General features: G+C 60.9%; 216 protein-coding genes and 1 tRNA gene (1 of these 217 running past the window's edge). 104 read left to right on the top strand and 113 right to left on the bottom strand.

Features of this window, described 5'->3' with window-relative positions:
- From FQ320_RS09920 to FQ320_RS09885, 8 genes are all read right to left on the bottom strand, one after another.
- Positions 1-2,431, bottom strand: partial view of an efflux RND transporter permease subunit gene (locus FQ320_RS09920; RefSeq protein ID WP_148471718.1) — the 5' portion only. The gene continues 701 nt to the left of window position 1, outside the view; only the first 2,431 of its 3,132 coding nucleotides appear in the window; its start codon is at positions 2,429-2,431; its stop codon lies off the left edge, out of view.
- Positions 2,428-3,684: an efflux RND transporter periplasmic adaptor subunit gene (locus tag FQ320_RS09915; RefSeq protein ID WP_255509446.1), complete on the bottom strand. Its 1,257-nt coding sequence runs from the start codon at positions 3,682-3,684 to the stop codon at positions 2,428-2,430. The genes FQ320_RS09920 and FQ320_RS09915 overlap by 4 nt, the downstream gene beginning before the upstream one ends.
- 124 nt (positions 3,685-3,808) lie before the next feature.
- Complete coding sequence (locus FQ320_RS09910; RefSeq protein ID WP_148471714.1) at positions 3,809-4,570, bottom strand: STAS/SEC14 domain-containing protein; 762 nt, start codon at positions 4,568-4,570, stop codon at positions 3,809-3,811.
- A gap of 57 nt (positions 4,571-4,627) precedes the next feature.
- Entirely contained in the window at positions 4,628-5,362 is a 735-nt protein-coding gene (locus FQ320_RS09905; protein ID WP_187393851.1) for a TetR/AcrR family transcriptional regulator, read from the bottom strand.
- A gap of 284 nt (positions 5,363-5,646) precedes the next feature.
- A complete protein-coding gene (locus FQ320_RS09900; protein WP_148471710.1) occupies positions 5,647-6,138 on the bottom strand; it encodes a hypothetical protein in 492 nt (163 codons plus the stop codon).
- Complete coding sequence (locus tag FQ320_RS09895; RefSeq protein ID WP_255509445.1) at positions 6,125-8,290, bottom strand: RND family transporter; 2,166 nt, start codon at positions 8,288-8,290, stop codon at positions 6,125-6,127. Before FQ320_RS09895 ends, FQ320_RS09900 begins: the two co-directional genes overlap by 14 nt.
- A gap of 1 nt (position 8,291) precedes the next feature.
- On the bottom strand, positions 8,292-8,531 hold the full coding sequence (locus FQ320_RS09890; protein ID WP_255509444.1) for a hypothetical protein: 240 nt from the start codon (positions 8,529-8,531) through the stop codon (positions 8,292-8,294).
- Positions 8,532-9,026: 495 nt separating this feature from the next.
- Entirely contained in the window at positions 9,027-9,338 is a 312-nt protein-coding gene (locus FQ320_RS09885) for an ETC complex I subunit (RefSeq protein ID WP_148471708.1), read from the bottom strand.
- A gap of 476 nt (positions 9,339-9,814) precedes the next feature.
- On the opposite strand from FQ320_RS09885, the gene uvrB reads away from it, so the two are divergent.
- Positions 9,815-11,998, top strand: a complete 2,184-nt coding sequence (uvrB, locus tag FQ320_RS09880) for an excinuclease ABC subunit UvrB (protein ID WP_148471706.1) — start codon at positions 9,815-9,817, stop codon at positions 11,996-11,998.
- 180 nt (positions 11,999-12,178) lie between these two features.
- Positions 12,179-12,844 (top strand): hypothetical protein, encoded by a 666-nt coding sequence (locus tag FQ320_RS09875; RefSeq protein ID WP_148471704.1) that lies wholly within the window; start codon positions 12,179-12,181, stop codon positions 12,842-12,844.
- Positions 12,845-12,847: 3 nt separating this feature from the next.
- On the opposite strand, the gene FQ320_RS09870 is transcribed toward FQ320_RS09875, so the two are convergent.
- The 3 genes from FQ320_RS09870 to FQ320_RS09860 all read right to left on the bottom strand — a co-directional run bounded on the left by FQ320_RS09870 (position 12,848) and on the right by FQ320_RS09860 (position 17,477).
- Positions 12,848-15,139 (bottom strand): glycosyl hydrolase family 28-related protein, encoded by a 2,292-nt coding sequence (locus FQ320_RS09870; RefSeq protein ID WP_148471702.1) that lies wholly within the window; start codon positions 15,137-15,139, stop codon positions 12,848-12,850.
- A 168-nt stretch (positions 15,140-15,307) separates the two neighbouring features.
- Entirely contained in the window at positions 15,308-15,727 is a 420-nt protein-coding gene (locus FQ320_RS09865) for a DUF4864 domain-containing protein (protein ID WP_148471700.1), read from the bottom strand.
- 172 nt (positions 15,728-15,899) lie between these two features.
- Positions 15,900-17,477 (bottom strand): lysine--tRNA ligase, encoded by a 1,578-nt coding sequence (locus FQ320_RS09860; protein WP_148471698.1) that lies wholly within the window; start codon positions 17,475-17,477, stop codon positions 15,900-15,902.
- A gap of 124 nt (positions 17,478-17,601) precedes the next feature.
- Between FQ320_RS09860 and FQ320_RS09855 the strand changes: the two genes are divergently transcribed.
- Entirely contained in the window at positions 17,602-18,015 is a 414-nt protein-coding gene (locus FQ320_RS09855; RefSeq protein ID WP_222861600.1) for a tellurite resistance TerB family protein, read from the top strand.
- A 140-nt stretch (positions 18,016-18,155) separates the two neighbouring features.
- Here FQ320_RS09855 and dacB read toward each other — a convergent pair whose 3' ends face one another.
- From dacB to mgrA, 3 genes are all read right to left on the bottom strand, one after another.
- Positions 18,156-19,637, bottom strand: a complete 1,482-nt coding sequence (gene dacB / locus FQ320_RS09850) for a D-alanyl-D-alanine carboxypeptidase/D-alanyl-D-alanine-endopeptidase (protein WP_370513045.1) — start codon at positions 19,635-19,637, stop codon at positions 18,156-18,158.
- A gap of 128 nt (positions 19,638-19,765) precedes the next feature.
- Entirely contained in the window at positions 19,766-20,377 is a 612-nt protein-coding gene (locus tag FQ320_RS09845) for a nicotinate-nucleotide adenylyltransferase (RefSeq protein ID WP_148471905.1), read from the bottom strand.
- A gap of 100 nt (positions 20,378-20,477) precedes the next feature.
- Positions 20,478-21,509 carry an L-glyceraldehyde 3-phosphate reductase gene (gene mgrA, locus FQ320_RS09840; protein ID WP_148471694.1) on the bottom strand — a complete coding sequence of 344 codons (1,032 nt, stop codon included), beginning with the start codon at positions 21,507-21,509 and terminating at the stop codon, positions 20,478-20,480.
- Positions 21,510-21,628: 119 nt separating this feature from the next.
- On the opposite strand from mgrA, the gene ggt reads away from it, so the two are divergent.
- The 3 genes from ggt to FQ320_RS09825 all read left to right on the top strand — a co-directional run bounded on the left by ggt (position 21,629) and on the right by FQ320_RS09825 (position 25,596).
- Complete coding sequence (gene ggt / locus FQ320_RS09835; RefSeq protein WP_187393850.1) at positions 21,629-23,449, top strand: gamma-glutamyltransferase; 1,821 nt, start codon at positions 21,629-21,631, stop codon at positions 23,447-23,449.
- 210 nt (positions 23,450-23,659) lie between these two features.
- Positions 23,660-24,565, top strand: a complete 906-nt coding sequence (gene rimK / locus FQ320_RS09830) for a 30S ribosomal protein S6--L-glutamate ligase (RefSeq protein ID WP_148471692.1) — start codon at positions 23,660-23,662, stop codon at positions 24,563-24,565.
- On the top strand, positions 24,562-25,596 hold the full coding sequence (locus FQ320_RS09825; protein ID WP_148471690.1) for a succinylglutamate desuccinylase/aspartoacylase family protein: 1,035 nt from the start codon (positions 24,562-24,564) through the stop codon (positions 25,594-25,596). The genes rimK and FQ320_RS09825 overlap by 4 nt, the downstream gene beginning before the upstream one ends.
- 75 nt (positions 25,597-25,671) lie before the next feature.
- Here the strand turns inward: FQ320_RS09825 and FQ320_RS09820 are convergent, their stop codons facing one another.
- Positions 25,672-28,731, bottom strand: a complete 3,060-nt coding sequence (locus tag FQ320_RS09820) for a Calx-beta domain-containing protein (RefSeq protein ID WP_148471689.1) — start codon at positions 28,729-28,731, stop codon at positions 25,672-25,674.
- Between the two features lie 222 nt (positions 28,732-28,953).
- Here FQ320_RS09820 and ettA point away from each other — a divergent pair, with 222 nt between their 5' ends.
- Entirely contained in the window at positions 28,954-30,609 is a 1,656-nt protein-coding gene (gene ettA / locus FQ320_RS09815; RefSeq protein WP_148471687.1) for an energy-dependent translational throttle protein EttA, read from the top strand.
- Between the two features lie 241 nt (positions 30,610-30,850).
- Positions 30,851-31,300, top strand: a complete 450-nt coding sequence (locus FQ320_RS09810) for a CreA family protein (protein WP_148471685.1) — start codon at positions 30,851-30,853, stop codon at positions 31,298-31,300.
- A gap of 26 nt (positions 31,301-31,326) precedes the next feature.
- Here the strand turns inward: FQ320_RS09810 and FQ320_RS09805 are convergent, their stop codons facing one another.
- The 9 genes from FQ320_RS09805 to FQ320_RS09765 form a co-directional block, all read right to left on the bottom strand.
- Complete coding sequence (locus tag FQ320_RS09805; protein ID WP_148471684.1) at positions 31,327-32,322, bottom strand: P1 family peptidase; 996 nt, start codon at positions 32,320-32,322, stop codon at positions 31,327-31,329.
- Between the two features lie 45 nt (positions 32,323-32,367).
- On the bottom strand, positions 32,368-33,108 hold the full coding sequence (locus FQ320_RS09800) for an SDR family oxidoreductase (protein WP_148471682.1): 741 nt from the start codon (positions 33,106-33,108) through the stop codon (positions 32,368-32,370).
- Positions 33,109-33,117: 9 nt separating this feature from the next.
- Positions 33,118-34,566, bottom strand: coding sequence for an aldehyde dehydrogenase family protein (locus FQ320_RS09795; protein ID WP_148471680.1), 1,449 nt, complete (start codon positions 34,564-34,566; stop codon positions 33,118-33,120).
- Entirely contained in the window at positions 34,559-36,178 is a 1,620-nt protein-coding gene (locus FQ320_RS09790; protein WP_148471678.1) for an ABC transporter ATP-binding protein, read from the bottom strand. Before FQ320_RS09790 ends, FQ320_RS09795 begins: the two co-directional genes overlap by 8 nt.
- A complete protein-coding gene (locus FQ320_RS09785; RefSeq protein ID WP_148471676.1) occupies positions 36,175-36,990 on the bottom strand; it encodes an ABC transporter permease in 816 nt (271 codons plus the stop codon). Before FQ320_RS09785 ends, FQ320_RS09790 begins: the two co-directional genes overlap by 4 nt.
- The gene (locus tag FQ320_RS09780; RefSeq protein ID WP_148471901.1) at positions 36,987-37,934 is read right to left on the bottom strand and encodes an ABC transporter permease; all 948 of its coding nucleotides are present in this window, start codon (positions 37,932-37,934) and stop codon (positions 36,987-36,989) included. The genes FQ320_RS09785 and FQ320_RS09780 overlap by 4 nt, the downstream gene beginning before the upstream one ends.
- Positions 37,935-38,161: 227 nt before the next feature.
- Positions 38,162-39,091 (bottom strand): 3-keto-5-aminohexanoate cleavage protein, encoded by a 930-nt coding sequence (locus FQ320_RS09775; protein WP_148471674.1) that lies wholly within the window; start codon positions 39,089-39,091, stop codon positions 38,162-38,164.
- A 62-nt stretch (positions 39,092-39,153) separates the two neighbouring features.
- Positions 39,154-40,632 (bottom strand): ABC transporter substrate-binding protein, encoded by a 1,479-nt coding sequence (locus FQ320_RS09770; RefSeq protein WP_148471672.1) that lies wholly within the window; start codon positions 40,630-40,632, stop codon positions 39,154-39,156.
- A 24-nt stretch (positions 40,633-40,656) separates the two neighbouring features.
- Complete coding sequence (locus FQ320_RS09765; RefSeq protein WP_148471670.1) at positions 40,657-41,958, bottom strand: acetylornithine deacetylase/succinyl-diaminopimelate desuccinylase family protein; 1,302 nt, start codon at positions 41,956-41,958, stop codon at positions 40,657-40,659.
- A 290-nt stretch (positions 41,959-42,248) separates the two neighbouring features.
- Here FQ320_RS09765 and FQ320_RS09760 point away from each other — a divergent pair, with 290 nt between their 5' ends.
- The 3 genes from FQ320_RS09760 to FQ320_RS09750 all read left to right on the top strand — a co-directional run bounded on the left by FQ320_RS09760 (position 42,249) and on the right by FQ320_RS09750 (position 45,490).
- Positions 42,249-43,250 (top strand): DctP family TRAP transporter solute-binding subunit, encoded by a 1,002-nt coding sequence (locus FQ320_RS09760; RefSeq protein WP_148471668.1) that lies wholly within the window; start codon positions 42,249-42,251, stop codon positions 43,248-43,250.
- Between the two features lie 134 nt (positions 43,251-43,384).
- On the top strand, positions 43,385-44,092 hold the full coding sequence (locus FQ320_RS09755; RefSeq protein WP_148471666.1) for a TRAP transporter small permease: 708 nt from the start codon (positions 43,385-43,387) through the stop codon (positions 44,090-44,092).
- A 3-nt stretch (positions 44,093-44,095) separates the two neighbouring features.
- The gene (locus FQ320_RS09750; RefSeq protein WP_148471665.1) at positions 44,096-45,490 is read left to right on the top strand and encodes a TRAP transporter large permease; all 1,395 of its coding nucleotides are present in this window, start codon (positions 44,096-44,098) and stop codon (positions 45,488-45,490) included.
- Between the two features lie 394 nt (positions 45,491-45,884).
- Here FQ320_RS09750 and FQ320_RS09745 read toward each other — a convergent pair.
- The 3 genes from FQ320_RS09745 to FQ320_RS25640 all read right to left on the bottom strand — a co-directional run bounded on the left by FQ320_RS09745 (position 45,885) and on the right by FQ320_RS25640 (position 47,799).
- A tRNA-Leu gene (locus FQ320_RS09745) sits at positions 45,885-45,971 on the bottom strand.
- 199 nt (positions 45,972-46,170) lie between these two features.
- Entirely contained in the window at positions 46,171-47,538 is a 1,368-nt protein-coding gene (locus tag FQ320_RS09740) for an MATE family efflux transporter (protein ID WP_255509443.1), read from the bottom strand.
- A gap of 99 nt (positions 47,539-47,637) precedes the next feature.
- The gene (locus FQ320_RS25640) at positions 47,638-47,799 is read right to left on the bottom strand and encodes a hypothetical protein (protein WP_187393849.1); all 162 of its coding nucleotides are present in this window, start codon (positions 47,797-47,799) and stop codon (positions 47,638-47,640) included.
- A 433-nt stretch (positions 47,800-48,232) separates the two neighbouring features.
- On the opposite strand from FQ320_RS25640, the gene parE reads away from it, so the two are divergent.
- Positions 48,233-50,191 carry a DNA topoisomerase IV subunit B gene (gene parE / locus FQ320_RS09735; protein ID WP_148471663.1) on the top strand — a complete coding sequence of 653 codons (1,959 nt, stop codon included), beginning with the start codon at positions 48,233-48,235 and terminating at the stop codon, positions 50,189-50,191.
- Positions 50,184-50,543, top strand: a complete 360-nt coding sequence (gene yidD, locus FQ320_RS09730) for a membrane protein insertion efficiency factor YidD (RefSeq protein WP_148471661.1) — start codon at positions 50,184-50,186, stop codon at positions 50,541-50,543. The genes parE and yidD overlap by 8 nt, the downstream gene beginning before the upstream one ends.
- Positions 50,544-50,916: 373 nt before the next feature.
- Here the strand turns inward: yidD and FQ320_RS09720 are convergent, their stop codons facing one another.
- On the bottom strand, positions 50,917-51,315 hold the full coding sequence (locus FQ320_RS09720; protein WP_148471657.1) for a cytochrome c: 399 nt from the start codon (positions 51,313-51,315) through the stop codon (positions 50,917-50,919).
- A 251-nt stretch (positions 51,316-51,566) separates the two neighbouring features.
- Here FQ320_RS09720 and FQ320_RS09715 point away from each other — a divergent pair, with 251 nt between their 5' ends.
- Positions 51,567-52,250 carry a hypothetical protein gene (locus tag FQ320_RS09715; RefSeq protein WP_148471655.1) on the top strand — a complete coding sequence of 228 codons (684 nt, stop codon included), beginning with the start codon at positions 51,567-51,569 and terminating at the stop codon, positions 52,248-52,250.
- A 4-nt stretch (positions 52,251-52,254) separates the two neighbouring features.
- Here FQ320_RS09715 and FQ320_RS09710 read toward each other — a convergent pair whose 3' ends face one another.
- Positions 52,255-52,923, bottom strand: a complete 669-nt coding sequence (locus FQ320_RS09710) for a DUF3047 domain-containing protein (RefSeq protein ID WP_148471653.1) — start codon at positions 52,921-52,923, stop codon at positions 52,255-52,257.
- A gap of 181 nt (positions 52,924-53,104) precedes the next feature.
- Between FQ320_RS09710 and FQ320_RS09705 the strand changes: the two genes are divergently transcribed.
- From FQ320_RS09705 to FQ320_RS09680, 6 genes are all read left to right on the top strand, one after another.
- Positions 53,105-53,548, top strand: coding sequence for a DMT family transporter (locus tag FQ320_RS09705; protein WP_148471651.1), 444 nt, complete (start codon positions 53,105-53,107; stop codon positions 53,546-53,548).
- Between the two features lie 357 nt (positions 53,549-53,905).
- The gene (locus tag FQ320_RS09700) at positions 53,906-54,778 is read left to right on the top strand and encodes a TIGR01459 family HAD-type hydrolase (protein WP_148471649.1); all 873 of its coding nucleotides are present in this window, start codon (positions 53,906-53,908) and stop codon (positions 54,776-54,778) included.
- A gap of 133 nt (positions 54,779-54,911) precedes the next feature.
- On the top strand, positions 54,912-55,355 hold the full coding sequence (locus FQ320_RS09695) for a MaoC family dehydratase (protein WP_148471898.1): 444 nt from the start codon (positions 54,912-54,914) through the stop codon (positions 55,353-55,355).
- A 39-nt stretch (positions 55,356-55,394) separates the two neighbouring features.
- On the top strand, positions 55,395-56,348 hold the full coding sequence (locus FQ320_RS09690) for a bifunctional riboflavin kinase/FAD synthetase (RefSeq protein WP_148471647.1): 954 nt from the start codon (positions 55,395-55,397) through the stop codon (positions 56,346-56,348).
- Positions 56,345-56,815 carry a YcgN family cysteine cluster protein gene (locus FQ320_RS09685; RefSeq protein ID WP_148471645.1) on the top strand — a complete coding sequence of 157 codons (471 nt, stop codon included), beginning with the start codon at positions 56,345-56,347 and terminating at the stop codon, positions 56,813-56,815. Before FQ320_RS09690 ends, FQ320_RS09685 begins: the two co-directional genes overlap by 4 nt.
- Positions 56,815-57,837, top strand: a complete 1,023-nt coding sequence (locus tag FQ320_RS09680) for a low specificity L-threonine aldolase (protein ID WP_148471643.1) — start codon at positions 56,815-56,817, stop codon at positions 57,835-57,837. Before FQ320_RS09685 ends, FQ320_RS09680 begins: the two co-directional genes overlap by 1 nt.
- Before the next feature lie 80 nt (positions 57,838-57,917).
- Here the strand turns inward: FQ320_RS09680 and FQ320_RS09675 are convergent, their stop codons facing one another.
- Together FQ320_RS09675 and FQ320_RS09670 are read right to left on the bottom strand one after the other, a co-directional pair.
- Complete coding sequence (locus FQ320_RS09675; protein WP_148471641.1) at positions 57,918-58,733, bottom strand: alpha/beta fold hydrolase; 816 nt, start codon at positions 58,731-58,733, stop codon at positions 57,918-57,920.
- Positions 58,733-59,344: a 2-hydroxychromene-2-carboxylate isomerase gene (locus FQ320_RS09670; RefSeq protein ID WP_148471639.1), complete on the bottom strand. Its 612-nt coding sequence runs from the start codon at positions 59,342-59,344 to the stop codon at positions 58,733-58,735. The genes FQ320_RS09675 and FQ320_RS09670 overlap by 1 nt, the downstream gene beginning before the upstream one ends.
- A gap of 103 nt (positions 59,345-59,447) precedes the next feature.
- On the opposite strand from FQ320_RS09670, the gene FQ320_RS09665 reads away from it, so the two are divergent.
- Positions 59,448-60,464: a ribose-phosphate pyrophosphokinase gene (locus FQ320_RS09665; RefSeq protein ID WP_148471637.1), complete on the top strand. Its 1,017-nt coding sequence runs from the start codon at positions 59,448-59,450 to the stop codon at positions 60,462-60,464.
- Positions 60,465-60,489: 25 nt separating this feature from the next.
- On the opposite strand, the gene FQ320_RS09660 is transcribed toward FQ320_RS09665, so the two are convergent.
- Complete coding sequence (locus tag FQ320_RS09660) at positions 60,490-60,816, bottom strand: hypothetical protein (protein ID WP_148471635.1); 327 nt, start codon at positions 60,814-60,816, stop codon at positions 60,490-60,492.
- A gap of 208 nt (positions 60,817-61,024) precedes the next feature.
- On the opposite strand from FQ320_RS09660, the gene FQ320_RS09655 reads away from it, so the two are divergent.
- Positions 61,025-62,293 carry a glycerate kinase gene (locus FQ320_RS09655; RefSeq protein ID WP_148471633.1) on the top strand — a complete coding sequence of 423 codons (1,269 nt, stop codon included), beginning with the start codon at positions 61,025-61,027 and terminating at the stop codon, positions 62,291-62,293.
- A gap of 98 nt (positions 62,294-62,391) precedes the next feature.
- Here the strand turns inward: FQ320_RS09655 and FQ320_RS09650 are convergent, their stop codons facing one another.
- Positions 62,392-62,754, bottom strand: a complete 363-nt coding sequence (locus FQ320_RS09650; RefSeq protein WP_148471631.1) for a response regulator transcription factor — start codon at positions 62,752-62,754, stop codon at positions 62,392-62,394.
- A gap of 208 nt (positions 62,755-62,962) precedes the next feature.
- On the opposite strand from FQ320_RS09650, the gene FQ320_RS09645 reads away from it, so the two are divergent.
- From FQ320_RS09645 to FQ320_RS09630, 4 genes are all read left to right on the top strand, one after another.
- Positions 62,963-63,349 (top strand): DUF1636 domain-containing protein, encoded by a 387-nt coding sequence (locus FQ320_RS09645; protein ID WP_148471629.1) that lies wholly within the window; start codon positions 62,963-62,965, stop codon positions 63,347-63,349.
- Entirely contained in the window at positions 63,346-64,368 is a 1,023-nt protein-coding gene (locus FQ320_RS09640; RefSeq protein WP_148471627.1) for a threonine-phosphate decarboxylase, read from the top strand. Before FQ320_RS09645 ends, FQ320_RS09640 begins: the two co-directional genes overlap by 4 nt.
- Positions 64,365-65,306, top strand: coding sequence for an adenosylcobinamide-phosphate synthase CbiB (gene cbiB, locus FQ320_RS09635; protein WP_370513044.1), 942 nt, complete (start codon positions 64,365-64,367; stop codon positions 65,304-65,306). The genes FQ320_RS09640 and cbiB overlap by 4 nt, the downstream gene beginning before the upstream one ends.
- A gap of 69 nt (positions 65,307-65,375) precedes the next feature.
- Positions 65,376-66,584, top strand: a complete 1,209-nt coding sequence (locus tag FQ320_RS09630) for a lytic murein transglycosylase (RefSeq protein ID WP_148471625.1) — start codon at positions 65,376-65,378, stop codon at positions 66,582-66,584.
- A gap of 45 nt (positions 66,585-66,629) precedes the next feature.
- Here the strand turns inward: FQ320_RS09630 and FQ320_RS09625 are convergent, their stop codons facing one another.
- On the bottom strand, positions 66,630-67,892 hold the full coding sequence (locus FQ320_RS09625) for a hypothetical protein (RefSeq protein WP_148471622.1): 1,263 nt from the start codon (positions 67,890-67,892) through the stop codon (positions 66,630-66,632).
- 643 nt (positions 67,893-68,535) lie between these two features.
- Here FQ320_RS09625 and rpsO point away from each other — a divergent pair.
- Positions 68,536-68,805 carry a 30S ribosomal protein S15 gene (rpsO, locus tag FQ320_RS09620; RefSeq protein ID WP_148471620.1) on the top strand — a complete coding sequence of 90 codons (270 nt, stop codon included), beginning with the start codon at positions 68,536-68,538 and terminating at the stop codon, positions 68,803-68,805.
- A gap of 67 nt (positions 68,806-68,872) precedes the next feature.
- Here rpsO and FQ320_RS09615 read toward each other — a convergent pair whose 3' ends face one another.
- Positions 68,873-70,135 carry a SulP family inorganic anion transporter gene (locus FQ320_RS09615; RefSeq protein ID WP_148471618.1) on the bottom strand — a complete coding sequence of 421 codons (1,263 nt, stop codon included), beginning with the start codon at positions 70,133-70,135 and terminating at the stop codon, positions 68,873-68,875.
- A gap of 252 nt (positions 70,136-70,387) precedes the next feature.
- Between FQ320_RS09615 and pnp the strand changes: the two genes are divergently transcribed.
- Both pnp and yghX read left to right on the top strand, forming a co-directional pair.
- The gene (gene pnp / locus FQ320_RS09610) at positions 70,388-72,520 is read left to right on the top strand and encodes a polyribonucleotide nucleotidyltransferase (RefSeq protein WP_148471616.1); all 2,133 of its coding nucleotides are present in this window, start codon (positions 70,388-70,390) and stop codon (positions 72,518-72,520) included.
- Between the two features lie 225 nt (positions 72,521-72,745).
- On the top strand, positions 72,746-73,633 hold the full coding sequence (gene yghX, locus FQ320_RS09605; protein WP_148471615.1) for a YghX family hydrolase: 888 nt from the start codon (positions 72,746-72,748) through the stop codon (positions 73,631-73,633).
- 66 nt (positions 73,634-73,699) lie between these two features.
- On the opposite strand, the gene FQ320_RS09600 is transcribed toward yghX, so the two are convergent.
- From FQ320_RS09600 to FQ320_RS09565, 8 genes are all read right to left on the bottom strand, one after another.
- A complete protein-coding gene (locus FQ320_RS09600) occupies positions 73,700-74,356 on the bottom strand; it encodes a peroxiredoxin (protein ID WP_148471613.1) in 657 nt (218 codons plus the stop codon).
- Positions 74,357-74,462: 106 nt separating this feature from the next.
- Positions 74,463-75,107: a pseudouridine synthase gene (locus tag FQ320_RS09595; RefSeq protein ID WP_148471611.1), complete on the bottom strand. Its 645-nt coding sequence runs from the start codon at positions 75,105-75,107 to the stop codon at positions 74,463-74,465.
- Between the two features lie 154 nt (positions 75,108-75,261).
- Positions 75,262-77,703 (bottom strand): FAD-dependent oxidoreductase, encoded by a 2,442-nt coding sequence (locus tag FQ320_RS09590; RefSeq protein ID WP_187393847.1) that lies wholly within the window; start codon positions 77,701-77,703, stop codon positions 75,262-75,264.
- A gap of 13 nt (positions 77,704-77,716) precedes the next feature.
- Positions 77,717-78,610, bottom strand: a complete 894-nt coding sequence (locus tag FQ320_RS09585; protein WP_148471607.1) for a homocysteine S-methyltransferase family protein — start codon at positions 78,608-78,610, stop codon at positions 77,717-77,719.
- Positions 78,611-78,663: 53 nt separating this feature from the next.
- Positions 78,664-78,852, bottom strand: a complete 189-nt coding sequence (locus FQ320_RS09580) for a hypothetical protein (RefSeq protein WP_148471605.1) — start codon at positions 78,850-78,852, stop codon at positions 78,664-78,666.
- The gene (locus tag FQ320_RS09575; RefSeq protein WP_148471603.1) at positions 78,849-81,320 is read right to left on the bottom strand and encodes an FAD-dependent oxidoreductase; all 2,472 of its coding nucleotides are present in this window, start codon (positions 81,318-81,320) and stop codon (positions 78,849-78,851) included. The genes FQ320_RS09580 and FQ320_RS09575 overlap by 4 nt, the downstream gene beginning before the upstream one ends.
- Before the next feature lie 94 nt (positions 81,321-81,414).
- On the bottom strand, positions 81,415-81,987 hold the full coding sequence (locus FQ320_RS09570) for a helix-turn-helix domain-containing protein (protein ID WP_255509442.1): 573 nt from the start codon (positions 81,985-81,987) through the stop codon (positions 81,415-81,417).
- Between the two features lie 79 nt (positions 81,988-82,066).
- A complete protein-coding gene (locus FQ320_RS09565; protein WP_148471599.1) occupies positions 82,067-82,537 on the bottom strand; it encodes a GAF domain-containing protein in 471 nt (156 codons plus the stop codon).
- 119 nt (positions 82,538-82,656) lie between these two features.
- Between FQ320_RS09565 and FQ320_RS09560 the strand changes: the two genes are divergently transcribed.
- The 3 genes from FQ320_RS09560 to FQ320_RS09550 all read left to right on the top strand — a co-directional run bounded on the left by FQ320_RS09560 (position 82,657) and on the right by FQ320_RS09550 (position 84,420).
- The gene (locus tag FQ320_RS09560; protein WP_148471597.1) at positions 82,657-83,031 is read left to right on the top strand and encodes an STAS domain-containing protein; all 375 of its coding nucleotides are present in this window, start codon (positions 82,657-82,659) and stop codon (positions 83,029-83,031) included.
- Positions 83,021-83,521, top strand: coding sequence for an ATP-binding protein (locus FQ320_RS09555; protein ID WP_187393846.1), 501 nt, complete (start codon positions 83,021-83,023; stop codon positions 83,519-83,521). The genes FQ320_RS09560 and FQ320_RS09555 overlap by 11 nt, the downstream gene beginning before the upstream one ends.
- A 506-nt stretch (positions 83,522-84,027) precedes the next feature.
- On the top strand, positions 84,028-84,420 hold the full coding sequence (locus tag FQ320_RS09550; protein WP_148471593.1) for a rhodanese-like domain-containing protein: 393 nt from the start codon (positions 84,028-84,030) through the stop codon (positions 84,418-84,420).
- Positions 84,421-84,475: 55 nt separating this feature from the next.
- Here FQ320_RS09550 and hspQ read toward each other — a convergent pair whose 3' ends face one another.
- Positions 84,476-84,802: a heat shock protein HspQ gene (gene hspQ, locus FQ320_RS09545; protein ID WP_148471895.1), complete on the bottom strand. Its 327-nt coding sequence runs from the start codon at positions 84,800-84,802 to the stop codon at positions 84,476-84,478.
- A 445-nt stretch (positions 84,803-85,247) separates the two neighbouring features.
- Between hspQ and FQ320_RS09535 the strand changes: the two genes are divergently transcribed.
- Complete coding sequence (locus FQ320_RS09535; protein WP_148471591.1) at positions 85,248-85,832, top strand: transglycosylase SLT domain-containing protein; 585 nt, start codon at positions 85,248-85,250, stop codon at positions 85,830-85,832.
- A 51-nt stretch (positions 85,833-85,883) separates the two neighbouring features.
- Here FQ320_RS09535 and FQ320_RS09530 read toward each other — a convergent pair whose 3' ends face one another.
- Entirely contained in the window at positions 85,884-86,501 is a 618-nt protein-coding gene (locus tag FQ320_RS09530; protein ID WP_148471589.1) for an outer membrane lipoprotein carrier protein LolA, read from the bottom strand.
- A gap of 238 nt (positions 86,502-86,739) precedes the next feature.
- Here FQ320_RS09530 and dps point away from each other — a divergent pair, with 238 nt between their 5' ends.
- Entirely contained in the window at positions 86,740-87,219 is a 480-nt protein-coding gene (dps, locus tag FQ320_RS09525; protein WP_148471587.1) for a DNA starvation/stationary phase protection protein Dps, read from the top strand.
- A 65-nt stretch (positions 87,220-87,284) separates the two neighbouring features.
- Here dps and FQ320_RS09520 read toward each other — a convergent pair whose 3' ends face one another.
- From FQ320_RS09520 to FQ320_RS09450, 16 genes are all read right to left on the bottom strand, one after another.
- On the bottom strand, positions 87,285-90,359 hold the full coding sequence (locus tag FQ320_RS09520) for a DNA translocase FtsK (RefSeq protein ID WP_148471585.1): 3,075 nt from the start codon (positions 90,357-90,359) through the stop codon (positions 87,285-87,287).
- A 12-nt stretch (positions 90,360-90,371) separates the two neighbouring features.
- Positions 90,372-91,550, bottom strand: a complete 1,179-nt coding sequence (locus FQ320_RS09515) for an aminotransferase class I/II-fold pyridoxal phosphate-dependent enzyme (RefSeq protein WP_148471893.1) — start codon at positions 91,548-91,550, stop codon at positions 90,372-90,374.
- Positions 91,551-91,785: 235 nt separating this feature from the next.
- Positions 91,786-91,965, bottom strand: a complete 180-nt coding sequence (locus FQ320_RS09510; protein ID WP_148471583.1) for a Trm112 family protein — start codon at positions 91,963-91,965, stop codon at positions 91,786-91,788.
- Positions 91,962-92,606 carry an LON peptidase substrate-binding domain-containing protein gene (locus FQ320_RS09505; RefSeq protein ID WP_148471582.1) on the bottom strand — a complete coding sequence of 215 codons (645 nt, stop codon included), beginning with the start codon at positions 92,604-92,606 and terminating at the stop codon, positions 91,962-91,964. The genes FQ320_RS09510 and FQ320_RS09505 overlap by 4 nt, the downstream gene beginning before the upstream one ends.
- 40 nt (positions 92,607-92,646) lie before the next feature.
- Positions 92,647-93,567, bottom strand: a complete 921-nt coding sequence (gene trxA / locus FQ320_RS09500; protein WP_148471580.1) for a thioredoxin — start codon at positions 93,565-93,567, stop codon at positions 92,647-92,649.
- A 391-nt stretch (positions 93,568-93,958) separates the two neighbouring features.
- Positions 93,959-95,446 carry an FAD-binding oxidoreductase gene (locus tag FQ320_RS09495; protein WP_148471578.1) on the bottom strand — a complete coding sequence of 496 codons (1,488 nt, stop codon included), beginning with the start codon at positions 95,444-95,446 and terminating at the stop codon, positions 93,959-93,961.
- A gap of 7 nt (positions 95,447-95,453) precedes the next feature.
- Positions 95,454-96,242 carry an exodeoxyribonuclease III gene (locus FQ320_RS09490; protein ID WP_148471576.1) on the bottom strand — a complete coding sequence of 263 codons (789 nt, stop codon included), beginning with the start codon at positions 96,240-96,242 and terminating at the stop codon, positions 95,454-95,456.
- Positions 96,243-96,641: 399 nt separating this feature from the next.
- Positions 96,642-97,262, bottom strand: coding sequence for a queuosine precursor transporter (locus FQ320_RS09485; RefSeq protein WP_148471574.1), 621 nt, complete (start codon positions 97,260-97,262; stop codon positions 96,642-96,644).
- 122 nt (positions 97,263-97,384) lie between these two features.
- Positions 97,385-98,269, bottom strand: a complete 885-nt coding sequence (locus FQ320_RS09480; RefSeq protein ID WP_148471572.1) for an esterase-like activity of phytase family protein — start codon at positions 98,267-98,269, stop codon at positions 97,385-97,387.
- Positions 98,245-99,162: a penicillin-insensitive murein endopeptidase gene (gene mepA, locus FQ320_RS09475; RefSeq protein ID WP_148471570.1), complete on the bottom strand. Its 918-nt coding sequence runs from the start codon at positions 99,160-99,162 to the stop codon at positions 98,245-98,247. Before mepA ends, FQ320_RS09480 begins: the two co-directional genes overlap by 25 nt.
- Positions 99,159-100,547, bottom strand: coding sequence for an MFS transporter (locus FQ320_RS09470; RefSeq protein ID WP_370513047.1), 1,389 nt, complete (start codon positions 100,545-100,547; stop codon positions 99,159-99,161). The genes mepA and FQ320_RS09470 overlap by 4 nt, the downstream gene beginning before the upstream one ends.
- Positions 100,548-100,609: 62 nt before the next feature.
- Positions 100,610-102,373: a TRAP transporter fused permease subunit gene (locus FQ320_RS09465; RefSeq protein WP_148471566.1), complete on the bottom strand. Its 1,764-nt coding sequence runs from the start codon at positions 102,371-102,373 to the stop codon at positions 100,610-100,612.
- A complete protein-coding gene (locus FQ320_RS26380) occupies positions 102,373-102,504 on the bottom strand; it encodes a hypothetical protein (RefSeq protein ID WP_255509441.1) in 132 nt (43 codons plus the stop codon). Before FQ320_RS26380 ends, FQ320_RS09465 begins: the two co-directional genes overlap by 1 nt.
- Before the next feature lies 1 nt (position 102,505).
- Positions 102,506-104,644 carry a malate synthase G gene (locus FQ320_RS09460; RefSeq protein ID WP_148471564.1) on the bottom strand — a complete coding sequence of 713 codons (2,139 nt, stop codon included), beginning with the start codon at positions 104,642-104,644 and terminating at the stop codon, positions 102,506-102,508.
- A 310-nt stretch (positions 104,645-104,954) separates the two neighbouring features.
- Entirely contained in the window at positions 104,955-105,182 is a 228-nt protein-coding gene (locus FQ320_RS09455) for a DUF1150 family protein (RefSeq protein ID WP_148471562.1), read from the bottom strand.
- 14 nt (positions 105,183-105,196) lie between these two features.
- Positions 105,197-105,610, bottom strand: a complete 414-nt coding sequence (locus FQ320_RS09450; RefSeq protein ID WP_148471560.1) for an Hsp20 family protein — start codon at positions 105,608-105,610, stop codon at positions 105,197-105,199.
- 200 nt (positions 105,611-105,810) lie between these two features.
- On the opposite strand from FQ320_RS09450, the gene FQ320_RS09445 reads away from it, so the two are divergent.
- The 4 genes from FQ320_RS09445 to FQ320_RS09430 all read left to right on the top strand — a co-directional run bounded on the left by FQ320_RS09445 (position 105,811) and on the right by FQ320_RS09430 (position 108,287).
- Positions 105,811-106,029, top strand: a complete 219-nt coding sequence (locus tag FQ320_RS09445; RefSeq protein WP_148471558.1) for a YdcH family protein — start codon at positions 105,811-105,813, stop codon at positions 106,027-106,029.
- A gap of 87 nt (positions 106,030-106,116) precedes the next feature.
- Entirely contained in the window at positions 106,117-106,611 is a 495-nt protein-coding gene (gene purE, locus FQ320_RS09440) for a 5-(carboxyamino)imidazole ribonucleotide mutase (protein ID WP_148471556.1), read from the top strand.
- On the top strand, positions 106,604-107,692 hold the full coding sequence (locus FQ320_RS09435; RefSeq protein ID WP_148471554.1) for a 5-(carboxyamino)imidazole ribonucleotide synthase: 1,089 nt from the start codon (positions 106,604-106,606) through the stop codon (positions 107,690-107,692). Before purE ends, FQ320_RS09435 begins: the two co-directional genes overlap by 8 nt.
- 1 nt (position 107,693) lies before the next feature.
- Positions 107,694-108,287, top strand: coding sequence for a histidine phosphatase family protein (locus FQ320_RS09430; RefSeq protein ID WP_148471552.1), 594 nt, complete (start codon positions 107,694-107,696; stop codon positions 108,285-108,287).
- Here FQ320_RS09430 and FQ320_RS09425 read toward each other — a convergent pair.
- Positions 108,274-108,960: a triacylglycerol lipase gene (locus tag FQ320_RS09425; RefSeq protein WP_148471550.1), complete on the bottom strand. Its 687-nt coding sequence runs from the start codon at positions 108,958-108,960 to the stop codon at positions 108,274-108,276. The two genes, FQ320_RS09430 and FQ320_RS09425, sit on opposite strands and share 14 nt — an antisense overlap.
- A gap of 80 nt (positions 108,961-109,040) precedes the next feature.
- Between FQ320_RS09425 and FQ320_RS09420 the strand changes: the two genes are divergently transcribed.
- Positions 109,041-109,517, top strand: coding sequence for an NUDIX domain-containing protein (locus FQ320_RS09420; RefSeq protein WP_148471548.1), 477 nt, complete (start codon positions 109,041-109,043; stop codon positions 109,515-109,517).
- A gap of 144 nt (positions 109,518-109,661) precedes the next feature.
- On the opposite strand, the gene groL is transcribed toward FQ320_RS09420, so the two are convergent.
- Positions 109,662-111,302, bottom strand: a complete 1,641-nt coding sequence (groL, locus tag FQ320_RS09415) for a chaperonin GroEL (RefSeq protein ID WP_148471546.1) — start codon at positions 111,300-111,302, stop codon at positions 109,662-109,664.
- Between the two features lie 53 nt (positions 111,303-111,355).
- Positions 111,356-111,643: a co-chaperone GroES gene (locus tag FQ320_RS09410; protein ID WP_148471544.1), complete on the bottom strand. Its 288-nt coding sequence runs from the start codon at positions 111,641-111,643 to the stop codon at positions 111,356-111,358.
- 233 nt (positions 111,644-111,876) lie between these two features.
- On the opposite strand from FQ320_RS09410, the gene FQ320_RS09405 reads away from it, so the two are divergent.
- A complete protein-coding gene (locus FQ320_RS09405; protein WP_148471542.1) occupies positions 111,877-113,331 on the top strand; it encodes a diguanylate cyclase in 1,455 nt (484 codons plus the stop codon).
- Between the two features lie 5 nt (positions 113,332-113,336).
- On the opposite strand, the gene FQ320_RS09400 is transcribed toward FQ320_RS09405, so the two are convergent.
- The gene (locus tag FQ320_RS09400; protein ID WP_187393845.1) at positions 113,337-113,717 is read right to left on the bottom strand and encodes a DUF2750 domain-containing protein; all 381 of its coding nucleotides are present in this window, start codon (positions 113,715-113,717) and stop codon (positions 113,337-113,339) included.
- The gene (locus FQ320_RS09395) at positions 113,710-114,375 is read right to left on the bottom strand and encodes a DUF2161 domain-containing phosphodiesterase (protein ID WP_148471538.1); all 666 of its coding nucleotides are present in this window, start codon (positions 114,373-114,375) and stop codon (positions 113,710-113,712) included. The genes FQ320_RS09400 and FQ320_RS09395 overlap by 8 nt, the downstream gene beginning before the upstream one ends.
- A gap of 138 nt (positions 114,376-114,513) precedes the next feature.
- Between FQ320_RS09395 and FQ320_RS09390 the strand changes: the two genes are divergently transcribed.
- Positions 114,514-115,437, top strand: a complete 924-nt coding sequence (locus FQ320_RS09390; protein WP_148471536.1) for a manganese-dependent inorganic pyrophosphatase — start codon at positions 114,514-114,516, stop codon at positions 115,435-115,437.
- 640 nt (positions 115,438-116,077) lie between these two features.
- On the opposite strand, the gene FQ320_RS09385 is transcribed toward FQ320_RS09390, so the two are convergent.
- From FQ320_RS09385 to FQ320_RS09370, 4 genes are all read right to left on the bottom strand, one after another.
- Entirely contained in the window at positions 116,078-116,773 is a 696-nt protein-coding gene (locus FQ320_RS09385) for an RraA family protein (protein ID WP_148471534.1), read from the bottom strand.
- Between the two features lie 163 nt (positions 116,774-116,936).
- Positions 116,937-118,208 carry an ABC transporter permease gene (locus FQ320_RS09380; protein WP_148471532.1) on the bottom strand — a complete coding sequence of 424 codons (1,272 nt, stop codon included), beginning with the start codon at positions 118,206-118,208 and terminating at the stop codon, positions 116,937-116,939.
- Positions 118,205-119,014, bottom strand: coding sequence for a taurine ABC transporter ATP-binding protein (locus FQ320_RS09375; protein ID WP_148471530.1), 810 nt, complete (start codon positions 119,012-119,014; stop codon positions 118,205-118,207). Before FQ320_RS09375 ends, FQ320_RS09380 begins: the two co-directional genes overlap by 4 nt.
- Positions 119,015-119,097: 83 nt before the next feature.
- Complete coding sequence (locus FQ320_RS09370) at positions 119,098-120,096, bottom strand: ABC transporter substrate-binding protein (RefSeq protein WP_148471528.1); 999 nt, start codon at positions 120,094-120,096, stop codon at positions 119,098-119,100.
- Positions 120,097-120,641: 545 nt separating this feature from the next.
- Here FQ320_RS09370 and FQ320_RS09365 point away from each other — a divergent pair.
- From FQ320_RS09365 to FQ320_RS09340, 6 genes are all read left to right on the top strand, one after another.
- Positions 120,642-122,039, top strand: a complete 1,398-nt coding sequence (locus FQ320_RS09365; protein WP_148471526.1) for an aspartate aminotransferase family protein — start codon at positions 120,642-120,644, stop codon at positions 122,037-122,039.
- 168 nt (positions 122,040-122,207) lie between these two features.
- Positions 122,208-123,086: a phosphoserine phosphatase SerB gene (serB, locus tag FQ320_RS09360; protein WP_148471524.1), complete on the top strand. Its 879-nt coding sequence runs from the start codon at positions 122,208-122,210 to the stop codon at positions 123,084-123,086.
- Positions 123,087-123,551: 465 nt separating this feature from the next.
- Complete coding sequence (locus tag FQ320_RS09355) at positions 123,552-124,094, top strand: invasion associated locus B family protein (RefSeq protein WP_222861599.1); 543 nt, start codon at positions 123,552-123,554, stop codon at positions 124,092-124,094.
- 116 nt (positions 124,095-124,210) lie between these two features.
- Positions 124,211-124,504 (top strand): hypothetical protein, encoded by a 294-nt coding sequence (locus FQ320_RS09350; protein ID WP_148471522.1) that lies wholly within the window; start codon positions 124,211-124,213, stop codon positions 124,502-124,504.
- A 132-nt stretch (positions 124,505-124,636) separates the two neighbouring features.
- A complete protein-coding gene (gene rlmN, locus FQ320_RS09345) occupies positions 124,637-125,842 on the top strand; it encodes a 23S rRNA (adenine(2503)-C(2))-methyltransferase RlmN (RefSeq protein WP_148471520.1) in 1,206 nt (401 codons plus the stop codon).
- A 41-nt stretch (positions 125,843-125,883) separates the two neighbouring features.
- On the top strand, positions 125,884-126,342 hold the full coding sequence (locus tag FQ320_RS09340) for a hypothetical protein (protein WP_255509456.1): 459 nt from the start codon (positions 125,884-125,886) through the stop codon (positions 126,340-126,342).
- A gap of 66 nt (positions 126,343-126,408) precedes the next feature.
- Here FQ320_RS09340 and FQ320_RS09335 read toward each other — a convergent pair whose 3' ends face one another.
- Together FQ320_RS09335 and FQ320_RS09330 are read right to left on the bottom strand one after the other, a co-directional pair.
- Positions 126,409-127,254 (bottom strand): TIGR00730 family Rossman fold protein, encoded by an 846-nt coding sequence (locus FQ320_RS09335; protein WP_148471516.1) that lies wholly within the window; start codon positions 127,252-127,254, stop codon positions 126,409-126,411.
- A gap of 103 nt (positions 127,255-127,357) precedes the next feature.
- Positions 127,358-128,584 carry an FAD-dependent monooxygenase gene (locus tag FQ320_RS09330; RefSeq protein WP_148471889.1) on the bottom strand — a complete coding sequence of 409 codons (1,227 nt, stop codon included), beginning with the start codon at positions 128,582-128,584 and terminating at the stop codon, positions 127,358-127,360.
- Positions 128,585-128,728: 144 nt separating this feature from the next.
- Between FQ320_RS09330 and FQ320_RS09325 the strand changes: the two genes are divergently transcribed.
- Positions 128,729-130,060 (top strand): amidase, encoded by a 1,332-nt coding sequence (locus FQ320_RS09325; RefSeq protein WP_148471514.1) that lies wholly within the window; start codon positions 128,729-128,731, stop codon positions 130,058-130,060.
- A 293-nt stretch (positions 130,061-130,353) separates the two neighbouring features.
- Here FQ320_RS09325 and FQ320_RS09320 read toward each other — a convergent pair whose 3' ends face one another.
- The 3 genes from FQ320_RS09320 to FQ320_RS09310 all read right to left on the bottom strand — a co-directional run bounded on the left by FQ320_RS09320 (position 130,354) and on the right by FQ320_RS09310 (position 133,161).
- The gene (locus tag FQ320_RS09320; RefSeq protein ID WP_148471512.1) at positions 130,354-131,838 is read right to left on the bottom strand and encodes an inorganic phosphate transporter; all 1,485 of its coding nucleotides are present in this window, start codon (positions 131,836-131,838) and stop codon (positions 130,354-130,356) included.
- An 84-nt stretch (positions 131,839-131,922) separates the two neighbouring features.
- Positions 131,923-132,381 (bottom strand): NUDIX hydrolase, encoded by a 459-nt coding sequence (locus tag FQ320_RS09315; protein ID WP_148471510.1) that lies wholly within the window; start codon positions 132,379-132,381, stop codon positions 131,923-131,925.
- A 531-nt stretch (positions 132,382-132,912) separates the two neighbouring features.
- The gene (locus FQ320_RS09310; RefSeq protein ID WP_148471508.1) at positions 132,913-133,161 is read right to left on the bottom strand and encodes an accessory factor UbiK family protein; all 249 of its coding nucleotides are present in this window, start codon (positions 133,159-133,161) and stop codon (positions 132,913-132,915) included.
- 93 nt (positions 133,162-133,254) lie between these two features.
- On the opposite strand from FQ320_RS09310, the gene lgt reads away from it, so the two are divergent.
- The 5 genes from lgt to FQ320_RS09290 all read left to right on the top strand — a co-directional run bounded on the left by lgt (position 133,255) and on the right by FQ320_RS09290 (position 137,418).
- Complete coding sequence (gene lgt, locus FQ320_RS09305; RefSeq protein WP_148471507.1) at positions 133,255-134,145, top strand: prolipoprotein diacylglyceryl transferase; 891 nt, start codon at positions 133,255-133,257, stop codon at positions 134,143-134,145.
- A gap of 10 nt (positions 134,146-134,155) precedes the next feature.
- Entirely contained in the window at positions 134,156-135,217 is a 1,062-nt protein-coding gene (locus tag FQ320_RS09300) for a class I SAM-dependent methyltransferase (protein WP_148471505.1), read from the top strand.
- Positions 135,214-135,972 carry a peptidoglycan editing factor PgeF gene (pgeF, locus tag FQ320_RS09295; RefSeq protein ID WP_148471503.1) on the top strand — a complete coding sequence of 253 codons (759 nt, stop codon included), beginning with the start codon at positions 135,214-135,216 and terminating at the stop codon, positions 135,970-135,972. Before FQ320_RS09300 ends, pgeF begins: the two co-directional genes overlap by 4 nt.
- A gap of 233 nt (positions 135,973-136,205) precedes the next feature.
- A complete protein-coding gene (locus tag FQ320_RS25635; protein WP_187393844.1) occupies positions 136,206-136,352 on the top strand; it encodes a hypothetical protein in 147 nt (48 codons plus the stop codon).
- A gap of 283 nt (positions 136,353-136,635) precedes the next feature.
- The gene (locus FQ320_RS09290) at positions 136,636-137,418 is read left to right on the top strand and encodes a Hint domain-containing protein (protein ID WP_148471501.1); all 783 of its coding nucleotides are present in this window, start codon (positions 136,636-136,638) and stop codon (positions 137,416-137,418) included.
- Positions 137,419-137,474: 56 nt separating this feature from the next.
- On the opposite strand, the gene FQ320_RS09285 is transcribed toward FQ320_RS09290, so the two are convergent.
- Positions 137,475-137,975: an Lrp/AsnC family transcriptional regulator gene (locus tag FQ320_RS09285; protein ID WP_148471499.1), complete on the bottom strand. Its 501-nt coding sequence runs from the start codon at positions 137,973-137,975 to the stop codon at positions 137,475-137,477.
- A gap of 192 nt (positions 137,976-138,167) precedes the next feature.
- Between FQ320_RS09285 and trxB the strand changes: the two genes are divergently transcribed.
- Together trxB and FQ320_RS09275 are read left to right on the top strand one after the other, a co-directional pair.
- The gene (trxB, locus tag FQ320_RS09280) at positions 138,168-139,118 is read left to right on the top strand and encodes a thioredoxin-disulfide reductase (RefSeq protein ID WP_148471497.1); all 951 of its coding nucleotides are present in this window, start codon (positions 138,168-138,170) and stop codon (positions 139,116-139,118) included.
- Between the two features lie 202 nt (positions 139,119-139,320).
- On the top strand, positions 139,321-141,039 hold the full coding sequence (locus FQ320_RS09275; protein ID WP_148471495.1) for a bifunctional sulfate adenylyltransferase/adenylylsulfate kinase: 1,719 nt from the start codon (positions 139,321-139,323) through the stop codon (positions 141,037-141,039).
- 130 nt (positions 141,040-141,169) lie between these two features.
- On the opposite strand, the gene FQ320_RS09270 is transcribed toward FQ320_RS09275, so the two are convergent.
- The 4 genes from FQ320_RS09270 to dut form a co-directional block, all read right to left on the bottom strand.
- The gene (locus FQ320_RS09270; protein WP_255509440.1) at positions 141,170-143,227 is read right to left on the bottom strand and encodes a M3 family metallopeptidase; all 2,058 of its coding nucleotides are present in this window, start codon (positions 143,225-143,227) and stop codon (positions 141,170-141,172) included.
- Between the two features lie 80 nt (positions 143,228-143,307).
- Positions 143,308-144,393 carry a HesA/MoeB/ThiF family protein gene (locus FQ320_RS09265; RefSeq protein ID WP_148471493.1) on the bottom strand — a complete coding sequence of 362 codons (1,086 nt, stop codon included), beginning with the start codon at positions 144,391-144,393 and terminating at the stop codon, positions 143,308-143,310.
- Positions 144,393-144,551: a hypothetical protein gene (locus FQ320_RS25630; RefSeq protein WP_187393843.1), complete on the bottom strand. Its 159-nt coding sequence runs from the start codon at positions 144,549-144,551 to the stop codon at positions 144,393-144,395. Before FQ320_RS25630 ends, FQ320_RS09265 begins: the two co-directional genes overlap by 1 nt.
- A gap of 132 nt (positions 144,552-144,683) precedes the next feature.
- The gene (dut, locus tag FQ320_RS09260) at positions 144,684-145,139 is read right to left on the bottom strand and encodes a dUTP diphosphatase (RefSeq protein ID WP_148471491.1); all 456 of its coding nucleotides are present in this window, start codon (positions 145,137-145,139) and stop codon (positions 144,684-144,686) included.
- Positions 145,140-145,705: 566 nt separating this feature from the next.
- On the opposite strand from dut, the gene FQ320_RS09255 reads away from it, so the two are divergent.
- Positions 145,706-145,912 carry a cold-shock protein gene (locus FQ320_RS09255; protein WP_148471489.1) on the top strand — a complete coding sequence of 69 codons (207 nt, stop codon included), beginning with the start codon at positions 145,706-145,708 and terminating at the stop codon, positions 145,910-145,912.
- A 172-nt stretch (positions 145,913-146,084) separates the two neighbouring features.
- Here the strand turns inward: FQ320_RS09255 and FQ320_RS09250 are convergent, their stop codons facing one another.
- Complete coding sequence (locus FQ320_RS09250; protein ID WP_148471487.1) at positions 146,085-147,497, bottom strand: PAS domain S-box protein; 1,413 nt, start codon at positions 147,495-147,497, stop codon at positions 146,085-146,087.
- 226 nt (positions 147,498-147,723) lie between these two features.
- On the opposite strand from FQ320_RS09250, the gene FQ320_RS09245 reads away from it, so the two are divergent.
- From FQ320_RS09245 to FQ320_RS09220, 6 genes are all read left to right on the top strand, one after another.
- The gene (locus FQ320_RS09245; protein ID WP_148471485.1) at positions 147,724-148,959 is read left to right on the top strand and encodes a putative DNA modification/repair radical SAM protein; all 1,236 of its coding nucleotides are present in this window, start codon (positions 147,724-147,726) and stop codon (positions 148,957-148,959) included.
- Positions 148,959-150,389 carry a UdgX family uracil-DNA binding protein gene (locus FQ320_RS09240; protein ID WP_148471885.1) on the top strand — a complete coding sequence of 477 codons (1,431 nt, stop codon included), beginning with the start codon at positions 148,959-148,961 and terminating at the stop codon, positions 150,387-150,389. The genes FQ320_RS09245 and FQ320_RS09240 overlap by 1 nt, the downstream gene beginning before the upstream one ends.
- 461 nt (positions 150,390-150,850) lie before the next feature.
- Entirely contained in the window at positions 150,851-151,354 is a 504-nt protein-coding gene (locus FQ320_RS09235; RefSeq protein WP_148471483.1) for a YbjN domain-containing protein, read from the top strand.
- A 172-nt stretch (positions 151,355-151,526) separates the two neighbouring features.
- Positions 151,527-152,336 (top strand): pyrroline-5-carboxylate reductase, encoded by an 810-nt coding sequence (gene proC, locus FQ320_RS09230; RefSeq protein WP_148471883.1) that lies wholly within the window; start codon positions 151,527-151,529, stop codon positions 152,334-152,336.
- Complete coding sequence (locus FQ320_RS09225; protein ID WP_148471481.1) at positions 152,333-152,665, top strand: tRNA-binding protein; 333 nt, start codon at positions 152,333-152,335, stop codon at positions 152,663-152,665. The genes proC and FQ320_RS09225 overlap by 4 nt, the downstream gene beginning before the upstream one ends.
- Positions 152,665-153,621, top strand: coding sequence for a D-glycerate dehydrogenase (locus FQ320_RS09220; protein WP_148471479.1), 957 nt, complete (start codon positions 152,665-152,667; stop codon positions 153,619-153,621). Before FQ320_RS09225 ends, FQ320_RS09220 begins: the two co-directional genes overlap by 1 nt.
- Positions 153,622-153,805: 184 nt before the next feature.
- Here FQ320_RS09220 and FQ320_RS26020 read toward each other — a convergent pair whose 3' ends face one another.
- Positions 153,806-154,204: a hypothetical protein gene (locus tag FQ320_RS26020; RefSeq protein WP_222861598.1), complete on the bottom strand. Its 399-nt coding sequence runs from the start codon at positions 154,202-154,204 to the stop codon at positions 153,806-153,808.
- 657 nt (positions 154,205-154,861) lie between these two features.
- Positions 154,862-158,032, bottom strand: a complete 3,171-nt coding sequence (locus tag FQ320_RS09210; RefSeq protein WP_148471475.1) for a glycosyltransferase — start codon at positions 158,030-158,032, stop codon at positions 154,862-154,864.
- Between the two features lie 859 nt (positions 158,033-158,891).
- Between FQ320_RS09210 and FQ320_RS09205 the strand changes: the two genes are divergently transcribed.
- The 8 genes from FQ320_RS09205 (at position 158,892) to FQ320_RS25625 (ending at position 167,371) form a co-directional block, all read left to right on the top strand.
- Positions 158,892-160,478, top strand: coding sequence for an ABC transporter substrate-binding protein (locus tag FQ320_RS09205; protein WP_148471473.1), 1,587 nt, complete (start codon positions 158,892-158,894; stop codon positions 160,476-160,478).
- Positions 160,479-160,549: 71 nt separating this feature from the next.
- Complete coding sequence (locus FQ320_RS09200; RefSeq protein ID WP_148471471.1) at positions 160,550-161,659, top strand: Xaa-Pro peptidase family protein; 1,110 nt, start codon at positions 160,550-160,552, stop codon at positions 161,657-161,659.
- Positions 161,653-162,660 (top strand): ABC transporter permease subunit, encoded by a 1,008-nt coding sequence (locus FQ320_RS09195; RefSeq protein WP_148471469.1) that lies wholly within the window; start codon positions 161,653-161,655, stop codon positions 162,658-162,660. The genes FQ320_RS09200 and FQ320_RS09195 overlap by 7 nt, the downstream gene beginning before the upstream one ends.
- Before the next feature lie 72 nt (positions 162,661-162,732).
- On the top strand, positions 162,733-163,638 hold the full coding sequence (locus tag FQ320_RS09190; protein WP_148471467.1) for an ABC transporter permease subunit: 906 nt from the start codon (positions 162,733-162,735) through the stop codon (positions 163,636-163,638).
- Between the two features lie 4 nt (positions 163,639-163,642).
- Positions 163,643-164,620, top strand: a complete 978-nt coding sequence (locus tag FQ320_RS09185) for an ABC transporter ATP-binding protein (protein WP_148471465.1) — start codon at positions 163,643-163,645, stop codon at positions 164,618-164,620.
- Positions 164,617-165,579: an ABC transporter ATP-binding protein gene (locus FQ320_RS09180; protein WP_148471463.1), complete on the top strand. Its 963-nt coding sequence runs from the start codon at positions 164,617-164,619 to the stop codon at positions 165,577-165,579. Before FQ320_RS09185 ends, FQ320_RS09180 begins: the two co-directional genes overlap by 4 nt.
- Positions 165,580-165,839: 260 nt before the next feature.
- Complete coding sequence (locus FQ320_RS09175; protein WP_148471461.1) at positions 165,840-167,099, top strand: D-amino acid dehydrogenase; 1,260 nt, start codon at positions 165,840-165,842, stop codon at positions 167,097-167,099.
- 98 nt (positions 167,100-167,197) lie between these two features.
- Positions 167,198-167,371, top strand: coding sequence for a hypothetical protein (locus FQ320_RS25625; protein ID WP_187393841.1), 174 nt, complete (start codon positions 167,198-167,200; stop codon positions 167,369-167,371).
- Between the two features lie 169 nt (positions 167,372-167,540).
- Here the strand turns inward: FQ320_RS25625 and FQ320_RS09170 are convergent, their stop codons facing one another.
- The 5 genes from FQ320_RS09170 to FQ320_RS09150 all read right to left on the bottom strand — a co-directional run bounded on the left by FQ320_RS09170 (position 167,541) and on the right by FQ320_RS09150 (position 173,250).
- Positions 167,541-168,593: an ABC transporter ATP-binding protein gene (locus FQ320_RS09170; protein ID WP_148471459.1), complete on the bottom strand. Its 1,053-nt coding sequence runs from the start codon at positions 168,591-168,593 to the stop codon at positions 167,541-167,543.
- The gene (locus FQ320_RS09165) at positions 168,590-169,660 is read right to left on the bottom strand and encodes an ABC transporter ATP-binding protein (RefSeq protein ID WP_222861597.1); all 1,071 of its coding nucleotides are present in this window, start codon (positions 169,658-169,660) and stop codon (positions 168,590-168,592) included. The genes FQ320_RS09170 and FQ320_RS09165 overlap by 4 nt, the downstream gene beginning before the upstream one ends.
- Positions 169,657-170,565 carry an ABC transporter permease gene (locus FQ320_RS09160; RefSeq protein WP_222861596.1) on the bottom strand — a complete coding sequence of 303 codons (909 nt, stop codon included), beginning with the start codon at positions 170,563-170,565 and terminating at the stop codon, positions 169,657-169,659. Before FQ320_RS09160 ends, FQ320_RS09165 begins: the two co-directional genes overlap by 4 nt.
- A complete protein-coding gene (locus tag FQ320_RS09155; protein WP_148471457.1) occupies positions 170,562-171,527 on the bottom strand; it encodes an ABC transporter permease in 966 nt (321 codons plus the stop codon). The genes FQ320_RS09160 and FQ320_RS09155 overlap by 4 nt, the downstream gene beginning before the upstream one ends.
- Positions 171,528-171,624: 97 nt before the next feature.
- Positions 171,625-173,250, bottom strand: a complete 1,626-nt coding sequence (locus tag FQ320_RS09150) for an ABC transporter substrate-binding protein (protein ID WP_148471455.1) — start codon at positions 173,248-173,250, stop codon at positions 171,625-171,627.
- 232 nt (positions 173,251-173,482) lie between these two features.
- Here FQ320_RS09150 and FQ320_RS09145 point away from each other — a divergent pair, with 232 nt between their 5' ends.
- A complete protein-coding gene (locus FQ320_RS09145; RefSeq protein WP_148471453.1) occupies positions 173,483-174,340 on the top strand; it encodes a LysR substrate-binding domain-containing protein in 858 nt (285 codons plus the stop codon).
- A gap of 7 nt (positions 174,341-174,347) precedes the next feature.
- On the opposite strand, the gene fahA is transcribed toward FQ320_RS09145, so the two are convergent.
- A complete protein-coding gene (fahA, locus tag FQ320_RS09140; protein ID WP_148471451.1) occupies positions 174,348-175,664 on the bottom strand; it encodes a fumarylacetoacetase in 1,317 nt (438 codons plus the stop codon).
- Positions 175,665-175,918: 254 nt separating this feature from the next.
- On the opposite strand from fahA, the gene FQ320_RS09135 reads away from it, so the two are divergent.
- Positions 175,919-176,491, top strand: a complete 573-nt coding sequence (locus tag FQ320_RS09135) for a cysteine dioxygenase family protein (RefSeq protein ID WP_148471449.1) — start codon at positions 175,919-175,921, stop codon at positions 176,489-176,491.
- Between the two features lie 64 nt (positions 176,492-176,555).
- Positions 176,556-178,118 (top strand): rhodanese-like domain-containing protein, encoded by a 1,563-nt coding sequence (locus FQ320_RS09130; RefSeq protein WP_222861595.1) that lies wholly within the window; start codon positions 176,556-176,558, stop codon positions 178,116-178,118.
- Between the two features lie 68 nt (positions 178,119-178,186).
- Here the strand turns inward: FQ320_RS09130 and FQ320_RS09125 are convergent, their stop codons facing one another.
- Genes FQ320_RS09125 through FQ320_RS09115 form a run of 3 tightly spaced genes read right to left on the bottom strand, consistent with a single transcriptional unit; the run spans position 178,187 to position 180,818 of the window.
- A complete protein-coding gene (locus tag FQ320_RS09125; RefSeq protein WP_148471447.1) occupies positions 178,187-178,954 on the bottom strand; it encodes a glycosyltransferase family 2 protein in 768 nt (255 codons plus the stop codon).
- Positions 178,951-180,543, bottom strand: a complete 1,593-nt coding sequence (locus FQ320_RS09120; RefSeq protein WP_148471445.1) for a glycosyltransferase family 39 protein — start codon at positions 180,541-180,543, stop codon at positions 178,951-178,953. The genes FQ320_RS09125 and FQ320_RS09120 overlap by 4 nt, the downstream gene beginning before the upstream one ends.
- Entirely contained in the window at positions 180,540-180,818 is a 279-nt protein-coding gene (locus FQ320_RS09115; RefSeq protein WP_148471443.1) for a lipid-A-disaccharide synthase N-terminal domain-containing protein, read from the bottom strand. Before FQ320_RS09115 ends, FQ320_RS09120 begins: the two co-directional genes overlap by 4 nt.
- Positions 180,819-180,934: 116 nt before the next feature.
- On the opposite strand from FQ320_RS09115, the gene FQ320_RS09110 reads away from it, so the two are divergent.
- The 3 genes from FQ320_RS09110 to FQ320_RS25620 all read left to right on the top strand — a co-directional run bounded on the left by FQ320_RS09110 (position 180,935) and on the right by FQ320_RS25620 (position 183,310).
- Complete coding sequence (locus FQ320_RS09110; RefSeq protein WP_148471441.1) at positions 180,935-181,594, top strand: response regulator transcription factor; 660 nt, start codon at positions 180,935-180,937, stop codon at positions 181,592-181,594.
- Complete coding sequence (locus FQ320_RS09105) at positions 181,591-182,973, top strand: HAMP domain-containing sensor histidine kinase (protein WP_148471439.1); 1,383 nt, start codon at positions 181,591-181,593, stop codon at positions 182,971-182,973. Before FQ320_RS09110 ends, FQ320_RS09105 begins: the two co-directional genes overlap by 4 nt.
- A 169-nt stretch (positions 182,974-183,142) precedes the next feature.
- The gene (locus tag FQ320_RS25620) at positions 183,143-183,310 is read left to right on the top strand and encodes a hypothetical protein (protein WP_187393840.1); all 168 of its coding nucleotides are present in this window, start codon (positions 183,143-183,145) and stop codon (positions 183,308-183,310) included.
- An 88-nt stretch (positions 183,311-183,398) separates the two neighbouring features.
- Here the strand turns inward: FQ320_RS25620 and FQ320_RS09100 are convergent, their stop codons facing one another.
- Together FQ320_RS09100 and FQ320_RS09095 are read right to left on the bottom strand one after the other, a co-directional pair.
- A complete protein-coding gene (locus FQ320_RS09100) occupies positions 183,399-185,402 on the bottom strand; it encodes a bifunctional DedA family/phosphatase PAP2 family protein (RefSeq protein ID WP_148471437.1) in 2,004 nt (667 codons plus the stop codon).
- Between the two features lie 4 nt (positions 185,403-185,406).
- Positions 185,407-186,042, bottom strand: coding sequence for a phosphatase PAP2 family protein (locus FQ320_RS09095; RefSeq protein ID WP_187393839.1), 636 nt, complete (start codon positions 186,040-186,042; stop codon positions 185,407-185,409).
- 480 nt (positions 186,043-186,522) lie between these two features.
- On the opposite strand from FQ320_RS09095, the gene FQ320_RS09090 reads away from it, so the two are divergent.
- The 12 genes from FQ320_RS09090 (at position 186,523) to FQ320_RS09035 (ending at position 198,393) form a co-directional block, all read left to right on the top strand.
- Positions 186,523-186,855 carry a PepSY domain-containing protein gene (locus tag FQ320_RS09090; RefSeq protein ID WP_148471433.1) on the top strand — a complete coding sequence of 111 codons (333 nt, stop codon included), beginning with the start codon at positions 186,523-186,525 and terminating at the stop codon, positions 186,853-186,855.
- A gap of 69 nt (positions 186,856-186,924) precedes the next feature.
- On the top strand, positions 186,925-187,599 hold the full coding sequence (locus FQ320_RS09085) for a response regulator transcription factor (RefSeq protein ID WP_148471431.1): 675 nt from the start codon (positions 186,925-186,927) through the stop codon (positions 187,597-187,599).
- Positions 187,596-188,978 (top strand): HAMP domain-containing sensor histidine kinase, encoded by a 1,383-nt coding sequence (locus FQ320_RS09080; RefSeq protein WP_148471429.1) that lies wholly within the window; start codon positions 187,596-187,598, stop codon positions 188,976-188,978. The genes FQ320_RS09085 and FQ320_RS09080 overlap by 4 nt, the downstream gene beginning before the upstream one ends.
- 238 nt (positions 188,979-189,216) lie before the next feature.
- Positions 189,217-190,020, top strand: a complete 804-nt coding sequence (locus tag FQ320_RS09075) for a GntR family transcriptional regulator (RefSeq protein ID WP_187393838.1) — start codon at positions 189,217-189,219, stop codon at positions 190,018-190,020.
- Positions 190,017-191,528 carry an ABC transporter substrate-binding protein gene (locus tag FQ320_RS09070; protein ID WP_148471425.1) on the top strand — a complete coding sequence of 504 codons (1,512 nt, stop codon included), beginning with the start codon at positions 190,017-190,019 and terminating at the stop codon, positions 191,526-191,528. Before FQ320_RS09075 ends, FQ320_RS09070 begins: the two co-directional genes overlap by 4 nt.
- A 59-nt stretch (positions 191,529-191,587) precedes the next feature.
- Positions 191,588-192,514 (top strand): ABC transporter permease, encoded by a 927-nt coding sequence (locus FQ320_RS09065; RefSeq protein ID WP_148471423.1) that lies wholly within the window; start codon positions 191,588-191,590, stop codon positions 192,512-192,514.
- Complete coding sequence (locus FQ320_RS09060; protein ID WP_148471421.1) at positions 192,514-193,353, top strand: ABC transporter permease; 840 nt, start codon at positions 192,514-192,516, stop codon at positions 193,351-193,353. Before FQ320_RS09065 ends, FQ320_RS09060 begins: the two co-directional genes overlap by 1 nt.
- 19 nt (positions 193,354-193,372) lie before the next feature.
- Positions 193,373-194,176 (top strand): SDR family NAD(P)-dependent oxidoreductase, encoded by an 804-nt coding sequence (locus tag FQ320_RS09055; protein ID WP_148471419.1) that lies wholly within the window; start codon positions 193,373-193,375, stop codon positions 194,174-194,176.
- Complete coding sequence (locus FQ320_RS09050; RefSeq protein WP_148471417.1) at positions 194,173-195,054, top strand: polysaccharide deacetylase; 882 nt, start codon at positions 194,173-194,175, stop codon at positions 195,052-195,054. Before FQ320_RS09055 ends, FQ320_RS09050 begins: the two co-directional genes overlap by 4 nt.
- The gene (locus tag FQ320_RS09045; protein ID WP_148471415.1) at positions 195,051-196,610 is read left to right on the top strand and encodes a gamma-glutamyltransferase; all 1,560 of its coding nucleotides are present in this window, start codon (positions 195,051-195,053) and stop codon (positions 196,608-196,610) included. Before FQ320_RS09050 ends, FQ320_RS09045 begins: the two co-directional genes overlap by 4 nt.
- The gene (locus FQ320_RS09040; protein WP_148471413.1) at positions 196,607-197,584 is read left to right on the top strand and encodes an ABC transporter ATP-binding protein; all 978 of its coding nucleotides are present in this window, start codon (positions 196,607-196,609) and stop codon (positions 197,582-197,584) included. Before FQ320_RS09045 ends, FQ320_RS09040 begins: the two co-directional genes overlap by 4 nt.
- The gene (locus tag FQ320_RS09035) at positions 197,581-198,393 is read left to right on the top strand and encodes an ATP-binding cassette domain-containing protein (protein ID WP_148471411.1); all 813 of its coding nucleotides are present in this window, start codon (positions 197,581-197,583) and stop codon (positions 198,391-198,393) included. The genes FQ320_RS09040 and FQ320_RS09035 overlap by 4 nt, the downstream gene beginning before the upstream one ends.
- 303 nt (positions 198,394-198,696) lie before the next feature.
- Here the strand turns inward: FQ320_RS09035 and FQ320_RS09030 are convergent, their stop codons facing one another.
- From FQ320_RS09030 to FQ320_RS09015, 4 genes are all read right to left on the bottom strand, one after another.
- Entirely contained in the window at positions 198,697-200,328 is a 1,632-nt protein-coding gene (locus FQ320_RS09030; protein WP_148471409.1) for a thiamine pyrophosphate-binding protein, read from the bottom strand.
- Positions 200,325-201,845 carry a tripartite tricarboxylate transporter permease gene (locus FQ320_RS09025; protein ID WP_148471407.1) on the bottom strand — a complete coding sequence of 507 codons (1,521 nt, stop codon included), beginning with the start codon at positions 201,843-201,845 and terminating at the stop codon, positions 200,325-200,327. The genes FQ320_RS09030 and FQ320_RS09025 overlap by 4 nt, the downstream gene beginning before the upstream one ends.
- A complete protein-coding gene (locus tag FQ320_RS09020; RefSeq protein ID WP_255509438.1) occupies positions 201,842-202,333 on the bottom strand; it encodes a tripartite tricarboxylate transporter TctB family protein in 492 nt (163 codons plus the stop codon). Before FQ320_RS09020 ends, FQ320_RS09025 begins: the two co-directional genes overlap by 4 nt.
- 89 nt (positions 202,334-202,422) lie before the next feature.
- On the bottom strand, positions 202,423-203,400 hold the full coding sequence (locus tag FQ320_RS09015) for a tripartite tricarboxylate transporter substrate binding protein (protein WP_148471405.1): 978 nt from the start codon (positions 203,398-203,400) through the stop codon (positions 202,423-202,425).
- A gap of 165 nt (positions 203,401-203,565) precedes the next feature.
- On the opposite strand from FQ320_RS09015, the gene FQ320_RS09010 reads away from it, so the two are divergent.
- On the top strand, positions 203,566-204,477 hold the full coding sequence (locus FQ320_RS09010) for a LysR substrate-binding domain-containing protein (protein WP_148471403.1): 912 nt from the start codon (positions 203,566-203,568) through the stop codon (positions 204,475-204,477).
- Complete coding sequence (locus FQ320_RS09005; RefSeq protein ID WP_148471402.1) at positions 204,474-205,217, top strand: sulfite exporter TauE/SafE family protein; 744 nt, start codon at positions 204,474-204,476, stop codon at positions 205,215-205,217. The genes FQ320_RS09010 and FQ320_RS09005 overlap by 4 nt, the downstream gene beginning before the upstream one ends.
- 7 nt (positions 205,218-205,224) lie before the next feature.
- On the opposite strand, the gene FQ320_RS09000 is transcribed toward FQ320_RS09005, so the two are convergent.
- The 7 genes from FQ320_RS09000 to FQ320_RS08970 are packed head-to-tail and all read right to left on the bottom strand — an operon-like array spanning position 205,225 to position 211,187.
- Positions 205,225-205,893 (bottom strand): fumarate hydratase C-terminal domain-containing protein, encoded by a 669-nt coding sequence (locus FQ320_RS09000; RefSeq protein WP_148471401.1) that lies wholly within the window; start codon positions 205,891-205,893, stop codon positions 205,225-205,227.
- Entirely contained in the window at positions 205,890-207,068 is a 1,179-nt protein-coding gene (locus FQ320_RS08995; protein WP_187393837.1) for a CaiB/BaiF CoA-transferase family protein, read from the bottom strand. The genes FQ320_RS09000 and FQ320_RS08995 overlap by 4 nt, the downstream gene beginning before the upstream one ends.
- The gene (locus FQ320_RS08990; RefSeq protein ID WP_148471399.1) at positions 207,065-208,021 is read right to left on the bottom strand and encodes a fumarate hydratase; all 957 of its coding nucleotides are present in this window, start codon (positions 208,019-208,021) and stop codon (positions 207,065-207,067) included. The genes FQ320_RS08995 and FQ320_RS08990 overlap by 4 nt, the downstream gene beginning before the upstream one ends.
- A complete protein-coding gene (locus tag FQ320_RS08985; RefSeq protein ID WP_148471398.1) occupies positions 208,021-209,784 on the bottom strand; it encodes an L-aspartate oxidase in 1,764 nt (587 codons plus the stop codon). The genes FQ320_RS08990 and FQ320_RS08985 overlap by 1 nt, the downstream gene beginning before the upstream one ends.
- 1 nt (position 209,785) lies before the next feature.
- Positions 209,786-210,127: a succinate dehydrogenase gene (locus tag FQ320_RS08980; RefSeq protein ID WP_148471397.1), complete on the bottom strand. Its 342-nt coding sequence runs from the start codon at positions 210,125-210,127 to the stop codon at positions 209,786-209,788.
- Entirely contained in the window at positions 210,124-210,456 is a 333-nt protein-coding gene (locus FQ320_RS08975) for a succinate dehydrogenase (protein ID WP_148471396.1), read from the bottom strand. The genes FQ320_RS08980 and FQ320_RS08975 overlap by 4 nt, the downstream gene beginning before the upstream one ends.
- Positions 210,453-211,187 carry a succinate dehydrogenase/fumarate reductase iron-sulfur subunit gene (locus tag FQ320_RS08970; protein ID WP_148471395.1) on the bottom strand — a complete coding sequence of 245 codons (735 nt, stop codon included), beginning with the start codon at positions 211,185-211,187 and terminating at the stop codon, positions 210,453-210,455. Before FQ320_RS08970 ends, FQ320_RS08975 begins: the two co-directional genes overlap by 4 nt.
- 192 nt (positions 211,188-211,379) lie before the next feature.
- On the opposite strand from FQ320_RS08970, the gene FQ320_RS25615 reads away from it, so the two are divergent.
- The 4 genes from FQ320_RS25615 (at position 211,380) to FQ320_RS08955 (ending at position 213,635) form a co-directional block, all read left to right on the top strand.
- Positions 211,380-211,526 (top strand): hypothetical protein, encoded by a 147-nt coding sequence (locus tag FQ320_RS25615; RefSeq protein WP_187393836.1) that lies wholly within the window; start codon positions 211,380-211,382, stop codon positions 211,524-211,526.
- A complete protein-coding gene (locus FQ320_RS08965) occupies positions 211,523-212,359 on the top strand; it encodes a nitroreductase family protein (RefSeq protein ID WP_255509437.1) in 837 nt (278 codons plus the stop codon). The genes FQ320_RS25615 and FQ320_RS08965 overlap by 4 nt, the downstream gene beginning before the upstream one ends.
- A gap of 36 nt (positions 212,360-212,395) precedes the next feature.
- Positions 212,396-212,830 (top strand): hypothetical protein, encoded by a 435-nt coding sequence (locus FQ320_RS08960; protein ID WP_148471394.1) that lies wholly within the window; start codon positions 212,396-212,398, stop codon positions 212,828-212,830.
- 391 nt (positions 212,831-213,221) lie between these two features.
- A complete protein-coding gene (locus FQ320_RS08955; protein ID WP_148471393.1) occupies positions 213,222-213,635 on the top strand; it encodes an acyl-CoA thioesterase in 414 nt (137 codons plus the stop codon).
- An 84-nt stretch (positions 213,636-213,719) separates the two neighbouring features.
- On the opposite strand, the gene FQ320_RS25610 is transcribed toward FQ320_RS08955, so the two are convergent.
- Positions 213,720-213,875, bottom strand: a complete 156-nt coding sequence (locus FQ320_RS25610; RefSeq protein ID WP_187393835.1) for a hypothetical protein — start codon at positions 213,873-213,875, stop codon at positions 213,720-213,722.
- Positions 213,876-214,134: 259 nt separating this feature from the next.
- Here FQ320_RS25610 and FQ320_RS08950 point away from each other — a divergent pair, with 259 nt between their 5' ends.
- The gene (locus FQ320_RS08950) at positions 214,135-215,046 is read left to right on the top strand and encodes a Gfo/Idh/MocA family protein (RefSeq protein WP_148471392.1); all 912 of its coding nucleotides are present in this window, start codon (positions 214,135-214,137) and stop codon (positions 215,044-215,046) included.
- On the opposite strand, the gene FQ320_RS08945 is transcribed toward FQ320_RS08950, so the two are convergent.
- On the bottom strand, positions 215,036-216,061 hold the full coding sequence (locus FQ320_RS08945; protein ID WP_148471391.1) for a LacI family DNA-binding transcriptional regulator: 1,026 nt from the start codon (positions 216,059-216,061) through the stop codon (positions 215,036-215,038). The genes FQ320_RS08950 and FQ320_RS08945 overlap by 11 nt on opposite strands.
- Before the next feature lie 81 nt (positions 216,062-216,142).
- On the opposite strand from FQ320_RS08945, the gene hisD reads away from it, so the two are divergent.
- From hisD to FQ320_RS08925, 4 genes are all read left to right on the top strand, one after another.
- On the top strand, positions 216,143-217,450 hold the full coding sequence (gene hisD, locus FQ320_RS08940; protein ID WP_148471390.1) for a histidinol dehydrogenase: 1,308 nt from the start codon (positions 216,143-216,145) through the stop codon (positions 217,448-217,450).
- Between the two features lie 90 nt (positions 217,451-217,540).
- The gene (locus tag FQ320_RS08935; protein WP_148471389.1) at positions 217,541-218,047 is read left to right on the top strand and encodes a thiamine pyrophosphate-binding protein; all 507 of its coding nucleotides are present in this window, start codon (positions 217,541-217,543) and stop codon (positions 218,045-218,047) included.
- A complete protein-coding gene (gene comE, locus FQ320_RS08930) occupies positions 218,044-218,598 on the top strand; it encodes a sulfopyruvate decarboxylase subunit beta (RefSeq protein ID WP_148471388.1) in 555 nt (184 codons plus the stop codon). The genes FQ320_RS08935 and comE overlap by 4 nt, the downstream gene beginning before the upstream one ends.
- 138 nt (positions 218,599-218,736) lie before the next feature.
- Complete coding sequence (locus FQ320_RS08925) at positions 218,737-219,873, top strand: peptidoglycan-binding protein (RefSeq protein ID WP_148471387.1); 1,137 nt, start codon at positions 218,737-218,739, stop codon at positions 219,871-219,873.
- A 25-nt stretch (positions 219,874-219,898) separates the two neighbouring features.
- Here FQ320_RS08925 and pheS read toward each other — a convergent pair whose 3' ends face one another.
- The 5 genes from pheS to pyk form a co-directional block, all read right to left on the bottom strand.
- Positions 219,899-220,969 (bottom strand): phenylalanine--tRNA ligase subunit alpha, encoded by a 1,071-nt coding sequence (gene pheS / locus FQ320_RS08920; RefSeq protein WP_148471386.1) that lies wholly within the window; start codon positions 220,967-220,969, stop codon positions 219,899-219,901.
- Between the two features lie 138 nt (positions 220,970-221,107).
- On the bottom strand, positions 221,108-221,473 hold the full coding sequence (gene rplT, locus FQ320_RS08915; protein ID WP_148471385.1) for a 50S ribosomal protein L20: 366 nt from the start codon (positions 221,471-221,473) through the stop codon (positions 221,108-221,110).
- A 13-nt stretch (positions 221,474-221,486) separates the two neighbouring features.
- The gene (gene rpmI / locus FQ320_RS08910; protein WP_148471384.1) at positions 221,487-221,687 is read right to left on the bottom strand and encodes a 50S ribosomal protein L35; all 201 of its coding nucleotides are present in this window, start codon (positions 221,685-221,687) and stop codon (positions 221,487-221,489) included.
- A gap of 132 nt (positions 221,688-221,819) precedes the next feature.
- Positions 221,820-222,044, bottom strand: coding sequence for a hypothetical protein (locus tag FQ320_RS08905; RefSeq protein WP_148471383.1), 225 nt, complete (start codon positions 222,042-222,044; stop codon positions 221,820-221,822).
- Positions 222,045-222,073: 29 nt separating this feature from the next.
- A complete protein-coding gene (gene pyk, locus FQ320_RS08900; RefSeq protein ID WP_148471382.1) occupies positions 222,074-223,519 on the bottom strand; it encodes a pyruvate kinase in 1,446 nt (481 codons plus the stop codon).
- A 234-nt stretch (positions 223,520-223,753) separates the two neighbouring features.
- Here pyk and FQ320_RS08895 point away from each other — a divergent pair, with 234 nt between their 5' ends.
- From FQ320_RS08895 to FQ320_RS08880, 4 genes are all read left to right on the top strand, one after another.
- On the top strand, positions 223,754-224,044 hold the full coding sequence (locus FQ320_RS08895) for a DUF1244 domain-containing protein (protein WP_148471381.1): 291 nt from the start codon (positions 223,754-223,756) through the stop codon (positions 224,042-224,044).
- A gap of 849 nt (positions 224,045-224,893) precedes the next feature.
- Entirely contained in the window at positions 224,894-225,655 is a 762-nt protein-coding gene (locus tag FQ320_RS08890) for a hypothetical protein (protein WP_148471380.1), read from the top strand.
- Positions 225,652-226,167: a hypothetical protein gene (locus FQ320_RS08885; protein WP_148471379.1), complete on the top strand. Its 516-nt coding sequence runs from the start codon at positions 225,652-225,654 to the stop codon at positions 226,165-226,167. Before FQ320_RS08890 ends, FQ320_RS08885 begins: the two co-directional genes overlap by 4 nt.
- A 12-nt stretch (positions 226,168-226,179) precedes the next feature.
- On the top strand, positions 226,180-226,749 hold the full coding sequence (locus FQ320_RS08880; RefSeq protein WP_148471378.1) for a hypothetical protein: 570 nt from the start codon (positions 226,180-226,182) through the stop codon (positions 226,747-226,749).
- A gap of 514 nt (positions 226,750-227,263) precedes the next feature.
- On the opposite strand, the gene FQ320_RS08875 is transcribed toward FQ320_RS08880, so the two are convergent.
- The gene (locus FQ320_RS08875; protein WP_148471377.1) at positions 227,264-228,151 is read right to left on the bottom strand and encodes an IS1 family transposase; all 888 of its coding nucleotides are present in this window, start codon (positions 228,149-228,151) and stop codon (positions 227,264-227,266) included.
- A 146-nt stretch (positions 228,152-228,297) separates the two neighbouring features.
- Here FQ320_RS08875 and FQ320_RS08870 point away from each other — a divergent pair.
- Positions 228,298-229,211 (top strand): ATP-binding protein (locus FQ320_RS08870; RefSeq protein WP_148471376.1); only part of this gene is annotated, 914 nt, incomplete at its 3' end.

Here is a 229,211-nt window from a genome sequence, read left to right as displayed (position 1 = left end):
TTGCCGCGATCGTGATGACCCGGCGCTGGTCGACGCGGGTGATCGTGCCGCTCCGGGGTGACGGCTGAAACGTCACGAAGTTCGAGATCGGCACAAGACCTGCCGATGTCGGCACACGCAGGGATTGCAACTCTTCCAATGTGCGCTCATCGGACGGAAAGCGCACATTGATATCGACCGAACCGTCCGCATCATCGGGGCGATAGTCGGCCACGGTGATCCCGCGTGTCAGCAATTGCACCGCCTGCCCCAACGTCGAGATATCCGCACCAAAGCGCGCAGCTTCGGACCGGTTGACCTCGATGCGCCACTCGACACCTGGCAGGGGCCGCGTATCGGTGACATCGGTAAAGCCACCGATATCGTCCATGGCCATGCGGATTGCCTCGACCGCCGTCGCCTGATCCTGTGGATCGCTGGCCCGGACACGCAGGCTGATCGGTTTGCCAGCCGAGGGACCACTTGATGCCGTCTGCACCTGCACGTCGATGCCGGGAATCGTCGCCATCTCGGCGCGGATATCCTCACCAATCAAGGCGGCGGTGCGGCGCGTGTCCCATTCGGTCAGCTCGATCTGGATCGTCCCGATCAGGTCGGCGGAATCCTGATTGCCACCGCCTGAACGGGCATAGACCGATGCGATCTCGTCATAGGCGAACAGCCGTTCCTCGACCCGGCGCACCAACGCGTCCTTTTCGAAGATCGAGAAGTTGTCGCGGGCGCGGACCTGCACCTGTGCAAACTCGGGCTCGATCGACGGGAAAAAGCTGATGCCGTTGCCGAACTGGCCATAGGCGCCAAAACCGGCGAGCAAGAAGGAAACCGCCATGATCAGCGTTGCCCAAGGCCGCAGGATCGCGAATTGCAGCACCCGGACATACCCACCGGTAAAGCCGTCAAGATCGCGCGGATCGCCATTCTCGGCAGCGTGTAGCGCCTGTTTGGCCTTGGCCGATTGCGGAGGTTTCTTCCCAATCAGACCGCCCACCACCGGGATAAAGATCAACGCCATGAACAACGACGCGGTGAGCGTCAGGATCACGGTAATCGGCAGGAATTTCATGAACTCGCCCACGGTGCCGGACCAGAACAGCAGCGGAAAAAACACCGACAGGGTCGTCGCGGTCGAGGCGATGATCGGCCAAGACATACGCTTGGCCGCGAATGCATAGGCCGCCTTCGGCTCGTCCCCCTCTTGCAACCGCCGGTCGGCCAGTTCGGTCGTGACAATGGCACCATCGACCAGCATCCCGACCACAAGGATCAACGAGAACAGTACGACGAGGTTCATCGTAAAGCCCATCAGCAGCAACGCCGTGACGCCCGCAAGGAACGCGCCCGGAATGGCGAGCCCGACCAGCAGCGCCGAGCGGATTCCAAGCGCCCAGACGATGACGATCATCACAAGGATCACGGCGGCGATCACGTTCGCTTCCAGATCGCTGAGCATGGTTTTCACCTGCTCGCTTTCGTCCTGCATATAGTCGATTTGCATGCTCTCGGGCCAATCGGCCTGCGCTTCTTCGATCAGGGCACGGACGGCGGCGACGGTTTCAATGATGTTTGATCCCGACCGCTTCTTGATCTCCAGCGCCAGCGCAGGCTGACCGTCGATCCGGGCGAAACCTGTCGGGTCTTCGAACGTCCGGCGGATGGTTGCGACATCGGCGAAGGTCACGACCGTATCACCGCGCACCTTGACCGGCAGGGCCATGACATCCTCGACGTCCTCGATCAGCCCCGGAACCTTCAGAACGATCCGCCCCGCGCCGTTCTCGATGGCCCCCGCCGCAATCAGGCGATTGTTGCGGTTGATCTGGCCAATCAACTCTTCAAAGCTGATGTTATAGGTCTCGAACACCGTGGGGTCGATCAGCACCTCCAGCAGTTCGTCACGTGCACCTCCCACGTCGACCTCAAGCACGCCGGTCAGACCTTCGATCCGGTCCGATAATTGCTCGGACAGGGTGTTCAGGGTCCGCTCGGGGACGGGTCCGGACAGGATGACGGTCAGAATCGGGAACAGGGCGGTGTTGATTTCGGTCACGACCGGATCCCAAGCGTCATCCGGCAGATCGGATTGCGCGCGGTCGACGCCTTCCTTCACCTTGGTCAGTGCCGCTTCGGCATCGAACCCCGGTTCGAATTCCAGTTGCACGCTGGCATAGCCTTCGCCGCCGTTGCTGGTCATCTGCTTGAGACCCGTGATCGACGACAACTCGGTTTCCAGCGGCTCGACCAGCAGGCGTTCAGAATCCTCGGGCGAGATTCCGTCAAGGCCGGTCGAGACATAGAAGATCGGAATCGGAATTTCGGGCGAACTTTCCTTGGGGATCGTGACATAGGCATAGGCGCCCACAGAAAGGATCATGAAAAGCGCCATGACGACGACACGGCTGCGGCTGAAGGCGGCATCGATGAGGGTGTTCATTCGGCCGGTTCCACGTTGGCCGCGACGGGAACGCCGCTGTCCGGCGCTGGCGTGATGATCTGGCCGCCCGCCCCGGTCGGCGTTTCAGCCTGCGGTGCGGCGGCAACCGTTTTCTGCAATGCGGGGATGTTCGCCGTCTCTTCATCCGGTTGTGGATCGACCGTTTCGCCATCATTGACGAAGCCTTGACCGATCGAGATGATTTGCGCTTCGTCAGGCAGACCCGCCACCCAGATGCCGTCTGTCTGGGCCCGCACGATGCTGATTTTGTGAAATTCGACCACGTTCTCGGGGTTTACCGTTTTGATCCCCAGCGTCCCGTCCGTGTCCAGCGACAGGATCGCGGGCGAGACGAAATGCGCCGTCACCTCGCCCGTCGGAATGCGCAGTTGCGCGCTGATCCCGGCAGGAATCGCACCATCGGCGTTCGGCACCTCGATCCTTGCCATGAAGGTCCGGGTTTCCGCATCGGCGCTTGTCGCCACGAACTGCACCTCGCCCACCGAGGTTTCGCCGGTGATGAATGCAACTTCGGCCACCTGACCGACCTTGATGTCACGCAGGGACTGCTGTGGAATCTGGATACTGATGGTCAGCGGCGTATTGTCGACGACACGGCCCACATCGGCCCCCATGGAGACGTATTCGCCAGTATTGATGTCCAGCGATTCCAGCCGTCCAGCGAAAGGCGCGCGAATTTCGGTGTTTCGAATGGCTTCTTCGGCGGTGCTGACGCCTGCCTGTGCCGCTGCCAGTGTCGCCCGTGCCTGCGCGACGCGATCGACGGTGGCGACGCCGCGTTCTACCAATGCGGTGGCATTGTCGAATTCACGCTGGGCGCGGTCGCGCTCTTGCTCGGCGCGGTTCAGATCGGACTGGCGGGCGGCGATGTCGAACCGCGCGATCACCTGCCCGGCCTCCAGATCGTCGCCCATTTTGACCAGCACCTCACCGATCTGACCGGACGTTTCCGCCCGGACCGGCGTGTCACGGTCCGGCAGGGCCTGACCCTCGGCGGCGAATATCTGTTCTACGGCTTCAGCAACCGAGCGGCGCACAGCCACGCTGACGGCTTTGGGAGTCCTGGAGGCAGCGGCGACCGGTTCGGGGTCTTTGGAGGACAGCAAATATCCGCTGCCCATCCAACCGACAATGGCCACAGCCAAGCCGCCTGCGACCCATCTGGATCGGCTTGATCCGCGGTCGCTCTCAAAACTGAGGGTCTGGCGTCGGTCAGTTGGGCTCTCGGTCATCATCTGATCTCCTTGGGATCACGCGCCCATTCCGGACAGCACCCCTTCAGAATTTCGCTACCGAAACCTGAAATGCGGTTTTTTTCTGAATGTGCCGCCCGGTTGTGCCGGACGACCTGCCACCTTACGCGGCGCGGACCCATGTCCAGGCGGCGTCATCCTCGGATACATCGAACATCCGCATCTCAAAGGGCATTGCCGCGTAAACGATGCCCGCCATCGTCGCCATCCATTTCGGCGCACCCACCACGGCATAGCGTCCAAGGTGACTGATGGCGTTCATCTTGGTGACCATGAGAGGCCCTTTGGTCAGAATCGCGGGATCGAAGCCGTCGTAGTCCTTGAACCGGACCAGCAGGTTAATTTTCTCGTCGCCCTTCATTTGGGCGTTGAGAGGGACAAGCACCTTGTCCACGTCTTCCACAGTGATCCGGCCGTCGATCTCATAGGCGATGACACCGTCTTTTCCGTCGGACAAAAGATTGATGCCACCACCCGAGGAAGCGGTTTTTTTAGCGGGCAAGTCAGACACGAACGCCTCGGCGGCGGCCACATCAGACGATCCGAAGACCCTCATGTCGATCATCGGCAGGATCGGATCGATCCATTTCAGGATTGCTGCAAAGGCCTGAAGATCGCTCACCAGTGCCATCTTTGCGATTTTCGACCACTGGGCGAGCATCCCGAATTCGAACTTCGCATCCTCGACCATTGCGTCGCCGGTCATGTCTGTCCACCCCTCGGCACGCACGATCAGCCCCAGCGGTCCGTCCCCCTTCAGCGCCGGGGTCAGCTCCCGTTCCATCGTCTCGATATCGCCCTTTTCAAGGACGCCATTCATTGTCAGTTCCCAGACGTTCGGTTTCAGTTCTTTGACGGTCAGCATGATATTCCCCTTCTGTTTGCATCAGGTTCGGGACTTGCGCCCGGATCCGGTCACGTCTCAACCGTTCGCAATCGCACGCAGCATCAGGCGGTATTCGGTGGGATTGGACAGCATGACGCTGCCACGCGGCAGGCCGAGTATCCGGTCGATCAACGCGCCCTCAGCCACCATCCGATGATCAAGACATGCGGTTGCCCGGTCCAGATCACCGGACTCGGCAGCTTGAAACGCGCTTTCCAGCACAGCACGGCGGCCCTGTGACATTGCCATTATGGTTTCGCCGACAAGATTCATGTCAGGCACGTCAAAAGCACCTTCGTCGACCCCGTAAGCAATCATTTCCAACAGCACCGGCATCGCGGCAGCACTCGCCGCCGCCGTGATCCTGCTGAACAAAACGTCGTTCCCGGGGCGCAGCATGACATCCATGAAGAACTTTATCCGCGGCCCCTGTTCAGCCTTCCAGCGACTGGTTTCAGCAAGGAACGCATTGAACCGCTCCAAAGCCCCACCGGACGTTACCGCGCGGGCCGCTTTGGCTGAGGCCAGCGCCTCGGTCGTGAATCGCAGCACAACGCCGTCGAGGAGATCCTCTTTCGCGGCGAAGTGATGATAAAATCCACCCTTCGAGATACCCGCCTCGTTCAGAACGTCGGCGATCGTGACGTCGTCCCACCCATGGGCGAAAAACAGCTTTTGCGCTGCATCGAGAATATGCGCCTGACGTTCATCCGGAGCCATCCGCAAGCGCTTGGGAACCTTTGCATCCTCTGTTTTCGAACTGTCTTTCATGACGTCTTCCTTACAAACCGACGGTCGGTAGGTAGTGAGTGCCGAGTGCCCCGTCAAGATAATCACCGAATTTGTTAGTCTGACGCAGCGTCGGGCAGGATCGACATGTACCGATGGAAAACCGATTTGACTTGAGTTTTGACCGCAGACCAAAAGCAACGTCTGGCTCAAAAATCGGTTCCGCTTACCAGTGGATGACCTGACCCCGTGGATAGAATGTTGTTCCGCAAAACCCGCCAACCGACGGAAAACCGGTCTTCTGACCGGCATCTATGGTTCTCTCGTTACCTGACAAATGAAATATCCGACATCTTGATCGTCGGCGTCCGCCGGTCCGTTGAACGCAATCGCAGAGCACCGTCTGACACGCGCCATTCGACGTTCTGCGCAAGGTCACGGCCGGTCGCCGGGTCAGTTGCTTTGAAATTGAACGCCACGATACCCTCCCGCTGAATGCCGACGATCTGGACGCTGCCGATCCCGTCGGGGTTCGACCAGATCCCGGTTATCCGCTCGGCGCCATCAGAGCCGGTCAGGCTGCCTGCAATGGTAAGCTGTCGCCCGGGCACGACACAGCGGCCCGAAAGCGTGAGGGTCCGGGTCGCTTGATCATAGCTGTTGGTGATCCGGCACCGCACGGTTTCCTGTGGTCCCTGCTGCGTTTCTTTGGCCCAACCGGCCCCCTGCCATGTGCCCGCCATGTCGGCGAGCGGATCGGCCGCGCCGGCCGTGGCGGCAAGAATTGCCGCAAGAACAATCAATCTAAACAGAACCATTTGCAGTCCTTTTCCAGGTCAAGAGTGCGGGCAGAAGGAACAGATCGGTCAACAGCGCCGCCCAGAGCGTTACGATCATCATGCCGCCAAATACTCGGATCGGATTGAAGTCGCTGAACAGCGTCACACAAAGGCCGAAGGTCAGTAAAAGTGTTGTCAGCACCATGACCTGACCTGTCGATCCTGCCGCCGCCAGAACCGCCTGCTGTGCCGTCTGTCCCTGCGCCGTCAACGCGCGAAACCGGCTGAGAAAATGCACAGTGTCATCAATGGCAATGCCGAACGCGATTGTCAGGGCAAGAACCGCGGTCGGCGTAAGCTGGCCCTGCGCCCACAGGTGCAGCGAGGCACCCGTCAGCATCAGGGGCAGGACGTTGGGAATGATGAGAACAGGCACAAGTCGTACCGAGCGAAATGCCACAGCTACCAAACCGGTCGCACCGACGGCTGCGACAAGCAAACCGAACGACAATTGCCCGATCAGCGTCACGGCCTCAACTCGCATGATCGTCGGCAGGCCGATGACCCGGTCGGCCCCTGCCGCAAGCGCCACGTAATGGATTTCGTCAAACTGCGCCAGTGTGTCCTTGCTGCGCATCGGTTCGGGCACCGACACGAAGATCCGCGATGAATCCTCTTTGGCACGGATTTGGTCGACCAACTCCCGAGGCAGGGTTGCCAGTTCTTCTTGCGATGGCCGCGTGTCCGGATGGCCCAGCCAGCGGGCAAAGTTGACCTCTGAAAGGACCGTACCCGGGCCGCTCGCCGCCTCCAGCCGTTCGGTCAGGGCACGGGTTTGTTTCCAATCGCCATCCGTTTCAACAATCATCTGGAAAACGCCGCCAAAATCTTCCGAGATGGCGTCGTTTGTGCCAAGCGTTGCGCTGCCGTCGGGCAGGTTCAGATAGAGCGGAAACCACGCCCGCGTCTGGCTGAAGCCGAATGTCGCAAGGATCAGCACCAGGATGCACAGCACAACCGTGGTTCGGGGCCGGGCGACGCCGATCTTTGTCAGACGTTGGGCGATCGACGCGCTAATCTGCGGCACGGCCCGGTCAGACAGACGAAATGTCCGGCCAAGAACCGCGAATGTGACGATGACAATTGCAAACGACAGCATCGTTCCGACCGCGCCCAGAACGGCAAACTCGTAAAGCTGAGAGTTCCCGGTCAGGGTGATGCTGGCGAACGCCACGGCTGTGGTCAGGGCGGTCAGGGCGCATGCGGGGCCAATGGTTTCGATGGCCCTGCGGACATCGCCGGTTTCCTTAATGCTGCCCGCCAGATGCACGCCATCCGCGACCCCCAGCACCAGTAAAAGGATCGGGATCACATTGCTCAGAACAGTGATCGGATAACCAAGCCAGACAGAAAGCGCCAGAACGCCCGCGGCACCGGTGACCGCAGGGAACACCGCCAGCAATGCCATGCGCAGATCGCGCAACAAGACAAACGCCGCCAGCGCAACCATCACCGCGCCCCAGAGGTTCAGTGCAATCAGATCATCCTTCAGTCCGGACACGATTTCCGAACTGATGACATCCTCGCCGGTGATGTTTGCGGAAAGGCCGGCGGGCAACGCATGGCCCAGTTCCGCCGAGATATTGGAGACCGCGGCGGCAACTGTGGTCTGATCGGTGTTGATCGACACGCTGAACATCATGGCCGTCAGGGTTGTGTTCAGGAATGTCGGCAGACCGGTATCCAACGCCTCGAACGCCGCCAAGTCATCAATGAAGCCCTTATCGATCTGCTGCCCGAACAGAGGCGTTCCCGAAGGTGCATCCGCAGTGGGAGGCCATCGCAACACAAAGGGAGATGCGACAGCCGTCACCCCTTCGATGAATTCCAGATCCAGCGACAGATCGCGCAGGGACGTCATCTGATCCGCGCTCAGGGCAGCTGGCGACGTCACATGGATCAGAACCGTGCCAAGCGGCGGCGACTGCTCTGCCTCGTAAGTCTGCTGGGCTTGCGACAGGGCGCTGTCGGACAAAAAGACACGGTTGATATCGTCATCAAACGAAAGGTTCGGCAAACTGCTGCCGATCAGGACAAGCAGCACGAAGATGCAAACGGAGGCAATGCGCGGAAATCGCAACGCCGCGATGCCGATCTGTTCGGCGCCGAAGCCAATTCCGCGCAACCCCACCTCAGGCAGCCCTGATCGGCGCGTGCGCCCGGTGTGTGACGCCGATATGAGACCACAGCATCGCGGCGTTCAACCCGATAGATCTGCCCGCCCCCCAAACCAGTCCCATCCCCATCGGCGCAACGATCGTCGCAGCCACGACCTTTGCGACAAGTCGCGCCCCGACGCGCTTCGGGTTCGCCAACGCTCCAAGCCGTTGGATGTGGGTGGCCCCGAAATACTGTGGCTTCGGAGTTTCCATCAAGCGACCTTTGCAGCAATATGGATCAGCAGAGGGGATGCGGTTGGCGGCGGACCTATTTCGCCCGCTTTGACGTGTGATCTCATCACGAATTTCGCAGCGGACGCAGATATGTTTCCCACCGCGTCCAAGTTGTTGCGGGCAGCAAACACTGGTCCTGCGAATACGGCGCGGCAAAGATACCCCCCGCCGGTTGGCACGACTTCGACCATGTCAGGCGTCATGACCGGAGCCGTTTCGCTAGGTTGTGGAAGTCGGCAGTCATTGCAGCCCCTTTGCAAAGCAGGGCCTGATTTGTCGAGGGTCAGTCCTTGGACGTCAGATAGCTGTCTTCCGCCGATAGACAACACTGGAGCCAAAACGGACGACATCGCCGCTGCAGGTTATCTGATCCGCGGCCTGCGCAACCAAATCATCGGGATGCCGAAGCAGCGCCCCGATTCCGAACAGTATAGCCCCAAACGGGCGGCAGCTGTGATCGGGTCTGAAAGGACTCTAGTGGGTCCAGGTGCCGCGCCGGTTGATGGCGAAATTTTCGCCATATCCGCCAACGCGGATATTGGCGCGACGCTCGCGGGGCTGGGTCACGATTGCAACGATCCCGCGTTCCTGCGCATATTCCCGCGCCTCTTCCATGGTTTCGAACCGCAGTTGAACCTGTGCCTGGGTGTCTGACGACGAGGTCCAGCCCATCAACGGATCAACTTCGCGTGCCGTGACCGGCACGAATTCCAAAATCCACTCATGGGTTCTGGCCATGCCCGACGACATGGCGGTCTTTGCCGGTCTATAGATGCGCGCGCTCATGCCCGTCTCCTGTCAGGATGACCCGGACACCTGCCGGGATTGCCTTGGGTTATTGGGCATGAAGGTCTGAAAGGCAAGCAGGGGATGAAGCATTCTGTGGTGGGAAGGGAACTGGCCGCCAGACGTTTCGCAGGGTGAGCGAGGGGTGGGTATTCGCGTCCCGTCCGGCAGCCAGACCTGCTGCTTGCAAGTTAATAAGCGCATGAGTCGCGTTTTGAATCAAGTTAAATTTACAACTTAGGGTTGAGTCTGTTCGAGCCGCGCAACGCATCGCCGAAACCACAGGGGATTTCGGCGGTGCGCCGCCCGAAACCCCCGCTGCAACCCATGTGAGTGACACTTACGCGCGTTTTGATTGCGCGAATGGCCAGTTTCGACTCACTTCTGCGCCAATGTTACCCATGCCCCTTTCCATCTGACCAGTTGAACCCCGTGCGAAACACATCACTTATGTGGTCAGCCCAAGGAATCGCCCAATGCCACACAACAACATGAACGCCATCACCCCCCGCCCCGATGTTCTGAGCAAGCCAAAGCTTGAGGGCGGGCGGCCGTTCCGGATGCAAACCGAATTCCAGCCCGCAGGCGACCAGCCCAAGGCGATCGCTGAAATCTCGGCGGGGGTGATGTCGGGCGAGCGGGATCAGGTGCTTTTAGGGGCCACCGGAACCGGCAAGACATACACGATGGCCAAAGTGATCGAACAGACCCAGCGCCCGGCGATCATTCTGGCCCCGAACAAGACACTCGCAGCACAGTTGTACGGCGAATTCAAAGGGTTCTTCCCGGACAACGCGGTCGAATATTTCGTGTCGTTCTATGACTATTACCAACCCGAGGCCTATGTCGCGCGGTCGGATACCTTTATCGAGAAAGAGTCCCAGATCAACGATCAGATCGACCGCATGCGCCACTCGGCCACCCGGGCGCTGCTGGAACGTGACGACGTGATCATCGTGGCATCGGTGTCCTGCATTTATGGCATCGGTTCGGTCGAAACCTATTCGGCAATGACCCAGGATCTGGTGACGGGCCGCGAATACGATCAGCGCGCGGTGATGGCCGATCTTGTGGCACAACAATACAAGCGCAACGATCACGCCTTCTCACGGGGGTCGTTCCGCGTGCGGGGTGATTCGCTTGAGATCTTTCCCGCGCACCTTGATGATCGGGCGTGGCGGTTGTCGTTCTTTGGCAATGAGCTGGAGAGTATCACCGAGTTCGACCCGCTGACCGGGCATAAGACCGACACGTTCGACAGCATCCGGATTTACGCCAATTCGCACTATGTCACCCCGAAACCTACAATGAAACAAGCCGTCGGCGAGATCAAAAAAGAGCTGCGCAACCGGCTGGATCTACTGGTCAACGATGGCAAACTGCTCGAGGCACAGCGGCTGGAACAGCGCACCACATTCGATCTGGAAATGCTGGAAGCGACGGGGGTCTGTAACGGGATCGAGAACTATTCACGGTATCTGACCGGGCGCGCTCCGGGCGAACCACCCCCCACGCTGTTCGAGTTCATTCCCGACAACGCCATCGTTTTCGCCGATGAATCCCACGTCTCGATCCCGCAGATTGGTGGCATGTACAAGGGTGACTATCGGCGCAAATTCACCTTGGCCGAGCACGGTTTCCGCCTTCCCAGCTGTATGGACAACCGGCCGCTGAAGTTCGAGGAATGGGACGCCATGCGCCCGCAATCGGTGTTTGTTTCCGCCACCCCCGCCGCGTGGGAGATGGAGCAGACTGGCGGGGTTTTCACCGAACAGGTGATCCGTCCCACCGGTCTGGTCGACCCGATGGTCGAAATTCGCCCGATTTCCATGCAGGTGGACGATCTGCTGGATGAAATCCGCAAAGTGACGAAAGACGGATTTCGCACGCTTGTCACCACGCTGACGAAACGCATGGCCGAGGATCTGACCGAATACCTGCACGAACAGGGGATCAAGGTGCGCTATATGCACAGCGAGATCGATACACTGGAGCGGATCGAGATTCTGCGCGATCTGCGGCTTGGCGCATTTGACGTGCTGATCGGGATCAACCTGCTGCGCGAAGGTCTGGATATCCCCGAATGCGGGCTGGTGGCGATTCTGGATGCCGACAAGGAAGGGTTCCTGCGGTCCGAAACCTCATTGGTACAGACCATCGGGCGGGCAGCGCGCAACGCCGAAGGCCGGGTGATCATGTACGCTGACCGGATCACCGGCAGCATGGAGCGCGCATTGGCCGAGACCGACCGGCGGCGCGAAAAGCAGCAGGCATACAATATCGAACACAACATCACGCCGACGACGGTGAAAAAGAACGTCGAGGATGTTCTGGCCGGTCTGTACAAGGGCGATGTCGACATGAACCGCGTGACGGCGAAGATCGACAAGGGAATGTCCGGGGCGAATCTTCAGACGGTTCTGGACGGGTTGCGCACCGACATGCGCAAGGCGGCCGAGAATCTGGAATTCGAGGAGGCCGCGCGCCTGCGCGACGAGTTGAAACGGCTCGAGGCGGTCGATCTGGCCGTCTCTGCCGATCCACTTGCCCGCCAGTCAGCGGTCGAGGCGGCGTCCGAAGCGGCGGTAAAATCGTCAGGGCGCAGCACGGCAGGACGACCGGGGCAAAGGGGCGGTAACGTGCAGCGTCGGCGTAAGTGACCTGCTCGGCCCCTCGCCCGGGCAAACTCCCCCAAAGACCTGAAAGTCGGCGATGGGGCCGCGTTTTCGTCCGGTTCGAACGATAGCTGATCGAGCCGGCTGCTGCCCCGCACCTCTGTGATGCACCCGTTAACGGCTGATTAACCATACCCGGCCCAACCTGCCCGACAGGAGGCCGCCGTGACCCGAATCCTCGCTCTGATTCTGCTGTTCTTTCCGGCCCCCGCCTATACCGGGGCATGGCCGCGCGAAACGGGGCGCGTGTTCACCGCAGCGCAACTGTCCTTTGCCGAACTCGCCGATCAAACAAAGGACGGTTACAACTCGCTCTATGCCGAATACGGGCTGAGCGATGTTGTGACGCTGGGCGGCAAAGCGTGGTCGCGGCAGGATGGGCAATATGGCGATGCCATGGTCTTTGCGCGCCGCTCGCTCGCGGTGTCCGGCGATCACTGGGTTTCCGGCGAACTGGCCCTCGGGGTGCGTAGATATGCCAGCGGTGCCATCTATCCGATGATCCAGCCCGGCATATCCTGGGGCAAGGGGTTCGGGTCGAACTTCGGCCACGGCTGGATGGGAATCGAAGCCGTCTATGGCCTTGTACCGGGCACAGGCGATCACTGGACCAAGGTCGATGCCACCCTCGGGTTGAAACCCGACAATGACACCCACCTGATTTTGCAACTGCGCGCCCACGACGACTGGCTGGGCCGCGCAGTGACATTCGCACCGACCTATGTGCGCCGGATCACGCCGCGCCTCAGCGTCGAGGCGGGGCTGACCCGGCGGCTGAACGGTGGCGCCAAAGGCGTTGGATTGCTCTTGGGCACCTGGACCGAGTTCTGAGCCTCAGAAAGGCTTGTCGCAGCGAACGGTAAGCTGCACCCGCCCCCGGGTCGGCACCGACCACCCCAGACGCACCCGGTCGCGGTTCGCCCCGTCCTGCGTGGTCACACTGGGCATGTCATACACTTTAGCCGCCCCGGTGGTCAGCAGATCGCCGTCCGGAACAATTGCTGACACCGTGCGGGTCACCCCGTGAAACGGCAGATATCCCCCGACCGCCAATGTCCAGGCGCTGGCATTGTCCGGCTGGCTGAATTCAAGAGTGACCGGGTTGATGGTGATCTGAGACACGCCGTTGAACGTGTTGCCCGTGAACTCGACGATCCGTGCCAATCCGGGATCAAGGGGGGCGATTGACGTGTCGACCCGGTCCACCCGATCTACCGATCCGTTCAGCGACTTGAACGTGTTTCCGATCACGCTCAGACCATGCACGAAATGACCGGAGCCATAGGGTTTGATCACGATCCATGAAAACCACGGCGCCACATCGTTCGCCGTAAAGATGTTGCCAGTCAATGACAGCCCGCCAAACGAAAACTCGTTCGAAAACGACGGTTGCGCGTCATGTTCATTCGTCCATTCAATGAACGAATTGTCCATATAGTTGCCGGTGATCACCGTTTTCACATTCGTCTCGGTCAGCACGACACCGGCGGTGCGCGGCCCGGCATTCACATTGTCGCCCTGAAACCAGTGATTGCCGACGATCAGGTGCCCGTTACCGAACAGCACCATCGTTATGCCCAACCGCTGAAACCGGCTGTTGCGGATCTTGGCGTCATTGGCGTTGACGTTGAATCCGATGGATTGCCGCTGTGTTGCCGGAAGAGACTGTTCATCCGAGATGAAGTGGCAGCGGTCGATCTGCAAATCCTGACAGCCGCCGCCCGATGACGTTATCCCGCGGTTCTTCGGCTTGGTGAGGAAGCAGTCCTTGACGTGAAACGTTTCGCCGTCCGGGGCCAGCATGATACCGCTGGCCAGCCCGTCGAGCTGGAACTCCACATCGGTGATCGTGAATTTGCTCAGCCGGGTGAAACCGCCAAAATCCAAGGCATACCGGAACCTGCGGAAGGTATAGGTCTGACTGCCCACGGCGTTCCACAACGGCTGGCTTAGCGTCACGGTCCCGGCGCCGACATTCTTGGTCCGCACATAGACCTCGCGTCCGACACCCGTGCCGGTGACCAGCGATCCAACCTCGATGTTGGCGACATTCGCGACGTCGGTCAGCGTCTTGGGGTTGTTGACAGCGTAGCGAGCCGTCGATGTCACTGTCCCGATATCCCACGCCGGGCTGGGGACACAGTTGAACTGGCCGTTGCGGATCACCCGGCGGATTTCATAGGTTGTCAGGTTGTTGACCGCCGCCGCCATGTCAATCGGTCCGGTCAGTTCGATCCGCCGTCCGCCCATGTCCAGACTTTCGTGATCGGTGTTGTTCAGCAACGCCTGAAACGCCCTCTTAAACCCCTCCACCTCATCGCCGAACGCATCGATATAGGTCGGCAGGTCATAGTTCTTGCGCAGGATCAGACGCCGGTTTGCGGGCAAGCTGACCTTGCCGACAAAGCGCACGGTGTTGCCCAATGTAATGTCGCTGTTCAACCGGTACGTGCCCTCGGGCACCAGAACAGAGCGACCGTTCGCCGCGGCATCCGCCGCGTCGAAAGCCGCGCTGTCATCCGCCGTCCCGTCGCCAAGGGCGCCGTAGTCGCGCACATCCACCCAATCCATCAGCGTGCGCAGGAAGGCCGATGTAACATCCTCGATCACGATATCGTCGATCCGCACCACACCGCCGCTTGGTCCCGTCAGGTCCAGCCCGAAATGCCCATAAAGCGCCTGACGCCCCCAGACCATATCAACGCCCGTGCGCTGCCCCACACCGACAATCGCGCTGACTTCGGCAATCGTGCCGTAACCCGTCAGTTGCACCGACGGCCCGATCTGCGTGACACCGGGCACGTTCACCCCACCCGCACCACCGGCCCATCCAGCGATCCGTATGGCAGGCAAGTTGCCCGACACCGCCTTGACCCGCGCGGTAATCCGCAGATAGCAGCCCGGCAAAATCGGTGTCTCACCGCTATACCGCAGCCGTTGCGTGCCCTGCAGCTTGATCAGTTCCAGACAGCCACCGAAATCCTGATCCGCCGCGATAACCGCCGCATTGGCGGCACCGGCATAGGTTGCCGAACCGGGGGTGCCGTCCTCACTTGACCAAACATTCAACCCACCCGCAAACGCCGGTGGCATCAAAACCAGCCCATCGGTAATCGCTTTGTTCATCGGTGTCCCTTTCCTGCGCCCATACCGACCGCGCGACCCGACAAAACCTTCCCGACGGCGGCTTTGGGCCAACGGGAAACGCGTGATGTCAAATGGCGTGATCTTCGGGCGAAAGGGATAGCAACGGGGTCTTAACCGGGACTTGGACGATCGCGCGTTGCGTGGATCTCAGGCACCGACCTGCGGCGCACGAAGCAGCTGGACACCGTCGATCTGCCATCCGTCACCGGATGGGATCATTTGGTAGTCCAGCGCGTGATAGGCACCCGAGGCATCGCGCACCAACACCTTTTGCCACACCTCGCCGCGGATGCTGCGCAGTTCCAGAAACCGCACCTCGTCCGGGTCCTGCACCATGGGGAAACCCTGCCGCACCATCGCAGCAAATCGATCGACCGTGCCAAAGATGCCTTGGATCGTGGGGGAGGCAAAGGTGAACGCCTTGGCGAAATCATCGGCCCGGAAGGCGTCGATCTGGCTTTGGATCACCGCCTCGATGGCCGGATCGGGTATTGCCTCATTGGTCTGGGCGCGAACATGGCCCGACAGCCCGACGATCATCGTCACGATCAGAAGGAACTTTCCCATGGCATGTCTCCCGGTTTCATTGACAGCATACACGTCAAGAAACCGGATGCAGTTTCACGTTTCAGTCAGAAATTTCGCAAACCGTGGTTCAGGCAAGTGAAACAGTGCCCGGTGCCCGCGCTTGTGCCAAACGGCGCGACTCGCAAGGAGCCGCGCCGCTGGACGACTGGATTCACGCCAGATCGCCGGCCAGTGCCTGATCGAGCAGCGCCACCGATTCCTCGACGCCATAAAGCGCAATGAACCCGCCAAAGCGCGGTCCCTGCGATGCGCCTAAAAGTACTTCGTACAAAGCCTTGAACCAATCGCGCAGCGGCTCGAACCCGTGCTCGGTGCCGACGGCAAAGACCATCGTCTGCAACGCATCCGCGTCCAGCCCGCCATCCCATTCCACCAACCGGGCACGCAGATCTTCCAGCGCGGTCCGCTCGCGGTCATTGGGCAGACGATAAACCTTTCCGGGCTTCACGAAATCATTGTAATACCGCACCGCGAAACCCGCAGCCGCATCCAGATCAACATTCGTTTCAGCCGAAGCTTTGGGCGCATAGCGGCGGATAAAGCCCCACAGCGCCTCTTTGTCCTCGGCCCCCGAAACACTGGCCAGATTCAGCAACATGGCAAAAGGCACCACCATCGTGCTTACAGGCACGTCGGCTCCGTGAATGTGGAACACCGGATTGTTAAGCCGCTGGGCTGCATCCTGCGTCGCATAGGCGCGCAACTGCTGATGATATTCGTCAACCGCCTTGGGGATTACGTCGAAATACATCCGCTTGGCCGTCTTGGGTTTCTGATACATGAAATACCCAAGGCTCTCGGTCGAGGCATAGGTCAGCCATTCGTCGATGGTCAGCCCATTGCCCGAGGACTTCGAGATCTTCTGACCCTTGTCGTCAAGGAACAGTTCATAGGTGAAATGGTTCGGCTTGCGCCCGCCCAGAATCTCGCAAATTCCGTCATAGATCGGCGTATTGGTGCTGTGATCCTTGCCGTACATCTCGAAATCCACATCCAGCGCCGCCCAACGGGCACCGAAATCCGGCTTCCACTGCAATTTGACGTTGCCACCGGTCACCGGCAGCGTCCACTCGCGCCCGTCTTCGTCATCAAAGGTGATCTCGCCCCGCACACCGTCGACGTTCTTCATCGGCACATACAGGATGCGTCCCGTCTCGGGGTGGATCGGCAGGAAACAGGAATAGCTCTGCCGGCGCTCTTCGCGCAGACTTGGCAGCATAACCCCCATGATCGCGTCATATCGCTCGGCAGCCAGCCGCAGCACATCATCGAACTGGCCCGAGCGATAGAATTCAGTGGCGCTGATGAATTCGTATTCGAATCCGAAGGTATCCAGAAACCGGCGCAGCATGGCATTATTGTGATCGCCGAAACTGGCGTGGGTGCCGAATGGATCGGGCACGGATGTCAGCGGACGTTGCAGATGTTCGCGCAGCCCCTCGGGATCAGGCACATTGCCCGGCACCTTGCGCATCCCGTCCAGATCGTCGGAAAAACAGATCAGCCGGGTGGGAATGTCCGAGATCAGCTCGAACGCGCGGCGGATCATCGTTGTGCGCTGCACTTCTCCGAAGGTTCCGATATGCGGCAGGCCGGACGGACCATAGCCCGTCTCGAACAGCACAAAGCCCTTTTCGGGCGGTCCCTTGGCATAGCGTTTGAGCAAGGCACGCGCCTCTTCGAATGGCCAGGCCTTCGATTTCATGGCGGCATCGCGCAATGTGCTCATTTCTGTCTCCTTTGCGGCCCGGTTTCGCTCATCGGCCGCCTGCAACCGCCACTCCCTATTGCCCCACCCGGTCGGCGTCAATATTGTGGCGCGATCAGACAGGACAGGAAAGACCTTGAACGACATGGCCCAATCGCTCACGCCACAGGATTGCCTCGTGGCAGTGATGATCGCAATCTCCGCTTCGGATGAAACCGTGCGCACCGCCGAACTGCTGACGATTGAGCGTATCGTCAACCACCTGCCGGTCTTTGCGGATTTCGATCAGGATCGTATCCGGGCCGTGGCAGAAGTGGTGTTCGATCTGTTCTCCGAGGAAGACGGACTTGACGCCCTGTTCGGCCTGATCCGCGACAACCTGCCGGAAAAGCTGTATGAAACCGCCTATGCCATGGCCTGCGACGTTGCTGCCGCCGATGGGCACATCGAAGAACAGGAACTGCGCCTGCTCGAAGAAATCCGCTACGAGCTGAACCTCGACCGCCTGCACGCCGCCGCCATCGAACGCGCGGCAAGGGCGCGGCACCTGACACTTTAACGGGGGTTGTGCCCCATCAGCTTTGTCAGGGCGCCCTGCACGGCTCTGACAAAGCCGGGAATCACCAGCGCATCTGCTGGACGCGCACCAAGCGCGTAAAATCCGATGCGCGACGTTCCGATCAAGCGCCCGGATAAACGTCAGGTTGCATGTATCGAAGACCAGCGCGCCAGCAATTGCCGTTGCAGCCTGCGCGCCCGCTGGAGCCATGCCTTGCCGCCGTCTGGACTTTCCATTTCGGCCTCGCTCAGCGCATCGCGGCGGGGCGGGTCGGCACAGAAGATCGCGAAGGCCAGATCCGGACTGCCGGGCGAACTCACATAGCCCACCAAGGCGCTGACAAAGTTCAGCGTCCCTGTCTTGGCCTGCACCACCACGCCCGGACGGTCTTCCAGAGGATAGCTTTTCATCAGCCCGCGCAGCCTGTCGCGCTGCGGCGCCTTCACCAGCATGCTCACCATGTCGGCGGCGCTGATCCGGGATTCGCCACTTAAGCCGGAATGATCGACCAGCCGCGCCGATCCGGCGTCGCCGGTCCGCTTCAGCCAACCGTTCATATGCGCCGCGCTGTCGATCAATCCGCGCAACGATCCGCCCGCCTGCGCGCTTGTGGTCAAACCAACCAGCTCGGCCGTCAGGTTCGTGGAATACTTCAACATGTCGCGAAGCACATCGGGCAAGGGGGCGCTTTTCCGGGTAACCAGTTCCGTGCCCTGATCCGATGTCGCGATTTCAACCGAATCGCCCAGAATGATGCCCTGAGAACGCGCGAGTGTCTGCAACACCTCGCCAGCATACAGATCGGGACGTCGCACCGGCAGCCAGCGCGCCCCGCCGCTGCCCAATGCCGAACGCGCTACCGTCCACTCGTCACGCCCATTCGCATCGGCATAGGTGTAGACCGGAAGAGAGCGGTCGACGACGCTCATCCGCGCCACGGTCACGTCGGGGCGATACCGGCCGGCCCGCGCATCCATTGTGACCGAGTAATCCGATCCGGTCTGTTTCCACTCGAAATGCACGCGGTTGTAATTCAGGTTCAGCCCACTCAGGCTGGGATTATAGCTCAGATGATCCGGCTGCGCAGGTTCGAGCGCGCGCACATAGGGCATCGCGCCGGCCCAGACCCGGAACTTGCCTGAAATTTCGCGCACGCCGGCCTTTTTAAGGTCAGCCGCCATTTCGGCCAGAGCATTGGTGTCCAGCGTCGGATCGCCACCGCCGACCAACACCAGATCGCCATCGATCCGCCCATTGGTCACCGGACCGGTTGCCACCAGTCGGGTTGTGAACCGGTACTCCGGCCCAAGTGTTTCAAGCGCGTAGAGAGACGTCAGCGCCTTCGCCGTGCTCGCCGGGGGTTGGCCCAACAGCGGCGAGCCGGTTTCCAACAACTCGCCGGTGCGCGCATCCGCCACGGCAAAGCTGACCTTGCCGCCGAGCCTCGCCTCGGCCACCATGTCTTCGGCTGATTTGATCGCCCGCTGGACCTGCTTGGGCTGCTTGGAAAGATCGGAGGCGCGGGCGAGCGGACGGATCGACCGCTCCGGTGCTTCGGCCCATGCGGGCACCGCAGCACTGGCCAGCAGCCCGCTCAGGATCATGCGCCGCGAAAGGTTCACTCGTACCACTCCCCCGATGTTCCGACACTGCGCGATCCGGCCCCGGCAGGGATCGTACCGCGTGACCGCTCGATACCCTCGCGCGGCCCTTTCAAATGATTAACGCTGCCGTGCCGGTGGCTGCAACCCTAACCCTGCCACTTGCCGGCCGCACGGATCGCGCTTGACGACATCGTGTTCATTGGAATGTTGATGAAACACCAATCCGGCGGCGAACGACGGCCCAGCAGCATCGCCTGCCGGCCGCGCAACCGGTATGCAGCAAACTGTTCCGCCGCCGGAGACATCCGCGCCGAGATCCTTTGCCCCGGACGCGCCAGCACGCCGATGGATACAGAGTCGAAGATTGATCGGTAATTGTCCCACTTATGGAATTCCGCCAGACTGTCGGCCCCCATCAGCCAGACGAATTTGACGCCGGGATAACGCCGGATCAGCGCCGTCACCGTTTCCGCAGTATAGCGTGTGCCCAACCGCCGCTCCAGATCGGTAATCCGCACGCGCGGATGGTCCATCACCGCCCGCGCTGCCTCCAACCGCTGCTCGATCGGCGCCGGGCCTCTGGATTTCAACGGATTGCCGGGGCTGACCAGCCACCAGACATGATCCAGATCGAATCGCTTTAACGCCTCGCGGGTGATGTGCACATGCCCCGCGTGGGGCGGATCGAACGACCCGCCCAAAAGGCCCACACGCTGCCCGGCCCGGGCGATGGGCCAGCCCGGTCCATGGGCGATCATCCTGTGGGACACGCAGACGCCAGTGAGAGCAGCGCCGTCGGGATGCCTCCGGCGGGAGTATTTTTGCAAAGAAGAAGCCGGAGACGGCGCAGGGCCTGCCTCACGCGCCCTCGCTCGACTGTGCCCAGAGGTTGATATCTTCTTCCTGCGCCACCGAGTCGATTTCGGCAAGTTCGGCGTCGGAGAAATCAAGGTTGTTCACCGCGCCGGCGCAATCGATGACCTGTTCAGGCTTGCTTGCGCCGATCAGTGCAGTGGTGATGCCACCGCCGCGCAACACCCAGGCAATGGCCATCTGTGCCAAGGTCTGGCCGCGCCGTTCGGCAATCGCATTCAGTTTGCGGATACTGTCGATGGCCTGTTCCGTGATCTTGCCAGGTGCTAGGGATTTACCCTGTGACGCACGGCTGCCTTCTGGAATGCCGCCCAAGTATTTCTTGGTCAGCATCCCCTGCGCCAGCGCGGTAAAGGCGATTGAGCCGACCCCGAGATCGGTGAGCGTGTCCTTTAACCCGTCCCGTTCGATCCAGCGGTTCAGAAGGTTATAGGACGGCTGATGGATCACGCAGGGCGTTCCCAATTCCTTGAGGATCGCCGCCGCCGCGCGGGTGCGTTCGGAATTATACGACGAGATCCCGACATAGAGCGCCTTGCCTGAGCGCACGATCTGGTCCAGCGCGCCCATGGTTTCCTCAAGCGGCGTGTCGGGATCGAACCGGTGGGAATAGAAAATATCAACATAGTCGACGCCTAGCCGTTTCAGCGAGGCATCACAGGACGCGATGAGATATTTGCGCGACCCCAACTGACCATAGGGGCCGTCCCACATCTTGTAGCCCGCCTTGGACGAGATCACCAGTTCGTCACGATATCCCGCGAAATCACTGCGCAGGATCTCTCCGAACGCCACTTCGGCTGAACCCGGCGGCGGGCCATAGTTATTGGCGAGATCGAAATGCGTGATACCGTGGTCGAACGCCGTGCGGCAGATGGCGCGTTTGGTTTCATGCGGGGTGTCGCCGCCAAAATTGTGCCACAGCCCCAGCGAAACAGCGGGCAGCAACAGCCCCGACGCGCCGCAGCGGCGATACTCCATGCGGTCGTAACGGGCGGGATCGGGGTGATAGGTCATCGGAACATCCTTTTTCGGTTATCTATCTTGTCCGCCGAAGACACTGGACTGTCAAATCCCCGGCGTCATACTCGAACGCGAGCGAGCCCTGAACCGTTTCCATAAAAGGATATCGTACCATGCCACTCAGCACCCTGACGCGCGGCACCCTGCGCGCCGCACTCTTGGCCGGCGTGTTTGCCCCGCTGCCGTTTTTCCTGCCCCTGCACGCCCAGCAGGCCGCCGACGCCGTCGCCCCCGAGGCGGCAACCGAAAACGTCAGTGCCGCCGCATCGCCCGAATTGCAGTCCGCTCTGGATGCGAAGGCGGCAGGAACGCCGGTCAAGGCAGGTGAATGGATGGTGAGCGCGGCCAATCCGCTGGCGGTTCAGGCCGGGTCAAAGGTGCTGGCGTCCGGGGGCAGCGCCGCGGATGCGATGATCGCCGTGCAACTGGTTCTGGGTCTGGTCGAGCCGCAGTCCTCGGGCCTTGGTGGCGGTGCATTCCTTGTCTGGTACGACGCGGCGACGGGCGAATTGACCACGCTGGACGCCCGCGAGACCGCGCCGCTGGCCGCCACCCCGACCCTGTTCCTTGACGACGCGGGTGAGCCGCTGCAATTCCTTGATGCGGTCATCGGCGGGCGTTCTGTCGGCACGCCGGGCACGCCGATGTTGCTGGAGGACGCACACCGGCGCTGGGGCAAGACGAACTGGTCGGGGCTGTTCGACGACGCCATTGCTTTGGCCGAAAACGGGTTCGAAGTGTCGCCGCGTTTGGCCGGACTTGTTGCAGACGACCCCGAAGGCCTGTCGGGGGCCCAGTCCACGCGCGACTATTTCCTGCCCGGCGGGACACCGATTGCCGCCGGTGACACGCTGAAGAACCCGGCCTATGCCGCGACGCTGACCGCGCTGGCCCATGGTGGCGCCGATGCGTTCTATTCCGGTCCCATCGCGCGCAATATCGTTGCCACGGTGCAGGGCGCGACGGGCAATCCCGGCGTCTTGTCCGAAACCGATCTGGCACTGTACCGGGTGATCGAACGCCCCGCCGTCTGCGCAACATACCGCGCCCACGATGTCTGCGGCATGGGTCCGCCAAGCTCTGGAGCGCTGACGGTCGGTCAGATCCTCGGGCTGTTGGAAGGGTTCGATCTGGCATCGATGGAGCCTGACAGCGCCGAGGCCTGGCGGCTGATCGGCGATGCGTCCCGGCTCGCCTTTGCCGACCGGGGCCGATATATGGCCGACAGTGATTTTCTGCCGGTGCCAACCGCCGGGCTGGTCGATCCCGCCTATCTGGCCGGGCGCGCCGAACTGTTGAACGGCGACGCGGCGCTCGAGGACGTGGCGCCGGGCAACCCCGCCTTCGACCATGCCAAGTGGGCGGATGATATCAGCATCGAGCTCCCTTCGACCTCGCATATCTCCATTGTCGATTCGGAGGGCAACGCGCTTTCCATGACCACAACCATCGAAAACGGCTTTGGATCACGCCTGATGTCCGGCGGCTTCCTGCTGAACAACGAGCTGACGGATTTCTCCTTTGCCACGCATTCGGATGGTGTGCCGATCGCAAATGCGGTGGCTCCGGGAAAGCGCCCGCGCAGCTCGATGGCGCCGACCATCGTGACGCGTGACGGCAAGCCGGTTCTGGTGATCGGATCGCCGGGCGGTTCGCGGATCATCGGCTATGTCGCCAAGACGATCATCGCCCATCTTGATTGGGGCATGGATGTGCAACAGGCCATCGCCCTGCCGCATCTGGTGAATCGCTTCGGCACTTATGACATCGAGGAAGGCACGGACATCACCGCGCTGGAAACCCCGCTGACCGATATGGGGTTCGAGGTTTCGGTGCGCGAGCTGAATTCAGGCCTCCACGCCATCGCGATCACCGCCGATGGATTGGAGGGCGGTGCCGATCCGCGCCGCGAAGGTATCGCCATCGGCCAATAGGCGCGATGACTGTCACCGGAATCGGGCGGATGGAAATTTGCCCGATCTCGCGGTGGATTTCGATTCATCACAAAGTCAGCTTGCTTTGGGGCGCAGAACGGGGTGGCGCTTGCCCCCCGAAATCGCGCATAATTGGGTCAAACGGTTTGCGCCGCCCCGGCGCGGACCCCGACCGGCCCAAGGCGGCCCCGGATACGGCGGAACATCCCCATGAAAATCGTAATGTTGGCGCAGAACGCCAATCTTTATTCCCACCAGCGTATGAAAGAGGTGGCCGAATCCCGAGGCCATACCTTGGACATCATCAAGACGCTGGGCTGTTACATGAACATCGCCTCGCGGCGCCCCGAAATCTATTACAACGGGGCGAAGCTGCCGAAATACGATGCGGTGATTCCCCGCATCGGCGCTTCGGTCACGTTCTACGGTCTGGCCGTGCTGCGGCAGTTTGAAATGCAGGGCACCTATCCGCTGAACGAATCCGTCGCCATCGGACGCTCGCGCGACAAGCTGCGCTCGATGCAACTGATGGCGCGCGATGGAATCGGTTTGCCTGTCACCACCTTTGCCCACGACTCGAAACAAACGGACGCGGTGCTGAAACTGGCAGGCGGCGCCCCGACAGTGATCAAGCTGCTTGAGGGCACGCAGGGCATCGGCGTGGTGCTGGCCGATACGGAACGCAGCGCGAAATCGGTGATCGAGGCGTTTCGCGGCGCCAACGTCAACATCATGGTGCAGGAATTCATCAAAGAGGCCGGAGGCACCGACATCCGCGCGCTTGTGGTTGGCGGCAAGGTGATCGCGGCGATGAAACGTACGGGCGCCGAGGGTGAATTCCGCTCCAACCTGCACCGGGGCGGCACCGCCGAGATGATCAAGATCACCACCGAGGAACGCGCCACCGCCCTGCGCGCCGCCAAGACCATGGGGCTGAATGTCTGCGGCGTCGACATGCTGCGCGCCAATCACGGGCCGGTGGTGATGGAGGTGAATTCGTCGCCGGGGCTGGAAGGTGTGGAAAAGGCGACCGGAATAGACGTGGCGGGCAAGATCATCGACTTCATCGAGAAGAACGCCAAAGATGGCAAGACGCGGACGGTGGGCAAAGGATGAGCGTACCGGGCTTTGAAATTGCCGGCACCGTCCTGCGCGCCGGAGAACGGCGCACGGTCGATCTGCCGGTGTCGGTCCTGTCCGATCATACGCCTGTCACCATGTCCGTACATGTGGTGCACGGTCGCCGCCCGGGGCCGGTGCTGTTCGTTTCTGCGGCCGTGCATGGGGATGAGGTGATCGGCGTGGAAATCGCCCGCCGTCTGCTGCGCAGTCCACAGTTGAAATCCATCGCGGGCACGTTGATGGTAATTCCCATCGTCAACACCTTCGGTTTCTTGAACAATTCACGTTATCTGCCCGACCGGCGCGATCTGAACCGGGTGTTTCCGGGTACGCCTGCCGGATCGCTTGCCGCGCGGCTGGCCTATCTGTTCATGAGCGAAATTGTCGCGCGGGCCGATTTTGGGATCGATCTGCATTCCGCGGCACAGCACCGCACCAACATGCCACAGATCCGCGTATCGGCCAGTTCCGAGAAGACGCTGGAACGGGCCGAAGCCTTTGGCGCCCCCATTGTGGTGCGCGCCAAGCTGCGCGACGGCAGTCTGCGTGCCGCCGCCCGCGCCACTGGCTGCGATATCCTGCTGTACGAGGCGGGCGAGGCGCTGAGGTTCGACGAACACTCGGCCCGCATCGGCGTTTCAGGCATTCTGCGGGTGATGCACCACATGGGCATGATCGGCTCGAAGGGATTGCCGAAACGGCGCGAGGCACCGATTCAAGCCACATCGTCGAACTGGTGCCGCGCCCCCGCCGGCGGTCTTTTGCGCTGTTTTCGCGAAGTCGGCGAAGGTGTCGAAGCCGGAACGCTTCTTGCCGTCGTGGCCGACCCATTTGGTGAAACCGAAGCGGAAGTGACCGCCTCTGCCCCCGGCATCATCCTTGGCCGTGCCCTGATGCCCGTGGTGAACGAAGGCGACGCGCTGTATCACATCGCCGCCACATCGATCGATCCGGCGCGCCGTCTTGAACGGTTGGCCGCCGATCTTGAGGCTGATCCGATGTTCGACGAGGATGAAATCCTGTAGACGACGGAGCACTGCAAGGGTCTGTATCGGTCCGACACGGCACCCCGGCATGAGGGTGCCGCGCGGATGCGAAGATCAGAACACCTCGATATCGTTGGCCAGAGATGCGACCAGACCGATGTTGTTGACCTGCAACGTGTTGCCACCGCCGAAATCGAACAGCACACCACCCTCGAACGGATCGGCAAAATCCAGAATTTGCTGAATCGAAAGCGACTGTCCGCCCCACAGCGCGTCATCAAGCCGGATTGTGTCGAAATCGTTGGCGAAATCGGAAATCGTGTCTTGCCCCTCGCCAAAGATAAACACGTCGATGCCGATGCCGCCGCGCATCAGATCGTTGCCCGCCCCACCGTCCAGCGTATCGAATCCGGCGTTGCCGTTCAGCACGTCGTTGCCACCCTCGCCCAACAGCAAGTCGGACCCATTGTCGCCGTTCAGCGTGTCATGCCCGCCGCCCCCAGACAGAGTGTCGTTGTTGATACCGCCGCCAAGAAGATCGTTCCCGACCCCGCCAGACAGATCATCGGCGCCGGCGTTACCGGACAGGGTGTCGTTGCCCGCATCACCGCTCAGCCTGTCGTTTCCGGCCTCGCCCGCCAGCAGATCATTCCCGTCACCGCCGTTCAGCGTATCGTTGGCCAGCCCGCCGCGCAGATCGTCGTTGCCTGCGCCGCCATTCAGCAGATCAAACCCGTTGTTGCCCAACAATGTATCGTCGCCAATGCCACCGTTCAGCGTGTCATATCCCGACAGGCCAGTGATATAATCATCGCCATCCCCGCCGTTCAGCAGATCGAAACCCAGACCACCGTTGATATAATCATCACCGTCACCCCCCAGAATGGTATCGTTGCCGACGCCCCCCTGAATTGAATCGTCGCCCTCGCCGCCGTCGATGCTGTCGAATCCGCCAAAGCCAAAGATCGTGTCGTTGCCTTCGTGGCCAAGGATTGTGTCGCGCCCGTTCCCGCCTTCAATGACCCGCCCAGCAAAGTCGTCGTTCAGGATTGTGGCCGTCCCGACATTATCGAGGTACAGCCCGGGAATCTGTGCTGCCGTGGCGGGTGCCGCGTTGAGCGAAAGGCCGAAAGTCTCTGCTGATTCGATTACGCTATCGTTGATCAGCGGCACCCGGACATAGGCAAGGGTCTGCCCCGGGACCAGCGTCACGCTGCCTTGCATCGCCTGATAATCGGTTCCGGCCTGCGCCGTTCCGTCAAAGGTGATAAAGTTGAACGACAGCGGCACCTCTGACGGGCGCGACACCTGAATTTCAAAAATCGCCTCGGCGCCGCCCGGACCTTCGGAAACCCGCGGATCGCTGACAAACAGCGACCTCCCGCCATCCAGAATCACCCCCGACACACTCAGCGCATCCACGCCGCCCGCCAGAACGGCATTCTGCGGATTTGTCGCCTCGATCACATAGTTTTCGTCGTTTTCACCGTTGGGTGAGCCGTTGTGAGACACGAACTGGGTGACCGATACTTCGCCAGCCGGAATCGTAACCGTCACCTGGGTCTGCACCCCCGCACCGAAGTTGAAATCCACGTCCGAGGACGTTTCCGCCGCTTGGTTCTTCAAGGTCAGCGTAACCGTTACGTCGCGGACAGACGCCTCGGACAAACGGATCAGGATTGGCTGTCCGGCGCTGGATTCGATACCTGTGATATTCGGTTCGATCGTGATCACCGGGAGGCCGTTCTGGCCGTCGTCATCACGGATCAGCGCGGTGCCGACATTGTCCGAGATGCCATTGAAGATCAGGTTGGCGGTTGATCCCGTTGGCGTCACCACCAGCGAGAATGTCTCGGATGCCTCGCTGATCCTGTCGCCGTTCACCGGCACATGTACATAGGCCACGGTTTGCCCGGCCGCGAATGTAATTGATCCCGAACGTGCGAGATAATCTTCGCCCTGCTGCGCCAGGCCATCAATGGTTGCATAGGAAAAGGTCATCGGGCCGTCGTGCGGCTGCGACACGCGGATCTCGAACACCGCCATGCTGCGCCCGCTGTCACCCTCAAGGATCGTCGGGTCGCTCACGAACAGGCCGCGTCCTGTATCCAGGATTACCGCCGTTTCACGCAAGACATCGCCCCCGCCGGCAAGCGTGGCATTTACCGGATCGGTCAGTTCCAGAACATAGTTTTCGTCAACCTCATTGCTGGCGCTGCCATTCTGAAAGACCGGAAATGTGGCGCTTGTGTCGCCTGCCGGGATCGTGACCGTCAGCACCTGCCACACGCCGGCGCCCGAGTTGAAATCCACGTCATTCTGCGGGTAAGCGGTGCCCGACAGAATTTGCACCGTCACCGAAATGTCGCGGGTCGAGGCCTCGGACAGCCTGATGATGTGAAACTGTCCGGAAGAGGATTCAATGCCGTTTGTGGTTTCCAGAGTAATTACCGGCTGGCCGCCGGTTCCGTCATCGTCGCGGATCAGCGCGGTGCCGACATTGTCGGCAACGCCGTTGAAAACCAGGTTTGCCGCCCCCCCAATGGGTGACACGACAAGCGAAAATGTCTCGGATGCTTCTGACAGGATGTCGCCCGACACCGGGACGCGAACATAGACAACAGTCTGGCCGGGGGCAAAGGTCACGTTGCCTGACCGGGCGGAATAGTCACTGCCTGCCGTGGCCGTGCCGTCCTGGGTTGCATAGGAAAACTGCATCTCCACCGAAGCCGGCTCCGATATACGGATCTCGAACACCGCCTCGGTGGTTCCGTTGTCGCCCTCAAGGATCGTCGGATCGCTGACGAACAGGGACCGCCCGTCGTCCTCGATCACCCCTGTCACCTGAAGTACATCAACGCCGCCGTTCAGCGTCGCATTGACCGGATTGGTCAGTTCAACCACATAATTCTCGTCGACTTCATCGCCAACCCTCCCGTTGTGAACAACGAAGGTTGTAACCGATGTCTGGCCGACTGGAATCGTTACAGTCTGCACCTGCCACACGCCCGCCCCAGCGTTAAAATCCACATCGTTCTGCGGAATCGCCGTCTGGCCGCGAAGCTGCAGATCGACGGTCACGGCCTGTGTCGCGGGCTGATCAAGCCGGATGGTAATAATTTGGCCCGCACCGGTTTCGGGGCCTGAAATTGGATCAACGGAAATTACGGGCATGGGAAATTCCCTTTTAAAATTTGTGAAAATGGCGCGAATCGTGTACCAAATTTGTTAACCCGTCCCTTAACCTGTCAATAACATCACCCGATTTCCGGGGACGATATCGCCGATTGCAACCGTGGCGCGAACCGCAGCATCGGCCTTCGTCTCCAGTGTCGCATTGCCCCGCGCCCCGATCCCCGCTAATCAGGCGCCAACCCCGAAACACCGGAGCATCTCATGGCAGCCTATCAATACGTCTATCATATGGACGGCGTCAGCAAATCCTATCCCGGCGGCAAAAAGCTGTTTGAAAACATTCGCTTGTCGTTTCTGCCCGGGGTCAAGATCGGCGTCGTCGGTCCGAACGGGGCCGGTAAATCCACCCTGATGAAAATCATGGCCGGTATGGACAAGGAATTTACCGGCGAGGCATGGGCCGCCGAAGGCGCGCGCGTCGGCTATCTTCCGCAGGAGCCAAAGCTCGATGACTCGTTGAACGTGCGCGAGAATGTCATGTTGGGCGTCGCCGCGAAAAAGGCGATCCTTGATCGCTATAACGAACTGGCGATGAATTATTCTGACGAGACCGCCGAGGAAATGGCGGCCTTGCAGGATGAAATCGACGCACAAGACCTGTGGGATCTGGACGCGCAGATCGACGTGTCGATGGAGGCCCTGCGCTGCCCCCCCGACGAAGCAACCGTCGCTTCCCTGTCTGGCGGTGAAGCGCGGCGTGTTGCGCTGTGCAAACTGTTGCTTGAAGCGCCCGATATGCTGTTGCTCGACGAACCGACCAACCACCTGGACGCCGAAACCATCGCCTGGTTGCAGAACCACCTTATCGAATACAAGGGAACGATCCTGATCGTCACCCACGACCGGTATTTCCTTGACGACATCACGTCCTGGATTCTGGAACTCGACCGCGGGCGCGGTGTGCCATGGGAGGGCAATTATTCCTCATGGCTCGAGCAGAAGGCCAAGCGCCTGTCGCAAGAGTCCAAGGAAGACAAGTCGCGGCAAAAGACGCTTGAACGCGAGCTGGAGTGGATCCGTCAGGGTGCCAAGGCCCGGCAGGCCAAATCCAAGGCGCGGATCAGCGCCTATAACGAACTGGCCGGCCAATCCGAACGGGACAAGTTGAGCCGCGCGCAGATCATCATCCCGAACGGTCAGCGTCTGGGCAACAAGGTGATCGAGGTTGAGGGTCTGACCAAGGCCATGGGCGACAAGCTGCTGGTCGAGGATCTGAGCTTTGCCCTGCCCCCCGGCGGTATCGTCGGAGTGATCGGCCCGAACGGTGCCGGTAAAACGACCCTTTTCCGCATGCTGACCGGACAGGAACAGCCCGACAGCGGCACCGTGACTTACGGCGATACCGTCGATCTGTCCTATGTCGACCAGTCGCGCGATGCGCTGGATCCGAACGTCACCGTGTGGGAAGAAATCACCGGCGGAGCCGAGATCATCCAGTTGGGCGATGCCCAGATGAACAGCCGCGCCTATTGCTCGGCCTTCAACTTCAAAGGCGGCGACCAGCAGAAAAAGGTCGGGATGCTCTCGGGCGGCGAGCGTAACCGCGTTCACATGGCCAAGCTGCTGCGCTCGGGCGGCAACGTCCTGCTGCTTGACGAACCGACGAACGATCTTGACGTCGAAACGCTGCGTGCACTGGAAGACGCGCTGGTCGATTTCGCTGGCTGCGCTGTGGTCATCTCGCACGATCGCTTTTTCCTCGACCGGATCTGTACCCACATCCTGGCATTCGAGGGCGACGCCCATGTGGAATGGTTCGAGGGCGCGTTCTCGGACTATGAAGAAGACAAGAAACGGCGTCTCGGCGCGGATGCACTGGAACCCAAGCGGGTGAAATTCAAGAAATTCGTGCGCTGACGGAAGCTGGCGGGCGATAACTCCGAAGACCCGCCAAGCATGGGATCCCTTACCGGAAACGATAGGGGATTCCACGCGCTTCATGCGGGAAGACAACCAGAAATTCGAATGGTTTGTGTCGCTACTTCGCTGTTTTACCGGACCGCAGCGTCCTATTGTCAGTGAAAGTGGCGCCAAGTTATGGAACCCATCAAGGGCTGCCCGCGTTAACTACCGCTGCCTTAATAAAACAGGTTATTTGATGCGCGCTTTGATCTTTCTTCTTTTCACGGCACTTCCGGTACAGGCCGATGTGGTGGGCAACGTTGATGTTGACTGGCTGGGCAATGACATCGTGATCGAAGCTTTTGCCGACCCCAAGGTTGAAGGGGTGACATGCCATGTGGCCTATTTCGACCGGGGCCTGATTGACCGGCTGCAAAAAGGTAACTGGTTCGAGGATCCGTCGAATTCGTCGATCTCGTGCCGCCAGACCGGGCCAATTGTCATTGGGGATATCGTCCGCGATGACGAAGGTGAATCGGTGTTTTCCGAGCGTCGGTCCGTCATCTGGAAGTCACTGGAAGTAAAGCGAATTTTCGATGAAGCCAATCAGGCGCTGATCTATATCAGCCATTCGCGACAGGTGCAGGACGGTTCGGCCAAGATGGCGATATCCACCGTCCCGCTGTATCAGCCCGGGCAACAATAGCGCGCATCGAACCGTTGATTGAGTCGTCAGTGGTTTTCCTGCGACCACGTCGTCAGCATATCCTGCGCGGCGGGCCGGGCCAGATAGACCGCCCGTCCAATCGCGCGGGCAACGCAATGGGCCGCCGCCGTGCCGATATCGGAAACCGCGTCGCCCGACACACAAATTTCGCCGGTGGACAGCGCGAACACGATATCTCCGTCGTGCGGCGTGTGTGCTGGCACGATGGCGCGGGCTATTCCGTCATGGGCCATGATCGAAATCCGGTGACACTGCGCCTTGCTTAGCCGTGCATCGGTCGCGACGATACATAGGGTGGTGTTTCCGGCCTTCCCCATCGCCTCCAGCTTGCGGCTTGGCTCGGACAGGATCAGCCCACTGCGAGGGTCCACCCCGGCCCCGCCGAACTCACCGTCAATCTCGAAGGGCGCGGCCCAGAAATGCCGCCCGCCCGGAGTTGTCACCGACCCCACCGGATTTGCAGCGACCAGAGCGCCGACGGTTACCCCGCTCTCCAACACCAGCGATGCAGATCCCAGACCGCCCTTTTGACGCGCGCAGGTCGCCCCGGTTCCGGCACCGACGCTGCCCAGATCAGGCGTTGCCGTTGCCTGCGCCCATGCGGCCCGACCCAAATCGGCATAGGGGTTCGTGGTCCAGGCCTTGTCGCCGCCGTTCAACAGGTCGAACAGGATCGCGCCCGGTACGATTGGCACAAGCGCCGCGCCGACAGCAAAGCCGCGGCCTGCGGCACGCAAGCTCTCGGCAACGCCGGAACAGGCATCCAGCCCAAAGGCCGAGCCGCCCGACAGCACGATCGCATCCACCGCCTGAACCGACTTGTCAGGCGCCAGAAGATCGGTTTCCCGCGTTCCCGGCGCGCCGCCCATCACATGACATGAGACTACAAAGGGCGCGTCGGCGGTCACGACAGTGACGCCGGATTTCAACTGCGCGTCTGACGCATTTCCAACGCGCAATCCCGCCACATCGGTGATCAGATTCTTCTCTCCACGGCGCATCACCGCTCCCCCTTTAAGTTCGGTTTCTCCCGCGCGGTTCCCCGCCTAGATGCAGCGCCCGCCGTCCACTTCCATCGCCACGCCGGTGACCATGGATGCCTCTGATGAACACAGGAAACAGGCCGCATTGCCCATGTCTTCGGGTGTTGAAAACCGGCCCAGCGGGATCGTCGCGAGAAACTTTGCGCGGATTTCTGGCGTATCTTCGCCCATAAAGCTTTTCAGCAGCGGCGTTTCCCCCGCCACCGGGTTCAACGCGTTCACCCGCACCCCGAACGGGGCCAGTTCCACCGCCATCGCCTTGGTCGCCGTGATCATCCAGCCCTTTGATGCGTTGTACCAGTTCAGCCGCGGGCGCGGCGACACCCCGGCGGTCGATGCGATGTTCAGGATTGCACCGGTGCCGCGCCCTTTCATGTGGCCGACCAGCGCGCGCGCGGTCAGATACACAGATTTCGCGTTGACGTTCAGCACCCGGTCAAAGTCTTCTTCGGTGATATCCTCCATCAACCCCGGCAGATGGGTGATCCCGGCGTTGTTGACCAATATGTCCAGCGCGCCGAACGCCTCCAGCGCCGCCGCAGCCATATCGTTGACGCTATCGCTCTGCCCCACGTCGACCAGTTGCGCGATGCCGCCAATTTCGCGGGCAACCTGCTGCGCCGCATCAAGGTTGATGTCCGCGCACATCACCCGCGCGCCTTCGGCTGCGAACTTTCGCGCGATCCCGGCACCAAACCCCGATCCCGCGCCGGTAACGATGGCGGTTTTTCCCTGCAGTCTCATGATCTTCTCCTATCCATGCCAGGCGGCAACAGTTTTCAGCGCCGAAAAGCCATACAGCGCCTCGAATCCCTTTTCCCGCCCGTGCCCCGATTTTCCCACACCGCCAAACGGCAATTCAACACCGCCCCCCGCGCCATAGTTGTTCACAAACACCTGCCCGGCGCGCAGGGCCCGGGCCAGTCGCATCTGCCGCCCGCCATCCGCGCTCCAGACCGAGGCGACCAACCCGTAAACGGTGGAATTGGCGATCTTTACCGCCTCGGCCTCGTCCTCAAACGGGATAAGCACCTGCACGGGGCCGAACACCTCTTCCCGCGCCAGCAAATGATCGGCGGGCACATCGGCCAGCAGTATCGGCGCGACATAGTGCCCACCCGCTGGCGCCTCACCAATAATCTGCCCTCGCGCCACCACTTTCAAATCGCGGCCGCGTTGCAAGAACCCCTCGACGATGTGCTTTTGGCGGGCCGAGATCAGCGGGCCAAGGTTCAGATCGTCCATCGCCGGGCCGACCGTCAAAGCGCGGTATCGTTCGGCCATAAGATCGCGCACGCCATCATAGACTCCGCGCTGCACCAGAATGCGCGAGGACGCCGAACAGGTCTGGCCAGCGTTCTGTATCCCGGCGTTCACCAGAAACGGCAGCGCACGGTCCAGATCTGCATCGTCAAACACCAGTTGCGGCGACTTGCCACCAAGCTCCAGCGTCACGGGCACCACATTGGCCGCAGCCGCCGCCTGCACCAAAGCCCCCGTGCGCACCGATCCGGTGAAAGACACATGCTGTATCCCGGGATGGCCGGCCAGCGCCGCGCCCGCCTGCGCCCCAAGGCCCGGAACGATGTTCAGCGCACCGGGCGGCAGCCCCGCCTGCATGGCCAGATCGCCAAAGGCCAGCGCGGTCAGGCAGGCCTCTTCCGCCGGCTTCAGGACACATGCGTTGCCCATGGCCAGCGCCGCACCGACCGACCGGCCGATGATCTGCATCGGGTAATTCCACGGCACGATATGCCCGGTTACCCCATGCGGTTCGCGCAGGGTGTAGACGGTGTATCCGTCCAGATAGGGGATGGTTTCGCCGGTTATCTTGTCCGCCGCGCCCCCATAGAACTCCATATACCGCGCCAGAGCCACGGCATCGGCCCGCGCCTGTGTCAGCGGCTTGCCCACATCCATCGCCTCAAGCACCGCCAGCCGTTCCACATGCTCCAGCACCAGCACGCCGAGCCGGGTCAGGATGCGGCCCCGCTCAAGCGCGCTCATCCGGCCCCATTCGCTTGCGCGGGCGTCGTGGGCGGCGGCGACGGCAGCGTCGATATCCGCCGTGCCCCCGCTGGCGATATGGCAGATTTCCGTGCCGTCAGACGGGTTCGTCAGTGCGAGCGTTTCGCCCGACAGGGGTGGCACCCAACGTCCGGCGATCAGGCAATGGGCGGGGTCAAAGGGCAGGTCAGGCATTGGCTAAACTCCGGTCGGGATCGGGGTCAGGGGTGTCTTGCCAGTCAGGCAGGACAGGCGCGGCATCAATCAACGTGCGAGTATAGGCGTGGCTGGGCGCAGTGAATACGGTCTCGGTTTCGCCCTGCTCGACGATCTTGCCTGCCCGCATCACCAGCACCCGGTCGGTGACCGAGCGGACCACCGAAAGGTCGTGACTGATGAACAGATACGACAGCCCGTGGGATCGGCAAAGATCGGCCAGCAGGTCGAGCACCTGTGCGCGTACGGACACGTCCAAAGCCGACACTGCCTCGTCCAGCACGATCAGGTCGGGCTTGATTATCAGCGCCCGCGCGATGGCAATACGCTGTCGCTGGCCGCCGGAAAACTGGTGCGGATATTTGTCAGCGTCTCCGGGCGACAGGCCCACCGCCCGCAAGGCTTCAGCCACAGACGTGTCGCGGTCGGGCGGGTTGTCGAGCAGGTGAAACGGCTCGGTTATCAACCGCGCAACCCGGTGACGGGGGTTGAAGCTGCCGAAGGGATCCTGAAACACCACCTGCATCCGGCGGCGCACGTCCAGATTGGGGCGACCGCCTGAAAATACCGGCGCACCGTCCAGCGTGATCTCTCCGCCCTGCACCGGCTCCAGCCCCAGTATGGCGCGGGTCAGGGTGGATTTGCCGCAGCCGGATTCACCCACCAGCCCCAGCCGTTCCCCCCGGTGCAGTGTGAAACTGACGCCATCCACCGCCCGGAACCGCCCCGCCGATGCAAACAACCGTTTCGCGGGCACACGGTAATCGCGCACCACGTTGCGCAGTTCCAGCAGTGGCACGGGGGCGGGACGCGGCGGCAGGCTCACCCGGTGGCGTGATGCATCGAACAGCATCCTTGTATAGGGATGGCGCATGTGGCGCAGCACATCGCCTGTCGCCCCCTGCTCCACCACCTCGCCTTTTCGCATGACGACAATCCGGTCAGCGATCCCGGCCACCACAGCCAGATCATGGGTGATCAACATCAGCCCCATGCCGAAATCCGCCACCAGCCCTTTCAAAAGGTCCAGTATCTGCGCCTGAGTCGTCACATCCAGTGCCGTCGTCGGTTCATCCGCGATCAACAGATGCGGGCGCAGTGCAATGGCCATGGCAATCACCACACGCTGCCGCTGACCGCCCGACAGTTCGTGCGGATAACGGGTCAGCGGAAACCGGTCCGGCGGCAATCCGGCCCGCGCCAGCATGTCCTGCGCCGCCGCACGTGCCTCGGCCCGGCTGCCCTTGCCATGCACAAGGATCGTTTCGGCCACCTGATCGCCAATACACTGCACCGGGTTCAGCGCGGTCATCGGCTCCTGAAACACCATTCCCATATCCCGCCCGCGCATGGCGCAGAGCGCCGGCTCCGGCGTGGTCAGAATATCGGCGTCACCCAGCATCACCCGGCCCGTCGCCACAGCACCCTGCGGCAACAGCCCCATGACCGCCAGCGCGGTCATCGACTTGCCCGAGCCGGATTCTCCGGTCAGCGCCACGATTTGCCCCGGCGCGATATCCAGCGTCACGCCGCGCAATATCGGCGTGCCGTGAATTGCCACATTCAGCCCCTGCACCGACAACAACGTCATGCCCGGATGACCCGCAACCGGGGGTCAAGCATGTCGCGCAGACCGTCGCCCATCAGGTTCAGCCCCAGCACCGTCAGCAAGATCGCCAGCCCCGGGAACAACGCCACATGGGGCGCGATCGACACCAGCGTCTGCGCCTCGGCCAGCATCCGGCCCCAGGACGGCATCGGTGGCTGCGCGCCAAGCCCGACATAAGACAGGCCCGCCTCAGCCAGAATCCCCAGTGAAAACTGGATAGTACCCTGCACGATCATCAGGTTGGCGATGTTGGGCAGGATGTGTTCAACGCTGATCCGCCCTGCCGACTTGCCCGCCACCCGCGCCGCCAGAATGAAATCCCGCCCCCACAGGCCCAGCGCCGCCCCCCGAGTCAGGCGGGCAAAGACCGGAATGTTGAAGATACCGATGGCGATGATGGCGTTCACTGCCCCGGGGCCAAACACGGCGGTGATCAGGATGGCGATGACAAGGCTGGGAAAGGCAAAGATCAGGTCGTTGCCGCGCATGATGAATTCATCCAGCCCTCCGCCGCGCAGCGCTGCCGCCGACAGGCCCAGAGGCACGCCCAGCCCCATGCCGATCCCCACGGCCACCAGCGCCACCGCTATCGAGGTGCGCGCGCCGGTCATGACCATGCTCAGGATGTCGCGCCCAAAGTGGTCGGTGCCCAGCCAATGCGCACCGCCGGGTGGTTTCAACCGGTTAGGGATGTCCAGCGTTTCGATATCATAGGGCACCCAGACAAACGACAACAGCGCCGCCAGAACAAACACCGCCGTCAGCGCGGTGCCGATGATCAGGTTGCGGTTCACCGCCCCGTCCTCAGCCGGGGATCGACCGCGGCATAGGCAAGATCAACGATGAAATTCACCGTGATCACCGCAAATACCAGCAGCATGACCACCGATTCCACCACGATAAGATCGCGCTGGGAAATCGACTGGAACACCAGCCGCCCCAGTCCGGGCAGAAAGAACACCTGTTCGATGATGATCGCCCCGGCCAGCAGGAACGAGAACTGCAACCCGATGATCGTCAGCACCGGGATCAGGGCGTTGCGCAGCGCATGTCGCCACAGGGCTTGCCGCCGGCTCAGCCCTTTGGCGCGGGCGGTACGGATGAAATCCTCGCCCAGCATGTCCAGCAGGGACGAGCGCATGATCCGCGCCAGAATCGCCGCCTGCGGCAGGGCAAGCGCGACGGCTGGCAGGGTCAGGGCCTTGATGCCGCCCCAAAACCCACGCTCCCACCCCGGAAAACCCCCGGCGGAAAACCAACGCAGCTTGATGGCAAAGACCAACACCATAAGCATCGCGAACCAGAAATTCGGGATGGCAATTCCCAGTTGCGTCGCCCCCATCACCGCCGTATCCCCCGCACCGCCCCGACGGCTGGCAGCATATATTCCGGCGGGAAAGGCAATCAGCGTCGACAGTGCCAGCGCATAAAGCGCCAGCGGCAGCGATATCCATAACCGGTCGCCGATCATATCGGCCACCGGACTGCGATAAGTATAGGATGTGCCGAAATCGCCCGTGACCATGCCACTGACCCAAGACAGATACCGCTGAGGTTTGCTTGCATCCAGACCCAGCTCGATCCGGAGCGCGGCCACGGTATCGGGCCGCGCATTTACCCCCAGCATGTATGATGCCGGATCACCCGGCGCGACCTCGACCACCAGAAAAATCACCAGACTGGCGACGATCAGGCTGATCGCAAGCGAGGTGAGGCGGCTGAGCACATAGCGGATCATCGCCGCCTGCCCGGTTGGCTTGCGGATGGAACAGGGCGGTTCATCACCCCTTAACCGATGGCGCGGTATCACGCAGGCAGTCACAGTGAAGGAGTCGATGAAATAACCCATCCCACGCAGCGACGGCATGTCCGTTGCCGGATACGATCTTGCGCGAGCCGTTCCTGGGTTTTGACGCCACGCCTTCGGCACGCTGATCTGACCGGCGCACCGCAAGTCTGGTCATCTCAGAATGCCACCTTGTCGCCACCCTTGAGCGCCAGCATCGCGCGGGCCTCATCCGGGGTGGCGATCTCCCGGCCCAGACCTTCGACGATCTGCCGCACTTTCCTGACCTGATCGGCATTGGATTCAGCCAGTTGCCCGCGCCCGATCCAGATCGAGTCTTCCAGCCCGACGCGCACATGGCCGCCCATGGCCGCCGCCATCGCCGCCACGCGGAACTGTGCAGCGCCCGCGCCCAGAACCGACCATTCATAGGCATCACCGAACAACCGGTCGGCAGTGCGTCTCATATGTGCCACGTCTTCAGGATGGGTGCCGATCCCGCCCAGAATGCCGAATACCGACTGCACCAGAAACGGCGGCTTGATCAGCCCACGGTCAACGAAATGCGCAAGGTTATAGAGATGCGAGGTGTCATAGCATTCAAACTCGAACCGCGTGCCGTTGCCATAGCAGGCCTCGAGCACATATTCGATGTCCTTGAACGAATTACGGAACACCAGATCGCGCGAACCTTCTAGATGCTCGCGCTCCCATTTGTGCTGGAACTCTTTGTATTTGTTCAGCAGTGGAAACAGGCCGAAATTCATCGACCCCATGTTCAGGGATGCAACCTCGGGCTGAAACTGCATGGCCGGGCGGGCGCGTTCCGCCACGGTCATGTATGGGCTGCCGCCGGTGGTCAGATTGATTGCGGCATTGGTGGCTTGTTTGATACGTGGCAGGAAGGCGGCAAATGCCTCGGGTGACTGATCGGGCTGACCGGTTTCCGGGTTTCTTGCATGCAGATGCAGAATTGCCGCACCCGCTTCGGCTGCCGCAATCGCCTCGGACGCGATCTGATCGGCGGTGATCGGCAAATGAGGCGTCATGGTGGGCGTGTGGATCGCGCCCGTAATGGCGCAAGTGATGATGACCTTGTTCGATGCCATGTCGTGTCCTTTTGGAGAATTGGCCGGGGCAAGTGCCACCCCGGCCCGCCGTCAGATGTCGTTCACTTGCCCCAGCTGACGCCGGTCAGGTCAACCGCCTGGGTCGGCTGGTTTTCCCACAACCCGGTCAGCCCCACCTTGGCCACCGTCGGAAACGCCAGTTCGAACAGATAGACGTTCACGTAATCCTCGGCGATCATCGTCTGCGCCTGTTGCAGCAGTTCGGTACGCGCAGCATCATCCGTGGTGGCGTTCAACTCGTCCATGATCGCGACAAATTCGGGCCGCCCGTATTGGAAATAATAATCGGGGTCAGCATAGATTCCGATGTCCATCGGCTCGGTGTGCGATACGATGGTCAGGCCGAAATCCTTGCCCTTGAACGTGGTTTCCAGCCACTGCGCCCATTCCTGATTCTCGATCTCGGCCGTGATCCCCACGGCGCGCAACTGGCTTGCGATAATCTCACCGCCGCGCCGGGCATAGGAGGGCGGCGGCAGTTTCAGCGTGGTGGTGAATCCGTCAGCCAGCCCTGCCTCGGCCAACAGCGCCTTGGATTTTTCGGGGTCAAAGTCGGACAGCCCGGTCAGATCTACATAGGCCGGGTGATGCGGTGCAAAATGGGTGCCGATGGGCGTGCCCTGGCCAAACATCGCACCGTTGATGATCGCCTGCCGGTCAATCGCATGGGCCACCGCCTCACGCACCTTCACATTGTCGAAAGGCGCCGTCTTGTTGTTCATGGCAAGGATCGTCTCGCCCTCGGTGTTGCCAATGATCACCTGAAACCGCGGATCTGCCTGAAACTGTGGGATGTTTTCGGGCGCGGGAAAGCCAAAGAACGCATCCACATCCTCGGCCATCACGGCGGCAAAGGCGGCGGTGGGGTCGGCGATGAACCGGAATGTCGCGGTTTCCAGCGGTGCGGGCGTGCCCCAGTAATCCGGGTTGCGGATCAGTTCGATCCGGTCACCCTGCACCCAGTTGGCGAATTTGAACGCACCGGTGCCGATCGGATTGTTGGCGTTCCCTTCGATAGATTCGGGCGCGACGATCACGGCATCGCCCCAGGCCATGTTGAACAGGAAACTGCCGGTGGGTTCGGACAGCGTGACCTTCACGGTCAGCGGATCCACCACATCAACGCTGGCGATGGACGCGAACAACCCCTTTTGCGCATTGGTGCTGTCGTCGCCGCGGGCGCGATCAAGGCTGAACTTCACATCTTCCGCGTCCATCACCGTGGCGTCGTGGAATGTCACCCCGTCGCGCAAATGGAACGTATATTCCAGCCCGTCGTCCGAAATATCCCACGACTCGGCCAGTCCCGGAACAACCGATCCGTCAGCGGCAAAACGGGTCAGCCCTTCGAACACGTTGGAATACAGCACCGTGTCGATGGCCCCCGCAGCCCCGCTGGTCGGGTCAAGGTTGGGCGGCTCAAGCTGTACGGCGACGGTTATGCCGGTCTGCGCGGTTGCGGCCGAAACTGTCGCAGTCGCGCCCAGCAATAGGGCACAGAAGATGGGTGTGATGCGCATATATTGTTCTCCCTGATCGATCGGTTATTTTGGCGCCAACAGGTCTGCAAGGGACAGCGCCATGACCGTCGCGCTGTCCATCATATCATCGACGCCAACATATTCATCCGGCTTGTGCGCCAGTTCCAGCAACCCCGGCCCATAGGCGACACAGTTCTTCAGCCGCCCGATCCTGTCGATATGTTTCTGGTCGTATGTTCCGGGAGAGGCGACGAATTCGGCCTCTCGCCCCATCACCCGCGCCACGTTGGCCGCCACAGTGCGCGCGATGGGCGCGTCTCGGTCGGTCATCGACGGCAGGACGTGGTTCAGTTCGCTCAGGGAATATTCGAAATTCGGGCGGGTTTGCACCAGATCGTCGAGCAATGCGCGCACTTCGTCGCGAACCTCATCCAAAGGTTCTTCGACCAGAAAGCGCCGGTCAATCACGATGCGGCAACTGTCAGGCACGCAGTGGGACGGCAAAGCGGTGCTGTTCTTGGGCCTTTCCGCCTGTCCGCCGTGGATCGAATTGATGTTCATGGTCGAGCTTCGCGCGCCCTCGGGCACCACGGGCATATCGGTGCGCCGGGCGGCCATGGCGGGGAACAGATCACGCTCGAACCGGTCGATCACCGCACCCATGTGACGCACGGCGCAGTCACCAAGGAAAGGCATCGATCCATGGGCAATTTCGCCGAATGTCTGGATTTCCGCCCACCATCCGCCGCGATGCCCCAGACACACCCGATCCTTGTTCAGCGGTTCGGGGATGATGACATGCTGCACCTTCTCAGGGCTGAAAAATCCCTGTTCGGCAAGATAGGCGACACCGCCAAACCCGCCTGATTCTTCGTCCGCCGTGCCGGAAATCTCGATTGCGCCGGCGAAATCCGGGAATTCGGCGATGAAGCATTCGGCAGCGATGATCGATGCGGCCAGCCCGCCTTTCATGTCGCAGGCGCCGCGCCCATAGATTTTGCCGTCAATAAGCTCTGCACCAAAGGGATCGCGTGTCCAGCCCATCCCCACCTCCACCACATCGATGTGCGAGTTGAAGTGAACACAGTCTCCCGCCCGCACCCCGTCGCGGTGCGCTATGACGTTCCAGCGCGGATATTCATCACAATCCCCCGGCGTGCCAGTGGCTCGGATCAGTTGCACCGCAAACCCTGCCCTGCCCAGCCGCGCCGCAAGATAATCGCAGATCTCGCGATAGTTTTCGCCGGGCGGGTTCAGCGTGGGGATGCGGATCAGATCCTGCGTCAACGCGATCAGGTCGTCGCGCCTTTCGGCGATGCGGGCGGTAAGGTCGGTCAGGCGGGGGTCAGCAACAGATTGATCCATGGCGCCACCTTGGCGCAGCCACCCCGCCGGTTCAAGAGCGCGCAACCCATGCGCCGGGCCGGGCGAATCAATCCGACCTGCCGTAGGGTCATCCGCGCCGCTTCGGACCGGATTTACAGCACCCTGTCCCGTTTATTCCAAAGCAAGGGGTCATAAAGTGGTCATCGGGCGATCTTTTCCGATGCAATCACAAAAACGATTGTTTTTCCACTCGGTTCCCGGGCATCCTTTTCCCAAGAGCGGGCAAAAGCCCGCCACCGATCAAGCCGTCAATCACCAGGAGGAAAACAATGAAATTCATTCTTAAGGCTGCGACCGTCGCGGCCATTGCCTTTGCCCCCGCAGCCGCCATCGCGGCCTGCGACGACGGCGAAACCGTTGTCAAGTTCAGCCATGTCACCAACACTGACAAACACCCGAAAGGTATCGCCGCGCAGCTTTTGATGCAGCGGGTGAACGACGAAATGAACGGCAAGCTGTGCGTCGAGGTCTTTCCGAACTCGACTCTTTATACCGACGAACAGGTGACCGAGGCGCTGTTGCGCGGCGACGTCCAACTGGCAGCCCCTTCGCTGTCGCTGTTCGAGCCGATCACCAAGGCCTATCGCCTGTTCGATCTGCCGTTCATGTTCAAGGATATCAATGCGGTTGATGCGTTTCAGGCCTCTGACATCGGTCGCGGGATGCTGGACAAGATGCAGCGGCGCGGTCTTCAGGGGTTGGCCTATTGGCACAACGGCATGAAACAGTTCAGCGCCAACAAGCCGCTGCTGGAACCCACGGATGCCAAGGGGCTCAAGTTCCGGGTCCAACCTTCTGATGTGCTGGTCGCGCAGATGGAGGCACTGGGAGCCTCGCCGCAGCCGATGGCCTTTGCCGAGGTTTACGGCGCGCTTCAGACCGGCGTTGTCGACGGGCAGGAAAACTCATGGTCCAACATCTATGGTCAGAAATTCTTTGAGGTGCAGGACGGCATTACCGAATCGAACCACGGTATCATCGACTATATGGTCGTCAGTTCCGTCGATTTCCTCGACAGTCTTGACGCTGATGTGCGTGACCAGTTTCTGACCATCCTGTCCGAAGTCACTGCCGAGCGTAACGCGGCCGTGGGCGACGTGGACAATCAGGCGCGGCAGGCGATTCTCGATGCAGGGACAGAGATCCGCGAACTGACCCCGGAACAGCGGGCCAATTGGGTCGCGGTGATGAAGCCCGTCTGGGAAAAATTCGCCGATGAGGTCGGACAGGAAAACATCGACGCCGCGCAGGCGATCAACGACTCGATGTGATCCCGCTGCGGGCCAAAACCGACCCGCAGTATCCGGTCAGCGTGTAATATTGCGCTCCGGGCGCGCGTCCCCAAAGGGGTGCGCGCCTTTTTCAGCAGTCCATTCGCGTCGCCCCCTATCGGAGACACCAAGCCATGACCCCACATGCAAGGCGCCGCGCCCGCGGCTTCGTCGACGAGATCGAGGAAACGCTGATCGCGACTCTTCTCGGTCTGATGACGTTGCTGACCTTTGCCAATGTCGTGCTGCGTTATGGGTTCAACGCCACCTTGATCTGGAGCCTGGAAGTCACGCTGGTTATGTTCGCCTGGCTGGTGCTGCTGGGCATTTCATGGGGGTTCAAGGTGCGTTCCCATCTTGGGGTGGATGCGCTGACCAACATGCTGCCACCGCGGCCGCGCAGGGTGGTCGCGCTGTTCGCCGGGGCGCTGTGCATCGCCTATGCACTGCTGTTTCTCAAAGGTGCCTGGGATTACTGGGCGCCTTTTGCCGACCTGCCAAAGACGACCGGACGCTGGTTTCCCACCGGAATTGACTGGGACGCGCGGCGGTACGGCTTTACCGAGACGGGCGACATCCCGATCCCGTTTGACGGGCTGCGAAACTGGCTGGAACAGACGTTCAATTCCTTTGTCGAGGACGGCGAAAAGCAGGTCGATTCCTATTCCAAGATGCCGGTTCTGGTGCCCTATATCGTGCTGCCCCTGTCGGCTTTGCTGCTTGTGTTCCGTATGTTTCAGGCGGTTGGGCGTGTCTGGACCGGCGCCGAGGAAAGCCTGATCGTCAGTCACGAGGCGGAAGATGCCGTCGAAAACGCCGCCGCACTGAACGAAAAGGCCTGACCCATGGAAATCGTCCTCCTGTTCGTGCTGATCGTCGGGCTGCTGCTGATCGGGGTGCCCATCGCGGTTTCGCTGGGCCTGTCGTCGATCCTGTTCCTGCTGGCATTCTCCAACACCTCGCTCGCCTCGGTGGCGCAATCGCTGTATCAGGCGATGGCGGGGCACTATACCCTGCTGGCCATTCCGTTCTTCATCCTTGCGTCATCTTTCATGTCGACGGGCGGGGTTGCGAAGCGGATCATCCGGTTCGCCATTGCCTGTGTCGGGCATCTTCAGGGCGGGTTGGCCATCGCCGGGGTTCTGGCCTGCATGATGTTCGCCGCCTTGTCGGGATCGTCGCCCGCCACCGTGGTCGCCATCGGATCGATCGTCATCGCGGCCATGCGTCAGGCCGGATACACCCGCGATTTTGCCGCTGGCGTGATCTGTAACGCCGGTACGCTGGGCATCCTGATTCCGCCCTCTATCGTGATGGTCGTCTATGCCAGCGCGACGGATGTATCGGTGGGCCGGATGTTTCTGGCCGGGGTGATCCCCGGGTTGCTGGCCGGTACCATGCTGATGCTGACCATCTATGTCATGGCCAAGATCAAGAACATGCCCAAGGGCGAATGGCGCGGCTGGTCCGAAATATTTGACAGTTTCCGCGATGCGTTCTGGGGGCTGATGCTGATCGTGATCATCATGGTCGGGATCTATGGCATCCCCGGCGTCACCGGCGCGATCTTTACCCCGACCGAGGCGGCGGCGGTGGCTTCGGTCTATGCGTTCTTCGTCGCCACCTTTATCTATCGCGACATGGGGCCGCTGGCCGGGCGCGACGGCGGGCCACCGCTGCCGTTCTATCGCAACCCCCTGTCGATCATCACCGCATTCTTTCACCGGGACACACGCGACACCCTGCTTGACGCGGGCAAGCTGACGATCATGCTGATGTTCGTGATCGCCAACGCTCTGATCCTGAAACACGTTCTGACCGACGAACAGATCCCCCAGAGCATTGCGGCAGCGATGCTGGGGTCGGGGTTGGGGCCTGTGACCTTTCTGATTGTGGTCAACGTGATCCTGCTGATCGGTGGTCAGTTCATGGAGCCTTCGGGTCTTTTGGTCATCGTTGCGCCCTTGGTGTTTCCCATCGCGATGCAACTGGGGATCGACCCGATCCACCTTGGCATCATCATGGTGGTCAACATGGAAATCGGCATGATCACGCCCCCCGTGGGGCTGAACCTGTTTGTGACCTCCGGGGTGGCGGGCATGTCGATGATGGCCGTGGTGCGCGCCGCACTTCCGTTTCTGGCGGTGCTCTTCGTGTTCCTGATTATCGTGACCTATGTTCCGTGGATCTCAACATGGTTGCCGACACTGATGATGGGCCCGGAAACCGTGGTGAATTAGTGCCCTGTGGCGCGGCCTCCATCCCCCCGGGTGTGACGCCACCTGTCACCGCTGGTGTTCAATCCTGTCCAGGATAAACTCAAGCCTCTGGTCGCCGGGATAGTTTCCGTCCATCGCACCCTGTATCAATTCGCCACAAGACAGGCGATCGTTGGTGTTGCGGTCTTCGGAGACCGGTCGTCGCAATATGTGCGGTTCGCTCGGTGCTTCCATTAGGGGCCTCCGATCAATCTGACGATGCCCGGATGAGCGTCCGGCGCTCCGTCGGTGGCTTTATATCGGTCAGGTTACGCATGACCGACAAAACCGGTCAAGTATTTTCCAGCGCCAATGACCCCACCCGCGATCCGACTCGGGCAGCCACCAAAAATCTGTGTTTCAGAAGGGGATCAAGTGGTGCGGGCGGTGGGACTCGAACCCACACGGGGACAAGCCCCAACAGATTTTAAGTCTGGTCTGTCTACCATTCCAGCACGCCCGCACAGAGCGTAGTCATCAAACTTCAATATCGGGCCGATGTAGGTCCGTCAACAACCCAAAGCGGCAGCAAAGCCATGTAATCATTACTTAAACCCACCCGAAAGATAGATTTCAAGCCGGTCCGATATGGTATTCCAACAGGCGTCACATGCACGGCTTGTAGCGCGCGACCACGAACCGGACAAGCGGTTCAGCGCAGCCTACATGTCCCCTGCGCGGCGCAGGAAACGCAGTGTCAAAAGCACTCCGGCCAGCCCAAGCCCCGCTGCCAGCCCCAGCCACACACCAACACCGCCCCAGCCAAGAACAAACCCCAATACATACGAAAGCGGCGCACCCAGCCCCCAGTAACTGATGATCGCGATCACCATGGGCACCTTGGTGTCCTGAATCCCGCGCAGCAAACCCAGAGCGATCACCTGCGCCGCATCCACCACCTGAAACAGCGCCGCCGCCGCCAACAGAACCACGCCGGTCGAAATCACCACGCCGCGCACCGGATCGTCCGGATCAAGGAAGAGCCCGATCATCTGTTCCGGCAGCAGCAGGAAAACGGCCACCGTCAGCACGGCAATGACCATCGACAGCAGCGCCACCATGGCCGCACCGCGCCGTAGATGCTGCGCATCATCGCGCCCCGACGCCTGTCCGGCGCGCACCGTCGCCGCGTTCGACAACCCCAGTTGAACCATGAATGTGGCCGAACTGATCTGCAACGCAATGCCGTGCGCGGCCAGCGCCACCGGACCCAGCCACCCCATCATCAGAGAGGATGCCGCGAACAGCCCCACCTCGGCCAGATTGGTCAGACCGATGGGCCAGCCCAGCCGAAACACCCGGCCCAGCGCCTCGATGTCGGGCCGCCAGAACCGCGTGAACAGCTCATGTTCCGGTTGTGCGATCCGGGTATAGGCGATCGTCGCCGCCAGTGACACGCAATGGACGCAAAGCGATGCAATCGCCGCCCCCTCGATCCCCAGTTCTGGCATGCCCCAGTTGCCGAAGATCAGCGCATAGTTCACCACCACGTTAACGGCGACGGCGATCAGTGTGATCCACAGCACCACGCGCGTCCGCTCCAGCGCCGCAAGAAAGCTTTTCAGGACCATCACGCCCAGCGCCGGAAACAATCCCCAGGCGAGAATACCCAGATACCGCGAGGCCATGTCGGCCACTGCCGGATCCTGCCCCAGCCAAACCAGCCAGATCTCGGACACCAAAAGCAGCGGCACGGCCAGCATGGCAAATGCGATGGACACCCACAGCCCCATGCGCGTCACCCGCCGCACCTGCGCCGGTTCGCCCGCACTTTGCGCCCGCGCCACCATGGGCATCACGGCAAAGGCAAACCCCGAGCCGAACAGGAACATGACAAACCACAGCGATCCGCCCAGAACCTCGCCCGCCAGCGCGCCGATATCGTACCACCCGAGCATGATCGCATCAGTCAGGGTGATCGCGAATTGCGCCAGATGGCTGCCGATCAGCGGCAGACCCAGCGTCAGGATTGAACGCACATGCCCCCCGCGGGACATTGGGGACGGCAATGAGGCGGAAATGTCGGACATGCACTGCTGCTAGCCGACGCGGCTGTCCCGGGCAAGAGCACGCATCACCCGGCCGCTGACATCGGTTTGCAGTTGCGATCCCGGACGCAGCAGCCGGAGTCAAACCAAGCGCTGCATCAACCGCTGTGCCGCCGCAAAAGTCAGGCGATGCGGCCGGTTGCGATCGCGCATCAGGCCCATCGACATCTCGCGCAGCGACAGCGACGCAAGCGCGCGGCGCCGCCTGTCCCTTGCACGCATGAGTATGGATTGATCGGGCATATCGGCCTCCGTCACGGAATGTCTGAACCGGAGACTGCTTGGTGAACATGGCGCGATCGTGGCCCAGAAGGTTCGATTTGCGGGACAATTCCAGCAAAAGGAAACAATGCGGCGACCACGAAAGATTGGATACATCCAATACGGTCACACAATACGCGGTGCGCTGTCCGACGGCGGTGGCAGCGAAATCGCCGAACTGCACCCCTCCGGGCAGGGCAGCCTATGCCAAGGATCACATGCGTCCAGATGAGACTGAAATGTCGCAAAGGCAGCAACACCGGCTGGACCGACAGCGGCGAACGGGAAATTACTGTGAAAACTGTCGCATATCTGTTGCGCGCCAGTTGATCGGGCCTCGGATGCGGGAAACGATCTTTCGCGCCCGCCCTTCGCCGTGTAAGACGGGTGCGACCCAAACAGTATGAGCACACCCATGGCCGATGATCTCCTCTCCGGCGCGTCCGAACCTGTCTATGACGCCTCCTCCATCGAGGTTCTGGAAGGATTGGAGCCCGTTCGCAAACGCCCCGGCATGTATATCGGCGGCACCGATGAACGCGCCCTGCACCATCTGGTGGCCGAGGTTCTGGACAACTCGATGGACGAGGCTGTCGCAGGCTATGCAACGCGGATCGAGGTTGAACTCCACGCTGACTATTCGGTGACGATCAAGGACAACGGGCGCGGCATCCCGATTGACCCGCACCCAAAATTTCCCGGCAAATCCGCGCTTGAGGTGATCCTGTGCACCCTGCACGCGGGCGGCAAATTCGGCGGGGATTCGTATCAGACCTCGGGCGGGTTGCACGGGGTTGGCGCATCGGTCGTCAACGCCCTGTCGGATTCCATGGTCGTGCAGGTCGCCCGCAACAAAGAGCTGTACGAACAACGGTTCTCGCGCGGCATTCCCCTTGGCCCGGTTGAAAAGGTCGGCGCCGCCCCGAACCGGCGGGGCACCTCGGTGACATTCCACGCCGATGAACAGATTTTCGGATCGATCCGGTTCAAACCGGCACGGATGTTCAAATCCATCCGCTCCAAGGCTTACCTGTTCTCGGGCGTCGAAATCCGCTGGAAATCCGCCATTGATGACGGCGAAACCCCGACCGAGGCGGTGTTCCACTTTCCCGGCGGTCTGGCGGATTACCTGACCGAAACTCTGGGCCGCGCACTGACCTATGCCGACAAGGCCTTTGCGGGCAAAGTGTCGTTCGCGGAAAAGTTTTCCCAGCCCGGCAGCGTCGAATGGGCGATCAACTGGACTCCGTCGCGCGACGGGTTCACCCAGTCCTACTGTAACACCGTCCCCACGCCCGAGGGCGGCACCCATGAAACCGGCTTTTGGGCGGCGATCCTGAAGGGCATCCGCGCTTACGGCGAGCTGATCAACAATCGCAAGGCGAAGGACATCACCCGCGAAGACCTGTTGGCCGGGGGCTGCGCGCTTGTCTCCTGTTTCATCCGCGAGCCGGAATTCGTCGGTCAGACCAAGGACCGGCTGGCCACGACCGAGGCGGGGCGCATGGTTGAGGGTGCCGTGCGCGACCATTTCGACAACTGGCTGGCCTCCGACACCAAGGCGGCGGGCGCGATCCTCGACTTCCTCGTGTTGCGCGCCGAAGAACGGATGCGCCGGCGGCAGGAAAAAGAGACCGCGCGTAAAACGGCGACGAAAAAGCTGCGCCTGCCCGGAAAACTGGTCGATTGTTCGTCAAACGACCGGGTCGGCACCGAACTGTTCATCGTCGAGGGCGACAGCGCGGGCGGATCGGCCAAGATGGCGCGCGAACGCAAGACCCAGGCCCTGCTGCCCCTGCGCGGCAAGATCCTGAACGTGCTGGGGGCCGCATCGTCCAAACTGGGCCAGAACGTCGAGATTTCCGATCTTTCTCAGGCGCTTGGAGTCGGGATGGGTTCGAAATTCGTGCTCGATGATCTGCGCTATGACAAGATCATCATCATGACCGACGCCGATGTGGACGGCGCGCATATCGCTGCACTTTTGATGACGTTCTTCTTTACCCAGATGCGGCCGATGATCGACGCCGGCCACCTGTATCTCGCCTGCCCGCCGCTGTTCCGGCTGACCCAAGGGGCCAAGCGGGTCTATTGTCTGGACGAGGCGGAAAAGAATGCATGGCTGGCCAAGGGGCTGGGCGGCAAGGGCAAAATCGACGTGTCGCGGTTCAAGGGTCTGGGCGAAATGGACGCGAAGGATCTGAAAGACACAACAATGAACCCATTGACCCGCAAATTGATCCGCGTGACGATAGACGAGGACGAACCCGGTGAAACCGGCGATCTGGTCGAGCGGCTGATGGGCAAGAAACCGGAATTGCGGTTTCAGTATATCAGCGAGAACGCGAGGTTTGTGGAGGAGTTGGATGTTTGAGGACGATGCAAATGTCGAATTGGATCTGCCGGAAAATATGATACCCCGCGCATTGCGCGGTCTCGGAATCACACCGGCCTTTGATCGGCTCATAGATGATTTATCTGAACCTGATGGTTTTTTTGCCCGCGCGGCCTATCGATTTTGTCGAGGTTATCGAAGAATTCGTCCTGATGCAGTAGGAAACAGATGCGCGTTCGATCCAAGCTGCTCGCGTTACTGCGAAATTATGTTTCGGTATCACTCCGCGCCTTTGGCATTGGGATTGACAATTAAAAGACTTTACAGCTGTACTGCTGCCAATGGGGGTTTCGACCTTCCAGACGATATTAAAGCTCGACTGAAGGGGTAAAATCAGATGGCGGCAAAATACAAAATTGTTAGCATAGGTGCTGCCTTTAGCGACAAAGCTATACGAGAATTCGAAAATAGGCTAACGTCAGAAGCTGGTTCTGGTTGGGAGCTCCATACCGTCTTTTCGGTTCAAAAAACGGGCTGCTTTGGCTCCTCCGATGGGAATACCTATCTCGCAGTATTTAGAAACGACCAAGGATGACATAGCGTATTCGCATCGGTTATTAACGGTTCTTTCACCACGCGCGATTTCATTCAACACAAAATGCGTCACCGGAATCGAGGGGTGAGGCTTTACTCCGACGCGATGGGCGCTTGCGCTCCGCGCGTTCGTCCCGGAAACGATCCCGCGGATCGTTTCCGGGCGCGTCTCACTCCTGCAACCGCTCCACATAGGCGGCGAGAGCGACCAGCCGTTCGGGTGTCGGGGTCTGTCTGCCGTCGCCGATATCGACCGGCACAAGACGGCCCTCTTGCAGCACTTCGCCGAATTCGGGCATCACCCCATGCGGATCGTCGCGGCGGTTGTAGCCGTCGATCACCGCCATCACCGCGCCTTGCGGAAACACTCCGCCGTTCCTTGCCGAAAGTCCGGTCAGATCGGCCGGGCGTTTGGGCAGATCGCCCGCAAGCGAGCCGTCGCCCTTGCCCAGCGGCCCGTGGCACACTGCGCAGGCGTCGCCATAAAGCGCGCGCCCGACCTCGACCGGCGGTGGAACGCAGGCGGTAAGGCCCAACAGGGCGGCGGTGCAGATAAGAAATCGGGTCATGGGGGCCTCCGTCGAGCCTTGGATTTGCGCCACGATGCCATGGTCAAAGGCAGGGCGCATTGATTCAGATCATCCGGCACCGCCAAGCACAACCCGCAGGACACAGGGCGGACGACAGACCAGAGCCTTATCACCCCCGTAGACCGCGCCAAACCCTGAAAGTAAACCGCGCTGCCGCCATCCCGATCATCTCAGCGCGATGGCACCTGTTCCCCCTCGCTCCGCTTTGAATTCCGTCCTAATCTGCGACCATGCGAAACCTCCCTGCCTTGCTGATCCTGTTGCTTCTGTCCGCCTGTGCCCGCCCGCTTACCCCGGCGGAACGCAGCTTTGCCGCCACGATCCACGGCGATACCATCGACACCGCACCGATCCGGATTTCCAAGGGGGCCCTGATCGGCAATGTCATACACACCCGCCCGCCACGCCCTGCGCTGACCTGTCGTGAACGGATCCGCAGCCCCGAAATCGGCGAGATCCGCATATCAACCGCCGCATTTGTGCTGTTCAACCGGATGTTCGCCGCCGAAAGGGTGTATCGCGACGATTATCTTCCCGGCTATCCCGAACGGATGTCGATGGCCCGGGGCATGTTCATCGCGCATGAATTGACCCATGTCTGGCAGTGGCAAAACCGCGCCGTCACCGGGTATCACCCCTTGCGCGCTGCGGCTGAACATTCGCCGGGCGGTGACCCCTATCTGTTCGAAATCGGAGACGAGCGCGGCTTTCTTGACTTTGGGTATGAACAGCAGGGCGGCATCGTCGAAGAGTTCGTGTGTTGCCGCGCTCTCGATCCCGGCGGCCAGCGCACTTCACGACTGCATGCGCTGTTGCAACCGCATTTCCCGATGCTCGAGCGGCGCAGCGCGGTTCCCCGCGATGGTATCTCGCTGCCCTGGGATGGGGCCGAAACACGGGGGATCTGTTCCTGATCGCTCAGCGCAGGGCCAACCCGCTGATCTGCCCCGACAACTTCGTGCCGGTGTCGTCACTGTCGGCTGACACTGCGACCCCCACCAATGCGCCGGGCGCTGTGCCAAAACCACGCGCAAAATCGCCCGCAAGGTCAACAGTTTCACTGAACGATCCGGTGCCGGCGCCGCGCAGGATCACCGTCTTGCCCCGCGCCCCCAGATAGGGAGAGGCCAGCACCTGCCCCCGCTTGTGCGCCCCACCCCAGACATAGACCAGCACCCGCGCGTCACGGTTAGCCAAAAGGCCGCGGATATTCGACGATCCGGCATTTGCCTTGGCAATCTCAGGGGGCAGAAACACGAAATAGATCGCCGCATTCCTGTCGTCACCGCCCTTTTTCGTCAGATCGGTTGGCGGCACCGATTGTGTCACCGCCCACGCCCAGGTGGCAGATTTGCTGCCTTGATCCGAGGGGGCCACGCGCTGCCAGATCAGCGATGCCGCCCCGTCCGAGGTGAACCCCAGAGTGCCGTCGCCCTGACGAAAATCGACCTTGGAGAACAGGTGGAAGCGTTGCTCAGTCCAGCCCGAAAACGCGAGTGGTCCGGCCTGAGCGGCGGTTGCCAACGACAGAAGGGCGACAGAAGAGAAAGCGATGAACCGGGCAAACGGGCTCAGGTGGCTTGGCATCACGTGTGAACCTTTCAGTGGGCCTTTCAGCCGGATTGGTAATACATCGGGCAAATGCGCGGCGGGGCCAGTCACTTTGGTGTCATCTCACCCGGGTATCGGACGCTGAGGCCGCCACTTGTGCGGTTCCCCTGCTCTCTGATTTCGCGCTAGCCTTGGAGAACACATGGGGAGAGTCCAGATGTCCGAAACCGCCAGATATACCATTGTAATGCTGTTGGCGGGGATCGGCGTTCCGCTGCTGGCCACCCTAAATGCCAGTCTTGGCGCGCGGATCGGATCGCCCTTTGTGGCGGGAACCGTGCTTTTCGCGGTGGCGTTTCTGTCGGCTGTTGCGGTCAATGCGATAACCGGTTTCGATGCACTTGCCCGGGTGCCGGAGCAGCCAGGGCACCTGTTCCTTGCCGGTGTTCTGGTGGCGTTCTATGTTCTGTCGATCACCTTGATCGCGCCACGGTTCGGAGTGGGCAATGCGATTTTCTGTGTGCTGCTCGGGCAGCTTGTCTCGGCGGCGGTGATCGATCACTTCGCCCTGTTTGGCGCGCGCCTTTACCCGATGACGCTGATCCGCGCCGCCGGTCTGACGCTGATGACCCTTGGGGTGCTGCTGACACAGCGCGGATGACCAATGCGCGCGGGGTCTTTGGCGGGCCGCTCGGCGAGGCTCGATATCGTCGGGCATCCGCAGTTCCCTAGACCAGCGACCGCATCGCGACCTTGCGCAGCGTCCGGCCCGTGAAGGCTACCCTGACCACCGCAGGGGACACACGTGAGCGTTGAATCTGTCGGCCAAGCCCGGACGGAACCGGCTCCCCTTCCCCGTTCCAAGCCCTGCCACCTCATCGACGGGTGCCGACACTCCCGCCCGGCAAGCCGCGCAAGCGTATTTTAGCGGCTGACACTGGGCTGGGCTGGCATCGCGGGGCGCGCCGCGCTACATACTCGGCGACCGACTTCAGGACCGAAAACAGGACTGGCCGCCGTGACACGCATCATCGAATCCCTTGCCGAAATCTCGCAATCCTATGATGCGGTGTTCTGCGATCTCTGGGGGTGCCTGCACAATGGCATCACCGCCTTTCCGGCGGCAGTGGCGGCCCTGCGCGCCTTTCGCGAACAGGGCGGAACGGTGATCCTGCTGACCAATGCGCCGCGCCCGCATTCAAGCATCGCCGAACAGCTTGTCCGGTTCAACGCACCTGACGATTGCTGGGATGCCATCGCGACCTCGGGCGACAGTGCACGAGCGGCGATGTTCAGAGGCGTTATTGGCCAAAACGTCTATTTCATTGGCCGACCCCATGACGAAGTGTTCTTTGAGCCAAGCGAGGTCGTCGCCGAACCGGTCGAGATCCGGCGCACCCCACTTGACGAGGCTACGGGCATCCTGTGCTGCGGCCCCTTCGACCCCCATGCCGACCCCGCAGTCATGCGCCCGCAGTTCCTGTCGGCCATCGCCCGCGATCTGCCGCTGCTTTGCGCCAACCCCGATGTGATCGTTGACCGGGGCGACAGCCGCGAATGGTGCGCCGGGGCGCTTGCGGCCCTTTATACCGAAATGGGAGGCACCAGCCTGTATTTCGGCAAGCCTCACCCGCCGGTCTATGACCTTTCGCGCCGCCTGATCGTGGAACTGGGGCGCGATATTTCCGACGCGCGCATTCTGTGCATCGGCGACGGCATCACGACCGACATTGCGGGCGCCATGGGCGAAGATCTCGATTCGCTGCTGATCACCGGAGGTCTCGCTGCCGACCAGACCAAAACGACCGAACAGCCCGATCCCGAGGCGCTGGCTGCCTGGCTGGAAACGCAGCCGTTCCGCCCGACCTTTGCCATCGGCAAACTGCGCTGAACACGGGTGCCCCGAAACCTCAGGGGTGGGATATGTCGAATTTCCTTGATTTACTCGGCCTCTCGGTAATATTACTGCGTCACGGCCCGACCTGACGCTATTTTATTACCGAGGCGACGAAATGCTCGACACCATGCACGACAATTTTCCCCGCGGCACGATCTGCATCGAAGACCTTGAAATCGGCATGTCCCGGCATCTGACCAAGGAAATCACCTGCAACGATATCGAACTTTTCGCTCAGGTATCGACCGATCGCAATCCGGTGCATATGGACGATGCCTATGCCCGCGACACGATTTTCGAGGGGCGCATCGCCCACGGCATGCTGACGGCGGGTCTGATTTCGGCGGTGATCGGCGAACAGCTTCCGGGGCATGGCACGGTCTATCTTGGGCAGTCACTGAAATTCCTTGCCCCCGTGCGCCCCGGTGACCGGGTGACGGCCACCGTCACGGTGCTGTCAATCGACCATGGCAAACGGCGCGTGCAACTTAACACTGTGGCCACCATTGACGGCAAACCAGTGATGAAGGGCGAAGCGACGGTGCTCGCCCCGTCACGCAAACTCGACTGACTGCTTGCACAGTCACGGGGCGGCGACTATCCCGTCGCCATGCAGATCGTGCGGGACCATCTTTTCGTAGCCGACAAGGACAAGGGCGCCAGCGTCGCCATCGGCAATTTTGACGGGGTCCACTCGGGCCACCGCACGGTGATTGATATTGCCCGCGCCCATGCCGAACGGCTGAACCGTCCGCTGGGCGTGCTGACCTTCGAACCGCACCCGCGTCAGGTGTTCGCACCCGATGCGCCGCCGTTTCGCCTGATGAATGCCGAATCCAAGGCGAACCGGCTGGCAAAACTCGGGGTGGAGCGGTTGTATGAAATTCCGTTCAACCCGGCTCTGGCCGCGCTGACGCCCGAACAATTCGCCCAACGCATTATCACCGACGGGCTGGGCCTGTCCCATGTGGTTGTCGGCGCCGATTTTTGTTTCGGGCAAGGGCGCAGCGGCAAAGCCGATGATCTGTGCCGGTTCGGGGCTGAAATGGGGTTTGGCGTTACCATTGCGCCACTGCTTCAGGCCGAAGACGGAGCGGTGTCCTCGACCCGGATCCGCACCGCGCTGACCGAAGGCCGCCCCCGCGACGCCGCCGCGATGCTGGGCCATCAACACCGAATCGAGGGCGAAGTGATCCTTGGTGCCCAACGCGGCCGCGAGTTGGGCTATCCCACCGCCAACATGTCGATCGACGGGCTGCATCCGCCAAAATATGGCGTTTATGCCGTGCGTGCAGACGTGTTGTCTGGCCCATACGAGGGCACCTATGACGCGGTGTGTTCCATCGGAGTACGGCCCATGTTCGGCGACAACCGCCCCAATATCGAAACCCACCTGTTCGGCTTCAAGGGCGATCTCTATGGCACGCACCTGTCGGTTGCTTTGGTCGAATACCTGCGCGGCGAAGAAAAATTCGACAGCCTGCCCGCGCTAATTTCACAGATGGATGCCGACAGCGCCCGCGCCAAAGAAATACTGGCGCAAACCAAACCGGTCGCGCCATGACCGATCCGATCGACAGATCCGGCCTGCGCTCTCGGTTCTGGGAATATGTGCCCCTGCGCAAGATGAGCGTGGCCGAATGGGAAGCGCTTTGCGACGGCTGCGGCAAATGCTGCCTGAACAAACTTGAGGACGAGGACACCGGCGAGGTCGAGATGACCCGCGTGGCCTGCCGTCTTCTGGACGGTGAAACCTGTCACTGCTCGCAGTATCCGATCAGGCATAAGTTCGTGCCGGAATGCATCGTGTTGACCCCGGCCAATATCAGCAAGAACTCCTATTGGATGCCCGAAACCTGCGCCTATCGCTTGCTGCACGAGGGCAAGACTTTGTACGAATGGCACCCGCTGATTTCCGGCGACCCAGAAAGCGTGCACCGCGCGGGCGTATCGGTGCAAGGCTGGACGATTCCCGAATTCGAAGTGCCCGAAGAAGAATGGGAAGACTATATCATCGAGGAGCCGATCTGATGTTCTTTGCCTCGGACAATGCTGGCCCGGCCCACCCTTTGGTGATGCAGGCGCTGATCGACGCGAACACCGGGTATCAGCCGTCCTATGGCGCCGATACGATCATGGAATCCGTGCGCGACCGTATCCGCGAGGTGTTTCAGGCCCCCGAGGCAGCGGTCTATCTGGTGGCCACCGGCACCGCCGCCAACGCTCTGCTGCTGGGCACGATGGCACAGCCGTGGCAGGCGGTGTTTTGCGCCGATCTGGCCCATGTCGAAATGGATGAATGCGGCGCACCCGAGTTCTTTACCGGTGGGGCCAAACTGTCGCTGGTGCCGACAACGAATGGCAAGATGAGCCCCGACGCCCTGTCCGCCACAATCGCCAAGCATCCTGCGGGCGTGGTGCACGGGGTTCAGCCCGGCCCGGTGACGATCACCCAGGTCACGGAAACCGGTACGCTGTACACAGTGGACGAGGTGAACGCCCTGACCGGGATCGCCCGCGCCAATGGCCTGCCGGTGCATATGGACGGCGCACGGTTTGCCAATGCCATTGCCGCGCTGAACTGTTCACCCGCCGACATGACATGGCGGGCCGGGGTCGACACCCTTTCGTTTGGCGGCACAAAGAACGGCCTTCTGGGGGTCGAAGCGGCGGTGATCTTTGACCCGGAAAACGCGTGGGAGTTTGAGCTGCGCCGCAAGCGGGGCGCGCATCTATTTTCCAAGCACCGCTATCTCTCTGCCCAGATGCTCGCTTATCTGACAGATGATCTGTGGCTTGAAATGGCGCGCGCCGCCAACGCAAAGGCCGGACGTCTGGAAGCCGGTTTGCGCGCCGCCGGGATCGAGCCTGAATTTCCGGTTCAGGCAAACATGATCTTCGCCGACATACCCGCCGAGATCCACGCACGGGCGATGGCAGCGGGTGCGCAATACCATGCTTCGCAAACCGCCAAAGGCGCTTTTGCTGCGCGTCTGGTCTGCGACTGGTCCCTGCCGGACACCGAATTGGCCCGTTTCATCGAGTTGTTGTAACCGCCGGGAAATCCGAAAAAAGCGGGTATTTTCCGGAAATCGGCACCGCGGTTACAGGGCAAGCCGCAGGAACAGCCACGTCACGCTGCTCTTGCCAGATGCGGAAGCATCTCGCGCGCCACCTGATCGGGGTGAGTGATCGCCAGCATGTGCCCTGCCCCGTCAACCACCACGTCACGCGCATCCGGCAACCGCTCCATCAAGGCGCGATGGATCGCGGCGATGATCGCGGGGCTTTCGTCACCACGCAACAGAAGAACCGGAACCGTCACACCTTCCAGCCGCCCCGCGTCCAGCAAGCCTGCGGTGTCGGCATCGAAACCGGGGGCACCCGCCGTTATCAGCGGCATACGCGCCGCTTGTGCGGTGCGCAGAGGTTCGGGCAGTGCCGACCAACGCGCACCGGGCTGCCACATGGCCAGAAAAATCTTGGCCGCACCGGCATGATCCCCCTGTTTCATCGCCTTGGCGAACGGCGCGTTTGCGGCATCATGCTCCGCGATCTCGGGTGCCGCCGTGGCGCGGGCGGCGGCAAAGAAAACCGGCTCAATCAATGTCAGGCTGCGCACCAGATCGGGCCGTTCCACCGCCAGCCGCAGCGCTACAGTGCCGCCAAAGGAATGGCCGATCACGTCAGTCGCCCCGCCACCGTGGCAGTCTCGGAATTCTTCGGCGATCCGGGTCACACAGGTCAGAAAATCCCCCTGCCCGTCCCAATCGTCACTTTGTCCATGCCCCGGCAAATCAAACGCCACCGCGTTCAGCGGCAGTTGCGCCGCCAGCCCGCGCCATGCGCCCGAGTGCGCCAGAGCGGCATGGATCATCAATGCGCGCCGGTCGCCGATTCCGAAAGATTGGTGAAACACATCATGGCCCGCGACCCGGGCCAGAGTCATCAGATCTGACCCGACAGATGCGCGTCAAGATGGCTGAGCCGGTCAACGCCCCAGAACCGTTCGCCATCTTCGGTCACATAGAACGGTGCTCCAAACACACCGCGCGCCACCGCCTCTTCAAGATTGGCGGAATAAGTTTCGGCCCCGGCAAGCAACCCCGAATCGGCGAGACCCGGATCAAACCCAGCCGCCGTCAGACAGGCGCGTATCACGTCATCGTCGGCGACATCACGGTCTTCCAGCCAACAGGCACGCGTCACCGACGCCACCAGCGCCGCCAGATCGCCGGCATCGCCCCGGGCCACCGCAGCCTGCGCCGCGATGATCGCATAGGACGACGGCGCGGGATTTGCGGGCCAGAATGCCGGCTTCATGGTGATCGGCTCACCCAGCAGTGCTGCGGACCGTTCAATATCGATCAGCCGGTATTCTTGGCGCGACGGATGCCGGTCTTTTGGCGGCAAACCACCCGTGCGCGAAAAAAGCTGCATGATATCAAAGGGTTTATACGTAACGCTCGCTCCATGGCGCGCTGCTATCTCTTCCAGCCTTGTGCCTGCGAGATAGGTATAGGGGGAAATCGTGGCGAAAAAATAGTCGATATGGGCCATGACGCTATATCCTGTGACGAATGGTTTCCGGGACCGTAACCCCGTGATAAGCGGTGTCAACGTGACGATTCCGTTACTGCGCCACCACGGGAACCCCAAGCACATGCGATCCATGACCGAACCCAAGCTCATCTCGGGCAATGCCAACCCCACGCTTGCGAAATCTATCGCGCGGCGTATGTCGATGCACCGGGGGGTCAACGTCGGCCTTTTGGATGCCCGGGTCGAAAGGTTCAACGACGGCGAGATATTCGTTGAAGTGTATGAAAACGTCCGCGGCGAGGACATGTTCATCATCCAGCCCACCAGCAATCCCGCCAACGACAACCTGATGGAACTGCTGATCATCTGTGATGCCCTGCGCCGGTCTTCTGCGGCACGGATCACCGCGGTCATCCCCTATTTCGGCTATGCCCGGCAGGATCGCCGCACCAAGGCGCGCACGCCGATCACTGCGAAACTGGTTGCCAACATGCTGACCGAAGCGGGCATCGAACGGGTGCTGACCATGGACTTGCATGCCGCGCAAATTCAGGGGTTCTTCGACATTCCGGTCGACAACCTCTATGCCTCGCCGGTTTTCGCGCTGGATATCCTGCATGCGTTCAAGGGGCGGCTGGACGAGGTGACTATCGTATCCCCCGACGTTGGCGGTGTGGCGCGGGCCCGGGAATTGGCCCAGCGCATCGGCTGCCCCCTGTCGATCGTCGACAAGCGGCGTGACAAGCCGGGCGAAATTGCGGAAATGACGATCATCGGCGAAGTGAAAGACCAGATCTGCATCATCGTCGACGACATCTGTGACACAGCCGGAACCCTGTGCAAGGCAGCGGAATCGCTATTGGAGCAGGGCGCGAAAGAAGTGCACGCCTATATCACCCACGGCGTGCTGTCCGGCCCTGCGGTCGAGCGCGTGACCGGATCGGTGATGAAAACCCTTGTGATCACAGATTCCATCGAACCCACCGATGCCGTACGGAAAGCCCCCAACATCCGCATCGTTCCCACCGCACCGATGTTTGCACAGGCGATCATGAACATCTGGAACGGCACGTCGGTATCGTCGCTTTTCGACACCGAAACGCTGGGTCCGATCTATGAGGGCATGTATTCCCAGTGATCGGGGGTGGCGGAACGCGGCGGGCTCATGCCTCGGGTGGGGTTGCCCCGGTGATCCGCCTGCCGTCCCGCGCCACGTCATAGCTGCGTGCGGTATCCTCCGATCCGCATTGCACGATCAGCCAGACCGCGCCCCTGCCCGGCATCCCGTGGCAATCGCCCGGGGTGCCGCCAGTTTCCTGCACATAGAGCGCGGCATAGGCTGCAATCGCATCGGTTTCCGTAAAATCGGCCACCTGTCGCCCCGTGATCAGCCCCAGCACGCCGGCCGCCAGCGACAATCCGACCAACGACCAAAGCACCGGGCGCGGCAGACCGGCGCCGCTTTGCAAAAATCCCGGTGCCTTGCGCATCCTTCCCTCCGCCTGAAATGGCCAACCGGCCACACTGTTCCACGTTCGGGAAATTGTGCAGCTTTGCCCGATGTGATGCAAGGACGAGCCACAGCCGCCCCGGCTCTGCCCGCTGAACCCGTGAAATACCCGGGCGGCGGCAACGCCTGCGGTCTTGACACCCGGGCCTGTCGCGCCTTGGTTGACGCCAGATAACCGAGGATCCGCAATGCCCGACCCAGATCTGCGCCAGACCGCAAAAGTGCTGTTCGATGCCGCCATTTCACGCGCCGATCCCGCCGCCGCCGTCACCCGTGCGCTGGCCGATCACCCGCTGCCCCAGCCCCCCGGGCGGCTGCTGCTGATCGCCATCGGCAAGGCCGCTCCCGCAATGCTGTCCGCCGCCCTGAAGCATGTCACGGGGCCACATGAGGCGCTTTGCGTGACCCATCCTGAAAACACAGCCGAGGTGCCGGGCGCACAGATGCACCGCGCCGGCCATCCGGTGCCAGATGCGGCGGGGCTCGCCGCCGGGCGCGCGGTCATCGAAATATTGCAGGGGGCGACACAGCAGGATCACGTGATCGCCTTGATTTCGGGGGGCGGTTCCGCACTCGTGCCCGCCCCTGCACCGGGGTTGACGCTGGCTGACAAGGTGACGTTGAACCGCGCGCTCTTGGCCAGTGGGCTGGATATCGTGCAGATGAACATGGTCCGTCAGCAGGTGTCGCAACTGAAGGGTGGCGGGATGCTGCGCCTTGCCGCACCTGCGCCGGTCACCGGATATCTGCTGTCCGATGTCATCGGCGACGATCTGCGCGCCATTGCCTCGGGGCCGACGGTGGCACCGATTGGCACAAGGTCCGAGGCACGGGCGCTGTTACAACAGGTCGGCGCCTGGAATGGCCTGACACAGGCGCTGCGCGATCATCTGTCCGCCGATACCGAGACAGACGCGCCAAACATCCCCGCCGCCAACCATCTTATAGGATCGAACGGTCAGTCCCTGAGCGCCGCCGCCGATGCCGCCAAAGCTGCCGGGTTTGCCACGACAATCGTCTCTGACCGGTTGACAGGCGATGTCGCCGATGCGGCGCAGACGGTGCTGGCCGCCGCCCTGTCGCTGCCCGCCGATGCTCCGCCGACGGCACAGCTCTTTGGCGGTGAAACCACGGTGAAACTTTCCGGCACCGGCAAGGGCGGGCGCAATCAAGAGCTTGCCCTGCGTCTGGCTGCGTTGGCCGAAGTCACGCCGATCCCCCGACGCTGGCTGTTTCTGTCAGGCGGCACCGATGGGCGCGACGGCCCGGTCGATGCGGCGGGCGGGATTGTCGACCCAAGCACCTGGGCGCGGATCGCGGCGCGGGGCGATGCCGCGGCATTGCTGGCGAATAACGACAGCAACGCCGCATTGGCATTGGCGAATGACCTGCTGATCACGGGTGCCACCGGAACCAATGTGGCCGACATTCAGATCCTGTTGTCGATGCCGATATGACCCGGCATCGTATAGGGGAGGCTCTCCCAAAGGGTTCACCATCCCCGACTGCCTCTAACGGTGAGACAAAAACTGAGGCTGCGCGCGGCTTTGGGGCGTCAGGCGGTCATTCCGTAATGTTCAACGATCGCTGCCAGATCTTCGGGTGACGTGGACTCGGCCAATGTGGTGCAGGTGTTCGGTACGTGCTGAAACACCGAACCGTCAGAAAAGAATGTGGACGAGGTGACAGGTATGATCTTGGTCGTTGGATGACGATAACTTGCATAGTCCGCCACGGCGAACGCGGACCCCTCGACCAGTCCAAGAGACAGTATCACGATTTCCGGGCAAACATTCTGCAGATAGGAAATCGCATCGGGCTGGGTCCGGGCGATTTCCACCTCGGCTCCAAACCGGCTCACGCATGTGGCCCAGAGTTGCGCCAACCCGACGCGCCCTTCTACGATCAAAACTTTCATACATCCCCCGGCGCCGCAAATTCCACCGACCGTTTCGCATCTGACTTTTCTATTTGTAACTCATTTCCTAACGGAAGGTTAACGCAAATAGCATCCGGCAACTATCGGAATGAATTACCGAAAACCGGCGGGAAACCGCTTGAAGTCGAATCGACATTGGTGAGAATCCGCCCCATCTGAGACCTGACCCATCTGCAAGGCACAAGAAATGACGACAGTGATAACCGTCTGTGACACCTGTCGGCGCGATGGCTGGGAAACCACCGACTCGACCCGCGCTGACGGCGAGGTGTTGCTCGAAATCCTGGGCGAACCGCGGCAACGAACGCCGCGCCCGGGCGTCGCGGTGCGCCGGATGTCCTGCCTCATGGGGTGTAGTCATGCCTGCAACGTCGCGATTCAGGCCCGGGGCAAGTTCTGCTATACACTTGGGCGGTTCGAACCTGAGAGCGAAGCGGCGACTGCGATTGTCGATTATGCCGCGCTGCATGCCCTGTCAGGCGCTGGTCTGGTGCCGTTTCGCCAAAGGCCGCAAGGTGGCGTGGGGCATGTCGTGACCCGCCACCCGCCGCTGCCCGAAGATCCGCAGACGTGAACGATGCGCGCGATCATGGTGGGGCGCTGGACGCGGCCGTGGCCCGCTGGGGCGGCAAACGCGGCGACTGGATCGACCTCTCAACGGGAATAAATCCCGTCCCCTATCCGGTCGGTGACCTGCCGCCCGACGTCTGGACCGCCCTGCCCGACAAAGGCGCGACCGACCGTCTGATCGCCGCAGCGCGCGCGTTCTGGCAGGTGCCGGACGACCGGGCGATCCTTGCAGCGCCGGGCGCATCGGCACTGATCGCACAATTGCCCGGCTGCCTGCCCTCCGGCCCCGGTGCGCAGCGCGTTCAGATCCGCCCCGACACCTATAACGAACACGCCGCCGCCTTTCGCGCCTCGGGCTGGACCGTCACCCACGACCCTGCCCCGGTGCGCGTCGTCGTGCATCCAAACAACCCGACCGGCAAATTCTGCTCGGACCACGCCTCTCCGGGAACGCTGATTCTGGACGAAAGCTTTTGCGACACTCACCCCGACCGCAGTCAGGTTCAAAGTGGCCGCCCCGACACAACGATCCTCAAGAGCCTTGGCAAATTCTGGGGGCTCGCCGGGTTGCGGGTGGGGTTCGCCATTGGTGATGCCGGGCTGATCGGCAGGTTGGCGACAAGGCTTGGCCCCTGGGCAGTCAGCGGTCCGGGGCTTGAGATCGCCAACCGCGCACTGTCGGATCACGTCTGGGCCGCTGCGACCCGTCAAAGGCTGCAAGACGACGCCGCACGGCTTGATGCGTTGATGCGGACGGCGGGGGCTGAATCGGCTCGGTCCGGGCCCGGGGCAATGGACGACTGTCCGCTGTTCCGGCTCTATTGCCTCGACGATGCCGAAAACTGGCACCGGGAATTCGCCCGTCACCGCATCCTGACCCGGACCTTCCCCTATAATCCGAGATGGCTGCGCCTTGGTCTGCCCGCCCCGCATCACTGGCCCCGGCTCGAGGCGGCCTGTGGGACGGTGGGGGGGGCGATGGCAACGCCGAGCGCCCGCCACCGACCCGCAGCCAAACGATGATGATTCACCTAACGCTGATCGGCGCGCTGCTGCTGGATGCCTGGCTGGGTGAACCGCCCGCCCTTTGGAACCGTCTGCCCCACCCTGCGGTGCTGATGGGCCGGGCTGTTGACCGGCTTGACAGGGCGCTGAACCACGGCCGGTTCCGGCGGGCGCGCGGCGTACTGGCCCTTGCCACTCTCGTTGGCCTTGCCCTGATCCTGGCGGTGCTGATCGCCGCCATCCCGCTCGGACCATTGCCCGAACTGATCACAGCCGCGATCCTACTGGCACAGCGCAGCCTTGCCGATCACGTGACCGCCGTCGCCACCGGCCTGCGGCAATCGACCGGGGCAGGTCGCAGCGCCGTCGCGATGATCGTCAGCCGTGACACCGCCGCGATGGATGATACCGCCGTCGCCCGCAGCGCCATCGAATCCGCCGCCGAAAACCTCAGTGACGGGGTGATCGCCCCGGTCTTCTGGTTTGCCCTCGCCGGTCTGCCGGGGCTACTGGTCTATAAATTTGTCAACACCGCCGACAGCATGATCGGCTATCGCACCCCCCGGCACGCCGCCTTTGGCTGGGCCTCGGCCCGGGCCGACGACCTGCTCAACCTGATCCCGGCCCGGCTGACTGCGCTGTTGATTGCCGCCACCAATGGTCAACTCACCGCCATGCCCGCCATCCGCGCCGAAGCGGCGCGCCACAAATCCCCCAACGCCGGCTGGCCCGAGGCCGCCATGGCCCGCGCGCTGGGCGTCGCCCTGGCCGGGCCGCGCAGCTATGACGGTGTCATGCGCGACTTTCCCTTCGTCAATCCCAAAGGCCGCCGCACCCTTGGGGCCCAGGACATCGACCGGGCCGTGGCCCTGCTCTGGCGAAGCTGGGGGGCGATGATTTCTCTCGTCGTGATCTGGGTCGCGCTCTCGGTCACAGTCGCGCGCCTTTCCACCTGATCCATTGCAAGCCGCGTCCAAACTGATACCCAGCGCAACGACCCCGCTCCGCCTGTCGAAGGATCCGCCATGAACCTGCCCCAACGTGCGACACTCGCCCTTGTCGCCGCGCTGAGCATCGCGCCCGGCCCTGCTTCCGCGCAAGACACAGCGCAGGATACCGTTCCTTGCGGTGGCAGGTTTTCTGACTTTCTCGATCAGGCGCGGGCCGAATCCATGGCAAAAGGTCATGATCGCGCTACTGTCGATGCGTTTTTCCAAGGCATCCGCCACGACCCCCGAACCCTCGCGGCAGATCAGGCGCAGGGTGTGTTCCAGATGCCTTTCGTCGACTTCGCACGCCACCTGATCAGCCAGAACCGCATCGACAATGGCCGCGCGAACCTGAATAAATATGCATCCGTGTTTGACCGTGTGCGTGACGAATATGGCGTCAGCCCGGGCGTATTGCTGGCCTTCTGGGCGCTGGAGACAGACTTTGGCGCCGTGCAGGGCGATTACAACACGGTCAATTCGCTGGCCACCCTCGCCCATGACTGTCGCCGTCCCGGCCTGTTCCGCCCCCAATTGTTCGCAGCCGTCGAACTGTTTGAAAAAGGCGGGTTGGATCCTGCCACAACCACCGGCGCCTGGGCTGGCGAAATCGGCATGGTTCAGATGTTGCCTCAGGACATTCTGAGCAACGGCGTGGATGGTGACGGCGACGGCCAGGTCACCCTGAAGACATCCGCACCCGACGCGCTGCTGTCGGGCGCATCGATGCTGAAATCCCTTGGCTGGCGCGCGAACGAACCCTGGCTGCAGGAAATCACCCTTCCCGCGACATTCGACTGGGCCCAAACCGGCCTGAATCATCGCCGCCCCGTGGCGGGGTGGAAGGCGCTGGGAGTTGCTGCCAGAACCGGCGATCTGGCTGGTGATGACTTGTCGGCTTCCGTGCTGCTGCCACAGGGGCGCAATGGGCCGGCATTTCTTGCCTATCCCAACTTCGACGTTTATTTCGAATGGAACCAAAGCTTTATTTATGTCACCACCGCCGCCTATTTCGGCACGCGGCTTGAGGGCGCGCCGGTCTTTGATGCAGGGCGCCCCGACACCGGACTGTCTGGCGATCAGATGAAGGCCTTGCAGACAGCGCTGGTCGCCCGGGGGTATGACGTTGGTGGAATTGACGGCATTCTGGGGGAAAAGACGCGCGAGGCGGTACAGGCGGAGCAACAACGTCTGGGTATGCCCGCCGATGCCTGGCCCACACCCGATCTGCTCGCCCGGCTTTAGGGCGCTGGCGATTGTGCGGTTCTCAGGGCGTTCACTGCCTATGGATCAGCCGAACATATCTGGCCGGGTTTCGACGAACACGTCACGCAAGGTCGCCTCCGGCGCGCCGCGCAGGATCGCAATGACCTTACCGTCGATGGTGACCAAAGCGTCCTCGCCATCCCCGGACGGCAAGACAGAAACATTGCCGCTGTCGATAGCAGCAGGGTTGAGGCTGATCCGCAGAACATCCTCGCCCCTCAGGAAGTCGGTGATATCGGCAACGTCGGCCTGCGACCCAGACGTGGAATAGAGCCAGACACCCTCAGTCGTCCGTGAGTCGTGGACATCTGGCGCCTGCTCTGCGAACCCCGTGTCGTCTGCCACAGGCGTCAGACCCGGTCCTTCCGCTCCACGCGATCCATCGTTCGGTTCGCTCACTGGCGTCATAACCGGAGCGTGCGGGGACGCGTCATCGCGATTGGCAACCGCAAGAACCCTGTCGTGTGCCGCGATATCTCTGGTGTCATCATCGCCGGACGGCAACAAAGCGCCCGCATCATCTTCCGACACGTCATACTCCGGTGTCGGTGCCACATCGTCCAAAACCGGAGTCAGCACGGTCGGATCATCGGCGCCGGGGGCCGGCGGGTCGTCAGGCAGGGTCGGATCGGCAGGTGACAGAACCGGGTCGTCGGGCCCCGGGGCCGGAACATCGTCAGGAAATTCGGGGTCGACCGGCGTCAGAACCGGGCCTTCGACCTCATCCGCGTCGGTATCCATCAGGGCCGACAAGGGAATATCGGCATCCAGCGTCGGCGACGACGCATCCGACACCCGCAGGAACAGATCGTCAACCGGCACGACCGACAGACCCTGAAAGCGGATTTCGACCGTGCCCATGGCGGTGTCAAAGCGCAGGTATGCAGCCGAGTCGCCGTCGCTGTCATGGGCGGTGAATTCCTGAGCGTCGTCGGGCACAGCCACCGTAAGCGTATCAACACCCGGCTTGAACGACTCGACCAGCACCAGCCCGGGTTCAGGATCGACAAACAGGTCCTCGCCAGTCAGTTCCTCTTCGCCAGTCAGGTCCTCCTCGCCAGTCAGGACCTCGGGGGTTTCCTGCGACACGTCACCCCCGGCAGGGCCGTTTTCGGGCGCAGCGGTGACTGCCCCATGCGGACTGTCTTCGGGCATCGTGGGATCATCGGCCTCAAGCGACGGCTCGGCATCTTCGGGATGATCGGTTTCGTCCGTTTGCGCGCCCTCCATCAAGTCAGGAAACGACGCCGCAGCCAGAACACCGAGAAAGATCAGACCCGCCAGCATCTTTGCCCCCCGCAAAACAAACCGCGAACAAATTCCAGACCATCCGCTGCCTGTCAGATACACTCTTAGGATAAAGGGCATATGTCGAAACATATCGCGTTTTAAGGTTAATTGAACCGGTCGCTGATCCCGGATGCCGTCAGGGCGGCCGTCTGATCCATGTGCACCGTCCGACCGCCCTGAACGCGACGGTCCTGCCGGAGTTCCGTTTGGATTGGTTCGGTTCAGCACGGCGCAACCACAGGCTCGGTCGGTATGGTGGATTCTGTCGACGGAGCCATAGGATCGGTTACCGGTACGGTGGGTTGCGTGCTCGCCTCGGGCCGCTCAATTCCCACGTCACATCCACAGTGTCCTCGGTTTGAGCGATCGGCGAATAGGGTTTCGGGTTTTCAGCGCCTTTTTCGTTCCCTTGCGCAGGATCTCGCAACATTCCCCGCGCTTGGGTGGCATTGGCGGCTGTACCGGCATAAATCGGGTCAGCCTGTCGTCGTTTACGGCCAAAACCGCGGAATCGGCATGGGCCTTTTCAATCGTCGCAAACTCTTCTACAGACGCGAGGTCGCGCTTGCGGCATCTCCACGGGCCTTGCTGGACGACATCCCGGCTCGCGCCATAACCCGAACCTGAAAAGGAGACCCCGATGTCGATTACGCCCGAAGAAAAGACCCGGCTGATGAAGGAATATGCGACCAAGGACGGCGACACGGGTTCGCCCGAAGTCCAGGTCGCGGTCCTGACATCCCGCATCACCACCCTGACCGAGCATTTCAAGACCCACAAGAAGGACAACCACTCGCGTCGTGGCCTTCTGAAGCTGGTCGCCCTGCGCCGCAAACTGCTGGACTATGCCAAGTCCAAGGATGAAGCACGGTATCGCAAGCTGATCGAAAGCCTTGGCATCCGCCGCTGATCCATCAGCCAGACAAAGTTTCAAACCGCGCGCCATACCGGCGCGCGGTTTTTTTCTTGCCCCGGCCTTAACGGTCTGGAACATCCCAATCCGCCGGTGGCACGTCACGCCGCCGCAACCGCAGGGCAAGACCCAGCGACACCCCGACCCCGATCGCGACGGTAAGATCGACCAGTACGGTCAGGATCAGCGTCACCAGCAGCAACATGACGTCCGACCGCCGCCCGGCCAGATGGGCGCGCCATTTATGCGGCTCGCTCATGTTCCACGCGGTCAGAATAAGCAGCCCGGCCAGCGCAGGCATCGCAAGATACCCCGCCAAAGGCGCGGCCACCATCATCACAATCAGAATGACCAGCGCGTGCACGATCCCCGCAACGGGGGTCCGCCCCCCGGCCCGCACGTTGGTGGCCGTGCGCGCGATTGCCCCGGTTGCGGGCAGACCACCAAACAGCGCCGAACCGATATTGGCCGCACCCTGTGCCAGAACCTCGGCATTGGGCCGGTGTTGGCCGTCGATCATCCGGTCCGCAACCATCGCCGACAAAAGCGATTCAACCCCGGCCAGCAGAGCGATGATAAGCGCCGAAGGCAACAACTCGATCAGGCGGGGAAACGTAACATCGGGCAAATGCGGAACCGGAAGCGCCGTGGGCAAGGCGCCAAACCGCGAAAAGACCGTTTCAACCGGCAGCGTCGCAGCAGCCACGATCAGCGATGTGACACCGACCGCGATGATCAGCCCCGGAAACCGCGGCCACAAGCGCCTGAGGCCGACGATCAGAACCATCGTCGCGATCCCGATGCCAAGCGCAGGCAACCCGACGCCGTCCCGCGCCTGCCAAAGGGTGGAAATCTTCGGCAGGAATTCGGCGGGCAGGTCGGCAATCTCAAGACCGAACAGATCGGCCAACTGACTTGTGGCGATGATGATGCCGATGCCGATGGTGAACCCGTTGATCACAGGTTCCGGCACATAGGCCACCAGATTGCCCAGTCGCAAAACCCCCGCGATGATCAGGATGACACCGGCCATGAACGTCGCCAGCACAAGCCCGTCATACCCGTGCTGGATGATCACAGAATAGACGACAACGATGAACGCGCCCGTCGGTCCGCCAATCTGAACCCGGCTGCCGCCAAGAAGCGAAACCAGAAATCCGGCAACAATCGCGGTGATCAACCCCTTGCCCGGATCGGCCCCCGAGGCAATCGCGATGGCAAGGCTCAGGGGCAATGCGACCATCGCCACGGAAACCCCCGCCGCCGCATCGGCCAGGAACAATGCCCCGGTATAGCCACGCAGAGTCGTCAGGATCTTGGGTTTCATGCTGTCTGTCCAATAGTGAAAGCGCCCTCAGGATGGGACAACCAGCCGGAATGCGCCATCCCCCGCGCAAAAATGCGCGCCGTGGTTTCATACTCCGGCGCAAGGATCCCTTTCAATCGGAGCATTTTTGGGATATGGCGGCAAAATCTGAAATTCCGGCGCCCGGACACCAGCGCCTGACAAAAAAGATACCGGAGTCAGGGGGAATACGCCCCCTACGCAATGGCCTGCGGGCCGACATGAGGAACTTACATGTTCAACGTTACGACAAAATCCATCCAGTGGGGCGAAGAGACGCTGACCCTGGAAACAGGCAAGGTCGCCCGTCAGGCCGACGGTTCGGTCATCGCCACGCTGGGCGAAACCAGCGTCATGGCCAACGTGACCTTCGCGAAAAGCCAGAAGCCGGGGCAGGATTTCTTCCCGCTGACCGTGCATTACAATGAAAAGTATTACGCAGCCGGCAAAGTGCCCGGCGGGTTCTTCAAGCGTGAAGCACGCCCGACCGAGAAAGAGACGCTGACCAGCCGCCTGATCGACCGTCCGATCCGCCCGCTGTTTGTGCCCGGCTTCAAGAACGAAGTTCTGGTGATCTGCACCGTGCTGTCCCACGATCTGGTCAATGATCCCGACATGGTCGCGATGATCGCCGCATCCGCCGCACTGACGATCTCGGGTGCGCCGTTCATGGGGCCGATCGCCGGTTGCCGCGTCGGCTTCACCGAAGGCGAATATGTCCTGAACCCCGAAATCGACGACATGCACAACCTCAAGCTGAAGCCAGAACAGCGGCTTGACCTGGTTGTCGCCGGCACCAAAGACGCCGTGATGATGGTCGAATCCGAGGCATACGAATTGTCCGAGGCCGAAATGCTCGGCGCCGTGAAATTCGCCCACGAGCAAATCCAGCCGGTGATCGACCTGATCATCGATCTGGCCGAAGCCTGTGCGAAAGAGCCGTTCGATTTCCAGCCTGCCGATTACTCGGCACTTTATGACGCCGTGAAGGCAGCAGGCGAAGACGCCATGCGCAAAGCTTTCGCGATCACCGACAAGCAGGAACGCACCACGGCGATTTCCAACGCCGTGACTGCGATCAAAGGCAAGCTGAACGATGCGCAGCTGAGTGATGAGAACCTCGGTTCGGCCATCAAGAAGCTCGAGTCGGGCATCCTGCGCGGCGACGTCGTGAAAACCGGCAAGCGGATCGACGGACGCGACACGACCACCGTGCGCCCCATCGTCTGTGAAACCGGCTTCCTGCCCCGCACACATGGGTCGGCCCTGTTCACCCGTGGCGAGACTCAGGGGCTGGTCGTGACCACCCTTGGCACCGGCGACGACGAACAGATGATCGACGCGCTGCACGGAACGTATAAGTCGAACTTCCTGCTGCACTATAACTTCCCCCCCTACTCGGTTGGCGAAGTCGGACGTTTCGGCCCTCCGGGACGGCGTGAAATCGGCCATGGCAAACTCGCATGGCGCGCGCTTCAGGCGGTTCTGCCTGCCGCGACGGATTTCCCCTATACCATCCGCATCGTGTCCGAGATCACCGAATCCAACGGCTCGTCCTCCATGGCTTCGGTCTGTGGCGGTTCGCTGTCGATGATGGATGCCGGTGTCCCGCTGAAAGCGCCGGTCGCAGGTGTGGCTATGGGCCTGATCCTGGAAGACGACGGCAGCTATGCCATTCTGACCGATATTCTGGGCGACGAGGATCACCTCGGCGACATGGACTTCAAGGTTGCAGGTACTGCCGAAGGCATCACCTCGCTGCAGATGGACATCAAGGTCGCGGGCATCACGCCCGATATCATGGAAAAGGCACTGGCACAGGCCAAGGACGGCCGCCTGCACATCCTGAGCGAAATGAACAAGGCGCTGTCCGGCGCCGGCGCGTTCAGCGAACATGCTCCCAAGATCGAGACCATGCAGGTGCCCACCGACAAGATCCGTGAAGTCATCGGATCGGGCGGCAAGGTGATCCGCGAGATCGTCGAACTGTCGGGTGCCAAGGTCGATATCAACGACGACGGCATCATCAAGATCGCATCGGCCAACGCCGATTCGATCAAAAAGGCCTACGACATGATCTATTCGATCGTGGCCGAGCCGGAAGAAGGCAAGATCTACAAAGGCACCGTCGTCAAACTGGTTGATTTCGGCGCTTTCGTGAACTTCTTCGGCAAGCGTGACGGACTCGTCCATGTGTCGCAGATCGAAAACCGCCGCCTGAACCATCCGTCGGATGTGCTCAAGGAAGGTCAGGACGTCTGGGTCAAACTGCTGGGCTTCGACGACCGCGGCAAGGTCCGCCTGTCGATGAAAGTGGTCGATCAGGCCACCGGCGAACCGGCGAAAGCCGAAGAAGACGCCGAATAATCACGATCCTATGAACAAAAAATGGCCCCGGTGGAAACGCCGGGGCCATTTTTGTTTGATCAACCGATGCAGAACAGATCAACGCCCGCCGATTGCCGCTCGTCACAAAAGTTTTTAGCGACAACGGCAAGAGAGGCTTTACCATGCGTTCAGGTATTCGAGCCCACTCGTGGGGCAGATCAGCAAGGCCCGTCCAGCAAGGCCGATCAGTAAGGAGTAATTGAAATGCAACGCAAAAAAGCTTCTGACTTTCACCCCCGACTGCTTGAAATGTTCGACGGCTACGTCCACGGAAAAATGACCAAGCGCGAATTTCTGTCAAATGCCGGTAAATACACCGCAGCAGGCGTCACCGGCGCTATGATCCTTGATCAGCTCGCCCCAAATTACGCTTGGGCGCAGCAGGTTGCGCCTGACGATCCTGAAATCGAAACCATGACCGCCGAATACGAAAGCCCCGATGGTCACGGCACGATCAAGGGGCTTTTGGCCAAACCGGCGGGGGCAACTGGCAAGCTTCCCGCAGTGTTGGTGATCCACGAGAATCGTGGCCTGAATCCATATATCGAAGATGTCGTTCGCCGCACGGCCAAAGCGGGTTACCTCGCATTTGGTCCCGATGGTCTGACCCCAAAGGGCGGCTATCCCGGCAATGATGAACACGGGCGCGCATTGCAAAGCGAATTGGACGGCGCAAAGCTGATGGCCGATTTCTTTGCCGCATTTGAATGGTTGCAAGGCCACGAAGACAGCACCGGAAAAGTCGGCGCAGTGGGCTTTTGCTATGGTGGCGGGGTGTGCAACGCGCTTGCCGTAGCCTATCCCTCCCTGTCTGCGTCAGTCCCATTCTATGGCAGACAGCCCGACGCCTCTGACGTTCCCGCCATTGAGGCACCATTGCTGATTCACTATGGCGAGTTGGACGAACGCGTGAACGCTGGCTGGCCCGCCTATGAGGAAGCTCTCAAAGCGAATGGCAAGACCTACGAGACGCATATCTATGCCGGGGCGAACCACGGTTTTCACAACGACACGACCCCGCGCTATGACGAAGACGCGGCGACACTGGCCTGGGATCGCACGCTGGAACATTTCGCCAAATATCTGGCGTAATACAGCCCGGTCTGGTCGGGTGGGTGGGCGTCGCGCAAACCGCGCGGTCGCCCACCCGAAACGGGGTCAGCCCGGCTGTTTGGTGGTGCGCAGATAAGGCAGTTTCTTGTCAAAGCCGCCGTATTTTTCGTTCGCCTCTTCGTCTGACACAGCAGCGGTCAGCACAACATCTTCACCAACCTTCCAGTTCGCTGGCGTGGCCACCTTGTATTTCGCCGTCAGGCGGATCGAATCCAGCGCGCGCAGGATCTCGTCAAAGTTGCGCCCGGTTGTCATCGGATAGGTCAGCGACAGCTTGATCCGCTTGTCCGGTCCGATGACAAACACGCTGCGCACGGTCTGATTGTCCGCAGGCGTCCGCGTACCCACATCGCCCGAGGCTTCGGCGGGCAACATGCCATAGAGCTTGGCGACCTTCATGTCGGTATCGCCGATCATCGGATAGTGCACTTCGTTGCCGGTCAGGGCCGTGATGTCAGCTTTCCACTTGTGGTGATCGCTGACCGCGTCGACGGACACGCCAAGGATCTTGGCGTCACGCTTGGCAAAGTCGTCTTCCATTCCCGCCATGAGCCCCAACTCGGTGGTGCAGATTGGCGTGAAATCCTTGGGATGGGAGAACAGGACGGCATAGCCATCCCCCATCCAATCGTACAAGTTGATCTCGCCCACCGTCGTGTCGGCGGTGAAATCGGGGGCGATGTCGTTAATGCGCAGGGACATGGAAGTTTCCTTTCGTGGCTTTGGCTTCATTCAGAATATAGGCCTCGTGCCGCATGCTTGAAACCCGTGACCCCTGCGGGGCGGCGAATATTGGGCGAACATCGTCTCAGAATGGGCATTTCACCTTGAAAGTCATGCTTACCCCGCCGTCAGGGTGGCGCAGCCTGAGCGACTCGGCATGCAACATCAGGCGCGGATGGTCGCGCACCGCGCCGTCGGCATAGAACGGATCGCCAAGGATCGGATGCCCCAGCGCGAGCATGTGCACCCGCAACTGGTGCGAACGCCCGGTTTTCGGGTACAGCCGCACCCGGGTTTCATCACCCTCCGTCCGGATGACCCGCCAGTCGGTCACCGCCGCCCGTCCGTTTTCGTGATCGACCATCTGGCGCGGCCGGTTCGGCCAGTCGACGATCAAGGGCAGATCCACCGTGCCTGTCGCGGGCTCCAGATGCCCGGCCACCCGCGCGACATAGCATTTCTTCATCATCCGTTTTTCGAATTGCAGTCCCAGATGGCGCTGCGCATGGGGGGTCTGCGCGAACACCATGACGCCAGACGTGTCCCGGTCCAGCCGATGCACCAGCAGAGTGCCGGGAAACGCTGCCTGGGCCCGTGTCAGGAGGCAATCTGCCAGATGTTCACCCTTGCCCGGTACCGAAAGCAGCCCCGCCGGCTTGGCCAGAAGCAGCAGTTCATGATCGCTGTGGACGATCTCCAGCGGTGTATCGGGGGGGACATAATCACTCATGGTAACCGGGTATCACCCGCAGCGGGGGGCGAAAAGGTCACTCGTGCCCTTGGCCAGCGAAGGATGCCTCCGGCGGGAGTATTTGGGCAAGGAGAAACCGGTCCACCGAAACCGACAGTCAGGTTGCGTCGAGACATGGGTGGATTGTCACCCTTTAGGCCTTGGCGCGCTCGCCAGTAGGATCGTACATCGGTTTCAGCGACGCCTCGGCCCTGACCCGCACCCCTGCCACGTCGATTTCATAGCATGAGGCGAGCACCTGCGCGGCGGTTTCGCCGCTGCACGGAAGATAGCCGAGCCCCATCGCCGCGCCCAGATGGTGACCATATGCGCCCGAGGTCAGGAACCCCACCACCTGCCCGTCGCGCAGCACCGGTTCGTTGTGATAGAGCAGCGGTTCAGCGTCCGTCAGGCGAAACTGCACCAGCCGCCGGTCAAGACCAGCGTCCTTTTTGCGCAGCACCGCGTCACGCCCGATGAAATCCGGCTTGGCCGTTTTCACCGCGAAGCCCAATCCGGCCTCAAGCACATGATCTTCGCAGGTGATGTCATGGCCGAAATGGCGGAATCCCTTTTCGATCCGGCAAGTGTCCATCATCTGCATCCCGCATAATTTCAGCCCCAGATCCTGCCCCGCCTCGAACAGCGTCTCGAATACATGACCGGCCATATCGGCGGAGACGTAAACCTCCCATCCAAGCTCGCCCACATATGTGACGCGGTGCACCCGGGCCAGAGCCATGCCGATCTCGATCTCCTGTGCGGTGCCGAACGGATTGACGGCGTTGGTGAAATCATTCGGCGACACCCGTTGCAGCAGATCACGCGCGCGCGGCCCCATTACCGCCAGGACGCCTTCGCCGGACGTAACATCGGTGATCATCACACGGGCATCCCCCAGATGACGGCGCAGCCAGACCTGATCGGCCAGACGGGTGGCGGCGGGGGTGACGATCAGGAAACAGGTTTCAGACAGGCGGGTGACGGTCACATCCGCTTCGATCCCGCCAGCATCGTTCAGGAACTGGGTATAGACGATCCGCCCCACCGGCACCGAACAATCGCCACCACAGACCCGGTTCAGGAAGGCTTCGGCGTCCGGCCCTTCGACCCGCAGCTTGCCGAAGGATGACATATCGTACATCGCCAGATTGGTGCGCACCGCCGCATGTTCAGCGGCGACATTGGCAAAGAAATTCTGCCGCTTCCAGCCATATTCATATTCCGGCACCTGTCCGGGAGCGGCAAACCAGTTGGGCCTTTCCCATCCCGCCAGCTCGCCCATTACCGCGCCGTTTTCCAGCATGTGATGATGGAACGGTGAACGTCGCACGCCCCGCGCTGTTGCCTTTTGACGGAACGGAAAGTGATCGGCATAGAGCAGGCCCAGCGTTTCCTTGCTGCGCTCAAACAGATAGGTCCGGTTGCCCTGAAACGGCTGCATCCGCGCGATATCGACATCGCCAAGATCAAAGGGCCGCGCGCCATCCTCCATCCACTGGGCCAGAGCCATACCCGCCCCCCCCGCCGATTGAATCCCGATCGAGTTGAACCCGGCGGCGACCCAGAAATTGTCCACCTCGGGGGATTGGCCCAGATGATAGGCATCATCGGGGGTAAAGGATTCCGGGCCGTTAAAGAACGTGTGAATCCCCGCCGTCGCCAGCATCGGCAGTCGGTTCACCGCCGCCTCAAGGATCGGCTCGAAATGGTCGAAATCTTCGGGCAGCTGGTCGAATTCAAAATCGGGACTGATGCCCGCCATCCCCCAAGGCTTGCTCACCGGTTCAAACGCGCCCAGCAGCATCTTGCCCGCGTCTTCCTTGTAATAGGCGCATTCGTCGGGCACCCGCAGCACCGGAAGCTGGGTCAGGCCCGCAATCGCCTCGGTCACGATGTAGAAATGTTCGCAGGCATGCAGCGGGACATTGACGCCCGCCATACGCCCCACCTCATGACCCCACATGCCGGCACAGTTCACCACATGGTCGGTGGCGATATGGCCGACCTCGCCGTCCTGCGCCCAGTCCACACCGACGGCCCGCCGCCCGTCACGCGTGATGCCTGTCACGCGCACGCCCTCAAAGACCCGCGCACCGCGCTGTCGCGCCCCCCGGGCCAAAGCATGGGCGATATTCGCCGGATCTCCCTGCCCGTCCAGCGGCAGCCAGACACCTGCCGTCACGCCTTCGATGTTCAGATGTTCGTACCGCGCCTTGACCTCGGCCGGGCCGATCTCTTCGACCTCGACACCAAAGGCGCGGGCCATGGCGGCCTGTCGGAACAGTTCTTCTTTCCGCTGATCCGTCAACGCGGCGGTGATCGAGCCGCAGCGTTTGAACCCGGTGGCGACCCCGGTTTCCGCCTCAAGCGCGCCGTAAAGCTCCTGCGAATACTTTGCCAGCCGGGTCATGTTCGCCGTCGCGCGCAACTGCGCGATCAGCCCTGCGGCGTGCCATGTCGTACCGCTGGTCAGGCGCTTACGCTCGAGCAGAACTACGTCGGTCCAACCCAGTTTGGTCAGGTGATAGGCGACAGAGCAACCGATGACGCCACCACCGATGATGACGACGCGGGCGTGGGTGGGCAGGGTCACGGGCAACGCTCCTTCAGACAATGGAGTGACCCGCGGCGCGGAGGCGGCGGGCCAGTTCGGCAATATGGAAAGGGCCGGTTTCACAGCAGCCACCAACGATGGTCGCGCCTTGCCCGATCCAGCCCATGGCGTGGCTGGCATAGGTTTCGGGGCCCATGTCGCGCCGCGCCGACAGGGCGGCGACGGTCGGCTTGTCCTTCAGGAAATCCTCGTTGATACGCTCGAAACCATTGGCATATGCCCCCACAGGCAGCCCGGCAGGCAGCAACGCCTCGAGAGCCGCTGGCATCGCCTCGGGGGCGGAACAATTGGCCAGAAGCGCCTGCGCCCGGCCCTCGAGCATCGGGAGGATATCCGCCACCCGCTCGCCCGACCGCAGGCGCGTGCCGTCCGTGTCGCTGACGGTGAGCGCCAGCCATACCGGCAGGCCGGTCGGCGCACAGGCGGTTAGAATCCCATCGGCATGGGCCAGAGACGCGACGGTTTCACACAGTATCAGATCGACATGGGCCGCCATTCCATGGGCGAGTTCGGCGTAAAGCGGCACGGAAATCTCGGGATCGGGGTGCAGATCAGGGCGGTAACTTGCGTTCAGCGGGCCAATGGCCCCGGCGATCCGGCCAGCCCCATGGGCGTTGCGGGCGGCCTCGACCTCGGACAGGGCCCGGTCCAGAATTTCTGCCAACCGCCCCTCGAGCGCTGTCCCGGCGAACCTGTCATGATGCACGGCATAGGTGTTGACGGTGGCCACTGTCGCCCCTGCAGAGAAGTAATCGGCATGGATGTCGCGCACCAATCCGGGATGATCCAACATCACCTGTGTCGCCCACAGGTTCGTCGGCAGATCGCCCGACCGGCGCAAAAGCTCTTGCCCCATGCCGCCGTCAAGCAGGGTGATATCGGTCATCCGCACGTCCTCCTCTATACATCGCAATCATCTTCGCCTCGGTGGCCTTTGGGTCATCGGGCGGGGCAGACAAGTTTGACCTCGGCCACGTGAACAAGCGCGACGGCGGTCATCCGGTCGCGCAATCCGCCCCCGGCCTCGCGAGAACGCTGCATAGGGTCATCCACAGCCTCGCCTTTGGTCACCCTTGCGGGGCCTCTCAGGCGCACCGCCTTGCACAAAAAGGCATCGACGACAGTCACGCCCGAATCCTGACGTTGTCGGGATCCCACAGGGGACGGTCCGGCTGCACCACCGCGCGGCACTTTTCGCCAAAGATTTTCACCTCCAGCACCGTGCCGGCAACCGCCAGATCGGCCCGCACCATGCCCAGCGCGATCGAGTGTCCAACCCGGTAACCCCACCCGCCTGATGTGGTTTCGCCCACCACGGTGTCGCCCTGCCAGAGCGTCGACATATAGGGCGCGTCACAATCCCCGGCATCGACCAGCAGCGTTACGAACCCCCGTGATCGCCCCCGCTTCCGTTCGGCCAGAAGAGCCGCCTTGCCGGGAAAATCGACGGGCTTGTCAGGCTTGATGAAGCGCTCCAACCCGGATTCAAGCAGCGTGTAGTCGGTGGAAAGATCGCCCTTCCACGCGCGATAGCCCTTTTCCAGCCGCAGTGCATTCAGCGCATACATGCCAAAGGGCACCGCCCCCGCCGCCGTCACCGCATCCCAGATCGCGGGCGCATCACCGGGCGCACAATGGATCTCCCACCCCAACTCTCCGGCAAAGGACACCCGCACCAGAGCGCAGTCCACTCCAGCAACCTGCCCCGCGTGCTGCACGGTGAGCCACGGCAGGCTCAGATCATGATCGCTCAGCCCCGCCAGAATCTCGCGGGCACGCGGGCCGGTGACCAAAAGGCATTCCACCGCCTCGGTGTGGTCGGTCACGGTGAGTCCCTCGGGGGCTTGCCGCCACAACAGTTCTGCATCGTGCCACTGTGCCATTGCGGCACCGATCAGCCCAACCTCATCCTCGCCGTGCACGATCACTGACATCTCGGTGACGACGCGCCCCCGGCTGTCGGGGAAATACGCCAGCCCGATCCGCCCCGGTTTTGGCATGGCCGAGGCCGTCAGCCCGTTGATGAATTCTCGCGCGCCCGTCCCCTTGACGTTCAGCCGGGTGAATCCCGAAATCGCGATAATCCCGCAGGAATCCCGCACCGCTTCGCATTCGGCTCTCACCCGCGACTCCCAAGGCCCGCTACGCGCCCATGTGTGCATCGCCGCGTCCGAGGTATCGTCGCCTTGCGCCGCAGATGGAACTTCGCCGGGCGCCGCGAACCAGTTCGCCCGTTCCCACCCGTTGTATGCACCCATCTGGCCCCCGGCGGCCAGCAGACGGTCGTGCAGCGCTGAAAGCTTTCGATCCCGCCCGGCGGGCCATTCCCGGTGCGGAAAATGCATGGCGTATTCGTGGCCATAGGTTTCGACCGCCTTGGCCAGACAAAAATCGGCGTCGGCGTGGGCGGTAAAGCGACGTGGATCGACCGCCCACATGTCCCATTCCGTGTGGCCTTGGGTGATCCACTCGGCCAGCACCTTCCCCGCCCCCCCGGCCTGCACGATGCCGAACGTAAACGAATGCGCCTCATACGCGCCGCGAACCCCCGGCATCGGCCCGATCATCGGCAACCCGTCGGGGGCATAGGGGATCGGCCCGTTGATCGTGCGCCCGACGCCCGCAGTCCCCAACAGCGGAATCCGCTCCATCGCATCGCCGATATACCATTCCAGCCGGTCCAGATCGTCGGGATACAGCTGAAAACTGAAATCGTCGGGCATCGGATCGCCGGGTGTGACCCAATGCGCCTTGCAGTTGCGCTCGTATGGCCCAAGGTTCAGCCCGTTCTTTTCCTGCCGCAGATACCACGACGAATCCACATCGCGCAGCAGCGGCAGATTGCGGCCGGTCTCGGTGCTCCAGGCGGCGATTTCGGGGATCTCCTCGGTCAGGAAATACTGATGGCTCATCACTGTCATCGGCACCCGACGCCCGCCAAACGGGAGGAACCAGTCCCCCACCCGCCCGGCATAATAGCCCGCCGCGTTGACCACGACTTCGCAACGGATATCGCCCTTGCCGGTGTGCACGACCCATTCGCCGCCCTCGCGCGATACGCCTGTCGCCGGGCAGAACCGTTCGATACGTGCCCCCAGCCGTCGTGCCCCCTTCGCCATCGCCTGAGTCAACTGCGCCGGGTCGATATCCCCGTCCAGCGGATCCCATAACCCGCCGGCAATGTCGTGGGTTTCCAGAAACGGGTGCCGCTCGCGCAGTTCGGCGGGCAACAGGATATCCATCTCAAGCCCCTGATACCGCCCCATGCCGACGACCCGTTCGAATTCGCGCATCCGCTCCTTGCCATGGCCCAGGCGCAAAGACCCGGTGACATGGTAATTCATCGGGTAATCCACATCGTCGGCCAGTGTGCGATACATCGCCAGCGAATATCGCTGCATGTTCATGACTGCCCAGGATGCGCTGAAGTTCGGACAGTTCCCCGCCGCGTGCCAAGTGGACCCGGCGGTCAGTTCATTCTTTTCCACCAGCACGCAGTCGGTCCAACCCGCCTTGGCCAGGTGATACAGCAATGACACACCGACAACGCCACCACCGATGACCAAAACACGCGCCGTTTTCGGAAAACCTGTCATCCCTGCCGCTCCCGTTCCGGGCACCTGACGCCCTGTTTCTTCTTTGCTGAAATACTCCCGCCGGAGGCATCCGACGCCACAGCCCGCACCACGCTCAGTAAACTGGCGGAGCGATCACCCAGATCGCCACGGCCGGAGTGTCATAGGGATTCATCCAGCGGAACGGCTCGCCGCGGACACGAAAGCTGTCACCTGCCTGCAACCGGTGCACCTGTCCGTCGATCCACAGGTCCAGCCGGCCTGAAACGATATATCCCACTTCCTGCGTCGGGCGGCTGACGGGGGTTTCGATCGAGGCGCCGGCGGCGAATGTGCTGTGCACCATCTCGAAATCATCGGTCAGGTCGGGCGACAGCAATTCCTCGACCAATCCGGCCTGTGTGCTGCCGATCCGTCGACGTGCGCCCGACCGCACCACATGGCCCACTTCGTTCGCTGCTGCCTCGGCCTGTCCGAACAACAAAGACACAGGCACGCCGAACAACGCCGCGAGTTCTCGCAGGTCAGCAACTGACGGGGCCGACAGATCACGCTCGACCTGGCTCAGCCAGCCGACTGATTTGCCCAGCTTCCCTGCCACGATGGCAAGAGTCATCCCGCGCCCGCGCCGCAACGTTCGCAGATCGGCCCCAAGTCCGGGGCGGTTGGCTGGATCGGAATGAAGCACTGCACGGCCATGAAAATTTCTGTTCAATTTTCACGTTAGCCGGACGGTGAAATTTTGCAACCAAATTTCACCGTCCGGATCAGAAAGCCGGTCGGTCCACCTGTGCGAAGGTGTCTTTCAGAATCTTTGCCAACCCATCGACATCGGCATCGCCAAACGCCCCGGGCCGGTTGCTGTCGATGTCGAACACGCCGATCAACCCCCCGTGATTGTTGAACACGGGAAGAACCATTTCCGACCGGGTCGATGATGCACAGGCGATATGGCCCGGAAAGGCATCGACGTCATCAACCAGTTGCACCTGTCCGGTGCGCGCGGCCGCACCGCAAACCCCGCGCGAAAACGGGATGACAAGGCAGCCGTGCCCCCCCTGATACGGCCCGATCTTAAGCATTTCGGGCGCCACCACGCGATAGAACCCAGTCCAGTCGAACCTGTCGTCGGAGTGGTGCACCTCGCAGGCCACCGTCGCCATCAGCGCCACGGGATCGGTTTCACCCTCGGTCAGGCTGGCGATCACCCGCGCCAGATCTGCATAGTCAACGGTCATCTCCGCCTCCTGAATCCACATTTGAAAGTAAGTGCAATTCGACACAACCCACGGATGAAAACCAATTGGTAATCTGTGCGTCGGTAAGATGGCAGGAGTTTGCCGATGGGAGAATTCGAATGCAACTGGATACGGCCAGCGACGAGAATCTTATGGTTGTTACGGTACGGGAAGACCGCATGGATGCGGCCATCGCGCTCGACTTCAAGGATGCGATGCGCGATCTGACCTCTGATGGCCCGGATCGGGTGATCCTGAACCTGGAACAGGTCCGCTTTCTTGACTCAAGCGGTTTGGGCGCTTTGATCGGCGCGATGAAACAGCTTGGCAACCGCCGGAAACTGGAACTCGCCGGGCTGAATCCAGCCGTGGAAAAAGTGTTCAAACTCACCCGGATGGACAGCATATTCACCATTCATGCAAATATCGCCGTCGCCTTATCGGGCAGCACGTTGGAAATTGCGCCATCGGCAGGGCGTGCCCATGCGTGCTGAACTGACTTCGGGTCAGGTGGACATGACCCAGACGACCGATAACGGCAACACTGTCGAGCTGCGGCTGACCTTTCTCAGCGCAAAGGCCAACGTGCGCGCCGCTCTGGCCAGCGTCATGTCCGGCATCGGTGCGATGAAACTCTGTGACGATGACAAAAGCACTGTCGAACTGGTGCTGGCCGAAGTGCTGAACAATGTCGCCGAACACGCCTATCGCGAAGAAGGCGGCGGGATAATCGAACTGCATTTGCGCCAAGCCGGTCAGGGTCTGATCTGCCGCGTGTTGGACAACGGCGCGGCAATGCCAAGCAGCACCCTACCCGCAGGATATCCGCCGAACCCCAACCGCCCTCGTGAACTGCAACCCGAGGGGGGATTCGGCTGGTTCCTGATCCGCAAACTGACCAGCGATCTGGCCTATTTCCGCCGTCAGGACCGCAACATCCTCAGCTTTCAGATCGCCGTGGGCCAGGCCGTTCTTTCAAACTGAGCTACTGGGTCAATCATGATGATACAGTCTGGTGCGACGCAACCAATGAGGCATAGGCGCTGCGCCTCCAAAGGTCCGACTGACGCACCATCCCGGAACCAAATTGGCCATTCGCGACCGACCACTCTGCATTAATCAACAATCGCCCCGAGAATGCCCCAATGCCTCCCCATCGCGAACAAATGCTACTGCGATACAGGAATTGTAGCTGCTTAAGGCTTCCCTCGGCGCCGTGTGTAACAGCCCCCACCCAGTGCGCGGCGTCGAGGTCTTGATCCCCCCCTTTTCAATCGCCGATCTCCGTCCTACCCTGCCGCCGAAAGCACTGGGGACGGGCATGGGTGATATCCACTTTCCTGACCGTTCAGCGGTCATTGTGGCCATCGGGATCCGCGCAACACCGCACCCTCTGGCTGCCAGGGTCGACATTCAGATGTTTCTGTCCGGCGCGTCGGACGCGCGCAGGGACGATTGCACCCTTGGACACGGAAAAGGAGAAACGACACATGCCCATCACCCCCGTCGCCGATATGGTCAAAGCTGCCAAAGCGGAAATTACCACGCTTTCCGTCGCCGATGCACGCGCGCAGATCGATGCGGGCACGGCCCTGTTGGTCGACATCCGCGACCCGCGAGAATTGGATCGTGAAGGCCGAGTACCCGACGCGTTTCACGCCCCGCGCGGCATGCTGGAATTCTGGGTCGACCCCGCCAGCCCTTATCACAAAGAGGCGTTGGCCACCGAGAAGACATTGATTCTGATGTGTGCTGGCGCGGCCCGTTCGGCGCTGTCCGCGCAGACGCTACAGACCATGGGCATGACCAACGTCGCCGAATTGGAAGGCGGGTTCAAAGGTTGGAAAGAGGCTGGCGCCCCATTGAAAACCGCAGACAAGTGAACCCGCGTTGACGATAGTATGAAGGACCCGCCCGGCACGCTGGGCGGGTCGCGCTTCAGTTCATCTGAAAATCAGGGCGGTACGAACCGTCCTGAAAATCACAGAACAGATCCGGCAGGTCGGGGTGGCCTACCGGCTCGCCTGAATAATCGGCGACAAGATTCTGTTCCGAAACATAAGCCACGTAATAGCTTTGGTCATTTTCGGCCAGCAGATGATAAAACGGCTGGTCCCGCGAAGGCCGGCTTTCCTCGGGGATGGAATCATACCATTCTTCGGTATTCGCAAACATCGCATCAACATCAAAAACAACCCCGCGAAACGGGTGCTTACGGTGGCGCACCACCTGTCCAAGGTGATACTTGGCTCTGGATTTCAACATCGGCTTGTCCCCCTGACGGTCCCTGACTAGTCGATTCCGAGTGATGTTGTCCATCGAACTGCCAAAGATTCGGAGAAACAGTCTGTGAACCTGATTTTGACAGTGGCCGAGATCGTCGCGCCGGTCTCTATTCTTGCGGCCATATGTCGGCGCAGATTGGATCATCGGGCGGTGGTTCGCCCTGCCCCTGTTGCATTTGCGGTGCTTGTCCTTCAGGTGGAAACGCTAGGTGCCGTCACCAGTGAACTGCTGGCCGGAAATATGGCGCCGATTCTGATGCCGTGGCCGGGCTGGTCGTGGTCTCGACCCTGAGGGCAGTGATCGCGCTTCCGGTCACACTTGCGTTTGTGATGTGACGCACCGGGTTTTTCATTTCACCCCAGCGGGCCTTTCAGTTAGGTTGGTTGGAAAAGTGCAAGAAACAAAAGAAAAAAGCGAGAGGCAGATGAGCAGACGTCTTCGCGCACTGATTTTGCTGGTTTTCGTGGCAAGCTGCGGCAGCCGCGATTATTCAGCACCGCGCAACCTTGATAACGCCTGTTCGGTCGTCGACCAGCGGCCGAAATACCTGAGCGCGATGCGCAAGGCAGAACGGAAGTGGGGCATCCCCATCGCCGTCCAGATGGCGACCATCTATCAGGAATCCAAATTCATCGGAAATGCGCGTACGCCGCATAAATACGCGCTGGGCATCATTCCGATGGGGCGGCAATCCAGCGCTTATGGCTATTCTCAGGCGCTGGACGCCACATGGGACGAGTATCGCGACCAGCAGAGCAATGGCCGCGCCAAGCGTGATGATATCGACGACGCGACCGATTTCATGGGCTGGTACATGCACGAAAGCAACCGTCGCCTTGGCATCGCCAAGACCGACGCGCGCAATCAGTATCTGGCCTATCACGAAGGGCGCACCGGATATTCGCGCGAAAGCTACAATGCCAAGCCCTGGTTGATTCGCGTCGCCGGAGACGTGGGCAGCCGCGCCGTCAGTTATGACGTGCAGCTGCGGTCCTGCGGGCGGGCATGATCAAAGTGTTTTGCGTTCTACCTGAAAAATTTCTGTAGAACGCAAGACGTCTCAGCCTTTGCGCTGTCCGACTTCGTAGGGGATGTTGAACAGCGTCGACGACAGGTTTCCGCCGGTCTTCAGCTCGCCCAGGATGACCGTGGTGCGCGACCCTGCCCCGTCGGTGATAATCCACTGCCGCAACTGCACGGGGTTGCCGGTAAACACCAATTCGATCTTGCCATAGTCGGGGTTTGCCGGGTCCTGAGCCACCACGACGGTTTTCGGACCGTCTTCGCGGTGGCCGACCACCATGTCCCGGCGGGCGAAATCGACGTTCTTTTCAAGGATGATATTCAGCGGCGTGCGACTCAGCGGATATTGCTCGGGTTCGATCGCATTGGATTTGGCGTCAAAGATCGCCACTTGCCCGCCACCCACCATGACTAGCGTTTTTTCTGGTGGATTATAGTCGAACCGGCACCGGCCTGGCCGTTTGATATAGATCCGGCCCGTCGAAATCGTACCGTCATCGTTGATCTGGGTAAAATCCGACTGCGCGGTCTGCAACCGGTTCAGATAGGCAGACAACTCGTTCAGCGAAAGCTTCGCCGCCTGCGCCGGGGCGCCCATCAGGGCAAGGACCGATGCCGCGCTGGCGCCGGCAATAAAAGTGCGTCGGGTGAACATTGCATTCCTCGCTTCTCGCTCTGACGTCTATATAGGGTGCCGCGCGCCAGATCGCCAAGTCACCCGGCGAAGTTTCGCGCCACGGCGCACTGCAATGTGATCCTGAATCTTTGCGGGAACCTTTGGCACCGCCAGCGAATTGAACTGGTGAAACGGCCAGACGGCCCTGTGCGGCCGCGCCGCGCCAGACACGAAAGCCCTGTGCGACCGCGCTGAACCAGACACGAAAGGAACGACCATGCCCGAAGCTTTTGTTTCCGGACTGAACGATCAGACCCGCCACAAGATGATTGATCTGCTGAACGCCCGCTTGGCTGACACCGTCGCGCTAACGCTGGCGGTCAAGCAAGCCCATTGGAACCTGAAGGGTCCAGGATATATCGGCGTTCACGAATTGCTGGATCAGGTGGCCGATCGTCTGCGTGAAGGGGCCGACCTGATGGCCGAACGCGCGGTGATCCTTGGTGGCCATGCCCGCGGTACGGTCGAAGAAGCGGCAGAGAAATCAACGCTCGACGCCTATCCGCTGGAAATCGAAAATATCGCCGATCATGTCGCCGCCCTGAAGGATCGTTTCCTGAAAGTGGGCGAAGCGGTGCGTGAAGCGATCGAAGAAGCGTCTGACGCGGGCGATGCGGATACCGAAGATCTGTTTACCGAGGTGTCGCGCCAGATCGACAAGGACGCTTGGTTCATTGGGTCGAACGCCCCGATCTGAGCCGCAACTCAGGACTGCGCCACAGAATAATCCCCCGGGTGCCGCACCCGGGGGATCGGCTTGGCTTAATGTTGCTCGGGCACCAGTATTTCGCGTTTGCCCACATGGTTGGCGGACGAGACGACGCCTTCGTCCTCCATCTGTTCGACCAGACGGGCGGCTTTGTTATAGCCGATCCCCAGCTTGCGCTGAATATAGCTGGTCGAACACTTGCGGTCCCTGATCACGATACTGACCGCCTGATCATACAGCGCGTCTTCGCCGTCACCGTTGCCAAGACCCAGAACCGCGTCGATGTTAGATTCCGTCGATTCGTCCGGGCCTTCGACCACACCGGACATATATTCCGGTGGCCCGAACCCCTTGAGGAAGTTGACGATTTCTTCGACCTCTTCATCCGAACAGAACGGCCCGTGCACGCGGACGATTTTCGATCCACCCGCCATATACAGCATGTCGCCCATACCAAGCAGTTGTTCGGCGCCCATCTCACCCAGAATGGTGCGCGAATCGATCTTCGACGTCACCTGAAACGAAATCCGCGTCGGGAAGTTCGCCTTGATCGTGCCGGTGATCACGTCGACCGAGGGGCGCTGTGTCGCCATGATCAGGTGAATGCCCGAAGCCCGCGCCATCTGTGCAAGGCGCTGAATACATGCCTCGATCTCTTTCCCCGCGACCATCATCAGGTCGGCCATTTCGTCGACGATGACGACAATGAAGGGCAGGATCTCGGGCTGGATCTCTTCGGTTTCAAACACCGGTTCGCCGGTATTATCGTCGAATCCAGTCTGCACCGTACGGCTGAACATCTCACCTTTGGACAGCGCCTCGCGGACGCGACCATTATAGCCTTCGATGTTGCGCACACCCATCTTCGACATCTTGCGATATCGCTCCTCCATCTCGCCCACTGTCCATTTCAGGGCAACGACCGCCTTTTTCGGGTCGGTCACGACAGGCGACAGAAGGTGCGGGATGCCGTCATAGACCGACAGTTCCAGCATTTTGGGGTCGATCATGATCATCCGGCATTCTTCCGGTGTCAGCTTGTAGAGCAGGCTGAGGATCATCGTGTTGATGGCGACCGATTTACCCGACCCCGTGGTGCCCGCGATCAGCAGGTGGGGCATCTTGGCGAGGTTCGCGACCACCGGATCGCCGCCGATATCCTTGCCCAGAGCCAGCGGCAGGCGCATCTGCGAATCGCCGAAATCGCGTGAGGCCAGAATTTCGCGCAACACGCACATCTCGCGGTTCACGTTGGGCAATTCGATCCCGATCACACTGCGCCCCGGCACGGTCGAGACACGCGCCGAAAGCGCCGACATCGACCGGGCGATATCGTCCGACAGGCCGATCACCCGCGACGCTTTAAGGCCCGGAGCCGGCTCCAATTCGTACATTGTCACGACAGGGCCGGGACGGACCGACACGATCTCGCCCTTGACCCCGTAATCGTCCAGCACCGATTCCAGCATCCGCGCATTTTCCTCAAGCGCCTCGTCGCTCAAGTGGTGGCGGGTGATCGTGTCCGGACTGCTCAGCAGGCTCAACGGCGGGCGTTCGTATGCCGCATATTTTTCCTCGAACTGCAACGCAGGCTGCGCCTCGGCCTGCGCCTGTCTGCTGGGCACGAGCGCTTTTTTCGGCGCGTGTTGCACGACGCTTTTCGCCGATTCCGCCTGCGCGCTGCGGAACACCGGGGGCACCATGGGCGTGGCGGCCACCAATTCGCATTCCGGCATGATGATCTCGTCATCGTCGTCGTCATCATATTCGGCGTGATAGACGGGCGCAGGCACCCGTGTATCAGCAAGATTCGGGGCGGCAGGCGCAACCCGCGAAACGACCGATGCTGCCTGAAGCGGCGGCTCGGCAGGCAACATTTCGTCCGTTGGGGCCGGTTTGGTATTCAGAACCATCGGTTGCGGCCCGCGCGGATGCCGGGCGCGGAGAACCGGCGGTTCGGCCCGTCCACCGGGGCCGACAGAGGCCATGAACGGGCGCGCACGTACCCGCGACTTGATCACATCGGCAATCTTGGCCTTGATCCGGTCGTCGCCCTCGGGCATCGGCGCCAGATCGGGGTATACCTGCTCATCGACCACAGGTGCATCTGCCGGAGCCGGGCGTCGGAACAGCGACGGCAACCGGTCGAGCAGCGATGCGCGTGCCGCCGGGGCAACTGCGGGGGCCATGGAGTCATACGAATCGTCCATCATATAGGGCGCGGCGACATACTGTGGCGCGGTATCGGGGTCGAACCTCGGCTCAGAGCTTCGTTCGGCGCGGAAATCGCCACGCGGGTCCGCACGCAGAACCGGGGTGCGGCGCGGTGTTTCCGGCTGTTCCCATGCCATATCAGCCTCGGCCTGAAGACGGGCCGTCTCGGCGGCTTCTGCCTTGGACTGGGCGCGGCGGGCGGCCATACCATGGCCCGCCACCTGCGCTGCCTTGAACCCTGTCGCGGCACCCTTGCCCAGACCGACAGCCCCCCGGCCAAGTGAATTCATCGTCATGTCATAGCACTGCAAGACCGACCGGACCAGGAATCTGACGACCAGTTGCAACTCGCTGCGGGTAAAGCCCAGCGCGAAAAGACCCATGGCGAGCATACCGCCGGCCACGATCAGCGCGGTCAGTTTCAACCCGAATGTTGCCTTGACCGGGACAACCCCAAGAACGGCACCCAGAATCGTGTCGCCGAACAACCCGCCCAGCCCGAAATAGTTGGTCCAACCCGCAGGCGGTTCGTGTGTCGACGCGTAAACAGCGGCCAAAGCGATGGCCAAAGGCGCAAAGATCAACCGCGCCGTCGCGCGATCTTCGCCCATATGGGCCATGAACCGCAGCCCCCAGGCAAAGAACACCACGGGAAACCCCCAAGCACCCCAGCCGACGATGTTTAACAGTGGTGCCGAAACCGACGCGCCAAACCGACCCAGCAGATTCTGCGCAGGTTCCTGAGTAACCGAGAACCAGCTGGGATCGTCAGGCACCGCCGTCCCAAGCATAAGCGTTGTTGCAAGTCCCAACGCGATCAGGATCAGCCCAAGCAGTTCCTTGCCACGCCGCTCCAGCACCGCTTGGGTGTCGCTATCAAAAAGCGGATCGCGCTGTCTGGTCTGATACGCCATGGATTCTCGTCCTCAGGTGAAGATGCAATCGCGAAGCCGTTCCAGCCCGCCCTGCATCTCTTGTTGTTCCGCCACAAGGGCCACTCTTATATATCCCCGTCCGGGGTTGTCACCGTTCACGTCGCGCGAAAGATAGGCCCCCGGCAAGACCCGCACGCCGGTTTCGCGCCAGATCTTGAGGGCCGCCGCTTCTCCGTCTTCCACCGGAAGCCACAGAAAGAAACCCGCTTCGGGCGCGCCGCACCCCTGGATGCCCGCAAAGACCCGGTCCGCAATGTCGAACTTGGTTTGATAGATCGCGCGCGACGCGGTGACATGCGCCTCGTCGTTCCACACCGCTTCGGCCGCCCGTTGCAAGGGCAACGGTATCGGCGCCCCGGAATAGGCGCGCAACTGCCGCAGCCGGTCAATGTTCTGTGGCCCGCTGGCGACAAACCCGGCCCGCAGCCCCGGCAGGTTCGAGCGTTTGGAAAGCGAATGAAAAATCACCACACGTTCGGGATCAGCGCCCATCGCGCGGGCCACCTCGATCGCGCCAACTGGGGCGGCATCGCGATAGATCTCGCAATAACACTCGTCGGCAAAGATCCGAAAATCATACCGCTCAGCCAGCGTGATCAACGCACGCCAGTATGCCGCATCGGCCACGGCGCCCTGCGGATTGGCAGGCGAACAGACATAGGCGATGGCGGTGCGGTTCAGCACCTCTGCCGGCAGCGCGCCATAATCAGGAAGAAAACCGGTCGCAGCAGTGGCCGGAACATAGACAGGCTCGGCCCCGACGGCCAGCGCGGCGACGGCATAGACCTGATAAAACGGGTTTGGCGTCAGCACGACCGGCCGCCCGCGCTTTTCTTCGGGACACAGGGCAATGGCGCTGTTGAACAATCCCTCGCGGGTGCCGTTCAGCGCCATGATCTCGCGCTCGGAGTCAAGCGTGACACCATAGCGCCGTTCAACCCAGGCGGCCATGGCGGCCAAAAGTTCCGGCGTGCCGTCATTCGGTGGATACTGTCCGAATCCGGCAGCATTCTGGGTGATGATATCGGTGATCCAAGCCGGAAAAGCGTGTTTCGGCTCGCCAATCGACATATGCACGACGTCGCCGCCCGGCGCATGGGCGTCGAGCAATCGCCGCAGACGCGGGAACGCATACTCAGGCAGGTTCGAAAACCTCTGGGGAAACTGCATCAGTGCCTCGAACGGGGTCGTTTCGCCCCTTTGATCCCGAGGATAGCCCAGTGACCAAGCCATGGTCCACAAAAAGCCCCGACATTTCCACAGTTTGTATCGGTGGGTGTGGCTTTCCGGTCAGGGGCTGGTTGGCGTCAACAATCCCCGTCAGCCGTCGCCACCCGGTTTCTCCTTGTGAAAATACTCTCGCCGAAGGCCCAAATTTTCGACGAAAATTTGCAACCCCGCCCGATCAGTCCAGCGATCGGGCCTCATCGACCAACATCACCGGGATACCGCCCCGGATTGGATAGGCCAGATGGGCCGCCTTGCTGACAAGTTCCATACGCACGGCATCAAAACTCAAGGGCGCACGCGTCTGCGGGCAGACCAGGGATTCCAGCATCCGGCGATCATAGGCAGGTGGGGTCATTGCATGATCTCGACGGAATCGCCTTTGCGCAGGGCAAATTCGATCAGCGTGACCAGAGTTTCGCGCCGGGTCGACAGAGACGGCGCTTCAAGCAGGGCTTGCTTGTCCTCCGGTTCGAACGGACACAGCATGGACAGCGAGTTGATCAGAAGTTCGTCCTCGGCCTCATGCAGAGATTCCCAATCGGTTTTCAGGTCTTCTGCATCGAAGAACCGGCCCAGCAGATCCAGAAACTCTGTCCGGTCGAACGCCGAGTCATGTTCGACCGGGCCCAGATCCCGCGAAAACCCATCCCATGACACATCACAGCGTGAATAGGGTTCAAATCCCGTGACCTCGCGCAGGACGCGGAACCGCGAGAGGCCAGACAGCGTGATCATATACCGCCCGTCCTCGGTTTCGGAAAATCCGGTGATCCGCCCGGCACAACCGATGGCATGCAACCGGCGTTCGTCCGATCCGGGCACCTCGCGCGGCTGGATCATTCCGATCAGCCGCCCGGGGGTTTTCAATGCATCGTCCAGCATCGCCAGATACCGCGGCTCGAAGATGTGCAGCGGCAGGTTCGCACGGGGCAGCAAAAGAGCGCCCGGCAAAGGAAACACGGGAATCGTCGGGGGGAGATCTTTGAATGGCAACATGGCTCTTAGATAGGTCGCAGTCCCGCCCCGGCAAACCCCCTCAGACGAATATCATCGACGAAAGCTTGCGCCGTCCGGTCAGGACGATGGGATCTTTCGCCGGCAAGGCATCAAAAATCGTGAAAAGCTGTGTTTTTGCAGCTGCATCATTCCACTCGCGATCGCGCCGGAACAGGTCAAGCAAATGATCGACCGCGCCCTGCACATCACCATTGGCATGCAGCGCGATCGCAAGATCGAACCGCGCCTGATGATTGTCCGGATCGGCCTGGACCGCGGCGCCCAGTTCGTCCAGCGGGCCAGTGTTGGCGGCCTGACGCGCCAGTTGCAACTGGGCATGGACAGCCTCAAGTTCCGGCGCATGGCTGATCGATACATCGGCACCGTTCAGGACCGCCTCGGCCTGATCCAGATCGCCCGTGGCGAGGTGGCAGCGCACCATCCCGGCATAGGCGCGCGGGTTCAACGGGTCTTCGCCCAGAATGGCGGCAAAGGTCTGAACGGCGTCGGTGACCGCGCCCTCCTCCAGCATTTCCTCCGCCGCTTGCAGCGCCTCGTCAAGCCCGTCGTCGGGGGCCTGCCCGCCGCCCGCTGCGATCACCCGCTGCACGAAGGCATCCAGTTCCGATTGCGGCACCGCACCCTGAAACCCGTCGACCGGCTGGCCGTTGAAGAACGCGAAAACCGTGGGAATCGACTGGATCTGCAGTTGTGCCGCGATGGCCTGCGCCCCATCGACGTTCACCTTGACCATCTTGACCGCACCTTTGGCGGCGGTCACTGCCTTTTCCAGCATCGGGCCAAGCGTCTTGCACGGCCCGCACCATGGGGCCCAGAAATCGACGATCACTGGCACGGTCTTGCTGGCCTCGATCACGTCGGCCATGAATGTGGCCTCGGTCGCGTCCTTGATCAGGTCGGCGGCTGGTGGGGTCTGGGGGGTCTGGCCGAATTCCAGCATGGGGGCGGTCCTTTTTGCCTGCGCGGTACTGCTCTATCAGATGGCGTAAACAGGCTCGCGTTGCAAGGTTCAGCGCGTTTTTGGCAGCGCCAGACACATGTTCAGACCCGCAGGCAGCACCAGCCACACCCCTGCGGCATTGGACCGCACCACGAAATCGGGGCCGGCATTCTTTAACGTCACATGATCCTCGTGCCGTCGGGCAGCTCACAGGGACGCCCGAGACATCAAGCAGCAGAGCCGCAATAGTCCCGGTAGAGCCCGGGCGGATGGCCAGCCCGTCGTCGTACGGCGCCGTTATCGCCAGTTCTGCGGAAGAGCTGGCGCCGAAGGCAACAGCCGGAAAGACCGCGACGCCCGCAATCGCCGTCACAGAAGTGTCACGGTAGGCTCAGAGATCCTTCATGTAGCTGTCCCACAGCGCGTTGCGGAACCTTAGGTCGGGATCGATCCGCCGTTTCGCCGCTGCGAACTCGGCCGCACGGGGATAGGCGCGGGTGAACTGATCCTGCGTGGCATGCAACCGATAGGGCAGGTAATATGTCCCTGCGATATTGATGACACCTTCGATCAGCGCTTGGGTCATGCGGGCCATATCGGATTCACCCCGCGCCGTCATCTCTTGCGAAAACAACATGACGGCGGCGATGCGCGGCTCGGGAGCATAGGACAGCCAGCTTTCGGTATCGGCGGCGACATAGCGCAGCGTGATGTTCAAGAGCTCTTGATAGGATTCGGGGATAACCTGCTGGCATAAAAGAACGAAATCGGCGAACCGGTCGGGCGCGATGAAGTATTCTTGCAAGATGTCGGTCCGGTCGGAAACGCGGGCATCCAACGTGACAACAGGTTCGTTGAGCAGGCTGTTCCGTGTCGTCGCACCTCCGCCAACCAAGGGGCCGAGGTTGGATTCGACGAACCATCGTCCGCGCTTGACCGCTTCATTGCCAAGCTGTGCGCGGAAGATATCACGCGACATCCCGGCAAGCCTGCCCGAGCCGGTGACCGGGGGCAGATCGCTTTGATCCGCGTCGGGGCGATAGGTGGCCAGCAGGCCGTCCTCGAAAAACCTGTCGCGGTCGACGTTCAGCCGACCATAGGCCATTTCGACCACAGGATCCTCCAACGCGGCGGCGAAGGCGGTGCCCAGATCGGTACTTCGCAGTTTGACAAACTTCGGGTTCAGACGCCGGTTCGGGGTCATGTCCAACGTCAGGTCAGTGATCAGACCGATCAGGCCATACCCCCCCATGGTCATGGCGAAGAGTGCCGCATTCTCGCGGCGCGAACAGGTGATCCAGTCGCCATCATGGGTGACCATGCGAAATTCGCGCACCGTGCTGCCCATCGGGCCGTTGGGTGCGGGCCAGCCATGGGCGTTGACGCAAAACGTGGCCCCGACACCGAAATCGCGATTGCTTTGCATCACCTTGGGCGAAAACCCAAGCGGGTCCAGCGCGGCGATCACCTGACTCCAGCGCGCACCAGCGTGGACGCGAAAGGTGGCGTTCGCCGTGTCGGGTTCGACAAATCCGTTGTCGCAGGTGATCGCATGACCGTCGCGGGGGATCGACTGACCGCCCAGGGAGTGCCGCGCGGCGGACAGGGCGACGGGGCGGTTGCCTGCCTTTGCATCCTCAAGCTCGCCGCGCAGCTTGTTCACCAGCGCCTCGCCCACGTCTTCGGACAGGGTGATATGGCGGTGGATCGGCGTTTCCGACAGCCGGCTGGCATCGTTCAGCGTGCTGTCAGACCCCGTGGGCAGAACCATCGCATTGCCCGCCAAGGACGGCAGGCTGGGGCCGAACCGTCCGGCACCCCAAACGCCGAGCGCCGCGCCAGCGCCCAGCAATGCCGCCCGTCGTGTCAGTTTCCACATACCACGCTCACAGATCGAAGGTGGCAAAGACCGGTGCGTGATCGCTTGGCTTGTCCCAGCCCCGGACGGGGCGCAGGATGCGTGACGAATGGGCCGCACCGGCAATATCGGGCGTGGCCCAGATGTGATCCAGCCGGCGCCCCTTGTCGGCCCCGTCCCAGTCTGCCGCCCTGTACGACCACCACGAATACAGCGATCCGTCGGGAATGTCGGCACGGGTCACATCGACCCATTTTCCCGCATCCTGCACGGCGCCCAGATGGTCAACTTCGACCGGGGTATGGCTGACGATTTTCAGCAACTTCTTGTGATCCCAGACGTCATCTTCGCGCGGGGCAATGTTCAGATCGCCCACCAGAATCGCCCTTTCGGGCCGATCAGCATGGAAGGCGTCGCGCATATCCGTCAGGTAATCCAGCTTTTGCCCGAACTTTTCGTTGATCTCGCGGTCCGGTTTATCGCCGCCTGCGGGCACATAGAAATTGTGGATCACCACGCCGTTTTCCAGACGTCCGGCGACATGGCGGGCGTGGCCGAGTCGGGCATGATCCAGCGCGCCAGCCTCAACCATCGGCAGTTTGGACAGGATCGCGACGCCGTTGTATCCTTTTTGCCCCCGGGCAACCATGTGGGTATATCCCAGCGCGCGAAAGCCTTCGAGCGGGATAAGGTCGACCGGTGATTTGCACTCCTGAAGGCACAGGATATCCGGCGCTTCCTCGGTCATCAGGCGGGCGACAAGCCCGGCGCGGAGCCGGACCGAATTGATGTTCCATGTGGCAAGGCTGAATGACATCGCGCGGTCCTGTTGCTGTATCGCATCCGGCGCGTTGGTCGCCGCGGCATCGAATGCATGGGGGGAATTGCTTGGCCGTATATGACTCACATCGGGCAACCTTGCCAGACCAGAGCCGAAAATCACTGTCCGGTTCAACGGCCATTGACCACGACACCGTCACGCCGAAAATCGAAAGGGCCACCGTAAAAACGATGGCCCTTCGAATGCTGCGGAGATGGGCCCGGTTAGAGCGGAAGCCCAGTCACGGATGTTCTGCCCTCAAGACTGCCTTTGGGCGACGGCCCCCATGACTGTTCCGACCTTGATCTCCTGGATCATTCTAGACACTAGACCACCTCCTTTCAAATGTTGCCGATAGGGGGAGCCTTGCACAATTGTTATATATGTCAAACGGTTTTAGACCGCTCTTGGTAACATTCGCCTAACGATAAGGCGAAACGGAACCAGCGCAATCAACGCTAAGGCGAGCTTGACGCCCCAGTCCGCCATTCCCAACGATACCCAAAGCGGCAGCGCGGGCCCCATGCCCAGCAATGGCACCGCGGCATTGGCCCAAGCCACATCATTGGCCGGCTCAATGAATGACAGCGCGCCCGAGAACGCGACGGTAAAGAACAAAGCCGTGTCCAGCGCCGATCCGACCAGTGTGCTGGTCAGGGGCGCGCGCCACCACGCGCCACCGCGCAACCGGTCGAAAATTGCCACATCCGCGAGTTGCGCCACCAGAAACGCCAACCCCGAGGCAAGGGCAATGCGCCATGTCACCAACGGGCCAAACTCGCCGGAAATCTGGGTGCCGATCAGCGAACAGGCGACTCCGGTGACGAACCCGGCCAACACCACGCGCCGCGCCACGCCTGCGCCGTAAACCCGGTTCATCACATCCGTGACCAGAAACGCCAGAGGATAGGTGAACGCCCCAAGGGTCAGAAAATCACCCCAAAGGAACTGCACCAGAATGTTGCTGGCCAGAACGATCGCAGCCATGGCAAGGATGCCGGGAAGAAGTCGGGTCATGATGGATTCCGTTTTGACAAGGGGTTCGGAGACTTGGCCCCAAACGCGGCGGGACGCCCGGCTGATACGCCTGTTGCCGCTCCCCTGCAAGTGTTTCGACGCTGCGGAATCTGTGCGACGGGTCAGTCGATGACGCGATATTCCACAATTTCGGTGGTCTGAAAAATACTGAAATTGTCGTCAGAGATCATCGTCAGCCGAATGTCGCCTGTGCTGTCACGCCAGACTGCCAGTCCTTCAAGATTGTCATGGCGCAGATTGCCGGTGGTCAGAAGCAGCTGTTCGTTGCCGATCCGGTTGCCAACAATATCAAACCGCCGCACCCGGCTGGAAAACCCAAGGATGCCGCTGAACCGACGTTCCAGCAGATAGAACCGCCCATCCGGTCCAAAATCAGCGCCCACAGGCAGAAAGTCGCCGCGGCGCGGAAGGGTAAAAGGTTGGCTCCAGACCCGTCCATTCCACCGATAGACCGGAAAGGGCCGCGACCGCTCGCCCGACCGTTCCGGCAGGGTATACAGCGAACCGTCCGGGGCGATGGCCAGCGCTTCAAGCGAAGAATTGCCCTGCATTCCCGCGAAATCCGGGTGGCGGGGAATCCAGGCAGCCTTGGACGAGGCCGACGCATAGGTCCAGACGCGGGCGTAGCCTTCGAATGACACATACAACCGCCCGTCACGGCGCATGGTCAGCCCTTCGGCGTCTTCACGGCTGGTGGGCACCGAATTGCCCTTGGGATCGCGCAGGCGATTGAAACTCAGCAGCGACGCGCCGTCGATAATACCATCCTTGCGCGTCAGGGTTCCCGTGGCGATCCAACCGCGATCCGACAGCGCGACAAATCCGGTGCCGGTCGCATCCAGTTCAAACCCCGAATACCCACCGTGATGTTCCGATCCGGTGTTCCAGACGAACCGGCCAACAAATTCGGCCCCGGCGGCGGATGCCATCGGGGCCGTAAGCAACATCAGGATCAGAGAGATCAGCGCGACAGGACGGATTGGCATTGCCTCGGCAGGTCGGCCAGCATGATTTCACGCTTGGGCGTGGGCTTCCAGTTGGGATCGGCGGGTGGCGGGTTCAGGATGTCATTCACCCACTTTTGCGCCTCGGCACAGCCATCGCCCGCGGGCACCGTGTCTTGCGTTACACAGCCCGGGGTTCCGCTGGGGCAGGAAAGACGGACATGGAAATGATAGTGGTGGCCGTAATACGGGCGGATCTTGCGCAGCCACGAGCGGTCCCCCTGGGCATCATTGCACATTTTCACCTTGGCGCCGGGAAAGATGAAAATCCGGTCGACCCGCGGATCGCTGGCCGCCGCCTTGAGCAGTTCCATATGCTGCGGCGTCCATTTGTCGTTGGTATAGGCACCATTGGCGCGGCGCAGGGAAACGGACGACAGGTTTTCACGTTCATTCGAGGTCAGGTTCAGACGGTTCGGCGGCAGCAGCCAGATGTCGGCGTCCAGCCCGATCTGATGGCTGGCGTGGCCGGTCAGCATCGGACCCCCGCGCGGCTGGCTGATATCACCGACATAAAGCCCCGCCCAGCCGGGCAGCGACGCCGCCTTGCGCGACAGTTTCTGAAGGTAATCGATGGTTTCCGGATGGCCCCAGTTGCGGTTGCGGCTTAGCCGCATCGCCTGCCAGGTGGGGCCGGTTTCAACCAGTTGCGCCCCTCCCGCCAGACAACCCTTGGAATAAAAGCCATGGGCGGCAGGGGATTGCGATGACCCGCTTCGTTCGGCACCAAAGAACTGTTTCGCAATACCATTGCGCGAAACAATGTCTCCGGCGAATTCGGGGGTGGGAAGGGCGGTGCCGGGCCTGTCGCGCCCACCACATGCCGCCAACGCTGCCAGAACGGCCAGCGCCAGAATGGGTCTGAAAACTCTCATACTGCTCGATCTCCGTCGCTTTTGACCCAGACTAGCAGAATCAAGCCCAGAGCGAAAAGGACAATTAAGGGCGACACGCCGATCTGTTGGCTGCCGCTGACAAATGTGACAATTCCGATCAGTAGCGGGGCGATGAAAGATGTCGCCTTGCCGGCCAGAGCATACAGCCCGAACGCCTCGGTCATGCGGGTGGGATCGGCCTGACGCACCAGCATCGTCCGGCTGGCCGACTGCAGCGCCCCGCCCGCCGCACCGATGGTCGCGCCCATGATCATGAAGGCGATATCGGGCGCGTTCGATCCTTCGGCCACACCGATGCCGAACAGGGAATCCGGGTAGATCGTCACCACTCCGATCGCCGTCGCGGTCAGCACCACAATGCACAGCACGATGACCGGTTTCGGCCCATAGGCGCTGTCGGCCTGCCCGCCAAGCCAGGCGAACAACGCCCCGGCTATGATCGCGACAATGCCAAACATGCCGGTTTCCACCACGCTCCAGCCCAGAACGCCCGCCGCATATATGCCGCCGAACGTGTACATTCCGTTCAGCGCATCGCGGTACACCATCGACGACACGAGATAGGCGAACAGACTGCGCGATTTCGGCAGGTTGCGAAGCGTCCCGACCAGCCCGCGCAGGGCGATACGCGCGGCCCCCGGCAGCGGCTTTTTCGGCGCGGGGTCGCGCACCCAGACAAAGAACGGGATCATGAACAGGATGTACCAGACCGCCGTCAGCGGACCGACGAATCGCGTACCTTCGCGCATTGCCGGGTCCAACCCGAAGGGTGGTGTCAGTCCGACAAAGGTCAGGCCGGTGGTGCCGCTTTCGGCAAAGAACACCAACATGATGACCAACGTGATCAGCCCCCCGACATAGCCAAAGGCCCAGCCGTTGCCGGAAATCCGCCCGATTTGCCCCCGCCCGCCCAGCTCGGGCAGCATCGAATTGGTAAAAATCGTCGCGAACTCCATTCCGATCAGGCCGATCGCAAAGAAACCCATTACGACAAGAAGGTTGAAATCACCCGGCGCCGCCAGCCACAGCCCCGCCGCACCGACCACATAGAGAACAGAAAATCCCCAGATCCAGCGCACCCGGTTGCCCGTGGTGTCGGCAAGCGCCCCCAGTACTGGCGCGAGCAGCGCGATGACAAGACCAGCCGCGCCGATCCCAAACCCCCAGACCGATTGGGCGCGGCTGCCGTCGCCCAGCAACTCATTGATATAGGGGCCGAATATAAAGGTCAGCAGCAGGGTGTTGTACGGTTGGCTGGCCCAGTCAAAGAAGAACCAGCCCCAGATACGCTTGCGTTGAGTGATCTCGGACATGTGCCCCCCGGGTTGGCGTGGATAAAACCCGGTTGCGCGGGTGGGCGCAATGGCAAGGGCGCCGCGCGGGCGGTTCTTTCGCCGCCTGTGGTGGATCGGCCTGGCCCGGTATTCTACAGAATGCCTTTGGCAAAGATGCAGAACATGCCACCCACGAGCAGCAATCCGCGCCGCGCCACTCCGCCCCGCCCGATCAAACCGTAAGAGATCAGCGACAGTCCAACCCCAACCCGCACAAAGGCCCAGAGCGCCAGCAACGGCACTTCGCCCAGACGGATCAGATTCGGGTTCGCGATCATTCCCAGCGGAATCAGGTACAACCCGACGCCCAGCGCCATCGCGGTCAGCGCCACCTTAAGCCAGTTTTCACCGACCATCCCGGCGGCAATGAACACCGCGCCACAAACCGGTGGCGTGATCGTCGACAGCAGTGCGAACCAGAACACAAACAGATGCGCCTGCAATGGCTCCACCCCCAGTTTCGACAGCGCCGGCCCGGCAACGGAAACGCAGATCACATAGGCGGCGGTCGTCGGCACCTCCATCCCCAGCAAAAGACAGGCCAGCGCGGTCAGCAACAGCGCCGGCCACAACATGCCCCCGGCACCTGACAGGATGACCGAGGTCAGCTTGACCCCCAGACCGGTGATCCCGAGCACGCCGATGACGATGGAGGCGCAGATGATGATCGAGCCGATCATTGCCACCTGCCGCCCGACAGAGACACAGGCCCCGGCCAGACGCTCCAGCCCCTGACGCACATCAAAGGCGGGGCGCGCGTCAAAGAACAGCAGCGCGGCACCGGTCAGGACCGCCAGCGCGGCGGAATACTGCGGCGTAAAGCCAAGCACGAACATGCTGAACAACAGCACCGTGAACGGCACCAGAAAGAACCCCGACGTGATCAGGATCGCCCGCGCGTCCGGACGCTGATCCTCGGGCACACCCTTGAGGTCGATCCGCTGGGCATAGGCGTTGATGCCCATCCAGACGGCAAGAAAATACAAGATCGCAGGCAGGATCGCGGCGATCATGATCTGGGAATAGGAAATCCCGGTCAGTTCCACCATGACAAAGGCCCCTGCCCCCATCAGCGGCGGCATGATCTGCCCGCCCGAGGATGCGACCGCTTCGACAGCCGCGCTGAGCCGTTTGGGATAGCCGAGCTTGGTCATCGCCGGCAGGGTGATCGCGCCGGTGCTTGCCACATTGGCGCTGGCCGATCCCGAGATCGAGCCGAACAGCGCTGACGACAGCACCGAAACCTTGGCCGCACCACCGTTCAACCGACCGGCGGCTGCGGCGGCGACGTTCATGAATCCCTGCCCGGCCTCACCGGCGTTCAGGACCGCGCCGAAGATCACGAAAACCGCGACAACGCCGACGGAAACCCCGGTCAGACTGCCCCACAACCCGCCCTCGGCTATCGTCATGGTGCCCAGAAAGCTGGCCAGCGGCGTGCCCGAATGGCCAAACTCGCCCGGGATATACTGACCGAACAGCCCATAAAGCAGCGCGCTCAGCGCAACCATTGGCAAGGGCCAGCCGATCGCCCGACGCGCGCCCTCCAGAGCGATGGCCAGCAGGGCAAAGGCCATGGCCATCTGGCCCGGCCCTTCCAGAAATCCGTATTGGTTGCGCAGAGCGTCATGGTTCCAGGCGATCCAGCCACACAGCACAATGCCGATCCCGGCAATCATCGCACCGGCGATCCGCCTCCGGCCCGTCGTTCCGGCAACAAAGACAAACGGCAGGATAACGGCCATGTGCAAAGGCCGGGCCACAAGGTTGGGCACCAGCCCCCACGCAACAAGGCCAAGGTGATACACCAGAACAAGCGCGCCAAGCGCCACCCAGATCAGTCGTGTCTCAGTCATCAGAAATAGGAACCGAAAGGTTGGCGCCCCGCCTCGGGCGTGTCGGCGTTATGGTTCAAGGCTATGCCAGCGCGGTGGACGGAGGCCGATGTCATCTGTGCCATGCACAGGGTCCAGACATCGGCCGCCATGTCACTGTGCCTTGAGCTGCAAACGACGCGCGTGCAAAACCGGCTCGGTATAGCCCGAGGGTTGTTCACGCCCCTTGAACACCAGATCACAGGCCGCCTGCCACGCGATCCCGTCAAACCCCGGTGCCATCGGTCGATAGGCCGGGTCGTCGGCATTCTGCCGGTCGACCACCGCCGCCATCTTTTTCATCGTGGTCATCACCTGATCTTCGCTGACGACCTCGTGGAGCAACCAGTTGGCAATATGCTGCGCCGAGATGCGGCAAGTGGCGCGGTCTTCCATCAAACCGACGTCGTTCAGATCGGGCACCTTGGAGCAACCGACGCCCTGATCGATCCAGCGCACCACATAGCCCAGAATGCCCTGAGCGTTGTTCTCGACCTCGCGCAGGATCTGATCTTCGGACCATTTGCGGTGGGTGGCGAGCGGAATATCCAGAATCGTGTCCACATGCGCCCGGCGCCCGCCCTTTTTCAGGCGGTCCTGCACGGCAAACACATCGATCTTGTGATAGTGTAGCGCATGCAACGTGGCGGCAGTGGGCGATGGCACCCATGCACAGTTTGCGCCAGCCTTGGGGTGTTCGATCTTGGCTTCCAGCATCGCCGCCATCAGGTCGGGCATGGCCCACATGCCTTTGCCGATCTGCGCGCGGCCCGACAGCCCGCATTCCAGCCCGATATCGACATTGCGGTCTTCATAGCCGCCGATCCAGGCTTTGCGCTTGATGAAATCCTTGCGCGAGAATGGCCCGGCCTCGATCGAGGTGTGAATTTCGTCACCCGTGCGGTCAAGAAAACCGGTGTTGATGAAGGCGACCCGCGATTTCGCAGCGCGGATACATTGCTTGAGGTTCACCGAGGTGCGCCGCTCTTCGTCCATGATGCCCAGCTTGACAGTATTGGCAGGCAGGCCCAGCACCTTTTCCACATGGGTAAAGATGCGGTCGGCAAAGGCGACTTCCTCGGGGCCGTGCATCTTGGGTTTCACCACATAGACGGATCCGTGCAGCGAATTGCCGCCCTCGGCCTTCAGGTCGTGCATCGCGATCAGGGTGGTCAGCATGGCGTCCATCAGACCCTCGAACACCTCGTTCCCGTCGCGATCCAAAATCGCGGGGTTGGTCATCAGATGGCCAACATTGCGCACCAGCATCAGCGCACGGCCCTTGACCGTGATGTCGCCGCCCCCCGGCGCGGTGTATGTCAGGTCAGGATTCAGACGCCGGGTGACCGTCTTGCCGCCCTTGTCGAATGCTTCTTCCAGCGTGCCATCCATCAGGCCCAGCCAGTTGGAATAGGCCTGAATTTTATCCTCGGCATCAACGCAGGCAACTGAATCTTCGCAATCCATGATCGCCGAAACCGCGCTTTCCAGACGGATATCGGCAAGGCCGGCCTGATCCCGTGCGCCGATCATATGCGTGCGGTCGAACACCAGTTCGGCGTGCAATCCGTTGTTGACCAGCAACACCGCCTCGGGCGCGCGGGGATTTCCCCGATAGCCAGCGAATTTCTCGGGCTGGGCCAGCGGCATATCGTCGATCAAAAGCGCACCGTCATGGACGTGATAGCGCCGCGCATCCACATGGCTGCCGCCCTGAATCGGAAAGGAATCGTCAAGAAACACCCGCGCCCGGGCCACGACACGCGCGCCACGACCCCGGTCAAAAGGACCCTTTGGCGGGGCGCTGCCCATGGCATCGGTGCCGTACAGCGCATCATACATGCTGCCCCAACGGGCATTGGCGGCGTTCAGGGCATATCGGGCGTTGGTGATCGGCACCACAAGCTGTGGCCCCGGAATCCGTGCGATCTCCGGGTCGGTATTGCCCGTATCGATGGTGAAATCTCCACCTTCGGGCAATAGATAGCCGATATCAGTCAGGAAGGTCTTATAAGCTTGGTGATCATGGGGCTGATTGCGGTGCCGCAGGTGCCAGTCATCGATCTGCGCCTGCAACGTGGCGCGCTTTTCCAACAGGGCGCGGTTTTCGGGTCCGAAGTCATGGACCAGTGCCGAAAAGCCCGACCAGAATGTCTCTGGCGCAACGTCCGTGCCGGGCAATGCCCGATCCTCGACAAACGCAGCCAGATCCGCATCCACCTGCAATCCCTGCCGTTCAACCCGATTTGCCATTGCTCACCCTCTGTATTGTATCGCGCGGCACACTAGGGCGGCGTACCGGTAAGGACAATGGGCGAAGACCGGCAAAACCGCCAAGCACGGGGCGGCGCCCTATGCCGGATCAATGAGCGGCACATTGTCGCCGGATCAATGAGCGGCACATTGTCCCGCCGGGTGCGAACATATCGGGAGGTTTGAAATATATTCGACCGAACCTGTTACGGCCCGGTCAAATTTTACACCGGCCGGTCACGCCTCGTGCACTTGCGCCACGCACGCACATCCATGCGTGGCTTTTTGGGCCGATACGAGGCGCTGTGGCTCAGTGCACGCTGACCGGCGCCATGTCATTCTGGCGGGCCACGATAAAGGCCAGTTGCCGGTCACGCACCAGCGCAAGCCGGTCGCCGTCGGCATTGTGGACGGCATAGATCTCGTCCAGCCCGTCGGCCTGATCCTGTACATCGGCTGGCAGATCACCCACCTTTACCGAACGCACATAGACCGTGTTGACGAGCGCATCATGTGGCAGTCCGAAATTGTCTGTCATTTTGCTCACCTCTTTCAATCGCGTGTTATCTTGATCGTACGCACCACCGTTTCGGGCACGCTGCGTTGCAGATCAACGTGCAGCAGCCCGTTTTCGATCCGTGCTCCGGCTATTTCGACGCCTTCGGCCAGAACGAATGTGCGCTGAAACTGTCGCGCGGCGATGCCCCGGTGAAGAAAAACCCGCCCCTCTTCGGCATCTTCGTGACGACCCCGGATGACCAGTTGCCGGTCTTCGACGGTAATCGACAGATCGGTTTCAGCAAACCCGGCAACTGCCAGAGTGATCCGATATCCCGTACCGCTGGTCTGTTCGATGTTATAGGGCGGATAGCCCCCGGAATCTGCTTTGGCCGTCCGTTCGACCAGTCTTTCAAGCTGCTCGAACCCGAGCAGGAAGGGATGCGATCCCAGCGCCATCTTCGTCATCGACACGTCCTTTATCAAAGCGACTGTGCTGCAGAAATGCGGCCCCGTTGTGGCGACCTGCTATAGGGATATGGGAAGTTTGATTAAATTCTGCAAGGGTGGCGCGGTGAGGCCGAGGGCGCGCTTCGCGATTCGTTTTAATCCGCCTGAACAGTCGCCTGAACAGTCGCGTGCGACGGAAAACGGAAAAGCTGACCCCAATGAATGCATCCGGAAGACTGAACCACGAAGATATCTTGCGCATCCGTCTGGATGTGCTGCGCCGTGAACACCGCGACCTGGACGCGGCGATCCATGCGTTGCAGGAACGCGGCACTGCGGAACAGCTGATCCTGCGGCGGCTGAAAAAGCAGAAACTGGGCCTGAAAGACCGGATCGCCCAGATCGAAGACGAACTGACCCCCGATATCATCGCCTGAACGCGATTTATCCCCGCACGGCCGCATTGCCCTGACCGGGCTGCGCGGTATAGTGCGCCCCCTTGGCAGTCCGGAACGGAGCGGGTGATGGGACAACAACAGATCGAGGTCGGTATCATCATGGGCAGCCAGTCCGACTGGCCCACCCTGCGCGCCGCCGCCGAAATTCTGGATGAACTGGGCGTCGCGTATGAGAAACGGATCGTTTCGGCCCATCGCACGCCAGACCGGCTGTGGGATTATGGCAAGGGCGCCGTCGGGCGCGGGCTGAAGGTGATTATCGCCGGGGCCGGAGGCGCCGCGCATCTGCCCGGCATGATGGCCAGCAAGACACGTTTGCCGGTGATCGGCGTGCCGATCCAGACGCGGGCCCTGAACGGCGTCGATTCGCTTTATTCCATCGTACAAATGCCAAAGGGATTTCCGGTTGCCACCATGGCCATCGGCCCTGCTGGTGCGGCCAATGCCGGGCTGATGGCGGCAGGCATTCTGGCGTTGAACGATCCCGCTCTGGCCGGTCGGCTGGACGCATGGCGCGCAGCGCTGACCGCATCGATCCCCGAGGAGCCTGTAGATGACTGAACCTGTGCCAGCCCCCCTGCCTGTCGGTGCGACTATCGGAATTCTGGGCGGTGGCCAACTGGGCCGGATGCTGGCCCTTGCCGCTGCACGGCTGGGGTTGCGATGTCACATCTTAGAACCCGCGCCCGGCGCACCGGCGGCCGAGGTTTGCGGCACGCTGACCACCGCTGGCTATGACGACGGACCCGCGTTGCGCGCCTTTGCCGCGTCGGTCGATGTGGTGACCTACGAGTTTGAAAACATCCCCACCACCGCGCTGGATCTGCTTGAGACGCTTTGCCCGATCCACCCGGGGCGCGAGGCGCTGCGCGTCTCTCAGGATCGGCTGACCGAAAAATCGTTTCTGAACGATCTGGGGCTGACCACCGCGCCCTTTGCACCGGTCGGATCTGCCGACGAACTGTCAGCGGCGCTGGCGCAGATCGGCACACCGGCGATCCTGAAAACCCGACGCTTCGGGTATGATGGCAAGGGGCAGGTGCGGATCACTGCGCCGGAGGATGCCGATGCCGCATGGGCGGCGATGAACGGGGCGGACGCGATCCTCGAAGGTTTCGTCGATTTCAACCACGAGGTATCGGTGATCGGCGCTCGCGGGCCGGATGGCCAGGTCGCCTGTTATGATCCCGGCCAGAATGTGCACCGTGACGGTATTCTGCACACCACGACCCTGCCCGCCACCCTGTCCCATGGACAGTTGACCGATGCCGTTTTGCTGACCGGGCGGATTCTGAACGCGCTGGATTATGTCGGCGTGATGGGAGTTGAACTGTTCGTCACTCCGGGCGGGCTGATCGTGAATGAAATCGCCCCAAGGGTGCATAATTCGGGCCACTGGACTCAGAACGGCTGTGTCATCGACCAGTTCGAACAGCATATTCGCGCCGTGGCGGGATGGCCCTTGGGGGATGGGCGGCGCCATTCGGACGTGGTGATGACCAACCTTTTGGGCGACGACGTTGCTCAGGCACCGACACTGGCCCGCGATCCGGCAAATGCGATCCACCTTTATGGCAAGGCCGAAGCACGGGCGGGGCGCAAGATGGGGCATGTGAACCGACGGATCGGCCCCGCCTCCTGACATGGCAACCGTGCGGTATCTGACCCACCCCGAGGTGCAGGTCGATCCGGCGGTGCCGATCCCGGACTGGTCACTGTCAGCGGTCGGGCGCGCCCGGGTGGCGGCGCTGATCGCCACGGGATATCTGAAGGGCACGGCACAGGTGATCAGCAGCGCCGAGACCAAGGCCGTGGAGACCGCATCGCCGATTGCCGATGCCTTGGGCGTTGCAATGATCCGCCGCCCGGCCATGCATGAGAATGACCGCTCGGCCACGGGGTTTCTGCCCGGCCCTGTGTTCGAAGCGGTTGCCGATACTTTCTTTGCCCATCCAGACGACAGCGTTCGCGGCTGGGAAACGGCCAGGTCAGCGCAAGCGCGGATCAGGCGCGAGGTACAGGCGGCGCTGGCGGCAGCACCGACCGGTGACATCCTGTTTGTCGGGCATGGTGCGGTCGGAACGCTGTTGTTCTGTGATCTGGCAAGGCTGGATATCGACAGGGCGCATGATCAACCGGCGGGCGGCGGTTGCCTGTTCGCGTTCAATCGCGAAAGCGGCGGCGTTCTGCACCGCTGGCGCCGGATCGAGGATCTGGCCGGGTTCAATCCCGGATGAAACGGCCTGTGCGCAGGAATGCAATCGTCTGAGAGATCACCGTTGGGCTGACCATCATGAAAGTGTGCGTGACCGGCAATACGATATGGTCGACCATTCCAGAAATCGCAGTGGACTCAACCGACACCTTGCCGTCGTCCGGCCCGGGAATGATCGTTGAATACACCGGGTTCAGCGACCGATTTCCGGCAATCACACCCAGTTCAAAATGCGCAGCACCCAACCGGTTCGGGATCGCATCGTCTCCGGTGCCCAACTGTATCCCGGCAGGACCGTTCAGCCATTCGAAAGCGCCGAGATCGCCGAAAAAGTCCACCAGTTGCGTACCGTGATTCGGCGGGCCCAACATGACGACACGACCCATATGGGCGGGCCGGTTGTGCTCCAGCCAGGCGCGAACCAGGATGCCGCCCATGGAGTGGGTGACGAAATTGACCCGTTCATCACCGCATTGCGCGACGGCCTGCGGCACCGTCTGCTCGACCAATGCACCAATGGCGGCACCGGTTGACGGGTAATCGGCGTTGACGGTGTGAAATCCCTCGTACTCCAATGCCTCGGCCATCACCAGCATCGACAAAGACCCCCGCGCAAGACCATGCAGCAACACGACGCAATCGGCCCGGGCGGGACCGGTGGCCATCAGGGCAAGTAGAATTGTGAGAAAACGCATGGCTGGGTTCATCATGATCAGGATATAGCGCACCGTGACGCCGCTTGCAGCCCCCGCGCCGCAACGGCACTGTGGCGGGTATGACAGACCCCAGCACCAGCCTTGGACCCGATCTTGGCCCCCGTCTTGCCGTGCGCGCGGTGATCCTGCACCGCGACCGTCTGTTGCTGGTCAACGCATGGCCCGACAACCGAAGCGATCTGTGGTGCCTGCCGGGCGGCGGTGTCGAACTCCACTCCAGCCTGCCCGACAATCTGATCCGCGAGGTTTACGAAGAAACCGGGCTGAGCGTTACAGTCGGCGATCCGGTCATGGTGAATGAATTTCATGATCCGGGCGGAACGTTTCATCAGGTCGATCTGTATTTTCGCTGTCATGTGGCGGATGATACGCTGGATGACGGCTGGCGCGATCCCCTTGGGGTGGTGAACCGGCGGTGCTGGGTCACGCGCGCGGAAATGGCTGTGCTGCGGTTCAAACCCGACAGCCTGCCGCAGATCGCATGGGGCAAGCAGGGAACCATCCTTTACGATCCGCTGGAACCCATCCTGCGCTGACCGCTGTGCGTGTGCTTTTCCGTATCCGGAACAAAAAAAGGAGGCCACGAGGGCCCCCTTTTCGTACTTGAACCGGGCGCGTCCGGCGATGGACCAAATCCAACCGCCTTTCGCTTTCCAGCCGCGTTTCTGACGAAACGCTTTTTACATCATGCCGCCCATGCCGCCCATGCCGCCCATGTCGCCGCCGCCGCCGCTATCCTTGGAAGGCTTGTCGGCAATCATCGCTTCGGTCGTGATCAGCAGACCGGCGATCGATGCAGCGTCCTGAAGTGCATGACGCACAACTTTGGCCGGATCGATAACGCCGAATTTGAACATGTCGCCATATTCTTCGGTCTGAGCGTTGAAGCCGAACTTCGGATCATTGGATTCACGGATCTTGCCCGCAACAACCGAACCGTCGACGCCCGAGTTCTCGGCGATCTGACGCAGCGGAGCTTCCAGTGCCTTGCGGACGATGGAAATACCGATGTCCTGATCGCTGTTCTCACCCTTGAGACCATCAAGCTTCTTGGCAGCCTGAACCAGAGCAACGCCGCCGCCGACGACGATACCTTCCTGAACCGCAGCGCGAGTGGCGTTCAGCGCGTCATCGACACGGTCCTTACGCTCTTTCACTTCGGTTTCGGTCATGCCGCCAACGCGGATCACGGCAACACCACCGGCCAGTTTGGCCACGCGCTCTTGCAGTTTTTCCTTGTCGTAGTCGCTGGTGGTCTCTTCGATCTGGTTGCGGATCTGGGCCACGCGGGCTTCGATCTCGGCCTTCTCGCCTGCACCGTCAACGATGGTCGTCTCGTCTTTGGTGATCGAGATCTTCTTGGCCGAACCAAGCATATCCATCGTGACGTTCTCAAGCTTCATGCCGAGATCTTCGGAAATCACCTGACCACCGGTCAGAATGGCGATGTCCTGCAGCATGGCTTTGCGACGGTCGCCAAAACCGGGTGCCTTGACGGCAGCGATTTTCAGGCCGCCACGCAGCTTGTTCACAACGAGGGTCGCCAGGGCTTCGCCTTCGACGTCTTCAGCAATGATCAGCAGAGGCTTTTGCGACTGGATAACGGATTCCAGCAGCGGCACCATCGATTGCAGCGACGAGAGCTTCTTCTCGTGCAGCAGGATCATGCAGTCTTCCAGATCCGCGACCATCTTGTCGGGGTTGGTGACGAAGTAAGGCGACAGATAACCACGGTCGAACTGCATGCCCTCGACCACGTCGGTCTCGGTTTCCAGTCCCTTGTTCTCTTCGACGGTGATGACACCCTCATTGCCGACCTTCTGCATCGCATCAGCGATCTGACGACCGATTTCTGCTTCGCCGTTGGCCGAGATGGTGCCGACCTGTGCGACTTCGTCGCTGTCGTTGACGGGGCGCGAAGCGGCTTTGATCGCTTCGACGACGCGTGCCACGGCCAGATCGATGCCGCGCTTCAGATCCATCGGGTTCATGCCCGCTGCGACCGACTTCAGGCCTTCTTTGATGATCGCCTGAGCCAGCACGGTGGCGGTGGTTGTGCCGTCGCCTGCTTCGTCATTGGTGCGGGAAGCGACTTCCTTCACCATCTGGGCGCCCATGTTCTCGAACTTGTCTTCCAGTTCGATCTCTTTGGCGACCGACACACCGTCCTTGGTGATGCGGGGTGCACCGAACGATTTGTCGATGACGACGTTGCGGCCCTTGGGCCCCAGGGTCACCTTGACCGCATCGGCCAGAATGTTGACGCCCTTGAGCATCCGATTGCGTGCGTCTGTACTAAATTTGACGTCCTTGGCAGCCATTGCAGCTTACTCCTTGGATTATTGATGAAAGGTAAAGGGATCGACGATCAGTCTCAGGCAATAATGCCCAGGATGTCGGATTCCTTCATGATCAACAGCTCTTCGCCGTCGAGGGTGACCTCGGTGCCGGACCATTTGCCGAACAACACTTTGTCGCCTGCCTTGACGCCCATTTCGATCAGCTCACCGCTGTCCTTGCGGGCACCGGCGCCGCAGGATACGATTTCGCCTTCGGCAGGCTTTTCTTTAGCATTGTCGGGGATGATCAGGCCGCCCTTGGTCTTTTCTTCGCCTTCGACGCGACGGACCAACACTCGGTCATGCAGCGGTGTGAATGCCATCTGAGAACGCTCCTTGGATTCTTTTTGTTTCTGTTGTCACTCGACTGGTTCGAGTGCCAGCACTCGGGATTTAGGCACGGATCACTGGCCTGTCAACACTGCCGGGGCGGTGGCCAGCAAAGAAACTTTTGAAATGTCGGGCGCTGGCAAGAGACTGTTAAGGGATCGGTGCCAGACTGTTGAAAATCACCCGACCGCCCCCCACCTTCGCGAAAAATATGTGACCAGAACCGATGGCCATCCCCCCAGACATGACCGACACGCCCGATTTCGCCTCTCTTGTGCTGGAACACACCACAGATGCGATTCTGCTGACCGATCCCCATGACGGCGTTGTCTGGGTCAATGCGGGATTCGAACGGATGTACGGCTTCACGCTTGCCGACTTCTCAGGCAAAATTCCCGAAGCGCTGCTGAACACCGACGATACCGATCCCGAAGTGATACGTCAGGTGCTTGAGGCACTGCGCGAACGCCGCCCGCTTCAGGTCGAAGTGCAGAACATGCGCAAGTCAGGTGATCTGCTGTGGGTTGAAAAAAAACTGATGCCGCTGTTCGACAAGGACGGGCGGCACATCTTCAACATGTCGGTGTCGCGCGACATTTCCGAACGCAAGGCGCTGGAACGCAGCGCCGCCGACATGATGGAAACCGAAAGCCATCGCCAACACGAACGTCGTCTGCTCAGCCAGATCAGCGAATGGCTGTATTCCGCCAAATCGCTTGAAGAACTGCTGATGGTGGTCAAGAAATCGATGCAGACCCTGCTCCCCGAGGCTGAAGGGCAGCTTTATATTTATTCCAACACCCGCGACACGCTGGAGCTGGCGGCGCAATGGGGCGATATTACGCCGCCCGCACAGATGGGTGCCGAAGATTGCTGGGCGCTGCGGCGCGGGCGGGCCTATTCTTTTGGCACCAAGGCGATCGAATTTGCCTGCGCCCATACCCACGACGATCAAAGCCCGTATTTCTGCCTGCCAATCATTGCCCATGGCGAAACCATCGGCCTGCTGCACCTGTGCTTTTCCGCCTTCGACCGATCCATTGTGCCGCGCGAATTCATCGAAACCTTCATGCAGCAGCGATGGGAAATCGGGTTGCTCTGCGCCGAGCAGATCAGCCTTGCGGTGGCCAACGTACAGCTGCGCCATGAATTGCTGGATCAATCCGTACGCGACCCGCTGACCAACCTGTGGAACCGCCGCTGGTTTCTGGACGCGGCGCAAAAGGAACTGCTGCGCGCGCGCGGTCAGAAACTGCCGGTGTCGCTGATTTCGCTGGATGTCGATCACTTCAAGAAATTTAACGATCAATACGGCCATGATGCCGGAGATGTGGTGTTGCGGGAGTTCGGCGCGCTGCTTGCGACCACGTTCATCGACGGCTGGTCGCCCTGCCGCATCGGAGGAGAAGAGTTCGTCGTGTTGTGCGCAGGCATTGATCACGATGAAGCGGTGCACCGGGCAGGCGATTTTCTGGAAGCGGTCACCCGGATCGAGCTGAACCACGGCGGCACCCGCCTGCCGCGCATCACCGCCTCGGCGGGCGTTGCCAGCTTTCCAGAAGACGGAGATCAGGTGCTGCGCCTGATGAAAGTCGCGGACGAGGCGCTGTATGGTGCCAAGGAACAGGGGCGCGCCCGGGTGCTTTCATCCCGTGAAAACATCGCGAGAAAGGTCGATTGATGCCGTCAGTACCGTGTCGCTTCATCATCAATCGCGTCAAACAACTCGACCGGACTGACATCCCACAACGCACCATCCGCGTCGGGAAACACGCCGATCCGCACGCCGCCCTCGGTCAATTCATCCAGCCAGACGGCGGTGAATTCTTCCATGGTGATTTCTGTCGCGATGTTGCCGGAGTGAATGAGATCGCCCACCGTCTGGGCCAATCGTTCGGCGGGCCAGACCGGCAGATATTCGAACCCGTCGCCCGACAGTGGAATCAGCCAACCGCCCTGCCCCTTGAGCCCCCACAATGACCCGCCGCGCGCGGCTGCATCGACCAGATGCCAATACCGGTCCTCGGGGTCCAGCGACAGCAGCGCGCCCATTTGTTGATCATCCATCGCCATTCTCCGTCAGTGCTGCGCGCCCCTTGGGCGTCAGTGCATAGATGCCGGTTTCCAGTCGCACGAACCAGCCATAATGATCGTCGGCCATCATCCGCGTCGCCCGTGCCACACCTGTCGCCCGCGCAACCACAGCCCCTTTGCACGGTCCGTCCAGCAGGTGACGCGCACAAAGCACCGCATCCTGCCGGTATGCAGTGACCAGCCCCACACGCGTCGCGCCGCCGGTATTGGGGTCGCCGACCCGCCGCGCGAACTCCCGCAGCAATTGCGTGCGCCGCACCGCCACCTTGCGCGGCTGGAAAGTGGCCGGGTCACAATGCACCTGCACCAGCCCGTCGGCCAGCCGCACCGTCACCAATCCCAGCCCCAACCGCCGGCACAGCCCTGTGTTGTCCTTCAAAAGCCGCAGACCCAATCGCCCTTTCGGACGCGGCACCGCAACATAGACCCAGTCGGTCATCGACTGTCGTGTGACTGCCTGATGCAGCAGCGCAAGGGTGAATCCGGTCTTCAGCTCGACGATCACCGGGTCTTCACCGCCGCGCACCGCCACCACGTCGGCCGCGCCGATCTCGGCCTTCACCTCATACCCCTGAGCCTGAAGAAACGCCTTCACGGGGAGATAGAGTTCGGTTTCACGGACGCGCGTCATGGCCGTGTGATAGCCTGCCGCGTCCGCAGTGTCAGCGGGGAAAGCGGGGTGGGTGACAACTCGGGATGTCGCGCCTATAAGCGGCGCAAAACCAGCCAGACACAATCACCCACACAATAACAATCGCGAGAGATTCCCATGACCACACTCGTATTCGGCCACAAATCGCCCGATACCGATTCCACCGGATCGCCCATCATCTGGGCCTGGTACATGACCGAGGTTCTGGGCAATCCTGCCGAACCCCGCCTGCTGGGCGAGCCGAACACCGAGGCGGCCTTCATGCTGACCCGCTGGTCGCTGGACAAGCCCGTGATCATTTCGCAGGTATCGGCCGCCGACAAAGTCGTGCTCGTCGACACCAACAATCCTGCCGAACTGCCCGCCGGGATCAACGACGCCGACATCACCGCGATCATCGACCATCACAAACTGGTTGGCGGGCTTGAGACGAAGGGCCCCATCGACATCACCATCCGCCCGCTGGCCTGCACCGCCACCATCATGCACGACCTGATGGGGGCCGACGCCGCCAAGATGCCCGAGGCGATCAAGGGCGCGATGCTGTCCTGCATCCTGTCCGACACGCTGGAGTTCCGCAGCCCCACCACCACCGACCATGACCGCGCCCTGGCCGAACGGCTGGCCGAAGAACTCGGCATCACGATCGCCGATTACGCTGCCGAGATGTTCGCCGCGAAATCAGACGTGTCCGAGTTTTCCGACGCCGAACTGCTGCGTATGGATTCCAAGGAATATGCCGTTAGCGGGACGAAATTCCGCGTTTCGGTGCTGGAAACCACATCGCCCAAGATGATTCTTGACCGCAAGGCCAGCCTGATGAGCGCGATGGAAACCGTGGCGGCCGAGGATGGCGTTGATCAGGTGCTGCTGTTCGTCGTCGACATCCTGAACGAAGAAGCGACACTGCTTGTTCCCAACGATCTGGTGCGCCGACTGGCGGAGAACAGCTTTGCGACCGTCTGTGGCGATGGCGACACCGTCGTGCTGCCGGGCATCATGAGCCGCAAGAAACAGATCATACCCAACCTCGCGCTCTGACTGCTGCGAAACGCCAATTCATGCACAAAAAAAGGGGCGCCCATTGGCGCCCCTTTAATTTGGATCAAACAGCCGATTGGCCGGACCTCAGGTGTGCCGCGCCTGCCGCCGCCCCCGAGCAGAAGGGCATTGCGGCCACACGACCGTTGCCCGATTGCCACCTGCCCCCGACCGGGACAACGATTCGTAGACAATTTTTCGACTCTGCGAGACAGACTGGCACCCGAATGTCACGGCGCCCCCGACCCGATGCCACCATGTGGCGGATCATTGCCGCTTTGCCAAACCGCTCAGATGGGTTGATATCCGAGAAACCAAGCCCAGAATCATCCGATATTCGGGTTTGATCTCTCGATCGACTGAGATTCCAGTTTGCCCTCACCATCGCCTTTCCTATTGTCTTTCGCGCATTTTCCATCGGGCGGGCCAATTTCTCTGCGGTGCTAGTCCGCCAATCGTGCCGATCTCCACACTCCTGATCGAGCTCGGCTCTGCCTATTGGATGTTTCGCGGAAAGACCGGCGCCGACGAAGGCTATCACGGGTGGCCCGACTGCTGTGGTTCGCCGCCCGTTGGCTTTTGGGCGTCGGGGCTGGCACAGTTTTGGGCTAGGTGATCCGGGCCTTCATCGGCTGAATGATCAGATGCGTTTTACCTGATCTGTTTCCAGAAGGTCGCGGATGCCGTCGGGAATGCGCAACCCGTCCGCCACCTCGGCATCCATTTCGGTCTCGGCCGCTGTGACCCGCTCCAGAGCGGTGATCACTTCGTCGATTCGGGCAAAAGGCACGATGACCACGCCGTCCCGATCTGCGACCACCATGTCGCCGCTTTCGACCCGTTGACCGGCGATATCGATGGGCAGGCCGATCCGCCCCGGCCCCTTGCCAAACGGCGAAGCAGGCGTCAGGCCAGTACACCAGCATGGCATCCCCACGGCGACGATTCCGGCATAATCCCGCATCGGCCCGTCGGTGACAAAGCCCACCGCGCCATTGTTGCGGATCATCCCGGCCACCCGGTCGCCCGCTGCCGCGCAGCCTTGAAACCCGGCGCAGGCGGAAACCACCATGTCGCCGGGGCTGATTTCCGACAGTGAACAGAGAAGCGCCAAAAGGTCACCGGGTCGGTTGTCGACCGTCAGCGCCGGACCAGCGGCGACACAGGTCAGATCGCGCCCCTCGCCCAAGGGCCGGATATCGCGGGACAAAGCACCCAGACCGAACATCGCGTCGTTGACAAACCCGGTCGGAACGCCCTGAAACGCGGCGATCTGGGCCTCGGTCGGGCGGTTGCGTTTTGCACCAATGGTTATCAGCGGCGGTTCTTCGATCATTTCGTCATCTCCTTTGGGCGCGCCTGCCATTTGGCCCGGGGCTTTGCCCGTTCGGCGCAAAAATCAACTCGCTGGAAGGATCTCCGGGCGTGCCTGCCGGCGGCCCGGGGCTCTGCCCGCTTGGCGCTGAAATCCGTCCACTGGACAGATCTCCGGGCGCGCCTCAGCCCTTGCCCTTCCATGGCACGAGGTATCCTTCGGCGATCCGCATCAGGATGTCGATCCCATAGCCGATGACCCCGATCAGGATGATCCCCATGATCACGATATCGGTCAGCTGGAACCGCGAGGCGACCATGATCATCATGCCCGCACCCTTTTCCGCCGCGACCAGTTCTGCCGCAACCACAGTGCCCCAGCAGACGCCCATCGCCACCCGAGCACCGGTGAAAATCTCGGGCAGCGAATTCGGGATGATCACATGGCGCAGGATCTGCCACTTGCTCGCCCCAAGAGAATAGGCAGCGTGCACCTTGGAAATCCGCACGCCCGACACACCGGCGCGCGCCGCGATGGCCATGATCCACAGTGCCGCCAGAAACAGCAGGATGATCTTGCCCACCTCACCGATCCCGGCCCAGATGATCACCAGCGGGATCAGCGCAAGCGGCGGCACCGGGCGCATGAATTCGACGATTGGGTCAAACCAGCCGCGAAACCAGTTTGACAGACCCATGGCATAGCCAAGCGGTATGCCCACGATGGCGCCGCACAGAAACCCGACGATCACCCGGAACAGCGACCAGAACAGATGTTCGGCAAGCGTGAAATTCTGATACCCGTCGCTTGCGATCTCGAAGGTTCGCTTCAGCACGGTTTCCGGCGCGGGCAGCCAGATCGGTTCCATCTGCCAGCCTTTGTCGGGCACGAAGTTGAGGGTGCCTTTTGTCGACATTCCAAGCCGTGCGTTGCTGACAAACACCTCGCCGCCCGGGGCGATGGGTTCGCCGTTGATCGCGACAATCTCGGCGCCGTCTTCGCGGCCCAGTTCATCGTTGCGATCCACCCGGATCAGCCCCGACCGCCACGCCCTGATCGCGGCGGAATCGTTTTTGGCAATCCCGTCGCCCGGGTCAACTTCGGGGGCCGTTTCGTCCGCACCTGCCGCGTAAACATTGACCGTCACCGTGGCATCATCGGTCGATCCGTCGGCGGTCCTTAGCGTATAGTTGAATTCGGTGGCGCCGATGAATGGGCCGGGTGCATGGAGGAATTCAGGCAACCATTTTGAGCCGGTGAACGCGCCCCACAACAGAAACAGCACCAGGATTGAAATTACGCTGGCGGCGCGGTTCGGGCGAACGGCACTTTCATCACCAAAGGTCACGGTCTTCAGCGAAGTGAAATCATGCGCCTTGGCCCGCGCATGGCCAATCGCGCTGACCGCCACAAATGCGCCGACGAAAAGAGCGATATAGATCAACAGGATAATCATGCGCCGGCCACCTCGCTCGGACCCATGATTTCCTCTTCCATTTCCCAGATCATGCTGAGGATCTCTTCTCGCTTGAGGTTGAATTCGGGATGTTTCTTGACCTCGCGCAGGTCCGAGTTGACGCCCATTTCCGCGAAGGGCAGGCGATATTCCCTGTGGATGCGTCCGGGGCGCGGCGCCATGACCAACAGGCGTTCACCCAGCAACAGCGCCTCTTCGACGGAATGGGTGATCAGGATCACGGTCTTGCCGGTTTCCTTCCACAGGTTCAGAACCAGCCCCTGCATCTTTTCACGGGTCAGTGCGTCAAGCGCGCCCAGCGGTTCGTCCATCAGGATCACCTCGGGGTCGTTGGCAAGACAGCGGGCCAGCGCCACCCGCTGTTGCATGCCGCCCGACAGCTCATAGACTGCTTTTTCCTTGAAATCATGAAGCCCGACAGTTTCCAGCAGGTGATCGACGATCTGTTTCTTTTCCGCCTTGGGCATGCCCTTCATCGAAGGACCAAAGCCGACGTTTTCACGCACGCTCATCCATTCGAACAGCGCACCTTGCTGAAACACCATGCCCCGGTCGGCACCCGGCCCTTTGACCGTCTTGCCACCCAGCACGATCTTGCCTTCGGTCGGGGCCAGAAACCCAGCGACGATGTTCAGCAATGTCGTCTTGCCACAGCCTGACGGCCCCAGCACCGACAGCAATTCGCCTTGGTTCAGCTCCAGCGATACATTCTTCAGCGCCTGCACTGCCCCGCCGTTCGGCAGGTCGAAGCGCATCGAGATATTGTCGATTTTCAGTGACGACATGACCGCCTCCTGTTTCACAGGTTTTCGTTGGCATCCGGCTGCATGGCGACCCGCAATCGGGACCGCCACGCAACCGCGTCAGATCACTTTGCCGCAGCCAGAGGGCCGGTGTTCACAGTGCTCTCATAGCTGTCGAGCGCGCTGTCGATTGATTTCGCTTCGACGAAGACATCGGCCACCCCTTTCATGAAGGGCAGGACAGCACCGCCGAACCATGTGGCCCCAAGCTGGTCTTCGACCGACGGGAACGACATGGTGGAAATCGAGTCTCTGGTGGCCTCCAGATCCATGCCGGATTCTTCGGCGATCGTTGCCAGCATCGCTTCGCTGTGATCGGCGTTCCATTCTGCGTTGACCTCGGCCGTCACCTTGAGAAAGGCCGAAACCAGATCCGGATTCTCGGCGACAAAGGCGGCGGGGGCCGATGTAACGTCGAACACCAGAATTCCCAACTCTTCCTTTTCAGGTCCGGTCAGCAGAACGTTGCCGCTTTCTTTCATCCGGCCCAGACCGCCGCCATAGCCGCAGGCGAAGTCAACAGCACCCTGTGCCAGTGCGGCGGCACCTTCGGGCGGTGCCATGTTCACAACCTCGAGCCCTGAGACATCGACGCCGAAATGATCCATCTGACGCAGGAAACCATAGTGCGCCGCGGTGCCCAGCGGCACGGCGACCTTTTTGCCGGCCAGTTCGTCAGCGCTGTCCTTGTCGATCTCCAGATCGGTGCGAACGACGCAGTTGTCGTTGTCCGAATAGGATACGGCGACGTCGAGCACCTGAATGTCCTGCCCGGCAGACGCGGCCACAACGAAGGGCGGCACCCCCTGCGAGACGGACAACATCACGTCACCCGACGCCATGGCAGCAGACATCGCGGTTCCGGTCTCGAACGACCGCCAGTTGACCTTGACGCCCAGCGCTTCGTCATATCTGCCCTCGGCCTTGGCAACCAGGAACGGCATCGGCCATTCCAGGAAATAGGCGACGGTGATTTCATCCATATGTGCGGCGGCGAATGCGGATTGCGCAGAAATTGCCAGCGCAGCGCCGGCTAGCAGACCCTTGATGGTGGTCTTGGTCATCAGTTCACTCCTTGTTGGTGCCCGATCTGATGCCGGGTCGTTATTTTCGTTGTTCTCGACTTTCATTTTTTTCGTCATGTCGCGCCCGGGTCGCGCAGGCACCCGCTCGCACACAGGGGGCGCGGACGCGCATTGCAGCCCCAAGTGGCACAGGTTCCTCTGGATCGCCCCGACACGATACGACCACTGTGCCCATGTCGATAAATCCAGAATCCAGAAGCCCCGTCAAGAACATCATGTGTTGGTGGCCTGCAGGATTGACCGCCGCCAACCCGCCAGCAGGGGTCCTGCCCCCGGGGCGAAGCCATGCGATCCCCGGCCAGATTTCTGAAACGTGAGACATCCAAACACCCGGGGGATTGGCCTTTGGCCCGCGCCCGCCGCCTGACCTGCCGATACCGCTCCGGACTGGCCTTATCGGTTGCCCTCGGCTGGCCCTAATCTGCCGGACAGTCGTGAGGCAGAGTGTAGCCAACCGCAACTGCGGGATCGGCCCTTGCCGATGCCATCTGCGCCATCCTTACTTAAAATTTCGGGAGCCCCTGATGAACGTCCCCTTTGCTGTAAATGATCCCGAAGGTGTGATCGAAGCCGATCGCGCCCATGTCTGGCACCACCTGATCCAGCACAAGCCCTTCGAAACCATCGATCCGCGGATCATGGTCGAGGGTCGCGGCATGAAGGTCTGGGACATCACGGGCAAGGAACATCTCGACGGCGTGTCGGGCGGTGTCTGGACCGTCAACGTTGGCTATGGCCGCGAACGGATCGCAAATGCGGTGCGCGACCAGTTGGTCAAACTGTGCTATTTCGCCGGATCGGCAGGATCAATTCCCGGCGCGAACTGGTCGAAACGGCTGATTGAAAAGATGCCCGGCATGTCGCGGGTCTATTTCGCGAACTCGGGGTCCGAGGCGAACGAAAAAGGCTTCAAGATGGTGCGCCAGATCGCGCACAAGAAATACGGCGGCAAGAAGAACAAGATCCTGTACCGCGAACGCGATTACCACGGGATGACCATCGCCTGCATGTCAGCGGGCGGTCAGGAAGAGCGGAACGCGCAATACGGCCCCTTCACCCCCGGCTTTATCCCGGTGCCCCACTGCATGGAATACCGCGCCCATGAACAGGGTCTCGGCCATCTGTCCGGCGAGGCTTATGGGATCGCCGCCGCCAATGCGATCGAGGAGGTGATCCTTCGCGAAGGCCCCGACACCATCGGCGCCATCTGCCTTGAGCCGGTGACGGCTGGCGGCGGCGTGATCACCCCGCCGCCGGGTTACTGGCCCCGCGTGCAAGAGATCTGCCGCAAGTACGACATCCTGATCCACATCGACGAAGTCGTCTGTGGTCTGGGACGCACGGGCACATGGTTCGGATACCAGAACTATGACATCCAGCCCGATATCGTGACCATGGCCAAGGGTGTCGCCTCGGGCTATGCGGCGATTTCGTGCTGTGTGACGACCGAAGCGGTGTTCGAGATGTTCAAGGACGACGCCGACGATCCGATGGGCTATTTCCGCGATATCTCAACCTTCGGTGGCTGCACCTCAGGCCCGGCGGCGGCGCTGGAAAACATGGCGATCATCGAGGAAGAGAACCTGCTGTCCAACACCCTGAAAATGGGTGAGCGGCTGATGGGCAATCTGGCACGGCTGGCGGAAAAGCACCCTGTCATCGGTGATGTGCGCGGGTTGGGGCTGTTTTGCGGTGCCGAACTGGTCGCCGACCGCGACAGCCGCGAACCGCTGAACGAAAAGCTGGTGGGCCGGGTGGTGGCCGACTGTATGGCGCAGGGCGTCATCATCGGCGCGACAAACCGCAGCATCCCGGGCCGCAACAATACCCTTTGCCTGTCGCCCGCGCTGATTGCCACCACCGATGACATCGATCACATTACCGATGGCATCGACAAGGCGCTCACCCGGGTTCTGGGTTGACGCGACCGGCCTCTCGGACGGCGTTCGCCATGCGGGGATGATTGACGACCAGAGCGGATGGGTCCTGCCCGTTCGGCTCTGGTCGCGACATCTCTCCTCCGGGACGTCCGACCTTTCCAAATGCGCCGGATCGTGGTTCACAGTCGTGTCCCGAACCGTGAAAGCGCCATGTTCACTGCAACCTTGCTGACCGATCCCGCCCGCCCCGCCCTTGCCCCCGCGCTGGTCGATGCATTGCGCAACGCATGGGGCGGTGACACGGTCCAGTGGCTTGCGCCCGATGAGGCCGCCGAATTTTCAATGAAAATTCGACCACGCAATCTCTGTGAGATTGCGGCCACCCTCCGGGCCGACGGCGTGGATCTCTGCCTTCAGCCTACGGCGAACCGGCGCAGGAAAATCCTGATTGCCGATATGGACAGCACGATGATCGCGCAGGAATGCATCGACGAACTGGCCGATATGGCGGGCGTCGGCCCCCGTGTCGCCGCGATCACGGCGCGGGCGATGAACGGCGAGCTGGACTTTGAACAGGCGCTGGATGAACGGGTATCGCTGTTGGCCGGACTGCCGGTCAAAATCATCGATCAGGTGTTGGAGCGGCGCATTACCCTGACCCCCGGCGGCCCTGCCTTGCTGGCCACGATGAAGGCCAACGGCGGCTATACCGCGCTGGTGTCGGGCGGGTTCACCCAGTTCACCGATCGAATCGCCACCCGTCTGGGATTCGACGAGAACCGCGCCAACACACTTTTGTCCGATGCAGGAAAACTGACCGGCAAGGTTGCGCGCCCAATCCTTGGGCAGCAGGCCAAGCTGGACGCGCTCCACGATATCTGTGCGCGGCTGAATGCCACACCCGACGATGTGATCGCGGTGGGCGATGGTGCGAACGATCTTGCGATGATCCGCGCTGCCGGTGCGGGCGTTGCGCTGCACGCCAAACCCAGCGTTGCTGCGCAGGCGCAACTGCGGATCGATCACGGAGATCTGACCGCCCTGCTGTATCTTCAGGGATACGCGAAGTCCGAATTCGTTTTCCCCTGAACCCTTCCGAATTAATTCGCCTTACCGGCTTACCGATTTGATCGGTCCAATCCGTGCCTTTGTGCGCGGAACGGGCCAGCGCAGCCAGCCGAGTATTTGGGGCGCCTTTGTCGCTCAGGGTCAACGCCCAAAGGCTTTTGCACAACGACCGGGGATAGATCAAAACCGATCACCCCGGGCTTTTCAGATGCCACCAGAGGCATTCGCAACCACTGTGAGACCGACATGAAACCGTTCGATCAGCTCGCCGCCCAAGCCAAAAGCAAGCGGTTCAGGAGCAGGCTTCACGGGCGCACCCTTCACAGTTCAGCGATTTTCCGCCACAGGGGGTTTCATCGCGCATCATTTTGCCTTTAAGGTCTGTGCGCATAGTTGAAAACGGATCGCTCCCGGTCAAGGCCCGCCTGAGACGGGTCAGGCGCGCACACCGGCAAGAGGCAGAGGCAGCTGGAGGCTGTGAAACACATGAAATCACGAATCGCACGGATCTTTAGCGCAACATTTTTGGCCGCTTCGGCATCGCTGGCTGCGACCGGCGCATTTGCGCAGGCCGAATCAACGAATCGGGTGGCGGTCGAAACCGCCTGGGCCGTATTTGTTGAAAATGACCCCAAGGAATGCTGGAGCGTGTCGAGCCCCAAGCAGACGGTGAATACGCGTGACGGCCGGGTTGTGGCGGTGCGCAGAGGCGACGTTCTGATGTTCGTCACCTTCCGCCCCGGATCGGGGACAAAAGGCGAAGTGTCCTTTACCGGCGGATACCCATTTGCACCCGGATCGACCGTCAGGCTGTCCGTGGGCACCGAAAATTTCGAATTGTTCGTGGACGGTGAATGGGCTTGGCCGGCATCCGATGCCGACGATGCCAAGATTTCGGCGGCCCTGAAGCGGGGATCGGACGCCTCGTTGACCGCACGCTCGGCCCGGGGCACCCAGACCGAGGATACGTTCTCGCTGTTTGGATTCACTGCCGCGATGGACGAGGCTGCCAAACGCTGCGCCAACTGATCCGGGCTTTGGTAAGGGCGCGGGCCATGGCCTGCGCCCGGTCCGCACAATATTCGCCACAATGACGCCAAGTTTTTCTGTTTCACCGGTGCCGACACACATCGGACAGGATACCCATGGCGAACGATCCCTTTGCATCGCTGACCTGCGAGCGGACTCTGACCCCGGTCGAGGCACTGCTGAATGGTGGGCTCAACGGCGCCTGTCTTGATTTCTCCATAACGCCGCTGGGCGCATTCTTTTTCATCGCGGCTTTCGGTATTCTGCTGGCCTGCCTTCAGGCGGTGGTCAAGGCGCTGTTGTTTGGTCGCAACTCGGCAGAGCCGACGCGGCGTCGCGAACATGAGCCGGGGCTGAGCCTGCGCGAGGCTGCCAACCGCGCCCGCGCCCTGCGAAACGACAGCCCCTAACATGGCGGCCCGTAACATGGCGGCCCCTAACATGGCGGCGAAGGCACGCTGACGACACGCCCTGCCCCATCCCCCCTTTGTATTTCGCGGATTCATCACATATAGGGCAGACCAGCCGCCGGAGTTTGCCCCATGACCGCCACCAATGTCACCGCCACGCCACCACCACAGTCCCCGATCACTCAGGATGTCCTGACCCTACCCCGCAAATTGTCGGTGGACGGGCCGGTGAACCTGGTTGGCCTGACCCGCGACGCCATGCGCGCGGCGCTGATCGAAGCGGGAACCCCCGAAAAACAGGCGCGGATGCGCTCTGGGCAGATCTGGCAATGGATCTATGAAAAGGGCGTGCGCGACTTCGAGTCGATGACCAACCTTGCCAAACCCTATCGCGCGTTGCTGAGCGAGAACTTTTCCATCGCGATCCCCGAGGTCGTGCAGCGTCACGTCAGCAGCGACGGCACCCGTAAATATCTGGTGCGAATCGAAGGCGGGCACGAGGTTGAAACGGTCTATATCCCCGAAGAAAACCGCGGCACCCTTTGCATTTCTTCTCAGGTGGGTTGCACCCTGACCTGTTCGTTCTGCCACACAGGCACCCAGCGACTGGTGCGCAATCTGACCGCCGCGGAAATCATCGGGCAGGTGATGCTGGCCCGTGACGATCTGGGCGAATGGCCAGAGCCCGGCCACGGACCGCACAATGAGCAACGTCTGTTGTCGAATATCGTGCTGATGGGCATGGGCGAACCGCTGTACAATTTCGAAGCCGTGCGCGACGCGATGAACATCGCGATGGATCCCGAAGGGATTTCCCTGTCGCGCCGCCGGATCACCCTGTCGACATCGGGCGTGGTGCCCGAAATCGCCCGAACCGCCAATGAAATCGGCTGTCTGCTCGCAATATCGTTCCACGCCACCACCGATGAGGTGCGCGACCGTCTGGTGCCGATCAACAAACGCTGGAACATCGAAGCGCTGCTCGAGTCCCTGCGCAGCTATCCCCGGGTCAGCAATTCCGAGCGAATCACCTTCGAGTACGTGATGCTGGACGGGGTGAACGACAGCGACGACGATGCAAGGCGGCTGATTGAACTGATCCGCGGCATTCCGGCCAAGATCAACCTGATCCCATTCAACGAATGGCCCGGCGCGCCCTATCGCCGATCCAGCAACAACCGCATCCGGGCGTTTGCCGATATCATCTATAACGCCGGATATGCGTCACCGATCCGCACCCCCAGAGGCGAAGACATCATGGCCGCCTGCGGACAGTTGAAAAGCGAAAGCGAGCGGGTGAAGCGTGAACGGGCACCGGTGGCCCCGCCGACACTTTAAGGCGTTATTAACCATGGCCGGGGCAAGGCTGGCTCATGGATGTGACGTTGAAACTCTCAGATGAAATGGTTGCGGCCCTGCGGGCAACCGCCGCGCGCGACGATGTAACGGTCGGACAGTTGGTGCGCGACGCTTTGGCGCGCGAGTTGCGTCGCCGCAATACGCCGAAGAGGGACGTCAGGACCGATGAGGCGCTCCTCGCTCCCGTACGGTCGCTCCTCGCGCCGGATCTGGCCCGCGCGACGGGGTGGGCCGATCTGGCGCAACGCCTTGCGCAGTTCGGATTCGCTCTGAAACCGGCGGGTGGGGGTCTGATCGTGGTTCGCCTGCCCGATGGTTGGCGTGTGTGCAAGGCCTCGGAACTCGGCCATGGTCATCTTGATCTGGCCCGCCGTTTTGGCGGCCCGTTCCCCGGGCACAGCCAGTCGGCGACCATTCTGTCCCGGCTCGGCAACAGGACCGCCGGCCCATCGAATAGGCCGGGAAAACGGCAACCGTAGCGTCCTGAAACCCCGCGATAGCCCATGGCTGCGCCCGCTCTGAACGCGGCCATTGCCGCTGCTGCGTCAAAGATCGGGAATTTCACCCCGTTTGGTCCCCGCGTCGCCCCATGTCGCGATCGCCTCAACCGCTTCGGTCGCCGTGTCGACATAGCGGAACAGATTCAGATCCTCGGCCGAAATAGTGCCCGCCTCGGCCAGCACCTCCCAGTTCAGAATACTCTCCCAAAATGTGCGGCCAAACAGCAGGAACGGAATCCGCTCCATCCGACCGGTCTGAATCAGCGTCAGGGCCTCGAACATTTCGTCCATGGTGCCGAACCCGCCAGGGAACACACAGATCGCGCTGGCGCGCACAAGGAAGTGCATCTTGCGGATCGCGAAGTAGTGAAAGTTGAAACACAGCCCCGGTGTTACCCATTCGTTCGGCGCCTGTTCATGGGGAAGAACGATGTTCAGCCCGATCGACCGCCCGCCCGCATCCGCCGCGCCGCGGTTGCCCGCCTCCATCACGCCCGGCCCGCCGCCGGTCACGATCACATGATCATGCCCGCCATCCGCCATGGACTGAATGGTCATCAGACGCGCGAACTCCCGCGCTTCGTCATAGTATTTCGACAGGTCGGCCAGCGTCTTGGTGCGCGCCGTATCCGCGCGCTCGGGGGGCGGAATCCGCGCACCGCCAAACAGAACCACAGTCGATTTGATCCCGGCTTCGGACAACATCAACTCGGGTTTCATCAGCTCGAGCTGCCAACGCACAGGCCGCAATTCTTCCCGGCATAGGAATTCCTCATCCGCAAATGCCAGCCGATAGGACGGCGCGCGGGTCTGCGGTGTATCGGGGATTTCCTCGGCGGTGCGCATATCCTCGCCCGCCCGGCGAAACGGCGATGGCCGCTGATCGTGCATCATGCTGTCCTTTGTGTCGCGGATCTGGCTCCGGGCCTGACCACAGTGCCGGTCCCGGGCCTGTAGTCCTAAACCAAATTCCGGCTATCGACCAGTGTACCTCTCAGATCGGGCGCCCCTGCAACAGGTTGGGCACGTCGCCGGTCAGCCCCGCCGCCTCGCGGATAAAGCTGCGGCGCAGCCCGGGCCAGCCATTGACCACGGCAAGCCCGGCATCCCGCGCCAAGCGCAGCAGCGGGTTGTCGTTTGAAAACAGGCGATTGAAGCCATCCGTCGCCAAGGCCAGCGCGGCCACGTCGGCCTGCCGCCAGCCTGCATAACGCTCCAACACATCGCGACGGCCGAAATCCTCGCCGCGGCGGCGTGCCTCGGTCAGAACCTGAGCCAGCGTCGCCACATCCTTCAAACCGGCGTTCAGACCCTGACCGGCAATAGGATGCAGCGCATGGGCCGCATCTCCGACCAGCGCCACCCGGTCCGCCACCATCGCCTGAGCCAGAGACAACCCGAGCGGATAGGTATACCGCGCCCCCGCCAGCGAAATCTGCCCCAGAAAATCACCAAACCGGGGGCGCAGCACGTCAAGATATTGGTCGCCGGGCAGCGCATTTACCGCCGCCGCGTCTTCGGTGCGCATCGTCCAGACAATCGAACACCGGTTGCCGGTCAGCGGCAGGATCGCCAACGGTCCTTCGGGCAGGAAAAGCTGATGTGCGATGCCGTGGTTCGGCAACTCGTGGGCGATGGCGGCCACCATCCCGGTCTGTCCATAGCCCCAACCGGTGCGCCGGATACCCGCCCGCCGCGCCGTGCCGCTGTCGCGCCCGTCACAGCCGATCAGCAGACCAGCCGTCACGCAGGCACCGGACGCGAGCGTCACTGAAGCCCCGTTTGCATGTGTTTCCTGAGCGATGACCGGATCCCCCGAAAGCTCGGTGATCCCTCCGTCGGCAGCGACGGCGTCCAGCAGGGCAGCCCGCAGATGCCGGTCTTCGACCATATGCCCCATCGGGCCTTCCTCGATTTCACCGTGGTGAAATTCAAGCGCCAAAGGCGACGGCGCGCTGCCGGTGCGTCCGTCGCTGACCTTGATCTCAAGAATCGGGTGAGCGGTTTCAGCCAGCGCGTCCCACAATCCCAATGTCTGCAGCATCCGGCAGGATGCATGGGACAACGCATAGGCCCGCCCGTCGAACTTGGAATCGGCGCGTATGCCGGTCGGGCGGGCATCGATGAGTGTCACAGAGAATCCCGCGCCGGACAAAGCCAGCGCCAGAACCGTGCCGTTCAATCCGCCGCCCGCGATCACGATGTCGGTGTCATGTATCATGCTCACCAGTTATGGCGTGGCACCCGGGATTGTCCATGCGCCCTGTTGTCCATGGCGTCGCCAAAACCGCCCTTTGAAACCGACCATTGTCCGCGACCCACGCTGCGGCTAGCGTCGTGCACGATACGGGAACAGGGGACAAGCATGACCGACACATGGCGAAATATGACCGCAGGCGATTTGGGACGTGGCATCGCGCGGGGCGACATCGATCCTGTCGACTTGACCGACTGTTTTATTGACGCCATCGAATCCCACGAATTCAGCAACCGGATCTATGCCCGCACCACCCCCGACCGTGCCCGGGCCGAGGCCATCGCAGCCCGCGGCCGCGCACAATCCGACAACCGCCAGTCGCCTTTGGACGGCGTGCCGATCTCGTGGAAAGACCTTTTCGACTCGGCAGGTGTCGCGACCGAGTCGGGGTCCGCCCTGTTGAAGGGTCGCATCCCGGCCCGCGATGCCGAAGTTCTGCGCAATGCGACGGCGGCAGGCACGGTCTGTCTGGGCAAGTCCCATATGACCGAACTGGCGTTTTCAGGGCTGGGCCTGAACCCGGTCACCGCCTCGCCGCCCTGTTTCAACGATCACGATGCGGTGTCCGGCGGGTCTTCGTCGGGCGCGGCGACATCGGTTGCCTTTGGTCTGGCGGCTTGCGGCATCGGGTCGGACACCGGCGGATCGGTGCGGGCACCGGCGGGCTGGAACGATCTGGTCGGGCTGAAAACCACATTGGGCCGTGTATCGGTTGAAGGTGTCGTGCCCCTGTGCCCGCGATTCGACACCATCGGCCCGCTGACCCGGTCGGTCGAGGACGCGGCGCTGATGCTCGCCGTGCTGGAGGGACGCCGCGCGCCCGACCTGTCAGGCGCGACGCTTGAAGGTACGCATTTCGCGGTACTTGAGACCCTCGCGCTCGATGATCTGGAACCGCAGGTCGCGGCGGCGTTTGACAGCGCAGTACAGCGTCTGGAAGCGGCAGGTGCAGTGATCGAACGGATCGCGCTGCCAGAGGTCGCCGAGGCAAACGCCCAGTCGGCTTTGCTGTTCGCACCCGAGGCCTATGGCGTGTGGAAAGACGTGATCGAGGCAAATCCCGAAGCGATGCACGATCAGGTGCGCGAAAGATTTCGGGGCGGCGCAGCGGTCAGCGCCAGCGACTATATTGCCGCCTGGCGGGTGATCGATCGCTGCCGCGCAGTCTATGCGGCTGCAACGGCGCGCTTCGATGCGGTTCTTGTGCCCACCTGCCCGATCATGCCGCCGAACAAGGCACGGCTGGAAACCGAAAGCGATTATTTCATCAATGCCAATCTGATGACCCTGCGCAACACCCGGATTGGCAATCTGATGAACCTGTCCGCGCTGACCCTGCCGTCGGGCATACCGTCTTGCGGTGTGACGCTTCAATCCGCCGCGATGAACGAGGATCGTCTACTCCGGATCGGCTCTGCCGCCGAACGCGCGCTGCGCTGAACTGTTCTTTCCGCCCGCCTCAACGCAGGGGCGGGCGGTTTGCGGGCTCCTGCGATGGCAAACCCGCTCCGGACCGATCGGACGGGGCGCGTTGCTCGTCCGCGTGGTTTGACCAAGTGTATGGCGACTGTGGCCTTCGCACGCAGGCTCAAGCCACTGATCGGCCGCACGCCATGCGGATACATTTGCAAAATTTGAAATTCGGAGCCGTTTCGCGCGCTCGCTCCCTGTCACCACATGCAGGGGCGAGCGCGCGTGGCAAGCAGCGCTGGCGGTTCAAGCCTGAACGCCGGTCAGCCCAACGCGGCGTTGATCGAAAGAAATATGATGGCCGAGAGGCTCGCGGCGGCGGGCACGGTGATGATCCATGCCGCAATGATCGTCATGAAATGCGACCGCCGAACCAGTTTGCGCCGCCGCCTTTCCTCTGGGGCGTAAGAGGCGTCATCCGGCATCGTCAGGCGCGATTTGCGAATCCGCCGCTCGGCGTCCCACTCGCGAAAGAATCCGACCCCGAACACTCCGCCAACCGCGATATGGGTCGAACTGACCGGCAGGCCCAGCCAACTGGCGACAATAACCGTGATTGCCGCCGACAGGGCGACACAATAAGCGCGCATCGGGTTCAGCTTGGTGATCTTGCCACCGACCATGCGGATCAGCTTGGGACCGAACAGGAACAGGCCAAACGAGATGCCGAACGCGCCGATCACCATGACCCAGAACGGAATGCTTACCGCGTCTGTAAAACTGTCGGACTGCGACGCCTGCACAATGGCAGCCAGCGGCGCCACGGCATTGGCCACATCATTGGCCCCATGGGCAAAGCTGAGCAAGGCAGCCGACACAACAAGAGGAATGCCGAACAACACTTTCAACGATTTGTTGCGATTTTCCAGCCCGTGGGATTGTTTGCGGATGACGGGAATCATCACAAGCCAGACAAGGATGCCCGTGCCTGCACCGATCAACAGGGCGGTCTGCATCTCGATCTGGATGATCTGTTTCAGCCCCTTCAGGGACAAATAGGATGAAAATGCACCGGCCATGATGCCAACCAGAACGGGCACCCACCGGCGTGCCGCTGCAATCTTGTCATCGCGATAGATGATCCGCGATTTGATAAGCCACAGGAACAACGCCGCAATAGCGCCGCCAAGAACGGGCGAGATGACCCAACTGGCCGCGATGCCGCCCATCGTTGGCCAATTCACGGCCGAAATTCCGGCCGCCGCGATTCCTGCCCCCATGACCCCGCCGACAACGGAGTGGGTGGTCGATACCGGCGCCCCGATCCAGGTCGCAAGGTTGACCCAAAGGGCCGCTGACAAAAGCGCCGCCATCATCGCCCAGATAAAGACCGATGAGGTGCCCATGCTTTCGGGAGCGATGATACCCTTGGCGATGGTCGACACGACGTCACCGCCTGCAATCAATGCGCCCGCGCTTTCGAACACCACTGCGATGGCGATGGCCCCGCCCATGGACAGCGCATTGGCCCCCACCGCGGGGCCCATATTGTTGGCAACGTCATTCGCCCCGATGTTCAATGCCATATAGGCACCAAGCGAGGCTGCGATGACCACGATCAACGAGTTGCTCGGATCTCCGAAAAACAACATCGCACTGATGCCGGCCAGCAGGATAAAGACCAGCCCGATGCCGGGCCCCACCATCGGGCGCGCCACATAACTTGTCGCCATCTCAAGAGCGGAGTAACGCGCTAGATCGCGATCCAGTGTCTCAAGATGGCGCGGATCGCCACTTTCTTGTGTCATGATGTTCCGTCCCAGGTTGGGTCAGATGACTACCCTCCCGGAGGCGGTAAGATCAACAGCACATTTTCGGACGCAGGGAACTATCTACTGGCTGCGGAAGATCGACTTCAACTCGGTTTCTTCCACCATCTCGGCGGCAGCCTCTGCCGTGACCCATTTGCGGGTCCGTTCATGAGCCTCTGGAAAGTCTGCCGACAGATCTTCAACCGCGACTGAATAGACCAGAGTTTCCACCGGAATCGCCCATCCAAACGACTGGCTTTTCTGATAGGTATAGGTGCCGACGGGATCGCTCGAGGCCTGACTGTCCCTGACCCCGGCTTCCTCCCAGGCCTCTTGCAATGCGGTTTCGTTGGATTTGAGCCCCCGGATCGGCCATCCTTTGGGAATGATCCAGCGTCCGGTGTTCCGGCTGGTGACAAGCAGATACTCTCTGCTGTCCCCCTCGCCGCGATGACACAGTGCGGCGACCTGCAACTTTTTGGGGCGCTGCAAAAGCAGCCCCAGAAACGAGTCCCAGACCCTTTGAAGGGCAAAATTCATGTTGAAACCACTCAATTTTGTTTTTGCTTATTGATTCCAATATGGCACGGGACGCAAAAATTACAAATTTGCCGCGTGGCACAGGGTGTTGGTGATTTTGGTCGGGCAATTCACGCCCAGGTTTTGGCTGGAGGTGTTGAAATCCGACATTCCGGCAAAGCCACGCCGGATTTACGGAATCACCCTCATCAACCGGTTTGCAAAACGCATGACAACCGCGACAAAGTCGCAGCGTTGAACGATCAAATCCAAAATTGCGGTGAACAATGCCATGAATGTGGGTAGGACCGCCGCAGATTGAAGGCGCGGCCCGACGACTTGATCCTGTCCCACCATCCATCGGTCAATGGGACCGCCTGAGCCAGCAACCGACTTGGCGGCTTGCTGGGGCCTTGAGTATCCAGAACAGCCCTCCGACATCTGTCAGAGAACTTGGCGGTGTTGCGCCGGTTCGCAAAACATCCCGCGCGCCACGTCGCGGATTGTCCCGTCCGGCCGCCGGTTCGAAAAGCGGCAGCCGGTTTGGACGGGTCAGCCTTTGGTGGTGCCGTCCATCGCGTCCAGCCGCGCCTTCAGCGCGTCGTTTTCTTCACGGGCCTTCTGCGCCATGGCGCGCACGGCATCGAATTCTTCACGTGTGACGAAATCACGGTCGGCCAGCCAGCGGTCAACCAGCGATTTCATCGCCGTCTCGGCTTCGGTCCGTGCACCCTGTGCGACACCCATCGCATTGGTCATCAGTTGTGAAATGTCGTCAAAAATCTTGTTGCGGGTCTGCATTGGGGGCTCCCTTTGTGTCTGAGGGTCATATGGTCCCGGTAGCGACGATTCTCAAGGTTGACTTTACCTTGATTGCGATGTGTCTCTGCCGCCATGCAAATGATCCTCCCGTTCCCCGACATCGACCCCGCGCTGTTCTCCATCGAGATCGGCGGGTTCACCTTTGCCCTGCGCTGGTATGCACTGGCCTATATCGCCGGGATCCTTCTGGGCTGGCGGCTTGCCGTGCTGACTGTGCGCCGGGATGCCCTTTGGCCCGGCAACCGTGCGCCGATGCAGCCCGGGCAGGTTGAGGAGCTGATCACCAGCGTTATTCTGGGGATCATCCTGGGCGGGCGGCTGGGTTTTGTGCTGTTTTATCAGCCCGCCTATTACCTGGCAAATCCCGGCGAGATCCTGGCCGTCTGGCAGGGCGGAATGTCGTTTCACGGCGGGATGATCGGTGTCACGCTGGGCGGGCTGATCTTTGCCTGGCGCAACAAGGTGCCGTTGCTGAGTCTGGGCGATCTGATGGCGCTGTGTACGCCACCGGGGCTGTTGCTGGGACGGGCGGCGAACTTTATCAATGGCGAACTGTGGGGCCGGCCTTCGGATGCCCCTTGGGCGGTGGTATTTCCCGGCGACCGGGCGCAGGATTGCCCGGGAATTGTGGGCGATTGCGCCCGCCACCCCTCGCAACTTTACGAGGCGGGGCTTGAGGGGCTGGTGCTGGGTGCGCTGCTGATCTTCCTTGTCTATCGCATGGGATGGCTGAAACGGCCCGGCGCGATAACCGGGATGTTCCTTGTCGGCTATGGTCTGTCGCGCAGCTTTATCGAACTGTTCCGTCAGGCCGATGCGCAGTTCATCACCGCAGCCAATCCAATGGGATATGTGGTGCAGTTCGGCGATGCGGGCCTGTCGATGGGGCAACTTCTCTCCTTGCCTATGGTGCTGCTGGGTCTGGCGCTGATCCTGTGGCCGCGTCGCAGCACCCCTGCGTGACGCCAGTGACATGAGTGACACGCAGACTCCGCTGGAGCGCCTGCTGATCCGCCAGATCGCCGCGCAGGGCCCGCTGAACGTCGCGGAATACATGACCGCCTGCCTGCTGCACCCGCAACACGGGTATTACACCACGCGCGATCCGCTCGGCCGCGATTTCACCACCGCTCCCGAGATCAGCCAGATGTTCGGCGAACTGGTTGGGCTGTCGCTGGCGCAGGCTTGGCTGGATCGTGGCGCCCCATCGCCCTTTGTGCTGGCCGAGGCAGGCCCGGGGCGCGGCACCTTGATGGCGGACGTGCTGCGCGCCACCCGCAGCGTTCCGGGGTTTCACGCGGCGATGCGTCTGTGGCTGGTTGAGCTGTCGCCCGTCTTGCGCGCCGCGCAGGGCACGGCTTTGGCCGGATACGCGCCGCATTGGTGCGATAACCTGAGCGACCTGCCCGACCTGCCGCTGTTTCTGGTGGCCAACGAATTTCTGGACGCGCTGCCGGTGCGCCAATTCCTGCGCGACGGTGCGGGTTGGCGCGAGCGGGTGGTGGGGTTGTCGGACAAGGCCGAGACAGGGCGGCTCACCTTCGGACTGACCGAGCCGATGGCGCCGCTTGCCCTCTCTGACCGCCTGAACGATACGCAAGACGGCGATATGGTCGAAACCTGTACTCCGGCCACAGCGCTTGTCGCCCATGCAGGCATGCGCATCGCGGAGCAGGGTGGCGTGGCGCTGTTCATCGACTATGGCAGCGCCGAGTCGCTGGGCGACACGTTGCAGGCGATCCGCGCCAATCAAAAGGTCGCGGTTCTGACCCGGCCCGGCGAATCCGATCTGACGGCCCATGTTGCTTTTGGGCCGCTTGCCCGGGCCGCCGGTTGTGCCGCCGCGCCGCTGACCCCGCAGGGCGAATTTCTTGAGCGTTTGGGGATCACCGCCCGCGCCCGCGCCCTCTCAAAAGCCGCGCCTCACGTCGCCGCCGCGCATAGGCGGTTGACCGCCCCCGAAGAAATGGGACAATTGTTCAAGGTGCTGGCTCTGCATGATGACGGGCCACCACCGCCGGGAACAGGTGAATGACAATCGAAATTATCACGGCAGACCGCCTTACCCCCTTGCGGCACGGGTTTTTCACCCGCCGCGGCGGGGCATCTTCGGGCGTATTTCACGGGTTGAATTGCGGCCGGGGCAGCAGCGATCAGGCCGATGTCGTCGCGATCAACCGTGCACGCGTGGCGGATGCCATGGATATTCCGCCCATCGCCCTGCTCAGCGTGAACCAGGTACATTCGGCAAAGGTGGTTCACGTGAATGCACCGTTTGAGGGTGCCGCGCCCAAAGCAGATGCCATGGTCACCGCGACGCCGGGTCTGGCCTTGGGTATCCTGACCGCCGATTGTCAGCCGATACTTTTTGCCGATTCCGAGGCCGGCGTGATCGGCGGCGCCCATGCCGGATGGAAAGGCGCCTTGTCCGGCGTGCTTGAGAACACGATCGATGCGATGATCGAACTGGGCGCACGACGCGAACATATAGCAGCGGTCATCGGCCCCTCGATCAGTCAACGCAACTATGAGGTAGGCCCCGAGTTTCTGGACATTGTCGTCGGCGAAGACCCTGAATACGCGCGGTTCTTTGCAGGTGGCGAGGGCGACCGCCTTCACTTTGATCTGCCCGGTTTCGGTCTGTTCCTCCTGCGACGTGCCGGGATCGACCGGCCCGAATGGACCCGCAACTGCACCTATGCCGATCCCGACAGGTTTTACTCGTATCGTCGTTCGGTTCACCTGTGCGAAGCCGACTATGGCCGGTTGATTTCGACAATTCGGCTATAGCTGCACGACATCTGCGAGCCTTGTTGTTGTGTGACTGCCGATGTGTGGACGACAGCCACCCTGCTCCACAATTCATTGCGGCACTTCCCTCCACAATCTGCCGGCAATGCCCCCGAAATGACGGGATCTTACCCCTGATCTGCCCATTTTAGGCCCCATTCCAAGGCGACAAAGGGCCATCGGCAAACATACCGCCCCTCGAAAGAGCCGGGACCAGATCAAGGAACACGGACATGGCAATCAAGCGACGCTGGATCGCAAGCGCTCTGGAAGAAACCAGAAAGCCGCAGCCGAAGATGCCATGGCAGGCCCGTAAGGTCGCCGTCGCCACGTCAAGGATCGCCGGTCTGATGGAGTCGCGGACGACCGCCACAGCGTGAGACTCCGATCCGTGCCGGATTGCCCGGCGGAATTTCATCCGCCGCTTGGCAACACGCGCCGCGTCCTGACACGCAACGGACAGGCAAGCGAAACATTGACCCGCGAAAACTGGCCGTTTCACCGCCCGACCAAAGACTATTTACACCAACGCCCCGCATTTTCCGGCTGAACTGCCGATATCGACGGTTTCTTTGACTTTATCCGCGCCATCGACGATGAAATCGGACCCTCACCAAATCGGTGGGGGACGATGCAGTGCGGACAGACCGAAAGGCTGCTTGCATGACATATCCCCGCCACGCGCTGACTGGCGCGATCCCGGCGCCCGCCTCCAACCAATGGACCGTGCGCCACCGCTCCGTTCCGCGCAGGGAACCCCGGCCCGCCCGCAGTTTTGCCGTGCAATGGATCGACCGGTCGGGCCGGCACGACGATTTCGTCCGGCTTGCTCCGGCCATGCCACTTTTCGAAGCTGCGTTTTCGGCCCTTGGGCGCGGAACGCTGATTCCCACCGCGCAGGGCCCTGTCGCGATCGAGGATCTACTGCCCGGAGCGCTGGTTGAAACGACCTCGGGGATGGCGCCGCTGGTTTGGGTTGGAATGATGACCATCGTTCCCGACAGCCCTGCACAGGGAATTTCACCCCTGCGCCTGTATCGTGTCACAACCGACGCCTTTGGTCTGAACCGCCCGATGCCCGATTTGCTGCTTGGCCCCGGTGCACGCCTGCTGAACCGCAGTCCCGCCGTGCGCAGCCAGCACGGATGCGCGGCCATCCTAGAGCCGATCGCGCCCAAGGCCGACGGGATGAGTGTGATCGAAATCACCCCCGTTTCGGCCGTGCAGGTCTATCATATTGGATTTCTCAGCCATCGGACCTTTGTTGCCAACGGTGTCGAGGTCGAAAGCATGCACCCCGGCCCGGTCAATTCAAACCGGATTGACCCCGGGCTGATGAAAACCTGGCTATCGATGTTTCCGCATATCCGGCATTCGGGCGATTTTGGACCATTGTGTCATCCGCGGATTGCAGACGATTCGCGCGACAGTGTTCATGCGGCGTGACATCGCCGCATATCGGCCCCTAACCCCGCCGGTCGAACCGACACCGCGCGGGGCAATCAGGCCTCTCGCGTCAGCCTCTGTTCCAGAACGTCGAAGGGAACACCCGGTTCGTCCTTGGCACCACGGATCACCAGTGACGTCTTGACGCTGGCGACATTGGCCGCCGCAGTCAGCTGTTCGGTCAGGAACGATTGAAAGGTCGAAAGGTCCGGCGCGACGCATTTCAGGATAAAATCCACCTCGCCGTTCAGCATGTGGCACTCACGCACCAGCGGCCATTCGCGGCACCGGTTTTCAAACGCCGAAAGATCCGCCTCGGCCTGGGATTGCAGCCCGACCATGGCAAATACCCGCACCTCGAACCCCAACGAGCGGGCGTCCACCGAAGCGTGATAACCAAGGATATACCCGGACTCTTCCAATGTCCGCACACGGCGCAGACAGGGCGGCGCCGATATCCCGACACGTCTCGCCAGTTCCACATTGGTCATCCGGCCATCTGCCTGAAGTTCGGCCAATATCCTGCGATCTATCGAGTCGAGTTTGTGGCCGGACATGGATGCTCCTGCATTTCTTGGCAATTCTTGTGCAACTCAATCATACAACGCAATATTGTTACGATGCTGCGCAACTTCCTTAACCCGCTTCGCCGCGCCTTGCAATCAAACAGCAAAGCGGTCCGCAAGGGGTTCCGCCCGCCGTCCGGCCCGACTATATCAGCAAATTACAACAAGGTTTCGAGGGTCATCATGTCAACACCGCGTCACGTCAAGGTCCTGATCATCGGCTCCGGCCCTGCGGGTTATACCGCCGCTGTCTATGCCGCCCGGGCGATGCTGAATCCGGTCCTGTTGCAAGGCATCCAGCCCGGCGGACAATTGACCATCACCACCGATGTCGAGAATTGGCCCGGCGAAGCGTCGATCATGGGCCCGGATCTGATGGTAAAGATGGAAGAACACGCCAGACAAACCGGGGCCGAAATCATCTCGGACCACGTGTCGTCCGTCGATCTTTCCAGCCGCCCCTTTGTCGCTGAAACCGACAGCGGTGTTACATATCACGCCGAAACACTGATCCTCGCCACGGGTGCCCAGGCGAAATGGCTCGGCCTGCCCAGCGAAGAGATCTACAAGGGGTTCGGCGTCTCGGCCTGTGCCACATGCGATGGTTTCTTTTACCGCGGAGCCGAGGTCGTGGTGGCCGGCGGAGGCAACACCGCGGTCGAAGAAGCGCTGTTCCTGACAAATTTCGCCTCCAAGGTGACACTGGTTCACCGGCGTGACGAGCTTCGGGCCGAAAAGATCCTTCAGCACCGGTTGTTCGAGAACCCGAAGATCGAAATTCTGTGGGACCACGAAATCGACGAGGTTGTCGGCACAGATCAGCCGCTTGGCGTGACCGGCGTGCGCGCAAAGCATGTTAAAACCGGCGTGATCACCGAGATTCCGTGCAAGGGTTTCTTCGTCGCCATCGGCCACTCACCGGCGTCCGAACTGGTGAAAGATCAGCTTACAACCCAGCACGGCGGCTATGTGGTGACCAAACCCGACAGCACCGCAACATCAATCCTCGGGGTTTTCGCAGCAGGCGATCTGACCGATCATGTCTATCGCCAGGCGGTGACAAGCGCCGGTTTGGGATGCATGGCCGCGCTTGAGGCCGAGCGGTTCCTGGCGGAACAATTGGTTACCCCCTAGAACCAGCGTTGCACTCTTCGCATAACCGCCTGCCGATTTCAGCAAACACCGCGGGAAACCGCCAAACCAAGTGTTTTTCTCGCCGCAAACGCCATTTGTCGCGCTTAACACGCTTGCCAACGGTCAAACCATCGCGCTAGGGCAAGCGCGACGCGTGACGCTGTCTATATATCATATCCGTTGAACTGACCGAGTAGGCATTATGAACAATCCAGATCTCGCTCCCATCCCGGAGCTCTATGTTTCTTATGATTCCGCGCAAAAGATGAAGGCCGACGCCGCCGATCTTCAATCCTGGGATTTGACCCCACGCCAGATCTGCGATCTCGAACTGCTGATGAACGGTGGTTTCAACCCGCTCAAGGGTTTCATGAGCGAGGCGGATTACAACGGCGTCGTCGAAAAAATGCGCCTGAGCAACGGCGCGTTGTGGCCGATGCCGATCAATCTGGACATCTCGGAAAAATATGCCGACACGGTTGAAATCGGTCAGGATATCGCGCTGCGCGATCAGGAAGGCGTCATTCTCGCCACCATGACCGTTACCGACAAATGGGTGCCGAACAAGGTGCTGGAAGCGGAAAAGGTGTTTGGTGCCGACGACAGCGCCCACCCCTCGGTCAACTACCTGCACAACACCGCCGGCAAAGTGTATCTGGGTGGCCCGATCACCGGCATCCAGCAGCCGGTCCACTATGATTTCCGCGCCCGTCGCGACACACCGAACGAATTGCGCGCCTATTTCCGCAAAATGGGCTGGCGTCGCATCGTGGCATTCCAGACCCGCAATCCACTGCACCGCGCGCACCAGGAGCTGACGTTCCGCGCCGCGAAAGAGGCACAGGCCAACCTGCTGATCCATCCGGTTGTCGGCATGACCAAGCCGGGCGATGTCGACCATTTCACCCGCGTGCGCTGTTACGAGGCCGTGCTTGACAAATATCCGTCGGCCACCACCACGATGAGCCTGCTGCCGCTGGCCATGCGCATGGCCGGCCCGCGCGAGGCGGTCTGGCACGGGCTGATCCGCAAGAACTATGGCTGCACCCACATTATCGTCGGCCGCGATCACGCCGGCCCCGGCAAAAACAGCGCCGGTGACGATTTCTATGGCCCCTATGACGCTCAGGATCTGTTCCGTGAGAATCAAGAGGAAATGGGCATCGAAATGGTCGATTTCAAACACATGGTCTATGTGCAGGAACGCGCCCAATACGAACCCAACGACGAGATTGACGACAAGGACAAAGTAACGATCCTGAACATTTCGGGCACTGAACTGCGCCGTCGTCTGTCCGAGGGGCTGGAAATCCCAGAATGGTTCAGCTTTCCCGAAGTGGTCAAAGAGTTGCGCCGCACCAGACCGCCGCGCGCCAAACAGGGCTTTACCGTATTCTTCACCGGCTTTTCGGGGTCGGGCAAATCCACCATCGCCAACGCCCTGATGGTCAAGCTGATGGAAATGGGCGGTCGTCCGGTCACCCTGCTCGACGGCGATATCGTCAGAAAGAACCTGTCGTCAGAACTCGGGTTCTCCAAGGAGCACCGCGACCTGAACATCCGCCGTATCGGCTATGTCGCGTCGGAAATCACCAAGAACGGCGGCATCGCCATCTGCGCGCCCATCGCCCCCTATTCGATCACCCGCCGCGCGGTGCGCGAGGACGTGGAAACATTTGGCGCCTTCGTCGAAGTGCATGTGGCGACCAGTATCGAAGAATGCGAAAAACGTGACCGCAAGGGCCTGTACAAACTGGCCCGCGAAGGCAAAATCAAGGAATTCACGGGCATTTCCGACCCCTATGACGTTCCGGAGAATCCAGAACTCCGGATCGAAACCGTCGGAACTGATGTCGACTATTGCGCTCAGCAGGTCCTGCTCAAGCTCGAGGCGATGGGCCTGATCGGTCTCAGCGCCTGATCACTGCCCAACACTGACAAAAAAGCGCCCCGGGGTTCAATCCCGGGGCGCTTTTCGTTTCTTCTTTGCAGAAATACTCCCGCCGGAGGCCAAATTTTCTTAGAAAATTTGTTTCCCCCGCCGCAATGTTTCAGGCGGCTGGTTGCAACCCACGGCCTTTCAACAAAGCTTCAACCCCGGGCATCCGGCCGCGAAATGCAGTGTAAAGTTCGGCCTCATCCCGCGATCCGCCTGCCGAAAGGATGTGATCATACAGCTTTTGAGCGGTCGCGGCATCAAAGGCGCCGCCTGCCTCGCGGAACGCGTCAAAAGCGTCGGCATCCATCACTTCCGACCACATGTAGCTGTAATATCCCGAAGAATACCCGTCACCGGAGAACACATGGGCGAAATGGGGCGTGGCATGGCGCATGCGGATGGCGCGGGGCATGCCGATCGCGTCCAGTTCTTCCTCCTGCCGCGCCATCGGATCGGACGGTGCCTCACCCTCGTGAAACGTCAGATCTACCAGCGCCGAGGCGATATATTCCACGGTCGAGAATCCCATGTCATAGGTCGACGCCGCCAACAGGCGCTCCAGCATATCCTGCGGCATCGGCGCACCCGTCTCCACATGGGTGGCGAACTCTGCCAGAACCTCTGGCACCTCCAGCCAGTGTTCGAACAGCTGGCTTGGCAACTCGACGAAATCACGCGCCACCGAAGTGCCCGAGATCGATTCATAGGTCACATCGGACAGCATCTGGTGCAACGCATGGCCAAATTCGTGAAACAGCGTCCGCGCATCGTCCCAGGACAAAAGTGCGGGCTGCCCTTTCGGCGGTTTCGCAAAATTACAGACGTTCAGAACATGGGGCCGGATGTCACCCGCCAATTTCTGCTGGCTGCGCATTGCAGAACACCATGCGCCGGAACGTTTGCCCCCCCGCGCAAAGTAATCGGCAATGAAAACCGCCATATGTGTGCCGTTCCGCGTCACATCCCATGCCCGCGCGTCCGGGTGGTGCAGCGGCACGTCCAGCGGCGCAAATTCCAGCCCGAACAGCCGGTTGGCACAAGAGAACGCGGCTTCGATCATCCGGTCCAGTTGCAGGTACGGCTTCAATTCCGCCTCATCCAGATCATGTTCGGCCTTGCGACGTTTTTCGCTGTAATAGCGCCAGTCCCAGGGCTCCAGATCGCCGTTTACACCATCGCTGTGCATCATTGCCGTCAACCGGATCGAATCCGCCTCGGCCGCCGCCCGCGCCGGTTCCCAGACCTGCATCAGCAGTTCACGCACCGCAGCGGGTGTCCCGGCCATTTCGGTTTCCAGTTTATAGTCGGCAAAACTGTCGTACCCCAGAAGCATCGCGCGTTCCTCGCGCAGCTTGAGGATCTCGGCGGCGATATCGCGGTTGTCGGTCATACCGCCGTTCGCGCCCCGTGACGTCCAGGCCGCAAAAGCCTCTTCGCGCAGATCGCGGTCGGATGAAAACTGCAGGAACGGCACGATCAGCGAACGTGACAGGGTGATCACCGGCCCCTTCGAGCCCTTGTCCTCGCCCGCCGCGCGGGCAGCTTCGATGACGAAATCCGGCAGACCGGCAAGATCGGCTTCGGCCAGCGGCATGAACCACGACCGTTCGTCCTCGAGCAGATTCTGGGTGAAATCGGTGCCCAGCACCGCCAGACGCGATTTCACCTCGGTCAGGCGGTCGCGGGCATAACCCTCGAGTTGCGCCCCCTGCCGGACAAAGGACCGGCGGGTCAGAAACAATACGCGCTGCTGCTCGTCGGTCAGGTCAAGTTCTTCGCGCTTCAGCCAAAGTGCCTCGATCCGCGCGAACAGTGCGGGATTCATCGCGACTTCCGAGCCATAGTCCGCCAGCATCGGCGAAAAGTCGCGCTGCAATGCCTCTCGCGCCGGCGTGCTGTCGGTCCCGGCAAGCGTATAGAATACTCCAAGAACCCGGGACAACTTGCCATCTACCAGTTCAAGCGCCTCGATCGTATTGGCAAAAGTCGGGTCTTCTGCATTACCGGCGATCTCGGCGATGGCCGCACGCGCCTCGGCCAGCGCGGCATCCACGGCGGGCGCGAACTGATCGTCCGCGATCTGCCCAAAGGGTGGCAGACCAAACGGCCCGGTCCAGTTGGACAGAAGCGGTGTTGCGGGGGTTTCGGTTGCGGGCACAGTCTCGTTCACGGGTTAGCTCCGGTGTTTGGGAGCCTAATACCTAATGCCCCAAGCCGCGACCTGCCAGTGTCATTGCAAAATCACGGAAATCAAGCGGGTTCGCAGGGGGTCAACGCGGTCGTGCCGCAAACCGGGCAGTCTTTTCGCGGACCGATCGAGATTGTGCGGCTTTCACCGAACAGCGCGTCATGGATCGCCATACGCCCGCGCAGCCCCTGCCCCGCTCCGGTAATTTCTTTGACCGTCTCGGCTGCCATCATCGCGCCGATGATACCCGGCAATGGCCCCAGCACCCCGGCTTCGGCGCAACTGGGCGCAAGATGCGGCGCGGGGGCCGTGGCAAAGATGCACTGGTAACAGGGCGTCTGCGGCGGGTGGAACACGCTCACCTGCCCCTCCCACTGGCTCAACGCACCCGAAATCAGCGGAATCCCACAGGCCACCGCCGCACGATTTACCAGATATCGGGTGGCCAGATTGTCGGTTCCGTCCAGCACCATGTCATATTCGGCGAAAAGTTCGGTGGCAATTTCATCTGTCAGGCGGCGGTGATAAGGGCGCACGACGGTCCAGGGATTCAGCGCCTTCATCGCCACTTCGGCCGAGAATACCTTGGGCATGCCGATCCGGGCATCAGTGTGGATCACCTGTCGTTGCAGGTTTGTCCCTTCGACCGTGTCGTCATCAATCACCCCGATCGTGCCGACCCCCGCCGCCGTCAGGTACAACAGCGCTGGCGATCCAAGTCCACCGGCACCGATCACCAGCACCCGGGCATTTTTCAACGCCCTTTGCCCCGGCCCACCGATTTCGCGCAACATGATATGCCGGGCATATCGCTCCAATTCGGCCCCGGCGAACTGGCCGGGCGCGGATATCCCGGCCTTGTTCTCGGATCGGTTTTCCGGCTTGTTCTCTGGCCTGACCCGCTTGCGCAACTGTCCCAGACCCCACAAATAGACCCAGACAAGCCCCACCAGCCCCGCGAACACGAGCCATTCACCTGCCGATCCGCCCGTCGCCTCGCGCAGCGGATGGCCTTCGGGCAACATCACGGTCAACGCCAGCACCGCCACAAACAGGAGACCAACCGCGGCCTGTCGCACCGCAATCGGCGCGCCGATAAACCGTCCGGCGAACCACAACACCGCCGCCAGAATCAGAATTCCTGCCATCAGACCAACCCGGGCGATCCCAACCCGGCCGCACCCCAGATGGTTTTGTTCAGAGCGGCAAAGGCGAGAGCACCCGCGCGAACGCGCGGCGCAATGATCATCCGCGCCATCTGAGCGCCGGGCACGACCGAGGATGGTTCAGAGCCGGAACTGGTCAAGAACCAGCTCATTGGGCCGGAATAGCCGGTATTTTTGATGGAAGCATGAATAAGGTTCATGATTTTCAATCTGTTACGGGGGATTCATTCAGATGCCGGAATGATCCGCTCTCATGAATCGCTATAGTATTTTCAGCTGCCAGTCGAGCCAAACCCGCGTGCACCGCGTGCCGTTTGATGGGTGAAATCATCGACGATCTCAAAGGATGGGCGGACAACAGGAACGAAGATCATCTGACCGATTCGCTCTCCGGGGCGAATCTCGACCGGCGATGACCCCGGGGGATTCCGGTTCCAGACGCTGATCATGATCTCGCCGGAATAGTCAGGGTCGATCAAACCGACAGTGTTACCCAGCACAAGACCCTTTTTGTGCCCCAATCCTGACCTTGGCAGAACAAGCCCCGCAACTGAAAGATCACCAAAAGAGATTGCGATGCCAGAAGACACGAGCAGGGCGGGCTGCTGCGCTTCGACAAGCATGATTTCGCCAATACATGCGTGCAGGTCAACCGCCGCCGCACCTTCGGTCTGATATCTGGGAAGACCCCACTCAAACAGCCGCTTGTCCAGAACCTTGATTTGCATTCTTGCTCTCCGTTGACCACCCTTTGGTCATATGTGCTTGCCCCCTCGGCTTCAACCAACGCTGAAGAATCAGGCACTTGTACCCGCGTGCGCCCAGGCATTTGCGCCAAGGGATCCGATGCCCCCGCCGCCACCTCCCGGTGATGAGTGTGGCTTCCGAAAGGCACACACTTGTGAGGCTAACGCTTCCATAGCGCGCAAGACCGCCTTGCCGGAGAGAACCGAAGGCGCAGACTGCCCGTCGCCAATCAAACCTCGCGATCAGCGGGATCATGGCCCAAGCCTGCATCGAATTTGGCCGGGCCGTCGATGCCCGATGTTGTGATCTGCGCTGCCTGCCTGTATCGCTTCGCCGCAGCCAACGCAGGCCCCTCACGGCACCGGATCGCCGTTGTTTGGACGGGGCATTGCATGTCGCGACGAACCCATCTATATAAGTCTCGCAAACGTTATTCTTTTCGACCGCTGTCTCCTTTAAATACGGCGCTCAGTCACTCGATACAGAACAGACCGACCGCGCCAAGTTGTCGCATAATGCGGACAATTCTAATACTGGAGATACTACAATGGCTAACGGCACCGTAAAATGGTTCAACGCAACTAAAGGCTTCGGCTTCATTGCACCCGATGGCGGCGGCAACGATGTGTTCGTACACATCTCCGCTCTTGAGCGTTCGAACCTCACCACTCTGGCCGACGACCAGAAAGTAACGTTCGACATCGAATCCGGCCGTGATGGCCGTGAGTCGGCAACGAACCTGTCCCTGGTCTAAGCCACGGACTGACGACTGATTTGGAACGCGGCCCTTACCAAAGGGCCGCGTTTCCTATTTCCGGCGTTGGAACAGCGATCTTTGGCATCTTGTCCGGCAAGTGCTCAAAACGAATCCCCATGGGACGAGATCTGCACCAACGCCCCCGCCTGAACCAATCAGGTCCGGCCCCTCACGACAGCACGGTGAAATGTTCGCTGGGTATCGTGATCGTCCAGCTAATCTCATCAGACTTGATATCGAAAACGGTTTGTGCACCCAGCATCGACGGCGCGAGAGATGTCAGGACGGTGCTGCCAAACCCTTTGCGCCCCGTCTCTTGCCCGGTCGAAATTCCGGTTTCGCGCCATGTCAGAAGGAGCATCGGACGGGAATCGTCCGGTGTAACAGACCAGGCAATCACGATATCGGCCCCGTCTTGTTTAAGAGCACCGTACTTCGCCGAGTTTGTCGCCAGTTCGTGAAAGGCCATGCCGACGGCCTGCACGCACTGTGGCTGGAGATTGACGGGCGGCCCCGAGAGGGAATGTCTTACATCGTCTGGATCGACGAAAGGCTTGAGATGCCCGTTGATCAGATCCGTCAGGGACACGCTGGTCCAAGCGGTTTTGACAAGAAGATCGGTCGAGTGAGACAGTGACTGAATCCGCGCCTCGAAGCTGCGTTTGAAGCCTTCGACCGTTCCTTCTACGCGCGCAGTTTGGCGTTGGATTGCGATGACAATGCTCAGCATGTTCTTCGCGCGATGAATGACTTCATGTGCGATCAGGTCGCGGGCCTTTTCCGCGTTTCGGACCGAGGTAACATCGCGATGGATGTTTGAAATCGCAACGACCTCGCCGCCGGCGCTGCGAATCGGCGCACAACTGATCCAGACTTCGCGTTGCGTTCCATCCTTTGCAACGCGCGTCGCCTCGAAATTTTCCAGCCGACCGGCAATAGTTTCATCCCGGTAATGGGATACAGGCAGCGGCCAGTTGTCAGGATAAAGCAGTTCCAGCGACTGACCAAGCGCCTCTTCCTCGGTATAGCCGTAAAGCTTTTGTGCTGCACGGTTCCAGGTGATGATATTGCCGTCCAGATCATAGCTCACGATCGCGTCGGTGGTCGTTGCGATCAGCGCCACCATCGCGTTGGAATTGATATAGGCCTGCTCGATATCGGTGCGTTCGATATGACGAGTCGTGATGTTTCGATGCTGAACCAGCAGAAAACTCTCGCCTTCAGTGACAAGCCGGTTTGCCGTCAGCTCGAACCATCGTTTGACCGTCGGGCTGTTGCAGGGATATTCGCACCGAAACTGTTCGCCGGTGCGGAATGTCCGCTCAAAACCGTCGGGGATGATCTTGGCTTCAGCGCTGGAAGGGCCCTCCGCGCTTCGACAAATGTCCAGATAATTAGTCCCTACGAAAGAATGGATAACGTCGCCGCCGTTTTCCGAAGAGAACTTGCGCCATGCCTTGTTGATCGCAACGATGACCCCCTTGCTGTCAAGGATCGCAACCTCATCCTGCATCGCATCCATGAAGCCGGACACATCAAACCGGTGGATCAGTGCTTGGCAGTCCTCTGAAATTGTCTTCACTCCAAAACTTGGCACAACCACCACGCGGGAACCGCCACCACAGCGATACCCGATATATCCCAATATGGCTTAAAAATCAGCCCAATGCGACTTTTCAATCAAGACCCAAGAATCCCTTATACAACAGCGGCTTTCGCCATGATCGCCCCGTGCAGCTTTCACCTCAACAGTCAGGCAAAACTCAACATCTATTGCAGGTTCGAAGGTGGGAACGTAAAGTGAACATATGAGTGCACAAACCCTAGAATCAAAACTGGCCATCCTGAGTGATGCGGCGAAATACGATGCGTCTTGCGCGTCGTCCGGATCGACCAAACGGGATTCGCGCGATGGCAAGGGGCTGGGGTCCAACGGGGGCAGCGGGATCTGCCATGCCTATGCGCCGGACGGTCGCTGCATCTCTTTGCTGAAAATCCTGATGACCAACTTCTGCATCTATGACTGCGCTTACTGCGTAAATCGCGTGTCATCGAACGTTCAGCGGGCGCGCTTCACGGTTGATGAGGTGGTCAAGCTGACCATCGAATTCTATCGACGCAATTATATCGAAGGGCTGTTCCTGTCCTCTGGGATCATTCGTTCACCCGATGTCACGATGTCGGATATGGTGCAGATTGCCCGCAAGTTGCGGCACGAGGAAAACTTTCGCGGTTATATCCATCTGAAGACAATTCCCGATGCCGCGCCGGAACTTATCGCCGAGGCGGGGCTGCTGGCGGATCGGCTGTCGATCAATGTCGAGCTGCCAACCGATGCCGCCGTGACCCAGCTCGCGCCCGAGAAAAATCCGGCGCAGATCCGCAAGGCAATGGCCTATGTACGGCTGCGCAAGCAGGAAAGCGCCGATAGGTCCCACACCGGCAAACAGCCGCCACGCTTTGCGCCGGCAGGACAGTCGACGCAGGTCATCGTCGGGGCGGATGCGTCGAACGATGCAACGATCCTTGGCCAATCGACGCGCCTCTATTCAAGCTATGGTCTGAAACGGGTCTATTATTCGGCCTTTTCCCCGATCCCTGACAGTTCAAAGAACCTGCCGCTGATCCGGCCCCCGTTGCAGCGCGAGCACAGGTTGTATCAGGCCGACTGGCTTCTCAGGTTCTATGGCTTTGAACTGGACGAGATCACCGGCGTTACCCCCGACGGAAATCTCGAACTAGATTTCGATCCCAAGCTTGCCTGGGCTTTGGCGCATCGCGGGGTGTTCCCGTTGGACGTCAACAGGGCCAGCCGCGAGTTGTTGCTGCGCGTTCCCGGCTTTGGGGTGAAGACCGTCAATCGCATCCTTTCAACCCGGCGGCATCGCTCTTTGCGGTATGAGGATCTGACCCGGATCGGTGTGTCGATGAAAAAGGCCGGGGCGTTTGTTACCGCGACCGGCTGGTCTCCCGCTGCCCTGACAGACAGCGCCGGACTGCGCGCACGTTTCGCCCCACCGCCGGAACAATTGAGCCTGCTGTGATACACCGCATGACGATGCCGTCTATCGGTACCGCGCTGGCGTGGCGCGATGCCGCCCGCACGCTGATCAGCGCGAATGTGCCGCCGCAGTCTGTCACATGGGGCGATGAGGCGGAGCCGCCGGGGCTGTGGGATACCGATCCACCAGCCGTGGGCGAAACCGCTGTGACAGTACCGCGCGGGTTTATCGCTTTGGCCAATGCGGTCGTATGGCACAATGATCCGGCGCGGTTCGCCCTGCTTTACCGGGTGCTGTGGCGGCTGCGCGATACGCCGCATCTGATGAGCGATCGCGCCGATGCCGATCTTGCAGCCCTGCGCCAGATGGAAAAGAACGTGCACCGCTGCCAGCACAAGATGAAGGCTTTCGTGCGGTTTCGCGACGTTGGCACCCCGGGGGATGCCCGCCGCTCGTTCGCCGCCTGGTTTGAACCGACCCATCACACGGTCGAGCCGACTGCGCCGTTTTTTGCGCGTCGGTTCGGTGACATGGATTGGCGGATCATTACGCCGGATGTCAGTGCGTCATTCATCAATGGCCAGATCACTCTTGCCGCCGGTCAGGCCAAACCACCCCTGCCGGAAGACGCGAGCGAGCAGCTTTGGACCACCTATTTCCGAAATATCTTCAACCCGGCCCGGTTGAAGGTGAAAGCAATGCAGTCGGAAATGCCAAAGAAATACTGGAAGAACATGCCCGAAACCGCAGCTATTCCCGAGATGATTGAAAATGCTCCGGCCCGCGTGCAGGAAATGAACCGGGCAGCGCCTACCATTCCGCCACTCCGGGCGGCCAAAGTGCTTAAACACGTCGCAACGCTCGGCACAGTCTGGTCGGGGTCGCCGGATGAATTGACCGCCGCAATTTCTGCCTGCACCCGATGCGATCTTCATTGCAACGCCACGCAGGCGGTGCTGGGCGAAGGCCCGTCGGACGCGGCTCTCATGATTGTTGGTGAACAGCCCGGTGATCAAGAGGATCTGGCAGGGCGTCCGTTTGTCGGGCCAGCCGGTAAACTGTTTGATCAACTGGCAAAGGAGGCCGGCTTGGACCGGGAAAAGGCCTATGTGACAAACGCGGTCAAACATTTCAAATTCAAACCACAGGGGCGTCGGCGCATTCATCAACGCCCCAATACATCCGAGGTGCTGCACTGCAAATGGTGGCTGGATGCGGAACGCGCGGCAGTTAAGCCAAAAGTCATTCTGGCAATGGGGGCAACTGCCGCGCTGGCCCTTACCGGAAACTGCAGCGACATGGCCGGGCGGCGTGGCGTAGCGCGGATATTGGCCGATGACACACAGCTCGTTCTGACCTTTCACCCCTCCTATATTTTGCGAATACGCGATCCCGGTGAAAGGCATGCGGCGGCCAATGACCTGCGCCGGGATCTTGCGCTGGCACACCGATTGAGCCTGAAACCGGAGTAAACCATTTTCAGTGCGGACCGTGGTGCGTGTCACCCTGATCAGTCACGACATGAGGTTTGATTGATTGCAGAGGCTGCTGTTTGTGAATCCAAATCTAGGGGAGCGCCGTCACCGCAAGAGTTTCGCCGGATCGGAAGGGGATCGCTCGACAGCGATGGCAGGATAGACGGACAGATTGAACCGAAACTCAACGCCAGTTCAAAATCGGCGCTCGCAATTCCCGTGATGAACCGACAATTCGAAACCCGCTGTCCAAGGCGTGAAATCCACCGTTGCGCGACTGCGCCACACGACTTATCCACCGCCCGATTCGGTTATCCCCAATTAAGTACTTTACACCGAGTCTCGTAGGCTACACCATATGTGGTAAGACGGCGCGCAGTCAGCGCCGCACTTGGGCAGGACACCAAGCCGTGGTGAGGGAACAACCCCGGAAACGGCTATAACAATACGAGGCGCAGATGTCGTTTTCCGAGCAGTTCCTTGAGTTCGAGGATATTCATCCTATTGATATCGTTGAAAACCTTGCTGAGCACCGGGCATGGGAATTCGACCGCGTCGGCGAAGATCAAATTGCCATGGCGGTTGAAGGGCAATGGCGGACCTATTCCATCACGCTGGCCTGGTCGGGTCATGACGAAACGCTGCGCCTGATCTGCACGTTCGAGATGGAGCCGCCCGAGCACAGAATGCCACAGATCTATGAAGTATTGAATGCCACCAACGATCACTGCTGGGCCGGCGCATTCACTTTCTGGGCGGCGCAGAAACTGATGGTTTACCGCTATGGTCTGGTTCTGGCCGGCGGACAGTTCGCGGGACCGGAACAGATCGACCGGATGATCTCGGCCGCTGTTTCGTCGGCCGAGCGGTTTTATCCGGCGTTTCAGCTTGTCGCCTGGGCAGACCGCGCCCCCGAGGATGCGCTGCAGATCGCCATCGCCGAGGCCTATGGCCGGGCGTGATCGCTGAAATCCGCCGCATATCTGCACGGTTATTGACCGAAAATTAACGATTCCGGCCGAAGTTGGCATTCCGTCTGCACGAACCTCCTGAATCCGGAACCTGATTGCCCTTTACCTTGACTGCGACGCGGCTAGGGTTGCGCCGATTGATCAGGGGGCTGAAAAAATGGCGATGGATATGGACATGGTGCGCGACCGGGGGCTGGTGCTTTTGGGTTGCGGAAAAATGGGTTCGGCGATGCTGCAGGGCTGGCTGGCGGGCGGATTGCCTGCGACATCGGTCTGGGTGATTGATCCGTATCCGTCCGACTGGCTGATCGCGCAAGGGGTGCACCTGAACACCGACCTGCCAAAGACACCCGCTCTCGTTCTGATTGCCGTCAAGCCGCAGATGATGGAACAGACATTGCCGACCCTCTCGGCCATGGGCAACGGCGAAACGGTGTTCCTTTCGGTCGCGGCGGGCACGCCAATCGCATTTTACGAAAGGGTTTTGGGCGCGGATACGCCGATTGTACGCGCCATGCCCAACACCCCCGCCGCAGTTGGTCGGGGGATCACCGCGCTTGTCCCCAATCGCCCGGGTGGCGCCGCCATGGATCTGGCCGAGGCCTTGTTGCAAGCCGTGGGTCAGACCGTGCGGCTGGAGTCTGAATCGCAGATGGATGCGGTGACGGCGGTTTCCGGTTCCGGCCCGGCCTATGTGTTTCACCTGATCGAAACGCTGGCGGCGGCTGGCGTAAACGAGGGCTTGCCCAAGGATCTGGCGCTGGCGCTGGCCAAGGCGACGGTGGGCGGCGCCGGCGAACTTGCCGAACGCGCGAACGAAGATCCGGGGCAGTTGCGCGTCAACGTCACGTCGCCCGGCGGCACCACAGCAGCAGCCCTTGCGGTGCTGATGGACGTCGACACCGGATTTCCTGCCCTGATGAAACGTGCGGTCGCCGCCGCCGCAAATCGCAGCCGGGAGTTGGGCCAATGATTACCTTTGACGATTTTCAAAAAGTCGATATCCGCGTCGGTGTGATCACCCGCGCTGAAACTTTCCCCGAAGCCCGAAAACCTGCGTTGCGGCTCTGGGTCAATTTCGGAGACGAGATTGGCGAAAAGAAGACCAGTGCGCAAATCACCAAACACTATGCACCCGAGGCGCTGATCGGGCGGCAGGTGCTGGCCGTGGTCAACTTTCCGCCCCGTCAGATCGGCCCGGTGATGTCCGAAGTTCTGGTTCTCGGCACCCCCGATGAAACGGGCGAAGTTGTGCTGCTGCGCCCCGACATGGATGTTCCGCTTGGCGGGAGGATGTTCTGATGCCAACACTGCTGATCACTCGCCGCCTGCCCGATACCGTGCTGGATGCCGCGCGCGCGCAGTTCGACGTGACTCTACGCGACGATACAACCCCGATGAGCGCCGGCGAAATGGCGGCGGCGATGGCGCAATATGACGTCATTTTGCCAACGCTGGGCGATGGATTATCTGCCGAGGCATTCAACGGCGCATTGCGTTGCCGACTGCTGGCGAATTTCGGCGTCGGGTACAATCATATTGACGTGGCGGCGGCTCAGGCGGCGGGAATCGCGGTGTCGAATACGCCCGGCGCGGTCACGGATGCGACCGCCGATATCGCCATGACGCTGATGCTGATGACCTGTCGCCGCGCAGGAGAGGGCGAGCGTATGTTGCGTGCCGGCGATTGGCAAGGTTGGCATCCGACCCAGCTTTTGGGTCAGCAGGTCAGCGGTAAGGTGGCCGGGATCGTCGGTATGGGGCGAATTGGCAAGGCGATCGCGCGGCGCTGTCACTTCGGCTTCGGGATGGACATCGCTTTCGTCAATCGCTCGCCCATCGCCGATCCGGGGGTCCCGGCGCGTCAGATTGCGGGGCTGCATGAATTGGCAGGCATGGCCGACGTGCTGATTTCTGCGGTTCCGGCAACGCCCGACACACACCATCTGTTTGGCGCCGAGGTGTTTGCCGCGATGAAATCCACGGCGGTTTTCGTCAACATTGCCCGAGGTGATGTGGTGGATGAATCTGCGCTGATCGCAGCCCTTCAGGCGGGTGAAATCGCAGGAGCGGGCTTGGACGTCTATGAATTCGAACCGAAGGTGCCCGAGGCTTTGAAGGCGATGGAAAACGTCACCCTCCTGCCCCATCTCGGAACCGCGACCGAAGAGGTTCGCACGGCCATGGGCATGATGGCGCTGGACAATCTGACGGCGTTTTTCGACGGAACCCCTCTGCCCAACCCGGTTTTGCCCTGATCGTCCCGCATTTCGTGCGGCAGACTTGCTCGCACGAAAGCGGACGATCGCGGTGATGTGGTGCCGATCTGGACCCCCACACCGCGCGCGGAGTGTGCGTCAGTGACGTCGTAGGCCAATTCGGTTGAGGGAAAGGAAACCCCGGCTCCAAAGACGACCTATGCAACCGAACCAACAGAATGGATCACAATGCGCGGGCCGTCCGGTCCGGATGCATTGCCCACTTCAAAAGGTCCATATCCTCGGCGTTCGCTTCTTCAAGCAGGGCGGTCAGGTCGGCATGCTCTGTGATTTCGGCTCGCTTATCAGACGTGTTGCTGCGCGTGCTTTTCCAGGTGAAATCCGGCCATTCAGGCTCGATTTTTTTGGCCAGCTCCGCAACGGATGCGTCAAAGCTCTCCACAAACCCCAATACCCCATGGGACCGGAAAAACTCGGCCATCTGTTTGGCACGCTCAAGTTCGCTTTCTGATCCGGGCTTCAGGTTTGCCAGCCGGGAGACATGAAAATTGCGGCACTGCCGGTCGCTCTTGTGGTCAAGACGCGCACGGACATAGCCATTGAAGTCGGTTTCCTTTGCCAACCGGGCCCCCATACCGTCGGAATCCTGTTGCTGCTCAAACTTATAGGCCGAACGGATCCGGGCCAATGGATCGCGCAGAAATATAACCGGAATGATGCGCACCCCTTCAACCTCTGGCATTTTCCCGGTCATTGTATGGGATGAATAGACACGGGCGTCGGGTGTTTCTTTGATCCAATCTTCAACCAGATCCGTATTGGCACCCGGTCCCGAAAATTCGCGCGTGACCCAAGCATTTCCAAAGAATTTCTGGAGAATTCTATCTAAAGACGTCCCTGCATTTTTGAACAGATGATAGTGAAGTATTACAGTCCGCAAAGTCTTTTCTCCAATTCGCAGGATTGGGTGGCGTTGAATTCATCGTACTCGTGAGATCGGCAAGACCCTGAAACTTCGCGGCCTTCTGCACCGTACCTCACCCGTCTCGAATGAAAGCGCTTCCTACATATCTCCATTGCATCCCGGCAGGGTTATGGCGTTTCGTGAGCAGTCCCGACCCGAGTTTGTTCCGGTTTGCCATGTGTTGCAAGGGCGCCTTACCGCCCTGTGCTGTTTGTAGGGGCGCAAATCCGCATCACGACACTTTATCTTTGAGTGTCCTTTGGCAGAACTTTTGCCCGCAGGCGACCCTGTGGGAGCGCCGCGACGTCCATCCACCTAATTCGATTGATACAAATCAACGGTTTCGAATGCCTCACGCATCATTTCACGCCCCTTCTCGAAGGAAAACGCGTCGGCGACATAGGCACGCGCGTTGTCCGACATTCTCTGCCACAACGCGTCGTCGGTTTGCAGTTGCCCGATCGCCTCGGCCCAGTCCTTGGGGCTTTTGACGATGAAACAGTCGTGACCGTGGCGAAGGCCCACGCCTTCGGCGGCGACCGGTGTCAGGACACAAGGAATGCCGTGCGCCAGTGCAGACAGAACTTTGCCCTTGATGCCCGCGCCCGACAGCAGCGGCGCCGCGAAGATGCGGAACCGGTCGTAAGCATCGGCAATATCCTCGATGAACCCCTCGGGATGAATGTTGCTTGCGGCCAATGACTTGATATCGTCGCCCATGCCGGACCCATAGATCGTGAGGCTCAGATCAGGATGGGCGGATTTCACCAGTGGCATTACAGAATTCACAAACCATTTCACTCCGTCGCCATTCGGGTGATGCCTGAAACTGCCAAGGAATGAAATTCCACTCCGCTCGGCCAAGGGGGGTGGGTTGTCCGACAGTTCGACCACCCAGGGGCATTTGACGACCGGCACCGCCCCATCGATATGCGAGGTAATGACGGAATGCTCTACGTCATTATAGGATAACACGACATCGACGCGCCGCATCACATTCAATTCCATTTCGCGGGTCCGGCCGGCTTCGGCCACCTGATTTGCGTCTCCGGCAGCAAGTCCGGTGCGCAATTCCCGCAGGAAATGCAGATCGGCGTTGTTGAAAAGAACTTTGGCATGGGGCGCATTTTCACGGATGTTGCTCAGCAGGTCATCGGCCACATAATAGCGCGTGATATAGACAGCATCAAAATCTTTGCCGTACTTCTCAAGATAACTCCCGACCGACAGAAAGAACGGCGCATAGATCACTTCAACGCCCATGCGTTGCAGGTCATCAGTATAGCGCCCCATATGTGCCAGATTGCGAGGCAGGAATGTCACCTTATAGCCAAGGGATTGAACCAGTTCGATCTCCTTGATTGCAGCATAGCTGCCAGCGTCACGGTCTGGACGGGGCATCTCGTGATCAATGAACAGCACCCGCCCGACGATACCGCGGTCTTTCTCAAAGTCCGGATTCTGGCCATCGGGGCTGAAGTTTGCGAATGCCTTGGACCAGCGGCGCTTGAATTTTGGCCGGTTAACCTCTTGAAACTGTTTGAAGCCGGATGACGTGTCGGTGCCGCTTGTCATGCCTTCGTAGTGATAGACGACCGAACTCGGAATGCACCATGTGCTGTATCCGGCATCGCGGACCTTGAAGGCAAAATCCGTGTCCTCAAAATACATCGGCTCCAGATAAGAGGACAGGCCCCCCACCTCGTTCCAGATGTCGCGTGTGGTCATCATGGCAGCACCCGACAGATAGTCCGCCTGTCGGGCATATGAAAACCGCGGCTCCCAGGGGTTTTGCCGGTTGCCATAGTTCCACGGGTTGCCAGTGCCCCATATGATCCCGCCGGCCTCTTGCAATTGCCCGTTGGGGTAAAGCAACTTTGCCCCGGCCAAGCCGACATTCGGGAACCGCTCAAAGGCGGCGATCAACTCATCAAGCCAGCCTGTGGTCACTTCCACATCGTTGTTCAGCAACACGACGTATTTACCACGCGCTTTGGCCGCACCTGCGTTGCAGGCCCGGATGAACCGCTGAGCCTGCGTGTTGTGAATCACAGTGATCCCTTCCACCAGGTTCTCCAACTCGGCGGTTTCGTCCGTGGATGCATCGTCGACCAGGATCACCTCGAAGCTGGCGGTGTTATAGGCCATCAGCAGGCTGCACAGCCCAAGATAGGTAACTTCGATCTTGTTGTGGGCAGGGATAACGATACTGACATCGGGCACCGCAACTTCGGGGAATCGCAGCGGCTTTAACTTAACATTGCCGAACCCACCTTCGAGGATCGAAAGCGCCCAGGCAATCTGTGCAAAATCTTCACTTGATCGCGTGTTGCACGCCATTTGGGCCCTGAGGCTGTCATAACGATGCGCGGCCTGGCTCATCAGCGCACTTGGGAAGGGCGGCGAGCTTTCTTCTTGCAGGACTTCAATGGGAGTCAGGATACGCGGAATCAGGAAATAGTTTTTATAGAAAAGCCTGCAATCTCCCGAATCCGTCACCTGAAGAAGATGTGCGCCACCATCGAGGCAAGGGCTGGGAAAGGTGATCGTGGTGGGGGTTTCGTTCAGATGCACGATCATGGGGTCGGCATTTGAGATATGGATCTTGTATACACCGTCAACCGAAGCGCGCAGCTGGATCGTATGCCCCCAGTCCTGAACAAGAGAGACAGTTGCGTCGGTCGCAGGAACGAGCACGGTCGTGATCCCTGCCAGATCAAGCGAGAGTTCCTCGGACGGTTCCAACAGATTTGGCAAAGCCGCCTGACTCCACTGCCCGGCCTCGGCCATGCCTGCATCTGCAGCAGTGAACTCCAGCATCGGCACCGAGGTGGTCATTTGCTTTTCATCGGCCAGAACCGGCTGAGCGATAAAGAACCAAGGTGAGTCCTCGGCACTGAGCGCCTGCTCAAACTGCACGCTCATGGTCAACACCGTATCCATGGTCAGGCTCGGCAGAGCTATTTCGACATTCTCATATTTCTCGGAAACTTTTCCGCCGCGTTTATTGACATTGAAATTCTGCTTGAACGAGCGTTTCGTCCCGTCAGCGGGATTGGTTAAGTTCAGGACGAAAACACCGCTTGCGCGGTGGGCGGCCAGAAGGACGCGAAACACCTTTTTGACGTTGGTCGCCGGAAGTTCGAACGCCTTGGTCAGGTCAACCAAAAACGGCTCGGAGGGATCGGACACCTCGACCTGCAAAGTCTGACCCCCCTCAAGTGCCCAACCTTCCATCTTGTTCAGATGAACTTTACATTTACCCCGCATGGCCTTCACAAGAGGCTCCTTGACCAGCGGCAATTGGATTTCGCTGCTGATCCCCGCCCTTAGCGTTTCGGCATCTGTCATCTGCGTAAAGCCAGTCCGGAATTCCCCGGTTCGCAGCATCAGGTCCGCCACAGCAACCGAGCTGGCGGTACGGACAAAAACGTTTCCGGCACAAATTCTGGCTTGAAACGCATCTTTGGGAAGAACGACTGTCATTAACGGAAATCTCCGGACTAAAGCTACGGCCGCCGAACCAATGGGACCGAAATTCTGGGCTTGGATGCACTCTTGTTTATTATTTATCAGCGGGCAATGGTGAACTCGGAACCGCTCAGAGGCTCCGAAGGCCCTTAGAGGCCGCCAAAACTTCCCCTATCGCGAACACTCTCCCAAGGTCTGAGCAAGATCGTGGCGCTCCATAGCCTGTCCCAATACCGGCGCATCAGGCGGCATTCAATGTGCGAGGGACAGCACTGGCTGAAAGTCGCGCGCCGACTGTATGATTGGGTCATCCCCAAGATCGGATCAAAGCGGGGCCGGTCCGGCCTTAAAATTCAGTGCTTTCAGCTGTTATCGTAAGGCGTGAGGCCATTGGTTGGCCCAAGGCCGCGCGCGAAGTTGCCAACTCGCCATGGTGGCGCTTTGCCGAACTGGCGATGCGACGTAACGTCGTCAAGACGGCCCCGGTGCAAATTCATCCGGCGATCAGGGCCACCCCACGGTTCGATCGTGCGATAGTTTCTGCCAGGAACAGGGCCAACGGCCGGGCAAACCTTCTTGCTGTGCGCAAGTGAAACCAATCAGTCGCTCATAACCCGGGAAAACAGGTTGAAACCTGTAATTTCGGAGTGCTTCTTTGATAAGACCCTGTAGTATTCCACATACCGGACAGAGCAACCTGCCCGGACACGCGGGATGGGCTGACAACACTCCAAATCAAACGGTGCATTCCGCGAGTACCGAGCATCCCTGAAAGGGCTTCCTGAACGCGGGGTTATACGGCCTTGACGACAGGGGCAGAATGGGGTCGGACTTGCTGCTGCAACATTCGACCTGCAACAACGGAGAGAAATGAATGTCGTTGAAACACACCTTGGCCGCCGGCCTGCTGATGACCACGTTTGGGGTCTCGGCATCGGCGCAGTCGCTTGTCTATTGTTCGGAAGGATCGCCCGAAGGGTTCGATCCCGCGCTCTATACCTCGGGCACGACGTTTGATGCGTCCAGCCACCCGCTCTATGACCACCTGACCGAATTCAAGGTCGGCACCACCGAAGTGCTGCCCGGTCTGGCCGAAAGCTGGGACGTCAGCGAAGACGGCATGACCGTCACTTTCAAGCTGCGTGAGGGCGTCAAGTTCCACAGCAATGACCAGTTCACACCGACGCGCGACTTTAATGCGGATGATGTGATCTTTACGTTTGATCGTCAGGGCAACGCCGAAAACCCGTACAACTCGGTTTCCGGCGGCACCTTTGAATATTTCGCCAGCATGTCGATGCCCGATCTGGTCGAAAGCATCGAAAAGGTCGACGATTATACCATTGTCTTCCACCTGACCCGGCCCGAAGCACCGTTCCTTGCCAACATGGCGATGGATTTCGCCTCGATCATGTCGAAGGAATACGCCGACGCGATGATGGAGGCCGGCACACCCGAGATGCTGAACCAGGCGCCCATCGGCACTGGCCCCTTCACCTTCCAAGCCTATCAGAAAGACGCCGTCATCCGCTATCTGCGCAATGATGAGTACTATGGCGACAAGGCCCGCGTCGAAAGCCTGATCTTTGCGATCACGCCGGACGCTTCGGTGCGTTACCAAAAGGTGCAGGCGGGCGAATGCCACGTCATGGCTTACCCGAACCCTGCCGACGTGCAGGCGATGAAAGACGACGAGAGCATCGTCGTGATGGAGCAGGAAGGCCTGAACGTCGGTTACCTGGCCTATAACGCTCTGCAGCCGCCCTTCGACAATCCGAAGGTCCGCAAGGCGCTGAACATGGCGATCGACAAGCAGTCGATCATCGACGTGGTGTTCCAGGGCTCGGGCCAGATTGCCAAGAACCCGATCCCGCCGACCATGTGGTCCTATAACGACGCAATCGAGGACGACAACTACGATCCCGAAGCGGCCAAGGCGATGCTGGAAGCCGAAGGCGTCACGGATCTGTCGATGAAGATCTGGGCGATGCCGGTGCAGCGTCCCTATAACCCCAACGCACGTCGCATGGCCGAACTGATGCAGGACGACATGTCCAAGATCGGCGTCAATGTTGAAATCGTGTCCTATGAATGGGGCGAGTATCTGGAACGCTCCAAGGACAAGGACCGTGATGGTGCGGTTCTGCTGGGTTGGACCGGCGACAACGGCGATCCCGACAACTTCCTTGCCGTGCTGCTGGGCTGTGACGGCGTCGGTGCCGCCAACCGCGCACAGTGGTGCAACGAAGAGTTCGACGCCAAGCTGAAGGAAGCCAAGGTTCTGTCCGATCAGTCCGCACGTGCGAAACTGTATGAAGAGGCGCAGGTCATCTTCAAGGATCAGGCACCCTGGGCCACCATCGCGCATTCGGTCGTCTTCATGACCATGCGTCCCGAAGTTGACGGCTATGTCGTGCATCCGCTGGGCGGGCATATCTTCAATCAGGTCGGCCTGAAGTAATCTCCATGTTATCCGGGGGGGGCGGCGCGGTATGTGCCGCCCCCTTTTTTCCAATTTGACGGAATTGTCCCTTGGCCACATCCCTTGCCTACCGCCTTGCACCCTACGCCTCCGTTGCGTCCGACCTGGATGTGGACGCCGTGGCGCTGGTGCCGGGGCCGAATTTTATGCGCGCAGTACAACACAGTTTTTCTAGCCACGAGCGGCCTTTCCTGCTGGTTATTCCCGCCCATGGCCCTGCCGCCGCGCTGGTGCCCAATCTTGAGCTTGGCAGTTGGGATCTGGTCGGCTTTGACGGTGCGGTCTTCGACTGGCGCGATCAGGATGGTTACAACGCCGCCTTTGCCGGGCTGACAAAGCACCTGTCGATTTCATCGCTCGCTGTTGAGGGGCAGGTCATGCGCGTTTTCGTGCATCACGCCCTGAAAACCGCGCAACCCGACCTGACGATCATCGACGCCGAGCGCGAGATTTCCGCGCTGCGGATGATCAAGACCAAAGCCGATATTGCCGCGATGCAGGCGGCCATCGATCTGTCCGAACGCGCCCTGTCGCGCACATTGGCCAGTGTGAAACTGGGCCAGAGTGAAAAGCAGATCGAACAGATGCTGGTCCAGATGCTGTTCGAAGAAGGCGCCGACGATCTGGCCTTTGACCCCATCGTGGCGGCGGGTGACGGATCGGCCCGGCCCCACGCCAAGGCGCGGCAGGATTACAACGTGAAAGCGGGCGATGCCCTGCTGATCGACTATGGCGCGCGCAAGGATGGGTTTTGCTCGGATATCACCCGCACAGTATTTCTGGATCATGTCACCGACGAGGGCCGCGCGGTCTATGACACCGTGTTGCGCGCCAATCTGGCCGGATTGGCCGTGACCCGCGCGGGCGTCACCGCCCATGAAATTGACGACGCGGCAACGTCGGTGCTTGAGGCATCGCCCTTCGCCGATCGTATCCGCACCAAGACCGGTCACGGTCTGGGCCGCGAGGTGCACGAGGCACCCTATATCATGCGGGGCAACCACATGATCCTGCCGGCTGGCACGGTCTATACCAATGAACCGGGCCTCTACGAGATCGGCAATTTCGGCGTCAGGATCGAGGACGATGTTCTGGTCACCGAAGACGGATATGAAACGTTGACACATTTCCCCAAAGACCTGACGGTGTTGCCATGCTGAACTATATCCTCAGCCGCCTGCTGACTTTCATTCCCACGTTCATCGGCGTGACCCTGATATCGTTCAGCTTTATCCGTGCATTACCGGGCGACCCCATCGTCGTTATGGCGGGCGAGCGGGGATTGAGCGATGAACGCTACGCCGAACTGTCGGCGCAATTCGGCTTTGACCGACCGATCTATATCCAGTTCTGGGAGTATCTGACCGGCGTGCTGCAAGGCGATCTGGGCACATCATTTGTGACCAAACGCCCGGTCTGGGACGAGTTCTTTGCCCTGTTTCCCGCCACGCTGGAACTGTCGACCTGTGCGATGATCTTTGCCGTGGTGTTGGGCCTGCCTGCGGGGGTGATCGCGGCCGTGAACCGGGGTAAATTTTTCGACCGCGCGCTGATGTCGACAGCACTCGTGGGATATTCCATGCCGATCTTCTGGTGGGCGCTGCTGCTGATCATCGTGTTTTCCGGCAATCTGGGCTGGACGCCGGTGTCGGGGCGGATCAGCCTGATGTATTACTTTCCGGACGCGACGGGCTTCATGCTGATCGACTCGCTGGCTTCGGGGCAGAAGGGCGCATTCTCTTCGGCGGTGCAGCACCTGCTGTTGCCGACCATCGTTCTGGGCACAATCCCGCTGGCGGTCATCGCGCGCCAAACTCGTTCCGCCATGCTGGAAGTACTGGGCGAAGATTACATCCGCACCGCTCGCGCCAAGGGGATGTCTCCGGGACGGATCAACGGGGTTCACGCCCTGCGCAACGCGATGATCCCGGTGATCACCGTGATCGGCCTGTCGGTTGGTACCCTGCTGGCCGGAGCGATTCTGACCGAAACGATCTTTAGCTGGCCGGGGATTGGCAAGTGGATGGTCGACAGCATATTCCGCCGCGACTATCCGGTGGTTCAGGGTGGGTTGCTGCTGATCGCGGTCATGGTCATGGTGGTGAACCTGACCGTCGATATGCTTTACGGCGTCATCAATCCGAAGATCAGGAAACGTTGATCGTGGCCCATTTAATTGATTACGTCCCCTGCACCGGACGTCCCGAAACCGATCGAACAGGACACGCTCTGAATGGATGATGCGCTTTCCGCCGAAGCAGAGATGGTTCACGAACGCCCCGGACGTTTGCGTGAATTCTGGTTCTATTTCCGTGAGAACCGCGGCGCCGTCATCGGGCTGTGGATCTTTGCCGTCTTTGCGTTCCTTGCGATTTTCGGACCGTGGGTCGCGCCGCACAGCGCGACCGAACAGTTCCGCTCGGACACCTTGGTGCCGCCCGTCTGGCAGGATGGCGGCAGCTGGAAATACATCCTTGGCACCGATCCACTTGGCCGGGACATGCTGTCACGCCTGATTGTCGGTGCGCGGTTTTCGTTCTTTGTCGGCATCGTTGTGGTCACCGTCGCCGCAACGGGGGGCATCCTTGTCGGGCTGATCGCGGGCTTTGCGCCCCGGTGGCTGGACAGCATCATCATGCGGGTGATGGATATCATCCTCGCTTTCCCGTCGCTGCTGCTGGCGCTGGTGCTGGTCGCGGTTCTGGGGCCGTCGCTGACCAATGCGATGATCGCCATCGCCATCGTGCTGCAACCCCATTACGTCCGCCTGACTCGCGCCAGCGTACTGTCGGAGAGGCAAAAAGATTATGTCACCTCGGCCCGTGTCGCCGGTGCGGGATATTTCCGTCTGATGTTCGTCACTGTGCTGCCCAACTGCCTCGCCCCGATCATTGTGCAGGCGGCGCTGTCATTCTCGACCGCGATCCTTGATGCAGCGGCGCTGGGGTTCCTTGGAATGGGCGCGCAACCACCGACGCCGGAATGGGGCACCATGCTGGCCGAGGCGCGTGAGTTCATTCTGCGCGCCTGGTGGGTTGTCACTTTCCCCGGTATCGCAATTCTCGTCACGGTGCTGGCGATCAACCTGATGGGTGACGGGCTGCGCGACGCGCTCGACCCGAAACTGAAACGGAGCTGAGCCCATGCCATTGATGCGCATCCGCAATCTCAGTGTCGATTTTGGTACAGCCTCGGGCGCCTTTCGGGCCGTTGACGCCGTGGATCAGGACGTGGACACCGGCGAAATCCTGGCCATCGTCGGTGAAAGCGGGTCGGGAAAATCCGTCTCGATGCTGGCGGTGATGGGTCTTTTGCCCTGGACCGCCACGATCACAGCCGATGAAATCACCTTCGATGGGCACGATCTGTTGAACATCGACAATCGGGCGCGGCGCAGGATCATCGGCAACGATCTGGCGATGATCTTTCAGGAGCCCATGTCATCGCTGAACCCCTGTTTCACCGTGGGTTGGCAGATCAAAGAGGCATTGCGCTTTCACCTGCGCATGGGTCGCCGCGAACGGCAGGCCCGCGCCGTTGAGTTGTTCGAGCAGGTGGGCATCCCTGACCCCGAAAAACGTCTGTCGGCCTTTCCGCATCAGTTGTCGGGCGGCATGAACCAGCGTGTGATGATCGCCATGGCCATCGCCTGCAAACCCAAGCTGTTGATTGCCGATGAACCGACGACCGCGCTGGACGTGACGATTCAGGCGCAAATCCTTGATCTGCTGGCATCCCTGCGCGACGAAACCGGAATGGGCCTTGTGCTGATCACCCACGACATGGGTGTCGTTGCCGAAACCGCCGAGCGGGTCAGCGTGCAATACGCCGGCCAAAAGGTCGAAGAACAACCGGTGCGCAATCTGTTTGCCACACCGCACCACCCCTATACCGCCGCCTTGCTGGATGCCCTGCCGGAACGTGCGACCGAACGGATGTTGCCGACGATTCCGGGGGTCGTTCCCGGGCAGTTCGACCGTCCGCAGGGCTGTCTGTTTTCGCCGCGCTGCAAATTTGCCGACGCGAAATGCAAATCAACTCCGCCGCCGCCTTTGGGGGCTGATCTGGGATATGCGCGCTGTTTCTACCCGCTCAACTCTGACGAAAGGATGGCATCATGACCGACGTTCCGGTGATGCGGGCCACCGCCTTGCAGCGGCATTACGAGGTCAGCGGCGGCTTTCTGCGCAAATCCCATACGCTGAAGGCCGTGGCCGGGCTGGATTTTCAGGTCACGCCGGGCAAGACGCTTGCCGTTGTAGGTGAATCGGGCTGCGGCAAATCCACCCTTGCCCGTATGGTCGCGATGATCGAAGAGCCGACGGAAGGCACGCTGACACTGAACGGCAAAGCTGTGCGGCGTGAAGACTGGGCCGACCTGCGTCAATCGGTGCAGATCGTGTTTCAGGACCCCTACGGATCGCTGAACCCGCGTCAGCGCATCGGCACGATCCTGATGGAACCTCTGGTGATCAACACCAAACTGTCCAAGCCCGAGCGTGAGGCAAAAGCCCGCGAGATGCTCAATCTGGTCGGTCTGCGCCCCGAGCATTACGACCGGTATCCACATATGTTCTCGGGCGGGCAGCGGCAGCGCATCGCCATCGCCCGGGCTCTGATGCTGGACCCCAAGGTGCTGGTGCTGGACGAACCGGTTTCGGCGTTGGACCTTTCGATTCAGAGCGCGATCCTGAACCTGCTGCTGGAACTGCAAGAGCGGCTGCAACTGGCCTATCTGTTCATCAGTCACGACCTCAGCGTCGTGCGCCACGTCGCCGACGAGGTGATCGTGATGTATCTGGGGCGCGCGGTTGAAAAGGGTCCGAAAGACGCATTGTTTGCCGCGCCGCAACATCCCTATACCGTGGCGCTTTTGTCGGCCACGCCGCAGGCGGACCCGACCAGCGAAAAGCACCGGATCAAGCTCAAGGGTGAACTGCCCTCGCCTCTGGCGGTGCCGGATGGCTGCGCCTTTGCGCCCCGTTGCTGGAAAGCACAGGACAAATGCCGCGCCGAATTGCCGCTGCTGGGCGACGGCCCCCACTCTGCTGCGTGCTTTTTCCCGGAAAATCAGGGATGACGCTGCGCCTGTGCTGCAGCCGCAAGCCCTGCCCCCATCCCGGAGCCCTTTAACGGCCCCGGGAAACCGGTCAATGAACGTGCTGTCCAGATACGGTCAAACCATATGGCCAGTCAGGGGAATATCCGGTGTCCGGATTGTCTGCCCCCTGCCCCCCTGTTAACCGTTTGTATCGCTGCCGTCCAAAGTATGAACGACGCGCCTGATTGACCAGTCGGCACTGTCCAGACTGCCCTGAAAACAGTTGAAAGGCACCTGATATGAAAGTTGTCGTAATGGGTGCGGGCGTCATCGGCGTCACCACCGCTTACTATCTTGCGAAACAGGGTGCCGAGGTCGTGGTTATCGACCGTCAGACCGGGCCGGGGCTGGAGACCAGCTATGCCAACGCGGGCCAGTTGAGCTATGGCATGACGTCGCCATGGGCCGCACCGGGAATCCCGTGGAAGGCGGTCAAATGGATGTTCATGAAGCGCCGCCCGCTGTTCATCTGGCCGCTGATCAGCCCGACCATGTGGAAATGGTGCGTGTCGATGGTGCAGAACTGTAACGAGGAAAGCTATCGCATCAACAAGGGCCGCATGGTGCGAATCTCCAGCTATTCGCGGGATGTGATGCCCGAATTGATCGCCGAAACCGGCATCGAATACGACGGTCGCGCCCAAGGCACCCTGCAGCTTTTCCGCACCGCCAAGCAGATGAAGGCGTCAAAGGCCGATCAGGACATTCTGGCCGAATACGACTCTCCCTACGAAGTCCTTGGCCGCGACGCCTGTATCGCCGTTGAACCGGCACTGGCCGAGGTGCGCAATAAATTTGTCGGCGGATTGCGTCTGACCGCAGACCGCACCGGCGATTGCCGGATGTTCACAATCGCACTGGCCGAAAAATGCGCCGAAATGGGGGTCAGGTTCCAATACGGCCAGCCGGTCAAATCGATCGTTGTCGAGGATGGCAAGATCGTTGGCGTCGACACCGAAGTCGCCGGGCGCATCACGGGCGATGCCTATGTCTGTGCGCTTGGTGGCTATGCGGTGCGCGTGCTGAACCCCATCGGGGTCAAACTGCCGGTCTATCCGGTCAAGGGCTATTCGGTCACGATCCCCGTCACCGACGACGCATTCGCTCCGCAATCTACCATCATGGACGAAACCCACAAGGTCGCCATCACCCGTTTGGGCGACCGCATCCGTGTCGCTGGACAGGCTGAAATCGCAGGCTATTCAAACCGCCTTGGCCCCCATGCCACTGACACGGTGAAACATGTGATTGGCGATCTTTTCCCCAAAGGCGGCGATATTTCCAAGGCCGAAGGCTGGACCGGTCTGCGCCCGATGACCCCTGATGGCACGCCCGTTCTGGGGCCGACGAAATACGACAATCTTTTCGTCAACACCGGTCACGGGACGTTGGGCTGGACGATGGCCTGCGGCTCGGGTCGCGCGGTGGCTGATGTGGTGATGGGCAAGACGGCGGAAATCTCTCTCGACGGGCTCACCGCGGCGCGTTACGCGCGCTGAACCTGCGCTCCCGGGTGTCGCGTGATACCGGCGGGGGCGCAGCCTGTGCCCCCGGGCCATGGCTCGTCAATGCCATCCGCCCGGCGGATTATGATGCCATGGCAGACAGTCCCGCCGACCTGCTTGTGGCCGCCACCGCGCAGAACGCCGAAAACGACGCCACACGCGCAGAGTCGGACGGCCCGATCCTGTCCGAACTGCACGGGTCGGGAAATATCCGATCAGCCGCCACTGTCTATGAGATCAGCACGGGACAGGGGACCTTTCTCTGATCGTCCCGACCAAAGGTTGACTGACCTATTTGACGCCCCCGCCCATCTCTCGCCCCCGAGCCTGAACCTGCGCCGCTCCTACGGTGCAATTCCAAAGGCCGAGGGCAGTATTTTTGATTTTGGCTCAACCGGTATTCATCCGCCGCGCCGGTCAGTCGGGGCAACTCCCTCAGCGGTTTTCAGGAAACTCCGGACGCGCCAGATCGGCCGGGATGTCATTGTCCGCAGGGAGATACAGATGGCATCGCACCCTGTGGTTGGGCAGTGGTTCGTAGAGTTCGGGCTCGACCGCATGGCACAGCTCTGCCGCAAGCGGGCAGCGCCCGGCAAACCGGCACCCTGCGGGAATATCGGTTGGAGAGGGCACTTCGCCCTGTAATTCCACACGCTGACGCGGAACCGATGTATCAACGCTGGGCACCGCCGCCATCAGGCGTTCCGTATAGGGGTGCAGCGGCGTGTGCATCACATCGTCACTGCCGCCCTCTTCAACCACCCGCCCCAGATACATCACCGCCACCCTGTCACAAATGTATCCGACGGTCGCTATGTCATGCGAGATATACAACACCGCCAGATCAAGCTCTTTGGACAGCACATTCAAAAGCTCCAGCACACCGGCCTGAATCGACACGTCCAGCATCGACACCGGTTCATCCGCCACGATCAGCTTGGGGCGCAAGACCAGCGCCCGCGCGATTGCCACACGCTGACGCTGTCCGCCGGATAGATCGGATGGATAGCGGTGCAAATACGTCTCGGGCGGCATGCGGACCCGAGACAGAACCTCTGCCACACGCTCGGTCTTTTCAGCCGAGGTGCCGATGCGGTGGATATCAAGCGGTTCGCGGATGATCTGATCCACCGTCAGTCGCGGATTAAGCGAACTGTAGGGGTCCTGAAAGATGATCTGGGCGGCCCCGCGGTATGATTTCAACTTGCCGCCGCTCAGATGGGTGATGTCCTGCCCATTGAACAGGATATTGCCGCTTGTCGGCTCGTGCATGCGGACCAGCGTCATGCCAAGGGTGGATTTGCCACAGCCGCTTTCGCCGACGATGCCGACGATCTCTTTCTTGGCAATGTGCAGATCCACACCATCCAGCGCGTGGACCGTCTCGGATTCACCGCCAAGCAAAGCCGAGATCAGCCCGGTGTGGCCCTTGAAATGGGTTTTGAGATCGCGCGCTTCGATCACCGTGTCGCCGGTTTCGACACTCATTGCACGTCCTCCTCGACACGCCATGTTTCTGCCTTCAGGGCGGCACGGCGAAACTCTTCGGCGCGGTCGATGTGATGACAGGCGGCCATGACAGTTCCGACCGGGCGCAGTTCAGGATCTTCGGCCCGGCACCGCTCGGTCGAAAATGGGCAGCGCGGCTCGAACCGGCAGCCTTTGGGCGGATGCAGAAGATCCGGCAACCCGCCCGAAATTGAAATCAGCGGCGGCTTGCTCTCTCCCTTGGCCCTGATCCTTGGAAAGGCGTTTTGCAGCCCCATCGTATAGGGATGATAAGCCTTGTTCAGAACATCGCGGGTGGGGCCCATCTCGACGATGCGCCCCGCATACATGATCGCCACAGTCTCGCAGGTTTCCGAAACGACGGCGATGTCATGGGTCACCAGAACCATTGAGCGGTGAAGCCGTTGTTGAATATCGCGGATCCGCGACATGATCTGATCCTGCATGATCGGGTCCAGCGCCGTCGTCGGCTCGTCAGCCAGCAGCAGGCCGGCATTGAGACTGAACGCCATCGCGATGACCGCGCGCTGGCGCATCCCGCCCGAAAACTGGTGCGGATATTCTCTCAGACGTTCGGCCGGCAGCCCGACCATCGCAAACATCTGTTCGGCCCGCGCCCAGGCGACGGCATGGGACACGTCCACATGGGCGCGGATCGATTCCACGATCTGATCCCCCACCGTGAACACCGGATCAAGCGAGTTCATCGCGCTCTGTGTGACCAAGGCAATCTGGGTCCAGCGCACGGCTGCCAGCGCTTTGCGGTCCATGGCAAGCACGTCTTTGCCATCCAGAAGAACCTTGCCGCCCACCTTTGCCGAATCCGGCAACAGCCGCATCAGCGATTTCACGACGGTGCTTTTCCCACAGCCGCTTTCGCCAACCAGACCAAAGTTGGTGCCCGGTTCGACATCGAAATTGATCTGGGAAACCGCCCGTACCGGCCCTTTTGACGTGCTGTAGGTCACGCTCAGATCCTGCACCTGCAACCGGACCGGAGGTTTGCTCTCCAATGACGTGCAGAGGGCTTCGAAGGTCATGCTCATGTGCGTTCCCTCAATCGGGGGTTTGTCTGTTCCTCATAGGCGCGGCCAATCAGGTAGAGCGAGGAAATCAGGGTAATCAGCATCAGCGATGGCGGGGCAACCCACCACCAGGCGGTCCGCAACGCGCCGCTGGCGAATGCCGTGTTCAGCATCTGGCCCCAACTGGTGATCGACGGATCGCCGAGGCCCAGAAAGCTCAGGCTGGCTTCGGTAAGCACGGCAAAGGCAACCGACATGGTGACCCACAGGAACACGACCCGCAGGATATTGGGCAGAATATGCCTGAGGATGATATGCAAATGGGACGCGCCGGCAGCACGGGCCCATTTAACGAACACGCGCTCACGTTCGGTCAGGACGACCGATCGAATGATCCGCGCCCCATTGCGCCAGAACAGAAGGGTGATCACCAGAATGATGTTATCGATGCTCGGTCCAAGCAGGCCCACGGCAACGATTGCAAAAGGCAGCGTCGGAATGCTGAGTGCCACATCGGTCATCCGCATCAGGATGTCGTCGATGATGCCGCCGAAATATCCCGAGATCACCCCGACCAGCGTCGAAATGAAGCCAACTGCAATCGCCGCCACCAACCCGACCCGCAGGGCAACGCGCGACCCCATGACAAGCTGTGAAAAGACGTCATTGCCAAAGGCGGTCGTTCCCAACCAATGTTCGGCAGACGGGGGTGCCAGGCGTATCAACCGCCCACTTTCCGTCATCATCGGCGCAAAAGGATCATAGGGCGCGATCCATGGGGCAATCATTGCAACCAGAATGAACAGCGCAAAGATGGTCAGGCCCCAAAAAGCGAAACGATCCCGAAGCAAAAGGCGAAAGGTCGACAGCATCGGGGCCAGAAACCGTAGCCCCCGCGGGGCACGGTACATTTCGGATTGGCTCATTTGTAAACCACTCTGGGGTCAAGCTTGGAATAGGTCAGATCGGCGGCCAGATTGGCCAGAACAATCATGATCGACATCAAAAAGAACGCGGCCTGCGCCACCGGGTAATCCTGCCGGACAACGGCCAGCACCAGTTCACGGCCCACACCGGGCCAGCTGAACACGATCTCGACAACCACGATGCCCGCGATCGTTTCGGCAAGGGCGGGAAACAGCCAGGTGATAAGCGGCAGCATCGAATTGCGCCCGGCATGCCACGCGACACGCCCTTCCGACACGCCTTTGGCGCGGACCAGTTCGATGTAATCCTCGGTTCGGGCTTCGACCACGCCGCTGCGCATCAACAGCAGGTTTTCCGGTATGAAGAAAATGATAACGGCGCAGAGCGGCAGGATCAGATGATGCGCGAAATCCCAGTTCAAATAACGCATCAGCCCTGTCGCGCCCTGCGGATCACCCATGCCATACCCCGGCACCCAGTTCAGCCAGCTCGAGAAAATCGCGAGCAACATGATACCGACAACAAAGCTGGGCGCGCCGCGAATGATCGTCGCCAACAGGATCCCGCTGCGCTCGACCTTGCCGCCTCGCGGAGCCCAGCCAACGATCATCCCCAAGCCCGAGCCGATCACAGCCCCCAGCAACAGACCCGGTACAGCGATCCAAAGCGTGTTGATGATGAACGGCCAAAGCACATCCCAGGCGGGCTTGCGGTAAAAGAACGAATTCCCGAAATCGCCGGTCAGTAGATTGCCCATATACCGGACGTATTGCTCCCAGAGCGTGCCATTCAGGCCCCATTCTTCCAGCAGGACCTGTCGGGCCTCTTCGGTCATGCCGCCTTCCAGAAACATCGTGGTGGGATCGGCAGGCATGACGCGGAACATGAAAAACATGATCGTCGTGACCACAAAAACCACCAGCATCGACTGTAGCAGCCGACGCAAGATATAGGCACGCATGGTGAAATCCTTGTGCGAGAGAAAGGCGCCGCAGGATCTGCTTTCAGATCATGCGGCACCCGGTATTATTGTGGCAGATCAGTTCACTGAGTTAAGATCAGTTCACCGGATAATGCAGCCGGCCATCGTCGTCCCAGCCGTAACCCGCATCTTCCAGGATCTTCCGGGCCGCATCGACATCGAAGGCAACCGGCTCAAGATCCGAGTTGTACCATTTGCCCGTCTGGCGCGGAACGTTGCCTTCTCCGGCGGGAACAGCAAAGCCCAACCAGCCTTCAACCGCTGCACGCTGGCGGGCAGTGGCCGTCTTGAGCGCACGGCGGAATTCAAGATCGGTGAACGGCGCTTTCTTGTTGTTCAGCCAGGTCATCATGGTGCCGTGGGAAGGAATCTCGATGAAGTCGAGGAAATCTTCCTGTGCTCCCAGATCGCTCATTGCGGCAACGGGCAGCACGGTTGTCGCGATATCGGCGGTTCCGTCCATCATGGTTGCACGGATCGCATCGGCCTGTCCCAAGGCGAGACGGCGAATGCCATCATAGGCCGGAGCGGCGAAATGCGACGTATGGGTGCGCAGATCATGCAGCTCGTTGACACGCCATTCCTTGAACATGAACGGGCCACTGCCGATTGCCACGCCGTCGGCGATCACATCGCGGTTGGCCATATCGCCCTCGTAATCCGCCCACAGATGTTCGGGCAGGATAAAGAGATAGGTCAGGGCGATGGTCTCAAAGGTCGCGTCGGGCTTTTTGAGATTGAACTCGAAGGTATAGTCGTCGATCTTGGTCGCCCCGGCGATATTACCGATCCGCGACGACATGGTGGGCGGCTGGATCTCGACGATCTTGTTGATGGTGAAAACCGCGTCATCCGCGTTCACCGCTTCGCCATCGTGAAAGGTCATATCTTCGCGCAGTTTGACCCTGACCGTGGTGTCATCGGTAAACTCCCACGATTCCGCAGCCCAAGGGCGGGATTCACCGTCGGCACCAATTTTGGCGAAGGTATCATAGACAAACCGCATCCAGCCTGTCGCGCCCTCTTCGGACATCGGGTTATAGGTGCTGACATCCTCCAGATAGGCCCAGTCCAGAATACGGTCATCGGTCAGCGGCCGCGCGGCCAGCCATGGGTCAACCAGATTTTCGTGGGCGGCGACAGGAGACGGATTGGTCACGTTTTCCCATTTGTCGCTGTTATAGAGAATGCCATAGACCGTGTTCGTGACCGGCCACCACGGAATCTGCGACTGGAACCGCTCTTGCATCGCGTGAACGGTTTTCAGGCGCTCATCGGAATCCACCAGCGTCAGCTGCTTTTCCGCCATCTTGGTATATTCGTCGTCACACCAGCTTGATCCGTTGGCGCGCTGACCGCAGGCGCTGATGTTGTTCAGGTAAAACGTCGGATCGATCCGATCCGGATCGGCGCCAACACTGAACACCGCCATATCTTCCAGTTTGCCGCCAACGATGATGTCAGACACGAAGGTGCTGAACTGAATCGGGCGCATCTGGAACTTCAGGCCCAGTTTGGCCCACTCCTGCGACAGCACCCGTGCAGATTGCTCATACACCGGGCCCATGTCGGCGGCATAGTATGACAAGGACAGCTCGGGAACGATTTCACCCAGCTTTTCCTGAGACATGGCCATGGTCGCGCATAACAGGCTGGTCGTACCGATGGCCCCTGCTGCGACTGTTTTAATTGCAAATTTCAAGACAATTCCTCCCTTGGTGCTGCCTTCGCGGCGATCTTTCCTTTCGGTCCCAGCCAACGCGCAACACAAAATTGCTCAAGTGCAAATCGCTGCAATGCGTCGGGCCGGGCTGATGGTGAGACTGTATCAATCCAAAACTCGATGAAAAATTAATAATAGTTGCCGACACATTAGCGATCCCGTTAAGAGGGACCGGCGCTGACGCCAGCAGAGCACAAAGGGGCAATGCGGCATGATCAACAATCTGCAACTCAACCATCTGAGGACGTTGATCGCGATTGCGGACAAGGGCGGGTTCACAGCCGCAGGCGATCATATGGGCCGGACCCAATCGGCAATCACCCAGCAAATGCACAGCCTGGAAGAAGTCGTCGGGTCGCCTTTGTTTCGCAAGCGGGGTCGCAAACGTGAACTGACCGAAGAAGGCCTGTCGTTGCTGCAAAACAGCCGCGAGATCATCGCCCGTTGCAACCATGCAATCGCCGCTGCCAACAAGGGTGCCAAGGCCGATTTCATCACGCTTGGCGCGCCGTTGGAGGTGGCCGAAGATCTTCTGCCGCCGGTCATTTCGGCCTATGCACGCAAATGGCCGAATGTCAGGCTGGATATTCGTGTCGCCCGCAGCCCTGATCTGATGGAGATGCTGGAAAGCGGCCAGTTGGATATGACCCTGAGCACAAGGCGGACCGACGCCTATCACAGTGCCTTCCTGATCAAGCGTTCCGTACATTGGATTGCCCGGGAAAACTGGGTCGCGGATATGTCCCGCCCGCTGCCTCTTGTTCTGTCAGACGAACCCAGCATGTTCCGCCGGATCGCCCTGAGCGCACTTGATCTGTCCGGCCATTCTTATAGCGAACGCGTGACCTCTCCGTCGCTGGCAGGGATCCGTCTGGCTGTCGCCGCAGGGATCGGCGTGACCGTGCGGATCAAAAGCCGCCTGTTTGGCAACACCACGATCCTGACCGAACAGGACGGGCTGCCCCCGCTGCCCGATGTGCACTATTATCTCCATCGGTCAGCCGTCGACCCCGCATCGCACATCCGTGACATGTTCGATCTGATCGTCGAGCATTTGCGCGAAGAGTGAAGGAGCCCTATTTCGGGAGGCTCGCCAGAACTCTGCCGCTGCAAACCCCCAATCCGATGCGCCGCGCACCGGGCGCTGTGCAATAGCCCGTCATCACAACCTCGTCGCCATCCAGCAAATAGGCCCGTGTTTCGCCGTTCTCCAGCTGGATCGGGTTCGTCCCCCGCCAGGTAATTTCCGACAGGCAGCCCTGCGCCTTTTCCCCATATTGCGAGACTGTGCCACTGCCCAAAAGATCACCGGGACGCATCGGGCAGCCATTGGATGAATGGTGGGTTATCATTTGCGGGATGGTCCAGAACATGCTGTCAAACCCGGTCGCGGTGATAACCTCGGGCGGCTGTGCATTCTGGCGCATGTTTTCGCTGTGCAGCCGCACCTCAAGGCGCAAACCCAAGCCACCTCTGGCGTCATTGTTTGCGTCGCGCAGATACTCCAACGCCTCGCCGTGTTCCTTGTCACGGGGCCGGGCCGGAACCCGAAACGGCGCGAGTGCTTCTTGCGTGATCACCCAGCCAGAAATTGTGGTCGCAAACCCTTTCGACAGGAACGGCCCAAGGGGTTGATACTCCCATGACTGAACATCCCGCGAAGACCAGTCATTCAGCAGGCAGATTCCGAAGAAATGCTCGGGCGCCTCGGACAGCGGAATCGCGCGGAACTGTGGATTCCCGGCGCCGATAAAGGCTCCGACCTCCAGTTCAAAATCAAGCATTTCAGTGGGTCCAAAGACGATTTTGCCATCCTTCGAAAACTGTCCGCGTGGCCGTACAATGCCAACCTCCGACACCACGATGGACGAGGCGCGCCCGTTATAGCCGACAGGCAGGCTGGTAAAGTTGGGCATCAGCGGATTGTCAGGACGAGACATTTTTCCACCGTTGGTGGCATGTTCGATCGAACAATAGAAATCCGTGAAATCGCCGATACGCGAAGGCAGTTTCAACGCGATGTCATTCATCGCAAGCAAGTGAGGCGACAATCTCGCCTGCTGGGTTGCCCCCTCGCGAAGCCCGCGGCTGAGACATAGCCGCAGCGCCGACCAGACGTCTGGCTGTTGCGCCATCAGCCCGTTCAGGGTCCGCGCTTCGAAAACCGCATGCGACTTGTCCCCGGCCAACCCATCAAGAAGACCGGCCCGGAAGCAGGCCCGCAGATCAAGGACGGAATCACCGATGGCAACGGCGATCCGGTCATCTTCAACACCGTTTGGAGAGATCACACCGAACGGCAGGTTCTGGATCGGAAAATCCGTGGTCGCGCCATTCGCGCTTTCGACCCACGAACGCAGGGCAGGATCATGGGTTTCGTTCAGTCCAGACATTGGGTGACCTCTCCTTGGCATCGGGTTGTCTTCTGGTGGCCGGTCCGGCTGCGTCTCGCCCACTGAATTGCAAGTCAAACGTAGGAGCGCCGCCCGCGAAAGGAAAATTAGAAACCTTTGATGATCCATAAGGAAAACACCGTTAATAGGTTCGAACCATTCCCGCCGTACCCCTAATGCAAACCCCAGAAGTTTGAATTTGTCAGCTCTGCCCGTCGCATTGTAGCCTTCAGCGAACAGATCCGGAGGACCAGATGAGCACTCAGAACGCGGCCGTCGAGGCAACGCTTACACAAGTTCGTTCAATTCTGGCAGCAGGCGTTGACCGTTCCCGTCTGGAACAGGTCAAAGAGGCGCTGATCGGATTGGCCGGGCAGAGCACGCTTTGGTCGGATGAGCACTTTCCCGACCCTGCCGAAGACGAAAAGCAGGTGCGTTATCTGATCACTCAGGACTCCCCTCAAGGATTGTCCCTGTATCTGAACGTCATGCGGCCGGGCAAAAAGATCCCGCCCCATGACCACACGACCTGGGCCTGCGTTGCTGCCGTTGTCGGGGTTGAGCACAATAAGGTTTTCAAGCGCGACGATGACGGATCGGAACCGGGCCGTGCGAAGCTTACGGAAACCCGCGAGGTTTCGATCGAGCCGGGTTCAGGTATCGCACTGATGGCAGAAGACATTCATCAGGTCGAAATCCGAGGCGATGAGGTGATCCGCCATCTGCATATGTATGGCCGCCCCCTCGAAACCCTGACCGGCCGAACCATGTACGATCTGGAGGCCGGAACCTGTCATCAGATGGACATCGGCGTCAAAACACGCTGAGCGAATTGCATTGTCTGTAATCCCTCCCCCCATTCGGCAGATTTCTGCCCTCGACGTTAAGACAATGCTTTCGGACGCCCGGGAAATTGCCTTTCTTGACGTCCGGGAACACGGTCAATACGGCGAAGGACATCCGTTTTTTTCGGTAAATTGCCCGTACAGCCTGATCGAGAAAAAGGCGGCTGAACTGGTCCCGAACCCGGCGGCACGGGTTGTCCTGATGGATGACGGCGATGGCATTGCATTGCTTGCCATCCGCCGGCTGCAAACTCTTGGATATGGCGATGTTTCGATTCTCGAAGGCGGAGCCCCGGCGTGGGCCGCTGCGGGATTTCAGTTGTTCAAAGGTGTAAATGTTCCCTCCAAGGCCTTTGGAGAGCTGGTGGAACATGACATGGACACGCCTTCGATGTCAGCCGATGAATTGCAACGCCGCTTGACCGAGGGCGAGCCGATTGCCCTTTTCGATGGCCGCACCCCTGCCGAATACGCAAAGATGAACATTCCCGGCGCCGTTTCATTACCGAACGCTGAACTGGGCTTGCGCCTTCCCGCTTTGTTGCAAGATCCCTTGATGCCCGTCGTCATCAACTGTGCCGGGCGGACACGCTCGATCATTGGCGCGCAGACCCTGCTGAACCTCGGATTTCGCAATCCCATCGTCGCGTTGAGGAATGGCACCCAGGGCTGGCAGTTGGCCGGTCACAAACTGAATCATGGCGCGACAGCCACGCCAATGCCCGATCTGAGCCCGAAGGAGCTTGTTCAGGCACGGACGCGATACACCGCATTTGTCAAAGCCAACGATCTGCCGGTCATCGATCAAACAACTTTGAAGAAATGGCGCGAAGATCGCTCCCGCACCACCTATTTGTTCGACACCCGCTCGGATGCGGAATTTAACGCAGGGCACGTTCCGGGATCTTGCCATGCGCCCGGCGGACAGTTGGTTCAGGCGACAGATCTGTGGATCGGCGTCCGAAATGCCCGCGTGGTGCTGAGTGACCCCTTGGGATTGAGGGCGGCAACCACCTGTTTCTGGCTTCGCAGAATGGGCCACGACGCCTATATTCTGGACACCGACGAAAGCGATCTTTCGCAAAGAGGCGCCGATCCTGACGGGGCGTCGGACAATGGCGGCGATTTTGCCGCTATCGCGGCAACCGCACTGGCCGCCCACCTGAAGAATGGTGCGCAACTGTTTGACCTCTCCCCCGGCTATGAATTCAGAAACGGGCATATTGCGCAGGCAAAGTGGGCCATTCGCCCCAGACTGAAACAGCAAGGGATCGATACTGCATGTCCGGTGATCCTGACCTCATCTGACCCGGCGCTGGCCCGTCTCGCGGCAATTGATCTGGTGGAAATGGGCATCGATGCGCCACTTCTGCTGCCCCATGACCCGGACGAGTGGCGGTCTGCCGGTCTGGATATCATCTCGACACCTTCCGTGCCGACAGATGCGGATATGATTGATTTCCTCTTTTTCGTGCATGATCGTCACAGCGGCGTTCTTGAGTCTGCACGTCGCTATCTGGAGTGGGAAACCGGCCTGATTGCGCAGATGGACGAGGACGAGTTGCAGACATTCCAAACCGGTCCGGCCGCGGCCACCTCAAGCCCTTAGGTGTCTGATCCCACGGTTTGATGGTGCGATCCTTTGCCCCATTCGGCGCAGTCAGATCACGCGGTCGGTCATGTCGGCCTGTGTGCGCCTGAGTGCAGCTCGCCGCCCTGCCCCGCAAGGCCAGCCCCTGGATGCCGGGGCATCCCCGACCGCCGGATCAGCCAGGCCGCGCCCAGCAGATCGGGGATGCCGGCCATTGCGCGCGCCAGATTGGAGTACTTCGAGATCCCACCGACCCGTTCACGGTGGGTGACGGGCACCACCTGCACCTCCCAGCCTTCGCGCAGCATCATCGCGGGCATGAAGCGGTGGATGTGGTCGAACCACGGCAGGTCCAGATATGCTGAGCGCCGGAACGCCTTCAGCCCGCAGCCGGAATCGCGCACCCCGTCGTGCAGCAGGCCTCCCCGGATCATGTTCGCCGCGCGTGAAGCCCAGCGTTTGGCAAGCGTGTCTTGCCGTGCCAGCCGTTGCCCCTGAACCAGCCCCAGAGCGCGCGTGGCATTGACGAAGGGAGCCAGCACGACCGGGATCTGATCCGCCGGGTTTTGCCCGTCGCCGTCCAGAGTGACGACAATGCCGCCCCGCGCCGCCCGTACACCGCGCCGGATCGACGCGGACTGACCGATCACATCCTCGGTGCGTTCCCATGTGAGCCAGTCGTGGGTCATTGCCAGCTTTGCCAGCAGATGATGCGTCCCGTCGGTGGAGCCGTCGTCGATGACGATCACCTCGAACGATTGCCCTTGCAGGACGCGCCCGATGTCTTCGACCAGCGGACCAATGGCGACGACCTCGTCGCGGGCGGGGATGATGATACTGATGTCGGGATTCATGAGGAAGGCTCCGGGCTGAGGGGCGCATCGGCGACGTGCCAGATGGCATAGGTGGCATTGCGAAACAGGATTTCGTCGTGCGGCGCCCAGTTCAGGGCCACTTCGTCGGGACGTCCGACGATGACGCCATCCGGGTGTCCTGCCTGCCATGCCGTCAGCGCAACGGCGTCCGCGGGCAGGGCCACGGGCAAAGTCAGCCGACCGGCAAAGTTGAACTCGGCGTTATAGGTGCGCCCGGCAAAGGCAATGCCGCGATCCTGAAATGGCGCGATCAACCCGGCGATACGGTGCGTGTCATAAATCGCCCGGGTATCGGTCAGCCCGACCAGCAGGTTCAGCGACAGCACCGCCCCGAGACTGAGCGTCACACAACCGCGCAACCCGCCGGTCCGCACCGCCAGCCAGCAGACCGCCAGCACGAACAACCCCCATGCCATCAGGATCGGGGTGGGATGGAACAGCCGCGTGGCGCGGCCCAGATCCACCATCCCCGAAGCCGCCACCATGGCAAGCCCGACGGCAAGGATCAGCGGGACACTTGCCAGAACCGGCCGAAACACGGGGCTCAAAACGGGGCTCAACACGGGCCGGTCCCGCAAAAGACGCGCGATGATCAATGCGGCGGCGGGAATTTCCGGCATCAGATAGTGAACCTGCTTGCCGCTGATGACGCTGAACAACACCAGCGCCGACAGGCCCCAGATGGCGCAAAGACGCAGACCCGGTTCGCTCCACCTTGCCATGAACGCAGCTTTCCACACAGCCGGGACAAGGACCCACGGGAACAGCAGCACAGGCAGCAGCGCAGCGAAAAACCACCATGGCCGGGCATGGGCAAAGGATGTGGCGATCCGTCCGGCGCTCTGGGTCCACAGGATCGCGTCGCGGTACTCCGGACCGCCGGTGACAATGGCGGGGATCAGCCAAAGCGCGACAATGCCCAGCGCCGATAGCAGCGCAATGCCACCACCGCGCAGCATCATCCGCCACGGCATGCCCTCGCGCGCCCAGACGGGTGCCAGAACGATGGCCGGTCCAAGGTGCAGCAGGATCACCGGACCTTTGGCCAGCACGCCCATGGCAAGCGCCGCGCCCAGTGCGATCCACCAGCGGGCAGCGCCGGTCTCAAGCGCATGGACCAGCGCCAGAAGACCGGCCAGCGTTGCAACCGTCAGCATCGCATCGAACATCGTCAACCCGCCTGACATGGCGAACACCGTCATGCCTGACAGGACCAGCACCGACCGCCCACCGATCCCGGCATCCTTGGGCCACAACCGTCGGGCCAGCCGCCCGGTCAGCCAGATCGCGAGCACGGCATAGAGCGGCCCAACCAGACGAGCGGCGACCTCGGACACGCCGGTGAACGCCCATACAAGGTTGATCGTCCAGAACAGCAGCGGTGGTTTGTGGCTGTAGAGTTCGAAATTCTTCGTCGGCACGAGATAGTTGTGATTGCCCCACATCTCCCATGCCACGGCAAGATATCGCGTTTCATCCACCGGGATCAGCGGGCGCAACAACACCCCCGCGACGGCCACAAGGAAGAAGCCGAGCAGGGCCCAGCGCGGCGCGGCGTCAGATGTCATGCGGCCGCCTCGCCATGTCGCTTGCGCCCGATCAGGGTCAGGTTGCGCACATAGACGACAAGCCCGGTCGCCTGCCCCATGATGAACACCGGATCCTGCCGCCAGATTGCATAGGACAGAAGGGTCACACCGCCCAACAGGCTGAACCACCAGAACGCCAGCGGAATGACGCTTTCGCGGCGCCGTTCGCTGACGATCCACTGGACCAGAAACCGCGAGGTGAAGAAAAGTTGCCCGAGAAATCCGATCCCGATCCAGATGCTGCTTTGTGACATTTCGCCCGCTTCGATTGCGCCCGGCCCGTCGCCGTCGGATCGGTCTTTCCATTGCAACCTTACGAAACGCTGACAGAAGCCCTATGAGGGGGACGAATCCGAAGAACGGAAACGACATGCGATTACTGGTGATCGAGGACGAACCGGATCTGGCCACTGCCGTCGCGGATCATCTGCGCGCGGCCGGTCATGCCGCTGACATTGCGATGACGCTGGAGGATGGTCAGGCGGCGGTGCGCGCCACTGCGTATGATCTGATCCTGCTGGATCTGCGTCTGCCCGATGGTGAAGGCCTGACCCTGCTGCGCGACTTGCGCGACCGGGGCGCGACGACGCCGGTGCTGATCGTGACGGCGCGCGACCGGATCACCGAGCGGATCGAGGGGCTTGAGGCAGGGGCCGACGATTATCTGGTGAAACCCTATGATCTGGACGAGATGTTGGCGCGGGTTTTGGCGATCCTGCGCCGCGCCGACAACAATCGCGCGCCCGAACGCCAGTTCGGCGACCTGCGCATCGTACCGGGCGCGAAAACCGTTTTCCTCTCCCATGCACCGGTCAGCCTGACCCGCAAGGAATGGTCAATCCTCGACCGTCTCAGCCGCCGCCCCGATATCACCGTGACAAAGGCCGAGTTGGAAGACGCGGTCTATGGCTTTGGCGAAGAGGTGGAAAGCAACGCGATCGAGGTCCATGTGTCGCGCCTGCGGGCCAAGCTGGGGCGCGGCGCGATCGAAACGGTGCGCGGATTTGGCTACAGGATGGGCAAGCGATGAACGGGCGACACAGTATATCAGGTCTTTTGACCCGCTATGTCATGTTCGGTTTTGCGGCGATGTGGCTATTGGCTCTGGTGGCGACCGCATTGGTGCTGCGCTCAGAACAGGACGAACTGGCCGACATCACCATCCAGCGCACCGCACAGGTGTTCCTGCCGCAGATCGCCGCCGATTTTCGCCAGCGCGGCGCCGATCCGGTGACCCTGCCGATCGAGACCGGCGGCACCCGACGGTTCGATCCTGTCAACAGAGATGAAGATGCCGAAGATGCGCTGATCTATCGCCTGCTTGATGGCACCGGAGCGGCGCTGATGCGCTCGGCCGCGCCACCGGGCACCATCTATCCCGAAACTGCGCAGCAGGGGCACGCCAGAACCGTAAGCCACGTGTTTTACACGACGTTTCCCAATCACGACGGATTCGTTATGCAGATCGGTGATCTGCGCTCTGAACGCGCCGAGGCGTACCGTGACAGTTTCCTCGCGCTGCTGATCCCGATGCTGGCGATCCTGCCCCTGTGCTGGCTGTTGGTCGGCTGGATCGGGCGGCGGGCGCTGGCCCCGCTTGACCGGTTGCGCAGCGAAATCGCCCAGCGTGGTGATACCCGGCTTGATCCGATTGACGCAGGCGGACAGGCCGATGAGTTGCGCGCGATCACTGCATCGCTGAACGGTTTCATGATCCGCCTGTCCACCGCTCTGGAAGGCGAACGCGCCTTTGCCACCAGCGCGGCACATGAATTGCGCACCCCCGTCGCCGTCGCGCTGGCGCAGGTGCAGCGGATGCGCGCCGAAGGGTCCGGGGCTGATCCTGCCCGCCTGATCGCCATCGAAGAGGCGTTGAAACGCATGACGCGACTTGTCGTGCGCCTGTTGCAGATGGCACGGGCCGAAGCGGGAATCGGCCTGTCCGAGACGCCGCAGGACATCGCCGGATTGCTCGACCTGATCCTTGATGACAGCCGCCGCGACCCGGCGCGCGCTGCCCGGTTGCACGTCGACCTGCCCGATGCGCCTGTGTTGTCGCGGATCGATCCGGATGCCTTTGCAATGTTGTCGGGCAACCTGATCGACAACGCGTTTCAACATGCCCCGCCCGATACGGCTATCCATGTTGCCCTGTCGCCGGCGGGTTGGTTAAGCGTCACCAACGATTCACCAGTCATTGCCGCGACCGAACTTTTGCGTCTGACAAAACGGTTTCAGCGCGGAACTGTATCGGGCAACGGCTTTGGCCTTGGGCTCTGCATCGTCGACACCATCGCGCGTCACACAGGCGGAACGTTCGAGCTATCCTCGCCGCCGGAAGGTCGCGATTCCGGCTTTCAGGCGATGTTTCATGCCCCGCCAATCAAGCCTGTTGTCAGACAATCGTAACGTCCGCCCCGAGTTGCGCCATTAACGACGGGGATCAGCATCGGTATTTCTCGGCGCGGGCCGCCGTCATGCTCCGATGGTCCCACCAGATTGAATTTTTGCAATGTCCCTGCCATGCAACGGGCGCGGTTCGCACTCATCTACATCCCATCAACAAGAGGAGATGAAAATGAGACGGTTCAAACAATCTCTGGCACTGGCGATCAGTGTCGCGGTGGCCTTCGCGGCCATCGGGTTGGGGGCGGTGGTCATCGTATCCGCGATCGTGATCGGCGGCGCTATGACGCTCTCGGCCCGGCTTGCGGCCGGATCGGGCCGAGGCATGATCGGGAAGTGAAAAATCTGGCCCGGAAACGCGGAAATGACGCGTCTTTCGCGGCGCTGTCGTGGTGGGTTCTAGGATCTGTCAATCGACAGAGAGCGTGTCAGGGGCGCAGCGAAACCTCCGCCCCGCCCACCCGCAGATCGGTCGCAAGCTGGTTCAGTGCCGCGCCCACGTCCGGGCCGGTTTGGCTGACCGTGTCGTCATCCAGCGCCCACTCCAACGGATCTTCGCGCGTCAAGGTGGCAAGAAACACCACAGCTCCCGTCGCTGTGCGGTACCGGCTGTCCCAGAACCGTGCGTGCAGACGGGTATCGTCCGGCTGGCCCCCGGCAGGCTTGGCAAAGCCCAGCAAGTTGGGCCGGTCGTTCCAGAAGGTCGGAATGACCAGCGGATCGGGCAGCGGGCGTCCGGTCCAGTCGTCGAACACGGCAACGGCCAGTTTACCCAGACCGGGTCGCGGCGCATCCAACCAGCCTGCGCCTTGCATGGCGACGCCCAGCGCGGTTGCATCCTGAACCGTAACGACAAGGTTCACGCGCTGGCGCGGATCGCCGAGCAGTGTTTCAGTGGCATCGGTCAGCACCCCGGTCTCTAACAACGCTTCGGGTTGCGCGATGGTCTGCAACGGCGGATCAATCGCCGGATTCAGCGGATTACTCGTCGTAAAGGCGAAATATCCGGCAACGGCCAATGCGGCGACAACGCAGCCGATTGCACCCCATCTGCGCGCCGGCGTGGGACGCGGGTGCAGATCGCGGCGGCGCCATTCGCAATAGGCCACGCCAAGGATCAGCCACAGCGCCCCCACAAGATAGCCATTCAACACGTCCGAAAGATAGTGTTCGACCAGATAGACCCGGCTGAGTCCGATCAGAAACGCAACCGTGACCGCGCCGATGCCAGCCACTCCCGGCGACAGAATCCGGGTGCGCCATGCCAGATAGAACAGCATGGCCCAGACCGCGACAGCCCCCGCCGCGTGACCGCTGGGAAAACTGCCCGATGCTTCAACGAAATAACCAAGGGCGGACCGGGGGCGGTCGAAAAAGCTTTTGAGCAGGGTCACGGTCAACTGGTTGCCAATGGCTGCGATCCACATGCCGGTGAACAGATCGAACCGCCGCAGGATCAACAGGGCCGCGCTCGCCCCTGCCAACATCGGCAGAACGCCGTGACGCCCGCCGGCATCCGTGATCCAGCCAAATACGGTGACAAGCCGCGCATCACGCATCGCGAACAACATATTGGCGACGCGGGAGTCCGAGGTCACAACCTCGCTGTCGCCAAGGAAATCGAACACCGAATCCGCCCAGGCCCCCGCGATATAGAGAAACAGCACGACGAGGATGGTCGCGGTCAGACCCAGAAACCTCTCGGTCCCGAACCGCGCCGCGACGAACCGCGACAGGCGCGGAAACCGCCCGATTGCGGCCTGAGCGGCAGGTTTGCCCAGCAGACCGTCGCGCAGCGCCCCTGCGATTTCAACCAGCAAGGGAAACGCGCGGCGGAGGCGGATCACCACAAACAAAAGGAACGCGAGGGTGGCCAACCCCGCCGCCCCGACCGCCAGAGCCCTTGGCGCGGCCGCCCCCAGCGTGCCAAGCGCCCGCCCCGCGCCATAGCCGATGGCGGGCAGGATCAGGGCATAGGGCACGGCGCTGAGCGCGTTCCAGATCGAAAATCGCCGCTGCGCCATTCCGGCCATCGCCGCCGAAAACGGCACAAACGAAGCAAGCGGGCCGAAGAAGCGCCCAATCACGATGGCAAAGGCCCCGTGGCGGCGCAACAGATCGGCTGCGCGTCGCGCATGGAGCGACTCCGACAATGCGTGCCGGTGGCTTAGCCCGTCTGTCGCCCATCGCCCAAGGCGAAAGCTGATCTCGCCGCCAAGAGCCGCACCAATGGCCACGAACCAGACCAAGTCAAAGAAATCCAGCGTGCCGCGCTGTGCCAGCATCCCGCCCGCAATCACGACCAGCGTTCCGGGCACGACGATCCCGGTCAGTACGACCGCTTCGAGCAGCGCAAACAGGCCGAGCATCCAATAGGTCCACAGCCCCAGAGACTGAAGCGAGGGCAGGATCTGGTCGAGGGAATGCAGCATACGGTCAATCAAATCGTGTTTGGACGGCGTGAACGTTTGGCGCGCGGGCAAGGCCCGGTCGTCGCGCCCCTTGTTTCACAAACGGGCTGTCGAGGCGATCCATGCCAGCGATCATATACAGCACGACTGTCGCCCCCGTCGCGATGAGGGCCGCGAAGATGACGTCGCTGGCGAAATGTGCGCCGAACGCCACCCTCAGGCCGGACCCGAAGGTCGCGACCGCCACGATCAGGGCGGTTGCACCCCGGCGCAGGTGTTTCGGCAACTGCGGCACGAAGATCAGAACCATCAATGTCGCAACCGTAAAAAGCGCGCTGGTTTCACCCGAGACGAAACTGCAATTTCCACGGCACTGATCCGCGATCTGAAGCGGCGGTGAGAAATGCGCCGCACCGCCGAACTCAAGGATATCGCGCGGGCGCGCCCGGCCCCAATGTTGCTTGAACAGGAAATTCACCAGAACTCCGGGCACAACGGCATATACGAGGATCATGAACCCCAGAATCCTCGGCCTGACGATCCGAAGTCGGGAAAACGGCATGGCCAGGATCATCAGCGTGAGGGTCGTGGCGACCGTCCCATCGGTAAGGACGATCATCAAGGTGCGGACGTGTTGCCAGACCTTCAGGTCTTTGATCAAAAAAGGAGTCATCGGTGACGCAAACAGGCTCTCGATGGCAAGATCAAGGCGCGGGAATATAACGAATACCGCGCTCGCAAGGGTCAAAAGCAATATCAGCAAGACAGTCGCCTGAAGGCAGGTCGCCCGCCCGGTCATTGGCTGACCACCAGCCGGGCAAGCCGGTTCGGCGAGCTTTGCGTGGGTGGCAGGGCGCCGGATATGCCGTTGTCGCCCACTTGTGCCGATATTGGTTTCGCCATGATTTACTCCGGAATTCGGGCCGCAAGATGAATGCCCTTCCCCGCTCTCCCTGCCATCGCTCGGTGTCGGGGACGTTTCGGGATCATGTCATCTGTGTAATGTTCACAGACTTCGATCCTGACACGCCGCCCCGCATGGAAGATTTGTAATCTCTGCGACAGGCGATGACCCGGGGCTACCCATAGTTTGGGGTCAGAGGGCGGCGTTGCTGTTGCCCCAAACCCCAAGGAGACCACCATGAATCTCAAGACACTCAAGACCTTCGGTGCCGCAAGCCTGATCGCGCTGGGCGCAGTCGGAGCCACCGCCGCACTGGCCGACAAACATTCCGACGCAGGCGACAAACCCGAGATCCAGGCGTTTCTGGCCGCCCCCGGCTCGATCACCGACGCCGAAAAAGATACCGGCGGCAAGGCGATGAGCGTCGAGTTCGAAACCGACGACACGGCAACGGGCGTTTACGAAGTCGAAGTCGCGATGCCCGACGGTACGACAAAGACCGTCGCCGTGAACCCTGCCGACGGATCGGTTACTGCGGTTGCCATGGATGACGACGACGACAAGAACTGACCGGCGGGTTATAGGTCACTGAAACCGGCGGGGCCAGATGCTCTGCCGGTCTGTGCCATTGGGGAAGCCATGAAAATCCTGGTCATCGAAGACGACGCATCCACCGGCGCATATATCGCGGAGGGGTTGCGCGAAGAGGGTCACTCGGTCGATCTGATCGCCAACGGGGCCGACGGATTGGTGCAGGCGACCATCGGCACCTATGATGTGATGGTGGTCGACCGGATGCTGCCGGGGCTCGACGGCATGAGTCTCGTCAAGACCCTGCGCGCCACGAAGAATGCGACGCCGGTGCTGTTCCTGACCTCGCTTGGTGGCGTCGATGATAGGATCGAGGGGCTTCAGGCGGGCGGCGATGATTACCTGGTGAAACCCTTCGTCTTCGGTGAGCTGAGCGCCCGGATCGCCGCCATTGGCCGCCGCCCGCGGACCCAGGGCGATCCGACCTCCCTGAAAGCCGCGGACCTTGAGATGGACCTGCTGCACCGCAAGGTCACGCGCGCCGGGCAGGTGATCGATCTGCTGCCACGCGAATTCGCCTTGCTGGAGCATCTGATGCGCCGCAAGGGCCGTGTGCAGACTCGCACCATGTTGATGGAGGCGGTGTGGGACATCCATTACGATCCGTTGACCAATGTGGTCGACACCCACATCAGCCGCCTGCGCGGCAAGGTCGACAAACCCTTTGCCACCGAACTGATCGAAACGGTGCGCGGATCGGGATACCGGATCAGGGAAGGATGAGCGCGCCGTTTCGGTCGAGCGGCATCCGCTCTACCCCACTGCGGCTGACGCTGATCCTTCTGATGATCTTCGCGGTGGCCGCTCTGGGCTGCCTCGCCGTGGCCTATGAGGTGACGCGCGGGAACATCGACGCGACGCTTGAGGCGGATCTGGAACAGACGGTCAGCGACTATCGGGCGATCCGGGATGCCGATGATCTGGAGAACCGGCTGTCCGAAGCGGCAGCGAATACCGACCCCGAGGTGCGCATCCTGCAATATCTGCCGGACCGAGGGGCGCGAATCTCCAACGTCGCGGACTTTCCACCGATCCGCGAATTCGCCGTGGTGCCAGAAGACGCGATCAAGGCCGGTGACGACGACGATGATCTTGCGGAAAGCTATCTGGCGCTGAGCGTCCGCGTCGGGCGCGGTCAACTGATCGTGGCCCATAGCCGCGAACAGATTGTCGAAATGGGCGAGGTTTTCCTCTCCGTCCTGCTCATGGGGCTTTTGCCCGCATTGATAATCGCCGGATGCGCCGGGGCATGGATCGCCCGCACGGCGCGGCGCAGGATCGACACCATCGAGGGCACGCTGCGCGATCTCACCGGGGGCACTCTGTCCGCCCGGGTTGACGGCATCGAAGGCCGCGCGGACGATCTGTCGGGCATCGGACACAGGGTCAATCAGATGGCGGACGCGCAAGAGGCGCTGATCTCCTCCATGCGCCAGATTTCGGCCGATATCGCCCATGACCTGAAAACACCGATCCAGCGCGTTGCCGTCGTTTTGGATCAAATGCGCAACCGAACCGTGCTGAGCGATGGGCAGGAGGGCCTGCTGAATCGCGCACTGGACGAAACCGACCGCATCGTGAGAACGTTTCAGGCGCTGTTGCAACTGGCCCAGATCGAGGGCGGCGCGGTGCGCGACAGGTTTCGCCCCACCGATCTTGCCGATGTGGCGCGCGATGTTGTCGACTTTCTGGGGCTCGACGCCGAGGAACGCGGTTTTGTGCTGACCATCGACGCGCCTGAGGACGGCACCGCAATCGTCAAGGGCGACCGGCAACTTCTATCGCAGTTGATCACCAACCTGATCCAGAACGCCCTGACCCACGCGCTGGGTGGCGGCCCGATCAAAGTCATCGTCGCGCAGGGCCTTGGCGGTGTCACGCTCACCCTGTCGGACCAAGGGCCGGGCATTCCGCTGGCGGAACGCGAAAAGGTCCTCCGCCGCCTTTATCGTCTTGAGCAGAGCCGCACGACCGAGGGCAACGGTCTTGGCCTCAGCTTGGTCTCGGCGATCTCGCACCTTCATGGCGCGCTTCTGACATTGGAGGACAACGCACCCGGCCTGAGGGTGCGCATTGCGTTTCCCGCGCCGCTTTCGATGTGAGTGCGACGGAATAGGGCGGAATGATCACACCCCGTCGAATGTCAAAACCGCAACGCCGCTATCAGAAACCAAGTCGGCCGATGTCTATCGCGGATATTTCGGCCCGGTTTCGTCTGCGACGGATCGGCAGGCGCGGGCGTCAGATAGCAGGGGCGATAATCTCAGCTCTGCCAGATCCCGATTGGAAATGTTGAAACTGGCTTTTGACATTTTTACGATCTGCGGTAATGCTGTCAGGATGTACGACAAGGATTCTCCCTTCGGTCCCCGGCGATCCAGCCTCAGTCAGGGCGGTTTGGCCCGTGACGAGATCGCGAGCGCCATATTGTCCCTTGCTCTGCCGCCCGACAGCATCGTCACAGAAGCCGCGCTGACCAAGCGTTTCGCCCTCAGCCTTGCCGCGACGCGCGCGGCACTGGCGCGACTGGCGGAACAGGGCTGGGCGAGCGCCGAGGCGCGGCGCGGTTGGCGGATTCTTCCGGTGACCGGGCGCCACCTGTCCGATCTCACATTGGCCCGCCGGACGCTGGAGCCGACACTGCGCGATGCCCGGCCCAATCGCGACCAGATGCGTGAGCTTGAAATCCAGGGACGGATCTACAATTCGCTGCTGCATCTGCACGACCCTGACGCGACCGAAAAACTGATCTGGCAGGAACTGCGCTTGCGGCTCGCTCTTGCTGGGCTGATGCCACAACCCCGAATGCGCGCCTGGCTGATGGAGACCTGGCAAATGTGTGCAAGGGCCGATCTGTACCTGCACCGCCGATTGGGATTCGCGATTCCGCCAACGCCGATGGCCGATCTCTTGCACGCATTACGGCAGGACGCGCCGATCGAAATGCTTGCCGCGCTCAGCATCGGCGCCGAAGCCTTTGCGGCCCGGGCAGGTCGCACTCAGGCCCATTCGGATGCCTTGATTGGTGACACCTATGCGGTTTCGGCGGGTCCGGGCCTCGGGTGCACCGCCACCTCGGATTACACAACGAAGCGGCGCCCAACGCCGCCAGCCATTGTCACAACCGACAGGAGAGAACCATGAAAACGACGCGACGCAGCCTTCTTGCGCTTGCCCTTGCCGCCGGAACCGCCTTTGGCACCATGTCCGCGCCCGCCCTGGCCGATGCGCAGAACCTGGCCATCGATCTGGTGAACGAGCCATCATCGCTGGATCCCCACATGCAGTGGAATCCCGACAGCTATTACGTTTATCGCAACATCTTTGACAATCTGGTGACCCGCGACAACAACGGCGAGATTGCACCACAGATCGCGACGGAATGGGAGCGCCCCGCAGACACCGAGATGGTTTTCACGATCCGCGACGACGTGACCTTTCACGACGGTTCGCCCCTGACGGCCGAAGATGTGGTTTATTCCGTCAAGCGCATTACCAATCCCGATTTCGGTTCGCCGCAAATCAGCCAGTTCAGCGTTATCACCAATGCCGAAGCACTTGACGACACCCATGTGAAACTGACCACCTCCTCGCCCTATCCGGCGCTGCTCGCGCAGCTTGCCAAGCTGTCGATCGTCCCTGCCGCTGTGGTCGAAGAAATGGGTGGCGAGGCGTTCAACCTCGCGCCCGTCGGGTCAGGTCCATACAGTTTCGGCTCCTGGACCCGAGGCGTCGAAGTGACGCTGAACCGCAACGACGATTACTGGGGCGACAAGGGACCGTTCGAGACAGCAACCTTCCGCGCCGTGCCGGATGCTTCGACCCGTATCGCGGATCTGCAATCGGGGGCTGCCGATCTCGTGGTCTCGCTTGATCCTGACCTCGCCGCACAGCTTGCCGGATCGGGCGGAGTCGAGGCGCGCCCGGTTCTGACTGAGCGTGTTGGATATCTGAAGCTGAACCCGCAGCGTCCCAGCATGTCGGATCTGAAAATGCGTCAGGCGATTGCCTATGCCATCGACCGGGATCTTATCGTCGAGGGACTGTCGGGTGGCTTTGACAAACCGGTACAACAGATGCTGACCCCCGCCCACGTCGGTTGGGTCGAAGGCTTCGAAGGCACCGGTTATAACCCCGAAAAGGCCAAGGCTCTGGTCAAGGAATTGGGCGACGCGGCCAAGGTCGAGCTGCAATTTGCCACTGCGCCGGTTTTTGACCAGCGCGTTGTGCAGGCGCTGCAGCAAATGCTGACCGAAGTCGGACTTAACGTGCGGATCGAGATGACGGATATGGCGACATATCTCGGCAAGGCCCGAGGCGAGCCTTCAGAGGGCCCCGAGATGAGCTTTGGACGCTGGTCCTGTGCCTGTCAGGATGCTGACGGCGTGCTTTATCCGCTGCTCCATTCCGGATCGTCCTGGTCTGCCGTGCGCGACCCCGAAATTGACGCAGGTCTGGAAGCGGCACGGGTCGAACTGGACCCCGAGGCGCGGCTGGCGGAATACGGGAAGGTGCACGAATATGTCGCCACCGAAATCCCGTTGGTCCCGCTTTATCAGGCATCGGTGTTTTACGGCGTGAACGAGTCTCTCGTCTGGGCTCCGACATCGAACGAAAGCCTGTTCCTGAACCGCATGGAATGGTCCGAGTGACCAGTTGCGGGCGCATCCCCGCGGTGCGCCCGGCCTCTTTCACGCTGGAAAGCTGAACTATGGGTGCCTTTCTTGCCAAACGCTTGGCACAAGCCGTCATATCGGTTCTGGGCGTCACAGCCTTGATCTTTTTCCTGCAACGGCTGACCGGCGATCCGGTGCTGCTGATGGTGCCGGAAACCGCAACCCAAGAGAGCATCGACGCCCTGCGCACCAAGCTGGGCTTTGACAGGTCGGTCTGGGTGCAGTTTCTCGAGTATATGAGCGGCGTGCTGCGGCTGGATTTCGGACAGTCCATTGTCCAGAACGTCCCGGTTTTGGACATCATCCAGTCGCGCCTGCCCTATACTCTCAGACTGGCAGCCGGCGCATTGGTGCTGGCCCTTGGTGTCGGGTTGCCGCTGGGGGTGTTCATGGCGGTCAAACGCAATCACATCCTGTCAAAGCTCGGCATGGGGCTGGTTCTGGCGGGGCAGAGCCTGCCCACGTTCTGGTCCGGTCTGCTGCTGATCCTGCTGTTCGCCGTCACGCTCGGCTGGCTGCCTGCCTCGGGCGCGCGCGAGCCATCCAGCCTGCTGTTGCCCGCGCTGACCCTTTCATTGTTGACGATGGCGACCTTTGCGCGGGTCGCGCGCACTGCGGTGCTGGATGAGCTCTCCAAACTCTATGTCCGCGCCGCCCGCGCAAAGGGGCTGCCGCTGGGCCGGGTTGTCACCCGCCATGTGCTGCGCAACAGCGCGATTCCGGTCATTTCCATCGCCGCGCTTGAAATCGCCAACCTTTTGTCTGGCGCAGTGATCGTGGAAACGGTCTTTGCCTGGCCAGGCCTTGGCCTTTTGACGGTGCAAAGTATCGCAGCGCGCGATTTCCCCATCGTGCAAGCCGTTGTGCTGCTGGGTGCGATGGTGTCGATTGCTCTGAACCTCGCCGCCGATCTGCTTTATTCTCAGGTCGATCCGCGGATCCGCCTGGACGGAGCACGCTGATGGCCGCCTCCTTCATCTCACGCATGGCGCCGCCACGGCTGAGGATCTTTTACGCAATTCTGGCGATTTTTGTCGTGGTCGCGCTGTTTGCGCCGTGGATCGCACCTGAGAACCCGAACTCTCAGAATCTTCTCGGCCGTCTCAAACCACCGGGCTCCGACGTGCGCGGGATTACCTATTGGATTGGCTCTGACGAATTGGGCCGCGACCTGCTTTCTCGGGTCATCTATGGGGCGCGGGTGTCGCTGATGGTGGCGGTACTTTCAGTCGTCGGGTCCGGGCTGGTGGGCACATCGCTTGGGATGATTGCCGGCTATTATCGCGGTGTCACCGGCACGGTGATCATGCGACTCGTCGACATCGTTCTGTCGGTGCCCGCGATTCTGCTGGCGATCATCACGGTGGCGATCATGGGGCCGGGGCTGGTCAACGTCGTTATCGTGCTGGCCTTCACCCGCTGGCCCCGCTACGCCCGCGTCGCCTATGGTCAGACGCTGGGGCTGATGTCGCTTCCCTATGTCCGGTTGTCGCAGACCATGGGTGCCGCTGGTCCCTGGGTGATCCGTCGCCACATCCTGCCCAACATCATCGGCCCGATCATGGTTGTCGTCACGCTGGAGATCGGGCTGATGGTCCTGTTCGAGGCCGGATTGTCATTTCTGGGGCTGGGTGTGCAGCCGCCCACACCTTCCTGGGGCGCGATTCTCAGCTCGGGACGCAATTACATGACCACTGCCTGGTGGATCGCGATATTTCCGGGACTCTGTCTGTTTACCCTCATCCTGTCCGTGAATGTTCTTGGAGATCATGTCCGCGACATGGTCGAAAAACGCCGCTGACCCATCGAAAGGCCCATATATGTCCGCTCCCTCTACCACCCTGCCCGGCTTTGACTTCACTGGAAAACGGGTTGTCATCACCGGCGCTGCCGGGATTTTTGGCAGCTGGATCGCCGATTGTTTCGCACAGGCCGGGGCTGAGCTGCTGTTGTCAGACCGCGATGCTGGTGCGCTGCAGAAGCTGGCAGATCGTATGCCTGACGGGACATTGACCCATACCACCGAACTGGCTGACGATGGCTCGATCGATGATCTGATCGGGTTGATCAAGATGAACTGGGGTGCGCCGGATATCCTGATCAACAACGCCGGCGTCTATCCTTCGGGGTTCCTGCTGGATATTGAACCGGCCGAATGGGACCGCATCATGAACGTGAATGTGCGCGCGCCGTTCGTTCTGACCCGGGCCGCCGCGCGACTGATGATTGACGCGGGCAAACCCGGCTCGATTATCATGATTTCGTCGGGTGCCGCACGCAAGATGCGCCGGTCCGTGGTGCCCTATTGCACGTCCAAGACGACGCTTGACCGGCTGATGCAGGGCTTTGCGCTTGAACTGTCCGACTACAACATCCGGGTCAACGCTGTCGAACCGGGGTTCGCGCCGGGTTCCACCGCTTCGCCGCTGACCGAAGCGCATGTGAAGGCCGTTCTGGCAAATATCCCTCTCGGGCGCGGCTCGGAGCCCGAGGATGCGGTCGCGGCGATCATGTTCCTGTGTTCGGATTCGGCCAGTTATATCACCGGCACTTCAATCGCTGTCGACGGCGGCAATTCTATCGGCTCACTGGTGGTGCATCAGGATAAGAAGACCGCGTTATGATAAAGGAATACGAATGGCCCGCGGGCAAACGTTCGGCTTTCTGCTTCTCCGCCGATGTCGATGCGGAATCGCCCTATCTCTGGCAACACCGCAGCGGTCTGCCCGACACTCTGGGTGCGATTGAGGCACGCCGCTTTGGCCCGCGCGAGGGGTTCTGGCGGCTGCTCGACATGCTGGATCGGGTGCAGGTCACCGGCAGTTTCTATGTTCCGTCGGTCGTTGCGCAACTGCACCCTGAAATGGTGCAGGAACTGGATGCGCGCGGCCACGAAATCGGGCTGCATGGGCATCTGCACGAACTGGTGGCCGAAACGCCGCAGGCCGAATTTGAAACGGCGCTGGATCGTTCCATCGACATCCTTGCCGGGATCACCGGGCGCAGGCCGTTTGGCTTCCGCTCGCCGGCCTGGGAAATGACGGCGGGGATGCTTGCGGCGCTGCGGACACGCGGGCTTGCCTATGACAGTTCACTGATGGGGCACGATCACCCATATTCGATTGACGCAATCACCGAAATTCCCGTGCAATGGCTGATCGATGACGCGATTCATTTCAAGTTCATGGGCGGCGGCGCAGACAAGTGGCAGCCAAGATCCGCCGCCGAGGTCGGTGCCATGTGGCGCGACGAATTCGAGGCCGGGCGGCGGTACGGGCAGTTGTTCATGATCACCGTTCACCCCTGGCTGTCCGGGCGCGCCGGGCGGCTGGCCATGCTCGAAGACCTGTTGGGCCATATCAAATCTCAGGATGACGTGTGGCACGCGACAGCCGCCGAGATTGCCGAATGGCACCATACCTCGGCCAATGCAGCACGTTTCAGCTACGACAGCGATCTTGCGACCCTTGCCACCCATCTGCCAACGGAGAACCGCCCATGACGACAACCTGGTCAATGAGCAAACCCATTTCACAGGGCCGGGGCGGGATGGTCGCGGCGCAACATCAGGCTGCGGCGAACGCCGGTGCGGCGGTACTGGCACGGGGCGGCAATGCCGTGGATGCGGCGGTGACCTGCGCGCTGGTGCTGTCAGTCGTCGAGCCCTGGCTTTCGGGAATTGGCGGTGGCGGCTTCCTGATCCGTCACGACGGGCGGACCAATGCTGCGCAGGCGCTGGATTTCAACATGGTCTCGTCGCACAATATCGATCCTGCGGCATATCCTCTCTCTGAGGGGCGCGATGGCAATTGGTTCGACTGGCCGCAGGTGATCGACAACCGCAACCTTATCGGTGCCTCGTCGATCTGCGTGCCCGGTGCGGTGGCGGGTCTGGGCACGGCGCTGGACGCGCATGGCTCGATTTCATGGGCCGAGGCCTGCGCTCCGGCCATCGCAGAGGCGGAAAAGGGTCTGGAGGTCGACTGGTTCACCCAACTGGCCCTGACGATCGACAGCGACAATCTGGCTACAAACGCCGAGTCTGCCGCGCTGTTTCTGGTCGACGGCAAACCTCCGCGGCTCTCCGATGGTCATTCGTCACTCCGCCTGCCCTTGACCAAAAAGGCTGCCACCCTGAAACGGCTGGCCGAAAATGGCTGGCAGGACTTTTATCAGGGGCAGATTGCCCGCGATATCGTCGCCGAACTCGCTGATCTGGGGCAACCGCTGGACGGTGTGGATCTGACCAACTATCGCGCCACATGGGCTGAACCGCTGGATCATGCACGGGGCGATCACCGGATCCTTGCCATGCCGGGGCTTTCTGGTGGTCCGGCCTTTTGCGATGCGCTGGATGGCGTGCCGCTGCCCAAGTCGCCCGGCACCGTGACACCGCAGGATTTCGCCAGCTATGCCGATGCGATCCGCCGCGCCTATGCCACCCGTCTCACCACGGTCGGGCACGCGGGCAAATACGGGATCGACCCGGGCTGTACGTCGCATCTGAGCGTGGTGGACAGCGAGGGCACCACGGTGTCGCTTACCAATACGCTGCTGTCCCGGTTCGGCTCCAAGGTGATGGGCGCGCGCACCGGCATGCTTTATAACAACGGCATGATGTGGTTCGATCCGCGCCCCGGCACCCCGAACACCATCGCGCCCGGGGTCAAGCCGCTGGCGAACATGTGCCCGCTGATCCTGCGCCCCGCTTCGGGCGGTTCCATCGCCATTGGTGCGGCGGGTGGGCGGCAGATCATGCCCGCCCTTGTGCAACTTTCGGTGTTCTGTCTCGATCATGGGATGAATCTGGGCCGGGCGCTTGGCGAACCGCGTATTGACGCCTCGGCGCCGCGTATCGTGGTCGACCGTGACACGCCCGATGGCACGTTGTCGGCAATCCGGGCCGACCATGACGCGGCAGCCGTGGAAAACCTTCTCTATCCGGTGCAGTTCGCCATTCCCTCTGCCGTGGCGGTGACAGCCGACGGTGCGATGACCGGCATGGTCCATCCCAACCACCCGTGGTCCGCCGCCGCCCGCGCCGAGGATACGCCATGACCGACGCGCCGGTTCTGGAGATGCGCGACGTGACCGTTTCGATCAACGGTAATCCTGTCGTCGATCACCTGAGCCTGCATGTGGACCCGGGCGAGACGCTCGCTCTGGTCGGCGAGTCCGGTTGCGGCAAGAGCCTTACCGCGCTGTCGGTGCTGAACCTTCTCCCGGATGTCGCAACCCGCAGCGCCGGGGCGATCAACCTTCAGGGCAGCCGCATCGACACCCTGTCCCAGCGGCAGATGGACGCGGTGCGCGGCAGCCGGATCGGGATGATCTTTCAGGAACCCGTGGCCTCGCTCGACCCGCTGATGCGCATTGGTCGCCAGATAACCGAGGCGTTGCGGTTGTCAGGTCCGGTGTCCAGCACCGAGGCCGAGAAACGCGCCATCGCAATGCTTGATCGCGTCGGCATCCGCGAACCCGCGCTTCGGGTGACGCAGTATCCGTTCGAACTTTCGGGCGGGATGTGTCAGCGGGTGATGATCGCCATCGCCATGATCCGCCAGCCCGCGCTGCTGATCGCGGATGAACCGACAACGGCGCTGGACGTCACCATTCAGGCACAAATTCTGGAACTGATGGCCGATCTCCGGCGCGATCTGGGCACCGCCGTGTTGCTGATCACCCATGACATGGGTGTAGTCGCCGAAATCGCCGACCGGATTGCCGTCATGTATGCGGGCCGGATCGTTGAAACCGGACCGGTGAACGAGGTGCTGGGCACCCCTGCACATCCCTATACCGCGCTTTTGCTGCGCACCGTGCCGCGCATCGACGGTCCGCGCAAAAAGATGTTGCCTGCGATCGAGGGTATCGTGCCCGAAGCCACCGACTGGCCCGAGGGATGCCGCTTTCGCGACCGCTGTCCGCTGGCCACCGAGATCTGCGCCGAAATGCCGCCGCTTGCAGCCAAGGGCAGGGAATCCCATAGGGCCGCCTGCTGGCACTCCGATCGCGTCGCGGAGGTCGCATGAGCATCGAACCACTCATCCAAGTGCGCGACCTCAAGGTTCATTTCCCGGTCAGGCGGGGTTTTCTTGGTCGTCACGGTGATCCGGTAAAGGCCGTCGACGGCATCAGTTTCGACCTTTCCGCGGGCGAAACCCTTGCGATTGTCGGCGAATCCGGTTCGGGCAAATCGACGACCGGATACGCCATTCTGGGCATGGAACAACCAACCTCGGGCACCATCATGATCGCCGGTCAGGATCGTGCCGGAATGAACGCCACAGACCGGCGCGCGATCACCCGGCGGGTTCAGATCGTGTTTCAGGATCCCGCCTCGGCGCTCAATCCCCGCATGAGCATTGGCGACAGCATCACCGAGCCTCTGCAAATCCACGGCATCGGCAGTGCAAAAAGCCGGCGCGACAAGGCGGCAGAGCTTTTGGCTCTCGTCGGATTGCAGCCGAATGCTGCCAACCGCCTGCCCGGTGCTTTTTCGGGCGGCCAACGTCAGCGCGTTGTGATTGCGCGGGCTCTTGCATTGGACCCAGATGTGATTGTCTGCGACGAAGCGGTAAGCGCGCTGGACGTCTCGATTCAAAGCCAGATCCTGAATCTTCTGCTCCAGCTTCAGGGTGATCTTGGCCTCGCCTATCTGTTTATCAGCCACGATCTGTCGGTGGTGCACCACATCGCTGACCGTATCGCGGTGATGCAGGCAGGTGTGATCGTGGAACAAGGGACGGTCGAGGCGATCTTTGACAATCCGCAAAGCGAATATACCCGCCAACTGCTTGACGCGGTGCCGAGCAGCCCGCTGTTGTCGCCCAGACCATAGTCAACGGTCACCAAGGAATGTGCCAGCGAGCGCGGCGCATTTCTCGCGTTTTTGGCAGAGCGTCCAACGTTTTCAGAATGTTGGACCAGCGTGAAGCAATGCCGTGATAGATTGGCCTGCCGTCTCAGCTCATCCCAGACAATCACCACCCTGTTTGATGTGAATATGATCGTCTTGGGAAGCGTTACGCGATCATGTTCCGCAATCGCTGAATGCGCACCGCTCAATTGTTCAACCACCTGCACGCAAGCTGTGGCGATGAGGTGATCGGCTTCGGACAGATCGCTGTGTGCGAACTGGTGATCAGTGGGCCGATCCGGCAGGGGCGGGAAGACCTTTGATCCTCACGTTCACGCAGGCCACCTTGCCGCTGTTCACGGCGCGGGTCAGGGCCGCGTCAAGATCGGCGGGGTCGGTCACATACTCGCCATGTCCGCCGAGTGCCGCCACCGCGAGATCATAACGCGCCCCGCTGAGGGTGCAGCCGATCAGGCGGTCGGGGCCATAGTCGCGCATCTGGATCTGATGTTCGGCGTTCCAGCATTCGTCATTGCCGATCACGACCACGAAGGGGCAGTTTTCCCGCGCTGCGGTTTCGAATTCGGCAAAGTGGAAACCGACAGTTCCGTCGCCCATCAGAGCGAAGACAGTGGCCTTTGGGTTGGCCAGTCTGGCCGCCACACCATAGCACAACGCGCCGCCGATGGCGCCCGACGGACCGTTGATGATGCGCTGCGTGCCCTTGGTGCCCGCCTGCGCCCATTGTCCGAATTCTCCGCCGTCACAGATCACGATGGATGGGGCATGGCTGTCGATCTGGCGCTGTACTGCGGCGCAGAGTTCGGAAGGTGTGATTGTCTGCGTGTCCGTCTCCGGAACAACACGCGCGGCGATCCGGTCTGCGACTTCCTTTTGCCAAGCGGTGCGCGCCGGCCCTTTGCGGGCCGCGGCGATCAGCGCGTCCGCGGCTTCCCGCGGGTCGGCGGCAAGGCAAAGCGTCAGGCGGGACCCGAGATTCAGAGCGGCGCGGTCACGTTCCACCGCTTCGACGTCCACGACGACCCACCGGGCATCGGGGTGACAGACCGCAGGACCGCCAAAGCCCAGCGTGAAATTCACCGGCTTGCCAAGACAGACAATCAGATCGGCCTGTTTCAGCGCAATCGCAAAATCCCCAAGCGAGGGGTCTTTCAGGCCGCGCGGGCTTTCCATTGCGATCACCGGGGCGTCCGTGGCCTTGGCCAGTGCTGCGGTCAGGTCGCCTTGGCGGGTGGCGTTCATGACCGGACCGCACAGGATCAGCGGAGTTTTTGCCGCGCCGATCATCTCGGCTATCTTTTGCGTGTCTTCATCGGACAGCGCGGCGGTGTCGCGGGTCATGTCCTGTGGTGATGGCAGGGTCCCCCCCGCCGCGTCCGCCTCGATCACATCAAAGGGCAGCGCAATATGCACCGGTCCGGGTCGCCCCGAAAGGGCTGTGCGGATCGCGCGGGCCGTTTCGGTGCCGATGTCCCGGGCGCGGGTGGCGCGAAACGACAGCTTGGTCAGCGGCGCGGTGATCGGCACCTGATCGAGTTCCTGAAACGCCCCCTTGCCGTCCTGCGCGCGTGATGAATCGCCTGTCAGGAACAAGATCGGGCTTTCGGACTGGCGGGCGGTGAACAACGGCCCCAGCGCATTGGTGGCGCCCGGTGCGGCGGTGACCATGCACACGCCGATCTCGCCGGTCAGCTGAGCGTGGGCGTCCGCCATGAACACGGCGGCGGCCTCGTGCCTTGTGTGGATGATCCGGATGCCCGCGTCGATGCAGGCGTCATAGATCGGCATGATCTGGTTACCGGACAGCGAAAAGATCCGGGTGACGCCCGCCGCTGCCAGTGTCTGCGCCAAAAGATCCGCGCCGCGGGTCCGGGGTGTGGTTTTGGGCGTGGTCATTGAATTTCCTCAGCTTCTGCATCCGCGGCACGCGCATTGCGGATCGTCTTGAAACCCGCGCGGGCGATGGCAAAGACGGTGATCGCGGTCAGCAACCAGAAGAACCATGTGATCGGCCCACGGAACAGGATCGCCGGAGAGCTGTTCGACATCAGCATCGCCTGACGAAAGTTGTCTTCCAGCAGCGGACCAAGGATGAAGGCGATCAGAAACGGCGCCGACGGCACCTTATAGCGCATCATCAGATAGCCGACTCCGCCCATCACGAACATGACGCCCACGTCGAACAGGTTATTGTTCACCGCGAAGACGCCATAGATGCACAGCACCATGACAGCCGGAAACAGCACGCCGCGCGGGATGTCGGCCACATATTTAAAGCCCTTGATCGCCACCGTACCGATGATGAACAGGAAAACCGAACTGACGATCAGACCGATGAACAGGCCATAGATGATATCGGCGTTCATCACGAACATGATCGGCCCGGGCTGCAACCCGTGGATCATGAATGCGCCAAGAATGATCGCCGTGATCACGTCGCCCGGCACGCCAAGCGCCAGCAGCGGGATCAGCGTGGCGCCCGCGACGCCATTGTTGCCCGCCTCGGCTGCGGCGACACCCTCAAGCTCGCCCTTGCCGAAATTCGCCTTGTTGGGGGATTTGCGCCGCGCCTCGGAATAGGACAGGAACGCGGCCGGGGCCGCCCCAATTCCGGGGATCGAGCCAAGGAAAACGCCGATAAAGCTGCCGCGCACGATGGTGCGGAAACTGGCCTTGTAGTCGGCAAAGGTCACCCAGTTTTTGCCCAACGTGCGGGTCTTGCCCTCGTGGGCTTTCGGGTTCCAGACCATCGCGATGATTTCGGGCAGGGCGAAAAGCCCGATCAGGACGGCAATGAAATTGAGCCCGCCCATCAGCGTGGGACTGCCAAAGGTAAAGCGGTTGGTGCCATAGATCAGATCCAGACCGATCGTGGCCAGCATCAGCCCTAAAAGTGCCGACAGCGCACCGCGCAGCAGGCTGTCGCCCGACACGCCGGCGATGATGGTCAGCGAAAACAGGATCAGCGTGAAGAACTCCGGCGGTCCAAAGCTGAGCGCGAAAGACGCCAGCCAGCCCGCGAACAGGATCAGCGACAGGTTCGAGATCAGATCGGCGGTACACGACGCCCAAAGCGCCATCCCGAGCGCCTTGCCCGCCTGACCCTTTTCCGCCAGCGGATAGCCGTCGAGGATTGTCGCCGAGGATGCGGGCGTGCCCGGCGTGCGGATCAGGATGGCCGGGATCGACCCGCCAAAGATGCCGCCCTTATACACCCCCAGCAACAGCAGGATGCCGGTGATCGGCGCCATTGCAAAGGTAAACGGCAGCGTCAACGCGACCGCCATTGTGGCGGACATGCCCGGTATGGCACCCGCGACGGTGCCCACGGCGACGCCGATGAACAGGGCCAGAAAGCTCTCGATATTGGCAACAAGCGCGAGGCCGGCCATGACGTTATCTACAAAGCTCATGGCAGGCGCACAAAGTTGCCCTGCGGGATCGCCACACCGGCGACATGGGCAAAGAAGGCATAAAGCACCAGCGGCACGCAGATTGCGCAGATGAACGCGGTTTTCGGATGGCTGGTCCGCACCAGCAGGGCCAGCAGCGCAGAGACACCCATCGTGGTCCACACCAGACCCAGCCGGGGCATCAGCGGCATCGTCACGATCAGGATCAGCGCCAGCACAAACAGCCGCAGATAGGCGCGCGTGGGATCGTCGGTGTCAGGCGGAATTTCAGTCGCGAGCCGTGGCATGCGCAACGCGCCGAGCAACAGCGCAGCGCCGATCAACCCGGTCGCCCCGGCGATCACATTGGGCCACATCAAAGGTGACAGGATCATCTTTGACACATTCGACGGTGACGATACCCAGTTCGGGATCAGCACCACCAAAAACAGCAACGACAGGATGATCGCGCTGATACCCAGTTGCAGGTGGATTCTTCTGTCTTCCACGCTTTCGCACCTCGAAAAGTCATTATCGTTGGGAAATGCGCCGGTCCGCTGATCGGTCCGGCGCATCCGTTTTCAGTTTCGAAATAATGTCAGCCTTCGACCCGCATGCCAAGCTGATCTACCAGCGCGCGGAAGGTCTCGTACTGCGTCTGGATGAAGGCGCTCGATTCCTCGGGGGTCATGGACACCAGAACCGACCCGAGACTTTCCATCGTCGCCGCGAACTTCGGGTCCTGTGTGGCGGTGCCGATCCATCCGCCCCATTTGGCCGAAATGTCATCGGGCAGGTCTGCAGGCCCGGCAATCCCGGTCCAGCCGACGAGCTGTTCCAGATTGGGCTTGCCAAGATCGGCGGATGTCGGTGCATCAAAGCCGACGACCGGTTCCGCCGTCGTGACCATCAGCGGCACCAGCTGACCGTTGGCGACAAAGTTGGCCAGCGCGGACGAGTTGGTGCACACGAAAGTCACAGTGCCGTTTAAGACTGCCGTCGCTGCTTCGCCACCACCCTTTTGCGGGATATGCGTCGCTGCCGTGTTGGCGTTTTCAACGCCGAATTCGTTCAGCACCATGACAGCCGCCAGATGCAGCAGCGTTCCGACACCGGATGAACTGAACGATGCGTTGCCTTCCTTTACCTTGGCGATCAACTCGTCCATCGACTTGATCCCCGAAGCCGGAGTGACGGCACAGGCAACGGGGTTGATCTCGTACACCGTGACAAACCGGAAATCATCCAGCGTGTATGGCAATGTGGCTTTCATCGCCGGGCTGACCGTGTGCGATCCGACCCGTGCGAACAGCATCGTATAACCATCGGGTTTCGCGTTCATCACGGCGACCGACCCTGTGGCGCCGCCCGCACCGGCGACGTTGGTCATGACGAGCGGTTTGCCCACCGCCTCACCCAGCGAGCCCGAGATCGCCCGCGCGGAAATATCCGTGGCCCCACCTGCGCTGAACGGAATGATCATGTTGATCGCGCGTTCGGGGTATTCTGCCAGCGCCATCGTCGCGCTCAATCCGAGCGCGACAGCACTTACCGCGGCGATTTTCCTGAGTGTCATACGTTCCTCCTCCGTTTGGTTCATGTGCGCCAGTGGGTCAGGCATCCTGCCAGCCCCTGTGCATTCTACGTTTATTGACCGGACCGTATTCGTAAGTCATACTTGTGAGAAGCGACAATTAGTTACACCAAATGTTAGATTTACTTACGCTACGGATCGGTAAGAATGTCCATAAGAGTGCTGAAAACCCTTATAGCCGTGGCAGATCATGGCACGTTCAGCGCCGCGTCCGAAGCGGTTTTTGTCACCCATGCGGCCGTCAGCCAACAGATGAAGGCGTTGGAAAGCAACTGGGACGTGGTGATTTTTGATCGCTCCAAACGCACACCAGAACTGACGCCTATCGGCCTGCAACTGGTGGCCAGGGCGCGCGAGGTTGTTCGCAGCTATGATAATATCGTGCCATCGGTGCTAGGCGATGACGGGCTGACCGGAGAATTGTATCTGGGGGCGGTCCCGACCACCCTGACCGCTCTGTTGCCGCTGGCGATTTCCGCGCTGAAACGATGCTGGCCGAAACTGCACATCCGCGTCGTGCCGGGACTGACCCACGAGCTGATGCGCCAGCTTGAACGCGGCGCTTTGGGGGCGGCGCTGATCTCACGCCCTGCGTCCCTGACTGACGCCTATCACTGGACCGAGATCGCGGCCGAGCCATTTGAACTGCTGGCAAGCATGGACACCGTAAGCGACGATCCGTTGCATTTGTTGGAAAAATACCCGTTTATCCGCTTTTCGCGCGAAGCGGTGGTGGGCATGCAGATCGAAAACTGGCTGGTGGAACACAAGGTGAGGGTGTCCGACATCATGGAGCTTGATGGACTTGAGGCGATTTCCAGCATGGTTCTGAGCAACCTCGGGGTTTCGATTGCACCGCGCCCCTGTGTCGAAAGCTATAACCCGCTTCCGTTGCGGCGCCTTCCCCTGCCCGTCAATGCGCCGGTGCGACGGCTGGGCCTGATCAGCCGCAAGGACGCGCCCAAGGGCCGGGTGATCGATGAGGTTTGCAGGGTTCTGCTCGAGGCGGTCGCAATCGGCAAATTCGCACCGGTTTTCCAAGGCGAACCCCGCGCATGACCGTTGAGTTTCTGTTGATATTGGCGGCGGGTGCGGCGGCGGGCGGACTGATCAACGGTCTTGCCGGGTTCGGCACAGCGCTTTTCGGTCTGGGGTTCTGGTTGCAGATCATGGACCCGGTGCATGCGGTTGCGGTGGCGATCTTCATGTCCGTGGCCACTGGCCTGCAGGGGGCGTGGCTGGTGCGCCGGTCGATCATGGATCAACCACGACGGCTTGCGGGATTTGTGGTGCCGGGGTTGGTGGGGATACCTTTGGGTGTGGCAGCGCTGTCGTTTCTGCATCCCGGGTATCTGAAGATCACGATTGCAGCGATGATGATTCTTTATGGCGGGTTCTTCACCGTGCGCCGCACCCTGCCCAGACTGGAGCGTTCGACACCCGTGATCGACGGCTGTATCGGCTTTCTGGGTGGCATCATGGGCGGGGCGATCTCGCTGTCGGGCGCTTTGCCTACGATGTGGTCGGCGATGAAAATCTGGTCAAAGTCCGAAACCCGCGCCGTTCTGCAACCGTTCAACATTGTGATTCTCGGTGTCACCGGCATCGTGTTGCTGTTTCGCGGCGTCTATACCCTTGAGACGATGACGCATATCGCCGTCGCTCTGCCTGTGGCGCTGATTTTTGCACAGACCGGAATTGCCCTTTTCAAGCGGTTGACCGATGACCAGTTCCGTCAACTGCTGGTGGCGATGATGTTCCTTTCGGGGACGATCCTGCTGGCCAAGGAAGTGCTGTAAAGCCGCTTCAACCGATCAGTTCATCGCTCTTGTCGTCGGTTTCGCCAAAGCGTTTCAGGGTCGCGGGGCGGGTGCCCTCATAGATCCGCTCGAGGTTCTGGGAAATCCGTTCGTTTTCACGCTCGAACAGGCAGCGACCCTCGATGTCAGAGGCGACGATGAATGGTCCCATGCGGTTGCATTTGATCACCCACATCGCCTGTGCCAGCCCAAGTTCTTCGTTCCAATGCACCGCCTCGACGCTTTCAACACCCCGCCCCAAAAGCGCGCCGGTGCCATAGCCGACGGTGCTGAGATAGATTGCGCCATTGGGTACGAAATACGCCTTATAGTCTTTGCTGCTCATCCCGCCCTTGCCGATCACCAGTTTGGCACCGGATTTTTCCAACCATTCAGGCAGCCATTTGGCGAAGCGGAACGATGCTGTCGCAGTGACAGCACCCATGGTGAAGGTACCGTCGGCGTTGATCCGTGCCGCGGGCGAGCAATGGAAATTCGTCGCACTTTCGGCGGGAAGCTCCATCGGAATATTCGCCTTATCCTCAAGGGCGCGCTTATATACCCCTTCGCGGGCGGTATACATCAGCCCGTCAAGGTACACGATATCGCCCAGCTGCAACTCGGCCAGCGCCTCGGGGCTCGGGGTTGTGCTCAGTCTGATTTCACGTGGGCTCATGTCGGGGTCTCCTGCAGGATTGCGTCGGTGTCGCGGCCAAAGGTCGGGGCAGCGTCAAGCTGTGTCGGTGCCCAAGGGGCAGCAAACGGCAGACCGGGGACACGCACGGTGATGCCCAGTTCCGGCACCGGCAGATCAAGCCAGCCGGGCGATCCCGCCATCTGTGGATGGGCAAGGCATTGGGCCAAAGACAGAACCGGCCCGGCGGGCACATTGGCCCCGGCCAGCAGGTCGTCCCAATGCGCGGCGGGCGCAGTGGCAAAGATCGACGACAGCCGAGCGGTGACCTTTTGCGGGTCCGGTTCATCGGCAAGGTCAGGCGCGTTCAACGCCGCGCAGAGGCGTGTCGCCTGCGCAGGCGTGTTCGCGGTAATCACGATCCGTTCCCCACCGGCGCAGTCGAAACGCCCGGCATAGGGTGAATCGGAAAACGCGCGGTTGCCGTCCAGCCCGCGCAGCGCGCCGGTCGTCTGGTGATTGACGGCATAGGCGCCCATGAATCCGGTCATCGCATCAAGCATCGAAACGTGGAGTTCCTGCGCCCTGTCCGGTTGGCGCGCACGGCGCAGCAGTGCCGCAAGAACGGCCGCAACCATCGCCTGCCCTGCGACATAATCCACGATCGGCAGCCCGACGCGCTGCGGCCCTGACCCTTCGTCTCCGGTCATTGCCATCAGCCCGCAGAACCCCTGAAGGATGTGATCATAGGCGGGCCGCCCCGCGAGCGGACCGGTCGGCCCGAAGCCCGACAGACCGGCGTGGATGATATCGGGGTTCACGGCGCGCACGGCGTCAAATCCAAGGCCCAGACGGTCGATCACGCCGGGGCGAAAATTCTGCACCAGAACGTCTGCCGTGGTTGCCAGACGCAGGGCCGTGTCGCGCCCGGCGTCGGTCTTGAGGTCCAGAACGATGGATTGCTTGCCGGCATTCTGGCTCAGGAAAGACGCGCCCAGACCGGCGGCTTTCATTGTGTCGGTGCCGCCGTGGCCGCGCACGAAATCATCGCCGCCCGGTCGCTCTATCCGGATGACGCGGGCGCCCATCAGGGCAAGCTGCCCGGTGGCATAGGGCCCGGCCAGCACATGGGTGAAATCAAGGATCGTCACCCCGTCAAGAGGTCGCGCGCCGGCGGCGTCGTGCGGTTCGGACGGGAGATGCGGGACCTGTGTCATTCGGCAGCTACGGCTGGCAGCTCCCATTCCACCGTCTCGCGCCGCTGATAGTCAGTGAACCAGTCGGGATCGGTGCGGTATTCGACCCGCCCGTCGGGGAAAACCCGCGCCACGGCCCGGCGCGAAGACAGGCAGAAGGCATGAACCGACATCTGCATACCGCCGGTGTGGCAATAGCCAACCTCGATATGGGCGTCGATCACCATGGATTTGCCGACAAACCCCATCGCGCCCATGCCGATGGAATTGCCCAGCTCTTTCAACTCCAGTTCAAGCTCGGCAATGCGCGGGTCGGAATTGCGATCGCCCACCGTGCGCAGACAGGCCGCGCGTTTGCCCAGCACCATGCAGGTATCCTTGCAGCCGCCCAGACCGATGCCGATGATCGCAGGCTGACAGGCCAGACCGCGTTTCCCGAAAGAGATGAGCGAGTCGAGATAGAAGCGTTTGATCCCCTGAATCCCGTCTGACGGAAACAACATCCGGTAATCGGTGCCGAACAGCCCGCCCTTGTGCACGGTGATCAGGTCGATCCACTCGCCGCCCGGTTCATAGCCATATTCGATTTCGGGCGCGCCGATGCCGACATTGTTGTCATGATCGGTCCGCCACAACGGATGCACCCGGTTCGGCCTGAGTGGGACACCGTTGGTGGCATTGGCCGTGGCGCGGCGCAGTGCGGCCTCCAGCGCGATTGGCCCGCCTTCAACCTGGGTCTCATTGCCCATCTTGATGTACCAGCGCGGCGTGCCGGTATCGCCGCACATCGCGCGGCGGTCCTGCTTGGCGACTTCGTAATTTTCCAGCATCGCCTTGAGGACAAAGGACGACAGATCGCCATCCTCGACCGCTGACGCCGCCTTGAGACCGGTTAGATAATCGTCGGGAATCTCGATGGCGGCTTTGTCCATCAGAATTTCTGCGGTTTTCTGGATCAAATCAATGGATATCATCAGACGGCCTCCACCAGAGTTTCGGGTTCACCTGCGGGCAAAACGGTTTCACCGGGCCGGACAATCGTGAACTTCACCGGCGCCCGGGTCACCTGCACCTCGCCTCCACTCATCTGTGCCAGAGTGAAATACGAGCTTTCCATCGACCCGCTGTCAGGAAAGTCTTCGCGGTAATGCGCCCCGCGCGAGTTTTCCCGCGCGATGCCTGCCTGTGCGATCACTTCGGATACATCGACAAGACTCGCCATGTTCAACCAATCGTGCCAGGTCAGATTGAACGCCAGATTGTCACCTGCGACGCCGGTTTGCAAAAGCTCTGCCTTGATGCTCTCCACCCGGTCGATACCGCGCAGCATCCCGACCTCGGTGCGCAACACACCGACATCTTCCCACATTGCCTCTTGCAGCGCGTGGCGCAAAGCCTGCACATTGCCGGGCTTCAACGACAAGGGCCGCTGCGCCCGGGCAATTTCGGCGTCCAGCACAGTTTCGTCAGGGTCGCGCAGCCCGGCCATCTTGCGGATATCCATGCCCATCACGTCGCCCGCGACACCGCCGTAAACGGTGGAGTTGGCGACACCGTTGCCGCCCAGACGGTTGGAGCCATGGGCCCCGCCCGCATCTTCGCCCGCAACATACAGGCCTTCCATCGCCGTGCGGGTGTCAGGATCAACCACGACGCCGCCCATGAAATAATGCGCGGTCGGCACCACTTCGACCAGCCCGCCCGCCAGATCGAAACCGCTGTCGGCACAGCGCTTGACCATGCCGCTGAATTTCGCACGCACGTTGTCCGGTCCGAGATGCGCCATCGAGATGAACACGCCACCATTCTTTGACGTGTTGTTCTTGCGCATCTCTGCATAGATGCCCCGGCTGACCACATCGCGCGTGGCCCGTTCGCCGCGCGGATCATAGTCGAACATGAACCGGTTTTCGGCGCCGTTCAGCAGTTGTCCACCTGCGCCGCGCAACCCTTCCTCAAGCACCGTTCCGGTCATCTTGGTGTGATCCCCGGCCAACAGTCCTGTCGGGTGAAACTGCACCATTTCCATGTCGCGCAGCGGCAGCCCGGCGCGCAAAGCCATGGCCAGACCGTCCATCGTCTTGTCACCCGATGGCGTGTGATACTTGTACATCGTCGGGCCACCGCCCGTGCCCATCATCACCGTCTTGGCGCGCACAAAGCGGAACCGGCCGGTGCGCATGTCGATGAACAGAACCCCCGCCAGCGCCGAGCCGTCGCGTGTCGGGATCAAGCCGATTGCCCGGTGTTCCTGTAGTTTTTCGACGGGCCGGGACAGAACCTGTTCCATCAGGCGGTTGATGATCTCGATCCCGGTCAGGTCACCTTTGTGCACGGTGCGGTCTGCGGTCTGTCCGGCGAATGCCTTGTGATGCAGCGTGCCATCGGTATTGCGATCAAAGAAACAGCCGATCTCGTTTTCCAACTCGCGCACACGCACCACGGCCTGTTCGCACAGCTTCCAGGCCATGTCCTGATCGGGCAGCCACTTGCCGCCGATGATCGTGTCCATGAAATGCCGCTCGACCGTGTCACCGGTGCCCAAGGCGACGTTATAGCCCCCCTGCACCATCCGCGTGCAGCCGCATTTGCCGATCAGTCCTTTGACCGCGATGGTGATCTTCGTGCCCGCAGGCGCCGTCTGTTGCGCATGCAGGGCGGCAAACATGCCAGCCCCGCCGGTCCCGAGGATCAGGATGTCAGTGTCGTGCCGGTCGATGTTCGAAGTTGATGCCATGTCATATCGCCCGCATAAAAAACATTGTGGAAATCAGGAAGGCACCGCCGACCGCCGCCGCCGCCAGCGTCTTTTGCCCATTGGACCAAGGCAGCCATTCCAGCGCCATCAGTCGAAGACCGCCGAAGATATGCACCGCCAGCAGGAACACCAAACCGTATTCCGCGACCTTAACGATCATCAGGTCCGTCCATTTCAGGAACCCATCGAGCCTTTCAGGCTGCGTCAGAGCAAGAGACATGATGTAGAAATGTGCCGGCAGGAACAAAGCCAGCGACAGCCCCGACAGCCGATGCAGGATATAGGCGAACCAGAGCGTATGTGTGCGATGTGGCCGGATCATGTCTGTGTCACCGCAAGCACCGCCTGCGCCCCCATCGCCAGAAGCACCAAAAAGACCGCCCAGCCAAACACCGTCAACACCATGCCGCGCAGGCCCAGCCATTCCGACACGATGACCCGCAGGCCGATGGCGGCGTGGATCGAGACGGCGGCAACAAAACTACCGTAGAACAAGAACCAGAACACGCTGCCCTGCGTCCGGCCCAGAATCTCGTCCGCCGAAAGACCGCCCTGAATGGCATAGATCATCACCGCGATATGCCCCAACGTCAGAGGCGCCATGATCAGCGCGGAAATCCGTTGCAGCATGTAAAGCCGGATATCCATCATGTCCGGCTGCCTTTCCGGAAGAACGATGTGGCGGTCGCGCGTTTCAGGCCCGCAATCGCCTTCATTGGATTGAGATCGTTCGGGCAATGAACGGCGCAACTGCCCTGAGAGTGACAATTGTGACAGCCACCAACCCCCGAAACGGCGTCCAGCACCTGTTGCCTGCCTGCATCCTTGGAGTCGTTATAAACCGTCCAGGCCCGCTGCAACGCCGCTGGTCCCAGATAATCGGGGTTGTTCGCCACCGTGTCGCAGGCCGCATAGCAGACCGAGCAGTTGATGCATTCGATCCCCGACGCGGCCTCGACCCGGGCGGCGCTTTCGGGATTGATCTGCTCGATCGGGTCATGGCGTGACTTTGTTGGGTGATGCAGACCCTCGGCGGCGATCCATTTGTCAAAGAACGGGTCCATGTCCGTCGCCAGATCCTTGATCACCGGCAGGTTGCGCAGGGGGGCTATTTCGACCCGGTTGTCCTGAACGACCTTTTGCACGTGGGTCCGGCAGGTCCAGCGCGGAACGCCGTTGACCATCATCGCGCATGATCCGCACATACCGACACGACAGGCATAGCGATAGGTCAGCGTCGGATCGCTGTTCTGCTGAATCCATGCCACGATATCGAGAATCGTCTGACTCTCAAAGTTCGGCACCTCGAAACTCTCAAAGCTGCCGCCGCTTTCGGCGCCACGCCACACGCTTACCGTCAATGTATCCGGAGTGGCTTTCACCGGGCACCTCCATGTCTGGTCGAACCCCTGCCTAATTTGTTATTGGAAAGCTCCGCTAACATAAAGGAATAAATTCTAAACATTAGCGTAAGAAAAATTACAAGGTCGATGGATTTTCAGGCGGCCCGATTTGTCTATAGTCCCGCCAAGAAGGTTTCTGGCCCGGCTCTCCCGGACCGCAAGGAGAATGCCGTGACTGCACCTCGCCACTCCAAGAGCATCGCAGCCCTTGTCCCCAACACCCTGTTTCACGAGGTCGACCCCGGTTCCGCCATCCGGCCTGTCGATTTCACGCTGGCCGCGCAGCAGCCGAAGGCATTTCGGTGGCTTAGGCGGTGAGCGTCAAGGCAATCCGCGAGGCGCTGGCGGCCCGCTTCGGGGATGCGCCAGCCGTGCCAGAGGACATCACCGGGGCCGATCTGCTGCGCCGGATTGCACAGCGTGGATCATGTCGCAGCTTTCAGGACCGGGCGGTTGCGCCGGACCTGATGGATACACTCTGCGCAGTCGCCCTGTCGTCGCCATCGAAAAGCGATCTGCAACAGCGCGATATCGTGCAGATCCGCGATCCGGCTCTGTTGGCGCAGGTGCGGGGGTTTCTGGCGCCGCAACTCTGGACCGGAGCGGTGCCACATCTGTTGATTTTCTGCGGCAACAACCGGCGGCAACGGCAACTGCACGGCTGGCGCGGACATGCTTTCGCCAACGATCATCTGGATGCATTTTTCAACGCCACCGCCGACGCCGCCATCGCGCTCGCTACATTCGTCACTGCGGCCGAGGCTGCGGGCCTTGGATGCTGCCCGATCAGCACTGTCCGAAACCATGCCGAAGACATTAGCGCCCTGATCGGGCTGCCCGATCACGTCTTTCCGCTTGCCGGGGTGGCGGTGGGATATCCTGCCGCCGACACGCCCGCGATCAGCATGCGCCTGCCGTTGCGGACCACGGTGCATATCGACAGGTTTGACGACACACAGATCCAACAGGATGTCGCGGATTATGACGCACGGCGTCTTGCGCGGGCGCCATATGCGCAGCAACGCAGCCCGGAGCGTTTCGGCACCGCCGAGCGCTACACTTGGTCCGAGGAAAAGGCGCGCCAGTATGCCCTGCCCGAACGGACCGGGTTCGGCGCGTTCATCCGCCGGATCGGGTTTCGCCTCGACTGACCCTCCTCAGCTCAAAGCTGTCCGGCAGATCGGTGCATGCCCCCTCGCCCGGCACATCGCGCCTGCCCGATCTGTGCAGTCGTCTGTGCAGTCTGGGGCGATAATCGCCGCGCAGGTGACCCAGCCGATAGGGCGGACTTCGCCCAGCGCGATCCCCTCTCGGACACAGGCGCCGACGAACTGACGCAGCGCCTCAGGGTCCATCGCGTCGTCGGTCCGTCCCTTGCGCAGGATGCTTTTGCGCAGGCAGCAGGCACACCCGAGCGTGCAGGCAAGCGTCGGCTCAACCAGCAGGTCAATGTGCCGATCCAGCGTATCCTCGGCGGCCCGCCCATCGGCCAGAAGCGTATGGGCGGCCCGCCGAGGGATTGGCTTGTTGCCTTCCCAACGAGAACATTTGGCAAGATCAGCCCGGTGGGATTGGATTCGGCAAACCGGCTTACTTGGCAAGACACACTTCAGCCCGCCTGAGCCAGAACGGTTTTGGGTGAATGCCGGACGAGCAAGCGGCAAACTATAGATGCAGCCGCTCGTTCAGCGACGCGGTCAATTGCAGTGATTAAGTCCGCGGAGAACGCGCGTCGCGGGTCTAACACGGCTGCCTGTCGTGGATTTCTTGAAGCGGACTGGATTTCGACTGAAATTGTATCAAGCAACCAATCGAACGGCAACAGAATGCAATATCTTGACGGGAAAGCCCGGAAGAGTTTCGACGGATGACAACATCGTCGTCACCGGGTAAAGGACCGGATTGCTGCGCGATGCAGGCGCGAATCTCGATCGCGCAACTGACGGCCTGCCTTGGGGTATTAAACGGGCTGAACGCGCATCAGACCGACGCTGCGAAGAAGGAATATCTGACATGACCAAACCACGTCACGCTGCTCCCGACGGCACGCTGACATTGCAGACGGTCGCCTTTCCCCGGGATACCAATTCGGGTGGCGATGTGTTCGGCGGCTGGGTGATCAGCCAGATGGATATTGCTGCGGGCGTTACGGCGGCGCAGCGGGCCGGCGGGCGCTGTGCCACCGTGGCGGTCGATGCGATGCGGTTTCACGCGCCGATCTTTGTCGGCGATCTGGTTTCGGTCCACACGCGCATCCTGCGCACGGGCCACACATCTCTGACCATGCATGTTGAAACCTGGGTCCGGCGTCAGCGCACGGGTGAGCTTTTGATGGTGACCGAGGGCGATTTTACCTTTGTCGCGATCTCGGCTTCGGGGGTGAAACGGCCCCTTCCGCCGGAAAATGTGCCCACCGTCAACGGCTGAGACGGCATTGCCCCCGGTGGATCAGCCCGGCCAAAGCACCGTCTGTTTGCCGCCAAGTCTGGAATGCGACAGAGGCCGCATCGGTTACCAGCAGATCCCAGAATAGCTCCCACCCGACACCATATCCCGGTTCAGCCGGGTCAGATCGACCACCGGCCGTGTCGGTGCCGCCGCCTTAAGATTGGCGACAGTATCACCATCGAAATTGCCGACCAGAACCGCGCCGGATTCATCGCTCAACACATCGGCTTTTCAGGTCGGGGAACACGTCATTGCCACGCCCCGCAGTCGCGTTTTCGTTCTCATAAGCCGCGACCCCGCAAGGATCCGGGACTGCCGACGTCCGGTACTGAATCACGCAGTCTGATCGGCGGATGGTTGCGAATGCAGCGGTCGCGGAGAGGCCAAATCCTTCGCCGCGACGCCCGCAGGGCGCTGGCACAGGGCGCAAAAACCTGTATGCAATATGGCACTCTATGGGTGACAGGGAGAAATCCGGATGGTTCGCAACATTGCACTGGTCGGCATCGGCAAAATCGCAAGGGATCAACATGTTCCCGCGATTGCAGACAGCAACGACTGGCAGTTGGCCGCCACGGTCAGCCGTGCAGGCACTGTCGATGGAGTGCCGGCCTTCACCGATCTTGCGGCGATGCTTGCGACAAATCCTGACATCGATACCGTGTCCTTGTGCCTGCCGCCCGTTCCGCGTTTCGACTATGCCGAAGAGGCGCTGAATGCCGGGCGGCACGTCATGCTGGAGAAACCTCCGGGCGCGACATTGGCTGAGGTTCACCGGCTGCACGATCTTGCCGCGTCGCGCGGATTGACCCTGTTTGCCACATGGCACAGCCGGATGGCTGCCGGTGTTGCCCAAGCCCGTGAATGGCTGGCGGACCGCACCGTCACAAAGTGCCACATCACCTGGAAAGAGGATGTGCGCCACTGGCACCCCGGGCAGGACTGGGTGTTCGAACCCGGCGGCATGGGCGTGTTCGATCCGGGCAGCAACGCCTTGTCGATCATGACCCATATCCTGCCCGAGCCTGTGCATGTGCGCGAGGCGACGCTGATCTTTCCCGAAAACCGGTTCACGCCGATTGCGGCGCAGGTACAATGGAGCGGTAACGTATCGGGCGATTTCGACTGGCGTCAGACCGGCGCCCAGACCTGGGATATCGACGTCGAAACCAACCGGGGCACGCTGAAGATCGCCGAGGGCGGTGCCGTGCTGTTCATCGACGGGGTGAAACAGGACGTGGGGCCGAACCGGGAATATCCGGCACTTTACGAACGGATGGCCGATCTTGTGGCGCGGGGCAAAAGCGATGTCGACCTTGCGCCGATGGTGCATATTGCCGATGCGCTGACCCTTGGCCGACGGGTCTGGACAGAACCGTTCAACTTTTGACTGGCAGGGCAAGCGATCCGCGCATGACGATGTGGGTGGGCAGAAGGATATCGTCTAATCCACCCTGCCCCGCCACCAGCGCCAGCAAAAGCCTCGCCGCCGCCTGACCCATCTCGATCTGCGGCACATGCACGGTGGTCAGCCCCGGATGCGATATGGCAGCCGCGCCGATATCGTCAAACCCCGTGACCGACACTGCGCCCGGCACATCCACGCCGATTTCCCGTGCAGCCACCACCGCGCCCGCCGCCAGCACGTCATTGCCGCAAATGACGGCGGTGGGAAGATCATCATCCCGCATCAGCGAGCGGAACGCCGCCCCGCCTTCAGCCAGCAGAAATGGCGCGTGCACGATCCGGGTGATCCGCGCGCCCTGATCGGCGCGGGCCGCAACCGCTGCGCGCACACCGTCGATACGGCCCTGCGCCCGGTCGTTTCCCGCCGTAACCCCCGAGATCATCGCGATCCGGCGGTGTCCAAGGTCAAGCACCCTGTCGGCCATCGCCTGCGCCGCCTTGGCGTTGTCGAACCCGACATGCAGCGCATTCGGGTCGCCGCCATGGCACCAGCCCAGAACATGGGGCACCCGGCGCAGCGCAAGGAACTGCCGCGTCTCCTCGGGGCGCGCCGTGCCGATCAGCAACAACCCCTCGGCACCCCGCGCCACCAGCGCACGGATCTGGTTGAACTCTCGCGCCGGGTCATATCCGGTGAAAGCAAGAAGCAGCGTTCTGCCGGCGGCGTCCAACTCTTCCTGAAAGGCCTGTAACCCGTTGGCAAACATCGCATTCGCCATGGAGGGAAACACCGCACCAACGGTGTTCGTGCGGTTTCCGGCCAAGGCACGGCCACCGAAATTCGGGGTATAGCCAAGCTTTGCAATCGCCGCCTCGATCCGGTCAAGTGTGGGTTTGGCCACCCGCCCCGGCTCGTTCAATGCACGCGATACTGTCGCCGTCGACACCTGCGCGACGGCGGCCACATCTTCAAGCGTTGGGGAACCGTTGCGTGACATACCCGTGATGTAAGCGCTTGCATGGGCGCATGCAAGCGCTTACACAGCTCTTGAGTTCAAGCCCCAACCAGAGGCCGCGCCATGCAACGGACCTATCTGAAACAGGCCGCAAAGACGGCCCGGAGCGATGCGGACGACGTTCGCGACACGGTGCAGGCCATTCTGGACGATATCGAAAAGGGCGGCGACGAAGCCGCCCTGCGATACGGCGAGAAATTCGATGGGTACAGCGGCCCGGTCTTGCTGAATGCTGAAGAAATCAAGGCGGCATCCGACAAAGTATCTCAAAGACTGAAGGACGACATCGCCTTTGCCCACGATAATGTGCGGCGTTTTGCCGAAATCCAGAAGTCGACGTTGCAGAATGTTGAAACCGAAATCCTGCCCGGCCTGATCGCGGGTCAGCGGGCGATCCCCTGCCAAACCGCAGGATGTTATGTACCGGGCGGGCGATATTCCCATGTGGCCAGCGCAATCATGACGGTCACGACTGCCAAAGTTGCCGGGTGCCGCCATATCACCGCCTGTTCGCCGCCGCGCAAGGGCGAAGGCATTGCACCTGCCATCATCTACGCTGCCAACCTGTGCGGCGCCGACAGCATCCTGTCCATGGGCGGGGTACAGGGTGTTGCGGCGATGACATTCGGGCTGTTCGGACTGCCCAAGGCCGACATTCTGGTCGGCCCCGGCAATCAATTCGTGGCCGAGGCGAAACGCATCCTGTTTGGACGCGTCGGTATCGACATGATTGCCGGACCGACCGACAGCTTGATTCTGGCCGACGCCACTGCCGACCCGTTCATCGTTGCGACCGATCTGGTTGGTCAGGCCGAACACGGCTATAATTCCCCCGTCTGGCTGGTGACTGACACCCGCGCTCTGGCGGAGAGGGTCATGGAGATCCTGCCGGGTCTGATCGCTGATCTGCCCGAACTGAACCGCGTGAACGCCGAGGCCGCCTGGCGCGACTATGGCGAGGTGGTCCTTTGCACCGACCGCGAGGATATGGCCGCCTGTTCCGACGAATACGCACCCGAGCACCTTACCGTGCAGGCCGAGGATCTGGATTGGTGGCTGGATCGGTTACAATGCTATGGCTCGCTGTTCCTTGGCGAAGAGACGACCGTGGCGTTTGGCGACAAGGCATCGGGAACGAACCACGTCCTGCCCACATCGAAATCAGCGAAATATACCGGCGGCCTATCGGTCCATAAATACATGAAAATCGTGACGTGGCAGCGCTCTACCCGCGACGGTGCGCGCCCTGTTGCCGAAGCCACGGCACGGATTTCCCGACTTGAGGGGATGGAGGGTCACGCGCGCAGCGCCGACGCCCGGCTGGCAAAATATTTCCCCGGCGAGACCTTCGATCTGTCGGGTACTGACTGAAATCAGTCCTTCAAAACCACGCGAAATGCCGTGTAGGCATGAGGGACCGCCCAAATATCACGAACCGTTCCAACCAAGAGGAGTAAAATCTTGTCCATCCACGCAAAAATTGTGGACGATTTCGTCGCCAACGGCGTCGGTTTTATCACCACAGTCCCCTGTAAACAGCTTGCCGGGGTCATTGATGAGGTCGAAGCCCGACCCGAAATTCACCACGTCCCCTCCAACAAGGAAGACGAGGGGATGGGCCTGTGCGCCGGTTCCTATATGGGTGGCAAACGCGCGGCGATCATCATGCAGAACACCGCAATCGGTGTGACAATCAACACGCTGGCGACGCTGATCCAATATTACCGGATGCCGCTGCCGATGTTGATTTCCTATCGGGGCGAGTTGCGCGAACCCGTCGCCTGTCAGGTTGAAATGGCCGTGCATACCAAGGCGCTGCTGGCACAGCTGAACATCCCGACCTATCACTTTCACAATCAGTCGGACGTTAATGAGTTCGATATGATCCTGAAATACACCTTCATGTGCAACAAACCGGTCGCGATTCTGACCGATGCCAATTTCTGGGGAGGCTACGGCGACCAATGATCCGTTCCGAAATCCTGAAAGAAATCGCTCCGATCCTGCGTGACCAGCTTGTGGTCTGCAACATCGGTATCCCGTCGCAAGAACTGCACGCCATCGACGACCAACCGACGAATTTTTACATGCTGGGCACCATGGGGCTGGCGTCGAGCATCGGGCTGGGGCTGGCAATGGCGCAACCCAAACCGGTGATTGCCATTGACGGCGACGGTTCGGTGCTGACCAACCTTTGCACTCTGCCGACCATCGCCAATAACGTCACGGATAACTACATCCTGCTGATCATCGACAACGGCTCTTACGGGTCGACCGGGGATCAGCCGACCTATGCCGGCAAGAAGACATCGCTGGCCAAGGTGGCCGAGGCATGTGGCTGCGACAACGTGGTGGAATGCCGTGACGTGGACACAGGGCGCGTGCTGCAAGAGGCATTGGACAGCAAGAAAATGACCGTGATCGTGTGTAAATGCGACAGCGGCAATGCCACCATGCCGGTGATCACGATGGACCCGGTCGTGATCCGCGACCGGTTCATGAAGGCCGTTCAAGCCTGATATGACTCGGGCGGGTTGTGCCCGACCTCATCCATCAGAGGTTGGGTACAGCCCGCTCGACACCCGGGCCAGGCTGGGGCAGAGATGGCCGCCAAGGCACGCCGGGAAATTGCCCGGAAAATCTGCCCGGAGACCGGAATGGATACCGACCTATCACCGGACGCCCGGTTCGATCCGGACGCCCGGGAACAGCCCGGCGACGACGCATTTATCCGCGCGATCCTGTCGCAGAATCCATCGATAGCCGGTAATAAAACTGACCGGTCAGATGCGCCCGACCTGTCGTCAGTGATCTGGCCGCAGTCTGACCACGATGTGCCCGATCTGTCGCACCTCGCTAAAACTTCCCTGCCCGACCGATTTACTCTGACGCCCGAAACGCTTGAGATCCTCTTGGCACAAGGTTGGTTTCTGCCATGGCGCGACGGTGATCTGATCGCGCTGGCGCTGCGCGGGGCAACCCTGTGCGACGGCGATGACAGCGGATGGTGCAGGCAGGTCAAACTTGCACACGCCCGCCCCGATTTGACCCGGTTTCGATGTGTCGTCGGGTTCTGGCGACCGCGCCGGGGCGAAATCCGTCTGTTCACCGGATCAACCGTGCCCTGCCGCCGCGCACTTTACGACCAGGCGAGTGGTCTGCGTCCGGCCAACCTTTTGCCCACCGGCTTGTATCCGATGGCGATATGGCGGCATCGCGATATCTGGCCCGCATTGCGGATGAGCCGCGGCAACACGGCGCACGCCGCTCTCGAGATCGGCGCCGAATCTACGGTCCAGCGCCCGGTCTCTGGCACCTGTCTGGATACACGGGGGAAGTTCAACCGCGCACGACCCTATGACAACGTGCATTGTTCCCACCTGTTGCACCCGGATGCCGCCTTTGGCGCCACATTTTCATCCCTCGGCTGCATCACGTTGCGGGGCACGGCCGCGCCGTCGGATCAATGGGCGGCGTTCCAATCGGTCCTGACCGACCACGGGTTGCGCAGTCGCGTCGATCTTTTGCTGACCACGGGCAAAGAGGCGGCACTGGCCACATCGGGATCGCTGCCCGCGACCCTGCGCCCGGGATCGTCCGGGCCAGCAGTGTCACAGCTGCAACACCGGCTGGGCCTTGCGCAAACCGGTTATTTCGGTCCCGCCACCAGCGAAACGCTGGCCACGCGGTTGCGCAGGCAGAACGTGGGTGCAGTTATCCTGACCGACACGCGGGCGAAATCCATGGGGTGGGACGTGATCGAAGCGCTTGATGGCCCGGGCCGGAAAGGATGAAATGCGGCCCGGAACTCAGAGTGGCTTAAATCCCGCCATGCAGCGTGGGAACCTGCAACGGCGAAAACCCATAATGCCTGAGCCAGCGCAGATCCGAATCAAAGAAGGCCCGCAGATCGGGAAGCCCGTATTTCAGCATCGCGATCCGGTCGATCCCCATGCCAAAGGCAAAACCCTGCCATTGATCCGGGTCAACGCCGCTTGATCGCAGGACATGGGGATGCACCATTCCGCTGCCCAGAACTTCGAGCCAGCCGTCGCCTTCACCCACGCGCACCTGTCCATCCACCCACGAGCACTGGATGTCCACTTCGGCCGAGGGTTCGGTGAAGGGGAAATGCGAGGCGCGGAAGCGGGTTTTCACCGAGGTGCCGAAATAGGCAGTAAAGAATTCCTCAAGCACCCACTTCAGGTTGGCCATCGAAATGTCGCGGTCGATGGCCAGACCTTCGATCTGATGGAACATCGGCGTATGGGTCTGGTCATAATCGGCACGATACACACGACCGGGCGCGATGATCCGGATCGGTGCGCCCTGCGCCTGAAGCGAGCGGATCTGCACCGGGCTGGTATGGGTGCGCAGGACATGCGGCGGGCGCTCATCCCCCGCGTCGCGGTGCATATAGAAGGTGTCCATCTCGCCCCGGGCGGGGTGGTGCGACGGGATGTTCAGCGCATCGAAATTGTAGAAATCGGTTTCGACCTGCGGCCCCTCGGCCACGGCAAAACCCATATCGGCGAAGATCGCCGTGCATTCTTCCCAGACCTGAGAAACCGGATGAATCGTGCCCGGCTCGACCCCGCGCCGCCGTCCCGGCAACGTCACGTCAAGCCATTCGCCCCGCAACCGTTCATCCAGCGCCGCATCGGTCAGCGCCTCTTTGCGTGCGGCAAGCGCCGAAGTGATCTCGTCTTTCAGGGCGTTCAGGCGGGGGCCAGCGGTCTGGCGTTCCTCGGGCGTCATTCGGCCCAGCTCGCGCATCGCCAAAGCAATTTCGCCCTTCTTGCCGATGGCCGTCAGACGCACGCTTTCCAGCGCCGACTCGTCGCTCGCGGTCGCGATCATGCCGATGTATTTCTGTCGAAGATCTTCCATGTCACCCCCAAGCAATCCCGACCCGCAGTTATCGCGACAGGGCGTTCAGTGCAAGCCGACGCGGCGCGGCGCCGGTGGCAATGAAAAAGCCGCAGACCCGGAAGGATCTGCGGCTTTCAATTTTCTACCGAAACAGGTTCAGGCAGCCAGAGCGGCCTGTGCCTTGGACACGATTGCTCCGAAGGCATCGGGTTCGTGGACTGCCAGATCGGCCAGCACCTTGCGATCGACTTCGATCCCGGCCATCGCCAACCCGTTGATGAAACGGCTGTAGGTCAGGGCCGCGTCATAGCTGCGCACGGCTGCGTTGATCCGCTGAATCCACAGTGCGCGGAAGTTCCGCTTGCGGTTCTTACGGTCACGGGTCGCGTATTGGTTGGCCTTATCGACCGCCTGGGTCGCCGTTCTGAACGTCGTGCTGCGCGCGCCATAGTAGCCTTTGGCGGCCTTCAGGACCTTCTTGTGACGGGCGTGGGTGACGGTTCCACCTTTGGTTCTCGACATATCTCAGGTCTCCTTAACCGGCGTAGGGCATGAAGGATTTCACAAGCTTCTGGTCCGGCGCGCTCAGCACCCGGGTGCCGCGCGCGTCGCGCAGAAACTTGTTCGACCGCTTGATCATTCCATGGCGTTTACCTGCCATGCCGCCGACGACCTTACCCGTCGCCGTCACCTTGAATCTCTTCTTGGCGCTGCTCTTTGTCTTCATCTTGGGCATTTCCGTCTCCTTGATCTTGTACGGTGCAAGCGCGACTCGGCATGCCTCTGGCCGGACGCGCGAAAGAACCTGTCGTATAAGGGTGTGGCGCGTCGCAGGCAAGCAGGAATTGCCCTGCCCCGGCGGGCGCGTTCAATGCGTGAATTTGCCGACAACCCGGACGAAAGCGCCCGGAATATCATCCAGCTTATAACCACTGGGGCGCGACGTCGTCGCCCAATAGATCGATACGGCGGCCAGCACGATCAGCACAGCCGCCGCCCGGGGCGAGCGGGATTCCGAGAAAGCCGACAGCAGCGAAGGAAACGCCAGCGCCGCAAAGATCACGCCAAGAACCAGGGCGACATCGGGATCCACGGCGGCCTCCAACCTGCTGTCGTGAAAGCCTATTCCGGATCGGCGCTGTAAATCAACCGTTCTTCGCATGGTGCGACGCGCAAGATGTTTGTCGTGCCTGGCTTATTGAACGGCACACCCGCCGTCACAACGATCTGATCGGTCTTTTCGGCAAACCCTTCGGACAGCGCCGCGCGGGCCGAAGCGATAACAGCGCCTTTGAACCGGGTTACAGCCTCGGACATCACGCAGTGCAGGCCCCATGTCAGGCACAACCGCCGTGCAGTGCCGATGACATGGGTCATTGCGATGATCGGAACCCGCGGACGTTCACGTGCGACAAGCGCCGCCGTGGTGCCCGACTGCGAGAAACAACAGATCGCCTTGATCTCGGTGGTTTCCGCGATTTCCCGCGCGGCAGATACGATGCCGTCGGCAACGGTCTTCTTGCGCCCGCCCCGGCTCGCCTCGATCACTTCGCGGTAGGTCGGGTCACCCTCGACTTCGATCGCCACGGCGTTCATCGTTTTGACGGCCTCTATCGGATAGGATCCGGCTGCGGATTCCGCCGACAGCATGACGGCATCGGCCCCTTCATAGATCGCGGTCGCAACATCAGACACCTCGGCCCGCGTCGGAACGGGCGAATCGATCATCGATTCCAGCATCTGCGTGGCTACGATCACCGGCTTTGCGGCCTCGCGGCACTTCTTGACCAGACGCTTCTGGATTGGCGGCACGTTCTGCACAGGCAGTTCGACACCGAGATCGCCGCGCGCCACCATGATCCCGTCGGACACTGCAAGAATCGCATCAAAGTTCGTGACCGCGGACGGCTTTTCAATCTTGCTCAGGATCGCAGCGCGGCCCTTGGCCAGTTCGCGCGCCTCTTCCACATCCTCGGGGCGCTGCACAAAGGACAGGGCAAGCCAGTCGACGCCAAGCTCGCACACAAATTCCAGATCGCGACGGTCCTTGTCCGACAGCGCTGCCAGCGGCAGGACCACATCGGGCACATTGACGCCTTTGCGGTTGGAGATCGTACCGCCAACCATCACTTCGCAATCGGCAAAATCGGCACCGCAGGTTTCAACCTTCAGGCGGATCTTGCCATCGTTGACCAACAGGCTCGATCCGGGCTCGAGCGCCTCAAAGATCTCGCGGTGGGGAAGACGGACGCGGCGGGCATCGCCTTCGGCCTCGCTCAGATCAAGCCGGAACTTCTGCCCGACCTCAAGCTCTTCCTCGCCGTTGGCAAAGGTGCCGACGCGCAGTTTCGGCCCCTGAAGATCGGCCAGAATGGCGATGGGGCGGCCTGTATCGGCTTCGATTTTGCGGATGATCGCGTGACGTTCGGCGATATCCGCATGTTCGCCATGACTCATGTTCAGGCGAAAGACGTCCGCCCCTGCTTCGAACAGGGCGCGGATGGTTTCATAGTCGCTGGACGCGGGGCCCAGGGTGGCGACGATTTTGACGTTGCGACGGCGTCTCATGCAACCTTATCCTTGTATTACGGCGACCCCGGGCGGGGCGATTGACGGGGTTATGGATCAAAAATGTTAGCGGCACAACTGGCACGCCTGTCCTGACGCGTCAGGGGTCAAAAGATGGCGGATAAACGGGCCGACCGGGCCTATGCCCCCGTTCTGCCAAAACCCTGCCGAGCGCCTTGACGCCAGAGCCGCCGCAACCCACCCTAATTACAACTGCACGGAGGATACAGCAACATGGACGACCAGACACGTATCGAACTGGAAGCTGCCGCATTTCGACGCCTACGCGACCATCTGGCGGAACGCCCGGATGTTCAGAATATCGACATGATGAACCTCGCCGGTTTCTGCCGGAACTGTCTTGGCAGATGGTATCAGGAGGCGGCGAACGACCGTGGTATTGCGATGACCAAAGAGGAAGGGCGCGAAGCGTTCTATGGCATGCCCTACGAAGACTGGCGCGCGCTAAACCAGACGGAAGCGTCTAAAGAACAGAAAGACGCGTTTTCCGCGACCCACGACTGAGCGTACCGGATCGCCCAATCGGCCACAGCACTGATAGGCGCAAACGTCGGTATGTGGGGGGAATGGTGCGCTGGGGAGGGCCGGTATAATCAGGCTATTTCATAGCGTTACGGTGCAAATCGGCCTACAGCGGACGTCAACGATATCAATGGGTTGCGAATAAAATGCAAAACACTTAGGCGGCCCATCCAACACCCACACGCTACTGATCCATCCAGTCCCAAGGGTCCGGTGGCGATGGCTCAACTGGCAACTCGGGAGCCTCCGCGCCGTGTGACTCGAGCCACTCCTTCACCGCACCCCACACCTCGGCAGACCCAACGCTGCGGGCCCCCAATGTGTTATCAAGCGCCTTGCGGAGATCCGGGGGGATTGTATTCGGCCAGGGCATGACAACTCCTTGAAGGCGGAAATCTCGCCCGACGGAAACTGGGGGCTGGCGCTTCCAGAAACAAGAACAATGTTAGAACAAAATACGCGCGCACGGCTCACGGATCGTATGCTGCACTTGCCATCGTCACGCTGATCGCCTCGACCTTACCGTTCGCACATTCCGCGCTGCGCAGGTGCCAGACGGCCATACTACGACAAACGGATGAACCGAGCGCTACTCGATGTGAACGATGATCACTCCCGACAAAATAAGGGGATGTCTCATGCAGCGGACGAAGACAGGAAAGACTGAGCTTTTGGCCTCAACGAGGGAACTATCGTCCATAGAACTATAGTGCTATACAGTCTTCGGACATGTCAGACATAGACGTAGACCATCACGTCCTCACTGTTAAGACAATCGTTCAGGTTGGTAGATAACATAGAGAATAATACGGGTTCGAGGCGAATTTAGCGATGGCAAGACTCGATTGTAGAAACTTACAGATTGCATGGTTCCACTCAGGCGCGCAGAAATATGCTGCCCATGTAGTATATCAGGAGATTTTTGGTGAGGAACCCGATACAGTTCAAACCAACAAAGCTCCATCACAGACATCCCCATTTTTGAGCCAGGCACTGGGCCAGACCTCAGCGGGCGACGGCATCGTAAAGGTAACGCCGGGTAGAGTAGATGTTTTCCTACAGGCCCCCGAGATAAACCACGGAAGCAAAATTGCGTTTCCAACGCTTGACGCAATTGAATCTTTTGAAGTGTTCAAAGTGGCCCTAGAAAACAAGGGCGTTGCATTCGATGACTGCTATCGACAGGCGGTTATATGCAATTTTCTAACCGAATTCCCCAACCGAGCAGAAGCCAACAGATCGCTTTTTGATACATGCAGAATCGACGGGAACGCACCCGACGCAATTGATTTAATTCATCAATTTAATTCCAGAAAAGAGCTGCGCGAAGGTTTCTTGCTTAATCGCTTGATCAGGCATTCAGTCGAGCACATGCAACTATTTCAAGTGCCCACCCCGCAAGGAGTTGACCAAGCTTCTTTGAAAATTGATCTCGACCAGCACTTTCCGGCGCATGAAGTGTTTGCTCACTTTCAAACGTACGACTTCAACAACCACCCTCAGGGAGAAAAGTTTTCCAAGGCTCAACAGACTGTGAATGTAATGGAAATATTTGCAGAAATATTGAAAGTTAAGAAGGGAGTTATGCTGTGACAAACAATGCAACTTTCAAGTTAATTTCCGAGTATGGACAGAAGGCTTCAAGCGCTGAAATGGGCCTGGGCTACTATGAGAAGTGGAGATCTAAGAGTGACCTATCGGCGTCGAGCACCGTGAATGCGAAGCCGCGCAGGAAGAGTAACTACGAAACTTCGCTCTTCCACGACTTGATGGGTGCAATCTCTCAGATGAGCAACCTTCCCGACAGGCACCATCTTCACATCGATAGGAATCTGTCAGAAAGAGCTCAAAGTTTACTTTCGATCGTTTGCGAGAATACTTCCGCTCCAGCTCCGAAGATCAAAAACGAAGAAGGCGAGGCTGTTGTCTTCACTTGGCGGATAGGTGACGTTAAGAAATATCTTACAATTGACGACGAGCAAATTGACATGCTTGAGGTGGGGCCAGAAGACTGCACCAAGTCAACAAACCTATCTAATGGCGGCTCTCTCGACCTTAAGTCTCTTTTGGCAGAAATGCGTTTGCATATCACTTCAGAGGTTTGACAGTAAGACGATATGCTTGATGAACATACTTTGGGTCGCGCCGCGATTTACCCTAAATTTATAGATAATGCGTCCGAAATATTCGACGAAGAACAGTTATTTGAACTTTCGAGGATAAGGGATCGCGGCGGAAGGGTCACTGAGGGCTACGCGCTTTCTCTTGCATCCGAAATACTCGCCCTAGGAGAACATGGCGTCCATGAGTATGGCAAGCGCATTGCTCAACAGCAAAATGATGCCTACCGTGTGAGGAACGAGCGAGATCCGAATCCCGGATCCTCTTATCTTGGATATTTCCGTTTTCTAGCACAATCAGTTAACTGCATCGGAATGGAACATTATGATAAATGCATTCGATGGTTCCCTGAACATGATGAAGTATGCCACTTTCAGATCGAGATGCATCCCAAAGGAACCGGGACGAAGAACGAAAAAAGAGACGATCGACGCAAAGTAGTGAGAGCAGTTGCACGGTCAGCGCGTAACTTTGTACCGATGGCTGATCACGAATATGATGATAATACTTCCAGATACCACCGAGACCTCGCGACTCAGGTCTCTAAGCTAAACTCGCCCCGATAGAGCCAGCATCTGGGCTGCCTATCGGCTCCACTTCAGTTTTTTAGCCGGAAAACTAGCGCAAAGCCCAAAGCGGTATTCATGGCGTCAGCATCGCTCCACGCCGATCGTTCACCGCAGCTTATCTCACGGTCTCCAGCCTAGCATACAACGATCGAACTCTACTGATCAATGTAATGGCAAGGGTCCGGCACTGATGATACAACCCTTTATTCTGGCGCCTCCGGCTCGTGGGCTTCCAGCCACTCCTTCACCGCACCCCACACCTCGGCAGACCCAACGCTGCGGGCTCCCAATGTGTTATCAAGCGCCTTGCGGAGATCCGAAGGGATTGTGTTCGGCCAGGGCATGACAACTCCTCGAAAACGGAAAACTCGCCCGACTGAAACTGGAGGCGGGCGCTTCCGAAAACAAGAACAATGTCAAAACAAGATACGCGCAATGCCGGTAGGAAATTGAAGTTCTCGCGACGATCCCAGACGACGATGCCGCCTTTCAGATGAGCGTCCTTCTGGGCTTAGAGTGACTTCTTTCTGTATGGGCCACGCATCTTCGGCGCGGCTTCCTCTGCTGCCTCCACCAGCGCACCGATATCCTCGACATCCCACAGGCGATCCGACACGCCTGCAGCCATTGCCAGGGTCATGCGCAGCGTCTTGTGGGTGCGGCAGAAGTTGTAGCGCATGAAGTGCAGGACAACTGCGAAAGCGTGGTTCTCTGCCTTTTTTGAAAGGGCATTGGTCAGGCTTGTAAAGCGGCGCATACCCATCCGCATTTTCAGGTTCTGGCGCTCAATGTGTGATGTACCGACATCTTCCATGATGGGATTGCCAAAGATCGCCTCTTTTGCAGTGCCCGTGCATTCAGATGGGCTATACTTGCTCTCATGGCCCTTGCTACCTGTCGGATTGCCGTAGTGCCTGATCAGCATCGCGTAGTCCACATCGCCAGAAAAAGCGCCTGTAACGGCTTCGAGGTAAGCGCAGTGACTGTCTGTGGTCAATTGAATGCGTGTCGCAACGCGTGACGCCGAATGAAACATAATCTCACGTTTGGTTGCGCCAGAGCGATCCCCGATAGTGTAAGAGATCATCAACTTGCTGTCGCGGTCCATTGCGGCCCACGTCCAGATGTCGCCAGCGTTCGCAGGAGCGGCCTTTGCGCCCTCTATGTTTTTTGCCTTGGCGTAGCAGAAAGACCAAATCTCATCTGCCTGCACATGCTTGGACTCAACACCTTTCACCTTCTCATCGAGGTAGACAGCACAGGCCCTACCCGCATCCTCAAGCAACTTGGTGACGGTGTTCTTGGACACGTCAGCAATGCGCGAGGTGGCGTGAATGGGGTTACCGTCCACCAGAAGGCGATTGATCAGGGTGCGGGATTTCATGTCAAGTTTTCTCATGAATAATTCATACTGACCTTTATGCGTAGGGTAAGACCTACTAGGCTCTTTTTGTGAATAACTAGAGGCTTTCCTGTTGTTGGTAGAGGCACTCGAGGGTACAAGGGCGCTCAAACGAGCCTTTAAGCGCACAGGAGCCGCCGACGATGGACAAGCCAAAAACAGAAGAAGACTGGTGGCAGCTTGATTATGAAATTAAGCAACTGTTTGATGGGGCGCCCATTGATGAGGCAGACCTTTTTGCAGGTCGCGCTGCGGAAATAACAAGAATGCTTGATGCATCGCTAGCACGGTCGAAGCATGTCGTATTGTTTGGCGAACGCGGCGTAGGCAAGACATCGTTATCAAACATTTTCTGGAAACGATTTGGGAAATCTTTAGCTAGCTTCGTTGTTGGGAGGGTGCAGGCAAATCCCAGCCAAACTTTTGATAGCCTCTGGCGAGATGCGCTCGAAGAAATTGAAGCTTCTGCCGCCTCTCAGGGCCGACAAGAGCTCTTCCCAGGAAAATCCTCCGATATTGATGAGATAACGCCAGCAAGTCTGAGAAGACTTTTTGCTAGAGCAAACGCGAACGCGATTCCAGTCATTATCATCGATGAATATGACAAACTAATTGATGATAATGCGAAGGAACTCACTGCTAATCTCATAAAGGAACTCTACGACTATTCAGTAAATGTCACGATAATATTGGTTGGCGTTGCAGAAGATATTGGAAAGCTAGTTGAGGATCATGAGTCACTTAATCGCGCACTAGTCCACATCCCATTGGGCAGAATGTCCGACACAGAGTTGCGTGAAATTATCACCAAGCGAACAGAACGAACGGCGATCAAGTTTCATAAAGACGCCATCTGGACAGTGGTCACTATATCAATGGGCTTACCGTACTTCACGCAAACTCTGTCCAAATTCGCCGCACTGAACGCCGCAGGGCAATCGCGTTTGGCTCACGCGTCTTACAGCCCATTGAGAACGCTGCATAAGAATGCCTCATCCCAGCCAGCTCGCTTGAGTTTGATGCTGAGAGAGCCTTTGGATGTGTCGCGTCGGACGAC

It is taken from the genome of Oceaniovalibus sp. ACAM 378, from assembly GCF_008085915.1.
Taxonomy (GTDB): Bacteria; Pseudomonadota; Alphaproteobacteria; order Rhodobacterales; family Rhodobacteraceae; genus Oceaniglobus.
The sequence above is the reverse complement of the archived record's forward strand: the minus strand, read 5'-3'. Positions and strand labels throughout refer to the sequence as shown.

What these genes read in the sequence shown, in the direction of transcription:
- FQ320_RS09915 (WP_255509446.1), bottom strand. Translation starts at nt 3,684, where the DNA reads ATGACCGAGAGCCCAACTGACCGACGCCAGACCCTCAGTTTTGAGAGC.
- FQ320_RS09910 (WP_148471714.1), bottom strand. Translation starts at nt 4,570, where the DNA reads ATGCTGACCGTCAAAGAACTGAAACCGAACGTCTGGGAACTGACAATG.
- FQ320_RS09905 (WP_187393851.1), bottom strand. Translation starts at nt 5,362, where the DNA reads ATGAAAGACAGTTCGAAAACAGAGGATGCAAAGGTTCCCAAGCGCTTG.
- FQ320_RS09900 (WP_148471710.1), bottom strand. Translation starts at nt 6,138, where the DNA reads ATGGTTCTGTTTAGATTGATTGTTCTTGCGGCAATTCTTGCCGCCACG.
- FQ320_RS09890 (WP_255509444.1), bottom strand. Translation starts at nt 8,531, where the DNA reads ATGGAAACTCCGAAGCCACAGTATTTCGGGGCCACCCACATCCAACGG.
- FQ320_RS09885 (WP_148471708.1), bottom strand. Translation starts at nt 9,338, where the DNA reads ATGAGCGCGCGCATCTATAGACCGGCAAAGACCGCCATGTCGTCGGGC.
- uvrB (WP_148471706.1), top strand. Translation starts at nt 9,815, where the DNA reads ATGCCACACAACAACATGAACGCCATCACCCCCCGCCCCGATGTTCTG.
- FQ320_RS09870 (WP_148471702.1), bottom strand. Translation starts at nt 15,139, where the DNA reads ATGAACAAAGCGATTACCGATGGGCTGGTTTTGATGCCACCGGCGTTT.
- FQ320_RS09865 (WP_148471700.1), bottom strand. Translation starts at nt 15,727, where the DNA reads ATGGGAAAGTTCCTTCTGATCGTGACGATGATCGTCGGGCTGTCGGGC.
- FQ320_RS09860 (WP_148471698.1), bottom strand. Translation starts at nt 17,477, where the DNA reads ATGAGCACATTGCGCGATGCCGCCATGAAATCGAAGGCCTGGCCATTC.
- FQ320_RS09855 (WP_222861600.1), top strand. Translation starts at nt 17,602, where the DNA reads ATGGCCCAATCGCTCACGCCACAGGATTGCCTCGTGGCAGTGATGATC.
- FQ320_RS09845 (WP_148471905.1), bottom strand. Translation starts at nt 20,377, where the DNA reads ATGATCGCCCATGGACCGGGCTGGCCCATCGCCCGGGCCGGGCAGCGT.
- mgrA (WP_148471694.1), bottom strand. Translation starts at nt 21,509, where the DNA reads ATGACCTATCACCCCGATCCCGCCCGTTACGACCGCATGGAGTATCGC.
- ggt (WP_187393850.1), top strand. Translation starts at nt 21,629, where the DNA reads ATGCCACTCAGCACCCTGACGCGCGGCACCCTGCGCGCCGCACTCTTG.
- rimK (WP_148471692.1), top strand. Translation starts at nt 23,660, where the DNA reads ATGAAAATCGTAATGTTGGCGCAGAACGCCAATCTTTATTCCCACCAG.
- FQ320_RS09825 (WP_148471690.1), top strand. Translation starts at nt 24,562, where the DNA reads ATGAGCGTACCGGGCTTTGAAATTGCCGGCACCGTCCTGCGCGCCGGA.
- FQ320_RS09820 (WP_148471689.1), bottom strand. Translation starts at nt 28,731, where the DNA reads ATGCCCGTAATTTCCGTTGATCCAATTTCAGGCCCCGAAACCGGTGCG.
- ettA (WP_148471687.1), top strand. Translation starts at nt 28,954, where the DNA reads ATGGCAGCCTATCAATACGTCTATCATATGGACGGCGTCAGCAAATCC.
- FQ320_RS09810 (WP_148471685.1), top strand. Translation starts at nt 30,851, where the DNA reads ATGCGCGCTTTGATCTTTCTTCTTTTCACGGCACTTCCGGTACAGGCC.
- FQ320_RS09805 (WP_148471684.1), bottom strand. Translation starts at nt 32,322, where the DNA reads ATGCGCCGTGGAGAGAAGAATCTGATCACCGATGTGGCGGGATTGCGC.
- FQ320_RS09800 (WP_148471682.1), bottom strand. Translation starts at nt 33,108, where the DNA reads ATGAGACTGCAGGGAAAAACCGCCATCGTTACCGGCGCGGGATCGGGG.
- FQ320_RS09795 (WP_148471680.1), bottom strand. Translation starts at nt 34,566, where the DNA reads ATGCCTGACCTGCCCTTTGACCCCGCCCATTGCCTGATCGCCGGACGT.
- FQ320_RS09790 (WP_148471678.1), bottom strand. Translation starts at nt 36,178, where the DNA reads ATGACGTTGTTGTCGGTGCAGGGGCTGAATGTGGCAATTCACGGCACG.
- FQ320_RS09780 (WP_148471901.1), bottom strand. Translation starts at nt 37,934, where the DNA reads ATGATCCGCTATGTGCTCAGCCGCCTCACCTCGCTTGCGATCAGCCTG.
- FQ320_RS09775 (WP_148471674.1), bottom strand. Translation starts at nt 39,091, where the DNA reads ATGGCATCGAACAAGGTCATCATCACTTGCGCCATTACGGGCGCGATC.
- FQ320_RS09770 (WP_148471672.1), bottom strand. Translation starts at nt 40,632, where the DNA reads ATGCGCATCACACCCATCTTCTGTGCCCTATTGCTGGGCGCGACTGCG.
- FQ320_RS09765 (WP_148471670.1), bottom strand. Translation starts at nt 41,958, where the DNA reads ATGGATCAATCTGTTGCTGACCCCCGCCTGACCGACCTTACCGCCCGC.
- FQ320_RS09760 (WP_148471668.1), top strand. Translation starts at nt 42,249, where the DNA reads ATGAAATTCATTCTTAAGGCTGCGACCGTCGCGGCCATTGCCTTTGCC.
- FQ320_RS09755 (WP_148471666.1), top strand. Translation starts at nt 43,385, where the DNA reads ATGACCCCACATGCAAGGCGCCGCGCCCGCGGCTTCGTCGACGAGATC.
- FQ320_RS09750 (WP_148471665.1), top strand. Translation starts at nt 44,096, where the DNA reads ATGGAAATCGTCCTCCTGTTCGTGCTGATCGTCGGGCTGCTGCTGATC.
- FQ320_RS09740 (WP_255509443.1), bottom strand. Translation starts at nt 47,538, where the DNA reads ATGTCCGACATTTCCGCCTCATTGCCGTCCCCAATGTCCCGCGGGGGG.
- FQ320_RS25640 (WP_187393849.1), bottom strand. Translation starts at nt 47,799, where the DNA reads ATGCCCGATCAATCCATACTCATGCGTGCAAGGGACAGGCGGCGCCGC.
- parE (WP_148471663.1), top strand. Translation starts at nt 48,233, where the DNA reads ATGGCCGATGATCTCCTCTCCGGCGCGTCCGAACCTGTCTATGACGCC.
- yidD (WP_148471661.1), top strand. Translation starts at nt 50,184, where the DNA reads ATGTTTGAGGACGATGCAAATGTCGAATTGGATCTGCCGGAAAATATG.
- FQ320_RS09720 (WP_148471657.1), bottom strand. Translation starts at nt 51,315, where the DNA reads ATGACCCGATTTCTTATCTGCACCGCCGCCCTGTTGGGCCTTACCGCC.
- FQ320_RS09715 (WP_148471655.1), top strand. Translation starts at nt 51,567, where the DNA reads ATGCGAAACCTCCCTGCCTTGCTGATCCTGTTGCTTCTGTCCGCCTGT.
- FQ320_RS09710 (WP_148471653.1), bottom strand. Translation starts at nt 52,923, where the DNA reads ATGCCAAGCCACCTGAGCCCGTTTGCCCGGTTCATCGCTTTCTCTTCT.
- FQ320_RS09705 (WP_148471651.1), top strand. Translation starts at nt 53,105, where the DNA reads ATGTCCGAAACCGCCAGATATACCATTGTAATGCTGTTGGCGGGGATC.
- FQ320_RS09695 (WP_148471898.1), top strand. Translation starts at nt 54,912, where the DNA reads ATGCACGACAATTTTCCCCGCGGCACGATCTGCATCGAAGACCTTGAA.
- FQ320_RS09690 (WP_148471647.1), top strand. Translation starts at nt 55,395, where the DNA reads ATGCAGATCGTGCGGGACCATCTTTTCGTAGCCGACAAGGACAAGGGC.
- FQ320_RS09685 (WP_148471645.1), top strand. Translation starts at nt 56,345, where the DNA reads ATGACCGATCCGATCGACAGATCCGGCCTGCGCTCTCGGTTCTGGGAA.
- FQ320_RS09680 (WP_148471643.1), top strand. Translation starts at nt 56,815, where the DNA reads ATGTTCTTTGCCTCGGACAATGCTGGCCCGGCCCACCCTTTGGTGATG.
- FQ320_RS09675 (WP_148471641.1), bottom strand. Translation starts at nt 58,733, where the DNA reads ATGACTCTGGCCCGGGTCGCGGGCCATGATGTGTTTCACCAATCTTTC.
- FQ320_RS09670 (WP_148471639.1), bottom strand. Translation starts at nt 59,344, where the DNA reads ATGGCCCATATCGACTATTTTTTCGCCACGATTTCCCCCTATACCTAT.
- FQ320_RS09665 (WP_148471637.1), top strand. Translation starts at nt 59,448, where the DNA reads ATGCGATCCATGACCGAACCCAAGCTCATCTCGGGCAATGCCAACCCC.
- FQ320_RS09660 (WP_148471635.1), bottom strand. Translation starts at nt 60,816, where the DNA reads ATGCGCAAGGCACCGGGATTTTTGCAAAGCGGCGCCGGTCTGCCGCGC.
- FQ320_RS09655 (WP_148471633.1), top strand. Translation starts at nt 61,025, where the DNA reads ATGCCCGACCCAGATCTGCGCCAGACCGCAAAAGTGCTGTTCGATGCC.
- FQ320_RS09650 (WP_148471631.1), bottom strand. Translation starts at nt 62,754, where the DNA reads ATGAAAGTTTTGATCGTAGAAGGGCGCGTCGGGTTGGCGCAACTCTGG.
- FQ320_RS09645 (WP_148471629.1), top strand. Translation starts at nt 62,963, where the DNA reads ATGACGACAGTGATAACCGTCTGTGACACCTGTCGGCGCGATGGCTGG.
- cbiB (WP_370513044.1), top strand. Translation starts at nt 64,365, where the DNA reads ATGATGATTCACCTAACGCTGATCGGCGCGCTGCTGCTGGATGCCTGG.
- FQ320_RS09630 (WP_148471625.1), top strand. Translation starts at nt 65,376, where the DNA reads ATGAACCTGCCCCAACGTGCGACACTCGCCCTTGTCGCCGCGCTGAGC.
- FQ320_RS09625 (WP_148471622.1), bottom strand. Translation starts at nt 67,892, where the DNA reads ATGCTGGCGGGTCTGATCTTTCTCGGTGTTCTGGCTGCGGCGTCGTTT.
- rpsO (WP_148471620.1), top strand. Translation starts at nt 68,536, where the DNA reads ATGTCGATTACGCCCGAAGAAAAGACCCGGCTGATGAAGGAATATGCG.
- FQ320_RS09615 (WP_148471618.1), bottom strand. Translation starts at nt 70,135, where the DNA reads ATGAAACCCAAGATCCTGACGACTCTGCGTGGCTATACCGGGGCATTG.
- pnp (WP_148471616.1), top strand. Translation starts at nt 70,388, where the DNA reads ATGTTCAACGTTACGACAAAATCCATCCAGTGGGGCGAAGAGACGCTG.
- yghX (WP_148471615.1), top strand. Translation starts at nt 72,746, where the DNA reads ATGCAACGCAAAAAAGCTTCTGACTTTCACCCCCGACTGCTTGAAATG.
- FQ320_RS09600 (WP_148471613.1), bottom strand. Translation starts at nt 74,356, where the DNA reads ATGTCCCTGCGCATTAACGACATCGCCCCCGATTTCACCGCCGACACG.
- FQ320_RS09595 (WP_148471611.1), bottom strand. Translation starts at nt 75,107, where the DNA reads ATGAGTGATTATGTCCCCCCCGATACACCGCTGGAGATCGTCCACAGC.
- FQ320_RS09585 (WP_148471607.1), bottom strand. Translation starts at nt 78,610, where the DNA reads ATGACCGATATCACCCTGCTTGACGGCGGCATGGGGCAAGAGCTTTTG.
- FQ320_RS09575 (WP_148471603.1), bottom strand. Translation starts at nt 81,320, where the DNA reads ATGACAGGTTTTCCGAAAACGGCGCGTGTTTTGGTCATCGGTGGTGGC.
- FQ320_RS09565 (WP_148471599.1), bottom strand. Translation starts at nt 82,537, where the DNA reads ATGACCGTTGACTATGCAGATCTGGCGCGGGTGATCGCCAGCCTGACC.
- FQ320_RS09560 (WP_148471597.1), top strand. Translation starts at nt 82,657, where the DNA reads ATGCAACTGGATACGGCCAGCGACGAGAATCTTATGGTTGTTACGGTA.
- FQ320_RS09555 (WP_187393846.1), top strand. Translation starts at nt 83,021, where the DNA reads ATGCGTGCTGAACTGACTTCGGGTCAGGTGGACATGACCCAGACGACC.
- FQ320_RS09550 (WP_148471593.1), top strand. Translation starts at nt 84,028, where the DNA reads ATGCCCATCACCCCCGTCGCCGATATGGTCAAAGCTGCCAAAGCGGAA.
- hspQ (WP_148471895.1), bottom strand. Translation starts at nt 84,802, where the DNA reads ATGTTGAAATCCAGAGCCAAGTATCACCTTGGACAGGTGGTGCGCCAC.
- FQ320_RS09535 (WP_148471591.1), top strand. Translation starts at nt 85,248, where the DNA reads ATGAGCAGACGTCTTCGCGCACTGATTTTGCTGGTTTTCGTGGCAAGC.
- FQ320_RS09530 (WP_148471589.1), bottom strand. Translation starts at nt 86,501, where the DNA reads ATGTTCACCCGACGCACTTTTATTGCCGGCGCCAGCGCGGCATCGGTC.
- dps (WP_148471587.1), top strand. Translation starts at nt 86,740, where the DNA reads ATGCCCGAAGCTTTTGTTTCCGGACTGAACGATCAGACCCGCCACAAG.
- FQ320_RS09520 (WP_148471585.1), bottom strand. Translation starts at nt 90,359, where the DNA reads ATGGCGTATCAGACCAGACAGCGCGATCCGCTTTTTGATAGCGACACC.
- FQ320_RS09515 (WP_148471893.1), bottom strand. Translation starts at nt 91,550, where the DNA reads ATGCAGTTTCCCCAGAGGTTTTCGAACCTGCCTGAGTATGCGTTCCCG.
- FQ320_RS09510 (WP_148471583.1), bottom strand. Translation starts at nt 91,965, where the DNA reads ATGACCCCACCTGCCTATGATCGCCGGATGCTGGAATCCCTGGTCTGC.
- FQ320_RS09505 (WP_148471582.1), bottom strand. Translation starts at nt 92,606, where the DNA reads ATGTTGCCATTCAAAGATCTCCCCCCGACGATTCCCGTGTTTCCTTTG.
- trxA (WP_148471580.1), bottom strand. Translation starts at nt 93,567, where the DNA reads ATGCTGGAATTCGGCCAGACCCCCCAGACCCCACCAGCCGCCGACCTG.
- FQ320_RS09495 (WP_148471578.1), bottom strand. Translation starts at nt 95,446, where the DNA reads ATGTGGAAACTGACACGACGGGCGGCATTGCTGGGCGCTGGCGCGGCG.
- FQ320_RS09490 (WP_148471576.1), bottom strand. Translation starts at nt 96,242, where the DNA reads ATGTCATTCAGCCTTGCCACATGGAACATCAATTCGGTCCGGCTCCGC.
- FQ320_RS09485 (WP_148471574.1), bottom strand. Translation starts at nt 97,262, where the DNA reads ATGACCCGACTTCTTCCCGGCATCCTTGCCATGGCTGCGATCGTTCTG.
- FQ320_RS09480 (WP_148471572.1), bottom strand. Translation starts at nt 98,269, where the DNA reads ATGCCAATCCGTCCTGTCGCGCTGATCTCTCTGATCCTGATGTTGCTT.
- mepA (WP_148471570.1), bottom strand. Translation starts at nt 99,162, where the DNA reads ATGAGAGTTTTCAGACCCATTCTGGCGCTGGCCGTTCTGGCAGCGTTG.
- FQ320_RS09465 (WP_148471566.1), bottom strand. Translation starts at nt 102,373, where the DNA reads ATGACTGAGACACGACTGATCTGGGTGGCGCTTGGCGCGCTTGTTCTG.
- FQ320_RS26380 (WP_255509441.1), bottom strand. Translation starts at nt 102,504, where the DNA reads ATGGCGGCCGATGTCTGGACCCTGTGCATGGCACAGATGACATCGGCC.
- FQ320_RS09460 (WP_148471564.1), bottom strand. Translation starts at nt 104,644, where the DNA reads ATGGCAAATCGGGTTGAACGGCAGGGATTGCAGGTGGATGCGGATCTG.
- FQ320_RS09455 (WP_148471562.1), bottom strand. Translation starts at nt 105,182, where the DNA reads ATGACAGACAATTTCGGACTGCCACATGATGCGCTCGTCAACACGGTC.
- FQ320_RS09450 (WP_148471560.1), bottom strand. Translation starts at nt 105,610, where the DNA reads ATGACGAAGATGGCGCTGGGATCGCATCCCTTCCTGCTCGGGTTCGAG.
- FQ320_RS09445 (WP_148471558.1), top strand. Translation starts at nt 105,811, where the DNA reads ATGAATGCATCCGGAAGACTGAACCACGAAGATATCTTGCGCATCCGT.
- purE (WP_148471556.1), top strand. Translation starts at nt 106,117, where the DNA reads ATGGGACAACAACAGATCGAGGTCGGTATCATCATGGGCAGCCAGTCC.
- FQ320_RS09435 (WP_148471554.1), top strand. Translation starts at nt 106,604, where the DNA reads ATGACTGAACCTGTGCCAGCCCCCCTGCCTGTCGGTGCGACTATCGGA.
- FQ320_RS09430 (WP_148471552.1), top strand. Translation starts at nt 107,694, where the DNA reads ATGGCAACCGTGCGGTATCTGACCCACCCCGAGGTGCAGGTCGATCCG.
- FQ320_RS09425 (WP_148471550.1), bottom strand. Translation starts at nt 108,960, where the DNA reads ATGCGTTTTCTCACAATTCTACTTGCCCTGATGGCCACCGGTCCCGCC.
- FQ320_RS09420 (WP_148471548.1), top strand. Translation starts at nt 109,041, where the DNA reads ATGACAGACCCCAGCACCAGCCTTGGACCCGATCTTGGCCCCCGTCTT.
- groL (WP_148471546.1), bottom strand. Translation starts at nt 111,302, where the DNA reads ATGGCTGCCAAGGACGTCAAATTTAGTACAGACGCACGCAATCGGATG.
- FQ320_RS09410 (WP_148471544.1), bottom strand. Translation starts at nt 111,643, where the DNA reads ATGGCATTCACACCGCTGCATGACCGAGTGTTGGTCCGTCGCGTCGAA.
- FQ320_RS09405 (WP_148471542.1), top strand. Translation starts at nt 111,877, where the DNA reads ATGGCCATCCCCCCAGACATGACCGACACGCCCGATTTCGCCTCTCTT.
- FQ320_RS09400 (WP_187393845.1), bottom strand. Translation starts at nt 113,717, where the DNA reads ATGGATGATCAACAAATGGGCGCGCTGCTGTCGCTGGACCCCGAGGAC.
- FQ320_RS09395 (WP_148471538.1), bottom strand. Translation starts at nt 114,375, where the DNA reads ATGACGCGCGTCCGTGAAACCGAACTCTATCTCCCCGTGAAGGCGTTT.
- FQ320_RS09390 (WP_148471536.1), top strand. Translation starts at nt 114,514, where the DNA reads ATGACCACACTCGTATTCGGCCACAAATCGCCCGATACCGATTCCACC.
- FQ320_RS09385 (WP_148471534.1), bottom strand. Translation starts at nt 116,773, where the DNA reads ATGATCGAAGAACCGCCGCTGATAACCATTGGTGCAAAACGCAACCGC.
- FQ320_RS09380 (WP_148471532.1), bottom strand. Translation starts at nt 118,208, where the DNA reads ATGATTATCCTGTTGATCTATATCGCTCTTTTCGTCGGCGCATTTGTG.
- FQ320_RS09375 (WP_148471530.1), bottom strand. Translation starts at nt 119,014, where the DNA reads ATGTCGTCACTGAAAATCGACAATATCTCGATGCGCTTCGACCTGCCG.
- FQ320_RS09370 (WP_148471528.1), bottom strand. Translation starts at nt 120,096, where the DNA reads ATGACCAAGACCACCATCAAGGGTCTGCTAGCCGGCGCTGCGCTGGCA.
- FQ320_RS09365 (WP_148471526.1), top strand. Translation starts at nt 120,642, where the DNA reads ATGAACGTCCCCTTTGCTGTAAATGATCCCGAAGGTGTGATCGAAGCC.
- serB (WP_148471524.1), top strand. Translation starts at nt 122,208, where the DNA reads ATGTTCACTGCAACCTTGCTGACCGATCCCGCCCGCCCCGCCCTTGCC.
- FQ320_RS09355 (WP_222861599.1), top strand. Translation starts at nt 123,552, where the DNA reads ATGAAATCACGAATCGCACGGATCTTTAGCGCAACATTTTTGGCCGCT.
- FQ320_RS09350 (WP_148471522.1), top strand. Translation starts at nt 124,211, where the DNA reads ATGGCGAACGATCCCTTTGCATCGCTGACCTGCGAGCGGACTCTGACC.
- rlmN (WP_148471520.1), top strand. Translation starts at nt 124,637, where the DNA reads ATGACCGCCACCAATGTCACCGCCACGCCACCACCACAGTCCCCGATC.
- FQ320_RS09335 (WP_148471516.1), bottom strand. Translation starts at nt 127,254, where the DNA reads ATGCACGATCAGCGGCCATCGCCGTTTCGCCGGGCGGGCGAGGATATG.
- FQ320_RS09330 (WP_148471889.1), bottom strand. Translation starts at nt 128,584, where the DNA reads ATGATACATGACACCGACATCGTGATCGCGGGCGGCGGATTGAACGGC.
- FQ320_RS09325 (WP_148471514.1), top strand. Translation starts at nt 128,729, where the DNA reads ATGACCGACACATGGCGAAATATGACCGCAGGCGATTTGGGACGTGGC.
- FQ320_RS09320 (WP_148471512.1), bottom strand. Translation starts at nt 131,838, where the DNA reads ATGACACAAGAAAGTGGCGATCCGCGCCATCTTGAGACACTGGATCGC.
- FQ320_RS09315 (WP_148471510.1), bottom strand. Translation starts at nt 132,381, where the DNA reads ATGAATTTTGCCCTTCAAAGGGTCTGGGACTCGTTTCTGGGGCTGCTT.
- FQ320_RS09310 (WP_148471508.1), bottom strand. Translation starts at nt 133,161, where the DNA reads ATGCAGACCCGCAACAAGATTTTTGACGACATTTCACAACTGATGACC.
- lgt (WP_148471507.1), top strand. Translation starts at nt 133,255, where the DNA reads ATGCAAATGATCCTCCCGTTCCCCGACATCGACCCCGCGCTGTTCTCC.
- FQ320_RS09300 (WP_148471505.1), top strand. Translation starts at nt 134,156, where the DNA reads ATGAGTGACACGCAGACTCCGCTGGAGCGCCTGCTGATCCGCCAGATC.
- pgeF (WP_148471503.1), top strand. Translation starts at nt 135,214, where the DNA reads ATGACAATCGAAATTATCACGGCAGACCGCCTTACCCCCTTGCGGCAC.
- FQ320_RS25635 (WP_187393844.1), top strand. Translation starts at nt 136,206, where the DNA reads ATGGCAATCAAGCGACGCTGGATCGCAAGCGCTCTGGAAGAAACCAGA.
- FQ320_RS09290 (WP_148471501.1), top strand. Translation starts at nt 136,636, where the DNA reads ATGACATATCCCCGCCACGCGCTGACTGGCGCGATCCCGGCGCCCGCC.
- FQ320_RS09285 (WP_148471499.1), bottom strand. Translation starts at nt 137,975, where the DNA reads ATGTCCGGCCACAAACTCGACTCGATAGATCGCAGGATATTGGCCGAA.
- trxB (WP_148471497.1), top strand. Translation starts at nt 138,168, where the DNA reads ATGTCAACACCGCGTCACGTCAAGGTCCTGATCATCGGCTCCGGCCCT.
- FQ320_RS09275 (WP_148471495.1), top strand. Translation starts at nt 139,321, where the DNA reads ATGAACAATCCAGATCTCGCTCCCATCCCGGAGCTCTATGTTTCTTAT.
- FQ320_RS09265 (WP_148471493.1), bottom strand. Translation starts at nt 144,393, where the DNA reads ATGGCAGGAATTCTGATTCTGGCGGCGGTGTTGTGGTTCGCCGGACGG.
- dut (WP_148471491.1), bottom strand. Translation starts at nt 145,139, where the DNA reads ATGCAAATCAAGGTTCTGGACAAGCGGCTGTTTGAGTGGGGTCTTCCC.
- FQ320_RS09255 (WP_148471489.1), top strand. Translation starts at nt 145,706, where the DNA reads ATGGCTAACGGCACCGTAAAATGGTTCAACGCAACTAAAGGCTTCGGC.
- FQ320_RS09245 (WP_148471485.1), top strand. Translation starts at nt 147,724, where the DNA reads ATGAGTGCACAAACCCTAGAATCAAAACTGGCCATCCTGAGTGATGCG.
- FQ320_RS09235 (WP_148471483.1), top strand. Translation starts at nt 150,851, where the DNA reads ATGTCGTTTTCCGAGCAGTTCCTTGAGTTCGAGGATATTCATCCTATT.
- proC (WP_148471883.1), top strand. Translation starts at nt 151,527, where the DNA reads ATGGATATGGACATGGTGCGCGACCGGGGGCTGGTGCTTTTGGGTTGC.
- FQ320_RS09225 (WP_148471481.1), top strand. Translation starts at nt 152,333, where the DNA reads ATGATTACCTTTGACGATTTTCAAAAAGTCGATATCCGCGTCGGTGTG.
- FQ320_RS09220 (WP_148471479.1), top strand. Translation starts at nt 152,665, where the DNA reads ATGCCAACACTGCTGATCACTCGCCGCCTGCCCGATACCGTGCTGGAT.
- FQ320_RS09210 (WP_148471475.1), bottom strand. Translation starts at nt 158,032, where the DNA reads ATGACAGTCGTTCTTCCCAAAGATGCGTTTCAAGCCAGAATTTGTGCC.
- FQ320_RS09205 (WP_148471473.1), top strand. Translation starts at nt 158,892, where the DNA reads ATGTCGTTGAAACACACCTTGGCCGCCGGCCTGCTGATGACCACGTTT.
- FQ320_RS09195 (WP_148471469.1), top strand. Translation starts at nt 161,653, where the DNA reads ATGCTGAACTATATCCTCAGCCGCCTGCTGACTTTCATTCCCACGTTC.
- FQ320_RS09190 (WP_148471467.1), top strand. Translation starts at nt 162,733, where the DNA reads ATGGATGATGCGCTTTCCGCCGAAGCAGAGATGGTTCACGAACGCCCC.
- FQ320_RS09185 (WP_148471465.1), top strand. Translation starts at nt 163,643, where the DNA reads ATGCCATTGATGCGCATCCGCAATCTCAGTGTCGATTTTGGTACAGCC.
- FQ320_RS09180 (WP_148471463.1), top strand. Translation starts at nt 164,617, where the DNA reads ATGACCGACGTTCCGGTGATGCGGGCCACCGCCTTGCAGCGGCATTAC.
- FQ320_RS09175 (WP_148471461.1), top strand. Translation starts at nt 165,840, where the DNA reads ATGAAAGTTGTCGTAATGGGTGCGGGCGTCATCGGCGTCACCACCGCT.
- FQ320_RS25625 (WP_187393841.1), top strand. Translation starts at nt 167,198, where the DNA reads ATGGCAGACAGTCCCGCCGACCTGCTTGTGGCCGCCACCGCGCAGAAC.
- FQ320_RS09170 (WP_148471459.1), bottom strand. Translation starts at nt 168,593, where the DNA reads ATGAGTGTCGAAACCGGCGACACGGTGATCGAAGCGCGCGATCTCAAA.
- FQ320_RS09165 (WP_222861597.1), bottom strand. Translation starts at nt 169,660, where the DNA reads ATGAGCATGACCTTCGAAGCCCTCTGCACGTCATTGGAGAGCAAACCT.
- FQ320_RS09160 (WP_222861596.1), bottom strand. Translation starts at nt 170,565, where the DNA reads ATGAGCCAATCCGAAATGTACCGTGCCCCGCGGGGGCTACGGTTTCTG.
- FQ320_RS09155 (WP_148471457.1), bottom strand. Translation starts at nt 171,527, where the DNA reads ATGCGTGCCTATATCTTGCGTCGGCTGCTACAGTCGATGCTGGTGGTT.
- FQ320_RS09145 (WP_148471453.1), top strand. Translation starts at nt 173,483, where the DNA reads ATGATCAACAATCTGCAACTCAACCATCTGAGGACGTTGATCGCGATT.
- fahA (WP_148471451.1), bottom strand. Translation starts at nt 175,664, where the DNA reads ATGTCTGGACTGAACGAAACCCATGATCCTGCCCTGCGTTCGTGGGTC.
- FQ320_RS09135 (WP_148471449.1), top strand. Translation starts at nt 175,919, where the DNA reads ATGAGCACTCAGAACGCGGCCGTCGAGGCAACGCTTACACAAGTTCGT.
- FQ320_RS09130 (WP_222861595.1), top strand. Translation starts at nt 176,556, where the DNA reads ATGCTTTCGGACGCCCGGGAAATTGCCTTTCTTGACGTCCGGGAACAC.
- FQ320_RS09125 (WP_148471447.1), bottom strand. Translation starts at nt 178,954, where the DNA reads ATGAATCCCGACATCAGTATCATCATCCCCGCCCGCGACGAGGTCGTC.
- FQ320_RS09120 (WP_148471445.1), bottom strand. Translation starts at nt 180,543, where the DNA reads ATGACATCTGACGCCGCGCCGCGCTGGGCCCTGCTCGGCTTCTTCCTT.
- FQ320_RS09115 (WP_148471443.1), bottom strand. Translation starts at nt 180,818, where the DNA reads ATGTCACAAAGCAGCATCTGGATCGGGATCGGATTTCTCGGGCAACTT.
- FQ320_RS09110 (WP_148471441.1), top strand. Translation starts at nt 180,935, where the DNA reads ATGCGATTACTGGTGATCGAGGACGAACCGGATCTGGCCACTGCCGTC.
- FQ320_RS09105 (WP_148471439.1), top strand. Translation starts at nt 181,591, where the DNA reads ATGAACGGGCGACACAGTATATCAGGTCTTTTGACCCGCTATGTCATG.
- FQ320_RS25620 (WP_187393840.1), top strand. Translation starts at nt 183,143, where the DNA reads ATGAGACGGTTCAAACAATCTCTGGCACTGGCGATCAGTGTCGCGGTG.
- FQ320_RS09100 (WP_148471437.1), bottom strand. Translation starts at nt 185,402, where the DNA reads ATGCTGCATTCCCTCGACCAGATCCTGCCCTCGCTTCAGTCTCTGGGG.
- FQ320_RS09090 (WP_148471433.1), top strand. Translation starts at nt 186,523, where the DNA reads ATGAATCTCAAGACACTCAAGACCTTCGGTGCCGCAAGCCTGATCGCG.
- FQ320_RS09085 (WP_148471431.1), top strand. Translation starts at nt 186,925, where the DNA reads ATGAAAATCCTGGTCATCGAAGACGACGCATCCACCGGCGCATATATC.
- FQ320_RS09080 (WP_148471429.1), top strand. Translation starts at nt 187,596, where the DNA reads ATGAGCGCGCCGTTTCGGTCGAGCGGCATCCGCTCTACCCCACTGCGG.
- FQ320_RS09075 (WP_187393838.1), top strand. Translation starts at nt 189,217, where the DNA reads ATGTACGACAAGGATTCTCCCTTCGGTCCCCGGCGATCCAGCCTCAGT.
- FQ320_RS09070 (WP_148471425.1), top strand. Translation starts at nt 190,017, where the DNA reads ATGAAAACGACGCGACGCAGCCTTCTTGCGCTTGCCCTTGCCGCCGGA.
- FQ320_RS09065 (WP_148471423.1), top strand. Translation starts at nt 191,588, where the DNA reads ATGGGTGCCTTTCTTGCCAAACGCTTGGCACAAGCCGTCATATCGGTT.
- FQ320_RS09060 (WP_148471421.1), top strand. Translation starts at nt 192,514, where the DNA reads ATGGCCGCCTCCTTCATCTCACGCATGGCGCCGCCACGGCTGAGGATC.
- FQ320_RS09055 (WP_148471419.1), top strand. Translation starts at nt 193,373, where the DNA reads ATGTCCGCTCCCTCTACCACCCTGCCCGGCTTTGACTTCACTGGAAAA.
- FQ320_RS09050 (WP_148471417.1), top strand. Translation starts at nt 194,173, where the DNA reads ATGATAAAGGAATACGAATGGCCCGCGGGCAAACGTTCGGCTTTCTGC.
- FQ320_RS09045 (WP_148471415.1), top strand. Translation starts at nt 195,051, where the DNA reads ATGACGACAACCTGGTCAATGAGCAAACCCATTTCACAGGGCCGGGGC.
- FQ320_RS09040 (WP_148471413.1), top strand. Translation starts at nt 196,607, where the DNA reads ATGACCGACGCGCCGGTTCTGGAGATGCGCGACGTGACCGTTTCGATC.
- FQ320_RS09035 (WP_148471411.1), top strand. Translation starts at nt 197,581, where the DNA reads ATGAGCATCGAACCACTCATCCAAGTGCGCGACCTCAAGGTTCATTTC.
- FQ320_RS09030 (WP_148471409.1), bottom strand. Translation starts at nt 200,328, where the DNA reads ATGACCACGCCCAAAACCACACCCCGGACCCGCGGCGCGGATCTTTTG.
- FQ320_RS09025 (WP_148471407.1), bottom strand. Translation starts at nt 201,845, where the DNA reads ATGAGCTTTGTAGATAACGTCATGGCCGGCCTCGCGCTTGTTGCCAAT.
- FQ320_RS09015 (WP_148471405.1), bottom strand. Translation starts at nt 203,400, where the DNA reads ATGACACTCAGGAAAATCGCCGCGGTAAGTGCTGTCGCGCTCGGATTG.
- FQ320_RS09010 (WP_148471403.1), top strand. Translation starts at nt 203,566, where the DNA reads ATGTCCATAAGAGTGCTGAAAACCCTTATAGCCGTGGCAGATCATGGC.
- FQ320_RS09005 (WP_148471402.1), top strand. Translation starts at nt 204,474, where the DNA reads ATGACCGTTGAGTTTCTGTTGATATTGGCGGCGGGTGCGGCGGCGGGC.
- FQ320_RS09000 (WP_148471401.1), bottom strand. Translation starts at nt 205,893, where the DNA reads ATGAGCCCACGTGAAATCAGACTGAGCACAACCCCGAGCCCCGAGGCG.
- FQ320_RS08995 (WP_187393837.1), bottom strand. Translation starts at nt 207,068, where the DNA reads ATGACACAGGTCCCGCATCTCCCGTCCGAACCGCACGACGCCGCCGGC.
- FQ320_RS08990 (WP_148471399.1), bottom strand. Translation starts at nt 208,021, where the DNA reads ATGATATCCATTGATTTGATCCAGAAAACCGCAGAAATTCTGATGGAC.
- FQ320_RS08985 (WP_148471398.1), bottom strand. Translation starts at nt 209,784, where the DNA reads ATGGCATCAACTTCGAACATCGACCGGCACGACACTGACATCCTGATC.
- FQ320_RS08980 (WP_148471397.1), bottom strand. Translation starts at nt 210,127, where the DNA reads ATGATCCGGCCACATCGCACACATACGCTCTGGTTCGCCTATATCCTG.
- FQ320_RS08975 (WP_148471396.1), bottom strand. Translation starts at nt 210,456, where the DNA reads ATGATGGATATCCGGCTTTACATGCTGCAACGGATTTCCGCGCTGATC.
- FQ320_RS08960 (WP_148471394.1), top strand. Translation starts at nt 212,396, where the DNA reads ATGCCCCCTCGCCCGGCACATCGCGCCTGCCCGATCTGTGCAGTCGTC.
- FQ320_RS08955 (WP_148471393.1), top strand. Translation starts at nt 213,222, where the DNA reads ATGACCAAACCACGTCACGCTGCTCCCGACGGCACGCTGACATTGCAG.
- FQ320_RS08950 (WP_148471392.1), top strand. Translation starts at nt 214,135, where the DNA reads ATGGTTCGCAACATTGCACTGGTCGGCATCGGCAAAATCGCAAGGGAT.
- FQ320_RS08945 (WP_148471391.1), bottom strand. Translation starts at nt 216,061, where the DNA reads ATGTCACGCAACGGTTCCCCAACGCTTGAAGATGTGGCCGCCGTCGCG.
- hisD (WP_148471390.1), top strand. Translation starts at nt 216,143, where the DNA reads ATGCAACGGACCTATCTGAAACAGGCCGCAAAGACGGCCCGGAGCGAT.
- comE (WP_148471388.1), top strand. Translation starts at nt 218,044, where the DNA reads ATGATCCGTTCCGAAATCCTGAAAGAAATCGCTCCGATCCTGCGTGAC.
- FQ320_RS08925 (WP_148471387.1), top strand. Translation starts at nt 218,737, where the DNA reads ATGGATACCGACCTATCACCGGACGCCCGGTTCGATCCGGACGCCCGG.
- pheS (WP_148471386.1), bottom strand. Translation starts at nt 220,969, where the DNA reads ATGGAAGATCTTCGACAGAAATACATCGGCATGATCGCGACCGCGAGC.
- rplT (WP_148471385.1), bottom strand. Translation starts at nt 221,473, where the DNA reads ATGTCGAGAACCAAAGGTGGAACCGTCACCCACGCCCGTCACAAGAAG.
- rpmI (WP_148471384.1), bottom strand. Translation starts at nt 221,687, where the DNA reads ATGCCCAAGATGAAGACAAAGAGCAGCGCCAAGAAGAGATTCAAGGTG.
- pyk (WP_148471382.1), bottom strand. Translation starts at nt 223,519, where the DNA reads ATGAGACGCCGTCGCAACGTCAAAATCGTCGCCACCCTGGGCCCCGCG.
- FQ320_RS08895 (WP_148471381.1), top strand. Translation starts at nt 223,754, where the DNA reads ATGGACGACCAGACACGTATCGAACTGGAAGCTGCCGCATTTCGACGC.
- FQ320_RS08890 (WP_148471380.1), top strand. Translation starts at nt 224,894, where the DNA reads ATGGCAAGACTCGATTGTAGAAACTTACAGATTGCATGGTTCCACTCA.
- FQ320_RS08880 (WP_148471378.1), top strand. Translation starts at nt 226,180, where the DNA reads ATGCTTGATGAACATACTTTGGGTCGCGCCGCGATTTACCCTAAATTT.
- FQ320_RS08875 (WP_148471377.1), bottom strand. Translation starts at nt 228,151, where the DNA reads ATGAGAAAACTTGACATGAAATCCCGCACCCTGATCAATCGCCTTCTG.